Raw genomic sequence first — 189,051 nt, 5'->3', positions numbered from 1 at the left:
ACGGATCCCTGGGCGGTATGACGCCGAAGCGGTACTGGGAAACCTGGACGCACGAAAACCAATTAGCTATCGCATAAGCATTGGACTGCTAACGGGGACCCAATCACCCTGCTCACGTTGCAGCAGCGAAAAGTTGGTTCGAATGGTCGTGAGGGGCGTTCGAAGCTCATGCGATGCATCGGCCACCAGCTGCTGCTGCGCGGTGCGCGCAAGGGAGAGCTCCTGCAGCATCGTATTGAACGAGTCGGCGAGCCGGCCCAGCTCATCGTGCCTGTTCACATCTACCCGCTCGTTGGGATCGCGGGTATGGCTTACGCGCTCAATGACCGCTGCCAGCGAACGTACCGGCCGTAACCCAACAGTTGCCGTCACAAAGCCGACGATGCCGGCAAGCAGAATGCCGGCTGAACTGGTGACCAGAAGGACTGTCCCCACGCGGTCGACGGCGCGGTCGGTCAACAGAGTAGGCACACCGACAATGATGGCGCGGTCTGTCCCGGCCGGGACCACGACGACACGCACCGAACCGGCTGACCCGTCGGCGGTGTAATACGTGGTTCCGCTGTTACCGGCGGCAACATCATGCGCTGCCTGGGTCAGCCGCAGGGCATCCCCGGAGTCTTCCACCGGTTCGGCGGCCGTGATGATGCGGCTACAGGCAGGTTCGGCTGCGAAAGTGCAGGTGTCCGAACCTGAAGCGACATAGTTCGCCTGCGCTTGGACGAGGCGTTGGATCCGGGTGGCTTCACGCAGCAGTGCCGCGTCCTGGTTGCTCGAAAGCTGATTCAGGACCACAAGATACGTAACCCCGGCCACCAGCAGAATGACGGCTGCCACCGTCGCCGTGATGATGACGGCCAGCCGGCGCCTCAGGGAAGGCTGGATGCGGTGGCCGCCGGAGCCGCGCACCTTCATGTGATGATCAGGTGGTAGCCCACCCCCCTTTCGTTGCGCAGGGCACCAACACATCCAGCGTCGGATAATTTGCGGCGAATCTGGCTGATATATACCTCCAAGGCGTTTGAGGAGGGCGCCGCATCTTCGCCCCACACCGCTGCAGCCAGGCTGGCCCTGCTGTGTATCCTCCGGGGGTCAGTGAACAGCCTGGAGAGTAGTTTGGTCTCGATGCGTGTCAGCTGAAGCGGTGCCCTGTCACCGCGGAGCGTGCGATTGACGGGATCAAGCGAAAGTCCGTTCCACGTCAGCAGCTGGGGCGCCACGTTCTCCGTGCGCCGCAGCAGGGCCCGTATGCGCGCGAGGAGTTCCTCAAGGTCGAACGGCTTCCCCAGATAGTCATCAGCCCCTGCGTCCAGACCGTAAACGCGGTCCCGGACAGCTGCACGGGCCGTCAGCAGCAGGACAGGCGTCATATCTCCGGATGCCCGCATGGCGCGGCAGACAGCCAGCCCGTCAAGATGCGGCAGGCCCAGGTCAAGAATCACGAGGTGGGGATCATAATCCGTGACGGCGCCCAGCGCCGACAATCCGTCCGCCGCTGTGAAGACGTCGTAACCGTCGGCCTCCAGGGCAGTGCGGATTCCCAGCACAATGTTGGGATCATCATCTACAACAAGGACGCGGAAGCGCGGGGCAGGCATGGGCTCATCCTCCCAGAGTCTATGGATTCGGTCAGCAGATCTTTGACCGATAGCCCGGCCTTCGTCCCGCTCGGGAACAGGGCTCATCACCGGCCGAGGGTTCCGAGTACGGCGAGATGGTCGCTTCCGGTGGTGTTCTGCACTTGCAGTGAGGTGTTCGGGAATCCCCGGGTAAGGATGTGGTCAAGCCGGATGAGCGGGAACTCCCGGGGCCAGGTGAAGCCAAAACCTCCGGCGGTTGGCGCCGGTTCGGAAAGAAGGGATTTCAATCCGGACATGGTCGAGTCATAGGTGGAGGCATTAAAGTCTCCAAGCGCAATGATTCGGGACGCGTCGTCGTCGGCGACAGCCGCGCAGAGGTTCTCGATCATGGTGTCGCGGTTGGCATGGTCGGTGAGGCGGGCGGAATCAGCGTGCATCACGTAGATGCTGATGGGCTCGGCCTCGGAGTCGGTGTCGACGGTGGCATGGAGGGCTCGTTTCCAGCCGAGACCGAGCGTAAGCGGTTCGGCGTCAATAACCGGGTATTTGCTCAAGAGCATTACGGTGCCCACGCTCACCTGGTAGGGCCACTGCGTTAGTTCGGCGGGGTTGATGGGGGTAACGACTTCTTCCAGGGCAAGGATGTCAGGGGAGACCTGCGCCAGTTGGCGCAGCGTTGTGTCAGGATCCGGGTTGGTTGCGGAAAAATTCTGCGTCGCAACCGTTACCACGTTGCCGGGTGGAGGGACTGCGGTCGCCGAGGGAGCTATGTCGGTCCCGAAGACTGCGAGCCAGGACACTGCCGAGGACAGGACCAGGGCCGCCGCGGTTTTCGCGCGGAGGGCGACAGCGATCAGCAGCAACACCGGAATAGCCAGCCCCCACCAGGGCAGTGCGCTGTCGATGGCAAGCCGCAGCCCCAGCCCAGCCGGGATATGGCTGTGGCCGAGCAGGATCAGGGACAGCAGCACGGCGGCGCATCCCACCACACGCCCCCGGCGTTTTGCCGGAACGGGAAGTGCGCATCGCAGCGGGATGCGGCCTGGTGAGGAAGGCAGGGGTTTTGTGCCGTCGTCGAGCGTGCGCGGCTGATCAGATGTCATCAGCCCACTGTGACCGGTAACTGTGAGGTGAACATGAGGCCCTTGAAGTTCCTGCAACTCTACGGAGGAGATTCCACTACGAAATAAATAACGCTGGAGCAGACTTGTGCTTTATGTGCCCTCCGGCACTGTTCCCCCACATCATGGAGAAATATGTCTACCGCACGCGCTTATGCCGCCACTTCGCCCACTGACGATCTGGTAGCTACCACCATCGAGCGTCGCGACGTCGGCGCCCGCGACGTCCTGATCGACATTGCCTACGCCGGTGTCTGCCACTCCGATATCCACACCGTCCGCGGCGAATGGGGTCCCATCAAGTACCCGCAGGTGGTGGGCCACGAAATCGTGGGCACCGTCGCCGAGGTTGGCGCCGAGGTTACCCGCCACAAAGTCGGCGACCGCGTTGGGGTGGGCTGCATGGTCAACTCCTGCCGCGAGTGTGAGAACTGCCTGGCCGGTATGGAGAACTACTGCCTCAAGGGCAACACCGGAACCTACACCAGTGTGGACCGCGACGGCAGCATCACCCAGGGCGGGTACTCCACGTCCATCGTGGTGGTTGAGGACTTCGTCCTGAGCGTGCCCAAGAGCATTCCCTATGAGGCAGCCGCCCCGCTGCTGTGCGCCGGCATCACCACCTACTCGCCCCTGGCACACTGGAATGCGGGCCCGGGCAAGAAGGTCGCCGTGGTCGGCATGGGCGGGCTCGGCCACATGGGCGTCAAGATTGCCGCGGCCATGGGCGCCGAGGTGACCGTGCTGTCCCAGTCGCTGAACAAGCAGGACGATGGTCTGCGTTTCGGTGCCGAGCACTACTACGCGACGAGCGACGCGGGCACCTTTGACAAGCTGGCCAACACCTTCGACCTGATCATCAACACGGTCAGCGCGCCGGTGGATATGCAGCAGTACCTCTCGCTGCTCCGCCTGGACGGAACCATCGTGAACGTTGGGGCCCCGCCCGAGCCGCTGCCGATCTCCGTGTTCAGCCTCATGCGCAACCGCCGTTCGTTCGCTTCCTCGGGCATCGGCAGCATCGGCGAAACCCAGGAGATGCTGGACTTCTGCGCCGAGCACAACATTGCCCCGGAGGTTGAGCTGATCGACGCCGCAGAGATCAACACCGCTTACGAGCGCGTGCTGAAGTCCGACGTCCGGTACCGCTTCGTCATTGATGCGGCAACCATCTAACGCATTAGCCGGCAGCAAAGGCACCCCGCCGATTTGGCGGGGTGCCTTTTGTATCTGGGAGGTCAGGCCTTCGCCTTGTCTACCAATGCCGGCAGCGGGCGTACTGCAGGTTAGCTAAGTGCTCACGCGTTCCTGGTGTTTGCGACCGGCCCGGGCAGCGAGGAACAACACGGATCCAACCACTATGTAGGCGGCGGCGCTGAGCCAGATGGTCCCGGTTTGTTGTGTAAGGAGTGCGATGCTCGCAATGATCGCCAGGACCGGCACGATCCGAGGGGCTGTGAAGTGGCCGTGGGCTACTTTGTCTTTCTTGAGGACAAGGACGCTGACGTTGGCAGAAAGGAAAACCAGGAGTAGGAGCAGCACGGTGGTTTCGGCCAGCGTGGCCACGTTTCCGGTGAGGGCAAGGACGATCGTCAATGCGGCAACGACGACGATGGAGACCCAGGGGGTGCGGCGGCCTGGCAGCACGCGGCTGAAGGCACGGGGGAGCAGCTCTGCTTCTGCTAATCCGTAGCCAACACGACTGGCCATGACCATGAACAGAAGTGCTCCGTTGGCAATGGCGATCAGGGCGATGATGCTGAAGAGTCCGGGCGGGATCCCCACACCGCTGGCGGAAACAACGGCGAGCAGAGGTCCGGTGGATTCGGCCAGGTCAGCCGGGGGCAGGACGATGACCGCGCCGAGAGCGATGAGGAGATAGACGACCCCAGCGGTGCCGATGGCGCCGAATAGTGCCCGAGGATAGGCCTTGGAGGGGTTTCGTACTTCCTCGGCCATGTTCGCTGCCGCCTCGAAGCCCAGAAAAGAGAAAAAGGCGACAATCGAGGCGGCGAAGGCTCCTTGGAGGGGCGGGACGTCTGGTGCGAATTCAAGGAGCCGGGATGGTTCCCCGTTGCCGGAGGTGAGGACAATGGCGGCGACGACGATAACGATGACAAGACCGGTTACCTCGATGATTGAGGCGACGAGGTTCGCGGTGAGGGACTCCCGGACACCTCGAAGGTTGATCAAGGTCAGCAAGATGATGAACACGACCGCTGCGGGGGCGGCCGGCACGTCGATGAGCGCTGTGAGGTAATCGCCCGCGAAGGCGTTCGCGAGGGCGGCGGCTGTAGTGATTCCAGACGCCATCATCAGGAAGCCGACGAGGAATGACAGATAAGGGAAACCAAAGGCCCGGTCGACGTAGCGCGCGGCTCCTCCAGCGTGCGGATACTTGGTGATCAGTTCGGCGTATGTCGCGGCAGTCAGCAGCGCGACGACCAAGGCGATCAGCAGGGGTATCCAAATAGCGCCACCGACATCGGCGGCCATGGTACCCACGAGGGTGTAGATGCCGGCACCGAGGGTGTCGCCTACGATAAACGCGAACAGCAGCGGCGCACCGATTGCCCGCTTCAGTCCGGTTTGAGTTTTTGATGTGGTCGTCCCGGGATCCTTGCTCACTGGACTATTGGAATCCGTTTGTCATCCCAACGCAACTACTTGCGCTATTTGGGGCCGGGTCATTGCAGGGAAAGTTTGAATCAGCTCGCTGTAAAACTCACTCAACGGCTTGGTTCTTGTACTAAGGGGCCTTCCCATCCCGCCTATAATTGCACCATGCCAATTCTGCGCCTCGATGGCGCCATCTATGAACAGCTGCCCGTCCCGCACCAGCACGGAGGGGCTCTGTGAGCGGGGGACTCGTTGCCCTGCTGGACGACGTCGCCGCCCTGGCACGCATAGCTGCCGCGTCGGTGGACGACATCGCCGCCGGAGCCGCAAAAGCAGGAGCCAAGGCCGCCGGCGTCGTTATTGACGATGCCGCCGTGACCCCGCAGTATGTGTCCGGCGCCGACCCGTCCCGCGAACTGCCCATGATCAAGAAGATCTTCTGGGGCTCGCTCCGGAACAAGCTGCTCATCATCCTGCCCGCCCTGCTGCTGATCAGTGCCTTCCTTCCCGGTATCATTCCCTTCATCCTCATGCTGGGCGGCACGTACCTCTGTTATGAGGGCGCCGAGAAGGTTTGGCACAAGTTCTTTGGCCACCATGAGACCAAAGAGGCGCCGGCGGTCGATCGGGGCCCCGGAGCGGAGTCCAAAGTAGTCAAGGGTGCCATTACCACCGACTTCATCCTGTCCTGCGAAATCATGGTTATCTCGATGAACGAGGTGGCGGCTGAGTCCATCTGGGTCCGGGCAATGATCCTGGTCATTGTGGCCATCGCGATCACCGTGCTCGTCTACGGAGCCGTTGGGCTGATCGTGAAAATGGACGACATCGGCCTGCATCTCACCGCCAAGGATTCAGCCGGCGCCAAGCGGTTTGGCGAAATGCTGGTTAAGGGAATGCCTGCCGTACTGGCTGCCATCACCCTCGTGGGAACCATCGCCATGCTCTGGGTGGGCGGCCACATAATGCTGGTCGGCGCGTACGACCTGGGCTGGCACGCGCCGTATGACCTGGTCCATGCGCTGGAGCACCCGGTAGCAGGCATTGCGGTTGTGGGCGGTGTCCTGGCCTGGCTCGTGAACACACTCTGCTCCGCAGTTCTGGGCATGGCCTGGGGCCTGGTGGTCATGGCCGTCCTGCACCCCCTCATGAAGGTGCTGCCGTTTGGCAAGAAGAATGACCGGGACGACGCCGGCGAGGGCCGCGCAGCGGCCCCGGATCACCGCCCGGAAACGTCGGACGCGGATCACATCGGCTAGGACGGTTTACCCTCCCGCGGCGACAGGGCTGCGGGAGGTGAGGGCTTGCTGCCGACCTCCAGGAGGACAAAAGCAAGGGGGCGCTAAATTCCGATATCGGCGCTTTCCAGCAGCGCGACGGCGTCCGGCTGGCCCTCAAACATCACGAGCGCCTGCTTGGTGCGGCCGTGGGCATGCATCAGCAGCTCACCCGGCTCGCCAACGATGGCCACGGACACCGGAGCACGTTTGGCCACGTGACGCGGGCCGTCCGGACGAACCAGGACAATGCCCAGGTCCACGCCGCGGTACAGCAGCGCCGCACGCTTGATCAGGTCAGCCCACAACGCGTCCGAATATTCGGCGTCCAGCGCGCGAGGTGCCCAGCGGTCACCGGCCCGGCGGACGTCTTCGGTGTGGATGAAGTATTCGGTGAGGTTGGCGCTGTTGTCCACGGCCTTCAAATGCATGGGGGACAGGCGCGGCGGCCCGGCACGGAAGGACCGGACAAGCTTGGAGTACCCCTCCTCGGTGGATGCCTTTGAGGCGGTTTCCTCCATGGCCTTCTCCGTCTTCGCGGCGAAGGGCTTCAAGAAAAACCCCAGCGCGGCGGCGGGCTTGTGCTCCCGCAGGTACAGATGGGCGGCCAAATCTTTAGTCAGCCACCCCTCGCACAAAGTGGGTGCTTGAGGGCCGGCCGCAAGCAACGTTTCGGCCAGGACTTCACGGGAGGGTTCTACAAATCGCATCACTGCTGAAACTAGCACGTTAAGCGCCGTTTGGCGCCGGTGACAGGCCCAAGGTGAGCGCTCCCGTCCATACTGGCCCCGGGAGGAGATTAGTGCTGCTGGTTGCTGGACCTGACAACCACCTCGTTGATCGCTATCCGGCGAGGCTGTGCCAGGGTGAATTCGATCACGGCGGCTATGTCTTCCGGGGTGAGCGTCACGTGCGAATACAGTTCTTCAGCAGCTTGGCGTGCCTTCGGATCGGTGATGTGGGTGGGCAGGTCGGTAGCCACAAAACCCGGCTCAATCACTGTCACTCTGACGTCCGGCAGCAGTTCCTGGCGCAGGCATTCCGAGAAGCCGATCAGGCCCCACTTAGTGGCGGCGTAGACGGCGTCTCCGGGCCGCGCCGTGCGTCCGGCAACGGAGGATACGTTGACGAGGTCCCCGCCGCCGTCGCGCAGTTGGTCCAGGAACACTTCAGTGGCAGTGATGGCGCCCAGCAGATTCACATTCACCATCTTCGGGTAGTCACTGTCCCGGTCCGGACCGAAATCGCCAAGCAGCATGACCCCGGCATTGTTGACCAGGACGTCGGCGCCGCCGAGTTCGTTTTTCACGCGTTGGGCAGCTGCCGCCACATCGGGCCGACGGGTGACGTCCGCTTGAAGGGGAACGACGCCGTCACCGAGTTCGGCGGCCAGCGCCTCAAGGCGGTCGATCCGCCGGGCAAGCAGCGCCAGACGATATCCGGCGGCACTCAGTGCCCGTGCGGTCGCAGCCCCGATGCCCGAAGAAGCTCCGGTGATCACGGCGACGCGTCCAGTGGGTGCCTGAGGAGTCATGGCAGGTGTCCTTTCCGGGTTGAGCTTCTTGTCCCGGTGCGGGTGGCGTTCCTTCCACCGTAGCTCCACCCCTCGCGGCTGATAAGTTCCGGTCCTGACTCCGGCCTTAAAGCGCGCCGGTTGGGCGCCGTGAACTGCGGGCAACGGGAGCAGCGAATGCGCGGCAGCCAAAGCCACTAGAATCAATACGATGTCTCCTCTAAATTCTCCGTCCGAATTCCCGCAGGCACCCGGCCTGGACCCCGCGATCAGCGCCGCCCTGAAGCGCGATGCCGCGGGCCTGGTGGCCGCCGTCGTCCAGCAGTACAACACCGGCGAGGTGCTGATGCTCGGCTGGATGGATGACGAAGCGCTGCACCGCACCCTGACTACGGGCCGGGTGACCTTCTGGTCCCGCTCACGGCAGGAATACTGGCGCAAGGGCGATACATCCGGGCACGTGCAGTGGGTCAAATCGGTGGCCCTGGACTGCGACGGCGATGCCCTGCTGGTCCGCGTGGACCAAGTAGGAGCCGCGTGCCACACCGGAACGCACACCTGCTTTGACGGCCGGGAACTCCCCGTTCTGGCCGCGACCGACGCCACCAGCTGACCCGGAAAGAAACACACACATGCAGGATTTAGGAGTTATCCGCCCCGGCCTCGAGGAATTCCGGGCGCTGGCCGCTGAACACCGCGTGGTTCCGGTGCACCTGAGCGTGCTGGCCGATGCGCACACGCCCATCGGCATTTACCGCAAGCTCACCGCGGGTGCGCCCGGGACCTTCCTGATGGAATCCGCGGCCGCCGGCGGCGTCTGGTCCCGGTACTCCTTCATTGGTGCCTCCTCCCGCGCCACATTGACCACGCACGACGGCGAGACCCACTGGCTGGGCGAACCGCCGGCCGGGGTGCCGCTGGACGGAAACCCCGTGGAGGCCGTGGCCCGCACCATCGAACTGCTGCAGACCGAACGGCTGGACGGCGTGCCGCCGTTCACCTCCGGCCTGGTGGGTTTTGTGGGCTGGGAAACCGTGCGGCACTGGGAGAAGCTGCCCCATCCTCCCGTGGATGACCTGGATCTGCCGGAGCTGGCCATGAACCTGGTCTCGGACATGGCCATCCACGACACCTCCAACGGCACCGTGATGCTGGTGGCCAACGCCATCAACATGGACGGCTCCGACGAACGGGTGGACGAGGCCTGGCACAACGCGGTCGCCCGCGTGAACTCGATGCTGCAGCGTCTGGCCGAACCCACCCCGCAGCCGGTCTCCGTGTTGAGCGGCGGCACGGTGGACACCTCCACCCTCACTGCGGGAGTGAAGGAATCCTGGCCCAAACCCGAGTACACCAGGGCGGTCCAGCGGGGCAAGGAAGCCATTGTGGACGGTGAAGTGTTTCAGGTGGTCATCTCCCGGCGCTTCGAAATGGAGTGCGAATCGGACCCGCTGGATGTGTATCGGGTGCTGCGCACCACCAATCCCAGCCCGTACATGTACCTGTTCAACTTCGAAGACTCCCGCGGCAACCCCTTCGCCGTCGTTGGGTCCTCGCCTGAAGCGCTGGTAACGGTCACCGGCAGCGAAGTCATCACCCACCCCATTGCCGGTTCCCGCCCGCGCGGCAGGACAACGGAGCTGGACCGGGCCCTGGCCGATGAGCTGCTGGCCGATGAAAAGGAACGCGCCGAACACCTGATGCTGGTGGATCTGGCCCGCAACGACCTCTCCAAGGTGTGCCTTCCCGGCAGCGTTGACGTCACCCAGTTCATGGAAGTGGAGCGGTTCAGCCACATCATGCACCTGGTCTCCACCGTGGTGGGCGAACTGGCGCCGCAGCGCACTGCCTATGATGTCCTTGCCGCAACCTTCCCGGCCGGCACCCTGTCCGGCGCCCCCAAACCGCGTGCCCTGCGGCTTTTGGACGAGCTGGAACCGCACCGCCGCGGCATCTACGGCGGCGTGGTGGGCTACCTGGACTTCGCGGGGGACATGGACATGGCCATCGCCATCCGGTCCGCACTGCTGCGCGACGGCAAAGCCTTTGTCCAGGCCGGCGGCGGCATTGTTGCGGACTCGGATCTGGAAGCCGAAGCGCAGGAAACGGTCAACAAAGCGGCAGCGCCGCTGCGTGCAGCCCTGATCGCCAAGGCCCTGGAAACAGTGGTGGAAACAGGTCCTCCCGGTACCGCCGTCTCGCAATCTTCTTTCGTCACCCCCCAATCTCCAGAGCAGGAAGTACCGCAGTGAGCACACCCACCAACCGGTGGCAGCGCAAGGGAACCGTCATCATGGCGGCGGTGCTGTTCGGCATCGCAGCCTTTGCCACCACCACGCGCACCTGGCTGAACGTTCAGCTGCCCCGCACCGCCGTCCAGACTCCCGATCTGGCGGTCTCGGGTTCCGACGCCGCGACGGCCGTCACCGCGTTCGCCATCGTTGCCATTACGGCCGGGCTGGCAGCCTCCATTGCCGGACCGGTGGCCCGCTGGATCGTCAGCGCTATCCTGCTGATCTCCGGAGCCGGCGTCACCGCCGCCAGCTGGACCGTGATCAGCGATCCAGTTCAGGGCGCCGCCGGCGCCGTGGGCCAGGCCATTGGTGTCAGCGGAGCAACAGACACGGTGATTACCCTGACCGCCATGCCGTGGGCGGCCTTGGTGTGCGGAATCCTGATTGCCCTCACCGGCATCTGGCTGGCAGTGGCCAGCCGCAGCTGGAAGTCCTCGCGCCGCTACGCACCGGCACCCGCCCCGGCGGAGAAAGCAGAAGGTGCGGCTGTGGAAGGCGGAGCTGCTTTCGAAGGCGGCGCTGCTCCAGAAGCCGGCGGAACCACCGTGGGGGAGGGAACGACGACGTCGTCCGCTTCCGCAGGGCCCGAACCTGTCGATGAGATTGACAGCTGGGACCGGCTGACGCGCGGGGATGACCCGACCAACTACCGCTGATTTTTTGTTTCTGGGACCCCGGCACGGCGCCGGGCCCGCCGAAGCCCCGCAATATGTGAGAGAGTTTCCGCCAGTCAATGGCAGAATGGAAACTGATTCGTCTAGAGGAGATTTACCATGAGCTCAAATGCCACCCGCAGCACCGTTGACACCAAGCCGGAAAATGAAGCCGAGCGTCACGCCAGCATCCACGATGAGACCATCGGGCACGGCAACACGCCCGCAGCCTGGACCTGCGTCCTGATCATGATCGCCGGCGCCGCTGTGTCCAGCGTCGGCTTCATCATCGCCAGCGTCCTGTGGTTCTGCATCGGCCTGGGCGTCATTGTCGTGGGCCTGCTGGTCGGCTTCGTCATGAAGAAGGCCGGCTACGGCGTGGGCGGCTCGAAGCTCTCCAATAACGGACACTAAATGAGCGTCCTGGACGACATCATCGCCGGCGTCTCCGAGGACCTCGAGACCCGCCGGCGATCGGTTCCGCTGGAGCAGATGCGGGAGCGTGCCCGTGCGGCCGCTCCTGCTCTGGACGCCTTTGCAGCACTGGGCGGGAACGATATTCCCCGGAAGGAACTGCGCGTTATTGCCGAGGTCAAGCGCAGCAGCCCCTCCAAGGGCGCCCTGGCGGAGATCGCTGATCCCGCCTCGCTGGCCGCCAGCTACGAGACCGGCGGTGCCGCGGTCATCAGCGTACTCACCGAACAGCGCCGCTTCGGCGGTTCCCTGGCTGACTTCGATGCAGTCCGGGCCGCGGTCCGGATCCCGCTGCTGCGCAAGGACTTCACTGTTGACGAATACCAGATCTGGGAAGCCCGCGCCCACGGCGCAGACCTGGTGCTGCTGATCGCGGCGGCACTGGACGACGCCCGGTTGAAGGACTTTCTGGCGCTCACCCATGAGCTGGGCATGAACGCCCTGGTGGAAACACACACGGCGCAGGAAGTTGAACGCGCCGTCGCCGTCGGAGCCCGAATCATCGGCGTGAACGTCCGCAACCTGAAAACCCTGGACGTGAACCGTTCGGTCTTCGCGCCGCTGGCCGGCAGCATCCCCGCCGCTGCACTCGTGATCGCAGAATCGGGCGTCCGGGACGCCGCCGACGTTGAGCAGTACGCCGCTGACGGTGCCAACGCCGTCCTGGTGGGCGAAGCCCTGGTGCGGCACAACGATCCGGCGGCCACCATCGCCGAGTTCACCCGCACCGGCCGCGACGCCATCGCGGCCCGCAGTCCGCACGGCAAAGGCTGACGGCAGGCCGATACAGAGCAATAATTCCCTGTCCGGACGGCCCGCCGCCCGGACCAAAGCAGGACAGGAACCAGCCCCATGACCGGGAACCCGGATACGACAGGCGCAGCACAGTCCGCCGCGTCACCAGCCTCTTCCACCGAGACCGCACCTGCGGACGATGCGCAGCGCGCTGCAGCCGGAACCGTCACGGAGGAGGTGGCCGAGGCGTTCCTCAATGTTCACGGTTCGCTGCGTCACGCCGCCGGACCCTACTTCGGTGAGTACGGCGGACGCTGGATGCCTGAATCCCTGGTTGCGGCGCTGGACGAGCTGGAAGACACCTTTAACAAGGCCAAAGCCGATCCGGAGTTCCGCGCCCAGATTGCTGACCTGAACAAGAACTACTCCGGGCGTCCGTCGCTGCTCACTGAGGCCAAGCGGTTCGCCCGGCACGCCGGCGGGGTGCGGATCTTCCTGAAACGCGAAGACCTGAACCACACCGGATCCCACAAGATCAACAACGTTCTGGGCCAGGCACTGCTGGCCAAGCGCATGGGCAAGACCCGCATCATCGCCGAAACCGGAGCGGGCCAGCACGGCGTGGCCAGCGCCACCGCCGCCGCCCTGCTGGGGCTGGAGTGCGTGGTCTATATGGGAGCCGAGGACTGCCGCCGGCAGGCCCTGAACGTTGCCCGGATGGAGCTGCTCGGTGCAACCGTGATCCCGGTGAGCCACGGGTCGGCCACCCTGAAGGACGCCATCAACGAAGCGCTGCGCGACTGGGTCGCCAACGTGGACAACACCCATTACCTGCTGGGCACCGCCGCCGGAGCGCATCCGTTCCCGGCCATGGTCCGCTACTTCCATGAAGTCATTGGCGAAGAGGCCCGGGCCCAGATGCTGGAGACGGCTGGCCGGCTGCCGGACGCCGTGTGCGCGTGCATCGGGGGCGGCTCCAACGCCATCGGCATTTTCCACGGCTTCCTGGATGACCCGGAGGTCAAGATTTACGGCTTCGAGGCCGGCGGCGACGGCGTCGAAACCGGCCGCCACGCCGCCACCATCACCCTGGGCCGGCCCGGAGTGCTGCACGGTGCCCGCTCCTACCTGATGCAGGACGAAGACGGCCAGACCGTGGAATCCCACTCCATCTCCGCCGGCCTGGACTACCCGGGCGTGGGCCCGGAGCACTCCTACCTCTCCGACATCGGCCGGGTCTCCTACGAACCCATCACCGACAGTGAAGCGATGGAGGCCTTCCAGCTGCTCTGCCGCACCGAAGGCATCATTCCTGCGATCGAGTCCGCGCACGCGCTGGCCGGAGCCATGAAGGTAGGCCAGCGGCTCGCCGCTGGAGCCGCCGACAACGGGGCTGATGCATCAGAGAAGATCGTGCTGGTGAACCTCTCCGGCCGCGGAGACAAAGACGTGGCAACAGCCGCGGAATGGTTCAACCTGCTCGATGACACATCAGCCGAAGCAGAAATCGGCAAAGAGGGGGAACAGCTGTGAGCACCGCAGTAGAGAACACATCCGGAGCCGGCACCTCCGCCGCCAGCAAGTCTGCAGCGGCCATTGACCGCGCCGCCGCTGACGGCCGCGCCGCGCTGATTGGCTACCTGCCGGCGGGGTACCCCAGCGTGCAGGAAACCATCGACGCCGGCATTGCACTGGCCCGCAACGGTGCGGACCTGATTGAGGTGGGCATCCCGTACTCGGACCCGGTGATGGACGGACACGTGATCCAGGCGGCCACCACGGAGGCGCTGGTGAACGGCTTCCGCGTGGCCCAGGTGTTCGACGTCGTCGCCGGCATTACTGCGGCCACTGACGCCGCCGTGCTGGTGATGACGTACTGGAATCCCGTGGTGCGCATGGGGGTGGACGAATTCTCCCGCCGCCTCGCTGAAGCCGGGGGAGCCGGGCTGATCACCCCTGACCTTGTCCCCGATGAGGCGTCGGAGTGGATGGCTGCCTCGGACACATACGGATTGGACCGGGTCTTCCTGGTGGCACCGTCCTCCACCCCCGAACGCATGAAGAGCACGGTCGCGGCCAGCCGCGGCTTTGTCTACGCGGTGTCCATTATGGGCGTCACGGGCGCGCGCACCTCGGTGAGTACTGCCGCCAAGGACGTGGTGTCCGCCGCCCGTGCGGCCGGCGCGCAGCGCGTTTGCGTGGGCCTTGGCGTCTCCAACTCCGGCCACGTCCGGGAAATCGGTGCGTATGCCGACGGCGTGATTGTGGGCACTGCGCTGGTGGCTGCACTGCGTGACGGCGGCGTCCCCGCTGTGGCGGACCTGACCCGTGAACTGAGCACCGGAACCCGAAAGAGCAACTAATGAACCTGATGTCCGTGACGGCTCCGGCCAGCATTCCCAGCCCGCCCGCGGACTTCAGCAGCTTCTCGCTGGGGCCGCTGACCATCCACGCCTATGCCCTGTGCATTCTGGCCGGCATCATCCTGGCCCTGTGGATGACGTCCGTGCGCTGGAAGCGCCGCGGGCTGCCGGATGAGGCCGTCTGGGACATTGCCATCTGGGCCATTCCCTTCGGCATCATCGGGGGCCGGCTTTACCACGTCATTTCCTCTCCGGCCGCCTATTTTGGCGCGGACGGGGACCTGTCCCTGATCCCGCAGATCTGGCGCGGCGGGCTGGGCATCTGGGGTGCCGTGGCACTCGGTGCGGTCGGTGCCTGGATCGGTTGCCGGCGGGCCGGCGTGAAGCTTTCCACCTTCGCCGATGTGGGTGTCCCGGGGCTGCTGCTGGCGCAGGCCGTGGGCCGCTGGGGCAACTGGTTTAACCAGGAGCTCTTCGGCGCCCCCACTGACGTGCCGTGGGGATTGGAAATTGACGCGAACAACCCCAACTTCCCGGACGGAACCGCCCCGGGCACCCTGTTCCACCCGACCTTCCTCTACGAGTCGCTGTGGTGCCTGGCCGGCGTGGCGCTGCTGCTGGCCCTGGACAAACGGTTCCGGCTGCGCGGCGGCCGCCTGTTCTGGATCTACGCTGCCTATTACACCCTGGGACGGCTCTGGATCGAGCTCCTACGCATCGACGACGCTGAAATGATTACGCTCTTCAGCGTCACACAACGGCTGAATGTTTGGACCAGCATCCTGATCTTCCTGTTCTCTGTTGGCATGTTCATTTTCCTAACAATCCGCGCAGGAAAAGGGCAAAACGGCTCCCTGTACCTGCCCGGCAGGGAACCGGCGACCGAGGCCGCCGCAGGTGACGCAGATAACAACACGGAAACGGAATCACGGGATTCCGGATCGGGCCCGTCAACGCCGCAGACGCGTGCTAATCTCGCAGAGACAAAAAACGAGGACACTGATTCTCAGAAGCCCGGGACACCGGGTACTGCCAAGTAGCACCGGCCCGGATTACCCTCCCGGCGGGTGCTCATGCCACGTAGACGTGGTCGCCCGGGAGGGAGCAGGGGAACAACCCCGCATCCCCTTTCCGTGAATGATCGAATCACTGCGGAGAGTTTCTCACCTTCCGCCGTGGGGCCAGCGTTGTCCCCTCCCACCGCTCAATCAGGGGGAAGGACATACCTCTCATGACTGAACCGTTTCCGCCCGGCGGCACACCAGCGCTTTCGCCGTTCACCCGCTTCGCCAACTTTCCGGCGGACTCCGGGCTGTACCGCGCCGAGAATGAAAAAGACGCCTGCGGGCTGGCCGTCATCGCCACCCTGCGCGGAGAGCCCGGGCACGACATCGTTGACGCCGCCCTGACCGCCCTGCGCAACCTTGAACACCGCGGCGCCGTAGGCGCCGACGAAGGCACCGGCGACGGTGCCGGGCTGCTCACCCAGGTACCCGACGAGTTCTTCCGCGCCGTCACCGCCTTTGACCTGCCCGCCGCCGGCACCTACGCTGTCGGCACCGCTTTCCTGCCCGCCGAGGGCCGGGAGCAGGACACCGCCCGCGCCGGCGTGGAAGCGATGGCTGAATCCGAAGGCCTGACCGTCCTGGGCTGGCGCGAGGTGCCGGTGGTGGCGGACCTCGTGGGCGCCATGTCCCGGGCCTGCATGCCGCACTTCGTCCAGGTGTTTCTGGCACCGGCCGACGGCGATGCCTCCGACTTGGATGCCCGCGCCTTCCGCGTGCGCAAAAGGTCGCAGAACAAGTTTGGCGTCTACTTCCCCTCACTGTCCTCCAAGACCATGGTCTACAAGGGCATGCTCACCACCGCGCAGCTGGAACCGTTTTATCCGGACCTCTCCGATCCGCGGTTCAAGACCAAGCTGGGCATTGTCCATTCCCGGTTCTCCACCAACACCTTCCCGTCCTGGCCGCTGGCCCAGCCGTTCCGCACCATTGCGCACAACGGCGAAATCAACACGGTCAAGGGCAACCGCAACTGGATGCGTGCCCGGCAGTCGCAGCTGAAGAACCCGCTGCTGGGGGAGACCCCGGAAGAGCTGTTCCCCATCTGCACCCCCGGCGCCTCCGACTCGGCGTCCTTCGATGAAGTGGCCGAGCTGCTGATGCTCTCCGGCCGGCCGATCACGCACGCCATCATGATGATGATCCCCGAGGCGTGGGAAAACCACGCCACCATGGATCCTGCCCGCCGCGCTTTTTACCAGTACCACTCCACCCTCATGGAGCCGTGGGACGGTCCCGCTGCGGTGTCCTTCACCGACGGCAACCAGGTGGGGGCGGTCCTGGACCGCAACGGCCTGCGCCCGGCCCGCTACTGGGTGACCGAGGACGGTCTGGTGGTGCTCGCCTCCGAGGTGGGTGTGGTGGACATTGATCCGGCGAAGGTGGTCCGCAAGGGCCGGGTCTCCCCGGGCAAGATGTTCCTGGTGGACACCGGGGCCGGCCGCCTGATCGAGGACGCGGAAATCAAGGCGGAAATGGCCGCCGCGAATCCGTGGGCTCAGTGGGTGAAGGAAAACCAGGTGTCCCTGGAAGACCTCCCGGAGCGCGAACACGTGCTGCACACCAAGGCCTCCATCAACCGGCGCCAGCGCACCTTCGGCTACACACAGGAAGAACTGCGCATCCTGCTGGGTCCGATGGCCCGCACCGGCGCCGAACCCCTGGGTGCCATGGGCTCGGATACGCCCATCGCCGTGCTTTCGCAGCGCCCGCGGCTGCTCTTTGACTACTTTGTCCAGTCCTTCGCCCAGGTCACCAATCCGCCGCTGGATTCCATCCGCGAAGAACTGGTCACCTCCATGCGTGCCTCCATTGGACCGGTGGGCAACCTGCTGGCCGCCGGCCAGGTCCGCACCCACCAGGTGGCGCTGAACTTCCCGGTGATCAACAATGACCAGCTGGCGAAGATCGCCAAACTGACCAACGCCGACGGCGAGCGGATTTCACTGAAGGTCCGCGGCCTCTACCGGCCGCAGGGCGGCGAGGCCGAACTGCGTGCCCGGATCTCGGAAATCTGCGAGAAGGTCTCCGGCGCCGTCAACCGCGGCATCGAGTACATCGTGCTCTCGGACCGTGACTCCAGCGCCCAGTGGGCGCCCATCCCGTCACTGCTGCTGCTCTCCGCCGTCCATCACCACCTGCTCAAGAGCGCCAACCGCACCAAGATCTCGCTGCTGATCGAAGCCGGGGATGTCCGCGAAGTCCATCACGTGGCAGTGCTCATGGGCTACGGTGCTTCCGCCGTGAACCCGTACCTGGCGATGGAAAGCTGCGAGGAACTGGTCCGCAACGGCGACATCACCGGGGTCAGCCGGGAAGAGGCCGTGGCCAACCTGATAAAGGGCCTGGGCAAAGGCGTGCTGAAGATTATGTCCAAAATGGGCATCTCCACCGTGGCCTCTTACTGCGGCGCGCAGACGTTCGAGGCCCTGGGCCTGGGCCAGGAACTCGTGGACGAATTCTTCCACGGCACCCAGACCCAGCTCGGCGGCGTCGGCCTGGACGTGATCGCCGCCGAAGCGGCCGCCCGGCACACCAGCGCCTACCCCGATGACGAAATCGAGGATCCGCACCGTCCGCTGGACAACGGCGGTGAATACCAGTGGCGCCGCGAAGGCCCGCCGCATCTGTTCAACCCGGAGACCGTGTTCCGGCTTCAGCACGCCACCCGCGAACGCCGCTATGACATCTTCAAGGCGTACACCAGCGGCGTGGATGACCAGGCCAAGAACCTCATGACCCTGCGCGGTCTGCTGGAATTCCGGGCGGGGGAGCGGCCCGGAATTCCGCTGGCGGAAGTGGAACCCGTCTCCGGCATCGTCAAGCGCTTCTCCACCGGCGCCATGAGCTACGGCTCCATCTCGCAGGAAGCCCACGAGACCCTTGCCATAGCCATGAACCGGCTCGGCGCCAAATCCAACACCGGCGAGGGCGGCGAAGACCCCGAACGGTTGCTGGATCCGGAGCGCCGCTCCGCCATAAAGCAGGTGGCCTCGGGCCGCTTCGGCGTCACCAGCCTGTACCTCACCAACGCCGAGGACATCCAGATCAAGATGGCCCAGGGCGCCAAGCCCGGCGAAGGCGGCCAGCTGATGGCGCAGAAGGTCTATCCGTGGGTGGCCCGCACCCGGCACTCCACGCCCGGCGTCGGCCTTATTTCCCCGCCGCCGCACCACGATATTTACTCCATCGAGGACCTCGCCCAGCTGATCTACGACCTCAAGCGCTCCAACCCGAGCGCCCGGGTCCACGTCAAGCTCGTCTCGGAAGCCGGGATCGGCACCGTGGCGGCGGGCGTGACCAAGGCCAAGGCCGACGTCGTCCTCGTCTCCGGACACGACGGCGGCACCGGCGCCTCGCCGCTGAACTCACTCAAGCACGCCGGGGCTCCCTGGGAACTCGGCCTCGCCGAAACCCAGCAGACCCTGATGCTCAACGGCCTGCGCGACCGTGTGGTGGTGCAGGTGGACGGCCAGCTCAAGACCGGCCGCGACGTGGTGATTGCCGCGCTGCTGGGCGGTGAGGAGTTTGGCTTCGCGACCGCTCCGCTGGTGGTCTCCGGCTGCGTCATGATGCGCGTCTGCCACCTGGACACCTGTCCGGTGGGCGTGGCGACGCAGAATCCCGAACTGCGGGCACGATTCTCCGGAAAGCCCGAATTCGTGGTGAATTTCTTCGAGTTCCTGGCCGAGGAAGTACGGGAAATCCTCGCCGAACTTGGCTTCAGGTCGCTCGAAGAAGCCATTGGCCACACCGAACTGCTGGACACCAAGGCGGCGGTTGACCACTGGAAGGCGGACGGGCTGGACCTGGAGCCAATCCTGCGCGGCGCCGACGTCGTCGAGCCCGGAACGCCGATGCGCAACATGGTTCCGCAGAACCATGACCTGGACTCGCACTTCGACAACAAACTGATCGAAATGAGCGCGGACGCCCTGGCCAACCGCAGCCCGGTACGCATCACGCTGGACGTGGTCAACACCGACCGCTCGGTGGGCACCATGCTCGGGCACACCGTCACCAAGACGTTCGGCATCGACACCCTGGCCACCGACACCATCGATGTGACCCTCACCGGGCAGGCCGGACAGTCGCTCGGCGCGTTCCTGCCGGCCGGCATCACGCTGCGCCTGCTGGGAGACTCTAACGACTACGTGGGCAAGGGCCTCTCCGGCGGACGGATTATTGTCCGCCCGGACCGCGCCAACGTTTTTGACGCCGCCCGCAACGTCATTGCCGGCAACGTGATCGGTTACGGCGCCACCAGCGGCGAAATGTTCCTGCGCGGCCAGGTGGGCGAACGCTTCCTGGTCCGCAACTCCGGAGCCACCGCGGTGGTCGAAGGAATCGGCGACCACGGCTGCGAATACATGACCGGGGGACAGGCCCTGATCCTGGGCCCCACGGGACGCAACTTCGGCGCCGGCATGTCCGGCGGAACAGCCTATCTGCTGGACCTGCGGCCTGAGCGGATCAACAAGGATGCCCTGGACAAGGGCGAGCTCCGCCTGGAGTCCCTGGACGCCGAAGACGCGGACATTGTCCGGGCCCTGATGATCCGACACGTCGAAGAAACCGAATCGGCGCTGGCAGCGTCCCTGCTGGAGGACTTTTCCAACACCGCCGGCCGCATGACCAAGGTGCTGCCGCGTGACTTCGCAGCCGTACTGGACGCCCGCGCCTCCGCCGTCGAAGCGGGCCTTGACCCCGACGGCGCCGAAGCATGGACCCGAATTTTGGAGGTAACCGGTGGCTGACCCACGCGGATTCTTGAAAGTACGCGAACGCCAGACCCAGCCGCGCCGGCCCGTACCCGTGCGCATTATGGATTGGAAAGAGGTCTACGAAGCGCAGGAAAAGGGCGTCCTGAAGGCCCAGGCAGGACGCTGCATGGACTGCGGCATTCCGTTCTGCCACCAGGGGTGCCCGCTGGGCAACCTCATTCCGGAGTGGAATGACCTGATGTACCGGGGCAAAGGGCGCGAAGCCATTGAACGGCTGCATGCCACGAACAACTTTCCGGAGTTTACCGGGCGGCTCTGCCCGGCACCGTGCGAATCCTCCTGCGTGCTGGGCATCAACCAGCCGGCCGTGACCATTAAGCAGGTCGAGGTCTCCATCATCGACCAGGCCTTCGACGAAAACTGGGTGACCCCGCACGCCCCCGAGCGGCTCACGGACAAAACCATCGCCGTCGTCGGCTCCGGACCCGCCGGGCTGGCCGTGGCCCAGCAGCTGACCCGCGCCGGGCACACCGTTGCCGTGTACGAACGGGACGACAAGATTGGCGGGCTGCTGCGCTACGGCATCCCGGACTTCAAGATGGAAAAGCTGCAGATTGACCGGCGCCTGGACCAGATGCGCGCCGAAGGCACCCGGTTCCGCACCGGCGTCGAAGTGGGCCGGGACATCAGCTGGGAACAGCTGCGCCGCCGGTACGACGCCGTCGTCGTCGCCACCGGGGCCACCGTTCCCCGGGACCTGCCCATTCCGGGCCGCGAACTGGCCGGCGTGCACTTTGCCATGGAATACCTGGTGCAGGCCAACCGTGCGGTGGCGGGGGAGCGGGTGCGGAACCAGATCAGCGCCGAGGGCAAGCATGTGGTGATCCTCGGCGGCGGCGACACCGGCGCGGACTGCCTGGGCACCGCACACCGCCAGCAGGCCGCATCAGTGACCACCCTGGCCATCGGCCAGCAGCCGCCGGCCGAGCGTGCCGCGCACCAGCCGTGGCCCACCTACCCAACGCTGTTCGAAACCGCCAGTGCCCACGAGGAAGGCGGGCAACGGACCTACCTGGCCTCCACCGTGGAGTTTGTGGGCGAAAACGGACAACTCACCGGCGTGAAGATTGCCGAAACCGAGTTTGTGGACGGCCGGCGCGTGCCCAAGGCGGGCACCGATCGGATTATTCCCGCTGACCTGGTGTTCCTCTCCCTGGGATTCACCGGTCCGGAACCTGCGGGGTTGGCCGAGCAGGTGCATACAGAGTTTGATGAGCGCTCGAATGTGTCGCGTGACGGCTATTACATGACGAACACGCCGGGTGTGTTTGCCGCGGGCGACGCCGGCCGCGGACAGTCCCTGATTGTGTGGGCAATTGCGGAGGGCCGTGCATGCGCTGCCGCCGTGGATCAGTGGCTCACCGGCTCCACCCGGCTGCCGGCGCCGGTGGCTCCGAGCGACCGGGCGATTTCGGTCCTGTAACTGCCACAGTGGACAACAGGCAGGCGCCGGCAGTGTGCGGCGCCTGCCTCTGTGCAGTGCCCGCTGAGAGAAAGAACACGGGGCGTTGTGTCCGTCCAGAACGGATGCTACGGCCCGGCTCCATGCGTAATTGGCCCGAGGAGACTAGGCTTGAGGATATGAGACGCGCAAAAATTGTGGCCACATTTGGCCCCGCAATCGCCAGTTATGAAAACACGCTCGCGGTTCTCCGTGCAGGTGTGGACGTTGCTCGCATGAACATGAGCCACGGAGATCACGACGTACATAAGTCCGTCTATGACAACGTGCGCCGTGCATCCGAAGAGCTGGGTAAGCCGGTTGGTATTTTCGCCGACCTGCAGGGCCCCAAGATCCGACTGGGACGTTTTGTTGACGGCCCGCATTTCCTGAACAAGGGTGACGTTTTCACGATCACCATCGAAGACGTTCCGGGTACCAAGGACATCGTGTCCACCACCCACACCGGATTGCCCAATGACGTCAACGTGGGGGATACCCTGCTTGTTGACGACGGCAAGGTGTCGCTGCGCGCCACCGCTGTGGACAACGTCAAGGTGGTCACCGAGGTGACCGTTCCGGGCCCGGTTTCCAACAACAAGGGCCTGAATCTGCCCGGCGTTGCCGTGAGCGTTCCCGCCATGAGCGACAAGGATGAGGCCGACCTCCGGTGGGCCATCCGCACCGGCGTGGACATGGTTGCCCTGTCCTTCGTTCGCAATGCCGTTGATGTGCGCCGTGTCCACGAAATCATGGACGAAGAAGGCCGCCGCGTTCCGGTCATCGCAAAGATCGAGAAGCCGCAGGCTGTTGCCGCCATCGAGGAAATCATTGACGCGTTCGACGCGATCATGGTTGCCCGTGGTGACCTTGGCGTTGAGCTTCCCCTGGAAGATGTGCCCCTGGTGCAGAAGAACGCCATTGAGCTGGCCCGCCGCTGGGCCAAGCCGGTTATCGTGGCCACCCAGGTCCTGGAATCCATGATCGATAGCCCGCGCCCCACCCGCGCCGAGGCTTCCGACTGCGCCAACGCCGTCCTTGACGGTGCCGACGCCGTGATGCTTTCCGGTGAGACGTCCGTGGGTAAGTACCCGATCGAGACCGTGACCACCATGGCACGCATCATCGAGTCCACTGAAGAGCACGGACTGAACCGCGTGCCGGCCCTGGGCTCCAAGCCCCGCACCCGCGGCGGCGCCATCACCCGTGCCGCTGTCGAGATTGCCGACCAGCTCGATGCCAAGTTCGTGTGCACCTTCACCCAGTCCGGAGATTCGGCCCGCCGGCTCTCCCGCCTGCGCCCGAAGAAGCCCGTCCTGGCCTTCACCCCGGTGGAGGAAACCTACCGGTACATGACCCTCTTCTGGGGCATCCAGCCGATGCTGGTGGAGTTCGCCGAGAACACCGACCAGATGACCGCCCAGGTGGACCGCACGCTGTTCGAAAACGACCTCGTGGAGCTTGATGACCTTGTGGTCATCGCCGCCGGTTCGCCTCCCGGACAGGCCGGTTCCACCAACTCCATCAAGGTCCACAAGGTGGGGGACATCGCGGACGCAGGCCAGCGTCTCGAAGGTCAGATGCAGGTTAAGGAAAAGGTTGGCCCCTGGCCGATCAAGAGCTCCAACAAGGGCAAGGCCAAGTCCATCTAGTTCGGATCCGGCTTTTCCATCAAAGCTGCCCGGCCGGGTTCTCCGGCCGGGCAGCTTTTTGTTCTCTCAATATCCATTTCCATACCTCTATATCCAATTTTCCGGATATAAGCCCTCAATCTCCTCACCTCACCTCGCCGGGGTACACCGGTCGTGGCTGCTCCGTTTTAGTCGCCTCCCGATCGCCGCGTCCAAAGCGCCCTAGAGGGGGAGGGAGGGCCCTGGCAGGTGGTTTGTCCTGTGCCGGCCTTATATCGCAGAGAAGGATGGTTCTGCTGATACGAGGAGCCGATACTGGGATAAGCCTGTCCGGACACCGCACGCCGGCACCACGCTGCAGAGGCGGCCAGCAGGTTCCGTATACCCGAACCGAAAGCGGGAATCCGAAATGAGTTTCTGGGATAACTTGTGGGACATCGTGTGGTGGGTCTTCAGCGCCACGGTGTTCTTTGCTTACCTGTTCACGCTCTTTGCCGTGATTGGCGACCTCTTCCGTGACCAAAGCCTGAATGGCTGGGCGAAAGCCATCTGGATCATCTTCATGGTCTTCCTCCCGTTCCTGACCGTTCTCGTCTACATCATTGCCCGCGGCAAGGGCATGAACGAACGCGCCATGGAACGCTCCCGGGCGGCTCGGGAGTCCACCGAGGAGTACATCCGCCGGGTTGCGGCGAGCCCCAGCGAGGAGATCTCCAAAGCGCAGGATCTCCTCAACGCAGGGTCAATCAACCAAGAGGAGTTCCAGGCGATCAAGAACAGGGCCCTGGCTGCAGCCTGACGGCGGGGAATTGTCGGTGCTGGAGCACAGAGCCCCGCCCGACGACGTCGGGCGGGGCTCTTGAATCCTGCGATGCCGCTTTTCGAAGCGGGCGTGATGCGGCGGAAGGCTAGTTGACCTGATTGATAATGGTCTCGGCGACTTCGCGCATGCTCAGTCGACGGTCCATGGACGTCTTCTGGATCCAGCGGAAGGCCTCGGGCTCGGTGAGACCCATTTTGGTGGTCAGCAGCGACTTGGCGCGCTCCACCAGCTTGCGGGTGGCGAACTGTTCCTTGAGGTCGCTGACCTCTTCCTCGAGGGCCTTGATCTCCTCATGGCGGGACAGCGCAATCTCGATGGCCGGGATCAGGTCCGCGGGAGTGAAGGGCTTGACCACGTAGGCCATGGCCCCGGCCTCGCGGGCGCGCTCCACCAGTTCCTTCTGGCTGAAAGCGGTCAGCAGGACCACGGGGGCGATCCGGGCCTTGACGATCTGCTCGGCGGCCGTGATGCCGTCCATGACGGGCATCTTCACGTCCATCAGGACCAGATCGGGCTTGAGTTCCATGGCGAGGGCGACGGCCTTTTCGCCGTTATCGGCTTCCCCGACCACGTCGTAACCCTCACCGGTGAGGATTTCCACGATATCGAGGCGGATCAGCGTCTCATCCTCGGCGACAATGACGCGCCGCGCCGGTGTGTTGGAGGGGGCGGGCTCGGTTGATTCAGACACAGGTGCTCCTCAGAATGCGGTTGGACTGCCGTGTGCGAACAGACAGTTCACAGAAATAGCCTATCCGCATGTAGAGTAGATTCGCGCCCAACACGGAATGTGAACTTTGTGATTCATACCGCAGGGCCGGCCCGAATGGCGGAATTGGCAGACGCGCTGCACTCAAAATGCAGTATCGAGAGGTGTGTGGGTTCGAGTCCCACTTCGGGCACCGTGTGATGAGTCGGGACATCGTTCACGGATGAGTCGCGACATAGGCAACACCCCGGTCTTCGGATCGGGGTGTTTTCTTTTGTCTGGGCTGATAGTCGTGTGTGGGGTCCACGCTCAGTACGCTTAGGGAGCGAGCTCACGTTATTCGGGTTGCGGACCACCTCTGTGGGCTCGCCGCAGCACAGGTTCCCACTGTCTGGGGCTGGTGTGGCTGGTGCGGCTGGTGTGGCTGGTGCGGTCGCAGGAGCCCCAGTAGAGCACAGAGGGTGGGAACCTGTGTCGGAGCAAGGGACCGAGAACAGGGAACAGGCACCGGGAGCAGGTTGCAGAGGCCGGAGATCTCGAACGGGTGGGAACCTGTGTCGGATCAAGGTCTCGAAGGGGTGGGACCCTGTGTCGGATCAGGGGCTGAAAGCAGCCGGAGGGTCGAAGTGGCCGACGGGGTGTTCCCTGGTGCGCATTCGCGGTGCGAGCTCACGTTATTCGGGTTGCGGACAACCTCTGTGGGCTCGCCGCAGCACAGGTTCCCACTGTCTGGGGCTGGTGTGGCTGGTGCGGTCGCAGGAGCCCCAGTAGAGCACAGAGGGTGGGAACCTGTGTCGGAGCAAGGGCCGAAAGCAGCCGGAGGGTGGAAGTGACCGGAGGGGGCGGGGGATTAGGGCTGTTCACTGGTGCATGAGAGGTGCGCACAGGTGTACCAGGGGTGCCGTCGGATATGACAGGACAAAATGCTGCCTCGCTTCGTCAGGGCGGGCAGGCCATCTCGGCAGCAGCCCTCAGTCCGCGACGGTTCCGCAATGGCCGTGGACGGCGGCCCAACCACAAGAGAGGAGGGCTCGGCTGATCTTCCGGTGACGAGGCGGTCGTCGCTGCTGTAAGGCAACTGTTTGACAGGACAAACTCTGCGGGGCAGGATGTGGATGTGGCCCCGGTCACACCTCAGCCAGTAGGAGCGGCGGCTGCCGTCCGCAGCGGAAAGGCCGGTGGTTGTAGTGCCTTACGATGTGCTCACTATGGGACGGATCAGCGTTGACGTCTACCCGCAGGACATCGGGGTGGATCTGGCTGACGTCACCTCCTTCGCCAAGTATCTGGGCGGATCACCGTCCAATGTTGCAGTAGCCGCGGCCCGGCACGGGCGCCGGACAGCAGTCATTACCCGCACCGGATCAGATCCGTTCGGAGCGTATCTGCGCCGGGAACTGCAGAAGTTCGGCGTCGACGACACCATGGTCAGTGCGGTGTCCGGGCTGCAGACCCCCGTCACGTTTTGCGCCATCAAACCGCCGGAGAACTTTCCGCTTTACTTCTACGGACGCTTCCCAACGGCACCGGACCTGCAGATTGCATCCGACGAGCTGAATCTGGCCGCCGTCCGTGACGCCGGTATCTTTTGGTCTACTGTGACGGGCCTATGCCAGGACCCCAGCCGGAGCGCCCACTTCACCGCGCATCAGGCCCGGCCCAGGAACGCTCTGGGGCCAGATCAGCACACCGTGCTGGATTTGGACTATCGGCCAATGTTCTGGGCCTCCGAAGATGAAGCCCGGGAGCAGATCGCTCGCATCCTGCCCTGTGTCACGGTTGCGGTGGGCAATACCAAGGAATGTTCGGTAGCGGTGGGAGAGGGAACACCCGATGAGCAGGCCGACCGGCTGCTGGAAACAGGCGTACGGCTGGCGGTGGTCAAACTCGGTCCCGACGGCGTGCTGGCCAAATCCGCCACGGAGCGCGTGGTCTCGGCGCCGGTTCCGGTAGAGACGGTCAACGGACTGGGTGCCGGCGACGCCTTTGGCGGAGCGTTGTGCCATGGGCTGCTGGCGGGGTGGAACCTGGCAGCGGTGCTGGAATACGCCAACGCGGCGGGTGCCCTGGTGGCGTCCCGGGTTTCCTGCGCCGATGCCATGCCGACACCGCGTGAAGTCATTGAACTGCTGGCTTCACGCGGCCGGTTGGTGCCGGAACTCCTGGAGACAGCCCCTTGAAAGACTGCGACGATAGTCCCGGACGCTACGAGCACCTCACCCGCACCCGGCTGGAAGACCCGCTAGCCATCAGCCGGGCGGCCGCTGAACGCCGCCCGCACCCCGGGCCGCAGCTGGGACGACAGAACTTCATTGTTGCTGCCGACCATCCGGCCCGCGGTGCGCTGGCCGTGGGTAAGCGGGACATGGCGATGGCGGACCGCCACGACCTGCTGGACCGGCTGCAAACCGCACTGGCCCACCCGGCAGTTGACGGTGTGCTGGCCACCCCGGACATCATGGATGACCTGCTCCTTCTCGGTGCTTTGGATGGGAAGCTGTTATTCGGATCCATGAACCGCGGCGGGCTGGCCGGTTTGGTCAACGAACCGGATGACCGCTTCACAGGCCACACCGCTGCGGCGTTGCAGGCGCTGGGCGCCACCGGCGGCAAAATGCTTACCCGCATCTGTCTGGGCGACCCGGCAACGGTCAGCATGCTGGAGTCAACGGCGAAAGCCATCGACAGCCTCGCTGAGCGGCGCCTGGTGGCGATGGTGGAACCGTTTCTGTCCGTGTGGGACCACGGTCGACTGCGCAACGACCTGACCCCAGACGCCGTCATCACCTCCATGGCCATTGCTTCCGGATTGGGGTCCACCAGCGCGTACACCTGGCTGAAGCTGCCCGTGGTCCCCGAGATGGAACGGATTCTGGCAGCCACCACTATGCCCGCCGTCCTGCTGGGTGGAGATCCGTCCGGATCACCGCAGGAAACGTTCGACCGCTGGCAAACGGCATTGAAGCTGCCCGGCGTCCAGGGCCTGACCGTAGGCCGGACGCTGCTGTACCCCAAGAGCGGAGACGTAGGCGAGGCCGTGGCCACGGCGGCGTCGCTGCTGAATGGCGTGAAGCTGAACGGCGTGAACCTGAACAATCGTCCTGACCGGAACGGTCGCACCGAACAGGAAGTGTCAGCCTCATGAAAACGCGCAAAATGACGGTGGCCCAGGCAGTAGTCGAATTTCTGGGCAACCAGTACACCGTGGACACCATCGGTGGAACGCACTACCGCGAGCGCCTGATACCCGGCATGTTCGGGATCTTTGGCCACGGAAACGTTGCCGGCGTGGGACAGGCTCTAAAGCAGTGGCAGGTCCTGGATTCCCGGCTCATGCCCTACCACCAGGGACGGAATGAGCAGGCCATGGTGCACCAGGCGGTGGGCTATGCCCGGCAGGAACGCCGGCGCGCCACCTTTGCCGTGACCAGCTCCATTGGTCCCGGGGCCACCAATATGCTCACCGGAGCGGCCGTGGCCACCACCAACCGCCTTCCGGTGCTGCTGCTCCCCGCGGACACCTTCGCCACCCGCACCGCGGATCCGGTGCTGCAGCAGCTGGAGCGGCCCGAAGCCTATGACATCACCGTCAACGACGCCTTCCGCCCGCTGTCCCGTTACTTTGACCGTGTGGTCCGGCCGGAACAGCTCTACTCCGCCTTCCTCAACGGTCTGCGGGTCCTCACCGACCCCGCCGACACGGGGGCCGTCACCATCTCGCTGCCCCAGGACGTGCAGGCCGAAACCTTGGACGTCCCGGGTGAATTCCTGGCGGAACGGGACTGGCGCATCCGCCGACCGGAGCCGGACGCCGAGGATATCCGCCGTGCGGCACACCTGATCCGCTCGGCCCGGCGCCCGCTGATCATAGCCGGCGGCGGCGTCCTTTACGCCTTTGCCAACCAGCAGCTGGCCCGCCTGGCTGAACTCACCGGCATCCCGGTGGCCTACACGCAGGCCGGTGTCGGATCACTGCCGTGGGATGCCCCCTACTGCCTCGGCGCGGTGGGTTCCACGGGCACGACGGCGGCGAACACCGTCGCGCGCGACGCCGACCTGGTCATTGGCATCGGCACCCGCTACGAGGACTTCACCACGGCCTCACACACCGCCTTCCAGGACCCGGAGGTGAGGTTCGTGAACATTAACGTGGCGCCCCTGGATGCCTACAAGCTGGGAACTGCCCTGCCGATCGTGGCCGACGCCCGCAAGGCGCTGATCCGACTCACCGAGGCTATGTCGGGCTACCGCGTGGGTGCGGATCTGGAGCAGCTGGTGACGGCGGAAAAAGAGCGCTGGAACGCCGCAGTGGACACGGCCTTCGACACCCGGCATGCCCCGCTGCCTAGTCAGAACGAGATCATTGGCGCCGTGAACCGCGCCACGGCTCCCCGCGACGTCGTCGTCTGCGCCGCTGGATCACTGCCCGGGGACCTGCACAAAATGTGGCGCATCCGCGACCCCTTCGGCTACCACGTGGAGTATGCCTTCTCCACCATGGGCTATGAAATTCCCGGCGGACTGGGCGTTAAACGCGCAGCCATTTCCGAAGCGCAGCGGGCGGGGGACGGCGAACAGCCGCGCGACGTCGTCGTGCTGGTGGGTGACGGCTCCTACCTGATGATGCACACGGAACTGGTCACCGCCGTCGCCGAAGGCCTCAAACTGATTGTGGTCCTGATCCAGAACCACGGATACGCCTCGATCGGGGCGCTGTCCGAATCGCTGGGCTCGCAGCGGTTCGGCACCAGGTTCCGGACGCTGGATTCACAACACCATACGTTCGATGACGGCGAGAAGCTGCCGGTGGACCTCGCGGCAAATGCCGCATCACTGGGGGTGCGGGTGATCCGCGTGGAACCCGGCGAAAATGCCATCGCCGATCTGGAGACCGCCGTGGCCAAAGCCAAAGCGGAACCCGAAGGCAGCGGCCCGGTGCTGGTCCATATTGAGTCCGATCCGCTGATCGATGCTCCGGACTCCGAATCCTGGTGGGACGTGCCCGTGGCCGGTACATCGGAACTGGACTCCACCCGGGATGCCCGCAGCACCTACCTCCGGCGCAAAGCCGGGCAGAAGCCGCTGATCGGCGACGCAACGACAGGACCGGCTCATGACTGAGAACAAGCTCATCATCGGAACCGCACCCGATTCCTGGGGAGTCTGGTTTGCTGAGGATCCCCGACAAACCCCGTGGCAGCGCTTCCTCGACGAGGCGGCGGAAGCCGGATATCAGTGGATTGAACTCGGCCCGTACGGCTATCTGCCCACCGATCCGTCCCGGCTGGCCGACGAACTGGCCCAGCGTGGCCTGCAGGTGTCCGCCGGAACCGTGTTCACCGCCTTCCACCGCGGCGCGGACCAGTGGGAGGCCGCGTGGGAACCGGCCCGGAGGGTAGCCGAACTCACGGCGGCGATGGGTGGGCAGCATGTGGTGGTCATTCCGGCGATGTGGCGCGACGACGTCACAGGGGAGGCGCTCGAGAGTTCCGACCTCTCCCCGGAGCAGCTCAATGACCTGTTTAACGGCCACAACCGGCTGGGCAAGGTGCTGGCCGAGGATTACGGACTACAGCAGCAGTTCCACTCCCATGCGGACTCCCACGTCTGCGCGCAGCAGGAGATCGAACGTTTCCTGCAGGAAACCGATCCCCAGCTGGTGAGCCTGTGCCTGGACACCGGGCATGCCCAGTACGGGGACGCCGACAGCGTTGGGCTGATCAGCAAGTATCCCGAGCGGATCGGCTACCTGCATCTGAAGCAGATTGATCCGGATGTCCTGGCCGGGGTCCGCCGGGACAACCTGACCTGGGCCGAGGCGAACCGAGCCGGCGTCATGAGCGAACCGCCCGGCGGGCTGCCCGACCTGTCCCTGGTTATCGCAGCCGCCGAGGACCTCAACCGCCCGCTGTTCGGCATCGTGGAGCAGGACATGTACCCGGTGGCCAACCTGGAGGTGCCCCTGCCGATCGCGCGCCGGACCCGCAACTACCTGCTTTCCTGCGGAAGGAGGCTCTCATGAGCCGGAATCTCAGCGTTGTCGTCATCGGTGCCGGACGCATGGGCCTGGACCATATTCAGCGCCTGGCCCGGCGGACGCACGGGGCGGAGGTAAGTGCCGTCGTCGACATCGATGCCGACCGGGCTGCGGCAGCCGTCGCGGGTATTCCCGGTGCCGCGGTGTTTAGCGACATCGATGCGGCCCTGGATGACCCGCACACGGAGGCGGTGCTGATCGCAACGCCTGGTTTTCTGCACGAAGAGGCACTGCACGCTGCCCTGGCCCGGGACATCCCCGTCCTCTGCGAGAAACCGCTGACTCCGGATCCCGCATCGGCGTGGCGGGTGCTGCAGGCGGAGGAAAAGCTGGGTCGGAAGCGGATCCAGGTGGGCTTCATGCGTCGATACGACGCCGAGTACGCGCACCTCGCGGAGCTGATCCGCAGCGGTGAGCTGGGGGAGCTGCTGATGCTGCATCACCAGCACCGCAACCCCGCAACCCCGCCCGGATTCAGCAACGAGATGCTGATCAACGACTCGGTGGTGCACGAGTTCGACGCCGTCCGCTTTTTAACCGGGGAAGAGATTGCCTCCGTCCAGGTGCGCCGCGGCAAGAGCACCCGCAACGCTCCGGCGGGTATCAACGACCCGCAGCAGGTGCTGCTGGAAACGGCCTCCGGCGTGCTGGCGGACGTGGAGATCTACGGGAACGCGCAGTATGGCTATGAGGTGGGCACCCAAGCGGTGTTCGAACAGGGAGTGGTTCGCATCGGGAACGACGCCGGCCCGTACCTCAGTGCCCGGGGCCGGTGGGGCGGCTCGGTCCTGCCGGGGTTCACCGAACGGTTCAGCGCCGCGTATGACCGCGAAATCCAGACCTGGGTGGACGCGGCTCTGCAGGGAGGTACCGACGGGCCCAGCGCCTGGGACGGCTACGCCGCCGCGGCCTGCTGCGAAGCCGGCGTCGAAGCGCAGCGAACCGGCCGCACGGTCGCCGTCGAACTTCACGAGAAGCCGTTGCTCTATCATCAGGGGTGAAAACCCCGCCGCGAGATGGCAGACGATGCCGTTTTGAGCGCTGAGACGTGCACCGTCTGCCATCTCGATAGTCCTGGGCTATCAGGACGTAAACGGAAGCCGCGGATCCATCTGTTGCCCGTCCCAGGTCTGCCGGATCCAGCCGTGGTGTGGATCGTCGCTGATCAACCATTCGCGGACCCGGCCGGGCCCGGCCATGACGTTCAGGTAATACAGGTCATACCCCGGCGCCGCCATGGCCGGGCCGTGCCAGCCGTAGGGCACCAGGACCACATCGCCGCTGCGGACCTCGGCCTGGACATCTATGGGCCGCTCATCGGAGGCATAAACGCGGGCATAGCCCACCGCATCGGCGTCATCCGGCGCTTCGAAACCCGCGGCCGGCCGTGTTTCGAAGTAGTAGATTTCTTCCAGCGAGCTTTCCCCGTCCTTCTCCTCGTCATGCTTGTGCGGGGGATAGGAGGACCAGTTGCCGGCAGGGGTGAGGACTTCGCAGACAATGAAGCGGTCCGCTTCCAGGGTGGCCGGAGTGCCGAAGTTGTGGACCTGGCGTGAACAGGACCCGGATCCCCGCAGCTCCACCGGGGTTTGCTCCGCAGTGACCAACCGGACTGGGTAGCTTGTCCGCGCCGGTGCCAGCGCTACGGCAAACCTGCCGCCGTTTTCCGAAGTGACGGTCAGCGGGGTCCGCACGCCGGAGTACAGCACATCGGCGGGGCCGGCAAAGACCGAGCTCCTGCCCCGCAGCGGATATTCGGTTCCGTCAGCCAGGACGGTCAACGCGCCCTCAAGGGGGATGACCAGACGCTCTTCCTCTTCGGCGGGCAGCGTCAGGGATTCCCCGGGCGCCAATCCGGCGACCTTGATCCCGGTGTGCGCCCACCCCGGAGCCCCGGCGGCGCTGTCTGCTGCGCCCAGCGACACCCGCCAGGCACCGTGGGAGGCGCTGCCCAGCGGATAGACCCAGGGTGTTCCGGGCATGGTGACCTCTTTTCCGGGGGCGGGGCCCCTAGCGCTGAACCAGTGTCATTTCGAAGCTGTAGGAATCGGCACGGTACACGTGGCGTCCGGTTTCCACGGTGCGTCCGACGTCGTCAACGGCGGTGCGCTCCATGGTCACCAGCGCCGCTCCGGGTTCCGTGTCCAGCAGATCTGCCTGCCGCTGGTCGGCGACGGCGGCGCCGATGCGCTGGGTGGCCAGCCGAAAGTTCACACCGGCTTCCCGCAGGAGCTCATACAAGCCCTGTCTGCTGAGCGCACTTTCAGTGATTTCAGTGATGTCTTCCCGCACCCAGTTCTCCATCAGTGCCAGCGGTTTGCCATCGACGCTGCGCAGCCGGGTGAAGTGATAGGCCCGCACGCCGTCCGCCAGGTCCAGTGTCCCTGCGGCGGCGGGATCCGGCACGCCGTGGCTGAACTCGAGCACCCGGGTGGCGGGTTTTTGCCCTGATCCGCGCAGATCATCAAACAGGCTGGAGAGCTCTAGATGGCGGCGGACCTGGTTGGACACCACCTGGGTGCCCACCCCGCGCTTGCGCACCAGCAGGCCTGCACGCACCAGCTCATCCATCGCCTTGCGCATGGTGGGCCGGGACAGGTTCAGCTTGCCGGCAAGGTCAATCTCGTTGTCCAGCCGGGAACCAAATTCCAGTACCCCGCTGCGGATAGCCGCTTCAATTCCCTGAACCACCTGGTGGTAGAGCGGAACCGGCGAGGACCGGTCAATGGGAATGTTGAGCTCTGCACCCACTGCTCATCCTCCTCGTGCATTCCCAGCGTTCACCTCAAAGGTTCAACTCCATGTCAGGACATGTCAGGACATGGTTGTCGTCTTGAGTGTAACAGCGGTCACACGCCCCATCTGCCTTGGTGGCCTCTGAAAATTAGTGTCCAAATGTGAACTTTCATTGGATTGTATGTAAATATGTCCTTACAATCCGTTGACTCTGCCATGCCTGTCGCTATATTTGTGTGCACAGTGCCGCAGCAGGGGTGACGGGGCTCCGGTTGCAGCCCGCTGGCCGGGCAACGCCACGAAGACAAAGGAGACTCTCGTGTCACAGAACCTTTCCCTGCGAAGACTGGCGGCGTCCTTACTGCTGGTTCCCGCCCTTGCTCTTTCCGCGTGCTCAAGTTCGGGGGGACGCACGCCTGAAGCAGAGGGCGACGGCGGCGGCGTCGTTGCAGGCACCGACCGCATCAAGATTGCGCTGATCACCCATTCCGGTGCGGGAGACACCTTTTGGGACATCGTCCGCAAGGGTGCCGAAGAAGCAGCTGGAAAAGACAACGTTGAACTGCAGTACCTCTCCGACCCCGAGGGCGGCCGGCAGGCCCAGCTGATCGAGCAGGCCGTAGAACAGGGGGTGGACGGGATCGCCGTCACCCTGGCCAAGCCGGACGCCGTAGCCTCCGCCCTTGAGAAGGCCGCCGCGGCCGGAATCCCGGTGGTGAGCCTGAACTCGGGAGAGGACCGCTCCGTTGAACTCGGAGCGTTCACGCACTTCGGGTCCAATGAGGAGCTCGCGGGAGAAGCGGTGGGCCAACGGCTGGCTTCGGACGGGTACACGCATCCGATCTGCGTAATCCATGAGCAGGGCAACGTGGGACACGAAAGCCGCTGCGCCGGCGTCAAGACCGAGGTGCCGGGAACGGAGATCCTGTACGTTCAGGGAACCGACATGACCCAGGTGGAATCCACCGTCACGGCCAAACTGCAGGCAACCCAAGATGCCGACGTCGTTGTTGGCCTGGGCGCGCCCTACACGCTCACCATCCTGAAATCCGTGCAGGACTCAGGCAGCGAGGCCAAGGTGGCGTCCTTTGACCTGAACCCGGACCTTGCCCAGAAAATTGTCAACGGCGACATTATCTTTACAGTGGACCAGCAGCCCTGGCTGCAGGGTTACGGTGCGGTTGACGCGCTCTGGCAGTACTCACGCGGCGGGTTCGAGATTGGCGGCGGTCAGCCGGTGCTCACCGGGCCCACTATCATTGATTCCTCGAATGCCGAACAGGTGGCCGCCTTTGCCGCGGACGGCATTCGCTAATGAACTGGTTATATCCCGGGCTGGGTCACAGAATCCCGGACACAAGGAAAGCGAAGCCCAGCGATGGCTAATACAGCCACAGTTGCCGAACCGGCATCCGATGAGAGGGTTGCGTCGAAGAGCCCTCTAGCCAAAATCCTGGGACGCCCGGAAATCGGGGCGCTGGTGGGCGCGGTTGCACTGTTCGTGTTCTTCTCGGCCGTTGCCCCGGTGTTCCTGCAGCCGGGGTCCATTGCCACTGTGCTGTACGGCGCCTCCACCATCGGCATCATGGCGGTGGGAGTCTCGCTGCTGATGATCGGCGGCGAGTTTGACCTCTCCACCGGCGTGGCTGTCATCAGCTCTGCCCTCATGGCCTCGCTGTTCAGCTGGTACTTTTCCACGAACGTGTGGGTGGGGGTGGCCCTGGCACTGGTGATGTCACTGGGGGTTGGGTTCATCAACGGCTGGATTTTGGTCAAGACCAAACTTCCGTCCTTCATTGTCACGCTGGCGACCTTCCTGATGCTGACGGGCCTGAACCTGGGCCTGACCCGGGCCATCGGCGGAAGCGTCGCCTCGCCGTCCATTTCCACGATGGACGGCTTCGATTCGGCCAAGGCCGTGTTCGCCTCCTCCATCAGCGTGGGCGGCGTGGAGGTCCGGATTACCGTCTTTATCTGGATTGCCCTGGTTGCCGTGGCATCGTGGATTCTGCTGCGCACCCGGGTGGGGAACTGGATCTTTGCCGCCGGCGGTGACGCCTATGCCGCACGCGCCGTCGGCGTTCCCGTGGTGAAGACCAAGATTGGGCTCTTCATGGGCGTGGGCTTCTGCGCCTGGGTCCTGGGAATGCATAACCTGTTTGCGTTTTCCACGGTGCAGTCCGGGGAAGGCATCGGCAACGAGTTCCTGTACATCATTGCTGCCGTGATCGGCGGGTGCCTGCTCACCGGCGGCTACGGCTCCGCTATTGGCGGAGCCATCGGCGCCTTCATCTTTGGCATGGCCAACAAGGGCATTGTCTACGCGGAATGGAACCCGGACTGGTTCAAATTCTTCCTGGGCCTCATGCTGCTGCTGGCCACCATGGTGAACATGGTGGTCAAACGCCGGGCCGAACAAAGCTAACGGAGGAAAAAACCATGGCTACTGCGGAAAACGGCCCTTCCACACTGTCCGACGGCGGCGCTCACGGCGTAGGGCACAACAACGGCGGCGCGGCCCCGGGGCACCTGCTGCAGCTCGACAAGGTGAGCAAGCACTATGGCAACATCATTGCCCTGCACGACGTCACCCTGGAGGTGGATGCCGGCCGGGTCACCTGCGTGCTCGGTGACAACGGCGCCGGAAAATCCACGCTGATCAAGATCATTGCGGGCCTGCATCCCCATGATGGAGGAGAGTTCACCGCGCTGGGCGAGAAGCGCAGGTTTAGCTCACCGCGGCAGGCGCTTGACCTGGGAATCGCGGCCGTTTATCAGGATCTGGCAGTGGTTTCCCTGATGCCGGTCTGGCGCAATTTCTTTCTCGGCTCGGAGCTGACCACCGGCGTTGGACCGTTCAAACGGCTGGACGTTGAGCGGATGAAGGAGATCACCAGGAAAGAGCTGCGGGACATGGGCATTGACCTGCGCGACGTAGAGCAGCCCATAGGCCAGCTCTCCGGCGGTGAGCGCCAGTGCGTGGCTATTGCCCGGGCCGTGCATTTTGGTGCCAAGGTGTTGATCCTGGACGAGCCAACGGCTGCTTTGGGCGTCAAACAGTCCGGAGTGGTGCTGCGCTACATTCTGCAGGCTCGGGACCGCGGCCTGGGGGTCATCTTCATTACCCACAACCCGCACCACGCCTATCCGGTGGGGGACCGCTTCCTCCTGCTCAAGCGCGGCCGCTCCATCGGGTACTACGGCAAAAAAGACGTTACCCTGGACCAGCTGACCGCCCAGATGGCCGGCGGTGACGAACTGGCGGAACTGGCCCAGGAGCTCGAGTCGCTGGGCAGCCACCGCGACGTCGTTGCCGAGGTGGAGGCCGAAATGGGCACCGAGGCACGCGGCTAACGCCGGGCGTACCGGTCAAAGGATTCCATCAGCCGCTTCACGGATCCGCCGAGGTTCCACTCGGTGCCCAGACGCTCCAGGTCGGCCCGGTTCTCGCCGGTGATCGGCTGCAGCTGCGCACCGACCTCCTCCACACCGGGCAGGGGAAGGTCTCGGACCACCTGCACCACTTTGGGCGCAACCTCCAGATAGCCGGCGGCGGCGGCGAGCTTCGAACGAACCGGCGAGGACAGTGAACTTGCCGGATCCGCCGCCGCCAGCAGGGCGTCCAGTGTGCCGTATTCGCCGAGCAGCGACGCGGCGGTCTTCTCGCCGATGCCGGCAACCCCCGGCAACCCGTCCGAGGAATCTCCGCGCAGTGTGGCGTAGTCGGCATACTGCTGCGGCAGTACCCGGTATTTCGCAACGATGGAGGCCTCAGTAAGGACGTCCAGGTTCCGCATGCCCCGCGCCGTGTAGATCACCCGGATCTCCCGCCCGTCGTCGATCACCTGGAACAGGTCGCGGTCACCGGTGACCACATCCACGGGCGTCTCCGCGGTGCTCGCGTAGGTGCCGATCACGTCGTCGGCCTCATGCTCCGCAGCGCCCACGACGGCCACGCCGGCAAGTTCCAGCGTGCGGCGAATCATCGGGATCTGGGCCTGAAGCGGATCCGGCACGGTTTCAATGTCAGGCGCACCGGGAACCACCTCCGCCACCCGGTGCGTCTTGTACGTCGGCAGCAGGTCAACGCGCCACTGCGGACGCCAGTCATCATCCCAGCACGCGATCAGGTGGGTCGCATCGTAATCGGCGGTCAGCCGGGCGATCATGTCCAAAAGGCCGCGCACGGCGTTGACCGGTGTTCCGTCACTGCGACGGATCGAATCCGGCACGCCGTAGAAGGCACGGAAGTACAGGGAAGCGGTGTCGAGCAGCATCAGGCGCTGGGGCATAGGCCGATCCTTGCACGAACCGGTGCCGGCACGGTAGGACGCCTTAGGATGGGCTGATGATCCACAGTGCGGGCATTCTGCTCTACCAACGTCCTTCTACGTCGGCGGGCCGGGCGCAGCAACAGGTGTGGATCGGGCATATGGGCGGCCCGTTCTGGGCCCGCAAGGACAGGCATGCCTGGTCTATTCCCAAGGGTGAGATTCTGCCGGGGGAGGATTCGCTGGTGGCCGCTTTGCGCGAGTTCGGCGAGGAGATGGGCACGCCGGCGCCGGACGCGGACTACGCCCTGCTCGGCAGCTTCCGGCAGTCAGCCAAGAAGACTATCACCGTGTTCACCGCCGAGGCTGACTTTGCCCCGGATCGCATCATCAGCAACACTTTTGCGCTGGAGTGGCCGCCGCGGTCGGGCACCGTCCGGGAGTACCCGGAGATCGACGACGCCGGCTGGTTCAGTGCCGCCGCCGCCCGCACCAAACTGGTTAAGGGCCAGTTGCAGGTCCTGGACGCGCTGATACTGCGGCTTGACGGGCCTCACGGCTGATAGGCCCGGTGATTCGGAGCTGATTCGGGGCTGATTCGGGGACGGGGCACCGTTGACCGCGGCTGGGCGTATCGGCGGTGGCATCTCCCGGATACCCTCAAAGAAAGCAGGCCTGACCCAGCACTTTAGCCGGAGCATCAGCCCGGCCTCCGGGAGGTATGTCCTATGCCCGCACATACAGCGAACATCAACTCAAGAAATTCCGCCGTGCCGCCGCCGAGCGGCGCCGGGTTCTATTTGTCGCCCCGGACCTGGCTGCTGCCAATCCTGGTGCTCCTGCTGGTCGGCGGAACCGGTACAGCCCTGTATATAGGCGGCCTGGGCAATCCGGCCGGGCACCTGGACCATTTTCCGATTGCCGTGGTGAACCAGGACCAGGGGACCGATACACCGGACGGGGGCCGGGAGAACCTGGGACAGACCATCACTGACCAGATGCAGCAGGGTTTCAGCAGCTCGGACAAGATCGATCTGCGGGTATTGTCCTGGGATGAGGCCCAGGACCAGATGGGCAAGGGAGAGGTCCACGGCACCGTGCTCATTCCAGAGTCCTTTTCGGCGGATGCCCTCGCCCTGGTGAGCGGCTCGCTGAGCGCTGATGCGGTGTCCCGGCCCACCGTCACGGTTTATTCCAATCCTTTGGCCGGTCCGCTGGCCAGCAGCCTGGCCACCAATGCCATAGACCCCGCCCTGGAACAGGCCAACAAGGGGTTAGGGGAGCAGCTGACCGCATCGGCCCAGGAAGCCCAGTCACAGGCTCGGACTGAACTGCAGAGCCAGCTTGAGCGGCTGGGGACTCAACTTCCTGCACAGCTTGAGCAGCAGGTGACTCCGAAGATCGGCGGTACATCGGCCGACCTGCTGGCGGATCCGATTGCCGTCACCACCAGCGTCTATTCCCCGCCTCCGGACGGCGCCGCACTGGGTATGGGAGCGTTCTTCTATTCGGTGCTGCTGATGGTGGTGGGGCTCAGCGGATCCGTGGCCCTGCATTTCCTGCTGGATTCCCGGCTGGGGGTGGCGCCAATCGAACTGGGACCTCGTTTTGTCCTGGGGCCGCAGCGGCGCCCGGCGCGCTGGCTCACGTTCCTGGTGAAGTGGGGGATTGTGGTGGTTGGGGCCCTGCCAACCGCCGGCCTGATGATGTGGGTGGCCTCCGCCGTCGGAATGCCGATTCCACACGGTGGCTGGTTCTTCCTCACCACATGGCTCTCCATTGTGACGGTGTCCGCGGTGACCTTCGCGCTGATTGCACTGTTCGGCAGTGCGGGCATGATCCTGTCCCTGATCTATGTGGTGTTCATGGGCCTGCCGTCCGCCACCGGCGTGGTGCCGCTGGAGGCGCTGCCTCCGTTCTTCCGGGCCATAGCCCCCGCTGAACCGCTCTATCAGATGACCATGGCCAACCGGGCCGTGCTGTACTTCGACGCTGATGCAAGTGCCGGGGTGCAGAGCGGCATCATCGGGATGCTGATCATCCTGCTCATTGCCGTGGTGGTGGCCCTGGCGGCGTCGGTGGTTTACGACAGGATCCTTGGCAACCGCGGTCTGCGGCTGGCCTCGGCGGCGGCGGGCTCCTGACCAAGGACTACCGTACCGGCGGCGATAAACTAAAGGAGTATTACAAGCAACACTGAAGGAGCCCCGCATGAAGGCCTGGCAGTTTACCGGAACCAACAAACCACTCCGACGTCACCGCCCTTGATGATCCCGGCTGGATGCCGCTGTTCTTCGCGCTGCCGCGGACCATGGGTCATGAAAACGCCGGTGTGATCACCGAAGTGGGTGAGGGTATTGAGCACTGGAAGGTGGGCGACCGTGTGGGTCTGGCCCCGGTCATGCGCGACGGCGACGCCCTCGGGTACGGCAAGTGGGACGGAGGGTTCGGCCCCAAGCTCCTTGCCACTGACGACAACTTGGTCAAACTCCCGGACGAGGTGCTCTCCACTAAGGGCTCAAAGTCTGGTACCAAGGAAGACCTTGAGGCCCTCTATGAGCTGATGAAATCCGGCAAGCTCAATCCGCCGATGAACATTGTTACCCCGGCGGAAATCCCGGGCGCGATTGATCAGCTGCGCGCCGGCGGCGTCGTCGGGCGCTTTATTGCCGTGTACTAGACCGTAAGCCGGGCGCTGATTTCAGCGCCCGCGCTCCCGGTTATTTCGAGGCGGGACGGGCGCGCAGATGTGCGCGCTCGCCCTGCGGGCCGAACAGGGCCAGGAACTCCACGTCTTGAGCGGTGGCGTTATCCATCCAGTGCGGAACGCGGGTGTTGAATTCCGCGGCTTCCCCGGAGCGCAGGATCAGTTCCTGATCGCCCAGCACCAGCCTCAGCCTGCCGCTGAGCACGTATAGCCACTCATACCCCTCATGCGTCTTGAGTTCCGGCTGCCCCGGTTGGGCCTTGCCCGGGAGGATGTACTTGTAAGCCCTGATCCCTCCGGCCTGCTCCGTCAACGGAATGATCGTTGCACCCTGGCGGCGGAAGGGGCGCATATGCACGCGGGGGTCCCCGGTGGCCGGCGCATCCACCAGTTCATCAATCGTTACGCCGTACACCTTGGCCAGGGGCATCAGCAGTTCCAGCGTGGCCCGCCGCTGGCCCGATTCCAGGCGCGAGAGTGTGCTGACTGAAATTCCCGTAGTGTCCGAAACTCCGGCCAGCGTCAGGCGCCTTTCGGTTCGAAGGGAACGGAGCCGGGCGCCAACGCCGGCAAGAGCAGCAACTGGGGAATCGTTCATGCGCCCCATTTTGCCATGGCGGCAAAAATAATTGCCACCGCTTCCGTCCCGCCCACACACTGGCAAGAGAGCCGGCCGCATCGCCGCCGGTACAAAGATCAGGAGTGCGGACATGGAAACAGCAGATGTCAATAACAACGGAAGTGACAGCGGGTACGACGTCCTCGGGAGGACGACGGCGGCTTCCGGGTCCAGTTGGCGGACGGAGAGCGCGTACGCGCCCGCCGGGTGCTGGCCGCCACGGGGGTCACCGACATCCTGCCGGATCTGCCCGGAATCCCGGAGCGTTGGGGGAGGAGTGTTCTGCACTGCCCGTATTGCCATGGCTGGGAAGCCCGGGACAAGGCAGTGGGCGTTCTCGCCACCGACCTCACCATGGCCATGCACCAGGTGCTGTTGTGGCGCCAGTGGAGCGCGGACGTGGTCCTGTTCCTGCACACGGCAGGAACGCCTGACGCCGCCCAGATAGAGCAGCTGGCAGCACGGGGAATCCGAACTGTTTCGGGAGAGGTTGCGGGAGTGGAGGGTACGGGTGCCGGCATCCGGATGGCCAACGGCGATCTGATGGACAGGGACGTGCTGGTGGTGTTTACCCGGCTGGAGGCCAGGGCCGGGTACCTCGAGGAGCTGGGTATCCTTCCGGTCGATCAGCACATGGGTGAGGTGGTCTTCGGGACGGCGGTTCCAGCGGAGCCCACCGGCGCCACTGCGGTGCCCGGAGTTTATGCAGCGGGCAATTTGGCTGCACCATCACTGCAGGTGATGGCTGCGGGGGCTGCGGGGCTGATGGCCGGCGCAGCCATCAACGGCGACCTCGTCGCTGAGGACACTGCCGTGGCCGTCGGGACGGCGCTCGCCGCCGGGTCCGCCGGGACCGTCTGACCTATAGCAGGTAGACGTACGGCAGGTAGACCTACAGCAGGTAGACGTCGGGAGGCTGGGTGAGGAAGTCGCCGGGATGCGTCACCGGAGCGGCCAGCATCCCGGCGCAGGAGTCGATGAGGAAATAGCCGACCCCGGTCCAATTGGCCTGCTCCACCCCAGTTTGGACCTGTGCCTCGTACTCGGCGCACACTCCCAGCACCATGCTGCCCAGGATCCACGACCGCCCGTACAACGTGGTGGGACTCATCTTTCCGGCAGCGGCTTCCACGCGCCGAGTGAGCTCTTCGGTCAGCGGGTTGGAAACGGCGGCGCCGGCAAGGACTTCGTGCATGGAAGGTACAGTCCGGATCTGTTGGATGAAGCGGGCCCGCCAGCTCGGCACCGGCAGCGAACCCAGATGTTCCACCCAGGGCAGGATCAGGCAGGCCAGCAGGTCATGCAAAGTGGCGTCACTGCTCAGACCGGCGGCCAGCTCAGCCCGGCGGCGGTTGGAGTCTTCCGTATGCCGGGAAATCAGGGTGCGGATCAGCTCCTCCCTGCCGCCAAAATGGTACGCGACGGCGGAGTGGTTGGCGGTGCCGGCCTGCTCGGCGATCCGCCGGTTGGACACCGCATCGATGCCGTAGCGGGCAAAGAGCTCTTCGGCGGCGTCCAGAAGAGTCTCGCGTGCCTTGTCGCCGTGCTGTCCCATACTGTGTCCTCTTCCCCTGCATCATGACGGGTGTTGATGCCCTGTATTTGGGCCGATTACCAATTTTACGCCACATGGCGTAATTTTGACGAGTTGGTCCCACTGACCGCGTACGCATCATTCGGTTCGCACGCCACTCGCATCACCCATCGAACCACAGCACAGGAGCACGACCTTGAGCCACATTTCCCCCACATCCAGCGACCATCCGCCGGACACCGTGTCCGCGGCGGACAGCGAGGCGCCGGAGACGGAGGGCCAAGGCCCGGACGCAGCCGCGCTGAAGCGCGCAAAGGCGGAGAAGATCGGGCGCTATGTTGCCATGTTCCTCATGCCGCTGTTGATGGTTTCCATGCTGGTTGGCGGTTACCTTGCGGCCATGCATGCGCCCACCCCGCACAACATGCCGATTGCCGTCAGCGGCACGGCCCAGCAGGCCGGCTCCTTCGCCGATTCGATGGAATCCGCTAATCCGGACGCCGTTGACATCCGGCTGGTAGATTCCGAGGAAGAAGCCCGCCAGCTGGTGCTGGACCGCGAGGTATCCGGTGCCGTTTCGCTGGCCGACGGCGGCGCCACCGTGTACACCGCCGGTGCTGCGGGTGCCTCCCAGTCGAGTACCGTCACCGCACTGCTTGCACCGCAGGTTCTGGCCCAGGGCCTGACCCTCACAACGGAAGATCTTGCCCCACTGCCCAACAGCGACATGGCCGGCCTGGGTGCTATGTTCATGACCACCGCCCTGATGCTGGCTGGTTACATGCCGCTGAGCCTGGTCCTCTCCAACTCCCCGGAGCTGCTTCGCTTCCGCCGCTTCGTTCCGCTGTTGGCCGGATGGGCAGCCCTGATCGCCGCGCTGGTGTGGACCGTCGTCGGACCCATCATGGGAGTGGTCCAGGGGCACACCGCCGCGGTGCTGGGCATCTGCTGGCTATCCGTCTTTGCGGTGGGCAGCGTTCAGCTGTTCCTGACCCGCATCCTCGGCCCCATGGCCGTGCTGGCCGGCATGCTGTTCCTGATGGTGCTGGGTGTTCCCGCCTCCAACATGAGCATGTCAGTGCACACCATGCCCGGGCTCTATCCGATCCTGCACGGCTTCCTGCCTGCGGCCGCCACCGGCGAATCACTGCGGTCCGTCCTCTACTTCGAGGGAGTGGGTGCCGGCTCCCACCTGATGGTGCTGGTGATCGGCGCTGTGGCAGCGCTGCTGCTGACTCTTGGCATTGATGCCCTGAAGCGGCGCCGGAAGCCCAACGCCGCACCACCCGAGATCAACGTGGCCTCCCTGCACGGCGGACCCCGCCCGAAGAGCCGCACCTGGCGCTACGTCACCCTGGGCTTCTTCCCGCTGGCCATGGTCTCGATGATGCTCACCATGATGCTCGGTGCCATGTACCAGCCCACGCCGCGGGACATGCCGGTTGCCATTGTTGGAGCCAGCACCGAACAGGCAGAGCAGGCTGTAGCCGGACTCGACGAAAACATGTCGGGCCTGTTTGAGCTGACAGCACTGGATTCTGCGGATGAGGCACGCGAACAGGTGGGGGAACGCACTGTGGTGGCAGCTTACGTGCTGCCCTCCGCTGAGAACCCCACGGCCACCCTCCTGACCAACCAAGCTGCGGGTATGAGCGCCCAGCAGGTGGTCAACCGGGTCTTTGCCCAGGTTTCGGCCGGGCAGCAGATGGAACTGGTCACCGAGGATGTTGCCCCGCTCGCCTCCGAGGACTCCATGGGCATGGCCACCATGTACCTGGCGATGGGCTGGATCATGGCAGGCTTCATGATCATTGTGGTGGGTGCAACGGCCCAGCCCGCAAGCCGTCCGCTGCGCAAACTGCTGCCGATCGTGGCTGCCTGGGCGGTGGGCTTCTCTGCGCTCCTCTGGGTGATTGCCGATGTCTTTGTCGGTGCAATTGACGGGCATTTCTGGCAGCTGTGGGCGGTTGGCGCCGTGGCGATCTTCTGTGTGGCGATGTTTACCGCGGTCTTCGAGCGACTCATCGGCATGCTGGCCATTCTCCCGGTCATCGGCATCCTGATGTTCCTGGGCATACCAGCCTCCGGTGCCGCGATGTCCATCTACATGGAGCCGGAGTTCTTCCGCCTCCTCCATGAGGTCCTGCCGATGCCCGCCGCGGTGGAGTCCATCCGCTCCATCCTGTACTTCGGCGGTGACACTGTCTGGTCGCACCTTTTGACCCTGGGAATCTGGGGAGCCGTCTCCCTGGCGGTGGTGGCGGTCATTGACCGCATCAAGCCGCCGCGCACCGAGTCCTGGCCTGTTGACGGGACTCCGGCAGCTCCGGCCGCGCCTGCAGCGGACAAGGTTGAAGACAAGGAACTCGTGACGGTGTAATCCGTTGCTGGTCGTGCACCGGTGTCGGTGCACAGCAAGAAACCAAGGGCCGCTGCGGATGCAGCGGCCCTTGGTTTCTTGGCGAAAGTGCAGGGACCACCGGGGTGACGCCCGTGCGCCGGAGGCAGCCGCCGTCGTCACCGCGTCTGCCTGTGTCATCATCAGCACCGGTGCGCTGCGGAACGGTGCTCTGCGGAACGGTGCTCTGTGGAACGGTGCTCTGTGGAACGTCGCCCTGCAGCAACGGACGGCTTGCAGCAACGGACGGCGCGACGTGGCGCGTCACAAATCGCGGACAGACGCAGTCAGTGCCAGCATGTTGGAATGCCCGCTAACTCCGCCATCACAGCCCCGAAACCAGATTCCACCGCCGAAGACCGCAGTGCGCGCGTCGCCGTGACGGTCTTTCCCCTGCTGATCCTCGCCGGGGGAGCGGTCGCCCTGTTCTTTCCGGAGCCTTTTACCGGGCTCTCCGCGTTCGTGAATCCGGCGCTGATGCTGATCATGTTCGGCATGGGCCTGACCCTCACCCTGCCGGACTTCGCCTTGGTGATCCGGCAGCCGCTGCCTGTCCTGCTTGGCGTCGTGGCACAGTTTGTGATCATGCCCCTGCTGGGCGCGGGCATTGCCTGGGTTCTGCAGCTAAGCCCTGAACTTGCCGCCGGCGTCATCCTCGTAGGCTGTGCGCCGGGCGGAACCGCGTCCAATGTGGTGGCGTATCTGGCCAAGGGCAACGTGGCTTTGTCCGTGGCCATGACCTCGGTCTCCACTCTGCTGGCGCCGATCTTCACTCCGCTGCTGGCGCTGTGGCTTGCCGGACGGTACATGTCGGTGGACGCAGGTTCCATGGCCGTGTCCATAGTCCAAATTGTGCTGATTCCCGTGGTGCTGGGACTGGTGATCCGCTATGCCGTGCCCAGGCTCGTGGACCGGGTCCTGCCCGTCCTGCCGTGGATCTCCGTCCTGGCCATCACGTTTGTGGTCCTAGCCGTGGTGGCGGGTAGCGCAGCCGCCATCGTCACCGCCGGCTGGCTGATCCTGCTTGCGGTGATTCTGCATAACGGCCTGGGCCTTGGCCTGGGGTATGGTGCCGCGAAATTGTTCCGGCAGCCCATCGCGTCCCGCCGCACCATGGCCGTAGAGGTGGGAATGCAGAACTCAGGTCTGGCCGCCGGCCTGGCCAAGCAGTACTTCACGCCCGAAGCGGCCCTTCCGGCAGCCGTTTTTTCGGTGTGGCACAACGTTTCCGGTGCGCTGATGGCTGCGTTCTTGCGGCGCCGGCCCACGGACTGAGGGCGGGCTACCTTTCCCTGCGCCGCAGCGCTAGTGTGAGGCCGTTCCGGCACTTCGAGGAAAGCAGACACCGTGGGTTCCAAGACCATCGTGATCACTGGCGCGTCCGACGGCGTCGGTGCGGCTGCCGCGCGTCAACTGGTTCGGGCCAGCCACCATGTGGTGGTGGTGGGCCGCTCCCCGGAAAAGACCGCGGCGGTGACGGAGCAGACCGGCGGCTAATACTTCCTGGCGGACTTCGCGGACTTAAACCGGGTCCGCAACCTGGCGTCGGAACTGTTGCAGCGCTATCCGCGCATCGACGTCCCGGCGAACAACGCCGGAGCCATCTTTGGCAAGGAACGGCAGGTCACCAAGGACGGACATGAAATGACCTTTTAGGTAAACTATCTTGCTCCGTTCCTGCTCACCCGGCTACTGACGGACCGGTTGCTGGAGTCCCGGGGAACAGTCATCAACACCTCCAGCGTGGCGAACCGGTTGTTCGGGCACGTGGAGCTGGATGACCTGGAGCAGGAGAAGGACTACAAGCCGCGGAAAGCCTACGGCGATAGCAAGCTTGAGCAGATCCTGTTCACGGAGGAATTCGATCGCCGCTACCGTTCCCACAGCGCCACATCCACCGCCTTCCATCCAGGCACCGTAGCGTCCGGTTTTTCCAGTGCTCCGGGCTCGGCCATGCACGTGGTCTATTCCACTCCGCTCCGGCACCTGTTCCTCACCAGCCCCAAAAAGGGTGCCCGAACCCTGGTCTTCCTGGCCGGAGGAACCCCCGGGGCGGACTATCCCACCGGCAAGTACTTTGAGCGGTGCAAGGTGGCCCGCCCCCACCGCCAAGCTGCTGACGGAGCACTGGCCCTGGGGCTGTGGAACCGTTCGGTGGCGATGCTGGAGTCCTGACAAGGGGGCGGTTGGAACAGTGGAGCCGGCGTTGCTCCCAGATTGGCCGGTTCCTCTGTCCGGGAAGCCGTGGCCGGGTGTATCCATTGACTGTTGGTGTTGCAAAACCTGCAAGCAACAGCGTGGGGGATGAGCGAGAAAAGGTTGTATCTCCCGCAGATTCACCAAGCACAGGAGTCCGCCATAACCAGCGAGCCTGAATCCACACACCCCGAAAGAGCCACACCAGCAGAGGTCCCCACACCAGCAGAGGTCCCCACACCCGAAGAGGCTGAAAAGCACGGCGGCTCCACTGCCGCCGATGCCATTGCCGGGCCGGGATCCGCCCACGGCGGCAAGAAGCTCCGAAACCGCCATGTCACGATGATTACGCTGGGCGGAATCATCGGCGCGAGTTTGTTTGTGGGCTCGGCCAACATCATCCGCAACACGGGCCCCGCGGCCGTTCTCTCCTACGCGCTCGGCGGGCTGCTGGTTTTTCTTGCGATGCGGATGCTTGGCGAAATGGCAGCGGCCCGGCCCGCAGTGGGTTCCTTCATGGAATACGCTCGCGTGGGACTGGGCAACTGGGCAGCCTACATTGTTGGTTGGCTGTACTGGTACTTCTGGGTAGGCGTGATCGCCTACGAGTCAGTGGTTGGCGGAGGCATGCTCCACAACTGGTTCCCTGCTCTGCCGGCCTGGACGGGTTCCCTGGTGCTGCTGACAATTTTCGTCTGCAGCAACCTGATTTCGCTGCGGACTTTCGGGGAAACAGAATTTTGGCTCGCAAGCATCAAAGTGCTGGCCATCGTGGTGTTCCTCATTGCCGGTGTCCTGTACATCCTCGGTCTCCTGCCCAACGCCACCCTCTCTGTCTCTAACTTGTGGGCGCACGGCGGCTTCATGCCCAATGGCTTCAGCGCAGTCCTAGCCAGCGTCGCGCTGGTCTTGTTCTCATACTTCGGTACGGAAATTGCCGTTATGGCGGCGGCGGAGTCAGAACACCCCGCTGAGGGCATCCGGCGGGCCTCCAACACGGTCATTTGGCGGGTAATGCTCTTTTACGTTGGAGCGATCCTTGTCATCGTCACGATAGTTCCGTGGAACCAGCTCCCCGATGCCGCCGTTATGGCGCCGTTCACCTACGTCTTTAATATGTTCGGTCTGCCGGGAGCAGAGACCATCATGGGTCTTGTCATCTTTACGGCGGTCCTGTCGGTGCTCAATTCCGGCAACTACTCGGCGTCAAGAATGTTCGCTGCCCTGGCCGAGCAACGGCTGGCGCCGAAAATCATCGCTGTACGCAAAAAGCGGGGTGTCCCGGTGATTGCGGTCATCGCTTCCACAATTGGCGGCCTCATTGCCACCCTGGTGAACTTCATTGCGCCGGGCTCGGGCATCTATGAGTTCATCATGAATTCAACCGGATTGGTGGCCCTCTTTGTCTATGTCTTCATTGCGGTCACCCAGTGGCGGCTGAGGATCAAGATGTCCCCTGAAGAACGGTCCTCCCTCCAGCTTCGGGTCTGGCTGTTCCCGTGGCTGAACATTGTCCTGATTCTGGGTGCAGTCGGAATTGTCACCATCATGATGTTCACCGAGAGCGGGCGAACCCAGGTCTACACAAGCTTTCTGGCGGCCGGGGCGCTGGTGCTGTTCTGGCCGGTGGTCCGGAAGACTCTGGCCCTGCAGAAAGCAAAAGTGACGCAGATCCGGCCCGCTCCCGGATTGGCGTAGGGTGCGGATCTGCCGGCCTCCACACCGGGTGTCCTGGGCGTGGCGGTAGTTGCATCGACTTCACGGGCGGCTACGGTATGACGTACATCACACCGGCAACCCGTAGCAGTGCGGGCAGCCCCGCCCATCTGCAGGAGCATACGTGACCGTTGTCAGCCTGGAACCATCACTGATCCTCGACACCACCGGCCCTTGCCGGGTTCATCTGCGCAGCGGGGGTGTATCAGTCCTTGTGGACCTCTCCGGCAGCCAACTGCCGTCAGTGGTGCATTGGGGTGGCGAGCTGCCCGGCCTCGGGGTGGAAGAGGCCGCCATGCTGGCGGTTGCTGCTGTTCCGCACCAATCTGCCAACAGCCTGGATGTTCCCGTCCGGGCGGATATGCTCGGTTCGCTCCACGCAGGCTGGACGGGGCGCCCGGGTTTGGCAGGGGACCGAAACGGCACGGCGTGGACCCCGCAGTTCACCGTTACCCGTGTGGACCTTGGGGTGCTGGCGGAGCAGGACGCAGTGACAGAAGGAACGCTGACCACCTCCGGCGCGGCCCGGCTGACCGTGATAGCTGCAGACAATGAATCCGGCCTGGAACTGGCGATCGAGCTGGAGCTGGCGCCGTCCGGGCTGCTGCGCACCCGTGCCCGGCTGACAAACGAGGCTGAAGGGAGCTACCGGGTGCAGGAACTGGGGCTCATTTTCCCCCTGCCCTCGCGTGCCCGGGAAATCCTGGACTTTGCCGGACATTGGGGCGGGGAACGTGTACCCCAGCGCACGGCACTGCCGGTAGGTGTCCATCTGCGCGAGGGACGCAAAGGCCGCACAGGGGCTGATGCCGCCTACGTCCTGTCAGCAGGCGAGCCCGGTTTCGGCTTCGCCGACGGCCAGGTGTGGGGAATGCATGTAGGTTTTTCGGGCAACCACCGTGCCTGGGCGGAGCGGTTGTCCAACGGGCTGCAGGTACTTGGCGGCTCCGAGCTGCTCCTGCCCGGAGAAGTGGCGCTTGAAAGCGGGGAGAGTTACTCCTCTCCCTGGCTGTACGGCGTCTGGGGAAACGGGCTTGATGATCAGGCGCGTCGTCTGCATGCCTGGCTTCGCGCCCGTCCGCAACACCCCACCCGGCCCCGGCCGGTCACCCTGAACGTATGGGAGGCCGTGTATTTCGACCACCGGCTCAGCCGGCTCACTGAATTGGCCGACCGCGCAGCGGAAGTCGGCGTCGAACGGTTTGTGCTCGACGACGGCTGGTTTGGCTCCCGCCGCGATGACACCTCGGGACTGGGGGACTGGGTGGTCTCCTCGGAGGTGTGGCCTGACGGCCTGGACCCGCTGATCAACCACGTCCGTTCCCGGGGAATGGAATTTGGTCTGTGGTTTGAGCCCGAAATGGTTAACCCGGATTCAGAGGTGGCCCGCGCCCATCCGGAATGGATCATGGCACCGGCGGGGCGGCTGCCGGTGGAATCCCGGCAGCAGCAGGTACTCAACATTGGTATGCCCGGAGCCTACGAGCATGTGCGCAACCAAATGGTTGCCCTGCTGGAACGCTATCCGATCGCCTATATCAAATGGGACCACAACCGGGACCTGACCGAGGCCGGGACACAGCCCGACGGGCGGCCCGGTGTCCACACCCAGACACTGGCTGCCTACCGCCTGATGGCCGAACTGAAGGAGCGCTTTCCGGCATTGGAAATCGAGTCCTGCTCCTCCGGCGGTGCCCGCGTGGATCTGGGCGTGCTGGAACACACCGACAGGGTCTGGACCTCGGACTGTATTGACCCGCTTGAGCGGCAGCGGATGCACCGCTGGACGCAGCAGCTGATCCCGCCGGAACTGATGGGGTCCCACATCGCCTCGCTGCGTTCGCACACCACTGGCCGGATGCACACGCTTCACTTTCGGGCGGGCACCGCCGTCTGGGGACATCTGGGCATTGAGTGGGATCTTACGGAGGCCACCGCACAGGAGGCCGGCGAACTGACCCAGTGGGTGGCGTTCTACAAGGACCACCGGGGGCTGCTGCACACCGGAAACATGGTGCGCCTGGACTCGTTTGACCCGTCTCTGCAGATCCACGGGGTGGTGGATCAGGATGGCAGCCAGGCAATGTTCGCCGTCGTTCGCACTGCTGTTTCGGACGTAGAACCGCTGGGCAGGTTCCAGCTCCGCGGCCTGGACCCGGAAGGGACCTACCGGCTCCGCGATGTAACCCCGGGACCCGCTCCGCGCGGCTTCGCGCCGCCGCCGTGGTGGCCGGGCAGCGACGGAGCCGTGCTCACCGGGCGGGCACTGGAACAGGTTGGCGTCCATGTTCCAGGCCTGCACCCCGATGAGATGCGCATGCTCCACCTCCAGGCTCTCTCCCCAGCTGCGGACCAGGGCTGAGGCAAGGCCATGGCAACCACCACACCGCTGCAACGGAGCAGCACAGTTCAAGCACCGGCAAAACCGCGAACACGTTCCCGCCAGGACACCGACCCAGTCCTCACCCCTGCGCGGGCTGGTGCTGGGCCCCTACCTGGTAGCCAAGGTTGTGGCGGCGATCGTCTGGCTGTGGATCCCTTTGAAACGGAAGAATGAGCGCGGCCTTGTCAGCCTGAGGCAAGCCGGCGTGCGGAGTTCTCGTCCAGGATCAGGTCCGTCACCAGACCTGCGCGCAGGGCACCCAGGAGGCTGGTGGTCTTTGTCTCTCCGGCCACTACGCAGATCCGGCGCGGTACCTGCCGCAGCTGCTCCAAATCCGGACCGGTGCTGCGTTCGTTGAGCCGGATTCCGTCCCAGGTTCCGTCGGCACGGTAGAACATGGTGGCGACGTCGCCCACCACCTCCTCGGCCATCAGGTCATCCAAGTCCTCTTCATCCAGGTAAGCACCGTTGTAGACGTGGCTGGGGACGCCGGCTTTGATTGACCCGACACCAAAAATGGCGGTGTTCATCCGGGCCTGTAGATCCAGGACGCGCTTCACCGGACGTTCCCGCCACATGGCTTCCTTGGTTTCGGTGTGGTCAAAGAAAGCGGGTACCGGGAACTGGACCACGCGGGCGCCGTAGGCATGGCCGAAGCGCTGCAGGATTTCACTGGCATAGGTGATGCCTGAGGTGCGGAAGTTGCCGGCACCGTTCATCTGCACAATCGTGCTGTCGTGCGTGTTCTTCACCGAGAGGTGCTGGCTCACGGCGCTGAGCGTAGAGCCCCAGGCGACGCCTACTACGGCATCGGAATCGATGAGCGGGCCAATGAGGTGTGCGGCCTGCACAGCCACGCGCTGGAGCGTCTGGGAGGGCGAGACGCCTTCAACCACCGGAACCACCTTGGCGTGGATCCCAAAACGCGAGCTGATTTCCTTCTCCATCGCCGGGGCGCGGTCGGAGGCACTCTTGATCCGAATTTCCACCAGGCCGGTAGCACGTGCGTGGGAGAGCAGCCGCGACACCGTGGAGCGTGAAATCCGCAGTTCCCGGGCGATCGCTTCCATGGTCAGGTTCTGTAGGTAGTACATCTGAGCGGCCCGGAGGGCATCCCGGTTCCGGCCTTCTGTCTCTGACACAGCTGGGCCTTCCCCGGCCCTCACCGGAAGCCGTTTGGTGACACCATTGTTCACTTGCTGCCCGCCAACACTGCTTGGATCTCCATGATTCCATTATGGCAGGGTGCACGTTTGTGCATCGGGTCGATTCCGGGCCCTGAAGGCTCCGAACATAGTGAGATATGGCAAAGCCGCCACAGAAGCGTTTGGAGATAGTCGTGGACAATTCCGTGAATCCCGCTAAGGGAAAGACCGCCACCCGTCCGGTGGTTCAGCAGTTGAAGGACCGCCCCCGGGCCTCGGTGCTGATCGTCGGCGGTGGCATCAATGGCGTAGGCACCTTCCGTGACCTGTCGCTGCAGGGAGTGGACGTAGCCCTCGTGGAGCGCGGCGACTACTGCCAGGGCGCCTCGGGCGCTTCCTCGCATATGATCCACGGCGGCATCCGCTACCTGGAAAACGGTGAGTTCCGTCTGGTGCACGAGTCCGTCGTCGAGCGCAATGCGCTGCTCCGTCTGGCTCCGCACTACGTGAAGCCGCTGCAGACCACCATCCCGATCACCAGCACGTTCTCGGGCATCACCGCAGCTCCGATGCGCTTCCTGACGCACAAGCCGGGCAAGCCGAACGAGCGCGGCGCCCTGCTGATCAAGGCCGGCCTCGTGATGTATGACTTCTTCTCCCGCGGCGGACGTGTGGCCCCCCGCCACAACTTTGTAGGTAAGAAGAAGTCCCTGCAGGAACTTCCCAAGCTGCGCTCCGACGTCAAGTACACCGCAACCTACTTCGATGCCTCCGTCCACAACCCGGAGCGTCTGACCCTGGACGTGCTGCGTGACGGCCTCGAAGCCAACCCGCAGTCCCGCGCCAGCAACTACGTTTCCGCCGTGGGCACCACGGACGCCGGCACGATGCTGCGCGACGAGCTGACGGGCGAAGAGTTCCTGTTCGAAGCCGACGTCGTTATCAACGCCACCGGCGCCTGGGTGGACGAGACCAACGACTCCTTCGGCAAGCGCACCTCCTTCATGGGCGGCACCAAGGGCTCACACATTGTCCTGGACCATCCGGAACTGCTGGAGGCCTGCAACGGCCGCGAACTGTTCTTTGAGCACACCGACGGCCGCATCGTCCTCATCTACCCGATGGGTGACCGCGTTCTGGTGGGCACCACGGACATCGACGCGGACATCAACGAGGCTTCGGTCTGCACCGACGAGGAAATCGAGTACTTCTTCGAACTCGTTGCCCACGTGTTCCCGACCATCGACGTGCGTCGGGACCATATTGTCTACACCTTCTCCGGTGTTCGCCCGCTGCCCAAGCACGATGACACGCAGCCCGGCTTTGTGTCCCGTGACTACCGGATCGAAAAGCGCATCGACCGCCGCGCCGGCAAGAACGTCACCACTCTGTCCCTGGTGGGCGGCAAATGGACCACGTTCCGAGCCCTCTCCGAGAACCTCGCGTCCGAGGCCATGACCGCTCTGGGCATGCCGCGGAAGACGACGACGTCGGAGCTTCAGATCGGCGGCGGCAAGGGCTTCCCAAGCACCGAGGCCGAGGAGCGCCTGTGGGTCAACCGGACCGCCAACGAGGTTGCCGACCGCGACCGCGTCCGCGTGCTGCTGACCCGTTACGGCACCCGCGCCACGGATGTCCTGGAGTTCCTGGCCCAGGGTGGAGACCAGCTGCTGGCTTCCACCAACGAGCTGAGCACCCGCGAGCTGACCTATATGGTGGAGAACGAGCAGATTACCCGTCTGGCCGATATTCTGATCCGCCGCACCTCACTGGCCTTCCGCGGCCTGGTGACCGAGGAGATGCTCAATGAGCTGGCCGGTCTGCTGGCTCCGCAGCTGGGCTGGGACGAGGCGGAAGCACACCGCCAGGTTCAGTCCGCACGCGACCTGCTCGTGAACATGCATGGCATGAAGATTGGTGCTTCGGTAGCCTAGGCTCCGGCGCCCCGGAAATACAGCGACAAACGGAGGGCGGGCACCATACGGTGCCCGCCCTCCGGCGTATCAGCTGCCGGCCGGCTCCGGGGAGACCTGGTCGGTGCCGGCGCCTCCCACCGCGTTCCTTGCGGCAAGAATGTGGGAGCGCATGATGGACTCAGCCCATTCAGCGTCGCGCGTCCGTGCTGCCAGGACCAGTTCAGCGTGGTGGTGCATGCTGCGCCGTAGGGCATCGGGACTGTAATTCCGGAAAGTATGGGCGACGACGGCGGGCCGCATCAGCGTGCGCAGGGTGGAGGCAAAATGGCCGTTGCCGCATCTTTCAATGAAGACTTCATGGAAGTCCTTGTTTAGGGCGCCCAGCCCACTGGTGGTTCCAGACGCCACCGCCTCCTCCATCGCGGCCGTCAGATCTGCCAGCCGATCGACGTCGTTCTCCGTGAGTCGGGGAACGGCCAGTAGTGTGGCATGCGGCTCAAAGACAGCCCGCGCCTGGTACAGCCCGGCCAGGTCCTCCGGGGTGAAGGAGACTACACGGGCGCCCTTATTGCGGCTGATCTCCACCACGCCTTCGGCGGCGAGCCGCTTCAGCGCTTCGCGGATGGGGGTGCGGCTCACGCCTACACGCTCCGCCAGGTTCTTCTCCCGCAGCCAGGACCCCGGGGCCACATCACCCGAAGCGATCAGCGCATGCACCTGCTCATACGCGCTTTCATCACTTCCGGGCAGGCCCGCGACGGCGGCAGGTGAGATCGATTCCATGACTGCCAGCCTATTCCTTCCGTTGGGTCGGCCGCCTCAGGTGCGGGCCGGCCAGCTCGCCGCTGCCAGATCGGACCTTGTCCCGCCGCGCGTGACGAATGAGGCTGAGGGGCGGCCCGTGAGTTCCACCATGCGGTCAGTGACCTTCCGGTACTTCGCCAGATCGATTCCGGTCTCGATTCCCAGGCCATCGCAAAGGTGCACAAGGTCCTCCAGCGCGGCGTTTCCCAGGACCGACGGATCGCCGGGAAACCACAGGTCACCGCCCAGCCCGCCAAACGAACCCTCCAGCCAGGAAGCGCCGGCGAGCATGGAGGCAAGGGCGTTGGCCGGGGCAAAGCCGTTCCGGTTGTGTAGATGGACGCCCACGTCAAGGTCGGGGTAAAGATCCCGGACCTCGCTGATCCCGTCATACATTTCACCGGGATGTTCTTCGCCGGAGGTGGCCGCAAGATACAGGCCGGCGGCCCCGGCCTGCACAGCGGCGTGGACAACGCGCAGCCGTTCAGCCCGCGTTACCGGCCCCCGGGCAGGGGCAAAGAAGGCGCAGGCCACCGCAACCACGAGCCGTAGTCCTGATGCCTCCGCCAGCTTCCCGATCTCCTCAAGGTCTGCCAGCATCTGCTCCACGCTTCGCCGCTGGTTGCGCCGGCTCACCTCTTCATCTGCGGAAACCACCACGGCAAGTTCGTCCAGTCCGCAGTCAGCCGCCCGCCGGGCACCCAACAGGTTCGGGGCAAGCCCGCGGTACCGGACTCCCGGCACCCTGGGCACGGCGGCCATGACATCGGCTGCGTCTGCGAGCTGGGGCAGCACCCTGGGGGAGGCAAAGGAGACGGCTTCGATTTCCCGGACCCCGGCCTCGATGAGCAGGTGCACCACCTCAACCTTGTCCTCGGTGCGGACGGGCGCGGGAACGGATTGGAGGCCGTCGCGCAGGCCCACTTCAACCAGGCGGATGGCGTCCGGCAACCCCGGAATGCTCAACTCAGCCCCCGCTCACGCAGTGCAGCCAGGTCCCCGGCGCTGACACCGATTTCCGCAAGGACCTCCTCGGTGTGCTGCCCCAGGGCGGGCCCGGGCCAACGGACGGTGCCGGTGGTGCGGCTCAGTCTGGGAAAGACATTCTGCATGGACACCCCGCCAAGGACCGGATGCTCAACGGTGACAATGGAGGAGCGGGCCAGATACTGCGGGTCCGTGAACATATCAGCGGGCCGGAAGATTCGTCCCGCCGGAACGCCGTGCTCCGCCAGCAGTGCCTCCAGTTCATCACTGCTCCGGGTGGAGGTGTACTCGGCAATGATGTTGTCCAGGGCCGCCTGGCGTTTCCCCCGGGCGCCGTGCGTGGCGTAGTCGGGATCCTCCGCCAGCTCCGGCTGTCCCATGAGCCGGGCCAGCCGGGTAAAGACGGTGTCCTGGTTGGCTGCAATGAGGATCCAGTCACCCTCCTTGGTGGGGTAGACGTTGCTGGGTGCCACATTGGGAAGAACGGCTCCCGTACGTTCGCGCTGATAGCCGGCGATCTGCCATTCGGGCACCAGGGATTCCATCACGCCCAGGACGGCTTCGTAAATGGAGGAATCCACAATCTGGCCCCGTCCGCTGACCTCCCTTTCGCGCAGGGCTGCCAGCGCGCCAATGGTGGCGAACAGTGCCGCCAGCGTGTCACCAATGGAAATACCCACCCGCGACGGCGGTGTGGAGGGATCTCCCACCACGTACCGGAGTCCGCCCATTGCTTCGCCAATGGCGCCGTAGCCCGCGCGCTGGGAGTAGGGGCCGTCCTGCCCAAAGCCGGACACGCGCACCATGATCAGCCCGGGGTTGGTCGCCTGAAGATCCTCATAGCCCAGCCCCCAGCGTTCCATGGTCCCTGGGCGGAAGTTCTCCACCACAATGTCAGCGGATGACATCAGCTTCCGGGCCAGCTCCTGGCCCTCACTTTCGCGGAGATTGAGGGTCACGGATTTCTTGTTCCGTCCCACGACGGACCACCAGAGCGACTGTCCCTGGGGGAGGTCACGCCCCCATTGGCGCAGCGGATCACCCTTTTGGGGGTCTTCGATCTTGATGACATCGGCACCCATATCTCCGAGCATCTGTCCGCAGAAGGGACCTGCCAGCAACTGGCCCACCTCCACGACCCGCAGCCCGACCAAAGGTCCCAAGGCCACCTGCTCTGAATGCTGCTTTGCCATGCCGTATCTCCTCAGGAACGCGCCGGGAACTCCGTTGCTCCCAAAAAGCGGGGAATCGAAGTTGCATACAACTTTCCAGCTGCGTGACGGGCAGTCAAGGGCGGTCGCCGGGTTTTTTCAAAGACTGTATGCAACTCTCTTGACGCAATAGATCGGTGAACCTACGCTTTCGGCAATCAACATCCACTCTGCGTTCACGCCTGCCTGACCCGTTGTCCGCCAATGAAAACCATCTATCGAGGAGAAGCGATGACGTTTCGGCTAGGAGTTGATGTCGGAGGCACCTTCACCGACATTCTGCTGATAAACGAGCAGACCGGTGAGACCCACAGATACAAGACGTCCTCGACGCAGCAAGACCAGTCAATCGGGGTGCTCCATGGCGTGGAGCAGGCGTGTCTGGCAGCAGGGGTTGCGCCGTCAGAGGTGCGGGAGATCCTGCACGGGACCACTGTGGCCACCAACGCGATCCTGGAGCAGAAGGGCTCCCGTGTAGGGCTCGTGACAACACGGGGGTTCCGGCAGATCCTGCAGATTGGGCGGTCCTTTGTGCCGGGCGGGCTGGCGGGATGGATTATCTGGCCGAAGCCGGAACCGCTGGCCGATTTGGAGGACACGGTGGAGGTGATTGAGCGCGTCACCACAGCCGGAACCGTCCTGACGCCTCTGGACGAGGAGGACGTTCGGATCCAGCTGGGCAAGCTGAAGAAGAAGGGCATAGAGGCGCTCAGCATCAGCCTGATCAACTCCTACGCCAACGGTGACCACGAACGCCGCATCCATGAAATTGCCCTGGAGGAACTGCCGGGAATCCCTATTTCCCGTTCCTCGGTGATCCTCCCGGAGCTGCGCGAATACGAAAGAACCCTCACAACGGTGGCAAACGCCTACGTCCAGGGCATGGTGTCACGCTACGTGGGCAACTTGGAGGATAAATTCGGTGCCGCGGATATTGATGCGACCCTGTCTATCCTGCGCAGCGACGGAGGGCGGGTCTCCGGAAAAATCGCCTCGGAGAATCCCGTCTCCCTGCTTCTTTCCGGACCGGCAGGAGGTGTTACCGGAGCGGTGTGGGCTGGCGAGCAGGCCGGCTTCACCAACCTCCTGACCTTCGACATGGGCGGAACCTCCACCGACGTCGCCCTGGTCCAGGGCCTGGCCCCAAGGATTGGCAGGGAAACCCGGGTGGGTGACCTGACGGTGCGCGCCACCTCGGTGGACGTGCGCACAGTGGGCGCCGGCGGCGGGTCCATAGCGCACGTGCCGCCGCTGACCCAGGCCCTGCGGGTCGGGCCGCAGTCCGCCGGCGCCACACCGGGGCCCGCTTCCTACAGCAGGGGAGGAACCGAACCCACCGTTACTGACGCCAACGTGGTGCTCGGCTACCTGCCCGCCCAGCTGGCCGGCGGAGAGGTGGGGCTCGACGCCGATGCGGCGCGGACCGCCGTGCAGGTCATTTCTGATGCGACGAGCCTGGACAGCGTGGAAGCGGCAGCCGAGGGGATTATCAACATTGTCAACGAGAACATCTACGGCGCCCTTAAACTGGTCTCCACCCAACAGGGCTTTGACCCGCGTGATTTTTCCCTGATGGCCTTTGGCGGGGCCGGGCCGCTGCACGCAAACGCGCTGGGCATCCTCACCGGCGCCTGGCCGGTCATCATTCCGCCCTCCCCGGGTGTGCTGGCAGCGTACGGCGACGCCACGACCAGCCTGCGCAACGAATCCGCCCGCACGCTGGTGCGGCCGTTCTCCGAACTGAGCGACTCCAAGCTGGCTGACCTTTTTGAAGAGCTCGAAGCCAGCGCCATGGAAACCCTGCTGGAGGCAGGCCTGGACGCAGCAGACCTCACGGTGGGCTATTCCGCGGACCTACGCTACTACGGCCAGGGGTTCGAGATTCCCGTTGAAGTGCAGCGGAACGCCTTCAACGGCAGCGGGAGCACCGGCGGAACCGGGCTCGATGCCCTGCGGACGTCCTTCAACACTGAGCACGAGCGGTTGTTCGCCTTCCTGCTGGACAACGAGCATGAACTGGTCACTGCACGGGTGACCGTCAACGGTCCCCGGCCCGGCGTTGCATCCGTCACCTTGGAAACGGGCGGCACCGATGCATCGGCCGCGGTCACGGGCAGGCGGAACATCTGGATTCAGGGCCAGCCGGCAGAGGCCTTCATCTATGACCGGAACCTGCTCCTCTCCGGCAACGTAGTGGCCGGTCCCGCCGTCATCACCGAAATGGACTCCACCACCATGGTCCTCCCGGGACACACGGCCACGGTCCATCCGCAGGGGAGCCTGCTCATCCGCCCGCTCGACGCAACTGCAAAGGACTGAACGATGGCACGGCTCATTGAGAATCCCACCGGTCCCCTCACAAAAGTGGAGGTGGACGTCGTTACCCTCGACTTGATCGAAAATGCGCTGCGCAGCGCCCGCTATGAAATGGACGAGACGCTCTTCAGGACGGCGCTCAGCCCCGGCATTCGTGAACAGCATGACGAATTCCCGCTGATCGCGGACCCGGCCGGCAAAATGATTGTGGGCCAGTTTGGTCTGTCCATTCCGGATTTCCTGGAGAATTTTGAGGGCACGATCGAAGAGGGCGATGTGCTGATGACGTCGGACCCGTACTCCTGCGGTGCAGCCATTAGCCACGCCAACGACTGGCTGGTGGTCATGCCGATCTTCTTTGAGGGCAGGATTGTGGGCTGGGCGTCGCAGTTTGGGCACATGTCGGATGTGGGAGGCAAGACGCCGGCCTCCATGCCCACGGATGCGCGGACCATCTTCGAGGAAGGCGTGATCATTCCGCCCTTCAAGCTTTACCGCAAAGGGGAGCGGGACGAAGTTTCGCTGGGCATCATCCTGAACCAGGTGCGTAAACCGGACTGGAACCGGGCGGATCTCAACGGAATTGTGGCCGCCTGCCGGACGGCGTCGCGCCGGGTGCAGGAGATGTGCACCCGCTTTGGTGTTGACACCTACACGTCGGCCCTGGATGAGCTTTTGGACCGGAATTACCGGGCCATGAAGGTACTGCTGGCTGCCGTGTTCGAGGAAGGAAAGCCGCTTTCCTTCACGGATTACATTGACGACGACGGCCGCGGATACGGACCGTACAAACTGACAATGACGATCACCCGCACCGGGGAGAAAGTACTGATCGACCTCACCGGCAGCAGCCCCCAGGCGCAAAGGCCCATCAACTATTACATCAACGAGAACCTGATCCGGATGTTCTTCGGGATCTACATGATCACCGTTGCCGACCCCCAGATCCTTTGGAACGACGGTTTCTATCCCCTCGTGGACGTGGAAATTCCGGAAAAGTCCTTCTGGAAGCCCGCCTACCCGGCGGCCCTCAACGGGCGGAACCACGGAATCGGCCGGCTTTTTGATCTGTTTGGCGGACTTCTCGGCCAGGCCAATCCGGATCTGCTGAACGGTGCAGGCTTTTCCTCCTCACCGCACTTCATGTATTCCGGGAACTACACCGAGGGGGAGCGCAAGGGTGAATGGTTCCAGTTGTATTCCATCGGCTTCGGCGGCATTCCGGGCCGACCTGTGGGTGACGGCCCCGACGGGCATTCATTGTGGCCCTCATTCGTCAATATTCCCTGTGAATACCTGGAGTCGTATTTTCCGCTGATCGTTGACCGCTGGGAAACAGTGGCGGACACCGGCGGTGCCGGACTGCACCGCGGCGGCAACGGAGTGGACGTGTCGTACCGGTTCCTCGAACCGGGAACCATCGCCATCCACGATGACCGCTGGCTCACCTACCCGTGGGGTGTCCGCGGCGGCAAGCCGGGGGCGCGCGGCCGGAAATGGCTGGAAAAAGCCGACGGGACCATGGTGGTGCTGCAAAGCAAGGTCCATGACGTGGCGGTGCAGGCCGGGGATGTGCTGCACTTTGTCACGTGGGGAGGCGGCGGCTGGGGTGATCCGCTGGCACGTGATCCCGAACTGGTCTGCAAGGAAGTGCGCAGGGGCCTGGTGAGCGCGGACGGCGCGCGCAGGTACGGCGTCGTCTGCAGTGAAGACGGTGCCCTTGATGCAGCCGCAACGGAAGAGCTCCGCGCCGGGCTCAGGGCGAGCCGGGAGGAACCCCTTCCGCTCTTTGACCGGGGCGGGGACCTGGCAACACTGCTGGCCAACAGCCTCGAAGAAACAGGGCTGCCGGCCCCGCAGCCTCCGGTGGCAGTATGACGGAACACCTGATGCGCAGGGATTTCGCAGCCGGCTTCGACGGAAAACTGGCGCCGGGCCGGACGCCTGCGGTGCTCGCCGTTGACCTCATGCTGGCTTACTTCGATCCGCATAGCCCGTTGTGCCTTCCGTCCTCCGCCTTCCTGACGGTTGCCGCCGAGGTGATCGCCGCTGCCCGCCGGAACTCGGTTCCGGTGCTTCACACGGTGGTGCGTTACGGGGCCGACGGCAGTGACGGAGGGATTTTCATCAAGAAGGTTCCGGCGCTGCAAATGCTGATGGGTGACACACCTGCGGGCCAGCCCATGCCGGAGGTGGCGCCAACAGAGCAGGAAACCGTCATCGTCAAGCAGTACGCCAGTGCCTTTTTTGGCACCACCCTGGCCTCCACCCTCCGTGCCCGGGGCGTGGACACCGTGGTGATTGTGGGGACAAGCACCAGCGGATGCGTGCGGGCCACAGCCGTGGATGCCATCCAAAACGGTTTCATTCCGCTTGTTGTCCGTGACGGGGTGGGTGACCGTGAACCGTCGGTCCACGAAGCGTCCCTGTATGACCTGCAGGCGAAGTACGCCGAAGTCCTTCAGAGCCCGGACGTGCTTGAGTATCTGCGCACTGTGCGTCCCGGCGAGGGAGAGGGAGGAACGTGACGGAACCCCGGACACCATTAGGGGTCCGGGGTTCCGTCAGGCGTCCCGTTAGTGCTCGGCGGGCCGGGTGAACGGAAGCACGAGCCGCGAGGGATGCCCGGCGTCGCGGTAGATCTTGTGCATGACCGGACGGCCGACGGGCAGGTGGAAGGCATCGGGGGGCAGAAGTGCGTTGTGCTCATCGGCCAGCGGTTCGGCATTGGAAAGCTCCGCCACCAGCTTGTGCCCGGGCAGGAAGGTGTTCGCGAACGGATACAGGCGCACCACGTACTCTTCGACCTGTCCCGGCTCCACCGGAACCGACCGCGTGTGCGGATGGTACGGATTTCCCTCGGTGGTGCGCTCGGTATCGAGCTCCCGGTGCGAGGCCTTGAGATAGCCGGTGGTGATCAGCTGGCGCTTGCCATTCGGTGCGGCGTCCCAGAGCCGGAGGATGAAGTTGGTGTCCGGCTGGTCGATCTCGGCGAAGAGATGCGCCGCGCCGGTGCCGATCATTTCCGTACGCTCCTCGAACGTGTCAGTGGACCAGGAGAGGATCTCCACCTTGTCCGTGACTGTCAGCGGCGCCTGGTAGAAGCCGTCCGGGGCGGCGTACCCGGTATCCATCAGCTCCGGTTCGGCCGAGAGCTTGCGGCGGGTGCGCAGATACAGCGGCTTATACTCAACGTCCTTCGGCGGCCAGGCCTCAGCGGTAACAACCTCCCGTGATCCCTCCACAAAGACGCTCACCGCCGGTTCGTCCATGACCCCGTTGTCGATGCCCTTGATCCAATAGTCGTACCAGCGGAACATCTTGTCGTGCTCTTCGATGAACGGGCGTGACTGCATGGGAGGGTAGGGTCCGATGTCCAGTTTCTTCGGGCCCAACAGGGTGTCAAAGAGCTCGATCGTGCCGTCCAGAGTCCAGCCGCGGCCCTGGTCCAGCTGCAGCCAGACCGGGATGTCGATGTTCGGCGCCAGCGTGATGGGGTTGCGCTCCTCGTACCAGTCGCCGTCGACGTCGTTCATCACGATGTCAAACCAGGCCTCATGATTTGTTGGGTAGTTCAGCACGTGCACCAGATTGGGCCAGGCGGCGACGTCGGGGTCCGCCAGGCGCTCGGCAACCAGCTTCTCGATCTCGCCGGGGGAGTGCTTCTCCAACATGCGGGACTTCACCCGGTCGGTGAACGCCCAGCCGGAGTCTCCGCCGCGGCCTTCTCGGGCGGCCCGCGGCATGAACCACATGACGCCGCCGTGATAGGTGGTCTCGTAGAAGTCGTAGTGACCGCCGGAGACGAAGATGGCCTTCAGGTGCGGCGGGCGTTCAGCGGCGGCCAGCACCTGCATCGATCCGAAGTAGGAGATCCCCACCATGCCCACGTTGCCGTCGCACCAGGGCTGCTCGGCCACCCATTCAATGAAGTCATAGGCGTCCTCGCCCAGGGAGACTCCGCCGGCGTTGTAGTTGCCGATGTGTTCGCCTTCGGAGTGGCCGGAGCCGCGCAGGTCGCCGATGACGTGGACGTAGTCTTCCTTCACGATCCGGGCTATGTCACCGGCCTCGATGCAGCCGTCCCACATGGGACTGGGCCGGCGCTGCGGCGGCATGGTCAGCGCCAGTGCCTGCAGTTCCTTGCCATAGGGGCTCAGAGCCACCAGGGCGGGGCGGGGCTTGTCCGCCTCACCCTCGTAGGCATCCGCGGCGAGGAGAACGCCGTCGCGCATGGGGACCCGGAGGTTCTTGCGGACGGCGATCTGTGCTCCGCCCGCGTTGATCATCTGGTACTCGGTCATGATGTTGGAAATCTCCTCTGTCAGGGCTTGTGGCGAAACTGCGTGCGGTAGCCGTGCAGTGTAGTGAAAAACGGTGATGGTTCCAGGGTGGGGTCGCCCTCATATCCCAGTTCCCGGGCCGCACCGGCAAACGGTGAGTAGACGGAGTCCGTTTCCTCAAGGCCGTCCACCAGATACGGGTGGACGGTGTTCCGGATGCGGGCTTCAAGGTCCAGGCTTTCCCGCAGGGCACGCTGGGCCTGCACGCCGTCCAGCTCGACGCCGAAGGGCTCGCCGTCCGCGCCGCGGTAGGGATGTCCCAGATAGAGGTTTTTCGGGCGCAGCCCGTCCCGCAGGTACTCCAGGGACGAGCGGTAGGCATCCGGATCCGTGTAGCCGGGAACCGGTTTGCTGCGCCGTGGATCTGCACCGCATCACCCACGAACACCGCATTCTGGCCGTCCAGCGCATAGGCCACGGAACCGGGAGTGTGGCCGGGAACGCTGTGCACGGACACCGTCACGCCGCCGCCGAGGGAGAGCGTCTCTCCGCCCCGGACCAGGACCGTCGGCTCCATTTCCCCGGAGATGACGGCCTGGGCGGCTGCCGCCTGCTGGCGGACGCCGTCGGGATTATCCAGATACCGGCTCCGGCCCTGCACATACTCATCCACATGGGCCTGACGGGACCGCAGCAGCGGCGCGTCCGCTTCGTGGATGACCACCTGAGCCTTGCCCCCGGTGAGCTCCCACAGGGCCTTCGCCCCGCCGAGGTGGTCAATGTGTCCGTGCGTGAGCAGGATCCAGCGGACCTCGTCGACGCTCCGTCCGAGCTGTTCCAGTGCCGGAATCAGGCCCTCGGCCGGGGACGACGCGATGCCGGTGTCAACGATGGCCGGCTCGGGTGCGTCAATGAAATAGCTGTAGAGACCGAACCGGCCCCACGGCGAGACCAGCGGATGGACGGCGGCTGTCATCGGATGCCGTGCAGGAAATCGCGGGTCTGTTCGAAGGGCCCGTAGAATTCCGGAATCCAGGAGAAGTTTGCCACGAACCCGTGGTTTGCCCCCGCATAGCGGGTCACCGTGGCCTTGACCCCGGCCTCCTGCAGGCGCTTGCCGTACAGCTCGCCCTCATCGCGCAGCGGGTCGTGCTCGGCGGTGATGATCAAAGCAGGGGGGAGCCCGGTGAGGTCCGTGCGCTTGATGGGGGAGACCAGCGGGTTTGCCGGGTCTGCGCCGTTGTCCAGGTAGAACGCGTTGAAGGGCTTGAGGCCGGCGGTTTCCAGGCCGTATCCCTCCGCGTTTTCCCGCATGGACGGGTAACGGTCGACATCGAAATCCAGGTCCAGCGACGGGTAGAACAGGACCTGATGGGTGATGCCGGCGAAACCGTCATCCTTGGCCATTGCGGTAACGGCAGCCGCGTAGGTGCCGCCGGAGCTGTCGCCGGCGACGGCGAGGGTTCGTCCGTTCCAGCGCAGGGTCCCGCCGTTTTCAGCCGCCCAGCGGAGGACGCCGTAGCAGTCCTGCAGCCCGGCCGGGAAAGCAGCTTCCGGTGCCAGGCGGTAGTCCACGGAGATGACCTTGCAGCCGGTCTCCCTGGCCAGCGACCGTGCCACATGGTCGTGGGTGTCCAGGCTGCCCAGGAAGAAGGCTCCGCCGTGGAAATACACGACCAGGCCGTAGTCGTCCGCGTCAACCGGGGTGTAGATCCGGACGGGGACGTCGCCGGCCGCCGTGGAGGCGGTGCTGTTTTCCACGTTGTGCAGCGGCAGCCGCTCCTCGAGAGGAGGAACCTGGGCCGCTTCACCGGCGCGCATGGCCCCGGGGTTGAGGGGCCCTTCCGGCGGAGCCGGCAGGGTGGCCAGGATCTTGGCAATTTCGGGATGGATGGTCATAGCTTGTCCTTGCAGTTTTGCGTTGTTACTTGGCGGCGGACTGTTCCGGGAACGCAACTTCTGCGGACTCCGGGGTCCAGCCCAGACGGGAGAGACGCTGCAGCTCATCGGTGAGCGGCTTGCGGTTGGCCTGGAACAGGGCTAGGGCTGCCGGAACGGAGTCGGCTGCCAGCAGGGCGTCGGCCAGTGCCCCGGCGTCCTGGATGGCGGAGTTGGCGCCCTGGCCCTGGTGGTGGAGCATGGCGTGCGCCGAGTCGCCCAGCAGCGTGACGGAATCGGTGTGCCAAAGATCCACGGGATCAATGTCGTAGACGGAACGGCTGGTGACCTGGCTGATATCAAGGTTGCGGGCAATGTCCACGATCCGCTCGTCGAAGCCCTCCAGCAGCGTAACGAGGTACTCATTGGTGATGATCGGCGCCCAGGTGTCGTCCTCGGAACAGGCGGTGATGTCGTAGGACACCTGGTTGCGGTGACGCAGCGGCAGGTTGTAGGCCACAGTGCCGTTCTGGGCGATGTAGAAGCGGGGATTGTCGTCCGTGACCAGGTCAAAGGTATCGTCCAGCGAAATCACGGTGCGGTAGGCATGCTCGCCGGCGAAGACCGGTGCCTTGTCCGTGAACAGCTGCTGGCGGACCAGGGAGCGGATGCCGTCGGCACCGATGACCAGGTCAGCGGTGACGCTCTCACCGTTTGTGAAGGCGAGCGTGGACTGCTTCCCGTGGTCTGTGATGCCGCTGAGCTGGTAACCGAGGTGCACCATTTCCGGGGGCAGCACACCGAACAGGGCTTCAATGAAGTCACCGCGGTGAATGATGCGGGTGTGGTTGGTCTGCGCGAAACCGTGCAGCTCCGGCCATTCCTCCTGAGCCAAAACCATCTTGCCGTCGGCCGTGACAATCTCCAGATGATCGCTGGCCGCACTCACGGCCGCAATGGCGTCGAAGATGCCCCACTGGCGGAACAGCTCAACAGTGGTGGGACGCAGGCCGATTCCGGCGCCCACCTGGCCAAAGGCGGGAGCCTGCTCGTAGACATGGACGTTTTCCGCGCCGATGCTCTGCAACGCGATGGCTGCGGCGGCGCCGCCGTATCCTCCGCCGATGATCGCAATATTCAGGTCCTTGAATTCAGAAATCTTCATGTTTTTTCGCTTTCTGCTATCCGGTGCGTCGCTGCACCGTCAGTAATGCTGGGAAGGTCCGCGGATTCAGGCGCGGATCGAGAGGAATTCGGCCGGATTATCGATGAAGATGCGCTTGATCTGCGCTTCGTCCAGGCCGTTGAGCTGCAGATCCGGGATCAGGGTCTCGAAAATGTAGTTGACCGTGTGGCCCTTGACGCCGGGCCAGCCTAGCGGGCTGCAGTTGGCATCGGCGGAGACGAGCAGCTGGTCCAGATGACCCTTTTCTACAAGGTTCAGGAAATGGTCCAGGCGTTCCTTGCGGGGGCGGGCCCAGAACGGCGGGTCAGGAAGCTCTGTTTCGTAACCAAAGGTATCGAAGCCGATCCGGCCGCCCCGGCCCATAATCCATTCGCTGGGCGTGTCCGCGGCGTTGAGTCCGTCGTCGGCATGCCCGAAGAGCACCCGGTCCAGCGGCAGGCCCTCTTCGGCGAAGATATCGATTGCCGGCTGGGGATCAATGGCCAGGTGGGTGAGGATCGGCACGCCGGTGACGACGGCGGCACGGGCAGCCGCACGGTAGATGCGTTTGTCCAGATCCGTCATGCGGCCGCCCCGGCTAACGCCAACCTTGATGACGCCGGCGCGGCTGCCGGTGTCGCCGATACCGACCGTGATTTCGTGGACAAAGACCTTCGCCAGATAGTCCACGGACGCCCGGGAGAAATGCGGCAGTGCGGTGTCACCGCCGACAAAGCCGGTGCAGGCCACGATGTGGACGCCGGTCTTCCTTGACAGGGACTTGTAGTAGTCAATGTCGCGGCCGTTGCAGATGCCGGTGGCGTCAACAAAGGTCCCGCCGCCGTTTTCGTGGAAACGGCGCAGCTTGGGCACGGTCTCCTCGTACGCCTGCTCTGGCGTTTTCCACCACTTGGAGTCCAGCTCGGACCCGGGCATACCATAGCCGATGTGCTCGTGGATGGCTACGATTCCGAGTTCTTCGGCCGGGATTGTTCCCAGCACAGTGTTTACCTTCGACAACACGTTCACCTCAAAATTAGAAAGTTCATTTATCTGCGCGGAAGACATTCCGGGACACGGCTTCAGCGGACCGACAGCAGGTCCCGCGGATTGTCCACCAGGATGTGTCTGGCATCCTCGTCGCTAAGTCCCAGCGACGTGAGCAGAGGCATAAACGTGGACAGGACGTGGCTGAACGGCAGATCGTAATCCGGCTGCCCCTTGGCAACACCGATGGCATTGGCAGAGAGCAGGATCCGGTTGGCGTGTCCGGCCCCGGCAAGTTCGATGACCAGGGCGGCGCGCTCCCGGTCGGTGACATAGCCGTCGTCGTCGTTCAGGCCTACATGGTCCAGGACCACGTAGGCTCCGCGGCTGGCTACTTCAAGGGCCGCGCCGGCCGCGTCGCGGCGGTCAAGCCCGCCGACCATCACGCGGTCTGCCGGAAGCTGCTCGTCCAGAACGATCCCCAGGTCATGGAGGGCGTCCCTTCCGAACCTGATCGAGACCGGCACGCCGGTGGCTGCCGCGGTCCGGGCCGCACCGCGGAAGAGGCTCTCCTCCGTCGCAGTCATACCGCTGCGGTCGGCTACGGTGGCCACCAATCCGGCGGCAGCCCGCCGTTCAACCCGGGGAACCACCATGCCCTCGGTGACCTCCTTCGTGAAAAGGTCGGCGAATTTTTCGGCCGGCCACGGTGTGGGCGGGTTAGTCTGCGGGGTCAGGAAATAGCCGCCGAGCATCTCTTCCGGACCCATGCCTGTTGAGGCGATGATGTGCACCCCGGTGCTACGGGACAGCGCCTCGTACAGCGGGAGGTCCCGGCCGTGGAACATGCCGGTGCTGTCCACGATGGTTGTGCCGCCGTGGCTGCGGAAATCCGTCAGCTTGCCGGCAAGGATCCCGAAGATCGACGCCCGGTCCATGCTGATGTCTGGGGCGTACTGGGCGCCGGGAACCACTGACAGCAGCGCCTCGTGAACTCCAACCACCCCCAGATCGCGGGCAGGGACGGGCCCCAGGACGGTGTTGACGGTGGTGGTGTTCAGGACGGCGTTGGGGGACGTGCTGGCGACGTCGATGCCTGCGAGGTGGCTCACTGGCCTCTCCTTTGGAGCTGGGAATACGGATGCGGGGGCCGGCTTGTGCGGACCTTCGCTCCCGTTGGGTGTGCCCAGCATCACAGATAACTTTACGCAATGTCAAGAAAGCGGACGTCACGTATATTTGTTCGATTTCACACGGAACCTGTGCGCACCGCTCACTTATTAATCAGTTAGTTGAATCTATTGACATCACGTAAAGCTTGACTCCAGACTGTCTCAGTGACGCCAGTCACAATGACTGCCCGGAGGGCCGACCGGAAACAAGGGAGTTTCACCAGATGAGTCAAAACAGCTTGACGATGAGCACAGGTTCAAGCCGGGCCACGTTCCTGGCTGCCTACAGTGCGGTCACGCTCGCACAGATGACCAACGCCCTGCCCGGTGCCCTGAACGGCACCTTTGCCGCAGAGTTCCACACCTCGGGTGCCGGCCTGACCTGGATCGCGGGCATCTTTATGGTGGGCGTGGTGGTATTCGAGCTCAGCTGGGGCCTCCTGGGTGACCTGTTCGGACGCAGGAAACTGCTCTACGGCGGTGCCGCGCTGAGCATTATCGGATCCGTCCTGGCCGCCGTGGCCCCCAGCACCGGGATCATGATCACGGCGCAGGCCATCGGAGGTATCGGGGCGGGCATCCTCTTCCCCATCTCGCTGTCTCTGATCGCCGCGATCACGCCGGACCCCCGGGCACGGGCACGGGTCATCGCCACCTGGGCCGGCTTCCTCTCGCTCGGTGCGGTCATTTCCCCGGTCCTCTCCGGACTCACGGCACAGCTCTTCACCGTGCCCGGGGCCGGGGCAGGAGCACCGAACGAGTTTAGCGGCTGGCGCGTGGCGTACTTCATTGCTGCGGCGGTTGCCGTTTTCGTACTTTTCGCCGCCACCCGGGCGAAGGACTCCGCGGGCCCCGAAGGGCGCCGGCTCGACCTGCCCGGCCAGGCCACCCTGGCACTTGGGCTCATCGCTGTCCTCTTCGCAACCGTCAGGGCCGTCGATTCGGGGTTCGGCGCCCGGGAGGTCATCGCCAGCTATGTTGCCGGCGGCATCCTGCTTAGCCTCTTCATCGTCATCGAGATGCGGACAGCCCAGCCGCTCATCCACCTTTCGCTCTTCAAGAACAGGGCGTACTCGATCACCGGGGCCGTCGCCGTCAGCGGAATGTTCGCCTTCCTTGCGGTTTGCTACAGCACCAGCGTTGTTGTCGGGGGACTGGCCCTGGCCGAGACCTGGAAGGTTGGCGTGCTGTTCGTGTTCATCCAGGGACCTGCCTTCATCTTTATCCCGGTGGTGGGATGGCTCATCCATCACGTGGCGCCGCGCTGGGTGCTCACGGCGGGCTTCACCTTTATGGCTGTCTCCGGCTTCTGGCTTTCAACCTTCTCCCTGGGCACCCCGGAGGCCTTTGGCGGTTCCCCGTGGACCACGTTTATGCTGCCGCTCCTGATGCTGGGCATCGGCTTCGCGCTCACCGTTGGCTCCGTCACCTCCGTGGCGATCAACACCGTTGATGAACACAACATCGGCATGGCCTCCGCGACGACGAACCTCCTGCGTGACCTGGGCTTCGCCCTCGGCCCCGTCATCGGCTCCGCCATCGCCTTCGGCATCGGTGCCTCGGTCTTCGCGGCCCCCCTGGCCGGAATCCTCAGCGGTACCGGGCTCCCCGGAGCCGCCGTGGAAGGACTCTCCAACGTGCCGCCGCTTGGCTACCTCTCGGGTTGGCAGGATGTCATCACCTCGTTCACCGGCCAGGTGCAGGCCGGCGGGGCACCGCCTGCGGCAGTGGACCGTATGGTCCAGTCCCTGACCTCGGCCCAGCAGCAGATCCAAGGTGCCGCGGGAACCTCCCTGGGCCAAGGCTTCCAAGCTGTGTACCTGACGGCCGGCATCGCGGCCCTGGTTTCCGCGGTCCTCACCCTCTTCATCTCCGGCCGCTCCTCGGCACCCGATGACGTGTTGGAAACCACCGAAGCCAACACCGAAGCCGTCGTCGCACACTGAGGGCTTTGGCTTCGCCGGAGCGCAACGCACCATCTAGCACACCGCAGCATCGATCAGAACGCACCACCCTTAGGAGAGCATTATGGCAGTACCCCTTGAATCAGACGTCGACATCTGGGCCGACGACATCCTGCTGGACCCCTACCCGACATACACCGTGCTGCGTGAAACGGCCGGTGTTGTTTACCTGCCGAAGAATGATTTGTACGTCCTTACGCGGTATGACGCCATCCGTGATGTGCTCGGCGACCCGGCGGACTTTTCCTCCGCGTCCCTGGGCTTCAACCCGATGGTGAACGAGGCGTTGCAGGGCACGTCGCTGGCCTCCGACCCGCCGATCCATACCCAGCTGCGGGCCACGCTGTCGGCGAACCTGACACCGCGGGCCCTGCGTGGACTGAAGGTCACTATTGATGAGAAGGCCGATCGTCTTGTCAGCGATCTGGCGGCCGGCGGAAGCTTCGACGCCGTGGATGCCCTGGCCCGCGCCTTCCCACTGGAAATTGTGGCTGACCTGATTGGCTTCACGGGGCATGTCAAGGAGAACATGCTGCGGTGGGGCCAGGCCGCGATGCAGGTCCTGGGGCCGCTGAACCAGCGCACCCAGGAGAGTTTTCCCATCGCGGGGGAGCTCTACGGCTGGTGTTCCTCGGTCACCGCCGAGGACCTGGCACCCGGTTCGATTGGCCGCGGAATCTTTGACGCCGAAACCCGCGGGGACATTCCCTCGGGTGCGGCCGGCCACATCATCCATCAGTACCTCGGTGCAGGCGTGGACACCACCATCGCCTCGATCGGAAACATCGTGGCGCTGTTCGGCCGCCATCCTGAGCAGCTGGCACTGGTCCGTAACAACCCGGAGCTGGTACCGGGAGCCTTTGCCGAAGTCCTGCGGTACTGGGCACCGATCCATATCTGGGGCCGCACCGCCACCCGCGACGTGGAGATCGATTCACTGACGGTGCCGGCCGGAGCCCAGCTGGGCATCCTCTTTGGTGCCGGCAACCGCGACCCGCGCCACTACACGGATCCGGATGTTTTTGACGTCACCCGGAACCCGGTGGACCACCTCGCCTTCGGGTACGGCCCGCACGGATGCGCCGGCCAGGGCCTGGCCAGGCTCGAGGGGCATGCCGTCCTCGGAGCCTTGGCGCGCAGCGTGAGGACCATGACGATTGCCGAGGAGGCCCGGGTGCCAAGCAATATCACCAGGAGCCACGAGACCCTGCGCATCATTGACGTGGTGGCTACATGAGGATCGAACTTGACCGTCCCCGCTGCGAAGGCCACGGCCTCTGCGAGGAAGCGGCTCCCAGCCTGATGCACCTCGACGACGACGGCGACCTGATTATTGATGTGCCCGACGTCGACGGTTCCGATGCTGAACTTGCCAAGGCTGCGGCGCGGGTCTGTCCCGTTGCTGCACTGCGGCTGGCGGCGTCGTGAAAATGCGCCGCATTGTTGTGGTTGGCAACGGCATTGCCGGGCTTACTGCCTGCGACTCCCTGCGCGCGGGTGGCTTCGACGGGGAGCTGACGGTGGTCGGCGCTGAATCGCACCAGCCCTACAGCCGTCCTGCGCTGTCCAAGGCGCTGCTTCACGCGGACGCCGACCTCAGCGCCCATGAGCTGCCGGCACCAACCCATGGTGCCGTGGAGCTGCTCGGGCAGAGCGCTGCAGGCCTCGACGTCAACCGCGGGGTAGTCCGCCTCGGCGGCGGCGGCGAACTGCCCTATGACGGGTTGGTGATCGCTTCGGGTGCCCGGGCCCGGTGGCTCACCCCGGATCTCGCTGCGGAGGAAAACCCCTGCAGGGAACTGACGCTGCGAACCATCGAGGACGCAATAGAACTGAAGCGTTCCGTTGCCACCCGCCCTTCGGTGGTTGTGATTGGCGGCGGCCCGCTGGGGATGGAAGTGGCTTCGGGCTGCCTGGAGGTTGGCTGTGCGGTGACGCTCGTCGCCGATGTGCCGCCGCTCTCCCGGCAGCTGGGGAATCACTTGTCCGGCATCTTCACAGCTGCCGCCCTCTCCAAGGGGCTTCGGATTGTCACTGGCGGCGAGGCCCGGATTACCTCCTCGCCGGCCGGTGCGCGTGTCCTCCTCGCCGACGGCACCGCGCTCGACGCCGAACTGGTGGTCACTGCCATCGGTGATGCGCCCAACGTGGAGTGGCTGGAAGGCTCCGGGCTGCTTGTTGGCGGGCAACTGCATGCCGACTCGCGGGGCCGTGTCCGTACAAGCATCGTTGCCGCCGGCGACGTGGCCACCTTTCCGACGCCCAACGGACCGAGACGGGTGCCGCTGTGGACCAGCGCCATCGACTCGGCCAAGGCGGCTGCGGGCGGACTGCTGCACGGAGACGAGGCGCCGGAGCTGGACCTCACGCCGTATTTCTGGACCGAAGGTTTCGGCCTGTCGCTGAAAGCGGCCGGGTTTACCCCGGTGTCCGGCGCCCCGGACTTCGCCGAGCCCGGAAAGGGCGTGGGATCGATGCTGCTGCGGTGGGAACACGGTAACGGCGGCGGAACCGCTGCCGCCCTCAATTACCGGATCCCGGTGCCGAAGCTGCGCCGGCTTGCGCAGACAGGATCTGCAACGCTGGGGCGGTCGGCCGTGACGGCTGCGGCCCTCTGACCGGTGACCGGATGACAGGGAAGCGGGAAGCCACCCGCAGTCGGATCTTCCATCCCCCGGCTGTTAGGGTGGTTCCCATGCCGTCACTGCGAGAAGCCCAGAAGCAGTTGACCCGCGACACCATTGTTGAGCGCGCCCTGGAGCTGTTTACGGCCAAGGGATATGCCGCAACAACGATCGACGAGATCGCTGCGGCGGCCGGCACCACCAGGGTGACGTTCTACGCCTATTACCCTTCACGCACCGATCTTATGAAGGACTTCATGGCGCGGGTCAACGACGTCCTGGACCGCAGCAACGACCCGGGACAGCCCTCGACTGAAGCCGAACTGGTGGACGTCGTCAAGGCGGGCGAACAGCCGGGCATTCTCGCCTGGATCGAATCCCGTGCGGCCCTGTGGCCGGTGTTCCGTCCTTACCTGGATGTGTTGAGTGACGCGGCCGCCGTGGATACCGAGGTGCGCATCCTGCTTGAAGCCTGGAACGAAGAGGTCATCTCCGACATGGTCCGCGGCATGGAACTGGCCGGGCGGTTTCCGGCTCAGACGCGGCATATTCGGGGCACCCTCGCCTACACGCAGCTGGACTACGTGGCCACGCTCTGGACCCGCCGCAGGTTCGAACCCAACCGGGAGCATGCCCTTGAGGTGCTCGCCGACAGCTGGCATCATCTGCTGTGCGCTGACCAGCACTCCTGAGCAGAATATGATCGCCCGAACGGTGTGAGTCGCAGGGCCAGGTCATGGAACGTGTCCGGTCCCCTAGTGTGTAGTGATGACCGACCGTGTAGATGAAGCCCGAGACATCTCGTCAATTCTCGACAATCTGGACGACGCCTATATGCGGATGCATATCGATAATTCTGCTCCAGTAGGCGTCGGTATTGGGGGAACGACTAAGATAATTCGCCTTGGTGAAACCACTGTGTTTGTGAAGCAGCTCCCACTGACAAGCATCGAGGAAGCGGATCCGAGCGCCACTGCCAGTCGGCTCCAGCTTCCCTTCGTTTCCCACTATGGGATCGGAAGCCCTACCCATGCGGTCGGGCGGGAACTGGCAGCACATCAGGCGACGTCCGAATGGGTTAGCACGGGCGCGGTGGACTTCTTCCCACTCCTGCTCAGCTGGCGAGCCCTCGATGTGAAGTGCAAGGCGGACCTCAGTGAGTTTGACGGAGATACTTCTCCACGCCAGTGGGGGCCACATTGGCCTCAACTTCAGAGCAAGCTTGCCGCGATAAAGGACGCGTCCAAAAGCATGGTGCTCTTCCTTGAATACGTGCCCGAGACACTGGGCGTCTGGATCCGCAGGAGCCTGGTCGAGGGCACTGGGGCAACGGTATTCCCGGAAGTTGTCGACCAGCTCCTGAAAGCCACGGCGTGGATGAACAGCCAGGGATTCCAGCACTTTGACGTCCACCCGGGGAACATCCTTGTCCGGGACGGCAGGCTGCTTCTCACTGACTTCGGCTTGGCGCTTCACCGCGACTTTGACCTCACTGCGGAAGAAGAAGCGTCCATGGTTACGCATGACGGGTTCGACCGTGATTCCGCCCTGATGCACTTGTTCCATTGGACGTTGTTTGAACTCGGCTATGCCTCGGGTCCGGGGCGTCTGGCGCTGTTGAGCGCTGCCGCCGCTGACGCAAGCACGCCAGCGCTGGACCCGGTTCGAGCCGCACTCGGGGACGGTGCCGACCTCATTGCGCAATATGCGAGTATCGCTGTCTATATGACCGAGATGTTTCGCGCCCTCATGCACGATGCTCTCGCAGAGGGATACAGGCGCCCGTAGGCAGTTGACCCGGCCCCAGCTACGGATGGTGAGCCGGGACAGGCTGGTCCACGGATAACGAGCTGCACGCCCTCACCGGTGACTACGTGATTGCTCGGCTTTCACCGGCGTCGGCGGCTCCCGCTGATCTTTTGTCTTCGGTGCCTTTGGGCGGATTTGGTGAGGGGTGCCATCCCGACATCATGCCATCAAGTTCCAGTCACCACCGGCACATAGCGTCGTCTGTTCGTCTGCTTGCGGGGCTTAGGAGGCTTCGGGCTCGGTAGCGGCGCACCAGACGGCATCGATCAGTTCGGAAGCGTCGCTCTCCGAGATCTTCAGCGCCAGCGACACCTCGGTTAACAGCGGCTGACGAGCATGCCGGAGCATTTCCCGCTCCGCCTGCGAGAGTCCATGCGAGGCGCTGCGCAGCATTAGATTGCGGACGACGGCGGCAACCACCATGGGGTCGCCGGTGGTCAGCCTTTCGGTATTGTCTTTGAACCGCCGGGACCACTGGGGATCCTCCTCATCTGCGGGAGCCCTGAGAACGGAGAAAAGGGAATCCAGACCGGCTTGATCCAGCACCGGCCGCAGGCCAACGTGCTCCACCTTGTCAAGGGGGATCCAAACCAGTAAGTGGGATGACTGCACCTCAAGGACAATGCAGTCCTTTTCTAGACGCGGGTGAGTTTGGAATGAGCTGACCACGGCAGGGCCGTGATGGGGATGGACCAGGACCTGGCCCTTGGAAAATGGCAATGGGCACCTCCGGCAGAAAGGTGAAGGCCGGGATCAACGCCCCGACCGCTTCTGTTAGTCAGCGGGACGATCGTTTCAGCGGGTCACTGGGAGTGTGGCGGCGACGAGCCTGAAGGTGCGGGCGCAGACGTAAGGACCCACACCCGCTAGCCTGGCACTGACTCAATTTTACCCCGACGCCTGCCCTCCTGCACTGCGTCTGCAGGGGACTAAGGGTCCAGCGGCCAATAAATATCGCGGGCTGCCGCCTCGCCGGGAGGTGTGCTGCCGCTCATGTGAGTCGTACCCGGCAATCCTTACGGCTGACCCGGGGTGGCCCTGGGGGCGTGCCGCCACATAGGAAATGGAATCAGAAGGTTCTTTGGTCAATATGCGAAGAGCTAGTCTTCCAGGTGCTGGATAGCCGGGGCACCGGCCAGATTTCGGAGCCAACGGATTAATAGATCAACGACACGTTGCCTACGCGGACATGGCTGCTAACTGGGTTCATGCCATCGTAAGGATGAAACAGTGGGAGCCAAGAGAAGCCACGCTCAAGAGTATGCCGCACAGCGGTGGGCCAGGCTGAAGGAACCCAACGCATCGCTAAAGGGTCATCACCTTATCCGGGTGCTCAGGGACGCGGGTACACCCAGAGACATCGTTCCATATAACCGGTCAGGTCCCTGAACTGCTCAGCAACCGGCAGTCTGGTTCCGGCGAGGACAAACGGCATGAGACCCGCCTCACACCTACGGACCGCGCCGGCACCGCAGCGGAGATGTGCCACGCAGCTCCCCTCCGGGAATAGAAACGAACTCAATGCGTTTGTATGAACTGTCTATCTAATTTCCAGCAAAAGGTACCTTCCGCACATGAGCATTGATATCAGCAGTGAAAATCTCCCCACCGAATACGTTCTGGACGGCGCCGCCCTCGACGCTCTTCACGGAAGCACGGACGGCGAATACCTTCACTGACGAAGAGGTGACGGACGAGCAGATGCGGGCCATCTACGAGCTGACAAAGTTCGGACCCACGTCCATGAACATCCAGCCCATGCGCATCACCTGGGTGAAGTCGGTCGAGGCGCGGGAAAAGCTGGTGGGGTATATGGCCGAGGGTAATCAGGCGAAGACCGCTGCGGCTCCGATGGTGGCGGTGCTGAGCTTCGACACCGAATGGCACGAACAGTTCCCGGTGTTCTTCCCGCATGCCGCCGAGCGCAAGGCGATGTTCGACGGCAACGATGAGCTGCGCTCCGTCATGGGCAACAATAACGGCCACATGCAGGCGGCCTACTTCATCATGGCGGTTCGTGCCGTTGGGCTGACTGCCGGCCCCATGGGTGCCTTTGACGCCGCTGGAATCGATGCTGCGCTTCATGCCGGCCAGAATCGCCAGACCTTCATGGTGGTCAATATTGGCAAGCCCGGCGAGAACGCCTGGTTCCCGCGGTTGCCTCGCCTGGACTACGAGTTCGCTACGGCCACGGTCTAACAGTGCGGTTTAGCGACAGAAATATCGGCGACGGCGACGGCGGCGGCGGCAATGCTGCTGCGGCCGTCGCCGTTGGCGTTGGATCCGGACCCTGTGTCCTGCACCACCAAATTAGTTGACTAAGGGCAATTACTTATATAGTTGACCTAAATCAACTACTAGCAGGAGCCTGATGTCCCCCGAAGAATGTCCCCCCATCGCCATTTCCGAGAAAGCCGCAAAGACCAAAGCGCCTAAGCGGACGGCCTCGCCCGACGGTACGATGACCCACCGCCAGGTGCTGGAGTCGTTGTCCGGCCTGCTGCTCGGAATGTTTGTCTCGATCCTGGCCGGCACCGTGGTGTCCACGTCCCTGCCGCTGATCATTTCGGACCTCGACGGCAACCAGTCCGCCTACACCTGGGTGGTGACCGGAACACTGCTCGCCACCACAGTGTCAACGCCGCTGTGGGGCAAATTTGCGGACCTGTTCAACCGCAAGCTGCTGATCCAGCTGGCACTGGGCATCTTCGTGCTTGGCTCGGCTCTGGCCGGCTTCTCGCAGGACACCAACACGCTTATTGTCTTCCGCGTACTCCAGGGACTCGGAGCCGGCGGACTCGCCGCGCTGAGCCAGATTATTATGGCTGACATCATCAGCCCGCGCGACCGCGGGAAGTATGCCGGGCTCTTTGGTGCCGTTATGGCCGTGGGCACAGTGGGCGGACCGCTGCTGGGCGGCGTTGTCACCGACGCCTTTGGCTGGCGCTGGAATTTCTTCATCGCCCTTCCGGTGGCGATCGTAGCGATCATCCTGCTGCAGCTGACCCTGCACCTGCCCAAGCACCCCAAGCGCAAGGTCCACATTGACTACCTTGGTGCCGTGTTGATTGCCGGCGGCGTCTCGCTGCTGATGATCTGGGTGACCCTGGCGGGCAACCAGTTCGGCTGGGCCTCCTTGGCTTCCTTCCTGATGGTTGCCGGTTCCGCCCTGCTGCTGATCGCCGCCGTCCTGGTGGAATTCAAGTCCCCGGAACCGATCATTCCGCTCTCCATGTTCAAGAACCGCACCTTCACGCTTTCCGTCGTGGCCAGCATCTCCGTGGGTGTCTCCATGTTCGGCACCTCCGTGTTCCTGGCCCAGTACATGCAGCTGGCCCGCGGCGCCACGCCCACCCAGTCCGGCCTGCTGACCATCCCCATGATGGCAGGCCTGCTGATCTCCTCCACTTTGTTCGGTACGATCATCAGCCGCACCGGCAAGTGGAAAGCCATCATGATCTCCGGTGCTGTCCTGACCGTTGCCGGAACCATCCTGCTGGGCACCCTGACCTACGAAACCAGCCTGGTGCTGGTGGGCGTCTACATGGCAGTCCTCGGTGCCGGTCTGGGTATGCTCATGCAGAACCTGGTACTGGTGGTCCAGAACTCCATTGAGATCAAGAACCTTGGCGTCGCCACCAGCGCGGTCACCTTCTTCCGCAGCCTCGGCGGCACCGTGGGTGTCTCCGTGCTCGGTTCAGTGCTGGGCACCATTGTGGCGTCCCAGATCAAGGACGGCATCGGCGCGCTTGCTCCGTCCGACCAGGCAGCAGCTGCCGCCGCCCTGGGCAGCGGTACCATCCCCAAGGTCTCCCAGCTTCCGGAAGCCATTGCCAATGTGGTGGAACGTGCCTACGGCGTCGGCGTTGGATCTGTGTTCCTGTACAGCGTGCCGCTGGCTCTCGTTACCCTGCTGGCCGTGATCTTCCTTCCTAATGCCAAGCTTGGTCGCGAGAACGCCGTACAGCTGAAGAAGGCCGCTGCTGACACCGTCCCCGCGGCGGCAGGCACCGCTGCAGCTACGCCTGTTGCCGGCACCGCCGCGGAGGTGTCGCCGGCGGAGCTCGCCTTGGCTGACGCAGCCACCGGGGCGGTTGCCCTGGTGGACCCGATTTCGCCGCTCGGAACAACAAATCAGGAGCACGGGGCGAAGTGACACAGCACGAGCTGAGCCGAGCCGAAGCCCTGCGGGAAGTCGAAGAGAACCTTCGGCTGCTCACGGAGGTTGTCCGTGCCAGCATGCGCGACGCCGCCAAGGGCATTGACCCGGCTCTGTCCCTGTTCGGTTTGAAAGTGCTGCAGCTGCTCAAGCGGGTAGGGCCGCTGCACTCCGGTGCAGCGGCGGAGATGCTGATGGTGGATAAGAGCATCATCAGTCGGCAGTCGCGGCAGCTGGAGGAGCTCGGCCTGATTAGTGTTGAGGCGGATCCCCGGGACGGCCGTGCACGGTTATTGCTGCTGACAGCTGCCGCCGAAGAACGCGTGGAGGCTGTCCAAACCGGAATCATGCTCGATCCTGAGGTGCTCGGATCCTGGTCTGTGGAGGATCTTCATCAGTTTGCCGGTTACCTGGGCCGGTTGGGCAGGCGGCATGCAAAGTCCGGCGGCACCTCAACCGCTCTCCCGTCAGCTGAATGTGAGGGCGAAAGTGCTGATCTGCCCGGCAAAGACCTGGCCGACGCGAACTAGCAGTCCAAGTCCGAGCTGACAGCTCCGAACGCAGGTAAGCCGGACCCCTCGGGGTCCGGCTTATCTCGTATCCGAGAACAGTTTGGAGTTGTTGTCGCCCGGCCCGCGGACATGGAGAGTCTTACTCTGCGGAGCCTCTGAGCCTGCGGAACTGCTAGGCGGCGGGACGTCCCGGCCCGCCCTCTTGAGGTGCAGCCGGGCCGGTGGCCTTCTGCGACTTCTTGCGGCCGCGCGAGGAGAGCATGGAGAACGCGGTGCTCAGCACAAAGAACTCACTGACGAAGCCCATGGGGCTGCTCGGCAGGGGAGCGAACTGGTGGTAGAGCACCAACGCGGACACCATCAGAATGGCCGGGTGTGCGCGAAGGATCCATGCGGCGGGGATTTCTCGCGGCCACGGGAAAAATCCTTCTTCGGCAGCGGTGTCGGCGCGGGATGTCTTCATGGCTCCATCTTGCCAGACTCAGGCCCGGGGCCTATGTTTCCTGCCATGGCTATTGCTCGCTATCCCACCACTGTCATCGACTGCCCGGATCCCGCGGCACTCGCCACCTTCTACGGCGCCCTGCTTGATTGGAAGGTGAACCTGCACCCGGACTCGGACGACGGCGACTGGACGGACATTACAGATGTCACCGGTCAGCGGTACTGCTTCCAGCAGGCGGAGAATTACACGCCCCCTGTCTGGCCGGATCAGAATGTTCCCCAGCAGATGCACATTGATGTAGACGTTGATGACCTAGATGTTGCAGAGGCCGCTGTTCTGGCTTTGGGGGCCGTCAAACATGAGCATCAGCCGGGGGACACCTTTCGGGTGTTCCTGGACCCGGCCGGCCATCCTTTCTGTCTCTGCCAGGCTTAGCCCGGCGCTGCTGCGTCTTCCGGCAGGAGCGCCTTGTCTTCGCGGGCAGCACGATGCGCCGCTAACCGGGCAAACGCACCGTCGGCCGCCCGCAGCTGAGCCGGGGTGCCGCGCTCCACGATCTGCCCGGCGTCGAGCACCACCACCTGCTCGGCGTTTTCCACAGTGGAGAGCCGATGGGCAATGGTCAGTGTGGTCCGCCCGGCGGAGAGCCTCTCCAGGGCCAGCTGGACCTGTGCCTCGGTGGTGTTGTCCAGTGCGGAGGTGGCCTCGTCCAGCACCAGCACCGGCGGATTGCGCAGGACGGTGCGGGCGATGGCCAGCCGCTGCTGCTCGCCGCCGGAGAAGCGGTGACCGCGGGCGCCCACCAGGGTGTCCAGCCCCTCGGGCAGGGCACCGATGGAATCCGCGATCTGTGCCGCCGCCAGCGCCCGCCACAACTGGTCATCGGTGGCGTCGGGAGCGGCCAGCAGCAGATTTTCACGCACGGAGGCGTGGATCAGGTAGGTCTCCTGGGAGACGACGCCCACAATCCGGGCCAGGTCCCCGGGGACAATCTGCCGCACGTCCACGCCGTCGATCGTCACCCGGCCGGCGCTGACCTCGTTGAGCCGGGGGAGCAGGGACGCCAAGGTGCTCTTGCCGGAGCCGGTGGGGCCGACGACGGCGGTTGCCGTCCCTGCGCGCAGTGTCAGGTCGATGCCGTGCAGGACGGCGGTGTCGTCCCCGGCGCCGTGCCCCGTGCCGCCGTCGTACGCAAACCGCACACCTTCGAACCGCACGTCGCCGCGCACCGTGGCCGGATCCAACCGGATTGGATGCTCCGGCGCCTTGATGGCAGGGACAAGGTCCAGGTACTCGAAGATCCGGGAAAAGAACGCCAGTGCCGTCACCCACTGCACGCCGATATTCAGCAGGCCCATGACCGGGCGGAAAATGGTCCCCTGCAGGGCGGTGAAGGCCACCAGGGTGCCGATCGTCATGCCGCCGCTGGTCGCGGGGAAGCCGGCGGCAAGGTAGATGACGGCGGGAATGGCGGCGAAGACAATCTGCATGGTGGCCATCCGCCAGCGGCCGGCGAGCTGGCTGCGCAGTTCCAGACCCACGAGTTTCTCTGACCGGGCGGTAAAGCGGTCGGCGTCGGCCGGGATAGTGCCAAGTGTTTTGGCCAGTCGCACGCCGGAAACCGAGAGGCCTTCCTCCACCTGGGTGTGCAGAGCGGCAAGCTCGCGCTGGCGTTCGTCGGTGACGGTGCGGCGGATTTTCGCGACCCGCCGGGAGAGCCAGATGGCCGGCGGCAGCACAATCAAGGAGATCAGGCTAAGCCCCGGTGAGAGGGCGACCATTGCCACGGCGGTGGCCACCGCCGTCGTCAGGTTTGAGGCGACGCCGGTGGCGGTGGTGGTGACCACGGACTGCATGCCGGAGATATCGTGCGTGAGCCGGGACTGGACCTCGCCGCCGCGCGTGCGGGTAAAAAAGCCCAGCGACTGCGCCTGCAGATGGGTAAACAGGTTTACGCGCAGGGTGTGCATGACCCGCTGGCCCATGGAGGTGGCCATCCAGGTCTGGACGACGCCGATCGCCGAGGTGATCGCCGCGACGCCCACCATGGCGGCGGTGAGGAGGCCGAGCAGTCGCGTGTCTCCGTTCGGGAGGGCGTCGTCGATCACAGCGCGCACCAGGAACGGCTGAGCCAGGCCCACCACTGAGGCCGCTGAAATGAGCAGCACGACGACGGCGATGGTTGCCTTGTGCGGCGCGAACAGTGCTGCGATACGGGAAAGTGAGACAGGATGCTGCGTGAGCTGCTTTTTGTCCGCCGGGTTGAGTTTGGCGGGTCCGCGGCCGCCCCTGCCGCCACCTCGGCCACCGGTGTTGCCGTTGCCGGGGTTTTCGATTCCAGATATAGCCAAAGGTCCTCCTGATGCTGCCGGCGTTGTACACGGCAGATAATGCAGAGGTTACCTCACTATGTGGTTACCACGAAATGAGTAGACTGACGCTATGACGAATGCCTCCGCCGATCCGGCGGCCCTGGGAGACCTGATGCATGCTGCGTTCCGCGGACTGCGGAAGCGCTGGATGCACCAGCTTGCTCCGTTCGACCTCACGCCGCACCAGTTCCGGGCCCTCAATGCCGTGGGTCGGGCGGGGGAAGTGCTGCCGGGGAGTGATGAGGGCCCGGGGCTGCGGTTGAAGGAGTTGGCCGAACTGCTGCGGATTGCTCCGCGTTCGGCAACTGAAGTGGTCGACCAGCTCGCACTCAAGGGCCTGATGGAGCGGGCGGCTCATCCGTCGGACCGACGGGCAACGCTGCTGTCCCTGACTGTGGAGGGGGACCAGCTTCGGAAGCAGGTGCTGGCGGACCGAAAGCGTGAGGCTGACGAGTTCTTCTCCGTTCTGCAGCCGGCGGACCGGACAGAGTTGGCTCGAATTCTGGGGGAGCTGGACGCGGAGCCGGAACGCCCGGGCTGCCCGGACCGCTCCAGGGGTCGGCGCCGGCGATCCTAAGCCGGTAGCCCGCCGAGGATCTGCGGCGGCAGGTGTTCCCATCCTTTGTTCCCTGCTGGGGTGGAAGTGAGACCGTCAGCAACACTAGCCACAAAGGGTGGGAACGTGTGCCGCCTGAGCGTCAGACCTTCGCCAACCTTGAGCAAAGCTTGAGCTGACCGTGAGGTGTTCGTGGGACGATCAGTGTCCTGCGGGAACTAGAGACCCCCGCAGGTTATCGGTGCCGTTAATCACAAATGGCTTCCGAGCAGGGAGGGTTCCGCCTGAGACACGGGGCCCTCTCTGCGAAACTTTAAGGTTAAACACCTAGCCAGGCGGCGGTTTGTGACGATATGCGAACCCGTGTTTACCGACCACCACGAATTATATGCAGGTGCATGAATTTCTTTTGTGCACTCCGGCTCTGTTAGATTGCCAATGGGGAATAAAAGGCGCTTTCTCTGGCGCTCCTCCAGCACCGGCAATCTCACCGGTGAATGGCATTGTCTCAAACAAAAAGGTCTCTTCCATGCGTGAATTAACCCGCATTCTCCTTGCCCTCTGCACATCCGCCCGCCATGGAGCGTTCTTCTAACGACGCCTAACAGTGGCTCCGGCCGCCAGTGCAAAGTGAGCCATGATCGATCCGAAAGCAGTTACAGGATGCGCAAGTATGCAGGTAATAACCGGGTGAATGCGGATAGCGTTTGTAAGAGAAACAATGTCCGGGTGCTGGGACGTCCAGACGGCCCGGCACTGGTGCTGGTGCAGGGATTCGGCTGCGACCAGGTCATCTGGGACCGGATACTGCCGGAGTTCACAGATACCTACAAGGTGGTGCTGCTGGATCACGTGGGCACCGGTGGGGCCGAGCCGTCCGCGTACGATGCGGGTAAGTATGCCTCGCTGACGGGGTACGTGGATGATCTGTTGGAGGTTCTGGATGCCCTGGAGCTGGAGAATGCCACAGTTTTGGGTCACAGCGTCGCCGGAATGATGGCGCTGGCCGCCTCCCTGGAAAGTCACCGGATTACACGGTTGGTCCTGCTGTGTGCCTCCGCCTGCTACCTCAACCATGACGGATATGCCGGTGGATTCGAGCCGGAAAATGTGGATGAAGTCCTGCGCGCCATCGAATCCAACTATCCTTTGTGGGCCGCTGCTATGGCTCCGGGCATCACGGGCTCGGAGGCCGGGACTGAGCTCAGTGCCGAACTGGCTGGGCGGATGTGCCGGCTCCGGCCGGAGTACGTCCGCGATTTCCTGCGGATGTCCTTTGCTGCGGATGTTCGGCCCCTGGTGTTGCGGGTTTCCGTCCCGACCCTGGTCCTGCAATCGCGGGCTGATCCTTTGACGCCTGAATTTGCATCCCGGTATCTTCACGAACTTCTGACTGGCGGCACCCTCGTGAAACTGGCTGCCCAAGGACATATGCCGCATCTCAATGCTCCCCGCCAGACGGCCAGGGTTATCCGAAGCTTTTTAGAAACGAATTCCTTTGAAGACTGATTACGAGGCGCATTTCCATGCGGCCGCGTCAGGATACCTTGTCCTGGAAACGGACGGCACCATCCTGGATGTCAACCGTACGCTGGCTTCCTGGACCGGGCATTCCCGCCAGCAATTGCTCGCCTGCAACGTTGTGGACCTGTTGCCGGTGGGGGACCGGATGGTCTTTGCGTCCCATGCAGTGCCGCAATTGGCCGTGTCCGGGCGTTTCAACGAAATGGCCGCGGACCTGGTGTCTGTGGACGGGGAGCGTATTCCGGTCCTCCTCTCCGGGGTCCGGTCCGACGGCGGCGGCGATGGCTGCACCCTGGACCGGATCTCCGTCTTCAAGGCCTCCGCACGCAGGCGGTATGAAAAGGAGCTGGTGGAAGCCCTCCGCTTGGCGGAGGCCGCGGAGACTGCACGTACCTCGGCCGAGGCTGAACTCCGGGAAAACCAGAAGGTGCTGGAGGAAAAAGACCGTATTCTGCAGGCCAATCTGGTGGAAAGCAGGAAGCGCGAAGCCCTGCTCTCCACCGTTCTGGACACCGCCGACGTCGGCCTGCTGGTCCTTGACGGGCACGGTGAGGCGATGCTCGCCAGCGCCCACATGGTATCCACCTGGCACAAGGTGATGGGCGAGACCTCCGAAGCCGAAATGCGGTGCGCGCTTTTCCGGGCGGACCGGGTCACTCGGGTTCCGCCGGGCGAGGGCCCGGTCACCCGGGCCGCCGCGGGGGAGTCCTTCTCCAACGAGGTGGTGTGGTTCGGCGAAGGTGATGACCAACTGGCCGTGGACGTCTCGGCCAGACCAATTAAGGCCGACGGCGTTTTTTCCGGATCAGTACTCTGCTTTAACGATGTCACCCGGCTGGTCCAGGCAGTGACTGCGCAGGAGGAATTCGTGGCCAACGTCTCCCACGAGCTGCGCACCCCGCTGACCTCAATTATGGGATACCTTGACCTTGCCCTGGGTGACCCGACCTTGTCGCCGGAGGTGAGCACTGCCCTGGAGGTGGCGCTGCGTAACTCGGAACGACTGCTGAGCCAGGTCTCCGATCTGTTGTCGGTGGCATCCGGCAGCCGGAAAATGGAGCGCCGACCGGTAAATCTGGCCGAGATTGTACGCGCCGGTTTATTGTCCGCGGCACCCAAGGCCCGGGCCAATACGGTGAACCTGGAGGAGGATCTCCCCGCGTCCCTGACCTCGGAGGTGGATCCCCAGCGGCTGGCCCAGGTGGTGGAGCATCTGCTCTCCAATGCGGTGAAATATTCGCCCGACGGCGGCACGGTAAGCGTGCGGCTCTGGGAAGACGGTCAATCGGTTCGTCTGAGTGTGGCCGATACCGGCGTCGGGATGAGCGATGCGGAGCAGGCCGACGTCTTTACCAAGTTCTTTCGAAGCCGCCGTGCAGTGGCCTCGGCGGTTCCCGGCGTCGGACTGGGCCTGGTGATCACCAAGAACATCGTGGAGGACCACGGCGGCGAGCTGACCTTCATTAGTGAACCGGGGAAGGGCTCAACTTTCACCGTCACCCTGCCCCGGATGGGGTCGCTCACGCGAGGGTAGAAGGCTCGCTTGCATACCCCCTGGGGTATCTGTCATGCTGGCTGGGGGACGTTGCGTTCCCCAGCAATTGAAACGGAGCCATAAAGATGTGCAGAGCAGTAACCTGCCGGAAGTGCGGTAAAACTACGTGGGCGGGATGCGGGAACCATGTGGACCAGGTGATGAAGGGTGTCTCGAGGAACGACCGTTGCACCTGTGCCACAGCAAAACCCGCGGCAAAGACACCCGCGGGTAAGACACCCGCTTCAGAGGGGTCCTCTTCCGGCTGGTTGGGAAAGCTGTTTGGGCGGTAGGGCGAACGGACTCGACCGGCGCCTGACGAGGGGACGGCGAGCATGCCTCGCCGTCCCCATGCATCTGTTCTCACCACTGTTGGACCGGGGGCGCATCGCGACCCCCTAGCCGACATCAGAGACGAACCGGCTCCCGTAGACCAGACTGTCTGCATGGACATCAGCCCCGCTCTTCCACCTTGGCCATCCGTCTGCCCGTCCCACGGGAAGGTGCGCCTTCGTATGTTTCGGGATGAGGATGCCACCATGGCGATGGAACTCGCCGCGGACCCGTACGTCCCCACTGTCGGAACCCTTCCAGCCAATGCATCCCAGGGTGAAGCACTCGCCTGGGTTCAGCGGCAGCGGCAGCACCACATCCGCGGAACGGGTTTCGCGTTTTCCATTGCCGACTCCGAATCCGACCGCTGCTTGGGCCAGATCGGCCTCTTCACCCGCGAGCTGGGAAAAGGCCGTGCCCAGGCCGGTTATGCGGTGAGCCCGGCCGCGCGAGGTCGCGGTGTTGCCGCCGGTGCGTTGCTGGGCTTGCTGGATTTCGGCTGGACCATTCCGGAGCTGCATCGGGTGGAGCTGTATATCGAGCCATGGAACAGCGCTTCCGTACGCAGCGCGGAGAACGCCGGATTCACCCGCGAGGGACTGCTCCGCGGCCACCAGGAAATTGCCGGCGTGCGGCGGGACATGTTGATTTTCGCTGCACTGCGGGAGGTCTGATGCCTGACGCGTAGCTGCAGGAGTCAGGCCGACTGCAGGTATGCCAGGACGGCCAGCACCCGCCGGTGGTCAGCTGGGCTCTGCTGTAGCCCCAGCTTGGAAAAGATGGATGTAATGTTCTTCTCCACCGCCCCGGCGGAAAGGAACAGTGTGCTGCCCACGCCGGCATTGGTGCGCCCCTGGGCCATCAGCCCCAGTACTTCCCGCTCGCGCGGAGTCAGGGGTTCCAACTCCGACCGGCGGTGGGAAGCACCCATCAGCTGCCGGACCACCTCGGGATCCAGTACCGTCTCCCCGCGCGCGAGGCGGCCCAGCGCCGCAAGGAAGTCACCGACGTCGGCCACCCGGTCCTTGAGGAGATATCCGACCCCGGCCGGATTGCCGGCGAGCAGATCGGAGGCATAGCGCGTTTCCACGTACTGCGAGAGCACCAGGACTCCGATCCGTGGATGGCTGCGGCGCAGCTCCAGTGCGGCGCGGATGCCCTCGTTGGTGAAGGTGGGCGGCATCCGGTTATCCAGTACGACGACGTCGGGCAGCTCGCCGTCCGCCGCGGCGGCCACGGCTGCCAGGAGGTCTGCGGCGTTGTCGACGGCGGTATGGACCTTGTGCCCGCGGCTGGTGAGCAGTTCCGTGAGGCCAACCCTCAGCAGGGCGGAGTCCTCGGCCAGCGCAATCCGCAGGGCGCGGGGCGGGGCAGAGGGAGCTGCGGGTACAGGTGGCGCCGGGATCATGCCTTCGAGGATAGCGGAAGCTCAACCGTGACCTGCGTGGGACCGCCCTGCGGTGATAGAACCTCCAGCCGGCCGTCCACGGAACGCACCCGTTCCTGCAGCCCGGTCAGCCCGGAGCCTGCGCCCTCGGCGGTCCGATGGGTACGCACCGCGCCGCCGGTGCCGTCGTCGGCTACGCTCAGACGCAGCCCGTCGTCGTCGTTCCCTGTCACCGTGATGCCGATCCGTGAGGCACCGGCATGCTTGACCGCGTTGTTTACCAGTTCGCTGGCGCAGAAGTAGGTGATGGCCTCAATGGCCGGATCGGGGCGGCGCGCCAGCTCGTAGCTTAGGGAGGCGGGCAGGGCAGCGCCGGCGGCGAGGGTTTCCAAGGCCGTGTCCAGACCGTCTTCCAGGGCCGCCGGACGGATCCCTCGCGCCAGCCCGCGCAGGTCCACCAGGGCCTCCTTGGCTGTTCCCTTCGCGCTGTCCAGCAGAGCAAGGATGTCCGGACTCGCCTCTACTCCGGTGAGGCGGTCGCGGACATCGCCCACCTTCATGGCAATGGTCACCAGCTGGGCCTGCGTGCCGTCGTGCAGATCACGTTCGATCCGACGCAGCCGGGCATCGGCGTCCTGCACCGAAGCGCTTCGGGACTGTTCCAGCTCCCGCACCCGCAGGCTTGAAGCGGTGGGGGTGAGCAGGGCCGCGGCAAGAACCGCCTGCAGTCGGGCGGCGATGTTGTTGACCCACGGCCAGACGAAGAACAATAGGACAGAGCCCACGGCGGCGAAGATCCACTGCCACATGGGGGTGTCTGCCCAAACATCAGGGAAAACCTGGCTGCCGCGGTGCCAGCTGCCGTCGGAAGCCTGCTGCGGAGGCATGAACCGGTACCAGAACCAGTGCGTCACGCCGCCCAAGCCGGTGGCCAGGAAGCTGATGCTGAGGCTGAAAGCTGCCATAGATACAACAAAGGACAGACCCATATGCACGATCGCACGCCAGCCGGCGCCGTCGGTCAGTCCGCTGCGGAGAAAACCGACAAAGCCGCGCCGGGGCGTAAACCGCACCGGTACAGGCAGATTGGTGCCCAGTAGGTGCCTGGTTAGGTTCCGGTTGAGGCTGCCCCAGCCGCGGGCACCCACGATCATAGCCGCCGGAATCACCAGTCCCGCCCACGTCAGCGCCAGGGAAGCGCCCAGCGACACTGCGGTCACCGCGTAAGTGAAGCCCAGCGGCGTGAGAAACAGGGAGATCCAGTGGTAGCCGAAGGCCCGCCAGGTGTCGCCCCGAAAAAAGGCGGGGATGCCTGAGCGGCGGGAGGTGGAGGGCAGCGGTTGCGTCATGTTCCCAGTCTGCCGGTGTTGGAAGGTTTGCGAACACCGGGCACGCCGCCGGACAGGGTGGGGATAACCCCCGCATTCAGGCAGCTCTGCGCATCACGTGCCAACGGGACGGACGCAGTGGCATTTTTCAGCGACCGACGAGAGGACCGTTGCGACCTGGGACGGATGCGGCCCACTGGGTTTCGCATTTCTGGTCGAGACTTTGGCCGGCAGCAAGCCCCCGGGAGATCAACCTACGTTCCGTGGGGTGAGGGAGCCCGCGGGACAATCTTTTTCGACGGCTCAGGGCCAGGGTAACGGGAAGAGCTCATCTGGCTCCCTTACCTCCCATACAGCTGCTTCTTCATCTTCGTGGTCACCGTCTCGTAACCCATCGATTCGTAGAGGCCACGGGCACCGTGATTGAATCCGAAGACGCTGAGTCCCAGGGTGTGGGCGCCGTGGGAACGCGCGTAGTCCTCCGCTAGCTTCATGGTCGCCCTGCCTAATCCCTTGCCGCGATGCTCATCATCAACGACTATGTCCCAGACCCACCAAGAGTGACTATCTTCAGAACTGTCAGTTCCAACCCAGAGGTAGCCAATGGTTGTGCCAGTACCGTCAAGAACATCGAACACGGCATTGTCTATAGTCGGAACGTTCTCCGGAAACGCGGCATCGAGGCTCTCATGAGCGCGCCGATGTGCCTCCAGCGGGGATTCGCCTGTCGTCATGAGATCGGATTCGTATTCACGGCGGCTTCGTTCGATCCAAGCAGGGAATCGTTGGGCGCTGAGCGGGATGAGCTGAACGGTCATTTGATCAGTTTGACAGTAAGGAGCAGGCGCGGGGAATGCCGTTACCGAGATCCGCACGGAAAGTGTCCCCCGAACGATCGCTGGCGATTCAGGACATTCTTCTGTAAGAGGGAGAAAAACGACTCCATGGCGGCATTCTCGGCACTCGCGCCGACTCGCCCCATCGATCCTTTCAGCCCGTTGCCCTTCAGCGTCCTGACGAACGCATTAGATCTGAATTGGGCGAGTTCAAATGGTCGTTGCAACACTGGTTTCTTGGACTGAACGTATCTGCTCCTCGAAGACTTCGGTCGGGGTTCTCCATCCGAGGATCTTGCGGGGTCGGCTATTGAGGGTGAGTGCAACAGCTTCGAGGTCCTCGGCGGACCACCTGGACAGGTCGGTGCCCTTCGGGAAATCCTGCCGCAGGAGCCCGTTCATGATCCCAGGTAAGGATCTTGCGCAGCTGGTCAGGGTGCGACGACCGCTTGAATACATCCATCCCTCACAGCGACACCCGCGCTCCGCATAATCAAACGCGGGCGTTCCTTGCAGGGCAGCAGCGTTGGGAGAGTGTCTTGTTCATGATTTACGCCTCCTTCGAGGCGGTACTGGATAGCAAGCTCGAAACGATAGAAGTCTTGGACTGCGTATAATCATCCCAATTTTTTGCTGCTTTCGCGGCCTCGATCTTGGTGTGAAGATATTCAGCACGGGCTTTGTCGTCGGACCTGAGCAAATCACGAAAGCTAATGCGCCTCCGCCAGGCCCGGCTTTTGTATTCCACTACATGAACAACATAAGTGCGGGCTGACCTGGATGGATGGCTGAGCCAGCAGTGATGATCAAGTGTGCCTTCAAGATCGAATCCGATCGCCGCAAGATGCCCTGAAACGCTCCTGACTCTATCTGCTTCGACACCTACAAGGATGTCCACTACATCTTTGGCAGGAAGGCCTGGCACGGCGGTGGAACCGATGTGCTCTAGCTGAGCTTCTTCGACCTGTTGGCGGATCTTGTTCATCATTTCAGTTGCCATTCGCACCCATTCGGAGTGGCGGCTCGGAACGAGGAGAACAGGTTCATCGGGATTCATGGAGTCATCTTTGCACAGGCCACCCATGCTGACCGCAGGACGCTGTAGAACGAGGCAACGGCGGAAGCCTAATGGAGAATAATTCGCCTGTGACCGCGGATCACTGTGTTTAAGCGGTCATGGTTCTCAGACAATCCCCACGATCCTCCAAGGTTCACCGCAAGTCCTTCAAGGATCCCAAAGGGACTACTCACGATCCTGCGCTGCCGGGCAAAGGCGGCTGGTGGAAATTCCTCCACTGGTACACATCCTTCGCCGGAACACCTCTCGCCGGCCGGGGGTGGGCGAAAGTCTCTATAGAGCCTGCTTAAACTTCCGGCCCGGGGCCTGTTTGGTAGCCCCGCCCCTCCCGCCGGAGACATCACGCTTGTAGTGTCGAAAGGACGCAAACTGCCCGACGACGGCGCCCGCAGATGCCGCAACGCCGCCTCAGCGGAGAGCGACTGACGCGGGGTGACCTGGTTACCGATGAGGATTCAACTCGTGAGCGTAAACAGCAGGCATGCTGCCACTGAAAGGAAACCCGATGGAATACGTCACCCTTAACAATGACGTGATGATGCCGATTCTTGGCTTCGGTGTGTACCAGATCCCGCCGGAAAAGACCGAAGAGGCGGTGACCAATGCCCTGAACGCCGGGTACCGGTCGCTGGACACGGCTGCCGCCTACCAAAACGAGGATGCCGTGGGCCGGGCCGTGCAAAAGAGCGGCATCCCGCGCAATGAACTGTTCATCACCACCAAACTCTGGATTCAGGACAACGGCGAGGCAACCACGCTGCAGGCCTTCCAAACATCGCTCCGAAACCTGGGCATGGAGTACGTGGATCTGTACCTGATCCACCAGCCCTTCGGCGACGTCTACGGAGAATGGCGGGTACTGGAGCACATCTTCAACGACGGAGGCGCCCGGGCCATCGGCGTCTCCAACTTCGGATCCGACCGGTTGCTGGACCTGATGATCCACAACAACGTCACCCCCGCAGTGAACCAGATAGAGACGAACCCGTTCTTCCAGCGGGCGGTCGAAAACGAGCTGATGCACACGCACGGCGTCCAGCATGAGTCCTGGGCTCCGTTTGCGGAGGGAAAGAACAACCTCTTCGAGAATCCGACGCTCACCACCATCAGCTCCGGGCACGGCAAGAGCGTTGCTCAGGTGGTGCTGCGCTGGCTGATCCAGCGTGAGATTGTGGTGATCCCCAAAACCGTGCAGCCGGACCGGATGGCAGCGAATATGGACGTCTTCGACTTTGAACTCAGCCCCCAGGAAATGGCAGCCATCGCGGACCTCGATACCGGGAAGACCCAGTTCTTCAGCCATAGCGACCCCGAGGCCGTCAGTCAGCTCAGCGGGGTGAAGATGGAGTAACAGGGGCTTTCCAGAGCACCCGGCGGTGCTCCCATTCGGTGCCGCAACACCCTGTGCCGCAGCCAGTCGACGCCGATTGTGCGCCAGCCCATCTTGCCGGGTCAGTCCCAGTTCGCGGCCCAGGGCGGCCCAGCTGACGCCTGCGCTTCGGGCAGCCGCGACCGCCCGGTGCTGGAGTTGCTGGCTGGCCCGTTCCGCGTCCCCTGCCCGTGCGACCAGAGCGAGGTGGTCCGCCTCGATGAGGCTACCGGCCTCGTGGTAGTTCCCGAGGATCAACGCCCCGATCTGTTCCTGGAGGTCATCACCGTGCTGCCCGGCACCGCCGGGCTCCGAGCCCTGCGGAACCGGGCGGGATCCACCCGTCACGGCCGGTCCGTCCGATCGCGGCTGGGCAGCCAGTCGGGCTGGTTCCCCGCAGGTCCGCGCCTGCCGATGACGTAGCGGACACCAAAATAAACGCTGACGACGATCAGCATGAAAGCTGCCCCTGGCACATCCCTTTGAGGAATCAGTGCAGGTCAAGCATCAGGTGCAGCCCGGGCCATCCGGTGCGGACTTCCGGACCCCGCCGGGGGCCAGCGCGAGCCGCAACTCGCTGCAGAGTTCCGCCAGCGCCTGCGGGGCGCTGCGGCAGAGCCGTGGAAACGCCAGGTACCCGTGCGGCATTCCCACGTACGTGGTGACCCGCACCGGAACGCCGGCGGCGCGCAGGGCTTCGGCGTAGCGCAGGCCGTCGTCGCGGATCGGATCATGCTCGGCCACCTGAATCAGCGCCGGCGGCAGTCCGTTGTGGTCTGCCGCCAGGAGCGGCGAGGCATAGGGATTGCTGCGGTCGCCGTCGTTGGGCACGTAGTGGCTGCGGAACGCGAGGACATCACTCCTGGTAAGCACCGGTGCGTCCGCGTTCTCCTCCAGCGAGGCGCTGCCCAGCGTCAGGTCGGTGGCCGGATACACCAGCCCCTGAAAAGCGATGGGCGGCCCGGACCGGTCCCGCGCCATCAACGTCAGGACCGCGGCGAGGTTGCCGCCGGCGCTGTCCCCGACGACGGCGATCCTCCCGCCGTCCGCCCGCCACTTCGGTGCGCGGGCCGCCAGATCCACCAGCGCCGCATAACAATCTTCAGGGGCGGCCGGCCAGCGGTGCGTGGGTGCCAGCCGGTAGTCCAGGGACACGACGACGGCGTCTGCCCCGTTAGCGAGGTTGCTGCCCAGCCAGTCGTAGGTATCCAGGTTCCCGCTGGTCCAGCCGCCGCCGTGAATCAGGATCACCAGCGGGAGGACGCCTTCCGTGCCGTGCGGGCGGTAGATCCGCACCGGAATCCTGGCGTCGCCGCCGGACGCGGTGTCATTACTGACCTCCACACCGGCGGCGAGTCCGCCCAGCAGCCAGTCCAGTGCCGGATTGTGTCCGATGGTGCGCTGCTGGTCAGCGAGGATTTGCTCCTCGCTCTTGCCGCTGACCGAGATCCTGCCCAAGGCCCTACCCATTAGCCGCACCCGCAAATCAAGCTTCGCCATGCCTGTACCTTTCCTGAAGTTGGCAACCGGTCAGGTTGAGGGCCACCACTTGCCGATCATGGTCGAAATCGTCTTCGCGCAGATGCGTAATGCTGCCGGGAGATACCTGGAACTTCACGTAGCCGGCGTCGGGGAGGCGGAGCCCGATCCAGGCGGCTATGAGATAGGTGGCTGAACCACCGTGGGTAACAACAACAGTATTTCGGGCCTCCGCGGCGAGAATCCGCTCCAGGGCTGCGTAAACCCGCACCGCCCACTCACGTCTGGTCTCGGAGCCGGCCACCCCGCTGCGGTGATTCAGGCGGTCCCCGCGGGCGGGCGGCGGCAGATAGGGGATTGATCCGGCCGGGGTGCCCTCGGCAATTCCGTACGATTGTTCCCGAAGGTCCGGGTCCGTGAGTATGTCCACGCCGAGCAGTTTCCCGATCGGTGCTGCCGTCTGCTGGGCGCGCAAAAGATCCGAACTGAAGAGCCGCATGCCGCCGTCTTCGGAGAGGTGTTCGCGCAAAGCCGCCGCCAGCAGCTGCGCGTCCTCCAGGCCCCGGGGAGTCAGTGCCGAGTCATGCCAGCCGCCCACAAGATTCTCCACGTGGTGCGTTGCCTGGGTGTGGGCGATTAGATACAAGTTCCGCATGGCTCGAACTCTAATCCTCCGCTCCGACAGTTCCCCTCGACACTCCGCGGACTCCGCTGCCCAGAGCCACGCCCCAGAGCCCCGGCCCCGGGCCCCGCCATGGGCTGGGCGAAACTGCGGTTACCGCTGCCATGCGGATCTGCTGGTGAGCGCATCCCACGCGAAGCTGGCCAGCCAGTGCGAGGACAGGAATTCGGTGGTGACCACGGCCTCCAATCCCGCCTCCAGCAGGGGATCCAGCTGCACCCGCAGCGCTGCTGCCCCAATAGCTCCTGCATCTCCGGCCGCTTCCAGGACCGGAAGGATGCGGGCAATCTGTCCGGCGCGGGAAAGGTTCAGCCCGTGCAGATGGACCATGTAACCGTCGGTCTCATCACTGACGGCTACGGGCTGCAGGAGCCGGGACGACGGCGTTAGCCCTGGCAGGAAGGCTGAGAACCACCGGGCGAAGGAAGCCGGCTCCAGGATCCGGGCCATGAGGTCCGCCTCGCTGAGTCCGGCGGAGAGAAAGTCCTGTCCGCTGAGCTCCCACTCCGCTGCCCAGCCGGTGTCCCCGCCGAACCAGCGCCGGGCGGCGGCTGCGCAGGTTTCCGCCGCCTCGGTCCGTTCCAGGGCCCGGAACGAGCTATACAGCATGCCCACTCCGAAGGCGGAGTTGGTGTGGATGCCGTGCCGCACCGGGTGGTCCACCTTCGCCGTCCAGTCCGCCACCAACTGCGCCACAATGTCCGCCAGCGGATCCAGCGCAGTGCCCCAGCCGCGAATCTGCGGATCGGTGGATCCGGCAGCGGCCTCGGCAAGACGTACCAGCCAGGCCCAGCCGTACGGGCGTTCCCAGCCCGGATGCGCCAGCAGATAGGCGCCCTCAACGGCTAGGTTCTCCGGGGACAGGCTGGCACCAAGGGCCGCGCGCAGCGCTGCGTCCCGGCCGGCGTCGAGCCCGTATTCCAGCAGGCTCACGCCCAGCCAGTGCATGTGCACGCAGGACTGCCAGTCGAAGGAGCTGTGGAAGCTGGGATGCAGCTGGCACGGGCTCGGGCGGTCCTCCGGCGAGGTCTGAACATGATGTGAGGCAAACGGGTAGGTTCGGCGCAGATTGTCCAGCACGACGTCGGCGTACACGGAGGCGAGGGCTCCGCGGCGGTGATCGGTGACGGCGGTGTCTGCAGTGTCTGCAGTGTCTGCGGTTTCGGCGGTCATAGGGACCATCCTGCCGTACCGGCGAGAAGACCCTGCGCAGGGCACCTTCGGACAGCGGCAGGCGGGGTGAAAAGGTGCCACCCGAATATTCTGCCTCCGGCAGTCCCGACCGGATGGGTCCGCTGTCCGGGGCGGGCAGTGCGCCGTAGCCTGTAAATACTGCTGCCAGCCGCGCCTGCCGTGCGTCCCAGGGAAGGCATGCCATTGAGTGCACCCGAGAACGAAGGCTTTCTGGTACAAAACCGTGTCCGGGCTCTGACAGCGCTCTCGGTGCCGGCGATTCTTGTCGGCGTCATTTCAGGAGTGATCCTCTTTGGGCTCGACGAGCTCAGCCTCCTGGTGCAGCATCTGGTCTGGCAGGACCTGCCTGCCGCCGTGGGCGCTGATCCGAACGGCGGCTGGTGGATCTTCGGCACGCTGACGCTCACCGGCCTCGCCGTCGGGCTTCTGGTGCGGTATCTGCCCGGACATGCCGGGCCGGACTCGGCGGCGGCGGAACTGGGCGCGGACAACCCGCCGCTGCCGCTGAAAGCGGTGCCGGGACTGGCCCTTGTGGCGGTGCTGGGCCTGGCCGGCGGTGTTAGCCTCGGGCCGGAGAACCCGATCATTGTGATTAACACAGCGTTGCTCACGCTAGGGATCGGCAGGCTGTTCGTGCGGATGCCGGCCAAACTGATCGCCGCGCTGACCATCGCCGGAACCGTGGGCGCATTGTTTGGCACCCCGGTAGCCGCAGCTCTGCTGTTCACCGGGCTGGCCGGCTCGATGACGGGCGCCGGAGCCCTGTTCGACAAGCTTTTCCTGCCGTTGGTGGCGGCCGGTGCCGGTTCCGTCACCATGACCCTGCTCGGCGGAGTCCTGCTGAAAATCTCCCTGCCGGCCATGGGCGCGGCCAACGGGTGGGACGTGTTGGCCGGCTTCATCATCGCCCCGGTGGCGGCCGGCATAGGCCTGCTGGGCGTCATGCTCTTTCCTTATGCGCACCGGGCCTTTCACCGGCTAGGGAACCCCATCGTGTTCACCACCCTGGGCGGAGCAGTGCTGGGCGTCCTGGGCGTGATCGGGGGACCGCTCACCCTCTTCAAGGGAGCCGAGGAATCCGCAGAACTGCTGCTTCACCGGACCGACGAGCCGGTATGGGACCTGGTGTTCCTGGCTCTGGTCAAGCTTGCGGCGCTGGTTGTTGCCGCCGCGGCGGGCTTCCGCGGCGGGCGGATTTTCCCTTCGGTGTTCATCGGCGTGGCACTGGGCCTTGCCGCAGCGGGGCTCGTACCGTCCGTACCGGTGAGCCTGGCTGTTGCCGCGGCGGTACTGGGATTGGTCCTGGCTGTAGCGCGGGACGGTTGGATGGCGCTGTTCATTGCGGTCGTCATCACCGGCGACGCGACCGTCACGGGCGTGCTGTGCCTGGCGTTGCTGCCCACCTGGCTGCTGGTCACCAATGCACCGCACATGCTGGCGGCCGGCAACGGTGGCGACAGCGCGGACGGCAAGCCTGCCCGGCACTGAACCTCGAAAACTTCGCTTCCCTGAGCTACAGCGTCCGCACTGGTGCCCCGGCCAGGAACGCGGAGATATCCTCCACCACCTGCGGAAAGAAAGTACTGTAGTTCCGCTCAGTGACGTAGCCAAGGTGCGGCGTCGCCAGAACATTCGGCAGATCCCGGAACGGGGACGACGCCGGCAGCGGTTCCTCATCAAAAACGTCCAGCCCCGCGCCGGCAATCCGTCCCTGGATGAGCGCGTCGAGCAGGGCGGGCTGGTCCACAATGGCCGCCCGTGAGGTGTTGACCAGGTGCGCCGTGGGTTTCATCAGCGCCAGCTCTTCGGCGCCGAGCAGTCCCCGCGTGCGGTCGCTGAGAACAAGGTGGAGGGAAACGACGTCGGCAGCTGCCAGCAACTCCTCCTTGGAGGATGCGAGCCGGGCGCCGGCAGCCTCGGCCCGTTCGGAGGTGAGGTTGGAGCTCCAGGCGATCACGTCCATGCCAAACGCCGTTCCAACACGGGCAACCTGTGCTCCGATCTTGCCCAGGCCCAGTAGGCCAAGGGTGGCGCCCTGCAGATCGGTGCCGACGGTGTGCTGCCACGGGCCGCGGTTCCGCAGTGCGTTCGCCTCCGGAACCAGATGCCGTGCGAGTCCCAGGATCAAGGCCCAGGTCAGCTCCGCCGGGGGAGCGGCGTTGCTGGCCGTGCCGCAGACCGTCACGCCCTGCCTCCGCGCCGCATCCAGATCAATGGAGGCGTTGCGCAGACCGGTGGTGACCAGCAGTTTCAGCTGTGGCAGCCGCGTCAGCAGGCTGGCCGGAAACGGTGTGCGTTCACGCATGAGGACGACGACGTCGAACCCGGCCAGGCGCGCCGCCACCGCATCCTCCTCGGCGAGGTGGTCCGGAAACACTGTTAGCTCAATCTGGTTCCCGAGCAGGGCCCAGTCGGCAAACCCGGTGGCGGCGTGCTGGTAATCGTCGAGCACAGCACATTTCATCATCATGCATTCTTCCTCTGCCGGGGGAGTGGAGACGCAATTAACATTAATTGAGCGTACTTGGAGATTGTGACTATGAGCCAGAATGATCATCCCCTATTGCGCCCCGCGCTCGCAGCGATATTTCTTGCCCTCGCATCCGTGGGAATATCGCTTTCCGCGCTGGCCGTCGATTTTCTTCCGGTCAGGATCATTATGACCATTGCTGCCCTGCTGCTGCTCGCCGCCACCGGGGCCTTCCTGGCGGTGGTGCTTGCCCGGCCGCGGCCGGCACGGGAGAACTGAACGGAACCACTCCGACCGGGGCGCAAGCATCCCGGGATCGCCTATAGCCCGGATCGTCTATTACGTCGTCCAGTAGCCACCGCTTGTGACCTGAATCATGTCTGCCGTAGAGTGTCCTCACCGACCGCGGTTCGACTATAGAACTTGGTGTTCTAATATCGAACACGCTCAGGATGGCAGGTCGGCACCCGCAGACACAAAGAAGTGAGGACACCCGTGCAGTTCCACCACCACGGCTACGTATCCGGAGATCCGCGCATTCAGCCGGCCGCCGGCGTCGGCATCAACCGCCCCGAGGACCTTCCCGATGAGGTGGATGTCCTGATCGTCGGCTCCGGCCCGGCCGGCATGCTCACCGCCGCACAGCTGTCCCAGTTCCCGAACATCACCACCCGGATTGTGGAGCGCCGCGACGGCCGCCTGGCTATCGGCCAGGCCGACGGCATCCAGGCCCGCAGCGTGGAAACCTTCCAGGCGTTCGGTTTCGCGGAGGAAATCACTGCCGAGGCCTACCGGATCACCGAAATGTGCTTCTGGCGCCCGGACCCCGAGGACCCCTCGCGCATCATCCGCTCCGGGCGTGCCCTGGACGATGAATCAGGGATCAGCGAATTCCCGCACCTGATCGTGAACCAGGCCCGGGTACTGGACTACTTTGCCCGCGTGATGGCCTTCGCGCCCACTCGCATGGCCCCCGACTACGGCTTCGAATTTGTTGGCCTGGAGGTCGACGACGCCGCCGAGTATCCGGTAACCGTGACTCTCCTGCACACCGCGGGCCCGGAACAGGGCACCGAACGGACGGTGAAGGCTAAATACGTGGTGGGCTCAGACGGCGCCCGCAGCAAGGTCCGCTCCGCCATCGGCTGCACCCTCGACGGTGACAAGGCCAACCATGCCTGGGGTGTCATGGACGTCCTTGCCACCACCGATTTCCCGGACATCCGCACCAAGTGCGCCATCCAGTCCTCCAACGGTGGCTCCATCCTGCTCATACCGCGCGAGGGCGGCCACCTGTTCCGCATGTACGTGGACCTGGGCGTGGTGCCCGAGGATGACAACGGTGCGGTCCGTAAGACCACGATTGAGCAGATCATCGCCAAGGCCAACGGCATTCTGGCCCCGTACACGCTGGATGTCCGCAACGTCGCCTGGCACAGCGTCTACGAGGTGGGCCACCGGCTGACCGACCGGTTCGACGATGTGCTGCCCGAGGACCTGGGGACCCGCACCCCGCGCGTCTTTATCACCGGCGACGCCTGCCACACCCACAGTGCCAAAGCCGGGCAGGGCATGAATGTGTCCATGCAGGACGGTTTCAACATCGGCTGGAAGCTGGGCCATGTGCTGGACGGCCGCAGCCCTCAGAGCCTGCTCTCCACCTACTCCGCCGAGCGCCAGGTGGTGGCCAAAAACCTGATCGACTTTGACAAGGAATGGTCCACCCTGATGGCCAAGCGGCCCGAAGAGTTCGAGAACCCCTCGGATCTGGAGGACTTCTATGTGCGCACCGCCGAATTCCCGGCCGGATTCATGACCGAGTACACGCCGTCCATGCTCATCGCCGAGCCGGAGCACCAGGACCTCGCCGCCGGCTTCCCGATCGGCAAGCGCTTCAAATCCGCACTGGTCCGGCGGGTCTCCGACACCAACCCGCTGCATCTGGGTCACCAGGCTCGAGCCGACGGCCGCTGGCGCATCTACGTCTTTGCCGACGGTGCGGAAGCCGGAGCGGCCTCGCCGGTCACCGAGCTGGCCCAGTGGCTTGAGAACTCGCCGGAGTCGCCGCTGGCGGCCACACCGGAAGGCGCAGACCGCGACGCTTGGTTTGATGTGTTGGTCATCTACCAGCAGGACCACACCGGCATTGACCTCAACGCAGTGCCGGCCGTGTTCAAACCGCAGGTGGGTCCGTTCCAGCTCACAGACCTCGCCAAGGTGTACGGCGTCGATCCCAAAGCCGACATTTTTGAGGAGCGCGGCCTGAACCGCGATGGTGTCATCGTGGTGGTCCGCCCGGACCAGTATGTGGCCAATGTGCTGCCGCTGACGGCGACGGCGGAGCTCGGCGAGTTCTTCGCCCCGCTTCTTCCGGCCCGCCAGCCGCAGCACTAATCCTCCACGCCGCACAACAAGCGCAACGACGACGGCGGCACCCGGGTGCCGCCGTCGTCGTGCGTTAACCGCGCGGTGTGTCCCCGGCAATGGCAGACTGGGCTGCATGGACACACCCTCTGCACCGATTTCACCGGACTTCGACGCCGCCGCACTCCTTTGGGACGCCTACGCCTCCGCGTTCCCCGAGCCGGCCGCCGCCGACAGCCAATACAACGTGGAGACCTTCGGTGATTCTCCGGAGCTGGCCGATGAGCTGCTGGCGCTGGTGCTGGACGGCAGTAAAACTGCCACCTCGTCGCTCGTGGCTGACTATACGGAGAATGGTGAGCAACTGCCGCGGATTGGGATTCACTGGATTGTCTGTGACAGCGCCGGCGCACCTCGTGCGATCCTGCGGACCACTGAACTCCGGCTGGGCACCTTCCAAGACGCAGATGAAGCTTTCGCCCGCGATGAGGGTGAAGGGGACCGGAGCCTGAACCACTGGCGGCGGGTGCATCGGGAGTTCTGGCAACGAACCGCCGCTGCCCGGGGAGGCAGCTGGTCCGAATCAGACGAGCTGGTGTTTGAGCGCTTCACGGTGGTCTGGCGGGCGGAGTCCTGACGCCCGTCTACCGAAAAAGCAGCCGCCCCAGGTGTCATGTGACTGCCCCGGGTTTGCTTGACTCCTGACTTGTGAGGATTCATTTCTTGCAGCAAGGATGATCAACATGCCCAAGCCTTTCCCCGCTGAGTTCCGCCGCGACGTAGTCGCCGTGGCACGCAAGCACGAAGCCCCGATCTCACAAATCGCCAAAGACTTCGGAGTTTCCGAAGCAATCCTGCACAACTGGCTCCAGAAAGCCGACATCAGAACGGCGCCCGTCCCGGCGTGACGGAGAAGGAAGCCGCAGAACTCCGGGACGCCAGAAAACGGATCCGCCTGCTGGAGCTGGAGAACGAAATCCTGCGCCGGGCAGCGGCGTTCTTCGCCCGCGAGCTGCCCCAAAATGAAGTCCCCGCTGGTCCTTGATCAAGACGGCAGACGGTATTCCCGTCGCGGCGGCCTGCTTAGGTGTTGGGCTTCTCCAAACAGGCCTTCTGCGCGTGGAAGGCCGCGCCGGTGACTCCGGCGGGACTTCACCGCGGCGGCGCCGGACCGATGAAGGCAAGCTCTACCTGTGCGCGATCAAGGACGTCTATTCGAACCGAATCGCGGGTTACTCCATCGATTCCCGGATGAAAGCGTCCCTGGCTGTCTCGGCTCTGCACAACGCGATTGGGCTCCGCGGGCCGGCCGGCACCGCGGTCCACAGCGACCGAAAATCTCAATTTCGTTCCCACGCTTTCGAGCGGACGCTGGAAGGCAACAAGCTGAAAGATGGAGCGGGTCGGTGCCTGTGCCGATAACGCGGCCATGGAGTCTTTCTTCTCGCTCCTGCAGAAGAATGTCCTGGACCGCCAGCGATGGCCCACGAGGGCCGATCTTCGCCTAACTATCGTGTCCTGGATCGAGAAAACGTATCATCGAAAACGCCGCTAGCGGCGGCTTGGGCGGCTAACACCGGTCGAGTTTGGGACAATCAATAGCGGCCTCAAAGTCGCCTGAGAACACTAAACCTCGACAGTCAATAAAATCCGGGGCAGCCCCTCGGAGCCAGGTACGCGTGGACGATCACAGCGTCAACACCGGCGGACAAGGTTTGCTTCAAGCTCGATTTTCACTGTCCGTTTACCGTTCTGCTTACGAATGCTAAATCACAGTGCGGAAGACTCTGGACCAGTGCAGTCGCCTTCGGAAAATGACATCTGTAACGAACTAAAGAGAGTCGGCAATCGCTCTAAAAAGTTCAATAGTCTTTTGTTCTGTATCGTTTTCTTCAAAGCCCGAGTGTGCACTTGTTTTTACGATGACTATGTTCTTTTGAGGGTTGACATATACCCATTGGCCGAATACACCGATTGCCGTGAACTCTCCGGAATTTCCCTCAGGGATCCACCATTGATAGCCATATCCCAATTCGCTGTCTGACTCACCATTATGGGGCGCTAGTAGGTGCGGAGCGTCTGTCGCCACGGAGTCATTCACCCATTCAGCGGGGATGAGCTGTGTGTCTCCCTGCTTTCCGTTGTGCAGATACAGCTGGCCGAATCGCGCAAAATCTCTCAGCGCGATGTGGAGCCCGCCGTTCGCGAGCTCCTTTTTCCCGCTTCTGCTCCAGTAGGCATCATACTCCACGCCGAGTTTGGACCATACCTTTTCTCCCATATATTCACTGAGGGTCTTTCCTGTGGCATTGATGAGCACTTCGCCTAAAATATCCGTATTGATACTTGAATAGGTACGGTTTGTTCCGGGCTCGTGGGCGAGTCCATATTTGGCTATGGCCTTCATTTTGTTCATACCAAACATGCTTTTTATCGAGATTGTCCCCATGTCCTTCTCTTCATCGAAGTCGATGCCGGTGGCCATATGCAGGGCGTCTTTCACTGTAATACTCTCCATGTCCGTTCCCTGGAATTCACTAACATAGTCTGCAACGGAGTCCTCGACACTACGGATATCCCCTTCTTCCACCGCGATGCCGATCAGGGCCGACATGAAGGATTTCGTCACAGAGTTAGCAGCGAAGCGCGTGCTCTGATCTGCTCCCAAGTAGTAGTTTTCGTAGGCAATTTTGTCATTATGCACAACGAGCAGACCAGACGTTTTCGTTTCATTCAGAAAGTCTTCTGTTTGCACCTCATTTCCCTTGAATGGGAATGATTTGATTAGTGGCCGTTCGTTATAAGGAAATGAGATGACCTCATCACCCCTCGGTATTTTTGCAGATGGTTGGATATCGTGCATCGTCTGAAAGCTGTGAGCTAAATTCTCTTCTTTGAAGGCATTCAATGTTTTTCCGAGCAGCAGCACAGTCGGTCCATACGCTACAGCCGCCGTCGCCACCGCGACAGTCAAAATTGCAGTTGTGATCCAAAGCTTTTTTTCATGTTTGTTACCCCTTTTTTATTGGTTCTATGTGTCCTTCTTCAACTTCCACGTTAAACTAGGGGGTAACCACACAGTCAACTGAAGGCGGTGTCATATCCTCGAAGCAACAACTTGGTTGATCGGATGGGCTGCTGGTGGGGCGGAAAGCGTTGGCGTTTTCAGATAGGGCGGACATCGCCGTAGGTATCCTGGCTGGCAAAACAGATCGGTGCTGATCTCGACCGGGATCACACGATCATTTGGCGGGAACGTCGGCGGAACTCGACGAAGACCCGCGGGTATCGTCCGATGAGTGCGGACTGTGCTGCAGAACGTCGCCGGAGCCATCCGCAGACACGGGAAATGGAGATGGATGCCTTCCTTGCAGCGCGGGTCAGGGCGGAGGCCAGGCCCAGGGCGCGGCGGCAGATCGCCGGCCGTTTGCATTTGGAAGCTCATGACGCCAGCGTTGAGACCATGACGAAATCACCCGACGCCGAAGGTCGCACGGTGTCCCATGAGGCCATCCGCAGGTGGATCTACGGGCTGCCAAAAGGGGAGTTGGCGAACCCCGGGATCGTACTCCAGTCCAAGCGTACGAAACGTAACCGGTGAAGCTGTTGGGTGAACGTACTGATTGGAGGATCATCGGGATGGTTAGCATCGATGACCGGCCCGAGGCCGCAGCAGATCACGGAATTCCTGGATCGTGGGCAGGGGAGTTGGTGGTCGGCAAGGGCAGCAAGAGTGCTACCGCGACCCCAATGGAGCGGCACAGCAGGTTCTTGATCATGCTGGGCCTACCCGACGGGAAGAAGGGTGACGGACTGGCCGACATCCTCATCAACAGGTCCATGACCTGCTGGCGCTGATGCGCGGTTCTCTGACATGCCGTCAGGGCACGGAGATGGCGCGGCATGCACAACTGAAGGCGGACAAGGACCTGCCGGCGTACTTCGCCTACCCCCACTCACCGTGGGAGCGACCCTCCAAAGAGAACACCAACGGTCTTATCCGGGAACACCTGCCTAAGGGCATCGAGCTGACCAGTCACCAGCCCTATCTGGACTACATAGCGGACGAACTCAACGAACGGCCCCGCGCGGTTTTGGGACTCCTGACACCACGCGGAGTGTCCACCAAGCTACTCAACGACAATGTTGCTAAGAAGGCTTGACGCCGCTAAATGATAAAAATGGAGGTGAATCAATGAAAGAAGCGTATTTGTCCTCTGGAGCATTTGCGAATTTCTGTGGCACTACAAAGGAAACATTGCGCCACTACGACCATCTCGACCTGTTGAAACCCAAACACATCGGCGACAATGGCTATCATTATTATGAGGCGGTCCAGTTCTACGAATATTATACTATCAATCTTATGAGGATGACCGGCACCCCTCTGACGAAAATTAAAACATACCTCGATAATCAGCATGTTCCTTCCATCCTTCAATTATTAGAAAACCAGCAGCAGGAACTTCTGGAGCAGAAGCGGGCTATTGAAAATATGCAATTCCTGGTGAGAAATTCGATTCGCAATTTGGAGCTGGGCATTAAAGCTGGAAACTCTTCTCTGTCGACGGATATTGCCTACTTCGAAAAGGAACACCTGCTGGTGGTCCCCTCTGATGAGTTTTTGTCTTCAGTCGAGGGGACTAAAGAGGAGGATGTTGCATTGATCGCGGTTCTGCAGAAGTTCAAGGATGTCTGTGAAGCACAAGGGGGTGTTCGGACGGATTACCAGCTAGGCGCAATCCGTCCGCTGCAGAATAGCAGAATTAGCGGCTTATATATGCGGGTAGCCAAACCTTTTAAAAGCCCGTACTATCGACTCAAACCAGCTGGAAAATATATATATGTTGTTCTGAAAATGAACTGGGATTCCACAGAAGCGTACAGAGTCTTGGAGAAGTCTATCGAACAGCAAGGCATACGGACAATAAGCGATATCTATGCCTACGATCTTGCGGGATTTATGATTAATGGAATTAAGGAGAACAACATGACGATTGTATCGGTGCAAATTGAGGACGATAACATATGAACGGGTCTTCTCAGCATCTACCTGATATCCTAAAAAACCTGGCTTAACTCAAAGATGATGCTTATGCTCCCGACATGATGCTGCTGTTCAATATCAGTTTCAACGGGAAACCTGGTTGTTTTTTGGGGAGGCAGGGGGTGCCGGGCCGGGCGAATCCTGATCGGATCGCCTAACCCGGTGTCCTGCCTTGGTTGTCAAGGGCCACCACCCCTCTCCCCAGCGCGTTCCGCTTATGGACGTCCCGCGTAGTGCAGGGGACTTCGGACAGCCCATGCACTCGCTCCTTAATTCGTGAATCCCGATGCAGGCGAATTCGGAAAATGACGGGGACTTTCAAGTTCCTGGTCATCTAGTCGAAAACGGTAGATTTAGAATCACACGCTAAAACACCGCATCATCCAAAAAAAGTCTATTTCTGTGGTCCATCAGCTGTAGCAAACTTGAAATTGAGCTTACCTAATTCTTCGACAACCCTTCACTCGCTGTTCTCCACATTCCGCGAGTTAAGCCAAATACTGTAGGCCGGGTCTTGACCCATCATAAGTAATTTAGTCGGAGACATTGGGAAGGGAATCGTACAAACTTCCTCACCACCAGGTTCACACCACAGAAGAACCGCGCCGTCTCCGATAACAAGCCTGTTGCCTTATTCTACCCGCCAAGGCGCCACTTTTTTCGAATCTTAGTTTGTTCAATCGACGCACTTCCGGCAGATGCTGTGAAAGAAGTATTAGGTCACCGAGATTTAGGAGGGCTTTTTCGTGCGAACCATCAGTTTTCACTATCACTGCGGGAGTCAAGGTCTTAGATTGATTTGCAGAACGTCCACGAACAAGATACATGTCAAGGGAAACAATCAGCGCTTTTCGTTTGACGTCCGTCAAAACAGAGTGGCCGTCGCGTAATTTGTTGATAGCTGGGATGTGGTTGCTTTCGATAACTGCAGAGTCTTGCTCTAGGTCATGAGTAAGAATATTTGGGTCGTAGACGCAATTGGCGACTGTGGCACTGTTATACGAGATTCGGTAACGTCTACCATCTTGTTTGTCTAAGACTTCAACCACATTCTTTGCATCAGCCCAAGCGCGAATATAGCTCTTTGACACTATATGTGCGGTTTTCACAGTCATGTAGGCACCTCCTGGATTTTATTCATGCAGGCGCCAAAAGCTCCGCATGTGCCTCCTAACGAGACCTCATCGCCAGGCGACGAGCTGATGCACGAACGCGGCATCATTTCAGGCAGTAGCGCGGTGCACGGACGCTGGGAATCCGAAAGCCGGCTCGACGAGGATCTGAAATTCTTCGCCGTGGTGCAGGGCCGCCTGCGGGTTTCCACCAAGGGGGTTGACTTAGCGCTGCTGCTGGAAGCAGATGACGTTGCCGTCTTCAACGGCCGCAGCTGGCTCCGGCTCGAGGGCCACTGGAGACGGAACCGTTGATGGTACGGGCGGCGGCATGCCGGTCCGCCTGGATCCCGCGGCCAGCGGCACCTTTGTCCGCGTGGGGAAGGAGCTCCAGGCACCGAAGACATCATCATGGGCGGCCGGATGCCGGTCAGCGACGCCGGCAGGGATCTCCTTCTGCTCTCCGGGCTTCATGGCGGACGCGGATCTGCCGACCGGCTGGCTTAGGCTGCTCACCGATGAACGGCTGCGGCCCGCGGTGTCGCTGATCCACTCCCAACCGTCCCGGCCCTGGAGTTTGCAGGACCTTGCACAGGCAGCCGCGATGTCCCGCACCGCGTTTGCGGAACGGTTCCGCGAAGTGGCCGGGACACCACCGCGGGCCTACCTCAATAACTGGCGGATGCTCACTGCGCAGCGGGCGCTGCGTTCCGGCGACACCCGGATCCGGGCGCTGGCCCTGGAACTGGGATTCTCCTCTGAAAGCGCCTTCAGCACCGCCTTCAAACGCAGCGTCGGAGAATCACCGCTGCGCTACCGCGTCCGGATGCGGGATCAGGCATCGGCGAATTAGTGCCCGTGATGACCCTTGGTTCCCTGCCGCCGTCGGCATCGCAGGCTAGGCTGTCGGCAGCACGTCCGGCGATGGTCCGGAGTCGTGACCAGCAGCTACCGGGGGAATGAATGAGCCACAGCGCGGGGCGGGCCGGCCTGACCAGACGCCAGTCCATACAAGAGAGCATCGATGAGCCCGGAAACGGCGGCGGCCCCCGCGCCGAAGCCCGCCACGATCGCCGCCGCAAAGGGCGCAACACCCGGCACCAGCCAACGGCGGTGGTGATCCTGATAGCGCTGGCACTTGGCATCTTTTCCGGGCTGGCGGGACTGGCGCCCTGGATCGGCACCGGCCGGGTACTGCCGCTGCAGAACCTGTGGGCCGTCGAAACCCTCCCGGACGACATGCCGCTGACCTGGCTGCCCCTCAATCAATACATGGCCATCCGGCTAGTGGCGCTGATGGTCTTCGGCGGGATGGTGGCCGGCCTGGCCTTGCACTGGTGGGCTCCGATCCGCCGCCGAACGGCTCTGTGGTCTGCGGTGACAGGGATGCTTGTAGTACAGGTCAGCGCCACGGTGCAGTCCTTCAACGTGCTGGACGAGGGCCTGGAGCCCGGCAGCATGAGCGAGCTCTATTCCGACGGGTTGTTGGCCGGGGTGGCGGCGGCAATTCTGGTGGCGGTGCTGGTGCTCCTGGCTGTGGGGTCGCGGAGCACGGCACTTGTGGCCCTGGGCATCGGAGCAGCGGCGGTGCCGACGGGGAGCTGGCTGCTTGCCTGGGGCGAAGTTTTCTGGCCGCCCTTCGATCTGCCCGCGGCTGTTCCGCAGCTGGCCCAGTGGTTCCCGGCGGTGCTGGTGGGGTTGGCGCTGGCCTGGTGCCCGCCGAACCGGATCGGGCGTGCGGCGGTGTGGGTCCTCGATCTGGCGCTGCTGTTGACGGTGCCGGCTCTGTTCGACGCCGTTGCCGGGGCACTGGGCACTCGGGTGTTCCGCGGCGATTTGGTACAGATGCAGGAATCGGCCGCGTCCACCTTTGCCGCCGGGCTGGGGGCGCCCGAGGCTGTGGGGGCGGTGCTCCTGGCCGCAGCCGTGGGGGTGACCGGAGCAGCAATCCGTGCTCTTGTTCGCCGCGCTGCCTAGTTCCGGCTACAGCCTAGAGTGCGGTGCCAGTCTCTTCGGCAAGGGCTCGCAGGAGGCTGTCCTGGAAACCGGCGTCGTTCACCGCCCGGTGCGGCTGCCGCCGTCGCCGGTGGTACCAGTAGCCTCCGCTGGTGAGCGCGTCGGGATCATCCGAGGTCGCCAGCCATTGCTGGCTTTGATGGCCAAGTTCCAGGTCATCGGGTGCACCGGGTCCGCCCATCTTTGTGGGAACCCAGCCGGGATCCACCGCGTTGCTGAGCAGATCCGGGCGCAGCCGGGCCAGTGCGGCCGCGAGCGTAGTGACATAGAGCTTGCTGTCCGCGTAAGAGCCCGGAGCATTGCCCTGCCAGTCGACGCCGGAAAGCGAGGGGCGGCCGGCGAAGTGGTCGCCGCTGCTCAGGTAGATATGCCGCTGTGGGCCGTCCAGCAGGGCGGTGAGCAGGTAGGGTGCGACGACGTTCACTGGCATCACGGCCCGGCCGCCCACCACGCCGGCGTTGTGGATCACGGAGCTCAGCGGGTCACCGGCGTTCAGCTCCGCGGCGATCCGCCGCACCGCGTCAGGGTCACCGAAGTCGCCGACCACGAGGTCCGCACCCCGGTCAATGAGCGGCGCAAGGGCAGCAGCACGGTCGCGGCTGCGGGCATGGACGACGACGTCGTGCCCTGCGGAAAGCAGCGCATCGGCCGCTGCCCGTCCAAGGCCGTCGGCCGAACCGGTCACAAGAATTCTCATGGTGTCCTCAGCACAATCCTTTGGTGGAGTACGCACGCAGGGCGGCGCATACACCGGCACCGTATCAAATTGGCACAGCGAATCCAGATACTCGGCGGCGTCCTCCGGAGCTAGTCCCAGAGCGAGTCTGAGATTGGTGGCAAAGGGCCGAGCTCAGCAGATCCTCTTATCCCACGTCAGGGTCATATGTAACCGTGCAGCGTCTCGCATTTGAGCGGTTTGGACATCACCGCAGCCGCGAACGTCCGCGGCTGCGGGCATAAATCCGGGCCCGGCTGCTGGACAGGGCCAGAATGAGCAGGATATCGAAGGAATAACCGAAGATATTGCTGCCCAGGGTGCCTGCCGGGCCGGCGAACACCGCGACGATCTGCAGGATTATGGCCGCCGCACTCAGGGACATGGCCGTGAGCCGGGCGATGTTGCTGCCCCGCAGAATGAGGATTGCCAGCACCGCCTCCACGCACGCAAACGCGGCCAAAATGACGCTGGCGGGGGCATAGGCGCTGCCCAGTTCAGCGAGCCCGCGACTCTGGGCGCCGAGCAGCTCGGTCACCCACAGGGCATCGGCAAACCGGGCCAGGAACGGAGCCGCCACCGTTAAGGCTGCCGCCCCGCGCAGCAGCACCAGCACCGCGCCGAAGACGGTGGGCGGGGGTCTGCGGTTCCGGCGCTGCTCATCCGGGGACGCCCGCTGCGCCGCGGGCAGTTGTGTGTCCGGCAGCCCGGACAAATCGGTCACCGGCAGGTCTCCGTCTGTTTCGATTGAGTCCCCGCCGCCGTTGCGGGAGTGATAACCGGTGGAGAAGTTTTTGATGACATCCACTGATATGCCGGGAGAGGACTGCTGCAGGGACGAGACCAGATAATCGCGTTCGGCGTCGATGTTCTCCCCGACGCGGTGGGTGATCTGCAGAGTGAACAGGGACAGGCCGACGGCGCGGTCAAAGGACGCGGCTGCCACCCAGTCCGCGGCAACGCCGCCGGGCAGCATCCAGTCTTCCGGGCAGCGCCAGAACCGTACATGGTGACGCTGCCGGGGATTTCCGTGCACCTCCTGCTCATAGGCAAAATCCTGCTGCCGGTCAAACAGCAGCAGCGGGCTGACCGGTGCATGGGAATAGCTGCGGTGCAGCAGCGTGGAGGATACGATCCGCCAGCTGCTGGCCAAAGTGACCGGATCCGCCAGCTTCCATCCGGCCCGGTCCAGAGCCCCGCGCAGCTGTTCCTCGGTGCCCAGGAATGCGAGGTTGACGGCGTCGCCAAACAGTCCCGCGTTGGTACGGGTACGTCCCATGAAGTAGTTGGGAATGAAGACCAGGGACAGGATTCGATATAGCCGGGGCAGGACCAGGTAGGCCAGGGCAGCCCAGAACACCACCAGGAATCCGAGATGCCTCAGTGCCAGCGACTCCCCGTGTCCCAACTCCAGCGATTCCCTCAGCAGCAGCACAGCGAACCAGATTGCTGCAACGCCGCTGAAAGCAAAGAAGATGCGGTCGACGACGGTGGCAGCAATGCCGGGATCTGGCTCAGCGGCAGGGACCCCGCCGTCGTTCCCTGCAGCGACCGACTGTGTCATGAATCCACGCTGGCCCGCTGCACCGCCCGCGTCAATGCACCGCGCTGTTTCGGCGCCCCGGCACCGGATCTGGAGCCGGGACATCACGTGGGGCCGGCCGATCCGCCCGGAGTTGATGCCCGGGATGATGGCCTCCGGACGCGAGCGTTCTTGAACTGTCTGCCTGGACCCGCCAACCTCTCAGGGCGGCCGACCTTCATCTCAGCGAAGGAGACCTGTCGCCCAAACGCCCCTCGGTGGCCTCCGGGCAAGAGGTGGTGGGTGAAGTGATCGTTCCCCGCTTTACCGGATGGGACAACGACGAAGGGTACGCCGAGCTGGCCACAGTACTTCGCCTACGTCGACGTGCGCCCCCGGGAGGACAGTAACGTCCTGAATGGGGCTGCCGCGAGCGGCAATGCACCTGCAATCCGGATGGGGCAACGGGTGATCCGGCTGCACCCCTGTAACACAGGTGGATATTTCGCTGGTGCCGGAATAACTTCCTGCACGGTCGCCGAAGGGATCCACGCTGACTTACGCTCCTGTTTATTCCGGACAGGTAGTCGGCTAAAAAAGACGAGTATTCGTGAGGCAGCAAAGGACCTGCCTTCGACGCTTTTGGAGCTTCTTTCGAACCGGAAATGTCAGTGGCAGGTGAAATCCTGAAGACATGGATCAGCACGAATCTATTCCCGGGGCTGGCACTGGTGGTTCCACCGGTGCCGGACGGGATCCTGTGCCCAGCCTGTCGGTGTATCTGGCTGAACCTGTTTTGAGGAATGCTCCCCTCAGTCCGCCGGACCTGAAAGAGACCCGGGCCGGCGCGGACGGCAACCCGGCCCATCCGGACGGATTCAGCGGGTCGCTGGCCCTGCAGGGTGTTGAAGCGTTGGACCAGGACGAGGCGGGTGCGGTCCTGGCGAGGTTGGATCATCTGGTCCGGTGGGCGCAGGCCCAGCAGGCCAAGGTGCTGCACCGGATGGAAGGGATCTTCCGGAACGATTTCCTGCAGCAGACCAAAACACTCGATCCGGGCCTGACATTCAGTCTCGCCGCGGAGGAAGCGGCCGCGATTCTGCATCTTCCCACGGGCACTGCAAAAATGATGATGAGCGACGCCGGGAGTCTCTGCAGCACCCACACGGCCACCCTGCGGGCACTCGAAGCAGGAATGATCAGTTACGGGCATGTGCAACACATGGTGGATCAGTCCCAGAACATTCCCGCAGGTGATGTGTCGGGGTTTGAGGCGGAGCTGCTCACGGGGGCCGGGGAGCAGACGCAGTCCCAGTTTCGGGTGAAGGCCAGGCGGCTGCGGGAGAACCTCTATCCCGAGACTATTCCGGTCCGGCATAAGAGCGCCTTTGAGTCCCGCCGGGTGTGTTTGGCTCCGGATACGGACGGGATGTCCTGGCTGTCGGCGTACCTCTCGGCGGAGAAAGCACAGGCGATTTACACCCAGTTGAGCACTGCTGCCCGGGGTGAGCAGGCCGCCGGGGACCCGCGGCCGGTGGATCAGCTGCGGGCGGATATTCTCGGAGACCTTCTCGGCGGAGGCGCCACGGACGGTGGCGGTGTCTGGGCGGGGCCGGACGAGAACACCGAACCGGATGTTCACCCGGTGCCGGATGTTCACACCGGGTCGGACGAGAACGCCGGTCCGGAAAACAGCGCAGCAGCGGCTGTGAGCGCTGAGAAGTCCAATACGGGCACCGGCAAGCACGGGCGAAACACCACCCGCACCGACATCCTGGTGCTCATCACGGCTGAAACCCTCTTCGGTGCTGACGACCAGCCCGCTGAACTGCACGGCTACGGACCTCTCAGCCCCGAAACCGCCCGACGCCTCGCCCGGCAAGCCACCCGCTGGACGCCGGTGGAACGTGATCCGGACACCGGGGAAATCCTCAAAGTTGGTCGACGACGAAAAGTACCGGCAGGCCTGAAACGGTGGCTGCGGGCAAGGGATGCGACCTGCCGGTTCCCCGGCTGCCGAACCAATGCCGTGATCGCCGACATCGATCACACTAAACCCTGGTCCAGTGGTGGTTCTACGGATCATGACAACCTTGAGCATTTGTGCCGGCGCCATCACCTGTTCAAAACTGCAGGCTTTTGGAAAGCACGCCAACCCACCCCCGGAGTCATTCATTGGACCTCACCGGGCGGCCGGACCTACCGCACCGAACCCCACCTCACCCTTGCGCCGCTCCGCGGTGCTTCGCCGGAGCCAGCCAAGCCGCCGCCGTCGTTCCGGGGAATACCCGCAGAAACCGACCAAGACGGCTATGGCAGCGATCCGCCGCCCTTTTAGATCCGACCTAAATCGACCTGAATCGACCTGAATCACCTAAATGGATCCACCGCTGAACGGAACGGAGCGGGCATTCCGCTGCAGGACGCCCGCTGCTACCCGTTCGGACGTTGCTGCAGGAGTGACCCCGGCCGTGTACACGACGTCGGTGGCCAGCGAACGGGTACCGGCGTCGTCGTGCCATTGCGCAAGAAAATCATGTCCGGCTGAAATCCACTCGGTTCCCTTTGACGCAAGCGACCGGCACCGCAGCTCAGCCAGAGCCGCGGCACGGTCCGGCGATGGCAGGACCAGCACCACACTCGGTGCGGCGGACACCCGGGCAAAGCACCCGGGATCGATAAAGGACGTGTGGCCGGCGCCCAGTGCCAGGACGCTGTGCGGGTGATCTTCCACGGCGCGCTGAACTGCATGTGCCCGGGTCGGCTCCCACATCCGTTCCGCAGCAACCCTGCCCAACTCGTTGCTGCAGTCCACAAGCCGCTGAATGCTCCAGCCGACTTCGGCGTAGTAACGCTCGCCGATCCCGTCGAGGTCCACAAAGGGCAGGCCGAGCTGCGCCGCAGCCAGTTCTCCGATGGTGGTCGGCCCGGCAGCAGCCGGGCCGATGAGGACGAGGGCTGGAGAGCGGGGCATAAGAACGATCCTGCCACACGGAATAGGTGCCAAGGATGTGCCTGTTAGGGTGAGCGCATGGATGGGGTGGCTGGGGTATATCAACGTTTTGCGGAGATCGAAGCCCGCGCGGTTTCGCCAATCTACGAGGAGTGGGGGAGAGGAATCGCTCAGGATCCGGAGGTGGTGCATCCTCATTTCGTCGCTTCCCCGAATCAAGCGTCAACCGAACCTGGTGTTCGCTGTCGCACGCATGCTGGGAGCGCCGGGGCCGGGGTATCAACCGTTTCGAAACTGGTTGATCGATAACTGGAGCGATGTGCTTCCCGCAGTCATGGTGAGGTCCACCCAGACCAACGAAGCCGCCAGATGTGCCGTGCTGCTGCCGGTCCTCAGCCGGCTGGAGGGTCCGCTCAGCCTGATCGAGGCGGGTGCCTCCGCGGGCCTGTGCCTGTATCCGGACCGGTACAGCTACCGCTACGACGTCGGCGGCCGGGCCGCTGCGCTGGACCCGGACACCGGACCGAGCAGCGTGGTGATTCCTTGCCGTATTGACGGGGCCGCGCTGCCCACACAACTGCCCGACGTCGTGTGGCGGGCCGGAGCGGACCTGTTTCCGCTGGATGTCACCGATCAGGAGCAGATGGAGTGGCTTGACGCGCTGGTGTGGCCGGAGCATGAGGAACGGCGCCGTCGTCTCCATGGTGCCGCGCGCATCGCGGCCGCAGAACCCGCTCACCTTGTCCGGGGTGACCTCATCACCACCATTCCCGAGCTCATTGACCAGGCGCCGGACGGGTCAACTGTTGTGGTGTTCCACAGTGCGGTGCTTGTCTACCTCCAGCCCGAAGACCGTCAGCGCCTTGTCGAGCTGATGCGGGCCTTCCCCCGGGTTGTCTGGATCAGTAATGAGGGTGCGGGCGTGCTGCCAGCCGTGACTGACCAGGTTCGGAAACCGATCAACGGCCGGACCATTGTGTCAGTCAACGGCCGGGCCCGCGGCCTGGCAGGGCCGCACGGCCAGTCGTACGAGAGCCTCTAGGGTTCGGTTTGTTCATGAGCCCGGCCCGCTCAGGTGCCGAAACCGGAGCAGGTCCCGCCAGCTGAACCGCAGGTCCCCGGCTGGCTGCTATTTGCCGCTGAAGACCGGGAACTTGCTGTAGCTGCCGTAGTCACTGATGCGAAGGCGACGCAGTGTGTCCATGTCCTGGTCGGAGATGGCAAAGTCCACCTGCGCGTTGCTTCTCATGTGCTCCGGGTTGGCCGTCTTGGGCAGCGGAACCGTCCCCAGCTGCAGCGTGTAACGGATACAGAGCTGTGGAACCGTCACCGAGTAACGTTCGGCCATGGCGGTGACGTCCGTGTTTTTCAGCATCTCGCCGTGGGCAATGGGGGAGTAGGCCTCAACGAGGATGTCCTTTTCCATGCAGTACGTAAGGAGCTCCGCCGGAGTGTTGCCCACATGGAGAAGCACCTGGTTGACCTGCGGAGCAACGGTGCAGGAAGAGAGGATGTTCTCCAGATCCGGCTGCTCAAAGTTCGACACACCAATGGAGCGCAGCTTGCCCGCCTGGTGTGCTTCCTCGAGCGCCCGCCAGGCTTCCCGGTTACCCTCCGCGTAGGACCCGCCGCGCCAGTCGTTCCAGGGCTGGGGACTGTGAATCAGCATCAGGTCCAGATAATCCAGGCCCATGAGGGGAAGTGACCCGTCGATCGCCGCCACTGCAGCCGAATAGTCTTTGATCTCGGCCGCGAGTTTGCTGGAAACGAACAGGTCCTCCCGGGGTATTCCGCTGGAGCGTACGCCCTCGCCGACGCCGCGCTCATTTCCATACGCCTGAGCCGTATCGATGTTGCGGTAGCCGATCGATACGGCATCTCGGACGGCCTGGGCCGCATCACCGTCCGGGATGAACCACGTGCCGAGCCCCAACTTGGGGATCGGCAGCCCGTTTGCCAGGGTGTAGCTCTCGTTCAGGATCATTGGTTCCGCTCCTCAGGTTCGTGGACTGCACGCAGCCCCTCCACGCCATGGTCCCGCAGCCGGGTGCGGAACGGAACGGCCGCCGGAAGCCGGCACAGCCCGGAGCCGAACATGAGCCCGCCGGTTCAGCCGGCCAGGATCATTGCGGCCGCACGCTCGGCAATCATGATGGTGGGCGCGTTGGTGTTGCCCGTGGGCACCAGCGGCATCACTGAGGCGTCCGCAACCCGCAGCCCCGCCACGCCGTGCACCCGCATGCTGCGCGGATCCACCACGGCTTCGGCGTCCAGGCCCATTTTGCAGGTGCCCACCTGGTGGTGATAGGTCACCGCTGTGTCCCGGACGTACCGTTCCAGGTCCTCCGCGCTGTCCGTGACCTGCGGGCCGGGATAGATTTCCTCGGCGCCCCACTCACCGGCCAGCGCCGAGGTGCGGCCCAGTTCGCGGCACTGCCGCACCGACGCGGCGAGGGAGTCGACGTCGGCCTGCTCGGCCAGTGCGCCCAGGTCAATGCGAATCGGGTCCGACGGCGCCGGACCGGACAGGGTGATCTCACCCCGGCTCAGCGGGCGCACGATGCCGGCCACCAGGGAAAACCCGTTCTCCGGCCCGCTCATGGAATCCAGGAAGTACATCGGCAGTGAGAAATGGATGGGCTGGGTGTCCGGCACCGCCAGGTCCGGGCGCGACTTCCAGAACAAATGTGTCTCTGCCGCACCCACCTCGGGCGCCGGAACGGGCTTGGAGGTGGTGGTGTAAATGACGGGGGAGAGCAGGTGATCGTGCAGGTTCTTGCCGACACCGGGCAGGTCCAGGACGGGTTCCACTCCGGCCGTCCGCAGTTCCTCCGCCGGGCCGATGCCCGAGCGAAGCAGGACCTCGGGGGATCCGATTGCTCCGCCGGTCAGTACTGTCTCGCCGGCGCGCAGGGTCTTGAGCTCATTGTTGTGTTCGAATTCAACGCCGGTCACCGCACCGTCCTCGACCAGCAGCCGACGCACGGTGGCGCCGGTGAGTAAAGTCAGGTTCGGATTATCGACGACGGGACGCAGGTAGGCGTGCCAGGTGTTGAACCGCTTGCCGTCGCGGATGTTGAGCTGCATCTTGGAGGCACCCTCAACGTCGCCGGAGTTGTAGTCCTCGTTGATCTTGATGCCCATTTCCGCGGCGCCGGCCAGGATGGACTCCTGCACCGGGTTCATTGGGAAGTCCCCGACGACGTCCAGCGGACCGTCCGTGCCGCGGCTTTCGGAGGCGCCGCCGTCGTAGTTTTCGATGGCGCGGAACACCGGAAGCACCTCCTCCCAGCTCCAGCCGGGGCAGCCGAGGTAGTTCCAGGTGTCATAGTCGGCCTTGGCGCCGCGCACCCAAATGGTGGCGTTCAGGGCGTGCGAACCGCCCAGCACCTTGCCGCGGGGAAGATGGATGCGCCGGTTCGCGCAGCCGGGCTGCTCCACCGTGTAGTAGTCCCAGTCCTCCGGCCCGTGCCAGAGTCCGCCTGCCTCATGCACGTTGGCGATGATCGGATTGGTGTCCTCGCCGCCGGCCTCGAGCACGGTGACGCGGTGCCCGGCGTCGAGCAGGCGGCGGGCCAGGACGCAGCCGGCCGAGCCGGCACCAATGATGATGTAGGAATCCATGGAAAGTGCCTTTCGGAAAAGCGGCGGGATGAAAGAAGGGCGGTACCGGACCGGAGGGGGCGGCGGTCCGGTACCGCGGCTGGTGGGGAGGCGGCGCGGGCCGGAGGCCTAGTAGCTGATGACCTGCGGGGCGCCGAGCTGCTTGAGGCCTTCGACGCCAAACTCCAGTCCGTAGCCGGACTGCTTGGCGCCGCCGAACGGAATCCGCGGGTCCACCGCGCCGTGCTTGTTGATCCATACGGTGCCGGCCTGGATCCGGGCGGCGACTTGGCGGGCGGCATCCTTGTCCGTGCCCCACACCGAAGCACCCAGGCCCACGTCCAGGCTGTTGGCCAGCTCCACGGCCTGGTCCACGGTGGAGTAGCGGATGATCGGCAGCGCCGGTCCGAACTGTTCTTGAACCACCAGGGCATTATCCGGATCGATGTCCGCGATCAGCGTGGTCGGGTAGAAGTAGCCGGGCTGCTCCGGGTCCGGGTTTCCGCCCAGCAATACCCGGGCGCCGGAGGCCTTGGCCTGCTCCACCAGGTCCGCCACGATGGTGTACTGCGCTTCATTCTGCAGCGGACCCAGCACGTTGTTCTCATCCAGGCCCACCCCCATCGGCATGGCAGCGGCCACCTCGGTCAGCGCCTGGCAGACTGCCTCGTAGAGGTCTTCGTGCACGTAGAGCCGCTTCATCGCGGCGCAGGTCTGGCCGGTGTTGATGAACGCACCCCAGAACAGGTCCTCCGCAATGGCCTTTGGATCGGCGTCCGGCAGCACTATACCGGCGTCGTTGCCGCCCAGCTCCAGGGTCAGGCGCTTCACGGTGTCCGCAGAGGAGCGGATGATCGCCTTGCCGGTGGCAGTGGAACCGGTGAACATGATTTTGTCCACGTCGGGATGTCCGGACAGGGTCTCGCCCACATCCCGGCCGCCGGAGACCACGTGCAAAACGTCCGCGGGCAGCGCCTGATTAATGACGGCGGCCAGTGCCAGCACGGAGAGCGGAGTGTATTCGGAGGGCTTCATCACCACGGTGTTGCCCATTCGCAGACTGGGAGCCAGCTGCCAGACGCTGATCATCATGGGCCAGTTCCAGGGTCCGATGGCGCCCACCACGCCAAGGGGACGGTAGTGCAGCTCGGCGCGCCCGCCGTCGTCGTCCACCAGAACCTCAGGTTCAAGATCGAACGACGCCGCGGCGCGCAGCCAGGCGGCGGCGCCGCCCACTTCAAACCGTGCATTGGGACCGTTCAGCGGCTTACCCTGCTCGCGGGAGAGGAGCTCAGCCAGCGCTTCGGCGGAGGCATCGACGGCGTCAGCGGCGCGCATTAGCGCCTCGCGGCGCGCGGCATGCCCCAGACCGGCCCAGGAGGGCTGGGCGGCACGGGCGGCGGAGACGGCTTTTTCGAGGTCCTCCACGCTGTGGACGGGGGCTTGGCCCACCAGCTCACCGGTGGCCGGATCCTTGATGTCCCGGCCCTCCCCGGCCGCCGAAACGGCGGCCAGAAGGTCCTGATAAGAGGTAAGTGTCGAGTCGGTGACGGTCATGTCCTGCTCCTTTGCTGGATGTTCGGCCGGGGTCTTCATTCAACTGTGGCGCACGCCATAGCGCCAATGGTTGGCTTTGCGTGAGCAGTGCTTGGCAAAACGTGCACGCCGGGTCCCCGGGCACCCTTGTGCAGGAGAAGTTCGGGCGGTTAGCTGGGCTGATGGGATCCCTTTTGTATTCGATCAACTGCTCCCTGAACGGCTACAGTGCCGATGCCGGCGGAGACTTTTCCTGGATGGCGCCCTCCGAGGAGATGGTGGCCTCCCACACCCGGGACCTGGAAGACGCGGCCGTGGTCCTGTACGGGCGGCGGATGTACGAAGCCATGGCCGTGTGGGAAACCGACCCGGCGGCCACCGCGGGTTCACCGGGTGCTGACCGGTTCACGGCCGTCTGGCGGGCGCCCCGGAAGATCGTGGTCTCCTCCACCTTGTCGCAGCCGTGGACGGAACGGACCGAGCTGGAAGCGGCGCTGACCCCGGAGTTGGTGGAGCGCGCCAAAGCGGCCGGGAACGCCACCATCGGCGGGCCAACGCTGGCCAAAAGCGCCCTGCAGATGGGACTGGTGGACCGCCTGGCGCTGGTGGTCCATCCTGTGATCGTGGGTGGCGGCACCAAGGTGCTGCCTGACGGTGTGTTCCACAACCTGCGCCTGCTGGACGAGCAGCGCTTTGGGAACGGAGCTGTGCGCCTCGACTACGCCGTCGGCTGACCGCCGCTAGACCGCCGCTAGACCGGCGCCGGGGCGGCGGCCGGCTCTGCGGCGTCGCCGCCGTAGCCGATTCCGGCGTACACCTCCGGCCGACGCCGGCGCAGCACCGCGGCCCAAAGCGTGCCGAGCACCCCCGGGGCCAGCACAATCGCGGGCAACAGCCAGCCCAATACACTGGCCTCCTGCAGGCCGATCAGCACGTCAAAATTCGCCACGATCATGGCGAACAATGCAGTCAGGGCAACACCCGCCGTCGTCGGCGCAATCAGCCGGGTCCACACGCCGTAGTGGCCGGGGTGGCGGCGCAGGTAGCCCACCACGGCAAACGAGGTCAGCGCCATCAGCAGCACCAGTCCAAAGGCGCCCATGTTCGTCAGCCAGGTGAACAGCGTGACTACGGGGAACAGCGGCCCGGCTTCGGAGCCGCTGCCGGTTACGGCAAAAACTGCCAGCACAACGACGGCGATGGCCGACTGCGTCAGCGACCCCACCACCGGCGCCTGGGTGCGACGGCTGGTTGTGGCTAGCGCCGATGGAAGTACGCCCTCACGGCCGAGGGCGAAGAAGTATCGGGCCACCACATTGTGGAAGGCCACCAGTGCCGCCAGCAGGCTGGTGACAAACAGCAGGGAGGAGAGGTCCACGGCCCAGACCGGCACATGCTCGGTCAGGAAGGCGAACACCAGATCCGGGCCCAGCTCGGTGGAGCGGGCAATCACTTGGCTGTCGCCCTCGCCAACGGACATTGCCCAAGAAGAAAAGGCGTAGAAGCAGCCAATGATGACAATGGCGATGAAGGTGGCCCGGCGCGCAGTGGTCCGCGGATCCTTGACCTCTTCGCCGTAAATGGCGCCGGACTCAAAGCCCATAAAGGCTGCAATGCTGAACGCCAGAGCCGCGCCCACTCCGGCGGTGAAGAGGCCCGACGGCGCCAGCGAGGCGACGGTGATGCCCTCCGGCGCTGCGGCCACGGAGATCAGGTCGTAGACAATAACCACCAGGAACTCCAGAGCCACCAGGGCGCCCAGTACCTTGGCGGAGAGGTCTACCTTGTTTACGCCCAGGGCGGCCACCACCACCCAGGCTCCCAGTGCACAGGCCCACCAGGCAGGCTCGGCCCCGGTCAGCCCGGTGATGAAGGAGGAGAGGGCAAACCCAAACATCCCGTAGATGCCAATCTGCATGGCGTTGTAGGCCACCAGGGCCACCCATGCAGCTCCCACGCCCAGGGGCTTGCTCAATCCGCGGGCAATGTAGGCGTAAAACGCGCCGGCATTGTGTACATGCTGGCTCATGGCGGAGTAGCCCACGGTGAAGACCAGCAGCACGGCGCCCAGGACAAGGAAGGACAACGGAATGCCGGGCAGGCCGGTGACGGCATAGTTGCTGGTGACTCCTCCGGCCACGACGGTCAGCGGGGCGGAAGCGGCAATGATCATGAAGACCAGGGCCGGGACGCCGAGGCGCCGTTTTCCCAGGCCCGTGCCCGGGCTGTGCTGCTGGGCGGTAGTGGACACGGGGGTCTCCTGACGGACGATACGGAGTACGGTGCACCCGGACTGGGCCTGACTCCACTGTGCTGTACGTCATACTTGCGCCGCTTGGCTTTCAGCGAGCAGTGGTTGGCTAACCGTGCACCGTGATGGCGCCGCCGTCAGCTGCACTCGCGGTAGGTGGAGGGGGCGCAGCCGTGGGCGGCACGGAAGATCCGGCTGAAGTGTGCCGGATCGGGGAGGCCCCAGCGGGATCCGATGACCGAGATTGGCACATCCGCCAGCAGTGGATCGGACAGGTCATGCCGGGCTCCGGCCAGTCGGCGCTCGCGGATCCAGGCCGCGGCCGTGGTGCCGCTGTCCTCAAAGAGCTTGTGCAGGCTGCGGGTGGAAATGTAATGGGCGGCCGCCACGTAGCCGGGGGACAGATCCGGATTGGAGAGCTGTCCGTCGATGAAGAGCTGGATGCGCCGCAGCATCCGGGCCGGGCCACCGCCCGCAGCAGTCGGCCCGGAGTAGGCCTCATCCGCAAGCAGAGTGGCCAGCAGGTCAACGGTATTCATGGCCAGCCGGTGCGCAATCGGCCCGTCGAGTTCGGGCAGCATGCGGGCGGTCTGGGTGAGAAACGGAACCACTGCCCGGCCCAGCCGGTGATCCTTGCCCAGCGGAATGGCCGTGAGCCCGCTCATCTGTTCCGGGGACAGGCCAACCAGATGTTTGGGGAACATCAGCACCAGGGTGGAAAAGCTCTCATCGAAGCGCAGGGTATAGGGCTGGTCGGTGTCATAAATTGTCAGTTCACCCGTGGTCAGTACGGTCTCACGGCCGCTCTGGCATAGCATCCCGCTGCCGGAAAGCTGCAGGTTTAGCTTGTAGAACCCTGAACCGGCGGCGGCGATGAGTTCGGGGGTGCGCTCGACGGCGTGCGCCATGGCGTCCACCTGCACAATGGCCAGTTCCCGCAGTTGGTGGCTGGTGAGCTGGCCGGCAAAGGCGGCATCGTGCCGGGTGCCGGCCGGCGCGGTCTCCAAGGGAACAAAAGATTCCGAGATCAGGCGCTTCCACTCCGGGAATGAGGCGGCCCGGGTGACAACGCCCGACGACGACGGTGGGGCAGGCCGGGCAGGCCTGGCAGGAAACGTGGTGGGCATGGTGGTCCTTTCGCTGCCTGCCCCGGAATTCTCCGTGAGGCAGGTCACGTCAAGGGAAATCTACGCCCTTTTGGACCCGTTGTCGAAGTTTTTCTCCACGTGTCGAATTTCCGGTGCCCGGCCACGTGACGCATAGCGGGCAGTCACGAAGGTTGCTGGGCCGTGCTGCTGCGCAGCAGGTACAGCTGGCCGTCCAACTGGGCCACCAGTTGTTCAGGGGAGTTGAAGTGCGGATCAAACACCGCGGCCACCTGCGTCCCCAGCAGGAAACTGAGCAGGGTTTCTGCGGCGGGTTCCACCAGTAGCCGCTCCGCCGCGTGTCCTGAGCGGCGGGCTGCTTCCAGCCAGCCGCGGATGCTGCAGCGCCATTGCGCCATTGCAGCGTCATTCACCTCGGCCTGGGCGGGGTCGCGCAGGGCCTGCTGCCAAAAGGCAATCACCACCCGCGCCTCGTCCAGCCGGTCCGGGTCCAGGGGGAGCACCTCAAGGCAAAAGGCACGCAGGGCTTCGAACCCGTCCAGGCCCTCGACGGCAGCGCTGCTACGGGTATTGGTGCGGATGAAGACATGCCGGAACGTGGCCTCGAGCAGGTCCGACTTCGCCGGAAAGTACGGTTTGATTGCACCATTGGCAAACCCGGCCTCGGCGGCGACCTCGCGCAGTGTGGCACCGTCCAAGCCCCGCCGGGCAATCACCCGCCACGTTGTCTGGACAATCTCGGCGCGCCGCCGTTCGTGGTCGACGATTTTTGGCATGCTTTCCTTCCGGCGCCGGCCCCCCTGGCAGCGCAGCCACTGCCCATCCTAGCCAGCATCTGCGCCGGAGCCTGCCGGACTAGGCCACCGCCGGCACCTGCCCCGCGGCAGCCTCGTAGACCAGCCGGCCTTCGAACCAGGTCTGGTGGACCTGTACAGCGTGGATCTGCCCGGGGTCCACGGTGAAGATATTGCGGTCCAGGACAATAAAGTCCGCAGACAACCCTTCCCGCAGCATGCCCACCCGATCCTGCAGTCCCATGGCAGCCGCCGGATGGCGGGTGAAAGCCGCCACTGCCTGCTCTACGTCAAGCGCCTGGGGCACATTGAGGGTGCCGACAACGGCGGGGTCCGGATTGCGGCGGGTGATCAAGGTTTCCAGCCCGGTCCACGGATCCGGGGTGGGAGCGGAGCACGGCCAGTCCGAGCCGCCGCTGACCAGTGCGCCGTCCAGCAGCAGGTCGCGCAGCGGCCACGACTTGTCAAAGACGGCGGCGGGAATCTGCTTCGCGATGCTCTCCTGGATAACAGAGGGGAACCAGATGTACGGCGAGGCATCAGGCACTACGCCCAGCGCCGCGAAACGGCGCAGATCGGCTGCGTCGATGTACTCAACGTGTGCAATCTGGAACAGCGGGCCCTTCCCCCGGGAGGCGCGCACCTGCTCCACCGCATCCAGAACCATGCGCACGGCGGCGTCGCCGGTGGCATGCAGCTTGGCGTGCAGGCCGCGGTCCACCAACTCCTCCAGCGAGGCAACCAGATCCTCCAGCTGCCACAGCGGTTCGCCGGTGTGCTGCGGATCGTGGCTGCGGTGGCTGCACAGATAGGGGTTGAGCATGGCACTGGTCCGGGTCATCGGTACGCCGTCGAGCACGTACTTTGCGAAGTTGGGGTGCAGGTGCTCCGTGTGGTGCTCCGATCCGACGTCGTAAAGGTCCGTCCCGGTGGTGCCGGGCTCGATGAACGGCCGGGACGGCATCGAGGCCACCACGTGTGCAGTGAGCTCGCCCCGGTGATCCATGGCGGCCAGGGTTTCCAGGGCGTAATCCATGGTCGCCGCCTCCTGGACTGCGGTAACTCCGTAGCCGTTGAGGATTTCCACCGCGGTGCGAAAGGCGGTGGCATGGCGCTCCGGGGTTTCCTCAATGGAGGCGGCAGCCGCGGCCTCGCCCACCGGGCTCGCCAGTTCCTGCAGGACGCCGGTCAGCTGCCCGGCGTCGTCGCGCACATAGGTGCCTCCCTCCGGATCCGGCGAGTCTGCGCTGACGCCCATCAGTTCCAATGCCCGTGAATTGACCCAGCGGTTGTGCATGGAGTCATCCCGCAGCAGCACCGGTCGTCCCGCGGCTGCCTCATCCAGCGACTTAAGGTCCTGAACCGTGATGTCATCCATCACGGTGGACCCGACGATACCGCCGATGATCCACTCGTCCGGTGCCAGCCGTTCGGCCCACGCCCGCACCTTGTCAACAATCTCCGCCGTGGAGTCGGTGGGCAGCAACGGCAGTTCGAACGCTGCCTGGCGGCCACCCAGCCCGAGGTGGGCGTGTACGTCAACCAGGCCCGGCATGGCCAGCTTGCCCTGCAGATCGATCACCGGAGTAGCGCCGCCGGCCATGTTCCGAATGGCCTCCTCGTTCCCGACCGCCACGATCTTTCCGTCGGCCACGGCGAAGGCCTCGGCCCACTCGTTGGCCGGATCGCTGGTGTAGACGGGGCCGTTGATGACGATGAATCCGACGGGCTGATTCTCCGGGGTCATGTGTTTTCCTCACGGTTGCGGCGTTTAGGGGCAGGTGCGGAGCGGCTCGGACGGGGCACGGTTGCCAACGTGCTGTTTCATCAAGCTTCGGTGGCGCGAGGGCGTCGCGGCTTGGCGCCGGGCGTCGGGTACTTGGCGTTGCGCGCAGGGCTTTGGGCGGCAAAATTCCTCCGGTGAAGGAATTCCCTGCCGTTTTGGGAAATCGCTGCCACTGCGCAGTGGCAGCGATTTCCCAAAGTGGAGGGAGAATCCCGGAATGGCAGCAGACTTCGTCCTCCGGTTCGGGATCGGCGGCGCACGGACCCGCGGCGGGCCGGTGTGCGGCGGTGCGTGGACACCCCTTGTCACGTGACCTGCTGCACGTTATTGTCTACAGCCATAGAAAAAAGGAGTGCCAAGGCAGCTCCTTCCTCAGAAAACGGGAGACCCCATGAGCTCGTGCCATTCCGCTGAAACCCCCGCTGAAACCCCCGCCGGAACGCCGGCTGCAGCTGTTGTTAACACCGGCGCCGATGATTCCACCAGTGCCTATTCCCTTGCAAAACCCGAGGAAATCACCGCCGTTCGGGAAGTCCTGGAAGCGGCCGGACTGTTCCCCGAGACGGCACGCATCGCCTATCTGGGACTGGTGGATCCGCCCCGAAATGCCGCTGAGGCGGCCGCGGAAGACGCCGTCGACCGGCGCTTCCGCGTCTTCCTGCTGGACACCGCGGGCGGCAAGCCGCATGACGTCGTCGTCTCCGCCACCGCCCGCGCCGTCGTTTCCGATACCGTGCTGTACACCGCGGTCACGGGCGAGCTGCCGGTGCTGGAGGAGGAGTTCGAGGTGGTGGAGCAGATCCTGGCCGCCGACCCGGACTGGCTTACCGCACTGGAAAAGCGGGGACTGGACGTTGCGCAGGTGCGCGTTGCACCGCTATCCGCCGGCGTCTTCGAATACCCCGAGGAAAAGGGCCGGCGGATCCTGCGCGGCCTGGCCTTCCTGCAGACCCATCCGGAGGACTCGGCCTGGGCCCATCCGATTGACGGGCTCGTGGGCTACGTGGACGTCACAACCGGCACCGTGGACCAAGTGCTGGACTTCGGCGCGGTGCCGGTGCCGCAGGAGCACGGCAACTACACCGATCCGGCGCTGACCGGCCCGCTCCGCACCACGCAGAAACCCATCAGCATCACCCAGCCCGAGGGACCGAGCTTCACGGTCACCGGAACCAACCACATCGAATGGGAGAAGTGGCACCTGGACGTGGGGTTCGACGTCCGCGAAGGCCTGGTGCTCTACAACATCGGTTTTGAGGACGGCGGCAGGGTGCGCCGGATCCTGAACCGTGCCTCGATTGCGGAAATGGTGGTGCCGTACGGTGATCCCGCGCCCACCCGCTCCTGGCAGAACTACTTCGACACCGGCGAATACCTGGTGGGCCAGTTCGCCAATTCCCTGGAACTGGGCTGCGACTGCCTGGGCGAAATCCACTACATCTCGCCCACGGTGTCCGACTCCCGCGGCAACCCGCGCACCATCCGTAACGGCATCTGCATGCATGAGGAGGACGCCTCCATCCTCTCCAAGCACTCCGACCTGTGGTCCGGCATCAACTACACCCGCCGTAACCGCCGCCTGGTCATCAGTTTCTTCACCACGGTGGGCAACTATGACTACGGCTTCTACTGGTACCTGTATCTGGACGGCACCATCGAATTCGAGGCCAAGGCCACCGGCGTGGTTTTTACCAGCGCCTACCCCGGCAAGGACTACCCCTACGCCTCGGAAATGGCACCCGGTCTGGGCGCTCCGTTCCACCAGCACCTGTTCGGTGCCCGGCTGGATTTCGCGCTCGACGGCGGCCCCGGCCGGGTCGAGGAAGAGGACGCTGTGCGCGTTCCCACCGGGCCGGAGAATCTGCGCGGCAACGCCTTTACCCGCAAGCGCACCGTGCTGGCCCGCGAGTCGGAGGCTGCCCGCGATGCCGATGGCGCCGTCGGCCGCACCTGGGTGATCAGCAATCCGGAGAGCCGCAACCGGCTGGGGGAGGCGGTGGCGTACAAGCTCCATCCGGAAGGCCAGCCCACACTGCTCGCAGCCGAGGATTCCTCCATCTTCCGGCGGGCAACGTTTGCCTCGAAGGCGCTGTGGGTGACCCGCCGGGACGAATCCCAGCGCTATCCGACCGGCGACTTTGTGAACCAGCACTCCGGCGGCGGCGGGATTCCTGAATGGGTCAAGGCCGACCGTGAGATTGACGGCCAGGACATTTCCGTGTGGCACACCTTCGGGCTGACCCACTTTCCGCGGGTAGAGGACTGGCCGATCATGCCGGTGGACACCACCGGTTTCAAGTTGCGACCGGAGGGCTTCTTTGACCGCTCGCCCGTGCTGGATGTTCCCGCTCCGGAATCCGGCGGGCAGTGCCACCGCTAACAGCTCTGTTACCGGCACGCGGTCCGGGGTTTCATGCCCGGATCTGTGCCGGGGGAGCTGTGGCGTCCGCCGGTGCACACCTGTGGATGGCCGGACAGCACTCCGGTGTGTGGTGGCAGGCGGCCCTGATGCTGGTGATGGCCGCGATGTGCCTGCCCTGCGTGCTGCCGCTCTGGCGGGCAGGGTCCCTGGGGGCAGCACGGATGCTGATGGGCGGGGCGCTGTTCATGGTGGCCGTGCATGCGGCGCTGCTGTTGATTCCGGGCGGAACCGGGGCCGGGCACCAGCACGGGGCTAGTGCCGTGCTGATTTCGGCGCCTGCGGCCTCCGTCTCTGCAGCCGCCACCGCTCTGGTTGCCGGGCCTGCCGGCGCCGGCTCTGCGGGTGCCACGGGCTCGGGTGTCACCGGATCGCCCTTCGGCATGCTCGCCCTGATCGCCGGGGAACTTGCGGTGGCCATGCTGGCGGCAACCTGGCTTCGTCGTCGGGCCCTGTCGGCGTGTTGTGCAGACCAGTCCCAGGACTAGCCCCCGCACGGGTTCCCACTCTCTGATGCTCCTGTTGCTGGTGTGACCCCACCAGCAACAGGAGGTAACAGAGCATGGGAATCCGTGCGGGCCGGTACTGGACAGCAACTCTGCTTTCGAACCTTCACGAGACTTGTGCTTGACACCACTGCACTTCAATGGAATCGTCTGCTGCATCCACTGTAAACGTTTACAGCACTCGAAGGAGAGCGTTGGCTCGGGTCACTATCACTCAGGTTGCGGCACACGCGGGCGTTTCTGTCGCGTCTGCTTCACGGGCGCTCAACGGGCTCATAGCGAGCCCCCAGACGGTTGCGAAAGTGCAGCACGCAGCCGAGAAACTCGGCTACGTCGCTGATGCGACGGCACAGTCCTTGAAGCGCGGCCGAACAAACCAACTCGCCTACGCCGTTGCCGACATTGGCAACCCGGTCTACGTCGAGATGATGACCGCGGTGGAACGGGTCGTCTCGGCATCCGGCTACCGGCTGGTGCTGTCCTCGATGGGTACGTTGTCCTCCTCGGTCGACGTGGTGCGTGACCTGAGCCGAGGATATGTCGACGGCATGATTCTGTCGCCGCTTCGCGTCACGGATGAGCTCCTTGCAGTGCTTGCGAAGACGCCGGTGCCGGTTGTCGTCCTGGGACATTTGCCAGGCAGACAGAGTATTGACAACGTGCGTGCGGATTCGCTCACCGCCATGCGTCTTGTCGTTGACCATCTTGTTGCCGAGGGCCGAAGTGACGTCGCTTTTGTGAACGGCCCCAGCGACACGACCCCTGGTGCTTTCCGGCGCGACGGATTCGCCGCGGCGGTCGCTGCGCACCCAGAGATTCTGGCGCGGAGCGTCGAGGCTGAGGACTTCACGATCGCGGCCGGCTACGCCGCGGCCCGCCTAGTGCTGTCCGAAGAATCACGCCCCGATGCCATTGTTGCGGCCAACGATCTGATCGGGATCGGCGCCATTCGGGCCGCCGAAGATTTTGGGCTATCCATTCCCGGCGACATCGCCGTCACCGGTATCGATAACACGGAGCTCGCCGGAGTCGTCCGGCCGGGCCTCACGAGCGTGGACCTTGGCGCCGAAGAGCGCGGCCGTGCCGCGGCGGAGCTGCTGCTCAAACGCATCATGGACCCTGAACGTCCCGCGCACACCATTGCCATTGCGCCCTCGCTGGTTGTTCGCGGATCTTCCCACGCACGCATGCCGGACCCCGCCCCATCTCCTACGCGCGAACACACTGAACACACCGATCTCAATGAGGAGAGGGAAGCCGGATGAGTACCGCAGCCACAAGCACTCCACGCGAAGTGAAGGAGGCGCCGCGCACCGTGAGACGGGTCGGTCACCGCGTTCGCGCGCAACGACGAGAAGCCATCACGCTGGTGATCCCCGCGCTCCTGCCGATTATCATCTTTTCCGTGATCCCGCTTGTCAGCGGAGTCGCACTCGGCTTCACCGACGCCACTCTGAAGCGGAACGCAGAGATCAACTTCATCGGTTTCGGAAACTTCATTGAACTCTTCGGCGACCACCGTTTCTGGGGCTCTTTCGGCATCGGCATTGTCTGGGCCGGATCAGTCGCACTTCTCACCCTCGTTTGCGCCATGGGCCTGGCGCTGCTGCTCAACAGTGATCTGCGGCTGAAGGGCCTGACCCGGGTGCTCGCCTTGATCCCCTGGGCGATGCCGCCGGTGGTCATTGCGATCGTGTGGCGGATGATCTACAACCCCAACTCGGGCCCGCTCAACGGCATGCTCGAAGCGGTCGGCATTCCGGGCGTCAACTGGCTTGGCGACTTTTCCACCGCGCTGCCCGCCGTCATTGTGGTGGGAGTCTGGGCGGGGATTCCGCAGACCACTGTCCTGCTGCTGGCTGGCATGCAGTCCATCTCCGCGGAACAGCATGAAGCAGCTGCAGTCGACGGTGCCGGAGCGTTCCGGCGGTTCTGGCACATCACGCTCCCGGCCCTTCGCCCGGTTGTTTTCGCAGTCACCGCGCTGGACTTCATCTGGCAGTTCAACTCCTTTGGCCTCATCTATGTCCTCACTGAAGGCGGGCCAGGCGGCCGGACGATGATACCGCCGCTGTTCACCTACCTGGAGGCCTTCCGCAACCGCGAAATCGGATACGCCTCGGCGATGGGCGACGTGCTCGTCATCGCGATCCTGCTGGTTTTGTCTCTGTACCTTGTCAACCAGTTCCGTCAGACAAAGGGAGCACGTTCATGATCTCCAGGCGTCCCTGGTACGCGACGGCGCTCATGTACGTCGCCCTCACCGCATTCCTCTTGTTCCTTGGGTTTCCGCTGCTGTGGCTGCTGTCGGCGTCGTTCAAATCCTCGGGAGAGCTGAACTCGCTCGCCGTCAACCTGCTCCCGGCCACATGGGACTTCAGCAACTACGGTTCTGCTCTCGAGCGCCAGAACCTTCTGACCGCGGCCGGCAACTCGATGCTGGTATCCCTCGCAACGATGGTGATCACCGTGCTGCTGTCGATGCCGATGGCCTACGCCCTCGCCCGCCTCAAGGGGCGGCTTCGCGCCGCCGGTACGGTGTGGATACTGACCAGCCAGGTATTCCCCTCGATTCTCATCATCATCCCGTTGTTCCTGGTGCTGCGCACAATCAATCTCAACGACACACTGCTTGGACTGACCCTCGTGTACGTCACCTTCACCCTGCCGTTCACCCTATGGATGCTGCAGGGTTACGTCTCCGCAATTCCAGCAGAGCTGGAGGAGGCCGGTGAAATGGATGGTGCTTCGCGCATCACGATTCTGCGGAGGATCATCCTTCCGCTGCTCGCACCGGGGTTGGTGGCAACCGCCATGTTTACCTTTGTCTCAGCCTGGAATGAGTTCTTCCTCGCCCTCGTCCTGCTGCAGAGCCCGGAGCTCTACACACTTCCCATCGCCCTGCGTTCGTTCCTGGGCGCGGAAGGGCAGACCCAGCTGGGCCCGCTGGCAGCAGGGGCCATTCTCGCGACAATTCCTTCGCTCATCATCTTCACCATCCTGCAGAAGAAGCTGACCGGCGGAATGCTCGCCGGAGCAGTCAAAGGCTGACCCTGCCCACTAAGAAAACCGACCACAACATAACAAGAAAGCGAGCATCATGAAGAGAATACGAGGCATTGGCGCCGTCGCGTTCGCGGGCGTGACCATCCTCGCCCTGAGCGGTTGCCAGCAGGGCAGTGCCAGCAATGAATCGGAGAACGCCGAAGGCGGCCCCGTGACCCTCCAGTTTCAGTCGCTGTCCGACCAGCCAGCAACCCAGGCTGCCGTGAAATCCATCGTCGATGAATGGAACACAGAGAACGAAGACGTTCAGGTAAAGATTGTCCAAGCCGGATGGGATGGGACATTCGACAAACTCATCACCCAGTTCACCGGCGGAACGGCACCGGACATCATCCATTATGAGGCGAGTTCCATTGCCTCCTTCGCGGCGGACGGCTACCTCGCTGACCTGACCGACCACATCGACGAGGACTTGAAGTCGGACATCTCCGAAGGGATCTGGGACTCTGTCACACAGGACGGAGAAATCATCGCCTATCCGTCCACTTTGCAGTCCTACATGGTGTTCGCCAACGCTGATCTCCTCAAAGCCGCCGGGGTTGAAATTCCTACCGGCGACACAATGACGTGGGAGGAGCTGCAGACGATTGCTCAGGCAACAACCACCGGTGGCAATTACGGCATCGGATGGGGTCTTGGGTCGCCGACGGCAACGATGATGAGCCTCTCGCTCGGTTTCGACGGTGGCTTCTTTGACGGAGAGGGTACCGACGCGTCGATCGATGTCGGCGACTCCGAGCTGGCGGTGCCCAAACTTATCCATGAAATGGCCTACACCGAAAAATCGATCGAACCCACGTCACTGACACAATCCGGGTCGGACGTACTGGCCTCGTTCTACGGAGGCAAGGTCGCAATGACCGTACAGGGATCCTTCCAGGCGACGAACATTGCCAACGACGCCCCCGAGGGGCTCAACTGGATGGCCCTGCCTCCGCTTGAGGGTTCAGCCGGCGCCATCCAGGCCGCAAATCCGCAGACCTACTCGGTGAACGTCGATTCCGAGTACGTGGAGGAGTCGGCTGATTTCCTCAACTTCTTCATGAGCGCCGAAAATCTGGCCTCGATCGCCTACGCCGACGCACTCATCCCGTCATCCAGCTCTGCCAGGAACGAGGTGGAGACACTTGCCGCGGACAACCCTGCCTGGGCGCAGGTGCTGGCATCGGGCGAAGGGCTGCAGGGACCGCCGTTCCTCAAAGTCGAAAAGTACACCGAGTGGAAGGACACTATCGCCACCCCGGCTTTCCAGCAGTATCTGGCTGATCAGATCACCAGCGACGAGCTGGCCAGCCAACTTTCCACCGGTTGGGCTGACATCGCCGAATGATGACGCGCGGGGGTGAGCCGCCGGTTCACCCCCGCCCGCCGTCGTTTTCAGAGGTAAACAAGGAGTGAGAATGAACGTGTTGCAGAATAAAGTGGCCGGGGTACTTGCAGGAGCCGCCGTGGGAGACGCGCTGGGCGGCGCGACGGAGGGCTGGACCCCGGAGCAGATCGAAGAGCGCCACGGTGGCCGGGTCGAGGGTATCGTCGGCCCTTTCCTTGCCGATTGGAGAACCGCAAGGCCGATCGCGCCGTACCACAAAGGCGATGGGCACGTCACGGACGATACCCTCATGACCCACGCGCTCGTGGAGGTGTACACCAAGCAGCGCCGGCATCTCGACGCCTACGACGTCGCCAGCGAGCTGGTGCCGCTGATGATCGGTGAGCGCCGCTGGGTCCCCGAACTCGAGGACCACGCCCTGATCCTGCAGCGCGTTTTCCTCGCCGAAAAATGGATCGTCGCGAAACTGCACTACGGCCACGCCGATCCGCGGGAAGCGGGTGTGGGAAACATCGTCAACTGCGGAGCCACCATGTACATGGCGCCGGTCGGACTCGTGCACATCGGCGACCCGCAGGGTGCGTATGCCGAGGCTATCGACATTGCCGGAGCTCACCAGTCGTCCTACGGACGTGAGGCCGCAGGCGTATTCGCGGCTGCAGTGGCTGCATCCGCTGCTCCCGGCGCAACCGTCGCCGACGTGCGGGGAGCCGTGCTGGATGTGGCGCACGACGGGACCGCCGCAGCAATCCGTGCCGTTTTTGACGCCGTCGATGCTTTTCTTGCCGACGGCGGATCGGATGACCCGCGGGATATCGCCCGGGTTGTGCGCGCCGCTGTTGCGCCGTATGACACGGTGGGGGAGCAGTACCGCGCCCCGGCGATGGATGCCCGCCTGCCGTCGCGCACCAAGTCGATTGAGGAGTTGCCCGTGGCGCTGGGGTTTGTCCTCGCTCGCGACGGCGATCTGCGCTTGTCGGTGCTCGACGCCGTCAATTACGGCCGCGACGCAGACTCGATCGCCACGATGGCCGGCGCCATCTGCGGTGGTCTCCACGGCATTGAAGCCGTGCCCACCGACTGGGTCACTGATGTCACGACCGCCAGCCGCCTCGATCTCGACGCAGTCGTGAGCGCGATGGCAGAGGCGGTGCGCGATATCGCGCGGGCCGATGCTGCCCGGGCCACGAAACGAGCCGCAGCCCTGGAATCGCTGCTCGACCCGGTATACGCGAAGTGAGACTGACATGGTCCCAGCCGGAGGACTTGGTCGCCGCTGAGCTGGCCGCTCTGCGCGAGCAGGGGGTCGCGGAAAGCGAGATATCTCCGGTCGAGCGTCGGTGGGCGGAGGCCGGCGGCTCCACGCACCTCGCTGCATCAGGGGCGAGCGCCGCGCCCGTGTCTGAGGAGACCCGTGCCCTCGCACGCACGGTGCTCGATGAGCTGCAGACACTGCAGACGCCGAACGCCGAGGAACCGGACCAGTGGGAGGACATCCTCGCCCTGCTCCCGCCGCCCGCGCCGGGCACAAGGGCCTCCGTGGACTTCGGACGGGTACACGGGGCATGGCTTGGCCGGTCTGCGGGATGCCTGCTCGGCAAACCGGTGGAAAAAATTCCCCGTGAGGGGATTGAGCAGATCGCCCGGGCAACCGATAACTGGCCAATCCGGACCTACTTCACCGCAGTGGGGCTCCCTCAAGCCTTGGCGGAGCGCTGGCCTTGGAACCGCCGCTCCGCGCCGACCTCGCTGGTCGAGAACATCGATGGAATGCCCGAGGACGACGATCTGAACTTCCCCATCCTCACGCTCGATCTGATGGAGACGCACGGCCGCAATCTCTCCACAGAGCACTTTGCAGAAGCCTGGCTGGCGGCACTGCCGGCTGGCAGGGTCTTCACCGCTGAACGAGCGGCGTACCGGAACATTCTTGATGCCCGGACCGTCCCGGATACGGCGCGGCACCACAATCCGTTCCGGGAATGGATCGGGGCGCTCATCAGAGCCGACGTGCATGGGTGGGCTCATCCCGGGGATGTGCGCGCCGCTGCCGCATCGGCATGGACCGACGCGCGGCTAAGTCACACCCGTAACGGCATCTACGGTGAGATGTGGGCTGCTGCCATGTGCTCAGCGTCCCTGACCGCCACCTCCGCCGATGCCGTTCTGGATGCTGCTGACACGGTCGTACCTCCGGCATCACGCCTTGCCTCTGCCATACGTCTCGGCCGTCAGACAGGTATGGCCCTCGCTGAAGGCTCGTTGACCACTGACGCTGCACTCGATGTACTGCATGCGGAGTTCGACGGAATGCATTGGGTTCACACTCTTAACAATGCGGCGCTCACGGCGTGCGCCATCCAGGCGCACGTCGAGGACTTCGGTGCCGCCATCGCGCTCGGCGTCGCGGGCGGGTGGGACACCGACTCGGTCGGCGCGACCATTGGATCCGTTGTTGGCGGGCTCCTGGGCGCTGAAGGAATTGCTGAGGACTGGACAGATCCTCTCAAGGACTGCATCGCGACCTCACTCCCCGGTGGCGCCGAGCGATCCATCCGCGCGCTCGCAGAACGTACTTTCCGGTTGTCCGAGGGAACATCGTGAGCGTCGTCGTCGTCGGCAGCATCAACCAAGACACAGTGGTGCGTGTTGGCCGGATTCCTTCCCCGGGCGAGACGGTGCTCGCATCAGCGATGGTGCGCACCGCCGGTGGGAAGGGCGCCAACCAGGCTGTTGCCGCCCGCCGCGCAGGGCGCGAACCCGTGGCTTTCGTTGGCGCCGTCGGCAACGACGGGGAAGGAGCAACGCTTCGAAACGCCCTCATCGAAGACGGCATTGACGTCTCCGGGCTGTCGCGGGTGGACGGGCCGAGCGGTATGGCTCTCATCTGCGTCGACGACACGGCAGAGAACACCATTGTCGTTGTGCCTGGCGCCAACGCGGTGCCTAGCGTTCTGAACGCCGCTCAGCGCTCACTCGTGGAAGCAGCGATTGTGGTGCTCACCCAGCTGGAAATTCGAACTGAACTGGTGCAGGAGGCTGCGGCCCTGCGCAACACGCAGGCATGGCACGTTTTGAATGCCGCTCCGTCAGGGCCGCTGGTCACCGATGGTGCAGTACTTCTTCCTCTGGTGGATGTGCTTGTCGTCAATGAGCACGAAGCACTCGACGCGTCGGGAGTAAATGACCTCGACGCGGCCGTCGCGGCGCTTGCGCCGCGCGTTCGTGCGCTCATTCTCACCCTCGGCCCGCGCGGCTCACTGGTCGTCTGCGGAGACGAACGGATGGAAGTGCCGGCTCTAGCCGTTGACCCTGTTGACACGACCGGTGCCGGCGACACCTTCTGTGGAGTCTTCGCCGCAACGCTTGGGGCATCAGGTCGTTCACCGCAGACCGTTGACATCGCCCTGCTTGCGCAGGCCGCCCGGGCGGGGGCGGCGGCAGCAGCGCTTGCCGTCACTCGGCCCGGAGCGCAGAACGCGGTACCGACCGCTGACGAAGTGGCAGCATTTATAGAAAGGACCAACGCATGAGCGGCGGTTTCGACCCCCTGCATCCCCGTGAACTCGATCTACCCACCCGGGTGCCGCTCGAGACGGATCTGACGAGCTGGGAAGCGGCGGCCACACTTGACGACGCCAAAATTTTCGCGGCACCTGCCGACACCGCCAATCTTGCCCGATGGCGCACCCAGCTCACCGCGTGGCGGGATAGTGCGCGAAAGCGTCACGGCGAGCCCACCCGGTACGATGACGGCGCCTCCACTTGGGCAAGTCGGTGCTTTACAGTGGCACAGGTCTGGCTGTGGGACGAGCTGTTCTTCGACTTTGAGTTGCAGCGCTTCACGCCCGAGCGGTTTCTCGCCGACGCCCACCAGCGCTTCGGCGGCCTTGACGGCGTCGTACTGTGGCACGCCTATCCGGTCATCGGCATTGACGACCGCAACCAGTGGGACTTTTACGATGTGCCGGGACTTGCTGAAGTTGCATCGACGCTGCGTGCTGCAGGCGTCGCCGTGTTCCTGGACTACAACCCTTGGGACACGGGCACGCGCCGCGGCGGCGAGGACGCAGACGAGCTCGGGGCAGCAGTTCGCCGCCTCGGCGCGGACGGCGTTTTTCTTGACACGCTGAAGAAAGCGGATCCCGGACTCGTCACTGCGCTGGACACTGCGCGTCCCGGCATCGGCCTCGAAGGTGAGTCGAAACTCGCGACCGAGCGGATCGCCGACCATACGTTGTCCTGGGCGCAGTGGTTTGCGGACTCCGAAGTGCCCGGCGTCCTCCGGGCACGGTGGTTTGAACGGCGACACATGCAGCACCATATTCGCCGCTGGCACCGGGACCACGCCGAGGAGCTTCGCTCGGCCTGGCTCAACGGCGTCGGAATCATGGTGTGGGAGGTGGTTTTCGGTGCCTGGGTCGGCTGGAATGACCGGGATGCCGCGACGCTCCGGCGCATGCTTCCGGTCCAGCGCGGGTTCCACCGCTGGCTGGTCGAGGGGGAGTGGACACCGCTCACCGTGACCGAGGGTCCGGTTGTGGGGTCGGCTTTCGAGCTCGACGGTGTCACACTGCTGCTCCTGGCGAACACTTCGGATGCGGACGCCCAGTACCGACTGCCCGGCAGGGGGTGGCGGCCTCTGCACACCGGTGACACATCGAACACGATCACTGTGCCTGCCGGTGGAATAGCGGCCGCGGCTCACATCGGTGCAGGTGCGGCGGTACCCGATGAGCTTGTCGACGTTCACACCGCTCTCACCGGGCAAACCGCAGAACAGGACACGTCTTTCCGGCACCGCCCGGCACGACGCCTGAACGCGCCTCACTGGAATGGCCCCGTTGCTCCGGCAACCATCCCCTCCATCCCTGGCGTAGATGTTTCGGCCGGCGAGTACACGCTGACTGTGCGGTTCCGGATGCGCGAGACAGGCATGTACGACGGTGCGCCTTACGTTGACGAGTGGAAGCCGCTCCCTCCTCGGCTACACGACCAGCGGACGCTGGACCGGCACGTTGTCCTGCCTCGGCCGGTTCATGTGGCCGCGGCAGAGGTGAGCGAGGCCGAGTACGCCCGCTTCCTCGACGCCATCGGCGAGTCTACGGATGCCCGCGACCCTGAGCGTCCAGCCACGAAGGTAACGTTCTCCCGGGCCCGCGAATACGCGGCCTGGACCGGTGGCCGGCTCCCCACCGAGGACGAATGGCAGCTCGCCGCAGCCCGCCCGGGCTTTTTGCGCCGAACACCGGAAGTGTGGAACTGGACGGAGTCGGAGCACTCCGACGGCCGCTCCCGCTTTGTCATGCTCAAGGGCGGCAGCAGACACTGCAGCGAGGGCTCGGACTGGTACTTCGACGGCGGTGTAAGGTCTTCGGATTACAGTGCGAAGCTGCTTTTGCCCGGACTCGGCCAGGACGCTTCCAGTTCGATCGGGTTCCGTATCTGCACCGAGCAGGACAATGAGGCCACCGAAGAAGAGGGAACCCCATGAGCCCGCTCAACGGTCTGCGGGTCGTGGATGCCTCGACGCTCTTCGCCGGCCCGATGGCAGCGATGCACCTGGGTGATATGGGCGCCGACGTCGTCAAAGTCGAACATCCGAACCGACCGGATCCTGCACGGGGCCACGGGCCGAGCAAGGACGGACAGAACCTCTGGTGGAAGACGCTCGGCCGCAATAAGCGCACAGTGGCCATTGATCTGCATACGGCCGGCGGTCGTGATGCGTTTATCCGCCTTGCCCGGACCGCGGATGTTGTCATTGAAAACTTCCGTCCCGGGACGCTGGAACGCTGGGGGCTGGACTACGCCGCCTTGTCCGCGGAGAACCCCGGGCTTGTTCTGGCACGCGTTACCGGATTCGGGCAAATCGGACCGTATAAGAACCGACCGGGGTTCGGCACGCTCGCCGAAGCAATGAGCGGCTTCGCCTCGTCCACCGGCGAGCCGGACGGGCCGCCGACGCTTCCGCCGTTCGGCCTCGCGGACGGCGTTGCATCACTCGCAACCGCCTACGCGGTCATGGTGGCGCTGCACGCCCGCGACAAGGACGGCAAAGGCCAGGAAATAGACGTTGCAATCATCGAGCCGATCCTTGCAATGCTTGGCCCGCAGATCACTCGGTGGGACCAGCTGGGCACCGTTCAACCGCGCACCGGCAACCGCTCGGTCAATAATGCACCCCGCAACGCGTACCGCACTGCTGACGGTTCCTGGGTAGCGGTGTCCACGAGCGCGCAGTCTATTGCTGAGCGCGTCGTCGCGCTGGTTGGACGCCCCGAACTAGCCAAAGAGGAATGGTTTGCCACCGGAGCAACCCGTGCCGAGCACGCCGATCTCCTCGATGACGCCGTGGGTGCGTGGATCGCCCGGCACTCGCGGGAGGAAGTCATCACCACGTTTGAGGCTGCGGAAGCCGCAGTGGCACCTGTTTATGACCCTTCGGACATCGTGGCCGATCCGCAGTTCAATGCGCTCGGAACCATCCACCGCATCAAAGACGCAGACCTTGGCGACATGGCGATGCAGGGACCGCTGTTTCGGATGTCCAGAGATGATGCGACGATCGCGTTCACCGGGCGGGCGCATGGTGCGGACACGGAAGCTGTGCTGACCGAGCTGGGGTACACAGCCAACGAATTAGCGGCACTGTACAACGACGGGAGCATCGGGTGAGCCGGCCAATCGTCGTGGCACTCTACGCCCCCGCCGACCGGCCCGAACGGTTCGAAAAGGCGCTGCAGGCCGGGGCGGATGCGGTCATTGTAGATCTTGAAGATGCCGTCGCAGCATCGCGCAAGGCGGATGCCCGCGCGGCGCTGACGGAGTTCGCAGCGTTATGGGAGGCGTGCGGTGAACGCTCTCCTTTCGTGCAGGTGCGGTTGAACGCAGCGGGATCTTCTGCACATGACGCCGACGTCACCGCGGTCGCGGCGCTCCCGGCTGCATTCGGTGTGCGGCTACCCAAGACACAGTCAGCTGCCGATGTCACCGCTCTTCGTGCTGCGCTGCCCGGGCGGCAGGTGCACGCACTTCTTGAATCGGCATTGTCGATCGAGCGTGCGTTCGAGATTGCCTGCTCAGGAGTGTCCTCGATCGCCACCGGAGAAGCGGATCTGCGGGCTGAACTGGGGGTTCCCGCCGGGTCAGGCGGGGAAGCGGGCCTGAGCTGGTCACGCGGCCGCATCGTCAATGCAGCCGCGGCGGCAGGTCTGCCCTCCCCGCTGATGGCGGTCTACGCTGATGTCGTCGACGTCGAGGGATTGGAAGCCAGCTGCCGCGCCGGCCGCGCCCTCGGCTTCTCCGGACGCACCGCCGTGCATCCGCGCCAGCTGGATATTATCCGCCGTGTTTTTACCCCTGATGCCTCAGAGGTGGCCCGCGCACAGAGCATTGTTGATCTGGTGAGTGCCGCAGCAGTCGACGGCACCGGAGCCTTCGTGCTGCAAGACGGGACCTTCATTGACGTAGCAATGGTGCGAGCCGCCGAGCGGATCATCGCCCTCGCCGGCGTGGAGCCGGGTCCCGGAGCTTGAGGGCGGTACGCCGTGCCGGAACTTCAGGGGTCGATACTCACGGTGCCCGTTTCGCAGGTGAGCAGGAGCGTTCCTTCTGAAGTTATGAGCTCGCAGGCCTGGTCTTTGACGCGGGGAAAACCACTGAGCTCACCGGCCTCTCGATTGTAGACGTAGTGAAAACTCCCGTGCTCGGTGTAGACACTGACGTTGTCGCCGTCGTAACCGTCCTGGGTGAGAACCACTCAGGACGGCCAGGGAGAAGGCAATCCACCCGGTGGTTTCCCGAACCCGGACTTTGGGGATGCGCCCTATGAGCCCCGCCGTCAGCAGAGCCAGGCCCAAGGCCCCGCCGAGCAGACTGATCAGAATGACCCAGCCGCATATCGACTCCCGGGAGAAACCGAAGAAGTGAAGGATGATGTGTCGGCCGGCAACTTGTGTGGCCGGTCGGGCCAGAATGACATTCGCCAGCCAGATGGCTAAGGCGGCTGCGGCCGTCAATCCCAGCCCCAGGCCCTCAACCCGCTTCATGCCTGCATGTCCAGCGCAGATCAGCTATCCCCATGAAGTAGAGGCTAGCGGCAGGACCCGCCGGGGCGGCGGGTTGGCTGCCGGTTGGCGCGCCGTCGTCGTGCTCTTGGCAATCCAGCAGGGCACAAGAGCCAGCACGCCACGGGCTAAATCAACGCCTGCCGGTCAACCGGAAAGGAGTTTTCTTGAAGTAGATTCTCTTGGGGGTTTCGGACCCGGCCCTGCTCACGCTTTCCGGGACCGATAAGCAATTTAGAGAGGCTCAACAACAATGGAACCGGCGCTTATCCTGAAGTACATCATCCTTACGTGCGTAACGCTGGGCATTGCAGGGCTTGCCCGGTGGGCACGGAAACATCCCAACCGGTCCAAGGAACATCCGGAACGGGTACGGGTGCCCAAAATAGTGCCGATTATCGGTTGGCTATTTCTCACCGTTGGGCTGCTCATGGGGCTACTGTCCCTGGCTACACCCGATATGCCTCTCGGCGCCCATATTGCAGCGTGGTGCATTTTCGCGGGCGGAATGTTCTTTCTGGTGATGTACCGAAACTTCTACATTGTTCCGGGCGCCCATGAAGTAGCGTTCCGGACCGCCGTGTTCGGTTCCGAACATGTGCTTCCCTACAGCGATATAGCCCGCTATAGCCTGCGGGCATCGTATGGGCAGCAGATTCTTTCGATTAAGTCCATTCACGGCACCAGGCTCAGTGTCAATATCAGAACATTTGACGTGGCACCTTTGCTGCGGGCCATCGATTATCACCAGGTCACCGGCCGCTGGCCTGACCGCGTTGAAGTAACCCGCCAAACGCAGCCGGGACGGGGCTCCGAGTAGATCTAGAGCCCCGTCCCGTCTACGGCTGGGATTAGGAAACCGGAGCCAGCTCCGGGTAGTCCGTGTACCCGGCGGCGCCGTCGGTGTAGAAGGTGGTGTAGTCCAGCTCGTTCAGCTCCAGGTCCTCCTGCCAGCGGCGGGCCAGGTCCGGGTTGGCGATGGCGGGACGGCCAACGACGACGGCGTCAGCCAAGTCCTCCGCCAGCAGGGAGACGGCGTCGTCGCGGGTGGTCAGAACGCCGAACCCGGTGTTCAGCAGCACCGGACCGGCAAAGCGTCGGCGCAGTTCCTGAACCAGATCATCGGCCGGGTCGGCGTGCAGGATGGACAGGTAGGCCGGCTTCAGCGGGGCAATGCCGTCCACCAGGGCCGTGTAGGTGGCCAGTACATCTGCGCGGTCGGTTTCCAGCACGTCCTGGATGTTGTGTTCCGGGGAGATCCGGATGCCGGTGTGCTCGGCGCCTATGGCCTCGACCACGGCGTGGAAGGTTTCCAGGACAAAGCGGGCACGGTTTTCCGGGGATCCGCCGTAAGAATCCGTGCGGACGTTGGAGATCGGGGAAAGGAATTCGTGCAGCAGGTACCCGTTGGCACCGTGCAACTCAACGCCGTCGAACCCTGCCTTCATGGCATTGCGGGCGGCGGAGACGAAGTCCGCCGTGACGCCGGGGAGCTCGGCCTCGGTGAGGGCGTGCGGCACCGGGTAAGGCTGCTTGCCCTCGTAGGTGTGGGCATCGCCTTCGAGTGCGATAGCGCTGGGTGCCTCGGCACCACGGCCGCCGTTGATGTTCTCATGGGCCACGCGCCCGGAGTGCATCAGCTGGGCCACAATCCGGCCGCCGGCAGCGTGCACGGCGTCGGTGACGCGCTTCCAGCCGGCAACGTGCTCCTCGGTGACCAGGCCCGGCATCCGGGTGTTGCCCTGACCGGTGAAGGAGGGGTAGATGCCTTCGGACACGATCAGGCCCAGGGAAGCGCGCTGGCGGTAGTAGTCCACCATGATGTCGGTGGGGACGCCGTTGAGGTCGGCGCGCATGCGGGTCAGCGGTGCCATGACAAGGCGGTTGGGCAGTTCCATGGCGCCGACGGTCAGGGGGGTAAACAGGTTCACTGGTGAGGGTTCTTTCTGTCGCTCGCGTCAGGACCTGAGATGCCCTGAGCTGAAGTTCGTATACCCAGCGACAACCCGCGGCAGGACCTTGGCTATTCCGCGAAGCGTGCGACGTCACATTCAAAGCGCCAGAATTCCTCCAAGAACAAGGGGAAACACTACAAAGACACCCAGGAAGGCGACTACGGCGGCCCGCCCCTTGGAATTTCCTACGTTCACCGTCAGCCCGGTTCCAGCCCCTTCTCTTTTGGGAACCAGGATGTGGGGATTATCAGGGTTGTTGTAGAGGCCTCCCGCTATCCACAGCTTGTCCTCTTCCTGCTCTTCAGCGGTGGGCATCACGCCGTTCTTCTGGGCTGTCCTGCGTGCCCAGCGGGTAGAGAGGGCGTAGGACGCTGCTACAACACCGAGGATCAGGGCGATCAGGATCAGCACCGGCCCCACGGGAAGGCTGTCCGGATTTTGCCACCCCGCCACAGCCAGCACACCCACAAGGGCTGCGATCAGGGCGGACGCTCCTCCCATCGCAGCCACTGTGCCGCAGATAGTGCCTTCCCGGCGCCAGAGCTCCCACTTCGTGGCGTTGTTGCTCGGGGGAACCATCAGGGGAACGGCAACAGTGATCAGGGCCAGAAAGACGCTGGTGCCGGCCCCGATTAAGAGAGGGGCGAAGACTGAACCGAAGGATTTATCAGCCCAGGCATCGGGTGCACCGCCCGCTCCCCAGTGGGTTGGAATCGTTTCAGGCAGCGACGCATAAATCATGGCACCGTAAACAAAACACGGTATGAGGATTACCGCCGGCACGATATGAATCAGCCAGACGCCGGCGCGGCCCCGTGCAATTCTGGCATCAGTGTCAGCTTCCATGATTTCACCCTAACCCGGTATGAGGGTGTTATTTAGGACGTCCTCAAGCGAGGAGCTCACGCGGGGAGATTACCTAACTCCTCCAACGAATTCAAGGGTCGTTAAAGAACAAGGGTCGTTAAAGAAATTGTCCGATCCACCGCCCATGCGGTGGATCGGACAATCAGGGTTGATTACTTGGATGGATCAGGACGCAACGGCTTCGACGATTTTCTCGTCTCCTTCGTTGATGGCCTTCACCACTGCATCGTAGTCACCCTTGTCGATGGCCTTATTGACCTTCTTGGCGGCCTTGTTGACGGCGTTGTCCACGCGGTCCAGATAATGGTCGTCCACCACGGCAACGAGCGCCGAGGAGCCCGGTGGCAGCCATTCGTCTGCCTCGACGCCGATTTTCTTCTCCTCGTGGCGTTTTGCGATGGCGCCGGCGCCGGCGCCGATCGCAGCACCGATCACTCCGGACAGCAGCAGCGGCGGAGCGAACAAGCCAACCACAAGCCCGGCGATGGCACCGGCTGTGGTGCCGCCGCCCACCAGCGTGCCTCCGTGCTCCTTGACGTTGACCCGGCCTGAGTCGTCCCGGGAGAGGACAACGGCCGCCACCACGCCTTCGTCCATGCTCTTAATGGTCTTGAAATCCTCTGACGCCGACCCTGCATCGCTGTACGACGACACGAACAGGGTGTAGTTGTGCTCTGACATATTGTGCCTTCCAGTTGGTTTCTGCCGGTGCTGGCGGCCACCCGCATCTTGACGCGGCTGTGTTGATCCGGGCGAACCGGGTTAGAAGAACGCTATTCCCGCCGGCCGCGCACGGGCAGTCTCCGAGGGCACTTAGCAGGGAAGATTCCCCAGCGGGAGGACAGGCGGGTGAGTTTCCGCTACCCTGTGGCCCCCAGGGTCCCGGATCGGGCCACGGCGGGGCACTGCCAGCTAAGGATCAGTGGCCGGTTGCTGCCATCCGCCGCGGTGGGTCATTGACGGAGCCACCGGCTCCGGCGCTTTCCAGACGACAATCAGTAGCGTCGCCAGTGGACCAAGCAGCAACGAAACGAGGAACCAGGTCCACCGGGAGCGGTTCTTCTGTTCAGCGAGACCGGCGTTGACCACAGCAACTGTGAACCAGAAGGTGCCTGAGCTGACGTATTCATCCATCGTGCCACCCAACCACAGACGGCGTGGTTCCGCCGGGAGGTTACGCGCCCCCTTGGCGGGGCAGTGACCACCGGCGGCTATAAAACCCTCGGCTATAGGCAGACACCCCTCTATCAGCCCAGTCGGGCACGGCCGGGCGCGGTCGCTCGCCGAGAAGACTTTTTCCCAGGCAGGGCCTGCTGTAGCCGGCGTCGGCTGTCCCGGTCGGACCTCAATGACGGTCCCGTCACGGGTGCCCATGAGGGCGGCGCCTTCGGTCACGTGCAGGGTCTGGCCCCTGGCATGGGAGTGCCAGGCCGTCCGTGCTCCGGGCATGAAGCGGACCTTGCTGACGATCATCCGCTGGCTGGAATTGGACACTACGTTCTTCCGGGCAATGGCGGGAGTCTCTGCGGACACATCTCTCATCGACAGTGCCTGTGCCGGGACATAATGAACCCATGAAACTCGATGAACTGCTCGCAGCGTTGAACGCCGGCCAGGCCATAACCGCCGGCTCGCCCCTGCATGAGGCCATGCACCATGCCAGCCAGAGCGCCATGCGGGTCACCGGCGAACTCAACACCGGCTATCACGAACCGGCCCAGGTCCGGGAACTGCTGGCCCGGCTGATAGGAAAGCCGGTGGATGAAACCGTCACCCTGTTCCCGCCGTTCTCGGCCGACTTCGGCAGGAACATCACCCTGGGAAAGCGGATCTTTATCAACGCCGGCTGCCGGTTCCAGGACCAGGGCGGAATCAGCATCGGCGACGACTGCCTGATCGGCCACAACGCGGTACTGGCGACGCTCAACCACGACCTTTCACCCAGCCGCCGGGCGGACATGCATCCGGCGCCCATCACGCTTGGCCGGAACGTCTGGCTTGGATCCAATGTCACGGTGCTGCCGGGGATAAGTATCGGCGACGATTCAGTGGTGGCCGCCGGCGCCGTGGTGACCCGGGATGTGCCGGCCGGGTCTGTGGTGGTCGGCTCGCCCGCCCGGGTTATCCGCAGCGTCGGTGGCTAGGGCCAACATTGGGATACTGGCGGGCACCGCCGCTGCGCGCTTGCATGGGTGGGAAGAGCACCGGCGGCCGCGCCGGGCCTAAGGAGCGCATCATGGCGGTGTCAGATTCCCGGCCTGGCAGCTCGGTCCGCACGGCCTGGCCTGCCTGCAGCTGGGGCATTCCAAGGCAGTGATTGTTGCGGCTTTGGTTCAGTGCTTCTCTTATGTGGGCTTCCCGCGAGCCGTCGCCGCCATCCGTGCGGTGAAGGATCTCTAGCCTGCGGGTTGGTGGCTGCTGTTCTGTGTTCCCCCGGATAGCCCCCTGCCAATGGAGTGTCCGGTATCGCCCGAATTGACTGATACCCCCTAGGGGTATAGTTTGAGGGCAAGATTTCGGAGAAAACACGTAGCGGAGAGGGGGACAAGATGCATCGGGCACGACAGCCTGCGTTCCTTGCGCCCTTCGCTGCCGCCGCTGTACTGTTCCTGGGCTTGGTTGCCGTCATTGCCGGCATCCTCGGGATGCACATGTTCAGTGCCTCCCACCATGAACCGGCAACCGCCGTCGCGGCCTTCGCCGCTGCTCCCGGGGAGCTGTCCGCAGAACTTGGTCCCGCCGTCGGCCCGGGCATAAGTACGCATCCGGCAGCCGACGCCGGAACACACCATCCGGCCGACGGCGGGGTGCAGCCTGATTGCTCCGAGCCGTGCAGCCAGGACCAGGGGCATGCGGGCAGCGTCTGCACGCTCATGATCTTTGTTCTCGTTCTGCTCCTGATGCCCAAAGCGCTGTCCCTGCGCGGACGTTTCTCTTCCGGGCTGCGGCGCGTCAGGCCCGCCCAGGCATCGGTCCCGCAGACACCGTCCCTCCTTCAGCTCTGCATCAGCCGCACGTAAAAATACGCCGGGTCCTTCGCGCCGAGCCGCGAAGGCCTCCGGTGTGCCCGTGAACCGGCCGGCACCGGAGTAAGCGCAATGCCAAAATGCAGAGACTTTCGAAGGACAAACCAACGTGAAGCGTTCACCAGCAATTTCAGCAACCGCCCTGGCCGCCGTCGTTTTCCTGGCCGGCTGCGGCACGGATGCCGGCTCCGAACAGGCGGGGGACACCATGCCCGGCATGGATCACGGCAGCATGTCGCATGCGCCGTCCTCCAGTGATGCCACCGGACACAACAGCGCAGACACAATGTTTGCGCAGATGATGATGGTGCATCATCAGCAGGCGGTGGAGATGAGCGAGATGGTGCTGGCCAAGGACGGACTGGATCCGGAGATCGTCCGGCTGGCCGAAAACATCAAGGCCGCTCAGGGGCCGGAGATCGAGACCATGAGCACCTGGCTCCGAAACTGGGGCGAACCGGCCCACATGTCCGGCGAGATGCCCATGGACGGCATGATCAGTTCCGAGGGCCTGGCACAGCTCCAGGCAGCCCAGGGAACCGAAGCCAGCCGCCTGTTCCTGACGCAGATGATCGCCCACCATGAGGGCGCCGTCGCCATGGCGGAAGAGGAAGCGGCGAACGGCTCCAACCCGGAGGCTGTTGAGCTGGCTACCTCGATGGCCTCCGGACAGGGGACGGAGATCCAGAAGATGAACGGCCTTCTCGCCGCCCTCTAATCCCGGATCCTCCCCGATGTGCCGCTGGCGACAACTAGGCCGCCGGCGGCACCTCGGCCGGCCCGGTCATCCGCAGCATTTGCAGCCAGGGCAACCCGGGTGTGGAGAAACCTGTCCGCTATGCTCTGGTCTGTTGGATTCAGCTCCCGGTGTGGACCGGGCTTACCGGGGGATGCTTGTGATGCAAAACGTTGGTGCTCCAAAGATGCGACGTTATTTTGCCGGAACAATGTCTGCGGCCGCAGGGATTGTGCTCTCGCTCGGGCTGGCCGGGTGCACTTCGGAACCGCCTGCCGCAGCTGAGACACCAACCGCCACGGCGACGACGGAATCCACTGCCACCGCGACTCCGGCTCCGGACACCAAGCCGTCCCTGGTTGGGGAAACCGTCACCGACTCGTTCGGTAACCCGGACTTCTACATCACCGCCGACGGCGACACCCTGGCGATGGTGGCGGAGGTATATGGGTTTTCGGAAGCCAAGGTCGCCGGGTTTAACGAACTCCAGCCCGGGACGCCGTTGGCGCCGGGCACTCGGCTTCGGCTGCTGGCGGCCGGTCCCGGCATCGGCGCCATGGGGGCCGCCACGCAGGACGCGAACGGAACCATCGTGTCTGATGACACCCTGGAAGGGATCACCTACCGGTTCAACCTGACCGGAGACCAGCTCGCAGAGGCCAACAAGGTGCCGTACGTGCACGAGGTGGGCAACGTCTACTTTGTGGAACCCGGGCGCACCATCGCACTGCAGAAGAACCCGGTGGACGGCCGGTCCGGCACAGGAAAGGCCGTTCGGAACTCCTGGGACACGGGCGTCTTCTACACCACGGTCGACGGCGATTCCCTGGACAGCGTGGGCTATCAGTTCCGCGTCGGCACGGCCGAGCTGCTGCAGTACAACCCCGCACTCGTTGAGAGCGCACCGATTCCTGCCGGCACCACGCTCCGGCTGATTCCGGGCGATCTGGCGGTCAACGGCGCCCGGGGAACATATACCGCGGATGCCGACGGCGTCCCGCTGACCTACACCACGGTCCCCGGCGACACCGAACGCGGAATTTCGGCCCGCTTCGGTGTCACGGCTCTGTATGACGCCAACCGGGACCCGACCGAGAGCGTTCCCGTCTGGTACCAGTACGTGGACGTGATATCCGATGAAATTGCCCCCGGCCAGACCATCAGCCTTTCCTTGGACCAGCCGATCAACTCACCCGGCGCCTAAGTCCGTCCGAACAGCGGTCTACCCGCTTGCACCCAGTACCGGTTTTCCCGGAATGTAGCCGCGTTGCGGAAAGTCTAGGAGTCATAGGAGAGAGACGCCGACAGCTCGCGATGGGAGTCGATCTGGCTCTGAATGGTGGCAAGCTTCTGTTCGACGTTGGCCATGACGTCTGCCCCGGCGACGAACCGAAGCGGAGAGGGTAACCAAGGCTTGGGCGAGTTTCCTGGGGTCCCGTCTCTGCTGGCCGGGGCGGCACAGAACTCCTGACCGATCAGCCCGGCAGCCGGGGTGATGGTGATGACCCGGCTCCAGCGCTGCTTGCGCATCACCGGCAGCACCGCGCGGGTGACGTTCGTGGGACCAAAGAAGTTCGTCTCCATCTGGGCCCGGAATTGCTCGGGGCTGATGTGCTCGAAGAACCCGGCGTAGAAGTTTGGGCTGCCAAGGCTGCCCGGGCAAGGTCCTGCCGAAGGTTTAGTCGAGCCGAAGCGGGAACTGCTGGAACTGTGCTTTTGCGGCGATCGTGGGGTTCCCCAACTTGTCATAGTGATCTATGCCAGGCCATTTCCTTTTGTAATTGACCTGTTTCGGTGAACAGCCGCACTTGGTGAGTCGAGGCCAGGGCCAGCGCAAGGTCACTGGTTTCGGCTGAAGCAAAACCGGCCTTTTGCCAAAAGGGGCCGGACCTTCGGCTAAACAGCCATGCTCGTTGGACGCCGGAGTCCGCGGCACGATCCATCGCAAACCGTGCGAGCTTCAGGCCGACTCCTGAGCCTCGGCGAGAGGAGTCCACCGCAACACTTCGGATCAGCGCATGGCTGCCGTCAGCGCTGATCTCATATCCGGTTGTTGCGAACACGTCGCCTGTCATCTCGTCGCGGGCAATCCATAAAAACACTGACGGCGAATCGAGGCCGCTGAGGGTCAAATCCGCTTTTTGCAGGAATCCTACAATGTCATCCATATCTGCGGCGGCCGCAGGAACAAGGGTGATCACTGGTCCGCGCAGCCGCGCGCAACCGATTCCAGATGCTCGTTGTACTCACGCCACCACGTTTGGCTTCCGGCGGCCATGTTGTCGTTTCCATCCCGGTGCCCAACGCTGCCGTCGGCCAACTCTCGCACTATGTCTGCGTGGCCGGCATGCCGATGCGTTTCGGCTGTCACATGTACCAAAATGCGGGCGAGACTGACAGGGTTGCTCGCCTCGCGCCACCAGGGCACGTAGCCGGAAGCGTCAAGGGGCAGCTGGGAGATCGTCGTGTCGGCGTGTTCCCACACCCGTTGGTAGAGGCCAACAATCTCTTTGCAGGACTCCTCAGGCTTCGCCCACATGTCCGCATTCGGCGCGGCGTCGGGCGAAAGCCAGGATATTTCTTCGGCGAATGGCCGGTTGAAGACCACACCGAAGTACTCGGCTTCGACTCCTGCCAGATGCTTTACCAAGCCGAGAAGATTCGTGCCGGTTGGCGTCAGGGGGCGGCGTAAATCATATTCCGTCAAGCCCTCAAGTTTCCAGACCAGCGCATTACGGCCCTCCTGTAAATACCGCTGCAATTCCGCCTTTGCAATATCGCTCATGGGTGCCAGCTTGGAGTAGCAGGCCGCCGATGGCAAACCGGCGACGTCAGCAGCAGGAAGGGAATCTTCTAGCACTGAAGAGTACGCGGTTGACATCACAGCGATTAGCCGGTGGAGACGTCTTCGTCGTCGCGTGCTGTCCGCAGCGGTGAGGCGATCGCAATGACCAGTGCAATCGTGAAAACACCGATGATGAGAACCAATGCGGTTCTCTCCCCAAGCAACATCGAGGTTGCGCCCCCAACCACTGCACCGATGGCACCAAACGTGCGGTTGGCGGACCGCATAATTCCATTCACCCGGCCAAGAAGCACGTCCGGCGTTAGCCCCTGACGCAAGCTCATTTCGTTCGCATTCTCCAGACCTCCAGCGAAGCCTTGGAGTGCGAATGCGCTAAAAACTAACACCATGGCACCGATGTCCGGCTGCGTTCCACTTCCGGCAGGCGCTAGAACGAGGAGGGTCCAAGCGAGAGGGTAAAGGGCTCTGCTCACGGCAATCGTCGGTCCTGATCCGAACCGCTCACCTGCGCGTGAGGCAAAACTTGCGCCGGTCAGGGTGGCTACCCCTCCCACCGTAAACAGCAACCCATACATGAGCGAGGTAAATCCCAGGGTTCGGAGAGTGAAGACCGCCAGGACAGTGAGAGCAGCGGCGTTCCCAATAAACCAGACGTGCGTTGACGCAGCTAAGGGGGCCAGAACGCGATGGCGATAGGTCCACCGTAGGCCTTCGGCAATCTCGCGCCGTATTGATCGCGGGCCTGTTTCCCGACCAATCGATGCCTTCAGATCGAGACCAGCAATCAGCACGGCATCGACGACATACGTCACAGCATCCACAACGATGGCCAAAGGCGCCCCGAAACTACCAACCAAGAATCCGCCGAGACCCGGGCCAACGGTCTGTGCCCCCGCCTCGGCTTGATCGAGACGTGCGTTGGCCGAGCGCAACGCACGCCGCTCCACGATCTGCGGCAGAATCGATTGAGCGGCGGCGAAACCGAAGACAGAGAATCCGCCGAACAGCAACAACAGCGCAATGAGAACCCACAGGTGAAGCACCCCAAGAGCCCAGCAGGTGGGTATGAGGGCGAGGCTTAGCGCCCGCCCGAGGCTCGCCCACACAAGTACCCGCTGCCGCTGCCATCGATCGACAAACACGCCAGCGAAGAGGCCCAGCAGTGCATATGGAATGAACTGGGACGCGTTGACGAGTCCGACCTCCAGTGCGCTGGCTTCGAGGTCTTCGACGACCAACACTGGGATTGCCACCGCGGTCAAGGCGGTACCGAATGCGCCAACGGTCACGGCGGAAAAATAACGGGAGAACCTCGGATTGCTGAACGAGCCGGTGATCAATTTATCTGGCACTTATCAACCCCCAGGGTGTGGGAAAGCAACCTTCCGAGCCGGCCAGCAGACCGACGGATTCGGGTCCCGGCGGGCAGCCGCCGTCATTGTTGATGATTGCACACCGTTATGACAGGGGAGGGAATGATCCAGCGATTCAGAATTTTCTTTCCACCCGGGAGCCACATAATGGATATGGAGATCCAATTGATCAATGACGGCGACGGCCTTGCGGTCATTGGAGACCCGGGCGCGGTCGAACGATTCCTTGTTTCCGAGAATCTGCCGTCCAAGTATCTTGGCCTGCACCGGCTCGGTCCAACACTGGGCAAAGCTGCCGGGGTGGCAGAGCTCGTGGCTACGGCCGAGCCATCCTGCAGCGCACCGGGCTGCCGGACGCGGCGGAAACCCTTGATAGTCAGATACGGCCCGAGGGGTCTTGCCAGAAAATCTCCGGCATGGTGAACAAGGCAGTCAAGAACCGGGTAGCCCTGGAAAAGTTGTCGCCAGTTTTTACGCTCCGGGACCTTCCCCCTACTACTCACGGGGCTTCCGCCGGACACTAAGTCCAAGAACCTCGATACGGCGGAGCAGTTTGTCCCCACGACCCGACCGGTCACGGGACGTGCCGTCAGCGGACACTTCAGAAGTGCGAACAAGCACACTCAAGTCCCGGAAAGGCATCCCCATGAGACTTCCTTCATCCCCTCGACGGCGATTCTCCGCAGTTCTCGCCGTCGGCATTCTGATTCTGGTGACCGGGACAGGCGCATTCGCCGCATCCCCGGTCTCCAATCCCCAGCTCAGTCCTGCTGCGCCCGCTGTGGCGAACGACAAAACAGGCCCTCAGTTCTACAGCGGACTGAGCGTTGATGTCCGGGATGACGTTTCCGGGGACGTCTACGCGTCCGGCCAGAGGATCACCATCGACGGAAACGTCACGGGTGACGTCATAGCAGCCGGCCAAACGATCATCATCAACGGAAACGTTGACGGAAATGTGCGTATCGCAGGACAGGACGTCACCATCAACGGGGACGTTTCGCGCAGCGGCACGATCTTCGCTGCGAACGTCGACGTGACCGATACCGGCTCATTCGGAGAGGACCTGGTGGGAGCCGCGGGCGCTATCGACATAACCGGGGCAGTCGGGCGTGACGTAGAGGTAAGCGTTGGAACCCTCACCATCGACGGACCGGTTGGCGGAAACCTTACGTACACCTCCGATACTGAAGCAAGCATCGCCCAGGACGCCGTCAGCGGTACCGTGGAGCGCATCGCGCCCCAGACAGCTCCCGAGCCGACGCTGGGTGAGCGATTCGTCGCTTGGCTGCTCGGGCTGCTCTATTCGCTGGTCGCGTTGAGCATCATCACGGTGCTCACGGGATGGCTCCTCCCACGCCTGCTGCACCGTGTTACAGACCAACTGGTGCCAAGGCCGTGGAAGGCTCTGCTCGTTGGTTTCGTGGCATCCATCGCCGTTCCACTCGTGTTGCTTTTAGCTCTGATCACCGTCATTGGAGCGCCCCTTGCGCTGGCGGGGGCGCTGGTGTGGATAACGCTCACCCTCGCAACCTTCGTCTTCGGCTCGTATTACATCGGAAGGCTCCTGTTCCGCGGCAACCAGCATCCCGTGATCAAAGCGCTCGTTGGCGGCCTGATCCTCATTGTCGCGCTGCATATCCCGTGGCTGAACATCGTCGTATGGCTGGCCATGGTGTTCCTTGGCCTCGGCGCGCAGCTCCTGGCAATCTATGACCGGCGGCCGTGGCGCCGGACGCCGATGACCGAAACCCTGCCGCAGCCCCGTTAACCGGGTGTTCAGGGATTGCGGCATCCACTGCCGCCGCAGCGGACTTTCCATCCCGCAGCGGGAACTGCTGGGACTCTGCGCTTTTGCCGCGATCGGCGGCACGTCCGCGCAGCTTGGGCCGCACGGCCGGGCCTGCCAATCGCACCCGGGGGAGTCCGCGGCCAACAGCGCCGCGTCTTCGCCAACCCCTATAAATGCTCCAGACGCCGATGCTAGCGTGAAGCAGAGATTGAATCGCTGTAGGGCTGCGGCCTTACAGGAAGGAGATCGACATGACCCGGAAACTCCACGAATTTGCTGACCTTTACCGGCGGAAGGGGCCCTGGTGCGTCGCGTATGTCGACGCTTCAGCTGGGGCCACAGACAGCATGGAAGCCGCCGAGGTCCGCCCGGGCGATGTCAGGAGGGCGCTGGCTAAACAGGGCGCCTCACCGCAGGACCAGGAAGCCGCGGAAACTGCGGTACTTCCCGCCGACGGATTTCCTTCCCCGGTGTCGCGGTACCTCCTCGTCCAGGAGGGCACGGTGGCTTTGAACGAAGTCCTGCCCGGACCGCTGGTGTTGCCGGAGCGGGTCTCGGTTGACCCTATTCCGGATCTCCTGCCGCTGCTCAAACACCGTCCCGAAGAGCTGCCCTATATTGTCGCGGAAGTCTCCCGGGAGGACGCTGAGATCCGCCTGCAGTTCGTGGGCCACGGCGGCTCCGCCGTCGAGGATGTGGAGGGGGAGAAGGAGGACATCACCAAGCTCCCCGCAGGCAGCTGGTCACAGGACAAGTTCCAGCGGCAGACCGAGCAGATCTGGCGGCGCAACGCGGATCAGGTTGCCGAGGAGATCGACCGGATTGCCGACAGCAGCGGAGCCAGGCTGATCGTGCTCGCCGGTGACGTCCGGGCGCGGGGACTCGTACGGGACCAGCTCTCCGAAGCCCACAAATCACTGGTCAGCATGATCGATTCCCACATGCCCACGGCCGGGGCTGCCCGCCGAAGTTTCGAGGACAAAGTACAGGAACGCATTGCCCTGCTGTGGGCTGCAGAGCAGGAACAGATCATGGATCGGCTGGCTCAACAGCAGGGCCAGGCCAACCCTGAATCCGTCACCGGCTTCGGCGCGGTGCTGAACGCCCTCCAGCAGGCTCAAGTGGAGGTCCTGATCATTGATGACAGCGCGCTGGTCGACCATCACCTGCTGGCTCTCGGCGCCGAACCCTGGGTGGCCAGTGCCCCGGAGCAGTCCCTCGGCGCCGAGGTGCTGGGCAAGGTCCCGGCCCCGGCGGCGTTGATCCGTGCGGCAGCGCTGACCGACGCCAGTCTTCTGTTGGTGCCCGACGGCGTCCTGCCCCACGGTGTCGACGTCGCTGCCCTGCTCCGCTGGCCAACGGGCCCGGAAGCTCCCGTAAGCTGACACGCGTCACGGGGCGTTAGCGGCGGCGGAGGCCGAATCCTGGAGAACCAGTCCTCCAGCCACCCGGATAGCCAGCTGGACGGACTGGCTGACTTCATCGATTCCATCGACGCGCCGGACGCCGGCGTCGATCCGCTGGTCGAAGTTCTCGTGCGCCGCTCACAGGCGCCGGCCCCCGCCCTGGACGCCGTAGTAAACGTGCAGCGCGAGAGCGGGCAGCTACTCGGTGTCCGCCGTATTAACGCCGTCCTCTGCCCCGGATTCCAGTTGGACAAGAACGGGGAAGTCCACAAGGTCATCCCTGCACTGATTCAGGTGGCCTGCCAAGCCCGCCGCAGCGACGAGGATCCGCCTCCCGTCGGTTACCTCGACGGGATCCACATGCTGCAGCCGGTGCAGGGTCACCGCGAGGATCACCAGATCCGCGTCTGCCACGGTGTCGCTGGTCCCCTTCGGCTCGGCACCCGGGGTGACGATTTCGGCCATCAGCGCCAGCTGCGCGGGGTCCCCGGAGGCGGAGAGCGAAACCCGGTCGCCGGCGTCGAGCAGTGAGCGGGCGACGGCGGTGCCCACCCGTCCCGCGCCCACCAGGGCGACGTGCAGGTTCCCAGAAGGGGAGGGGATTCTCTGGCCGGGGGAGTCTGGCGGGGTGCTGGGCAGATGCGTGGTCATGCTTGCTGCAATCCGGCCTCCGCCGCCGGCATTCCCGGGACCGCTTCGCCACGGCGGTCAGCCCTGACCATGGTCAAGGGGTCACGGTGACACTTTCTGTTCCACAGTTCAGCAGCAGCTTTCCTTCGGCTGCAGTCAGTTGGCAGTGGCGGTTTCTGAGGCGGGGGACCCCGCTCAGCTCGGTGGCCTGCCGGTTCCAGACGTAGTGGAACCTGCCGTGCTCGGTGTAGATGTCCACGCTGTCACTGTCAAAACCGTCCTGCGTCACCACGATGGACTGCCCGTTGGCGGCTTCAAATCTCGTCTGGTGGCCGGTTCCCACGTGATCAGGAAAACTACGAGCGCGTGTGAGGGAGGAAATCATGGACGCCAAGCGGACAGATGAGATCTGGATTCTGGGAGCGACGGGTAATGTCGGCAGGGCTCTCGCCGGGCGGCTCACTGCAGCAGGCATCTCCGGAGTGGTTCTGGTGGGCAGATCGACGGAGCGGCTCGCCGCGGTCGCCGACACTCTCGACGGCTCTGTCCGGACGCAGCGGCTTGCAGGCTTCGCTGATCCGTCCCGCCCTCCCGCTGCTGTCCCTGCTGCTGAAGATCCCGTCGATGAGGCGCAGGATGATCACCTCGATGGCGGCAAGCAAGACTCGAAGGGCGCCGCGCCCCCGCCCGCACTCGTGGGGACACGCCGTCGCTGACTGGCCTGACGGCACCCGCCGCGAGAGCTGGCTGCGCGCCGACGATGCCATGGACTACACCGCCGACGTACTCACCGTCGTCGTCCGCGCCCTCCGCAACGGAACGGCGCCCCGCGGCGCCTACACACCTGCCGCTGCCCTGGGGTCCGGCCTCGCCACCGACGCTGGAGCAACCTTCCTGGACGATTGAGGAGTAGTCGGTTGACGTCCGCGAAACCGAGTCAGGCGCCTTGCAGGGTGCGTTTGCGCGCATAGGCCCGTGCCGCGCGGACCCGGTCGCCGCAGCGGGTCGAGCACCATTGCCGCCGTGCGTGCGTGCGGAGGAAGAACCTGTCACACGAATCCGCTTCGCAGGGCGCGAGCTGTGCTGCCTGCTCGCCGCTGAGCAGTGATGCGGCGTCGTCGGCGATGACCGCCATGACGTGCTCAACAACCTGGGTCACGGGGTGATCGGCGGAACGGAGAAATCCTGCCGCGGGATCAAACCGCAGCAGCAATGTGCCCGGGGCGGAAGTGAGCGCGCGGTTCACGGCGTCCACGGCCGCCGCCGGCGGAGCCTCACCCGCAGTGAAGGCAGTGAACAGATCACGCAGGTCCGCGCGCAGCGCTGCCAGCCGGCCCCGGCAGTGTTCGTACAGCACGGCATCGGGCGCAATGAGTCCGTGAGCCTTCAGCCAGGCCACCGCCGCCTCAGGGGTGGCCAGCTCATCATAGGTCTTACCCCCGGGCTGCAGCCCGGCGCTGTTGATCAGCGCGAGGCTGGGATGCTCCTGGGCTCCCGGTGCGGCTGCGGGTACAGATTCGGACATGTTTCTCATGGTAGCAGTTTCATTTAACCGTGAGACGCCTGTTAGGGTCTTATCACGCTTAAAACTGCACGTTTCCATGAGGAGTTGGTATGCACCACGGTCGATCTTCCGGCACGGCGCCGTTCACGTTATCCGTCCTGTCCGCAGGCGGCACGGGAGTGGGAATGACCGCTGAGGAAGGCCTTAAAGCGGTAATTTCGCTCGCCCGTACCGCGGACCGCCGGGGCTATCACCGGTTCTGGATGTCCGAACACCACGCGATGGGAGCAACCTCCGTGTCGTCCCCGCAGCTGATGGTTGCCCGGCTCATCGCCGAGACTGCGGCCATCCGCCTCGGCGCCGGCGGAGTCATGCTGCCCAACCATTCACCGCTGCTGATTGCCGAGCAGTTCGGGATGCTGGAGGCCCTCGCCCCGGGCCGGATCGACCTGGGCGTGGGGCGCGCACCCGGAACGGACGGCGCCACGGCTGCGGCCTTGCGGCGGGGTGCAGATGCCAATGACGAATTTCCGCAGCAGGTGCTCGAACTGGAGGGGTTCCTTCGGGACGAGTTCCCGTCCGACCACCCGTACCGGCACGTCCATGCGGTGCCCGGCCCCTGGCAGGCCAAGGAAAACCGGGTAACACCGTCCCCGGCCCTTCCGGAAATGTGGATCCTGGGTTCCTCTCCCTATTCGGCCCGGCTGGCCGGGCAGCTCGGCCGGCCGTACGCCTTCGCCCTGCAGTTCGGCGACGCCGACATCGACACCGCTCTGCAGCTGTACCGGGACAGCTTCCGGCCCTCCGACGTACTCGCTGAGCCGCAGACCCTGGTGAGCGTGCCCGTGGCCATCAGCGACGACGCGGCGGAGGCAAAACGGCAGGCGGCAACGTCGGCCATGGCGATGCTGCGGATGTTCAAGCGGGAAGGCTACCTGCTCCTGCCCCCGACTGAGGTCGACGCCTATGAGGCCACCCTGCAGGAGCGGCAGATCCTCGACTCCTACACCAACCGCAGTTTCCACGGGAATGCCGCTGCCGTGGCCGACCGCCTGGAAGCTCTCTGGAAGCGCACCGGCGTCGATGAAGTGATGCTCGTTGTCGGCGGCCACTCGACAGAACTCGACGAAGAAGGCCTCAACCTCCTCGCCGACCACTACTCGCTGCCCCGCCCGGCCACGTTGCCGGCAGCCAGCTAGTGCACCTGCTCAAAAATGTCAGCCATTCCCGCTCAACAAGCTCAGGAGATCTCCATGACCACACCACGCCGCGCCCTAATTGTCATTGACGCCCAGCAGGAGTACTTCGACGACGGACTGCTTCCGATCCAGTATCCGAACCAGGATGATTCAGTCGCCGTCATCCAATCCGCTGTTAAGGAGGCACGCGCGGCCGGGGTGCCGGTGGTGCTCGTTCAGCACGAACTTCCGGTGGAAGCACCCGTGTTTGCTTCCGGCTCGCCGAGCTGGCAGAACCACCCCGGCGTGGCCGCCCATGAGGAGAACGCCGCAAAGCGCATCAGCAAGCAGTTCTCCAGCATCTTTGCCGGCACGGATCTGGAACCCTGGCTGCGGGAGCAGGGGATCGACACCATTACCCTGGCTGGCTACATGACCAACAACTGTGTGGTCGCTTCCGCTGCGGCCGCCGAGCCCCTCGGCTTCACCGTCGAGGTCCTCTCCGACGCGACCGGTGCCATCGATCTGGCCAACGAGGCCGGCGCCGCACCGGCACGCCAGGTCCATGAAACCCTCATGGCGCTGCTGCACTCCAACTGGGCTGCGGTTGCCGACGCCGAGACCTGGACCGCGGCGCTGCGGGCGGGGGAGCCGCTGGCCAAGAGCGACCTCGTCACCTCCGCTGCCCAGGGACGCGGCGCCTAGGCGCCAGCGCCCGCATAACGACGACGGCTCCTCCACGGCTTGTGTGTGTGGGGGAGCCGTCGTCGTTCGGGTCGGCTGGGAAACCGGAGTCGGTGCCGGGTGGTCGGTGACCTGGTCGAGCCCGTTCGACGGGTGGTCGCACTGCGAGCGAGTGTGCACCGTGCGCTAAGCCGTCATAGCTAGACGGAGGACGGGGGCCCGCCGCACCGTGCCCGGCACGGCGGGTGAGAGTGTGCGCTGACACGTTTGCCAAAGCACTCTGCCGGCATTACGCGCGAACCGTCAGCGCCCGGATCACGCCGTCGCCCAGCTTGAAGTGATAGCGCAGGACGCAGGCGAGTTCCTCGGCGTCGTCGGTTTCAACGGTGCGGGGAAGTCCACCGCTGCCCGCACCATCGCCGGGAAGCAGCAAATGCTCGACGGCGAGTTCCGGGTCCATGGGCTGCCGGTCAACGAGGACGCGATCCCGTTCCGCCGCCAGGTTGCCGCCCTGTTCGACGAGGACGCGTTCTTCCCCTCCCTATCCCTGCGCGAGCCCCTGCAGCTGGTCGCCCGCGGCCACTCGGTCCCGGACCCGGACGTCGCCGTCGACGCCGAACTGGACTTCTTCGCCCTGCAGGAGCGGGCCGACGCCGTTCCCGCCTCCGTCTCCTCCGGCCAGCGCCGCCGGCTGCTGCTGGCTTCGGCCCTGATCCGCCCGTCGTCGCTGCTGATCCTGGACGAACCGGAGCAGCGCGTTTTGGGGTTGCGGTCGTCGACGCCGTGCTCCTCACGGGGGCGCTGCGGCTGGCAAAGCCGGAGCGCCCGGGTCGGCCTGCTCGTTTATGCCCGTCTGGAACAGGACCCCGGGATGGGAGCTCGTCTGAGGTCGTGCGGTGTCCGGGCATGCCGGTGCCGCCATGATTTTGATGGATCCTAATGAGGCGGGTCGGGCACTGTCCGTCGATTCCGGGGGTGAGGTGCGCGCCCGCGCGCACCTGGCACTTCCAGCTGCAACGTAGCCAAGCCGCGCGAGTGGACGTCCGTTCGATTACGAGCCCAAGGATCACGGCTCCAGAAATGCCTTTCACCGTCAATCGCTGCTGATTACTGGATCTACCCCTTCCTCCAGCACAATTATGGAATGACTTGGGGACAGAACGAGTGGTTATGGCTGATCAGTATCGTTTTAGCTGTCCTAATTAGCTGGTTCTTTGGGTGGAAGTACGGCAACAGGAAACGAAGGCTTCTCTTCATCTGGGACGCTGTGCAGCTAATGGCCGAAACCACTCGGGCCAAAGGCGCCCTCGAGGTCGCGTATGAGGGAACCCCTGTCCGCGATCCCTATATGTTGCAAATTACGGTGAAGAACATTGGACCCGTCGACATCACGTCATCCGACTTCGATGACTCCCGGGCCTTGGACATCATTCTCCCGCGGGGTTACTTGACTGTCGTGGACATCACTCAAGCGGGTGTGTCAGCTAGGGTCAGTGAATCCCCCGACCGCATTTCCATCGAACCAGTCCTACTCCGGCGAGGGACCTTGATCTCATTCGATGTTCTCGTGGATGGAAAGCCTGATGTACAACTTAACTCTCCATTGATAAACACAGAGTTGAATAACACCGATGCCGCTGCGCGCACTTTGGCAGTTCTAGACCAAGGGCTGATAGGCGTTACGACCCGCCCAGTTGAGACTCTTGTCGTCTCCATGTCCTCGGTTATCGAGCGTTCTTCGGTGTTCCTTTCGCGTCTCCTCTTTGGGTCTCGGCGTTAGTCGAGCTATTGAATCGTGGGCAGCATCGCTGCTCTACTGTCCACCACCTGTGGGGTCGGGCCAAACCGTGCCGTGTGGGCCGGGTAATGTCGGGTCCGCTTCCGGGTCTGGTGCTGCTCGCCGTGCTGAGTTTCATTCCGGGCCAGGCAGCCGCAGGCGTGCTGGGCGGGCCCGGCGTTCATGGCCCTGGCAGCCGACGTCGCGTTGTGGCTGGCCGTATGGTCCCGGCTGGACACGGTTCCGGGCCGGGAGCTCATCCGGGGCGGTGCGGTGGCCGGGCATGCCGGTGCCGCCGTTTTTTTGATGGACCCGAATGAGGTGGGCCGGGCGCTGTCGTCCGATCCCGGCGGCACCGTTTCCTCCCGTGCCGCCCGCTGGTATGCGAGGGGCGGACGGACGCCGTTTGGGGCCTCCTGTGTGCCGATGCCGTGGCGTTCCTGCGCATCCCTGGGTTGTGGGCCCGGCCCGTGCTGCTGCTTGCACTCTGCGTGACGCTTCTACTGACCGGCGGGCAGCAGCCGGTGCCGATCCAGTTGGCCCTGATTGCGGTAACAGTTTGTGCTGCGGTTCCGGCGTTGGGAGCACTGGCACGGCGGACAGCGATCACTCCGGGCCTGGATCTGTTGCTGCCGCTGTCGCCTGCCATGGTGCGGTTGAGCCGGATGGTCATGCCCACCACTGCCCTGGCGCTGTGGTCTGCGGTGTTTTGCTCCGCTCTGATACTGCTCGGTGCCGGCAGTCCGGAGCCTATTCTTCTTAGTGCCCTGGCGGGTGTGGGCTTCGGCGCATCGGCCGTGGCGTGCCTACCGGGTCTAGCCCGATTGGACGGTTCCGCCCACGGACACCGTCTTCTGTCCGGTACCGACGGCGCAGGCCGGCTCGATGATCCGCGGACTGGATACAACGCTGGTGGCGGTGGTTCCGCTGCTGCTGGGGATGTTCCTGGGTTATGTTCCCGGGGTGCTGCTGCTGGCTCAGGCTGGGTTCTCGGCCGCGTGCGTTCTGGTGGTGATGTATTCCAGCCCCAAGAACACAGATTCTAGTTGAGGAGTCCAATTATGGTTGGCCGGCCCGACAAACAGTAATCACCCTACGCACCAGACATTATTCCTACTTGCTGCGCCAACCAGACTCGACCAGCGGCGACGCCTAGGAGAGCTTCCACTACGACGGATCTCGGCACGCCTTCACAGATTGCGCAGATCTAAGGCGGAGTCGGTAATGTCAACCTTGTGGATACGACGATGATGGCAATTAAGGCCCAGGGCGATCACCTTACGAAACGGCGCCTCGTTTCCGCGGAAGTCAACGGGGTCCTCGGTGAATACGACCATCGGTTCGAGTTCCTAGACTCAGGGCAGTTCGCCATAGTCTACGGACCAAATGGGGTCGGCAAGACAAGAGTCCTCGAGATAATCAACGCCATTGCCAATGTGAACGTTCTAAAGTTGCGCTCGCTACCTTTCACAGCGGCTGACCTTACATTCTCCGATGGGAGCAGGCTTCGTGTTGAAAGAGCAAATCGTTCCACTACGGACGATGAACTCGCCATCGAAGGACTACCAGAAATCGAAAAACCAGGGGAACTCCTACTTAGCCTATGGCAGGGCGACTCGCTGGTAGCAGAGTCACTCGTAGCGACACTAGACGCATTTCAAGAACATCTACAGAAGATGACTCGCTATGAGCCGACGAACGATTTCGATACGTGGATAGACACCGTTGACGGCGAGACAATACCCTACGACGTTCTCCGGCGAAGGTACCTACCTCAGTTTCGAGCGCGATATCCCACTCGACGGGGCGGAACGCGATACACAGAAATTGCTCCGGAACTTCAAGATTTTACGGATTCACTAGATGTCCGTCTCATCGAGACACAGAGACTTGGCGGCGTGTATTATCCGCAACGAAGTCGGGACAGGGAATCAAACTCTTACAGTAAGACTTCGCCTGACAACGTTCCCACAATCATTCGTTGGTCCGAGCAAATCAAGCAGTCGCTCAATGAAAATCTGTCTGCGAACTCCCGATTAACTCAGTCCCTTGACAGCACCTTCCCTCGTCGCATGCTGGAGAGAGGCGACAAATCAGAGCTAACAGAGGAGGAGCTTCGGACTAAATGGGAGGAACAGACCAAGCGACGTGCGCGCCTTAAGAAGATCGCTGTCCTGGATGTAGACGCGCAGTTGTCTTTGCCAAATAGTTCTCTCAACCCATGGCAGCTCGGCATGCTCGAGTTGTACTTGGAGGACGCCGACAAGAAACTAGATTCGTTCTCGGACATACTCAGACGCATTAATCTCTTGGAAGAGATCGTCAATGCCAGGCTGCTCCGAAAGAATATTCGAATCGATGCCAACAATGGTCTCGTAGTAATACGCGACCTAGATGACTCCACCATCCCCCTCACGTCCCTTTCTTCCGGTGAGCAGCATGAAATCATCCTCATGTTTGATCTCTTGTTTAACGTCCGACATGGCTCTCTCGTAATGATAGATGAGCCTGAAATATCACTCCATATCGGTTGGCAAAAAAAGTTCATTGAAGATGTAATCCGCATATCAAACATAGTTGGTTTTCAATTTGTTGTTGCCACGCATTCGCCTCAGATAATCGATCGATGGTGGGCTAACGCCACTCGACTGGGACCCACAAAAGGTGGTTTCCTTGAGGAGGAGACAGCGGACGATGCTCAGTAGCATTACCCCCGAGAGCATATTTGCGCAGATCATGATGGAAGAAGCTCCCACAGCGGCGTTCTTTCTCGTTGAGGGACCCGACGAAAGCGCTGTTTTTTGGGACCATATATCATCTGGCGTCGTACTAATTGTCTGCGGAGGAAAAAGGAATGTGATAGGTGCTGCACGATTGGCTGAAACGAATAACGTTGGGGATGTCTACGGCTTGGTCGACGCCGACTTTGACCGTATACGTGGACTGAATTCGAACTATCCCACCAAAGTTATGGCGACAGTCAGTTATGACCTCGTTTCTGATCTAATGTCATTCGCACCACGAACTCTTCGGCGGTCACTTATCGCACACGCAGAGCCAGGGGTTCGGGCCATCGAGAAAACCTCCAAACTGTCTATCGAGGAAACTATCTATGCTCTAACCACCAGACTAGCTGCCGCACGCCTGGCGTCTATTAGAGAGGATTTCCCACTTATCTTTAAGGGATATCAATTCTCTCAAGTAATCGGATCTACGTATGAACCAGCGGGCCTCTATACGATTCTTGAGCATGCCCGGCAGCGATCTTCATCTTTTGAATTAGATGAAGACGTACTTAAGTCAGTTGAAATTGCATTCAATGAAGTCAACACTGGCCCTTATTGGTCAGGAGGCCACGATATTGTGGCCGCCTCCGCGGCGCTACTCCGAAAAGCAGGGTCACAGATTTCCAGTAAGACCATCGCTGGGACGCTAATAGCTGCAGCATCGTGCCCGGTACTTACTTCTCTACCTTATTTGTCAGAGCTTACGGCGATGGCGCGAGCGAACTCAGGGGTGGACCTCCTAGACTGCTTCGCGGCCTGAGGAAACGGTCCACCAGTTTTAGGACAACACTCTCATCGTGATGGTGGATGGACGCCGGAGCCGTCTCCATCTTTAGCTGACCAATCCTTGCCTTCCCGGCGCTCTCCATAACGAGGGGGCACTGAGGGTCAACCCCTTGACGTGACCCACCCCACAAGGCACACTGAATCGTATACGATTTCGTACTTGATTCAGGAGTGAGATGTCTACGAGCAGCCCCGCCACACCGGAGACCCTGGCCAATGCCGGCAAGGTCATCGCCGTCCACATCAACTACCCCAGCCGGGCAGCAGAACGCGGACGCACCCCGGAACAACCCTCCTACTTCCTCAAGCCCGGCACCTCTTTGGCCCTGACCGGCGGCACGGTTGAGCGCCCGGCAGGCTGCGAACTGCTCGGCTTCGAAGGCGAAATCGCCCTGATCATCGGCAAGAGCGCACGCCGGGTCAGCCTCGAGGACGCCTGGAGCTACGTCGGGGGAGTGACCGCCAGCAATGACCTGGGCGTGTACGACCTCCGCTGGGCAGACAAGGGTTCCAACCTCCGCTCCAAGGGCGGCGACGGCTTCACCCCGGTCGGCCCCGCCATCCTGAACGCCGACGACGTCGATCCCGCCGCACTGCGCATCCGCACCTGGATCAACGGCGAACTCGCCCAGGAGGACACCACCGCAGATCTGCTCTTTCCGTTTAGCCAGCTGGTGGCCGACCTCTCCCAGCTGCTGACCCTGGAACCAGGCGATATTATCCTCACCGGCACCCCGGCCGGCGCGTCCGTGGCCGTCCCGGGCGACGTCATGGAAATTGAGGTGGATTCGCTGTCCACCGGTGTTACCACCGGCCGCCTGACCACCACGGTCACAGAAGGCACCACCCCGCTGGCAACCTTCGGCGCGCAGCCCAAGATCGATGACAAGCAGCGCGAAGAAGCGTGGGGCTCAGCGGAAAAGGCCGGCCTCGCGCCGCAGAAGGACGCAGCGCGGGAGGAGCCGGCGTCGGCCCTCACCCCCGAGCTGAAGGCGAAGCTGGAATCCGTCGCCACCGCCACCCTCAGCTCGCAGATGCGTGCCCGCGGCCTGAACAACGTCTCCATCGACGGTCTCACCGGCACCAAGACCGGCCGCAAGGTGGTCGGGACCGCACGCACCCTGCGCTTTGTCCCCAACCGAGAGGATCTCTTCAAGACGCACGGCGGCGGCTACAACGCGCAGAAGCGTGCCATCGACTCCGTGCGCGACGGTGAAATCCTGGTCATGGAAGCCCGCGGCGAGAAGGGCACCGGCACGCTGGGCGACATCCTTGCCCTGCGCGCCCAGTACAACGGCGCCGCAGCCATCATCACCGACGGTGGCGTCCGCGACTACTCCACCGTGGCCGGCTTTGACCTGCCCGTGTACTGCGCCAACCCGCACCCCGCCGTGCTCGGCCGCCGGCACATCCCCTGGGACACGGACATCACCATTGCCTGTGGCGGCGCCACTATCCAGCCCGGTGACATTATTGTGGCCGACGACGACGGCGTCCTGGTCATCCCGCCGGCCATCGCCGAGGAACTGGTTCAGGCCTGCATCAAACAGGAACACCAGGAGGAATTCATCGCCGAAATGGTGAAGGCCGGCAACAGCGTGGACGGCCTGTATCCGATGAACGCGGCGTGGAAGGAAAAGTACGAGGCCTGGGCCGCGGAACAGGCATGAACGGCACCGGCTCAAAATCGGAGCAGGCCTACGCGCAGCTGAAGGACCGGATTCTGTCCGGCGACTACAGTCCCGGCTACCGGCTGGTGCTCAGCAGCATCGCCAATGACATGGGCTTCAGCGTGGTTCCGGTACGCGAAGCCATCCGCCGGCTGGAAGCCGAAGGCCTCGTTACTTTCGAGCACAACGTCGGGGCCACCGTGGCCGGCATCGACCCGGACCTATACCTGCACACCATGCAGACCCTCAGCATCATCGAGGGCGCTGCCACCGCGCTGGCCGCCCCGAGCGTCGGCAAGGACGAGCTGGCGCAGGCCCGGGACCTGAACCGGCAGATGCGCGAGGTACTCACCGACTTTGACCCGGTCCGTTTCACTCGGCTGAACACCGAGTTCCATGCGCTGCTGTACGCACCCTGCCCCAATCCGCACATCCTGGACCTCGTGCACCGGGGGTGGAACCGGCTGGGCCGGATGCGCACCTCCACCTTCCAGTACGTTCCGCAGCGGTCGCACGCCTCCGTGGAGGAACACGAGCACCTGCTGGACCTGATCGAATCTGGCGCCCCGGCGTCCGACGTCGAAGCCGCCGCCCGCGCGCACCGCACCAACACGCTCAACGCCTTCCTGGCCCAAAACGGCCAGCCCCCGTCACCCATCTGACGCGGAACTTCCGAACTCAGAACTTCCAAACTCCAAAACTTAGAACTCAAAGAACTTAGAACTCAAAGAACTTAGAACGCAGAAAGAGGAAATCCCATGGCTGAACACTTTGTCCCCGAGAACCTTCCCACCCACATCCAGCACTTCATCAACGGCAAGTTTGTGGACTCTGTTCACGGCGCCACCTTCGACGTCCTGGACCCGGTCACCAACAAGAACTACGCCACCGCTGCCGCCGGCCAGAAGGAGGATATCGACGCCGCCGTCGCTGCCGCCCGCGAAGCCTTTGTCAACGGTCCCTGGCCCAAAATGAAGCCGCGCGAACGCGCCCGCATTCTGAACAAGATCGCCGACGCCGTCGAGGCCCAGGAAGCCCGCCTGGCAGAAATGGAAACCTTCGACACCGGCCTGCCCATCACCCAGGCCAAGGGCCAGGCCCTGCGCGCCGCGGAGAACTTCCGCTTCTTTGCGGACCTGATCGTGGCCCAGTTCGACGACGCCATGAAGGTCCCCGGCGCCCAAATCAACTACGTGAACCGCAAGCCCATCGGCGTTGCCGGGCTGATCACCCCGTGGAACACCCCGTTCATGCTGGAGTCCTGGAAGCTGGCCCCGGCGCTGGCCACCGGCAACACCGTGGTGCTAAAGCCGGCCGAGTTCACCCCGCTCTCCGCCTCCCTCTGGGCAGACATCTTCACCGAAGCCGGTGTCCCCGCCGGTGTCTTCAACCTGGTCAACGGCCTGGGCGAGGAAGCCGGCGACGCACTGGTGAAGCACCCGGACGTTCCGCTGATCTCCTTCACCGGCGAAACCACCACCGGGCAGACCATCTTCCGCAACGCCGCGGAGAACCTCAAGGGCCTGTCCATGGAGCTCGGCGGCAAGAGCCCCTGCGTCATCTTCGCCGATGCGGACCTGAACGCCGCCATTGACTCCGCCCTGTTCGGTGTCTTCTCCCTGAACGGGGAACGCTGCACCGCCGGCTCCCGCATTCTGGTGGAACGCCCGGTCTACGAGGAATTCTGCGAACGCTACGCCGCCCGCGCCAAGACCATCGTGGTCGGCGACCCGCATGACCCCAAGACCGAGGTGGGTGCGCTGGTGCACCCGGAGCACTACAAGAAGGTGGCCTCCTACGTGGAGATCGGCAAGACCGAAGGACGCCTGCTCGCCGGCGGCGGCCGCCCCGAAGGCTTGGAAGAAGGCAACTACATTGCCCCCACCGTCTTCGCCGACGTGGCCCCGGACGCGCGGATCTTCCAGGAGGAAATCTTTGGCCCCGTCGTCGCCATCACCCCTTTCGACACCGAAGCCGAAGCCCTGGAACTGGCCAACAACACCAAGTACGGCCTGGCCGCCTACATCTGGACGCAGGACCTCACCCGCGCGCACAACTTTGCACAGAACACCGAGGCCGGCATGGTGTGGCTGAACAGCCACAACGTCCGCGACCTGCGCACCCCCTTCGGTGGCGTGAAGTCCTCCGGTCTGGGCCACGAGGGCGGCTACCGCTCCATCGATTTCTACACCGACCAGCAGGCTGTGCACATCACGCTCGGCACGGTCCACACGCCCAAGTTCGGGTCCGACGACGCCGCCAAGATCGAGGGCTAAACAGAGCCGCCGGCTAAGCGCACCCGCACTTCCCCCCACTTTTCTTGCAAAGGAGCAACATCATGAACGCCGTAGTTTCCAACCCCGTTCCCACCCCGTCCATCGCGCCGCCGGACATCATCCGCTGCGCCTACATGGAACTCATCGTCACGGACCTGGCTAAGTCCCGCGAGTTCTACGTGGATGTCCTGGGCCTGCACGTCACCGAAGAAGATGAGAACGCCATCTACCTGCGCTCCCTCGAGGAGTTCATCCACCACAACCTGGTGCTGCGCAAGGGACCCGTTGCCGCCGTCGCGTCCTTCGCCTACCGCGTGCGCACCCCCGAAGACGTGGACGTTGCCGAGGCCTATTACAAGGAACTGGGCTGCCGCACCGAGCGCCGCGCCAACGGCTTCACCAAGGGCGTGGGCGACTCGGTCCGCGTGGAGGACCCGCTGGGCTTCCCGTACGAGTTCTTCTACACCGTGGACCATGTGGAGCGCCTGACCCAGCGCTACGACCTGTACTCCGCCGGCGAGCTGGTGCGCCTGGACCACTTCAACCAGGTCACCCCGGACGTTCCCCGCGGCCGCGCCTACCTGGAGGACCTGGGCTTCCGCGTTTCCGAGGACATCCAGGATTCCGACGGCGTCACTTACGCCGCGTGGATGCACCGCAAGGACACCGTCCACGACACGGCGCTGACCGGCGGCGACGGTCCGCGCATGCACCACGTTGCCTTCGCCACCCATGAGAAGCACAACATCATCCAGATCTGCGACAAGATGGGCGCCCTGCGCATCTCCGACCGCATTGAGCGCGGCCCCGGCCGCCACGGCGTCTCCAACGCGTTCTACCTCTACATCCTGGATCCGGACGATCACCGCATCGAGATCTACACGCAGGATTACTACACCGGCGACCCGGACAACCCCACCATCACCTGGGATGTGCACGATAACCAGCGCCGCGACTGGTGGGGCAACCCCGTGGTTCCGTCCTGGTACACCGAGGCCTCCCTGGTCCTGGACCTGGACGGGAACCCGCAGCCCCTGCTGGCCCGCACGGATTCCTCCGAAATGGAGGTCACCGTGGGCGCGGACGGCTTCTCCTACACCCGCGGCGACGCCACCGATTTCAAGGTCGGCTCCCAGCTCTAACCGCCGCAACAAAGGTACAACGACGGCGGCGGCGGGTGCCGCCGTCGTCCGCCTACCTGCCGTCCCCCTCAGTTTCAGCGAAAAGAAAGTAGTGCCGTGCTGGATAAAAAAACCATCGAAGCGGTGGCCGATGAACTGCTCGACGCCAAGCGAACCCGGACCCCGGTGCCGTTGCTGACCGCCCGCTATCCCGAGATGACCATCGAGGATTCCTACGCGGTGCAGAACCTGTGGCGGGACCGGCTGCTGGACTCCGGCCGCACCCTGGCCGGGCACAAAATCGGCCTGACCTCCAAGGCGATGCAGGCAGCCACCGGCATCTCCGAACCGGACTACGGCGTGATCCTCGATGACATGGTGCTGGAAAACGGCTGCACCCTGGCCTGGGACCAGTACACGCACCCCCGGGTGGAAGTGGAACTGGCCTTTGTGCTCGGCAAGCCGATCTCCGGCCCCAACGCCACCCTGTTCGACGTCCTGGACGCCACCGACTACGTGGTGCCCGCACTGGAAATCCTGGATTCCCGGATCGAAATGTCCGGCCGGACCATCGTGGACACCATCTCCGATAACGCGGCAATGGGCGCCATGGTGCTGGGCGGAAATCCGGTGCGGCCCCGCGACGTGGACCTGCGCTGGGTCTCGGCGATGCTCTACCGCAACCAGGGCATCGAGGAAACCGGAGTAGCCGCCGGAGTGCTCAACCACCCGGCCGCCGGCGTGTACTGGCTCGCGAACAAGCTCGCCGCGCACGGCACCACTTTGGAAGCCGGGGAAATCATCCTCGCCGGATCGTTCACCCGGCCCATGTGGGTCTACAAGGGTGACACCGTCTACGCAGACTACGGACCGTTGGGAACCATCACATGCCGCTTCGAGTAACTCCCGAGGAATCCTTTGCCGCCCGGCTGTCCGCCGGCGGACGCCAGACCGGCATGTGGGTCTGCTCCGGCAGCCCGTTGATTGCCGAAATCTGCGCCGGCTCCGGCCTGGACTGGCTGCTGATCGACGCCGAACACAGCCCCAACGGGCTGGAATCCCTGCTCGCCCAGCTGCAGGCCATCCACGGCTATCCGATTGCCCCGGTCATCCGCCCGCCCTCGGGCGATCCCGTACTGCTCAAGCAGTATCTGGACCTGGGCGCGCAGAACCTGCTGATCCCCATGGTGGATACCGCCGAACAGGCCGCCGAACTGGTGCGCGCCGTCCGCTATCCGCCGCAGGGCATCCGCGGGGTGGGCAGCGCCCTGGCCCGGGCATCGCGCTGGAACCGGATCGACGGGTACCTGCAGAACGCTGCGGAGGTGCTCACGCTGCTGGTACAGATCGAGACCGCCGCCGCCGTGGAGAAGGTGGCGGAGATAGCCGCCGTGGACGGAGTGGACGGACTCTTTATTGGACCTTCCGACCTCGCCGCGTCCATGGGTCACCTGGGCCAGCAGGACCATCCCGAGGTGGTTGCCGCCGTCGAGCACTGCATCCGCGTGATCAAGGCCGCCGGGAAACCGGTGGGCGTGAACGCCTTCGCCGAGGCCACCGCCCGGCGCTACATCGCCGCCGGCGTGGACTTTCTCCTGGTGGGCGCCGACGTCGCGCTCCTGGCCCGGGGCAGCGAAGCCCTGGCGGCTCAATACATTTCATCCGCGGACGACGACGCCCGCGCGAGTTACTAAGTTACTAAGAGGACCAGCATGGCTATTTCTTCCGGCACCGCCGCCGGCACCCGCTCCGCAAAGTCCACCCCCACTGACACCCGGAAGGTGGCTATTGCCACCCTGATCGGCACCACCGTTGAGTGGTACGACTTCTTCATCTACGCCACCGCCGCCGGACTGGTGTTCTCCACCCTGTTCTTTGAACCGGCCGGCAAGGAACTGGCCACTTTGGTCTCCTTTGCCTCCGTGGGACTGAGCTTCCTGTTCCGCCCGCTCGGCGCGTTCCTGGCCGGACACTACGGAGACAAGATTGGCCGCAAGGCCATGCTGGTGCTGACCCTGCTGCTCATGGGCGGGGCCACCACCCTGATCGGTGTCCTGCCCACCCATGCCACGGCGGGCATTTGGGCGCCGATCATGCTCCTGCTGCTGCGCATCATCCAGGGCATCTCGGCCGGCGGCGAATGGGGCGGCGCGGTGCTGATGTCCGTGGAGCACGCTCCGCGGAATAAGCGCGGCCTGTTTGGCTCCTTCCCGCAGCTGGGGGTTCCGCTGGGCATGCTGCTGGCCTCCGGCGTGACCGCGTTGATGACCGGCGTCATCTCTCCGGGCGACGAGTTTGTTCAGTGGGGCTGGCGGCTGCCGTTCCTGCTGAGCATCGTGCTGATCGGTGTGGGCTTCCTGGTCCGCATGTCCGTCAGCGAGAGCCCGGTCTTCGAGGAGATCGCGGAGAAAAAGCAGCAGACCCAGATGCCCATTGTGGAGCTGATGAAGCGGCACTGGAAGCTGGTTCTCCTGGCCGCCCTGGTGTTCGCCGGCAACAGCGCCGCCGGGTACATGACCACCGGCGGCTTCATCCTGAACTACTCCACCAACCCGGACGGCCCGGTGGCGCTGGACCGCACCGACGTGCTCCTGGCCGTGTCCGGCTCCGCGGCCCTGTGGTTCATCTTCACCCTGGTCAGCGGTTTCATGGCGGACCGGATCGGCCGGAAGAAGACCTATCTGATCGGTTTCGCCTGCCTGGCCCTGACGGTCTTCCCGCTGTTTTGGCTCATCAACAGCGGCAACATCTGGATCCTGTTCCTGGGCATGGCCCTGTTCACGGTGGGCCTGGGCCTGACCTACGGCCCGCAGGCCGCCTGGTACAGCGAAATCTTCCCGGCCTCCATCCGCTTCTCCGGCGTTTCGGTTTCCTACGCGCTGGGCGCGATCATCGGCGGGGCGTTCGCTCCCACCATCGCCTCCGCCCTGGTGAAGGCCACGGGAACGACGGCGGCCGTCTCCGCCTATCTGCTGGTCATGATTGTGATCGCTGCGGCAGCCACTATGGTGCTGCGCGACCGGCCCGGCATTGACCTGAGCATCCACAACCAGGCGGAGCAGGAAGTCGGCGCCACCATCTTCGACAAGCGGCGGGGCGCTTCCACCGATGACGCAGTGGCGGGCAGCGCCGTGCGGTCAGGCGCGGGGGCCCGGGCCTGACACTTCGTCTCCGGTTTCCAGCAGCAGCTCCGTGGACGTGTACTTCACCCTCGCCTGGCCGGGTGAACCCGGCTCAGCCGCAGAGACCGGTGCCGCGGGGCGTTGACGCGCCGCGCCCGGTGCCGGACAGTGGACCCATGCCAGCAGGAACCGCACCGCTGTGGGACGCACTGACCGAGACCGTCCAAGCGGGCCGATGCCCGGGACTGGTGGCGGGCGTTCGGCTCAATGGCAAAACCGAGGTCTTCGCCACCGGTTCGCTGGACACAGCCGCCTCGGCACCCATGACTGCTGACACGCCGTTCCGCATTTCCTCACTGAGTAAACTTCTGGGCGGGGCGCTGGCCCTTTCCCTGCTGGCTGACGGCATGCTGGAACTAGAGGACGACGTCGCCCGCTGGCTTCCGGCGCTGGCGGCCCCGCGTGTCCTGGCCACCCCCGATGCGCCGCTCTCGGTGACCGTACCGGCGCGGAGCCCCATAACCGTCCGCCACCTGCTCACCTTTACCTCCGGGCTTGGCATCGACTTCGCGGATACCCCGTACGCTGCGGCCAGTCGGGAACTTTTGTGGGGGCCCAATCCGCCGGCGCTGACCTCCGAAGAGTATGTGGCGCAGGTGGCCCGGCTGCCGCTGGCGCACCAGCCGGGGGAGCGGTGGATGTACCACTCGTCGGCGGACGTGCTCTCCGTCCTCCTCCCGGCCGTTGCGCTCACCCCGCTGAATCAGCTCGTCCACGAGCGCATCGCCGTGCCGTTCGGGCTGACCCGCACCGGGTTTCCCACCGGCAGGGAGCAGTTCCCCGCCGTATATGAGGCTGCCGACGGAGGGCTGCGCGAAGCGGTGTCCTACCGGGACGCCTTCGCCGCACCGCCGGTTTTCGAGTCGCTGGCCGGCGGCCTGGTGTCCACGGTTCCGGACTATCTGGCCTTCCTGACAGCACTGGCCGATGACACGGTGCTCCCGGCCGGCCTCCGCGCGCAGATGACCTCCGACCAGCTGACCGGCCCGCAACGAGCCGGAATGATCGAGATGGCCGGTCCCGATGAGTCCTGGGGCTTCATGACCGCAGTGCAGGTGGGCGTGGGGCCGTCGTGGTCCGAAGCGGGCATGTGGGGCTGGTCCGGCGGGTCGGGAGTCTGCGCAGCCGTGTATCCCAACGGCGACATTGGCGTGGTCTTCACCCAGCGCTTCATGAGCGGACCGCGGGATAACTTTGACTTTTTCTGGGAACCCTTCGGAGCCCTCCGGGACAGCACCCGCGCGTGAAAACCCGGCTCCGGGGTTTGCCACATTACCGGGCGGTTTTGGTGCCGACCCCTGTTGCCGGTGCGGGACCTTTGCTAGAAATACCGTGGTGGCGGCAGCCGGCCGGGAGTAGCGTAAAACCCAGGATCGTCTCGTGAAAGTGAAACCATGGCTACAGGGAAGAACACTGACGGAGATTTGTGGGCCCTGGCCCGCGCCGAGCGGGCCAGGCTTGCGGAGGACCTCGCCAACCTCACCGACGAACAGTGGCAGCACAGCACCTTGTGTGGTGACTGGACGGTTGAACAGGTCCTGGCACACCTCACGGCAGCGGCCAGCCTGAATCAGCGGCAGTGGCTGCGCAGCATGATTGGCGCCCGGTTCCGTGCCGACGTCCACAACCAGCGCCGGCTCGACGAGTATCTGGGTGACACCCCGGCGCAAACACTGCAGCAGTTCCGGGCGGTCATCGACAGCACCACCGCACCCTCAGCGCACACGGCGGCCTATCTGGGGGAAGTGCTGGTACACGCCCAGGACATCCGCCAGCCCCTGGGGCTGCCCCGCACTCCCAGTTCCGAAGCGCTGGTTCCGGTGGCGGAATTCTATGCCTCCCACAACTTCACCGTTCCCAGCCAAACATACGCTGACGGGCTTCAGCTCCGCGCCACTGACAGCTCCTTCACCACCGGCTACGGGCTGCTGGTCACCGGACCGCTTCTGGCTCTGGTCATGAGCATCGCCGGCCGTGCCGCGTATCTGGATCAGCTCGCCGGACCCGGTGCGTCAACGCTGCGGTCCCGCGTTCAGCGAATCCCGTTCAACCCTTCCGAGCGGACGCCCGGCGCCGGATCCGTGGCCCAGTAGGCCAGGGCCAGGACCGGAAGGATGACACCCAGGCTGGTGAACAGCTCCAGGGCGGCCGGGCCATGGCCGCTCACCTCACCGGTGAGGGTCATGGTGATGGTGATGGAGGAGAGCATGAACACCAGCACCAGCACCGCCGCCAAAGCGGCGCCTGCTGCCCGCAGCCCCGCCCGACGTCGTCGTACTGAGATCCACAGCGCCGGCAGGATCAGCGCAATCCACACCCAGTGATGGAACCAGGAGATCGGGGAGATCGCCAGCATGACCACGGCGTTGGCGCTGATCGCAGCCACAATGTCCCCACGCTGATCAGCGCGCCGGATGGCCAGGAACCCCAGCACGACGACGGCGGCGCACGCCAGCAGCCAGAGCGGGCGCTGCAGGAACTCGGGCGTGCCCAGATGCGCGATCAGCGAGTTCAATGACACGTTGTACATATCGGTGGTGTCGCCCACGCGGCTGGAATCGGAGAGCGCATCAAACCAGAAGGTGCGGGACTGCCCGGGGGAGGCCAGCCAACCGGCCGCCACGGTGGCCGCGAAGGTGAGTCCCATGGTGATAATTGCCCGCCAATCCCGGCGCACCAGGAAGATCAGCCCGAAGGCCAGCGGGGTGAGCTTAATGCCGGCGGCCAGCCCGATCAGCACACCGCGGGGCACCCGCCCGGCGGGGCGAAGCAGGTCAGCGACGATCAGCAGCATGAGCATCGGGTTGATCTGGCCGAACCCCAGCCCTTCACGCCAGGGGCCCAGCACACCAATCAGGACGGTGGCCAGGACTGTCACGCCGGCGGGACCACCCAGCGCAGCCCGGACCCGCGCAGGGACGGCCTCATTGAGCTGCAGATAGCGGGACACCAGGACAGCAGTCGCCACTAGGCAGGCGCAGGAGGTTGCAGTAAGCAGTACCAGTCCGGCGGTTTCGGGAAGGAAGGCAAAGGGAGCCAGGAGCAGTGCGGCAAACGGCGGATACGTGAACGGGAGCCCGCGGGTATCAGTTTCCACCAGGCTCGGGTCATAGAGCTGGTGCTCGCTCTTTCCCAGGAACGCCAGTGCACCCTCGCGGTAGACGCTGAAATCGAGGCCGTGGATCTGGGCGCCGAACACCACCAGCACAAGCGCCGCCGGCAGGCCAAGGATCAGCCAGAGGATCGTGGTGCGGGTGCGGGTGCGGGTGCGGGTGCCGTGAGCCGGCGTCGATAAAGCCATGCCTGCAAGTTTAGGGGACAGGGCGTAGCCCACTATTTACAGCCCGCAGCCGGCTACTCCGCAGGCGCCTGGGCAATCCGTACGGTGTTGCCCGACGGATCGCGGAAAGCGCAGTCGCACGGGCCCCAGGCCTGGTCCGTGGGCTCCTGAAGGACCTCGGCACCCGTGGCGCGAACCGCCGCAAAGGTGGCATCGACGTCGTCGGAGCGGAACACCAGCATGGGCAGCGTGCCCTTGGCCATGAGGTCGGCCAGCAGCGCCCCCTCAGAGTCAGACCGGCCGGCATGGGGGACCGAGAGGACGATGCCCAGCCCGGGCTGGGCGTCGGTTCCGAGGGTGACCCAGCGGAAGCCGCCGGAGGAAACGTCGTTGGTGATCTGAAGGCCAAGACCGTCCGTGTAAAACCCGAGCGACTGGTCGACGTCGCTGACAGTGACATTGGCGTATTGAAGGGAAATAGTCATACCCGAACCCTAGGCCGGTGCCCGGGCCGCTGCTACCCCTGCTGCCGCGCCAGGGCCGCACCGATGATGCGTGCACCCTCCGGAAAGGCGCCGGGATTCGGTCCGGAGTAGTTCAGGCGCAGGTGCGGTGCCGTGGGTTCGGCGGGGAACCATTCATCCCCGGCGGCCACCACCACGCCGTCGCGCTCGCAGTCCAGTACCAGCCGGTCCAGATCGGTGGCGTCCGGCAGCCGGACCCACAGGTTCAGTCCACCCCTGGGCAGCGCCGCCAGATGCGCGTCGGGCACGTGCTCGCGCAGTGCGGCGGCGAGCAGATCCCGGCGCACGGCCAGCTGCCGGCGCAGTCCGCGCAGGTGGGTGGCCCACGCTGGTTGTGTGACGACGTCGAGCGCCACCGCCTGCAGCATGCCGCTGACATACATGGACTGCGCCTGGGTGTCCGCGAGGATCCGTTCGCGCGCCGGGCCGCGGGCCACAATGCCGGCGACCCGGACCGCAGGCGAGACACTCTTGGTCAGTGACCGCAGGTACACCACGTGCCCGCTGTCGTCGCGGGCGGCCAGTGGGCCGGCATCGGCGGTGATGCCAAAATCATGGGCCCAGTCGTCCTCGATCAGGAACGCGCCGAACCGGCGGACGACGTCGAGCACTGTGCCCGCAGCGGCGGCGGACCACTGGATGCCGGTGGGGTTGGCGAAGGTGGGCTGGGCGTAGAAGGCACGGGCGCCGGTCTGCTCAAAGGCACGGACCAGATCGGCGGGATCGGGACCGTTGACACTGCTGGGAATGGGCACAACCTCCACGCCGGCCTGCGCTGCCGCGAGGATGGCACCCCAATATGTGGGCGATTCCATCAGCAGCGGCCGACCGGCGCCCACCAGTGCGCGGAACACGGAACTCAGCCCGCTCTGGCTGCCGGGAAGAACGACGACGTCGCTGGGCGCCGGGGGAGCGACCCCGGCCGGTGCGGCCGCTTCCAGTTCGGCGGCGAACCAGGCCTGCAGCTCCGGCAGACCGGCCGCCGGAGAGCGGTGAACCGCGGCGCTGCTGCGGGCGGCGCGGGTGAATGCAGTGCGGACCAGGCGTTCGGGCAGCAGCTCGCGGTCCGGATAGCCCGAGTGCAGGGCAATGACGTCATTGGCCGCGGTCCGCAGGGCGGCGGAGAGCTGCGGAACGCGGGCCGGCGGAGCGCCGAGGGCGGCGGTCTGCCAGCCGTAATCGTTAGGCCGTGCCAGCCGGACGGCGCGGACAAAGGTTCCCACCCCCGGGCGGCTTTCGATCATCCCCTGCGCAGCCAGAGTGCGCAGCGCCTGCTGCACTGTCACCGGGCTGGCGCCGTACTGTGCCACCAGCGAGCGCGTGGAGGGAAGCATCGCGCCGGGGGCCGCGCTCGTCATCCAGATGCGGAGGTCTGTAACGATCCGAGCACTACTGCTATCGTGAGACATGTCACAGCATAGTAGCGCTACTCTTCCGAAACCACCACTGCTATCCACCCGGGCCGGCCTGGGCTGGGGCCTGCTGGGCGTCCTCGCCTTCTCCTTCACCCTGCCGCTGACCCGCATTGCCGTAGGCGACGGCGGGGACGGCGGAATGTCCCCGCTGTTCATCGGCTCCGCGCGGGCGGTCATCGCCGCAGCCCTTGCCGCACTGTCACTGGTCCTCACGAAACAGCGCCTACCGCGCGGCAGGCAGTGGATGCGTCTGGTGGTTGTTGCCGGCGGCGTGGTGGTTGGCTTTCCGCTGCTGACGTCCTTTGCACTCACCAGCACTCCGGCCAGCCACGGCGCCGTCGTGGTCGGTCTGCTGCCGGCTGCCACCGCGGTGGCAGCCGTACTGCGCGGGCGTGAGCGTCCGCCGGTGTCCTTTTGGCTCACGGCAGCTGCGGGGGCTGCGGCCGTCATGGTATTTGCCGCGGCGAGCGGGGGAGGGCTGGGTGGACTCCAGCTCGCGGACCTGCTGCTCTTCGGGGCCGTGCTGGCGGCAGCCGCCGGGTATGCCGAAGGCGGGCTGCTGGCCCGGGAGCTGGGTGCCTGGCAGACGGTGTCCTGGGCGCTGGTTCTCGCTTCACCGCTGATGATCGCGCTGACCGCCGCCGCGGCACTCCGGCAGCCGCCGTCGGGCACGGCCGGCGAATGGGCAGCACTGGGCTACCTTGGCGTGGTGAGCATGTTCCTGGGGTTCTTCGCCTGGTACCGAGGACTCGCTATCGGCCCCATGGCGCGGGTGAGCCAGGTGCAGCTGGTCCAACCGGTGCTCACCATCTGCGCGGCGGCGCTGCTCCTGAACGAACAGCTTGGGTGGACCACGGTCCTGGGCGGTGCCGCGGTCATTGTCTGTGCAGGAGCGTCGGTTCGGGTGCGGCGGCGGCCCGCCGGCTGATGCCGGGAGCTGGCTCCGGGACTTCACCTATGTCAGGATCACGTCAATCGCTGCGTGCCGTGCCCGCCCTCGTGACCCGCCCTCGTCAACCAAGGGAACGCACGCCGCTGAACTGAAGGGCCTGGTCATTCATGGGGCGGTTGTTGCGTTTGCGCGTTTTATCCGTCGGCTTGTGCTGCCTAGCCGCCCTGCTGCTGGCCGGGTGCGGCTCATCCCGGCCGGCTGATGCAGGATCCCGGCCTGCGGCATCCGGCACAGCGGATCCGCACTTGTCTGACTTCGCATCGCTGGAGGACGCGTATCAGGCCGTGGATGACGCCGCGCACTGTGACGAGTTTCCGCCGGAAGCCCCCACCGTGTACCTGCCTAACGGTGCATCCACGGGGGAAATGCGGATGTGTACCGGCAGCGTTGCCCTCTTCTGGTCCGGGTCCGACCAGGAACGGGCCGATGTGCGCCTGCTGTTGGCCTCAGCCGGCTCGCCGGAGGAGGACAAGTGGGTTTACTTTCTTGACGGAGGAAACTGGTTCCTGGCTGACATTTCCGAGTGCTGCGGATTTCCCGTTGGGAGGTGCTGATGCTCTCCCAGTACAGCAGGACCGGCAGGAACAGGAACAGCACCGCCTCGGGCGGCAGCTCCACCTGTGCCAGGGCAGGAAACAGGCCAAGCAGGATCCCGCACGCCAGGAGGAGCACCGGGACCGGCAACCCCCACCTGCGCGCGGCCAGTGCGCAGAGCAGTACGGCTGCGCCCAGGATGACCACCAGCTCAGAGCCAAGCACGTCAGGCCAGACCGGGACTCGAGGCGAAAACGGTGCAGTTCTCCATTCCTCCACGGTAGGGGCGTCTCTTCGCACGCGGGAGGGCTGAACATGAAGCGACCGACCCTGGTGGTGTTGAGTATCTGGTGGTGTTGAATAGACGAGATGAACGCTAAGGACCAGGGCAGTACTGACACGGTGCCGGCGCGCACGGGGGCTGGCCGCGGAAGTGAGGGCCGCGGAAATGGGCGGAGGAAGCCGGATCTGGACGCCCCCTACCTGCGGTTGGAATCCACCATCATGGAAGCGAACATCCGGGCCATGGCGGTGTCTGCCCAGACCCGGGGACTGGGCCTCTGGCCACACGCCAAGACGCACAAATCGGCCGATATTGGCCGCCGACAGCTGGCGGCCGGTGCAGCCGGGCTAACCGTGGCAACTGTGGGAGAGGCGGAAGTCTTCGCCGCCGCCGGGGCCCCGGGGATCTTCATTGCCTATCCGCTGTGGATGACGCCGGCACGGGCGAAGCGTCTTCTGGCTGTGGCCCGGCGGGCAAAGCTGCGGATCGGGCTGGACTCCCCGGGCGCTGCCGAACAGCTGGCCCGTTTTGACCTCCCCGCAGAGGTGATGATCGAAGTGGATTCCGGCCACCACCGCAGCGGCTGCCCGCCCGAGGCCGCCGGAGATCTGGCCGCGCATGCCCAAAGCCTGGGCCTGCGGGTTGCCGGCGTCTTCACCTTTCCCGGCCATAGCTACGCTCCCGGAGGTAGAGACAGTGCGGCCGACGACGAAGCCCGGGCGGTCACCGAAGCGGTGGCCGGACTGAATAGTGCCGGAATCACGGCACCGGTGGTCAGCGGAGGATCCAGCCCGTCTGTCGCCTATGCCCGGAAGGCGCTGACCGATATCCGGCCCGGCGTCTATGTGTTCAACGACGCGCAGCAGCTGGAACTGGGCGCCTGCACCGTCGAGGACATTGCGCTCACTGTGGTGGGCACCGTGGTGTCAAAGCCTGCCGGCCGGATGGTCCTGGATGCCGGAACCAAGACCGTGGGTGCCGATCGCCCGGCCTGGGCCACCGGACACGGGCGGCTGCTGGAGTATCCCGAGGCGCGGATCACGGCAGCCTCGGAGCATCACGCCACGGTGGAAATGCCCGGTCCGCTGCCGCCCCTCGGCAGCCGGATCCTGGTGGTGCCCAACCACGCCTGCAACGCCGTCAATCTGCACGATCATTATGTGCTTGCCGGCGGATCCGGCGGGTCCGGTGCTGCAAGCGGCTCGGCAGCGCCGCAGACGTGGGCCGTGGATGCGCGCGGGATGAACTAATCACGGGACCGGCACGCCGCCGTCGGTTCCGGACGGGCCTGCTGCCCTGACTTTTAGAACGGGTACCGGGTGCGACGGCGGTCGGATCCGCTAACGTCGGAGGGAGCCGATAGGCTCAGGCAAAGTTCGGGAACAGCTCGGCACAAGGGCGTGCCGGGGGCGAAAGCAGGACAGTGAAACGGGGAGTCATGGAAACGCACGCGGAACACCTGGACGTGCTGATCATCGGTGCGGGCCTCAGCGGGATCGGCGCTGCGTGCCGGTTGCTTCAGGACCATCCCGGCCGGTCCATTGCCCTGCTGGAGACCCGCGGCCGCGCCGGCGGCACCTGGGATCTTTTCCGCTATCCGGGGGTCCGCTCGGACTCCGACCTCTACACCTTCGGCTATGACTTCCGGCCGTGGCGGGAGGAGAAAGCCATTGCAGACGGCCCGAGCATCCTGAACTACCTGAAAGATACGGCCGCGGAGTACGGCGTGGATGCCTTGATCCGCTACCACCACCGCGTCATTGCGGCGGACTGGTCCACCCCGGACTCGCACTGGAGGGTGAGTGTGGAGCGCACCCGCTCCCCGGAACCCGGTCCGGACGGCGCCCCCGCCGAACCGGTGGGAACAGGGGAGATCCTGCACCTCACGGCAGGCTGGCTCTTTAACGCGGCAGGGTATTACCGCTATGACAAGGGCTACACGCCTGAGCTGCCCTGGCAGGAATTCTTCACCGGGCCGATTGTGCATCCGCAGCACTGGCCTGAAGACCTGGACGTTATGGGGAAACGAATAGCGGTGATCGGCAGCGGAGCCACCGCGGTCACCCTCGTCCCGGCGCTCGCAGACCGCGGCGCTCAGGTGACAATGATCCAGCGCACCCCCACCTATATCCTGCCCATCCCAGCAAGGGATCCGCTGGCCGGGCGGCTGCGCGGCGTCATCGGTCCCGAACGGACCGGACGCATCATGGCCGAAGTCAGCGCCCGCCGGCAGCGGGCCATCTGGTCCTTCTGCCAGCGCTGGCCAAATCTGGCCCGCAGGCTCATCCGCAGCATCCAGTCCCGGGCGGTGCCGGCGGGTTTTGACCTGGACACGCATCTGAATCCGCCGTACCGGCCCTGGGACCAGCGGCTCTGCGCGGTACCGGACGGCGATTTCTTTACTGCGCTGCGCCGCGGGACGGCCACCATGGTCACCGGGCGGGCCGCCGGGTTTACCGAACGCGGCATCCGACTGGCGTCCGGCGAGGAGGTGGCGGCCGACGTCGTGGTGACCGCCACCGGGTTCACCGTCCAGGTCCTGGGCGGCATGGAACTGCGGCTCGACGGCGTGCCGGTGAGCCTGCCCGAACATGTGGCTTACCGCGGCGTGATGCTCAGCGGCATCCCGAACCTGGCCTTCGCCATCGGCTACACCAACGCGTCCTGGACACTTAAGATCGGGCTGCTGACACAGTGGTTCTCCCGGCTGCTGAGCCATATGGACCAGCTCGGGCTGAGCGCGGCCGTGCCTGTTGCCCCGGTGGGCATGGCCACCCGGCCACTGCTGGATTTCGGCGCCGGGTACGTCCAGCGCAGTCTGGCCGAGTTGCCGCGGCAGGGAACCCAGGCGCCCTGGCTCATGACCATGAACTTCCTGGCGGACCGCAGTGGCCTGCAAAAGGGTGCTCTGCTGGATGAGCATCTGCGGTTCACCAACCCCAAGGATGTTGACGGATCGGGAGAGGACCGGTTTGTCACCCTGGAGACGGGGCTTCGCCTCTGCTACCGCAGCGACGGGCCCGACGACGGCGAGCCGGTGGTCCTGATCGCCGGGCTGGGCATGGACCTGACCTGCTGGCCCGCGGCCTTTGTCGACGGGCTGGCCGCCGCCGGCTACCGGGTTATTCGTCTGGACAACCGGGACGCCGGCCGTTCCGGCCGCATGAGCACCCCCACACCGAGTTTGCTGCATCAGGCCCTGGCCCGGCCGGTGCCCGGCGCCTACCGCGTCGAAGACATGGCCGACGACGTCGTCGGGCTCCTGGACCACCTGAACCTGGCTCGCGCACACGTGGCGGGGATGTCCCTGGGCGGCATGATTGCCCAGGCCGTTGCCGCTCACCATCCGGACCGGGTTTTGACCCTGACCTCCATGATCTCCACGACCGGAGCCCGGAACGCCGGTGCCGCCGCCCTGTCCACCAAGCGCAGATTTGCCGCCCGGCCGCCGCGGACCCGTGAGGAGTTCATCCGTTCACGGGTGGGGATGATGCGGCACCTTTCGGGTAAGACCCATCCCGCGGATCCCGGGTTTGAGGCCGAACAGGCCGGCCTGGCCTGGGACCGCGGTGCCTATCCGGACGGCGGCAGGGCACGTTCACGGCAGCTTGGCGCCATCAACGCGTCCGCCGACCGTACCGGCGAGCTGGCCGGCATCAGGGTTCCCACACTGGTCATCCACGGAGACCGGGATCCGATTGTGCATCCCAGCGGGGGAACGGCAACCGCGGCCGCCATCCCCGGTTCGCGCCATGTGACGGTTCCGGGCATGGGCCACTACTTCCACCCCGCCGTGGTGCCGGAACTGCTGCGGCTCATGACCGGGCAGCTGGCATCAGGCAGGAAGGCTGATTCTTCCGAGCCGGTCTACTGACCCATTCCGGGGGAAACCGGAACAAAGTTGATCTTGTTGTTGTCCAGGACCCGCTTCTTGGCGATCCGGGTGAATCCCTTGGCATCCAAATGGTTCTTGGCGCGGAAATCTGCCAGGGCGTCGTCGTACGCCTTGTTCATCTGCGCGCCGGTGATGACTTCGGTGGTTCCGTTGGTGAAGCTGATGCTGACGGAGGCCGACTGGGGAAGGTGCCGGTCCATGCGAACAAAGCCGTCGGTGTCCTGCTGAAGAGAGATCAAGTGTTTCCGCCTTTAGAGATGATGAGGTTCCAGTCTTCCCTATTCTTGAGCCGCTGCCGTACCAACCGCCCGCTGGCCCACCACGATGGTTGCCTCCGGATCTTCCCGGCTGAGGGTTTCCGGATGCAGTCCCCGGATTGCCATGAGCAAACCCACAGTTTCTGCCTGGTACCTGCTGCACTCCACCAGCACCGAACCGCCCGGCCGCAGCCAGCGCGGTGCTTCGACGATGATCCGGCGGAGCACGTCCAGGCCGTCGGCACCGCCGTCGAGCGTCAGTGCTGGTTCATAATCCCGTGCTTCCGGCGGCATGGTTCCCAGCTGGGCGGTGGGAACATAGGGGGCGTTGGCGACGACGACGTCGATCCGGCCGCGAAGGGTGTCCGGCAGTGCCAGGAACAGATCACCTTCAAGAACCGTTGCCCGGCCGGTCAGGTTGAGGCGTGCACATTCAACGGCGGCAGGCTGGAGCTCAACGGCGTAGGCCTCCAGAGGAAGTTCTCTGTGTGCGGCGAGGGCTGCACTGACTGCTCCGGAGCCGGCGCACAGCTCGACGACCACCGGGCTGGTCAGCTGGGAGATCAGCACAAGGGCATGCTCTGCCAGGAGCTCGGTACGCCGCCGCGGGATGAAGACTCCGGGGGAGACAGATATCCGCAGGCCGTAGAACTCGGCCCAGCCAAGAATCTGTTCCAGCGGAAGTCCTGTGGTGCGCTGGAAAACCATGTGCTCCAGGATGTCCGGGCTACCGGCTTCAGCAAGCAGGAGGCGGGCCTCCTCTTCGGCGAATACGCAGCCCGCAGCACGAAGCCTAACCGTCAACGATTCTTCGGTGATGTTCCCATGCACCCGTTCACTGTTGCTGATCGACCCGGGGAAGGGCAATGCCTAAGCCCATGACCAGCCGAGACTATGGACCAGCCTCCATTCTGGACCAGCCGTCATTCTGGATTAGCCGTCATTCTGGATTAGCCGCCATTCTGGACTAGCCGCGGTCTGCACTGCCATGCAGCGAGAACATAAAGGGCGGGTACGGTCCGCGCATGTCCATGGCGCCGAGGAGCGTGTTTTTGTCGATCCGGCGGAACGCATCATTAATGGGTTGGGCGTCGTAGATCATGGTGGCGGTCACTACGCCGCGGTATTCCATCATGCGGACCCGCGCTTTTGGCTGTGTGGTGCTCACCAGCCGCAGTAAGGGGCGGATGATGCGGCCTGTGACTGGTTTCCGCAGCAGGGGGCCAAGCCTCAGCGCAGTCTGCAGCGGAACAAACCACGGATTCACCTCGAAGAGCTGATCCTCCCTGCCATTGAAGACCAGCGGGTGTGCGCCGTCGGGGCCGTCGAACGTCTTTCCGTGCCAGCCCAGGGTGCTCAAGAGTCCGTCCAACGGGTGACCGGTCGGCACTTCGGAGCCGTGCCACGACCCTGGGAGTTCTTCGACGCGTACCGGTGGAAGGGCATCAAAAAAAGCCAGGGCCTGCGCCGCAGTGGTGCCGGTGCTGAGAACGCGCAGCCGGGCTGCCGCCGGGGCTTCCTCTTGTGCCATCTGGTGCTCCATTTACAACGCTAAGAACATTTACTACGCTACGAACCGGCTTGCGTGTACTCTCCGTTTAGTTCTTTCGCTAAGCCTTCGAGGTCCCATTGAGTCTGGTCTTCCGTCGCCACATCGGTTAGGTCTACAACCATCCAGTTAGTGCCGCGGACCAGGCGTACTTCTCCTTGGTCGGAATTCCGCCAGATTTCATAGCTTTTTTGCTGGGCGTTCTCATCCGGATAAAGATCAACCTGCACATGGTCCGCGCAGAGTCTTTGCTCTGAGGTGAGTTGTCCTCCGTCCATCGGAACAATGGGGTCACCGATTGGATCGGCTTCACAACCGAGCACCTTATCCACCGCCGTATAGGCCTCTTCAAGGGACCCAAACGAGGCTAAGCCGCCGTCCTCCGGTGCATTCTGGCTGCCGCAGCCCGTGATCACCCCCGCCGCAAGAAAAGCCGCAGTAACCGAGCCTCCCAGTATCCGGCGCTGTTTCATACTTCCCCGCCCCGATGGCGTCATGACAAGCCCCTTGTCTCCATGGAGAGGTCACCAGCGGTCACTGGTCTTCCTATGCAACCCTGCGATCTGACTTCACTATGCAGGGAACAGTACGCGATTATTCAGGGAAGAGTACGCGTGGGAGTCGGCCGGTCTCGCTCAGCCTACTTTCCGTGATGGCCTGGTCAACGGCACCTCTCTTATGAGGGAAGCGGCCGGACTCAGGGTGGGCACAGAAGATTTGTCGCCCTGACAGGCGCAGAAGCGTAGAAAACAGGTAATTCCCTGGAAAAGTCCAGTAACCCAAAACCTTAGTCTGGCGGGCACAAAAACTTAGAATAGAACACATGTACTACTCCTTGCGGGCAATTGATGACGGAGTTCCCGTGGTTGAAACCACTGGTGTTCCGCAGGGGCCTGCGCTGCGAGGCCGGATGGCGGATAGCGCTCGCCGATACAGGTCGCCGGAAACCCGCAGCGGGTCGGACGCTTTGGAGACTGCGGGGGCTTTGAAGGCTTTGGATGCTTTGGAGGCTGCGGAGCGGGTGCGGTTGATTGATGAGATTCGGTTGTTGGAGGAGCTGAAGTGTGCGGTGGCGGCGGCGCAGGCGTGTGCTGCTGCGGCGTTTGATGCTTCTACGTCTCGGGCGCAGGCCCGGGCGGGGGTTGCCGGGCAGCAGCTGGGGCGCGGGGTGGGGGCGCAGATTGGGTTGGCGCGTCGGGAGTCACCGCATCGGGGTAAGAGGTTGTTGGGGTTGGCGAAGGTGCTGACCACGGAGATGCCGTGCACGTTGCGGGCTTTGAGTGCCGGGGTGATTAGTGAGTGGCGGGCAACGTTGCTGGTTCGGGAGACTGCGTGTCTGTCGCTGGCGGACCGGGTGCGGGTGGATGAGGTGGTGGCGGGGAATCTCACCGAGTTGGAGGCGTTGGGGGACCGGGCGTTGGTGGCCCGGATCAGGGCTTTCTCGTATGGGTTGGATCCGCAGGCGGTGGTGAATCGTGCGGCGAGGGCGGTGTCGGAGCGGTATGTGTCGTGTCGGCCGGCGCCGGACACGATGACGTATCTGACGGGGTTGTTGCCGGTGGTTCAGGGTGTGGGGGTGTTCGCGGCGTTGTCGCGGGAGGCTGATCGGTTGCGGGCTGCGGGGGATGTGCGGAGTCGAGGTCAGGTGATGGCCGATACGTTGGTGGAGCGGGTGACGGGGCAGGCGCGGGCTGAGGATGTGAGGGTGCAGGTGCAGTTGGTGATGACGGATCGGGCTTTGCTGGCCGGGGTGTTGCCGGACCTGGCGGGTGATGGCCCGACTACTGGAGCTGGTGCTGACAGCGCTGATGGTGCAGGTGGTGCAGACAGTGTTGATGCTGCCGGCGGCGGCGCGAAGGCTGCGGGTGGCGGCGCAGGGGGTTTTGTTCCTGAGGGTTCGGAGCCTGCGGTGCTGTTGGGGTACGGGATGGTTCCGGCTCAGTGGGCCCGGGATTTGGTCCGCGGCAGTATCGGTGCGGGAAATGATCCGGCTGTTGAGACTCGTGCCACCGATGGTGTTACTGAACCCGGTGGTTCTGATGGCACCAATGGCGGCGCTGAACCTTCTGGCGGCACTGCACCCTCTGGCGGCGGCGGGACCAGCACATCAGGGTCTGGGTGGGGGAATGCCTGGGGTTCGCCGCCGGTGCGGCCGGATCCGCGCACGCAGGTGTGGTTGCGGCGGTTGTATGTGGTTCCGGGGTCGGGGCAGTTGGCGGCGATGGACTCTCGGGCGCGGTTGGTGCCGCGGGGTTTGGCCCGGTTTATTGCGGCTCGGGACCGGGTGTGCCGGATGCCCTGGTGTGGGGCTCCGATCCGGCATTATGACCATGTTGTTCCGTTTCGGGAGGGTGGTCGGACGTCGGCGGAGAATATTCAGGGGTTGTGCGAGGCCTGTAATCAGGCCAAGGAAGCACGGGGCTGGAGTACCAGGCCATCCCAGGCGCCGGAAGGCAGGCATACGGTAGCGACCACCACACCCACAGGACATGTCTACCGATCAACCGCCCCGTCTCCGCTGGCTCTGGAATGAAGGCGCACAAACCAGGGACCAGGCCGCCAACCATCGCCTGCACCGGGGCCGGAAGACAGACACCAATACGGGAGTCAGCACTCGGGCCGGGACACGGGACAATAGGGACGTGAGCACATCGCATGCACCCGGCAACCCGGACGTCCTCCCGCAGATGCCCTTCGACCTTCAGCACATTGGAGCAGGACTGGTCTTTGCCGAGGCGCTGCCGGATCTATTTACGGCATTGGACCCAAGGAACGGAACGCACGGAACGAATGCGGCGGTTGTCCAGGCGCCGCCGGGAACCGGTAAAACCACGCTCGTGCCGCCGATGCTCGCCAATCTGTTGGCCGCACAGCAGGAAGCCCGACAACCGCCCGCAGCCCCGGAAGCCAAAATCCAAGGTTTACCAGTCCAGGAACCCGCCACCGGAAAACTGCCCAGAATCGTCGTGACGCAGCCGCGCCGGGTGGCGGCTCGCTCGGCAGCCCGACGCCTCGCAGCGCTCGACGGCAGCGGGGTCGGTGCCCGGATCGGCTACACCGTACGCGGTGAAAGCCACGCCGGTCCGGAGACCGTCATCGAATTCGTCACCCCCGGCATCCTGCTGCGCCGGCTGCTGTCCGATCCGGGGCTGGAAGGGATGGCCGCCGTCGTTCTTGACGAAGTGCACGAACGCGGCCTGGAAACAGATCTGCTGTTGGGTATGCTCACCGAGGTGCGGCAGCTGCGCGATGATCTGAGCCTGGTGGCAATGTCCGCCACGCTGGACGCACCGCGGTTTGCCGCGCTGATCGGGAACGACGGCGAGGATCCGGTTCCCGTAGTCGGGTGCCCCTCAGCCCTCTACCCACTGGAAACCCGCTGGCAGCCCGCGCCCTCCCTGCGCCTGGACGAGCG

170 protein-coding genes, 1 tRNA gene and 8 pseudogenes (1 of these 179 only partly in view) are annotated in these 189,051 nt (G+C 64.2%); 110 read left to right on the top strand and 69 right to left on the bottom strand.

Annotation, left to right across the window (positions count from 1 at the left end):
* Positions 1-66 precede the first annotated feature (66 nt).
* From ABIB35_RS05455 to ABIB35_RS05445, 3 genes are all read right to left on the bottom strand, one after another.
* Entirely contained in the window at positions 67-915 is an 849-nt protein-coding gene (locus ABIB35_RS05455) for a HAMP domain-containing protein (protein WP_354179547.1), read from the bottom strand.
* Entirely contained in the window at positions 912-1,598 is a 687-nt protein-coding gene (locus tag ABIB35_RS05450) for a response regulator transcription factor (RefSeq protein WP_354179546.1), read from the bottom strand. Before ABIB35_RS05450 ends, ABIB35_RS05455 begins: the two co-directional genes overlap by 4 nt.
* Positions 1,599-1,684: 86 nt before the next feature.
* A complete protein-coding gene (locus tag ABIB35_RS05445; RefSeq protein WP_354179544.1) occupies positions 1,685-2,683 on the bottom strand; it encodes an endonuclease/exonuclease/phosphatase family protein in 999 nt (332 codons plus the stop codon).
* A gap of 153 nt (positions 2,684-2,836) precedes the next feature.
* On the opposite strand from ABIB35_RS05445, the gene ABIB35_RS05440 reads away from it, so the two are divergent.
* On the top strand, positions 2,837-3,877 hold the full coding sequence (locus ABIB35_RS05440) for an NAD(P)-dependent alcohol dehydrogenase (RefSeq protein ID WP_354179542.1): 1,041 nt from the start codon (positions 2,837-2,839) through the stop codon (positions 3,875-3,877).
* Positions 3,878-3,991: 114 nt separating this feature from the next.
* On the opposite strand, the gene ABIB35_RS05435 is transcribed toward ABIB35_RS05440, so the two are convergent.
* On the bottom strand, positions 3,992-5,329 hold the full coding sequence (locus tag ABIB35_RS05435; RefSeq protein ID WP_354179540.1) for an APC family permease: 1,338 nt from the start codon (positions 5,327-5,329) through the stop codon (positions 3,992-3,994).
* Positions 5,330-5,556: 227 nt separating this feature from the next.
* On the opposite strand from ABIB35_RS05435, the gene ABIB35_RS05430 reads away from it, so the two are divergent.
* Positions 5,557-6,579, top strand: coding sequence for a DUF808 domain-containing protein (locus tag ABIB35_RS05430; RefSeq protein ID WP_354179538.1), 1,023 nt, complete (start codon positions 5,557-5,559; stop codon positions 6,577-6,579).
* A gap of 83 nt (positions 6,580-6,662) precedes the next feature.
* Here the strand turns inward: ABIB35_RS05430 and ABIB35_RS05425 are convergent, their stop codons facing one another.
* Both ABIB35_RS05425 and ABIB35_RS05420 read right to left on the bottom strand, forming a co-directional pair.
* Positions 6,663-7,307, bottom strand: coding sequence for a TIGR03085 family metal-binding protein (locus ABIB35_RS05425; protein WP_354179536.1), 645 nt, complete (start codon positions 7,305-7,307; stop codon positions 6,663-6,665).
* Between the two features lie 89 nt (positions 7,308-7,396).
* Positions 7,397-8,131 (bottom strand): SDR family oxidoreductase, encoded by a 735-nt coding sequence (locus ABIB35_RS05420; RefSeq protein ID WP_354179534.1) that lies wholly within the window; start codon positions 8,129-8,131, stop codon positions 7,397-7,399.
* Positions 8,132-8,321: 190 nt separating this feature from the next.
* Here ABIB35_RS05420 and hisI point away from each other — a divergent pair, with 190 nt between their 5' ends.
* The 12 genes from hisI to ABIB35_RS05360 all read left to right on the top strand — a co-directional run bounded on the left by hisI (position 8,322) and on the right by ABIB35_RS05360 (position 24,348).
* The gene (gene hisI, locus ABIB35_RS05415) at positions 8,322-8,723 is read left to right on the top strand and encodes a phosphoribosyl-AMP cyclohydrolase (RefSeq protein WP_354179532.1); all 402 of its coding nucleotides are present in this window, start codon (positions 8,322-8,324) and stop codon (positions 8,721-8,723) included.
* 19 nt (positions 8,724-8,742) lie between these two features.
* Positions 8,743-10,362, top strand: a complete 1,620-nt coding sequence (locus tag ABIB35_RS05410) for an anthranilate synthase component I (protein ID WP_354179530.1) — start codon at positions 8,743-8,745, stop codon at positions 10,360-10,362.
* Complete coding sequence (locus ABIB35_RS05405) at positions 10,359-11,060, top strand: Trp biosynthesis-associated membrane protein (RefSeq protein ID WP_354179528.1); 702 nt, start codon at positions 10,359-10,361, stop codon at positions 11,058-11,060. The genes ABIB35_RS05410 and ABIB35_RS05405 overlap by 4 nt, the downstream gene beginning before the upstream one ends.
* 117 nt (positions 11,061-11,177) lie before the next feature.
* Positions 11,178-11,471: an HGxxPAAW family protein gene (locus tag ABIB35_RS05400; RefSeq protein WP_354179527.1), complete on the top strand. Its 294-nt coding sequence runs from the start codon at positions 11,178-11,180 to the stop codon at positions 11,469-11,471.
* Positions 11,472-12,305, top strand: a complete 834-nt coding sequence (gene trpC, locus ABIB35_RS05395; RefSeq protein ID WP_354179525.1) for an indole-3-glycerol phosphate synthase TrpC — start codon at positions 11,472-11,474, stop codon at positions 12,303-12,305.
* Between the two features lie 78 nt (positions 12,306-12,383).
* Positions 12,384-13,799 carry a tryptophan synthase subunit beta gene (gene trpB, locus ABIB35_RS05390; RefSeq protein ID WP_354179524.1) on the top strand — a complete coding sequence of 472 codons (1,416 nt, stop codon included), beginning with the start codon at positions 12,384-12,386 and terminating at the stop codon, positions 13,797-13,799.
* A complete protein-coding gene (trpA, locus tag ABIB35_RS05385; RefSeq protein WP_354179522.1) occupies positions 13,796-14,629 on the top strand; it encodes a tryptophan synthase subunit alpha in 834 nt (277 codons plus the stop codon). The genes trpB and trpA overlap by 4 nt, the downstream gene beginning before the upstream one ends.
* The gene (lgt, locus tag ABIB35_RS05380) at positions 14,629-15,669 is read left to right on the top strand and encodes a prolipoprotein diacylglyceryl transferase (protein ID WP_354179520.1); all 1,041 of its coding nucleotides are present in this window, start codon (positions 14,629-14,631) and stop codon (positions 15,667-15,669) included. The genes trpA and lgt overlap by 1 nt, the downstream gene beginning before the upstream one ends.
* A gap of 191 nt (positions 15,670-15,860) precedes the next feature.
* Entirely contained in the window at positions 15,861-20,450 is a 4,590-nt protein-coding gene (gene gltB, locus ABIB35_RS05375; protein WP_354179518.1) for a glutamate synthase large subunit, read from the top strand.
* Positions 20,443-21,900: a glutamate synthase subunit beta gene (locus tag ABIB35_RS05370; protein ID WP_354179517.1), complete on the top strand. Its 1,458-nt coding sequence runs from the start codon at positions 20,443-20,445 to the stop codon at positions 21,898-21,900. The genes gltB and ABIB35_RS05370 overlap by 8 nt, the downstream gene beginning before the upstream one ends.
* Positions 21,901-22,058: 158 nt before the next feature.
* Complete coding sequence (gene pyk / locus ABIB35_RS05365; protein WP_354179515.1) at positions 22,059-23,570, top strand: pyruvate kinase; 1,512 nt, start codon at positions 22,059-22,061, stop codon at positions 23,568-23,570.
* A gap of 388 nt (positions 23,571-23,958) precedes the next feature.
* Entirely contained in the window at positions 23,959-24,348 is a 390-nt protein-coding gene (locus ABIB35_RS05360) for a PLDc N-terminal domain-containing protein (RefSeq protein ID WP_354179513.1), read from the top strand.
* A 109-nt stretch (positions 24,349-24,457) separates the two neighbouring features.
* On the opposite strand, the gene ABIB35_RS05355 is transcribed toward ABIB35_RS05360, so the two are convergent.
* Positions 24,458-25,063, bottom strand: coding sequence for an ANTAR domain-containing response regulator (locus ABIB35_RS05355; protein ID WP_354179511.1), 606 nt, complete (start codon positions 25,061-25,063; stop codon positions 24,458-24,460).
* A 129-nt stretch (positions 25,064-25,192) separates the two neighbouring features.
* On the opposite strand from ABIB35_RS05355, the gene ABIB35_RS05350 reads away from it, so the two are divergent.
* The 6 genes from ABIB35_RS05350 to ABIB35_RS05325 all read left to right on the top strand — a co-directional run bounded on the left by ABIB35_RS05350 (position 25,193) and on the right by ABIB35_RS05325 (position 32,119).
* Positions 25,193-25,274 (top strand) — tRNA-Leu (locus tag ABIB35_RS05350).
* Between the two features lie 994 nt (positions 25,275-26,268).
* Positions 26,269-27,261, top strand: coding sequence for a 5-dehydro-2-deoxygluconokinase (gene iolC / locus ABIB35_RS05345; RefSeq protein ID WP_354179510.1), 993 nt, complete (start codon positions 26,269-26,271; stop codon positions 27,259-27,261).
* Complete coding sequence (locus ABIB35_RS05340) at positions 27,258-28,226, top strand: Cgl0159 family (beta/alpha)8-fold protein (protein ID WP_354179508.1); 969 nt, start codon at positions 27,258-27,260, stop codon at positions 28,224-28,226. Before iolC ends, ABIB35_RS05340 begins: the two co-directional genes overlap by 4 nt.
* Before the next feature lie 11 nt (positions 28,227-28,237).
* Positions 28,238-30,202 carry a 3D-(3,5/4)-trihydroxycyclohexane-1,2-dione acylhydrolase (decyclizing) gene (iolD, locus tag ABIB35_RS05335; RefSeq protein ID WP_354179567.1) on the top strand — a complete coding sequence of 655 codons (1,965 nt, stop codon included), beginning with the start codon at positions 28,238-28,240 and terminating at the stop codon, positions 30,200-30,202.
* The gene (locus ABIB35_RS05330; RefSeq protein WP_354179506.1) at positions 30,195-31,103 is read left to right on the top strand and encodes a sugar phosphate isomerase/epimerase family protein; all 909 of its coding nucleotides are present in this window, start codon (positions 30,195-30,197) and stop codon (positions 31,101-31,103) included. Before iolD ends, ABIB35_RS05330 begins: the two co-directional genes overlap by 8 nt.
* Positions 31,100-32,119, top strand: coding sequence for a Gfo/Idh/MocA family protein (locus ABIB35_RS05325; RefSeq protein ID WP_354179505.1), 1,020 nt, complete (start codon positions 31,100-31,102; stop codon positions 32,117-32,119). The genes ABIB35_RS05330 and ABIB35_RS05325 overlap by 4 nt, the downstream gene beginning before the upstream one ends.
* Before the next feature lie 81 nt (positions 32,120-32,200).
* Here the strand turns inward: ABIB35_RS05325 and iolB are convergent, their stop codons facing one another.
* Both iolB and ABIB35_RS05315 read right to left on the bottom strand, forming a co-directional pair.
* The gene (gene iolB / locus ABIB35_RS05320) at positions 32,201-33,100 is read right to left on the bottom strand and encodes a 5-deoxy-glucuronate isomerase (RefSeq protein WP_354179504.1); all 900 of its coding nucleotides are present in this window, start codon (positions 33,098-33,100) and stop codon (positions 32,201-32,203) included.
* 28 nt (positions 33,101-33,128) lie between these two features.
* Positions 33,129-33,869 carry a GntR family transcriptional regulator gene (locus ABIB35_RS05315; protein WP_354179502.1) on the bottom strand — a complete coding sequence of 247 codons (741 nt, stop codon included), beginning with the start codon at positions 33,867-33,869 and terminating at the stop codon, positions 33,129-33,131.
* 304 nt (positions 33,870-34,173) lie between these two features.
* Here ABIB35_RS05315 and ABIB35_RS05310 point away from each other — a divergent pair, with 304 nt between their 5' ends.
* From ABIB35_RS05310 to ABIB35_RS05300, 3 genes are all read left to right on the top strand, one after another.
* Positions 34,174-35,169 (top strand): substrate-binding domain-containing protein, encoded by a 996-nt coding sequence (locus tag ABIB35_RS05310; protein WP_354179500.1) that lies wholly within the window; start codon positions 34,174-34,176, stop codon positions 35,167-35,169.
* 63 nt (positions 35,170-35,232) lie between these two features.
* Positions 35,233-36,279, top strand: a complete 1,047-nt coding sequence (locus ABIB35_RS05305; protein WP_354179498.1) for an ABC transporter permease — start codon at positions 35,233-35,235, stop codon at positions 36,277-36,279.
* Between the two features lie 14 nt (positions 36,280-36,293).
* Entirely contained in the window at positions 36,294-37,208 is a 915-nt protein-coding gene (locus ABIB35_RS05300; protein WP_354179496.1) for an ATP-binding cassette domain-containing protein, read from the top strand.
* Here the strand turns inward: ABIB35_RS05300 and ABIB35_RS05295 are convergent.
* Entirely contained in the window at positions 37,205-38,146 is a 942-nt protein-coding gene (locus tag ABIB35_RS05295) for a 5'-3' exonuclease (RefSeq protein ID WP_354179494.1), read from the bottom strand. The two genes, ABIB35_RS05300 and ABIB35_RS05295, sit on opposite strands and share 4 nt — an antisense overlap.
* A gap of 53 nt (positions 38,147-38,199) precedes the next feature.
* On the opposite strand from ABIB35_RS05295, the gene ABIB35_RS05290 reads away from it, so the two are divergent.
* The 3 genes and pseudogenes from ABIB35_RS05290 to ABIB35_RS05280 all read left to right on the top strand — a co-directional run.
* Positions 38,200-38,688, top strand: coding sequence for an NUDIX hydrolase (locus tag ABIB35_RS05290; RefSeq protein ID WP_354179565.1), 489 nt, complete (start codon positions 38,200-38,202; stop codon positions 38,686-38,688).
* Positions 38,689-38,853: 165 nt separating this feature from the next.
* Complete coding sequence (locus ABIB35_RS05285) at positions 38,854-40,269, top strand: YhgE/Pip domain-containing protein (RefSeq protein WP_354179493.1); 1,416 nt, start codon at positions 38,854-38,856, stop codon at positions 40,267-40,269.
* Between the two features lie 110 nt (positions 40,270-40,379).
* Positions 40,380-40,805, top strand: a pseudogene (locus tag ABIB35_RS05280) (alcohol dehydrogenase catalytic domain-containing protein); the annotation flags it as partial.
* Between the two features lie 40 nt (positions 40,806-40,845).
* Here the strand turns inward: ABIB35_RS05280 and ABIB35_RS05275 are convergent.
* Positions 40,846-41,430: a helix-turn-helix domain-containing protein gene (locus ABIB35_RS05275; RefSeq protein WP_354179490.1), complete on the bottom strand. Its 585-nt coding sequence runs from the start codon at positions 41,428-41,430 to the stop codon at positions 40,846-40,848.
* 195 nt (positions 41,431-41,625) lie between these two features.
* Here ABIB35_RS05275 and ABIB35_RS05270 point away from each other — a divergent pair, with 195 nt between their 5' ends.
* Complete coding sequence (locus ABIB35_RS05270; protein ID WP_354179488.1) at positions 41,626-42,312, top strand: NAD(P)/FAD-dependent oxidoreductase; 687 nt, start codon at positions 41,626-41,628, stop codon at positions 42,310-42,312.
* Positions 42,313-42,343: 31 nt separating this feature from the next.
* Here ABIB35_RS05270 and ABIB35_RS05265 read toward each other — a convergent pair whose 3' ends face one another.
* The gene (locus ABIB35_RS05265) at positions 42,344-43,006 is read right to left on the bottom strand and encodes a TetR/AcrR family transcriptional regulator (protein WP_354179486.1); all 663 of its coding nucleotides are present in this window, start codon (positions 43,004-43,006) and stop codon (positions 42,344-42,346) included.
* A 175-nt stretch (positions 43,007-43,181) separates the two neighbouring features.
* Between ABIB35_RS05265 and ABIB35_RS05260 the strand changes: the two genes are divergently transcribed.
* The 6 genes from ABIB35_RS05260 (at position 43,182) to ABIB35_RS05235 (ending at position 51,657) form a co-directional block, all read left to right on the top strand.
* The gene (locus ABIB35_RS05260; protein WP_354179484.1) at positions 43,182-45,365 is read left to right on the top strand and encodes an ABC transporter permease; all 2,184 of its coding nucleotides are present in this window, start codon (positions 43,182-43,184) and stop codon (positions 45,363-45,365) included.
* A 324-nt stretch (positions 45,366-45,689) separates the two neighbouring features.
* Positions 45,690-46,658 (top strand): bile acid:sodium symporter family protein, encoded by a 969-nt coding sequence (locus ABIB35_RS05255; RefSeq protein WP_354179483.1) that lies wholly within the window; start codon positions 45,690-45,692, stop codon positions 46,656-46,658.
* Positions 46,659-46,730: 72 nt separating this feature from the next.
* Complete coding sequence (locus tag ABIB35_RS05250; protein ID WP_354179481.1) at positions 46,731-46,880, top strand: SDR family NAD(P)-dependent oxidoreductase; 150 nt, start codon at positions 46,731-46,733, stop codon at positions 46,878-46,880.
* A 207-nt stretch (positions 46,881-47,087) separates the two neighbouring features.
* Entirely contained in the window at positions 47,088-47,558 is a 471-nt protein-coding gene (locus ABIB35_RS05245; protein ID WP_354179479.1) for a Rossmann-fold NAD(P)-binding domain-containing protein, read from the top strand.
* Between the two features lie 129 nt (positions 47,559-47,687).
* Entirely contained in the window at positions 47,688-49,277 is a 1,590-nt protein-coding gene (locus ABIB35_RS05240; protein ID WP_354179477.1) for an amino acid permease, read from the top strand.
* 142 nt (positions 49,278-49,419) lie between these two features.
* Complete coding sequence (locus ABIB35_RS05235; RefSeq protein WP_354179476.1) at positions 49,420-51,657, top strand: alpha-galactosidase; 2,238 nt, start codon at positions 49,420-49,422, stop codon at positions 51,655-51,657.
* Positions 51,658-51,863: 206 nt separating this feature from the next.
* On the opposite strand, the gene ABIB35_RS05230 is transcribed toward ABIB35_RS05235, so the two are convergent.
* Positions 51,864-52,772, bottom strand: a complete 909-nt coding sequence (locus ABIB35_RS05230; RefSeq protein ID WP_354179564.1) for a sugar-binding transcriptional regulator — start codon at positions 52,770-52,772, stop codon at positions 51,864-51,866.
* A gap of 209 nt (positions 52,773-52,981) precedes the next feature.
* Between ABIB35_RS05230 and ABIB35_RS05225 the strand changes: the two genes are divergently transcribed.
* On the top strand, positions 52,982-54,757 hold the full coding sequence (locus tag ABIB35_RS05225) for a glycerol-3-phosphate dehydrogenase/oxidase (RefSeq protein WP_502915731.1): 1,776 nt from the start codon (positions 52,982-52,984) through the stop codon (positions 54,755-54,757).
* A 69-nt stretch (positions 54,758-54,826) separates the two neighbouring features.
* On the opposite strand, the gene ABIB35_RS05220 is transcribed toward ABIB35_RS05225, so the two are convergent.
* Genes ABIB35_RS05220 through ABIB35_RS05210 form a run of 3 tightly spaced genes read right to left on the bottom strand, consistent with a single transcriptional unit; the run spans position 54,827 to position 57,723 of the window.
* The gene (locus ABIB35_RS05220) at positions 54,827-55,522 is read right to left on the bottom strand and encodes a GntR family transcriptional regulator (protein WP_354179473.1); all 696 of its coding nucleotides are present in this window, start codon (positions 55,520-55,522) and stop codon (positions 54,827-54,829) included.
* Between the two features lie 36 nt (positions 55,523-55,558).
* Complete coding sequence (locus ABIB35_RS05215) at positions 55,559-56,509, bottom strand: hydroxymethylglutaryl-CoA lyase-like TIM-barrel protein (RefSeq protein ID WP_354179472.1); 951 nt, start codon at positions 56,507-56,509, stop codon at positions 55,559-55,561.
* Positions 56,506-57,723: a CaiB/BaiF CoA transferase family protein gene (locus ABIB35_RS05210; protein WP_354179470.1), complete on the bottom strand. Its 1,218-nt coding sequence runs from the start codon at positions 57,721-57,723 to the stop codon at positions 56,506-56,508. The genes ABIB35_RS05215 and ABIB35_RS05210 overlap by 4 nt, the downstream gene beginning before the upstream one ends.
* 249 nt (positions 57,724-57,972) lie before the next feature.
* On the opposite strand from ABIB35_RS05210, the gene ABIB35_RS05205 reads away from it, so the two are divergent.
* Genes ABIB35_RS05205 through ABIB35_RS05195 form a run of 3 tightly spaced genes read left to right on the top strand, consistent with a single transcriptional unit; the run spans position 57,973 to position 62,585 of the window.
* Positions 57,973-60,060, top strand: a complete 2,088-nt coding sequence (locus ABIB35_RS05205) for a hydantoinase/oxoprolinase family protein (protein ID WP_354179469.1) — start codon at positions 57,973-57,975, stop codon at positions 60,058-60,060.
* Positions 60,061-60,063: 3 nt separating this feature from the next.
* On the top strand, positions 60,064-61,935 hold the full coding sequence (locus tag ABIB35_RS05200) for a hydantoinase B/oxoprolinase family protein (protein ID WP_354179467.1): 1,872 nt from the start codon (positions 60,064-60,066) through the stop codon (positions 61,933-61,935).
* Between the two features lie 11 nt (positions 61,936-61,946).
* The gene (locus tag ABIB35_RS05195) at positions 61,947-62,585 is read left to right on the top strand and encodes an isochorismatase family protein (RefSeq protein WP_354179465.1); all 639 of its coding nucleotides are present in this window, start codon (positions 61,947-61,949) and stop codon (positions 62,583-62,585) included.
* A 48-nt stretch (positions 62,586-62,633) separates the two neighbouring features.
* On the opposite strand, the gene ABIB35_RS05190 is transcribed toward ABIB35_RS05195, so the two are convergent.
* The 7 genes and pseudogenes from ABIB35_RS05190 to ABIB35_RS05160 all read right to left on the bottom strand — a co-directional run bounded on the left by ABIB35_RS05190 (position 62,634) and on the right by ABIB35_RS05160 (position 69,482).
* Positions 62,634-64,361: a CocE/NonD family hydrolase gene (locus tag ABIB35_RS05190; protein ID WP_354179463.1), complete on the bottom strand. Its 1,728-nt coding sequence runs from the start codon at positions 64,359-64,361 to the stop codon at positions 62,634-62,636.
* A gap of 20 nt (positions 64,362-64,381) precedes the next feature.
* Positions 64,382-64,606, bottom strand: a complete 225-nt coding sequence (locus tag ABIB35_RS05185; protein ID WP_354179573.1) for a hypothetical protein — start codon at positions 64,604-64,606, stop codon at positions 64,382-64,384.
* Between the two features lie 209 nt (positions 64,607-64,815).
* Positions 64,816-65,316, bottom strand: a pseudogene (locus tag ABIB35_RS05180) (MBL fold metallo-hydrolase); the annotation flags it as partial.
* On the bottom strand, positions 65,313-66,239 hold the full coding sequence (locus ABIB35_RS05175; RefSeq protein ID WP_354179461.1) for an alpha/beta hydrolase: 927 nt from the start codon (positions 66,237-66,239) through the stop codon (positions 65,313-65,315). The pseudogene ABIB35_RS05180 and the gene ABIB35_RS05175, both read right to left, overlap by 4 nt.
* Before the next feature lie 25 nt (positions 66,240-66,264).
* Entirely contained in the window at positions 66,265-67,383 is a 1,119-nt protein-coding gene (locus ABIB35_RS05170; RefSeq protein ID WP_354179459.1) for an FAD-dependent oxidoreductase, read from the bottom strand.
* A gap of 66 nt (positions 67,384-67,449) precedes the next feature.
* Positions 67,450-68,385: a phosphotriesterase family protein gene (locus tag ABIB35_RS05165; protein ID WP_354179457.1), complete on the bottom strand. Its 936-nt coding sequence runs from the start codon at positions 68,383-68,385 to the stop codon at positions 67,450-67,452.
* Between the two features lie 80 nt (positions 68,386-68,465).
* A complete protein-coding gene (locus ABIB35_RS05160) occupies positions 68,466-69,482 on the bottom strand; it encodes a phosphotriesterase family protein (protein ID WP_354179456.1) in 1,017 nt (338 codons plus the stop codon).
* Positions 69,483-69,787: 305 nt separating this feature from the next.
* On the opposite strand from ABIB35_RS05160, the gene ABIB35_RS05155 reads away from it, so the two are divergent.
* The 6 genes from ABIB35_RS05155 to ABIB35_RS05130 all read left to right on the top strand — a co-directional run bounded on the left by ABIB35_RS05155 (position 69,788) and on the right by ABIB35_RS05130 (position 75,918).
* A complete protein-coding gene (locus ABIB35_RS05155; RefSeq protein WP_354179454.1) occupies positions 69,788-71,488 on the top strand; it encodes an MFS transporter in 1,701 nt (566 codons plus the stop codon).
* 82 nt (positions 71,489-71,570) lie between these two features.
* Positions 71,571-72,743: a cytochrome P450 gene (locus ABIB35_RS05150; RefSeq protein WP_354179452.1), complete on the top strand. Its 1,173-nt coding sequence runs from the start codon at positions 71,571-71,573 to the stop codon at positions 72,741-72,743.
* On the top strand, positions 72,740-72,934 hold the full coding sequence (locus ABIB35_RS05145) for a ferredoxin (RefSeq protein ID WP_354179450.1): 195 nt from the start codon (positions 72,740-72,742) through the stop codon (positions 72,932-72,934). Before ABIB35_RS05150 ends, ABIB35_RS05145 begins: the two co-directional genes overlap by 4 nt.
* A gap of 2 nt (positions 72,935-72,936) precedes the next feature.
* The gene (locus tag ABIB35_RS05140) at positions 72,937-74,124 is read left to right on the top strand and encodes an NAD(P)/FAD-dependent oxidoreductase (RefSeq protein WP_354179449.1); all 1,188 of its coding nucleotides are present in this window, start codon (positions 72,937-72,939) and stop codon (positions 74,122-74,124) included.
* 77 nt (positions 74,125-74,201) lie between these two features.
* A complete protein-coding gene (locus tag ABIB35_RS05135) occupies positions 74,202-74,822 on the top strand; it encodes a TetR/AcrR family transcriptional regulator (protein ID WP_354179448.1) in 621 nt (206 codons plus the stop codon).
* 76 nt (positions 74,823-74,898) lie between these two features.
* Complete coding sequence (locus tag ABIB35_RS05130) at positions 74,899-75,918, top strand: protein kinase domain-containing protein (protein WP_354179447.1); 1,020 nt, start codon at positions 74,899-74,901, stop codon at positions 75,916-75,918.
* A 243-nt stretch (positions 75,919-76,161) separates the two neighbouring features.
* On the opposite strand, the gene ABIB35_RS05125 is transcribed toward ABIB35_RS05130, so the two are convergent.
* Complete coding sequence (locus ABIB35_RS05125) at positions 76,162-76,659, bottom strand: CarD family transcriptional regulator (RefSeq protein WP_354179446.1); 498 nt, start codon at positions 76,657-76,659, stop codon at positions 76,162-76,164.
* A gap of 873 nt (positions 76,660-77,532) precedes the next feature.
* On the opposite strand from ABIB35_RS05125, the gene ABIB35_RS05120 reads away from it, so the two are divergent.
* The 3 genes from ABIB35_RS05120 to ABIB35_RS05110 all read left to right on the top strand — a co-directional run bounded on the left by ABIB35_RS05120 (position 77,533) and on the right by ABIB35_RS05110 (position 80,628).
* Entirely contained in the window at positions 77,533-78,138 is a 606-nt protein-coding gene (locus tag ABIB35_RS05120) for a malonic semialdehyde reductase (protein ID WP_354179445.1), read from the top strand.
* A 262-nt stretch (positions 78,139-78,400) separates the two neighbouring features.
* Entirely contained in the window at positions 78,401-80,095 is a 1,695-nt protein-coding gene (locus ABIB35_RS05115; protein WP_354179562.1) for an MDR family MFS transporter, read from the top strand.
* On the top strand, positions 80,092-80,628 hold the full coding sequence (locus ABIB35_RS05110; protein WP_354179444.1) for a MarR family winged helix-turn-helix transcriptional regulator: 537 nt from the start codon (positions 80,092-80,094) through the stop codon (positions 80,626-80,628). Before ABIB35_RS05115 ends, ABIB35_RS05110 begins: the two co-directional genes overlap by 4 nt.
* Before the next feature lie 154 nt (positions 80,629-80,782).
* Here ABIB35_RS05110 and ABIB35_RS05105 read toward each other — a convergent pair whose 3' ends face one another.
* Positions 80,783-81,073 carry a hypothetical protein gene (locus ABIB35_RS05105; RefSeq protein ID WP_354179443.1) on the bottom strand — a complete coding sequence of 97 codons (291 nt, stop codon included), beginning with the start codon at positions 81,071-81,073 and terminating at the stop codon, positions 80,783-80,785.
* A 45-nt stretch (positions 81,074-81,118) separates the two neighbouring features.
* Between ABIB35_RS05105 and ABIB35_RS05100 the strand changes: the two genes are divergently transcribed.
* Entirely contained in the window at positions 81,119-81,490 is a 372-nt protein-coding gene (locus ABIB35_RS05100) for a VOC family protein (RefSeq protein ID WP_354179441.1), read from the top strand.
* Here the strand turns inward: ABIB35_RS05100 and ABIB35_RS05095 are convergent.
* Positions 81,487-83,400, bottom strand: coding sequence for an ABC transporter ATP-binding protein (locus ABIB35_RS05095; RefSeq protein ID WP_354179560.1), 1,914 nt, complete (start codon positions 83,398-83,400; stop codon positions 81,487-81,489). The two genes, ABIB35_RS05100 and ABIB35_RS05095, sit on opposite strands and share 4 nt — an antisense overlap.
* 97 nt (positions 83,401-83,497) lie before the next feature.
* Here ABIB35_RS05095 and ABIB35_RS05090 point away from each other — a divergent pair, with 97 nt between their 5' ends.
* The 5 genes from ABIB35_RS05090 (at position 83,498) to ABIB35_RS05075 (ending at position 88,048) form a co-directional block, all read left to right on the top strand.
* Complete coding sequence (locus ABIB35_RS05090; RefSeq protein ID WP_354179440.1) at positions 83,498-84,004, top strand: MarR family winged helix-turn-helix transcriptional regulator; 507 nt, start codon at positions 83,498-83,500, stop codon at positions 84,002-84,004.
* Positions 84,005-84,712: 708 nt separating this feature from the next.
* Positions 84,713-85,492, top strand: a complete 780-nt coding sequence (locus tag ABIB35_RS05085; RefSeq protein WP_354179439.1) for an alpha/beta fold hydrolase — start codon at positions 84,713-84,715, stop codon at positions 85,490-85,492.
* On the top strand, positions 85,482-87,041 hold the full coding sequence (locus ABIB35_RS05080; protein WP_354179437.1) for a sensor histidine kinase: 1,560 nt from the start codon (positions 85,482-85,484) through the stop codon (positions 87,039-87,041). Before ABIB35_RS05085 ends, ABIB35_RS05080 begins: the two co-directional genes overlap by 11 nt.
* An 86-nt stretch (positions 87,042-87,127) precedes the next feature.
* On the top strand, positions 87,128-87,334 hold the full coding sequence (locus ABIB35_RS18735; RefSeq protein WP_502915730.1) for a DUF8730 family Cys-rich protein: 207 nt from the start codon (positions 87,128-87,130) through the stop codon (positions 87,332-87,334).
* Positions 87,335-87,556: 222 nt separating this feature from the next.
* The gene (locus tag ABIB35_RS05075; protein WP_354179435.1) at positions 87,557-88,048 is read left to right on the top strand and encodes a GNAT family N-acetyltransferase; all 492 of its coding nucleotides are present in this window, start codon (positions 87,557-87,559) and stop codon (positions 88,046-88,048) included.
* 23 nt (positions 88,049-88,071) lie between these two features.
* Here ABIB35_RS05075 and ABIB35_RS05070 read toward each other — a convergent pair whose 3' ends face one another.
* The 6 genes and pseudogenes from ABIB35_RS05070 to ABIB35_RS05045 form a co-directional block, all read right to left on the bottom strand.
* Entirely contained in the window at positions 88,072-88,731 is a 660-nt protein-coding gene (locus ABIB35_RS05070; RefSeq protein ID WP_354179558.1) for a LuxR C-terminal-related transcriptional regulator, read from the bottom strand.
* 47 nt (positions 88,732-88,778) lie between these two features.
* Positions 88,779-90,110: a sensor histidine kinase gene (locus tag ABIB35_RS05065; RefSeq protein ID WP_354179433.1), complete on the bottom strand. Its 1,332-nt coding sequence runs from the start codon at positions 90,108-90,110 to the stop codon at positions 88,779-88,781.
* Positions 90,111-90,430: 320 nt separating this feature from the next.
* Positions 90,431-90,907 carry a GNAT family N-acetyltransferase gene (locus ABIB35_RS05060; protein WP_354179431.1) on the bottom strand — a complete coding sequence of 159 codons (477 nt, stop codon included), beginning with the start codon at positions 90,905-90,907 and terminating at the stop codon, positions 90,431-90,433.
* Positions 90,908-90,984: 77 nt separating this feature from the next.
* Positions 90,985-91,131 (bottom strand): annotated as a pseudogene (locus ABIB35_RS05055) (IS3 family transposase); the annotation flags it as partial.
* 4 nt (positions 91,132-91,135) lie between these two features.
* Positions 91,136-91,324, bottom strand: a pseudogene (locus tag ABIB35_RS05050) (transposase); the annotation flags it as partial.
* Between the two features lie 151 nt (positions 91,325-91,475).
* Complete coding sequence (locus ABIB35_RS05045; protein WP_354179430.1) at positions 91,476-91,982, bottom strand: GrpB family protein; 507 nt, start codon at positions 91,980-91,982, stop codon at positions 91,476-91,478.
* A 502-nt stretch (positions 91,983-92,484) separates the two neighbouring features.
* Here ABIB35_RS05045 and ABIB35_RS05040 point away from each other — a divergent pair.
* Together ABIB35_RS05040 and ABIB35_RS05035 are read left to right on the top strand one after the other, a co-directional pair.
* Positions 92,485-93,354, top strand: a complete 870-nt coding sequence (locus ABIB35_RS05040) for an aldo/keto reductase (protein WP_354179429.1) — start codon at positions 92,485-92,487, stop codon at positions 93,352-93,354.
* A gap of 78 nt (positions 93,355-93,432) precedes the next feature.
* Positions 93,433-93,795, top strand: coding sequence for a hypothetical protein (locus tag ABIB35_RS05035; protein ID WP_354179428.1), 363 nt, complete (start codon positions 93,433-93,435; stop codon positions 93,793-93,795).
* Between the two features lie 84 nt (positions 93,796-93,879).
* Here ABIB35_RS05035 and ABIB35_RS05030 read toward each other — a convergent pair whose 3' ends face one another.
* From ABIB35_RS05030 to ABIB35_RS05020, 3 genes are all read right to left on the bottom strand, one after another.
* Entirely contained in the window at positions 93,880-94,872 is a 993-nt protein-coding gene (locus tag ABIB35_RS05030) for an alpha/beta hydrolase (RefSeq protein ID WP_354179427.1), read from the bottom strand.
* Complete coding sequence (locus ABIB35_RS05025; protein WP_354179425.1) at positions 94,859-95,506, bottom strand: histidine phosphatase family protein; 648 nt, start codon at positions 95,504-95,506, stop codon at positions 94,859-94,861. Before ABIB35_RS05025 ends, ABIB35_RS05030 begins: the two co-directional genes overlap by 14 nt.
* 120 nt (positions 95,507-95,626) lie before the next feature.
* Entirely contained in the window at positions 95,627-96,706 is a 1,080-nt protein-coding gene (locus ABIB35_RS05020; RefSeq protein WP_354179423.1) for a DUF2891 family protein, read from the bottom strand.
* 198 nt (positions 96,707-96,904) lie between these two features.
* Between ABIB35_RS05020 and ABIB35_RS05015 the strand changes: the two genes are divergently transcribed.
* Positions 96,905-98,215 carry an ion channel protein gene (locus ABIB35_RS05015; RefSeq protein WP_354179421.1) on the top strand — a complete coding sequence of 437 codons (1,311 nt, stop codon included), beginning with the start codon at positions 96,905-96,907 and terminating at the stop codon, positions 98,213-98,215.
* A gap of 25 nt (positions 98,216-98,240) precedes the next feature.
* Here the strand turns inward: ABIB35_RS05015 and ABIB35_RS05010 are convergent, their stop codons facing one another.
* The gene (locus tag ABIB35_RS05010) at positions 98,241-99,197 is read right to left on the bottom strand and encodes a D-2-hydroxyacid dehydrogenase family protein (RefSeq protein ID WP_354179420.1); all 957 of its coding nucleotides are present in this window, start codon (positions 99,195-99,197) and stop codon (positions 98,241-98,243) included.
* Between the two features lie 69 nt (positions 99,198-99,266).
* Here ABIB35_RS05010 and ABIB35_RS05005 point away from each other — a divergent pair, with 69 nt between their 5' ends.
* From ABIB35_RS05005 to ABIB35_RS04990, 4 genes and pseudogenes are all read left to right on the top strand, one after another.
* The gene (locus ABIB35_RS05005; protein WP_354179419.1) at positions 99,267-99,476 is read left to right on the top strand and encodes a hypothetical protein; all 210 of its coding nucleotides are present in this window, start codon (positions 99,267-99,269) and stop codon (positions 99,474-99,476) included.
* A gap of 216 nt (positions 99,477-99,692) precedes the next feature.
* The gene (locus tag ABIB35_RS05000; RefSeq protein ID WP_354179557.1) at positions 99,693-101,591 is read left to right on the top strand and encodes an FAD-binding monooxygenase; all 1,899 of its coding nucleotides are present in this window, start codon (positions 99,693-99,695) and stop codon (positions 101,589-101,591) included.
* A gap of 106 nt (positions 101,592-101,697) precedes the next feature.
* Positions 101,698-102,198, top strand: coding sequence for an ASCH domain-containing protein (locus ABIB35_RS04995; protein WP_354179418.1), 501 nt, complete (start codon positions 101,698-101,700; stop codon positions 102,196-102,198).
* 106 nt (positions 102,199-102,304) lie between these two features.
* A pseudogene (locus ABIB35_RS04990) lies at positions 102,305-103,182 on the top strand (DDE-type integrase/transposase/recombinase).
* A gap of 210 nt (positions 103,183-103,392) precedes the next feature.
* On the opposite strand, the gene ABIB35_RS04985 reads toward ABIB35_RS04990, so the two are convergent.
* Positions 103,393-104,535: a serine hydrolase domain-containing protein gene (locus tag ABIB35_RS04985; RefSeq protein ID WP_354179417.1), complete on the bottom strand. Its 1,143-nt coding sequence runs from the start codon at positions 104,533-104,535 to the stop codon at positions 103,393-103,395.
* Between the two features lie 167 nt (positions 104,536-104,702).
* Here ABIB35_RS04985 and ABIB35_RS18730 point away from each other — a divergent pair.
* Together ABIB35_RS18730 and ABIB35_RS04970 are read left to right on the top strand one after the other, a co-directional pair.
* Positions 104,703-105,724 (top strand): annotated as a pseudogene (locus tag ABIB35_RS18730) (IS30 family transposase).
* Between the two features lie 32 nt (positions 105,725-105,756).
* Positions 105,757-106,593, top strand: coding sequence for a MerR family transcriptional regulator (locus ABIB35_RS04970; RefSeq protein ID WP_354179410.1), 837 nt, complete (start codon positions 105,757-105,759; stop codon positions 106,591-106,593).
* Between the two features lie 599 nt (positions 106,594-107,192).
* Here the strand turns inward: ABIB35_RS04970 and ABIB35_RS04965 are convergent.
* On the bottom strand, positions 107,193-107,723 hold the full coding sequence (locus tag ABIB35_RS04965; protein ID WP_354179408.1) for a DUF4238 domain-containing protein: 531 nt from the start codon (positions 107,721-107,723) through the stop codon (positions 107,193-107,195).
* Between the two features lie 48 nt (positions 107,724-107,771).
* Between ABIB35_RS04965 and ABIB35_RS04960 the strand changes: the two genes are divergently transcribed.
* From ABIB35_RS04960 to ABIB35_RS04950, 3 genes are all read left to right on the top strand, one after another.
* Positions 107,772-108,035 (top strand): hypothetical protein, encoded by a 264-nt coding sequence (locus ABIB35_RS04960; protein ID WP_354179406.1) that lies wholly within the window; start codon positions 107,772-107,774, stop codon positions 108,033-108,035.
* A 16-nt stretch (positions 108,036-108,051) separates the two neighbouring features.
* Positions 108,052-108,573, top strand: a complete 522-nt coding sequence (locus ABIB35_RS04955) for a helix-turn-helix transcriptional regulator (protein ID WP_354179404.1) — start codon at positions 108,052-108,054, stop codon at positions 108,571-108,573.
* Positions 108,574-108,683: 110 nt separating this feature from the next.
* Positions 108,684-109,697, top strand: a complete 1,014-nt coding sequence (locus ABIB35_RS04950; RefSeq protein WP_354179402.1) for a hypothetical protein — start codon at positions 108,684-108,686, stop codon at positions 109,695-109,697.
* Positions 109,698-109,710: 13 nt separating this feature from the next.
* Here the strand turns inward: ABIB35_RS04950 and ABIB35_RS04945 are convergent, their stop codons facing one another.
* Complete coding sequence (locus ABIB35_RS04945; RefSeq protein ID WP_354179400.1) at positions 109,711-110,433, bottom strand: SDR family NAD(P)-dependent oxidoreductase; 723 nt, start codon at positions 110,431-110,433, stop codon at positions 109,711-109,713.
* Positions 110,434-110,659: 226 nt separating this feature from the next.
* Positions 110,660-112,015: an LssY C-terminal domain-containing protein gene (locus ABIB35_RS04940; RefSeq protein WP_354179398.1), complete on the bottom strand. Its 1,356-nt coding sequence runs from the start codon at positions 112,013-112,015 to the stop codon at positions 110,660-110,662.
* 652 nt (positions 112,016-112,667) lie between these two features.
* Here ABIB35_RS04940 and ABIB35_RS04935 point away from each other — a divergent pair.
* Positions 112,668-114,311 carry an HNH endonuclease signature motif containing protein gene (locus ABIB35_RS04935; protein ID WP_354179396.1) on the top strand — a complete coding sequence of 548 codons (1,644 nt, stop codon included), beginning with the start codon at positions 112,668-112,670 and terminating at the stop codon, positions 114,309-114,311.
* Between the two features lie 36 nt (positions 114,312-114,347).
* Here the strand turns inward: ABIB35_RS04935 and ABIB35_RS04930 are convergent, their stop codons facing one another.
* Positions 114,348-114,947 (bottom strand): hypothetical protein, encoded by a 600-nt coding sequence (locus ABIB35_RS04930; protein WP_354179394.1) that lies wholly within the window; start codon positions 114,945-114,947, stop codon positions 114,348-114,350.
* Between the two features lie 277 nt (positions 114,948-115,224).
* Here ABIB35_RS04930 and ABIB35_RS04925 point away from each other — a divergent pair, with 277 nt between their 5' ends.
* Positions 115,225-115,968: a DUF2332 family protein gene (locus ABIB35_RS04925; RefSeq protein WP_354179392.1), complete on the top strand. Its 744-nt coding sequence runs from the start codon at positions 115,225-115,227 to the stop codon at positions 115,966-115,968.
* A gap of 87 nt (positions 115,969-116,055) precedes the next feature.
* Here the strand turns inward: ABIB35_RS04925 and ABIB35_RS04920 are convergent, their stop codons facing one another.
* From ABIB35_RS04920 to ABIB35_RS04910, 3 genes are all read right to left on the bottom strand, one after another.
* On the bottom strand, positions 116,056-116,910 hold the full coding sequence (locus ABIB35_RS04920) for an aldo/keto reductase (protein ID WP_354179390.1): 855 nt from the start codon (positions 116,908-116,910) through the stop codon (positions 116,056-116,058).
* Between the two features lie 125 nt (positions 116,911-117,035).
* Positions 117,036-118,550, bottom strand: a complete 1,515-nt coding sequence (locus ABIB35_RS04915) for a GMC family oxidoreductase (RefSeq protein ID WP_354179388.1) — start codon at positions 118,548-118,550, stop codon at positions 117,036-117,038.
* A 108-nt stretch (positions 118,551-118,658) separates the two neighbouring features.
* Entirely contained in the window at positions 118,659-120,086 is a 1,428-nt protein-coding gene (locus tag ABIB35_RS04910; RefSeq protein WP_354179386.1) for an aldehyde dehydrogenase family protein, read from the bottom strand.
* A 161-nt stretch (positions 120,087-120,247) separates the two neighbouring features.
* Here ABIB35_RS04910 and ABIB35_RS04905 point away from each other — a divergent pair, with 161 nt between their 5' ends.
* Positions 120,248-120,799 (top strand): dihydrofolate reductase family protein, encoded by a 552-nt coding sequence (locus ABIB35_RS04905; protein WP_354179385.1) that lies wholly within the window; start codon positions 120,248-120,250, stop codon positions 120,797-120,799.
* A 17-nt stretch (positions 120,800-120,816) separates the two neighbouring features.
* Here ABIB35_RS04905 and ABIB35_RS04900 read toward each other — a convergent pair whose 3' ends face one another.
* The 4 genes from ABIB35_RS04900 to ABIB35_RS04885 form a co-directional block, all read right to left on the bottom strand.
* Positions 120,817-122,238, bottom strand: a complete 1,422-nt coding sequence (locus ABIB35_RS04900; protein ID WP_502915733.1) for an APC family permease — start codon at positions 122,236-122,238, stop codon at positions 120,817-120,819.
* Positions 122,239-122,453: 215 nt separating this feature from the next.
* Positions 122,454-123,443 carry an AraC-like ligand-binding domain-containing protein gene (locus ABIB35_RS04895; RefSeq protein WP_354179381.1) on the bottom strand — a complete coding sequence of 330 codons (990 nt, stop codon included), beginning with the start codon at positions 123,441-123,443 and terminating at the stop codon, positions 122,454-122,456.
* 143 nt (positions 123,444-123,586) lie between these two features.
* A complete protein-coding gene (locus ABIB35_RS04890; RefSeq protein WP_354179379.1) occupies positions 123,587-124,198 on the bottom strand; it encodes a TetR/AcrR family transcriptional regulator in 612 nt (203 codons plus the stop codon).
* Between the two features lie 79 nt (positions 124,199-124,277).
* Entirely contained in the window at positions 124,278-125,963 is a 1,686-nt protein-coding gene (locus ABIB35_RS04885; RefSeq protein ID WP_354179377.1) for an amidohydrolase, read from the bottom strand.
* Positions 125,964-126,393: 430 nt separating this feature from the next.
* On the opposite strand from ABIB35_RS04885, the gene ABIB35_RS04880 reads away from it, so the two are divergent.
* The 12 genes from ABIB35_RS04880 (at position 126,394) to ABIB35_RS04825 (ending at position 140,861) form a co-directional block, all read left to right on the top strand.
* Positions 126,394-128,382, top strand: coding sequence for a primary-amine oxidase (locus ABIB35_RS04880; protein ID WP_354179376.1), 1,989 nt, complete (start codon positions 126,394-126,396; stop codon positions 128,380-128,382).
* Between the two features lie 59 nt (positions 128,383-128,441).
* Entirely contained in the window at positions 128,442-128,909 is a 468-nt protein-coding gene (locus tag ABIB35_RS04875; protein WP_354179374.1) for a hypothetical protein, read from the top strand.
* A gap of 158 nt (positions 128,910-129,067) precedes the next feature.
* Positions 129,068-130,192 (top strand): LacI family DNA-binding transcriptional regulator, encoded by a 1,125-nt coding sequence (locus ABIB35_RS04870; RefSeq protein ID WP_354179372.1) that lies wholly within the window; start codon positions 129,068-129,070, stop codon positions 130,190-130,192.
* Positions 130,193-130,242: 50 nt separating this feature from the next.
* Complete coding sequence (locus ABIB35_RS04865) at positions 130,243-131,142, top strand: carbohydrate ABC transporter permease (protein WP_342024906.1); 900 nt, start codon at positions 130,243-130,245, stop codon at positions 131,140-131,142.
* On the top strand, positions 131,139-131,978 hold the full coding sequence (locus ABIB35_RS04860; RefSeq protein ID WP_354179370.1) for a carbohydrate ABC transporter permease: 840 nt from the start codon (positions 131,139-131,141) through the stop codon (positions 131,976-131,978). Before ABIB35_RS04865 ends, ABIB35_RS04860 begins: the two co-directional genes overlap by 4 nt.
* Positions 131,979-132,027: 49 nt before the next feature.
* The gene (locus ABIB35_RS04855; protein WP_354179368.1) at positions 132,028-133,323 is read left to right on the top strand and encodes an ABC transporter substrate-binding protein; all 1,296 of its coding nucleotides are present in this window, start codon (positions 132,028-132,030) and stop codon (positions 133,321-133,323) included.
* Between the two features lie 70 nt (positions 133,324-133,393).
* Positions 133,394-134,563: an ADP-ribosylglycohydrolase family protein gene (locus ABIB35_RS04850; protein ID WP_354179366.1), complete on the top strand. Its 1,170-nt coding sequence runs from the start codon at positions 133,394-133,396 to the stop codon at positions 134,561-134,563.
* Positions 134,560-135,927, top strand: coding sequence for an ADP-ribosylglycohydrolase family protein (locus tag ABIB35_RS04845; RefSeq protein ID WP_354179364.1), 1,368 nt, complete (start codon positions 134,560-134,562; stop codon positions 135,925-135,927). The genes ABIB35_RS04850 and ABIB35_RS04845 overlap by 4 nt, the downstream gene beginning before the upstream one ends.
* Positions 135,924-136,856 carry a ribokinase gene (locus tag ABIB35_RS04840; protein ID WP_354179362.1) on the top strand — a complete coding sequence of 311 codons (933 nt, stop codon included), beginning with the start codon at positions 135,924-135,926 and terminating at the stop codon, positions 136,854-136,856. The genes ABIB35_RS04845 and ABIB35_RS04840 overlap by 4 nt, the downstream gene beginning before the upstream one ends.
* Entirely contained in the window at positions 136,853-138,817 is a 1,965-nt protein-coding gene (locus ABIB35_RS04835; protein ID WP_354179360.1) for an SUMF1/EgtB/PvdO family nonheme iron enzyme, read from the top strand. Before ABIB35_RS04840 ends, ABIB35_RS04835 begins: the two co-directional genes overlap by 4 nt.
* Positions 138,814-140,001 carry a CaiB/BaiF CoA transferase family protein gene (locus ABIB35_RS04830; RefSeq protein ID WP_354179358.1) on the top strand — a complete coding sequence of 396 codons (1,188 nt, stop codon included), beginning with the start codon at positions 138,814-138,816 and terminating at the stop codon, positions 139,999-140,001. The genes ABIB35_RS04835 and ABIB35_RS04830 overlap by 4 nt, the downstream gene beginning before the upstream one ends.
* Positions 139,998-140,861: an HpcH/HpaI aldolase/citrate lyase family protein gene (locus ABIB35_RS04825; RefSeq protein ID WP_354179356.1), complete on the top strand. Its 864-nt coding sequence runs from the start codon at positions 139,998-140,000 to the stop codon at positions 140,859-140,861. Before ABIB35_RS04830 ends, ABIB35_RS04825 begins: the two co-directional genes overlap by 4 nt.
* 23 nt (positions 140,862-140,884) lie before the next feature.
* On the opposite strand, the gene ABIB35_RS04820 is transcribed toward ABIB35_RS04825, so the two are convergent.
* Positions 140,885-141,085 carry a hypothetical protein gene (locus tag ABIB35_RS04820; RefSeq protein ID WP_354179354.1) on the bottom strand — a complete coding sequence of 67 codons (201 nt, stop codon included), beginning with the start codon at positions 141,083-141,085 and terminating at the stop codon, positions 140,885-140,887.
* 560 nt (positions 141,086-141,645) lie between these two features.
* Here ABIB35_RS04820 and ABIB35_RS04815 point away from each other — a divergent pair.
* Complete coding sequence (locus ABIB35_RS04815) at positions 141,646-142,212, top strand: hypothetical protein (protein WP_354179352.1); 567 nt, start codon at positions 141,646-141,648, stop codon at positions 142,210-142,212.
* 31 nt (positions 142,213-142,243) lie between these two features.
* On the opposite strand, the gene ABIB35_RS04810 is transcribed toward ABIB35_RS04815, so the two are convergent.
* The 4 genes and pseudogenes from ABIB35_RS04810 to ABIB35_RS04795 all read right to left on the bottom strand — a co-directional run.
* Positions 142,244-143,323 (bottom strand): alkene reductase, encoded by a 1,080-nt coding sequence (locus tag ABIB35_RS04810; protein ID WP_354179350.1) that lies wholly within the window; start codon positions 143,321-143,323, stop codon positions 142,244-142,246.
* A 120-nt stretch (positions 143,324-143,443) separates the two neighbouring features.
* Positions 143,444-144,193, bottom strand: coding sequence for a DUF1648 domain-containing protein (locus ABIB35_RS04805; RefSeq protein WP_354179348.1), 750 nt, complete (start codon positions 144,191-144,193; stop codon positions 143,444-143,446).
* A gap of 186 nt (positions 144,194-144,379) precedes the next feature.
* Positions 144,380-144,895 carry a DUF1269 domain-containing protein gene (locus tag ABIB35_RS04800; RefSeq protein WP_354179346.1) on the bottom strand — a complete coding sequence of 172 codons (516 nt, stop codon included), beginning with the start codon at positions 144,893-144,895 and terminating at the stop codon, positions 144,380-144,382.
* A 648-nt stretch (positions 144,896-145,543) separates the two neighbouring features.
* Positions 145,544-145,693, bottom strand: a pseudogene (locus tag ABIB35_RS04795) (cupin domain-containing protein); the annotation flags it as partial.
* Between the two features lie 95 nt (positions 145,694-145,788).
* Here ABIB35_RS04795 and ABIB35_RS04790 point away from each other — a divergent pair.
* The 4 genes from ABIB35_RS04790 (at position 145,789) to ABIB35_RS04775 (ending at position 149,180) form a co-directional block, all read left to right on the top strand.
* A complete protein-coding gene (locus ABIB35_RS04790) occupies positions 145,789-146,358 on the top strand; it encodes a sugar O-acetyltransferase (RefSeq protein ID WP_354179344.1) in 570 nt (189 codons plus the stop codon).
* A 405-nt stretch (positions 146,359-146,763) separates the two neighbouring features.
* Positions 146,764-147,234, top strand: coding sequence for a hypothetical protein (locus ABIB35_RS04785; RefSeq protein WP_354179343.1), 471 nt, complete (start codon positions 146,764-146,766; stop codon positions 147,232-147,234).
* 115 nt (positions 147,235-147,349) lie between these two features.
* Complete coding sequence (locus tag ABIB35_RS04780; RefSeq protein ID WP_354179342.1) at positions 147,350-147,958, top strand: DUF305 domain-containing protein; 609 nt, start codon at positions 147,350-147,352, stop codon at positions 147,956-147,958.
* A gap of 205 nt (positions 147,959-148,163) precedes the next feature.
* A complete protein-coding gene (locus tag ABIB35_RS04775) occupies positions 148,164-149,180 on the top strand; it encodes a muramidase family protein (RefSeq protein ID WP_354179341.1) in 1,017 nt (338 codons plus the stop codon).
* Between the two features lie 74 nt (positions 149,181-149,254).
* Here the strand turns inward: ABIB35_RS04775 and ABIB35_RS04770 are convergent, their stop codons facing one another.
* The 4 genes from ABIB35_RS04770 to ABIB35_RS04755 all read right to left on the bottom strand — a co-directional run bounded on the left by ABIB35_RS04770 (position 149,255) and on the right by ABIB35_RS04755 (position 152,134).
* Positions 149,255-149,725: an SDR family NAD(P)-dependent oxidoreductase gene (locus ABIB35_RS04770; RefSeq protein WP_354179340.1), complete on the bottom strand. Its 471-nt coding sequence runs from the start codon at positions 149,723-149,725 to the stop codon at positions 149,255-149,257.
* Positions 149,722-150,177: a GNAT family N-acetyltransferase gene (locus tag ABIB35_RS04765; protein ID WP_354179339.1), complete on the bottom strand. Its 456-nt coding sequence runs from the start codon at positions 150,175-150,177 to the stop codon at positions 149,722-149,724. The genes ABIB35_RS04770 and ABIB35_RS04765 overlap by 4 nt, the downstream gene beginning before the upstream one ends.
* Complete coding sequence (locus ABIB35_RS04760; RefSeq protein ID WP_354179337.1) at positions 150,174-150,761, bottom strand: DinB family protein; 588 nt, start codon at positions 150,759-150,761, stop codon at positions 150,174-150,176. The genes ABIB35_RS04765 and ABIB35_RS04760 overlap by 4 nt, the downstream gene beginning before the upstream one ends.
* A gap of 104 nt (positions 150,762-150,865) precedes the next feature.
* A complete protein-coding gene (locus ABIB35_RS04755; RefSeq protein ID WP_354179335.1) occupies positions 150,866-152,134 on the bottom strand; it encodes an MFS transporter in 1,269 nt (422 codons plus the stop codon).
* 667 nt (positions 152,135-152,801) lie between these two features.
* Here ABIB35_RS04755 and ABIB35_RS04750 point away from each other — a divergent pair.
* Positions 152,802-153,926, top strand: coding sequence for a DUF8173 domain-containing protein (locus ABIB35_RS04750; protein ID WP_354179334.1), 1,125 nt, complete (start codon positions 152,802-152,804; stop codon positions 153,924-153,926).
* A 272-nt stretch (positions 153,927-154,198) separates the two neighbouring features.
* On the top strand, positions 154,199-155,332 hold the full coding sequence (locus ABIB35_RS04745; RefSeq protein ID WP_354179333.1) for a baeRF2 domain-containing protein: 1,134 nt from the start codon (positions 154,199-154,201) through the stop codon (positions 155,330-155,332).
* A gap of 219 nt (positions 155,333-155,551) precedes the next feature.
* Here ABIB35_RS04745 and ABIB35_RS04740 read toward each other — a convergent pair whose 3' ends face one another.
* Both ABIB35_RS04740 and ABIB35_RS04735 read right to left on the bottom strand, forming a co-directional pair.
* Positions 155,552-156,004, bottom strand: coding sequence for an NAD(P)-binding domain-containing protein (locus tag ABIB35_RS04740; protein WP_354179332.1), 453 nt, complete (start codon positions 156,002-156,004; stop codon positions 155,552-155,554).
* Between the two features lie 73 nt (positions 156,005-156,077).
* Entirely contained in the window at positions 156,078-156,326 is a 249-nt protein-coding gene (locus ABIB35_RS04735) for a hypothetical protein (RefSeq protein WP_354179330.1), read from the bottom strand.
* Between the two features lie 40 nt (positions 156,327-156,366).
* Between ABIB35_RS04735 and ABIB35_RS04730 the strand changes: the two genes are divergently transcribed.
* Both ABIB35_RS04730 and ABIB35_RS04725 read left to right on the top strand, forming a co-directional pair.
* Positions 156,367-156,699 (top strand): NAD(P)-binding domain-containing protein, encoded by a 333-nt coding sequence (locus ABIB35_RS04730; protein ID WP_354179328.1) that lies wholly within the window; start codon positions 156,367-156,369, stop codon positions 156,697-156,699.
* Positions 156,700-156,748: 49 nt separating this feature from the next.
* The gene (locus ABIB35_RS04725) at positions 156,749-156,889 is read left to right on the top strand and encodes a hypothetical protein (protein ID WP_354179326.1); all 141 of its coding nucleotides are present in this window, start codon (positions 156,749-156,751) and stop codon (positions 156,887-156,889) included.
* A 31-nt stretch (positions 156,890-156,920) separates the two neighbouring features.
* Here ABIB35_RS04725 and ABIB35_RS04720 read toward each other — a convergent pair whose 3' ends face one another.
* A complete protein-coding gene (locus ABIB35_RS04720; protein ID WP_354179325.1) occupies positions 156,921-157,508 on the bottom strand; it encodes a CGNR zinc finger domain-containing protein in 588 nt (195 codons plus the stop codon).
* A gap of 89 nt (positions 157,509-157,597) precedes the next feature.
* Between ABIB35_RS04720 and ABIB35_RS04715 the strand changes: the two genes are divergently transcribed.
* The 16 genes from ABIB35_RS04715 to ABIB35_RS04640 all read left to right on the top strand — a co-directional run bounded on the left by ABIB35_RS04715 (position 157,598) and on the right by ABIB35_RS04640 (position 175,040).
* Complete coding sequence (locus ABIB35_RS04715; RefSeq protein ID WP_354179323.1) at positions 157,598-158,686, top strand: LLM class flavin-dependent oxidoreductase; 1,089 nt, start codon at positions 157,598-157,600, stop codon at positions 158,684-158,686.
* Positions 158,687-158,740: 54 nt separating this feature from the next.
* Entirely contained in the window at positions 158,741-159,370 is a 630-nt protein-coding gene (locus ABIB35_RS04710) for a cysteine hydrolase family protein (protein WP_354179322.1), read from the top strand.
* 316 nt (positions 159,371-159,686) lie between these two features.
* A complete protein-coding gene (locus ABIB35_RS04705) occupies positions 159,687-160,289 on the top strand; it encodes an ABC transporter ATP-binding protein (RefSeq protein ID WP_354179321.1) in 603 nt (200 codons plus the stop codon).
* A 204-nt stretch (positions 160,290-160,493) separates the two neighbouring features.
* On the top strand, positions 160,494-161,129 hold the full coding sequence (locus ABIB35_RS04700; protein ID WP_354179319.1) for a hypothetical protein: 636 nt from the start codon (positions 160,494-160,496) through the stop codon (positions 161,127-161,129).
* A gap of 882 nt (positions 161,130-162,011) precedes the next feature.
* Positions 162,012-162,176: a hypothetical protein gene (locus ABIB35_RS04695; protein WP_354179318.1), complete on the top strand. Its 165-nt coding sequence runs from the start codon at positions 162,012-162,014 to the stop codon at positions 162,174-162,176.
* A gap of 185 nt (positions 162,177-162,361) precedes the next feature.
* Complete coding sequence (locus ABIB35_RS04690) at positions 162,362-163,831, top strand: AAA family ATPase (RefSeq protein WP_354179317.1); 1,470 nt, start codon at positions 162,362-162,364, stop codon at positions 163,829-163,831.
* Positions 163,821-164,672 carry a hypothetical protein gene (locus tag ABIB35_RS04685; RefSeq protein WP_354179316.1) on the top strand — a complete coding sequence of 284 codons (852 nt, stop codon included), beginning with the start codon at positions 163,821-163,823 and terminating at the stop codon, positions 164,670-164,672. The genes ABIB35_RS04690 and ABIB35_RS04685 overlap by 11 nt, the downstream gene beginning before the upstream one ends.
* Before the next feature lie 202 nt (positions 164,673-164,874).
* Complete coding sequence (locus tag ABIB35_RS04680) at positions 164,875-166,368, top strand: fumarylacetoacetate hydrolase family protein (protein ID WP_354179315.1); 1,494 nt, start codon at positions 164,875-164,877, stop codon at positions 166,366-166,368.
* Positions 166,365-167,030 (top strand): GntR family transcriptional regulator, encoded by a 666-nt coding sequence (locus ABIB35_RS04675; protein ID WP_354179314.1) that lies wholly within the window; start codon positions 166,365-166,367, stop codon positions 167,028-167,030. The genes ABIB35_RS04680 and ABIB35_RS04675 overlap by 4 nt, the downstream gene beginning before the upstream one ends.
* A gap of 96 nt (positions 167,031-167,126) precedes the next feature.
* Positions 167,127-168,644, top strand: a complete 1,518-nt coding sequence (gene hpaE, locus ABIB35_RS04670) for a 5-carboxymethyl-2-hydroxymuconate semialdehyde dehydrogenase (protein WP_354179313.1) — start codon at positions 167,127-167,129, stop codon at positions 168,642-168,644.
* Between the two features lie 62 nt (positions 168,645-168,706).
* Positions 168,707-169,786, top strand: coding sequence for a 3,4-dihydroxyphenylacetate 2,3-dioxygenase (gene hpaD / locus ABIB35_RS04665; RefSeq protein ID WP_354179311.1), 1,080 nt, complete (start codon positions 168,707-168,709; stop codon positions 169,784-169,786).
* Positions 169,787-169,882: 96 nt separating this feature from the next.
* Complete coding sequence (hpaH, locus tag ABIB35_RS04660) at positions 169,883-170,668, top strand: 2-oxo-hept-4-ene-1,7-dioate hydratase (RefSeq protein ID WP_354179310.1); 786 nt, start codon at positions 169,883-169,885, stop codon at positions 170,666-170,668.
* Complete coding sequence (locus ABIB35_RS04655; RefSeq protein WP_354179309.1) at positions 170,653-171,459, top strand: HpcH/HpaI aldolase family protein; 807 nt, start codon at positions 170,653-170,655, stop codon at positions 171,457-171,459. The genes hpaH and ABIB35_RS04655 overlap by 16 nt, the downstream gene beginning before the upstream one ends.
* An 18-nt stretch (positions 171,460-171,477) precedes the next feature.
* Positions 171,478-172,926: an MFS transporter gene (locus ABIB35_RS04650; protein WP_354179308.1), complete on the top strand. Its 1,449-nt coding sequence runs from the start codon at positions 171,478-171,480 to the stop codon at positions 172,924-172,926.
* A 137-nt stretch (positions 172,927-173,063) separates the two neighbouring features.
* Positions 173,064-174,194 (top strand): serine hydrolase domain-containing protein, encoded by a 1,131-nt coding sequence (locus ABIB35_RS04645; protein WP_354179307.1) that lies wholly within the window; start codon positions 173,064-173,066, stop codon positions 174,192-174,194.
* A gap of 147 nt (positions 174,195-174,341) precedes the next feature.
* Positions 174,342-175,040, top strand: a complete 699-nt coding sequence (locus ABIB35_RS04640) for a maleylpyruvate isomerase family mycothiol-dependent enzyme (RefSeq protein WP_354179306.1) — start codon at positions 174,342-174,344, stop codon at positions 175,038-175,040.
* Here the strand turns inward: ABIB35_RS04640 and ABIB35_RS04635 are convergent.
* Genes ABIB35_RS04635 through ABIB35_RS04625 form a run of 3 tightly spaced genes read right to left on the bottom strand, consistent with a single transcriptional unit; the run spans position 174,980 to position 178,160 of the window.
* The gene (locus ABIB35_RS04635) at positions 174,980-176,248 is read right to left on the bottom strand and encodes a glycosyltransferase 87 family protein (RefSeq protein ID WP_354179305.1); all 1,269 of its coding nucleotides are present in this window, start codon (positions 176,246-176,248) and stop codon (positions 174,980-174,982) included. The genes ABIB35_RS04640 and ABIB35_RS04635 overlap by 61 nt on opposite strands.
* Before the next feature lie 53 nt (positions 176,249-176,301).
* A complete protein-coding gene (locus ABIB35_RS04630) occupies positions 176,302-176,712 on the bottom strand; it encodes a VOC family protein (protein ID WP_354179304.1) in 411 nt (136 codons plus the stop codon).
* Between the two features lie 32 nt (positions 176,713-176,744).
* Positions 176,745-178,160, bottom strand: coding sequence for an aminotransferase-like domain-containing protein (locus ABIB35_RS04625; protein WP_354179303.1), 1,416 nt, complete (start codon positions 178,158-178,160; stop codon positions 176,745-176,747).
* Between ABIB35_RS04625 and ABIB35_RS04620 the strand changes: the two genes are divergently transcribed.
* Positions 178,159-179,094 carry a DMT family transporter gene (locus ABIB35_RS04620; protein ID WP_354179302.1) on the top strand — a complete coding sequence of 312 codons (936 nt, stop codon included), beginning with the start codon at positions 178,159-178,161 and terminating at the stop codon, positions 179,092-179,094. The two genes, ABIB35_RS04625 and ABIB35_RS04620, sit on opposite strands and share 2 nt — an antisense overlap.
* A 269-nt stretch (positions 179,095-179,363) precedes the next feature.
* Positions 179,364-179,672 carry a hypothetical protein gene (locus tag ABIB35_RS04615; protein ID WP_354179571.1) on the top strand — a complete coding sequence of 103 codons (309 nt, stop codon included), beginning with the start codon at positions 179,364-179,366 and terminating at the stop codon, positions 179,670-179,672.
* A gap of 22 nt (positions 179,673-179,694) precedes the next feature.
* Here ABIB35_RS04615 and ABIB35_RS18725 read toward each other — a convergent pair.
* A pseudogene (locus ABIB35_RS18725) lies at positions 179,695-179,790 on the bottom strand (hypothetical protein); the annotation flags it as partial.
* 231 nt (positions 179,791-180,021) lie between these two features.
* Here ABIB35_RS18725 and ABIB35_RS04605 point away from each other — a divergent pair.
* A complete protein-coding gene (locus ABIB35_RS04605) occupies positions 180,022-181,185 on the top strand; it encodes an alanine racemase (RefSeq protein WP_354179301.1) in 1,164 nt (387 codons plus the stop codon).
* 188 nt (positions 181,186-181,373) lie between these two features.
* Complete coding sequence (locus ABIB35_RS04600; RefSeq protein ID WP_354179300.1) at positions 181,374-183,809, top strand: alpha/beta fold hydrolase; 2,436 nt, start codon at positions 181,374-181,376, stop codon at positions 183,807-183,809.
* On the opposite strand, the gene ABIB35_RS04595 is transcribed toward ABIB35_RS04600, so the two are convergent.
* The 5 genes from ABIB35_RS04595 to ABIB35_RS18720 all read right to left on the bottom strand — a co-directional run bounded on the left by ABIB35_RS04595 (position 183,803) and on the right by ABIB35_RS18720 (position 187,166).
* Entirely contained in the window at positions 183,803-184,069 is a 267-nt protein-coding gene (locus ABIB35_RS04595) for a hypothetical protein (RefSeq protein WP_354179299.1), read from the bottom strand. The genes ABIB35_RS04600 and ABIB35_RS04595 overlap by 7 nt on opposite strands.
* A gap of 39 nt (positions 184,070-184,108) precedes the next feature.
* On the bottom strand, positions 184,109-184,918 hold the full coding sequence (locus tag ABIB35_RS04590) for a putative protein N(5)-glutamine methyltransferase (RefSeq protein WP_354179298.1): 810 nt from the start codon (positions 184,916-184,918) through the stop codon (positions 184,109-184,111).
* A gap of 136 nt (positions 184,919-185,054) precedes the next feature.
* Positions 185,055-185,618: a DUF4334 domain-containing protein gene (locus ABIB35_RS04585; RefSeq protein WP_354179297.1), complete on the bottom strand. Its 564-nt coding sequence runs from the start codon at positions 185,616-185,618 to the stop codon at positions 185,055-185,057.
* A 38-nt stretch (positions 185,619-185,656) separates the two neighbouring features.
* Complete coding sequence (locus ABIB35_RS04580) at positions 185,657-186,109, bottom strand: hypothetical protein (RefSeq protein WP_354179296.1); 453 nt, start codon at positions 186,107-186,109, stop codon at positions 185,657-185,659.
* A 355-nt stretch (positions 186,110-186,464) separates the two neighbouring features.
* Complete coding sequence (locus tag ABIB35_RS18720) at positions 186,465-187,166, bottom strand: hypothetical protein (RefSeq protein WP_502915734.1); 702 nt, start codon at positions 187,164-187,166, stop codon at positions 186,465-186,467.
* Between the two features lies 1 nt (position 187,167).
* Here ABIB35_RS18720 and ABIB35_RS18715 point away from each other — a divergent pair, with 1 nt between their 5' ends.
* Complete coding sequence (locus tag ABIB35_RS18715; RefSeq protein ID WP_502915732.1) at positions 187,168-188,169, top strand: HNH endonuclease; 1,002 nt, start codon at positions 187,168-187,170, stop codon at positions 188,167-188,169.
* Between the two features lie 154 nt (positions 188,170-188,323).
* Positions 188,324-189,051, top strand: the start of a protein-coding gene (gene hrpB, locus ABIB35_RS04570) for an ATP-dependent helicase HrpB (protein WP_354179555.1). It continues 1,981 nt past the right edge of the window; only the first 728 of its 2,709 coding nucleotides appear in the window; it begins with the start codon at positions 188,324-188,326; its stop codon lies beyond the right edge, outside the window.

Origin of the sequence: Arthrobacter sp. UYP6, from assembly GCF_040547315.1 — a bacterium.
In the GTDB taxonomy this organism is placed as follows: Bacteria; Actinomycetota; Actinomycetes; order Actinomycetales; family Micrococcaceae; genus Arthrobacter_B.
Note: the sequence above shows the minus strand (reverse complement) of the source record. Positions and strands in the feature narration are given on the sequence as shown.

Excerpts from the sequence above, each read along its gene's own strand:
- ABIB35_RS05155 (WP_354179454.1), top strand. The coding sequence starts at position 69,788 with ATGAGCACAGGTTCAAGCCGGGCCACGTTCCTGGCTGCCTACAGTGCG.
- ABIB35_RS05325 (WP_354179505.1), top strand. The coding sequence starts at position 31,100 with ATGAGCCGGAATCTCAGCGTTGTCGTCATCGGTGCCGGACGCATGGGC.
- ABIB35_RS04790 (WP_354179344.1), top strand. The coding sequence starts at position 145,789 with ATGAAACTCGATGAACTGCTCGCAGCGTTGAACGCCGGCCAGGCCATA.
- ABIB35_RS05200 (WP_354179467.1), top strand. The coding sequence starts at position 60,064 with ATGGCACGGCTCATTGAGAATCCCACCGGTCCCCTCACAAAAGTGGAG.
- ABIB35_RS05210 (WP_354179470.1), bottom strand. The coding sequence starts at position 57,723 with ATGGCAAAGCAGCATTCAGAGCAGGTGGCCTTGGGACCTTTGGTCGGG.
- ABIB35_RS04630 (WP_354179304.1), bottom strand. The coding sequence starts at position 176,712 with ATGACTATTTCCCTTCAATACGCCAATGTCACTGTCAGCGACGTCGAC.
- ABIB35_RS04685 (WP_354179316.1), top strand. The coding sequence starts at position 163,821 with ATGCTCAGTAGCATTACCCCCGAGAGCATATTTGCGCAGATCATGATG.
- ABIB35_RS05075 (WP_354179435.1), top strand. The coding sequence starts at position 87,557 with ATGTTTCGGGATGAGGATGCCACCATGGCGATGGAACTCGCCGCGGAC.
- ABIB35_RS05015 (WP_354179421.1), top strand. The coding sequence starts at position 96,905 with ATGCCATTGAGTGCACCCGAGAACGAAGGCTTTCTGGTACAAAACCGT.
- ABIB35_RS04830 (WP_354179358.1), top strand. The coding sequence starts at position 138,814 with ATGAGCCCGCTCAACGGTCTGCGGGTCGTGGATGCCTCGACGCTCTTC.
- ABIB35_RS05020 (WP_354179423.1), bottom strand. The coding sequence starts at position 96,706 with ATGACCGCCGAAACCGCAGACACTGCAGACACTGCAGACACCGCCGTC.
- ABIB35_RS04870 (WP_354179372.1), top strand. The coding sequence starts at position 129,068 with ATGGAATCGTCTGCTGCATCCACTGTAAACGTTTACAGCACTCGAAGG.
- gltB (WP_354179518.1), top strand. The coding sequence starts at position 15,861 with ATGACTGAACCGTTTCCGCCCGGCGGCACACCAGCGCTTTCGCCGTTC.
- iolD (WP_354179567.1), top strand. The coding sequence starts at position 28,238 with ATGACGGTGGCCCAGGCAGTAGTCGAATTTCTGGGCAACCAGTACACC.
- ABIB35_RS05135 (WP_354179448.1), top strand. The coding sequence starts at position 74,202 with ATGCCGTCACTGCGAGAAGCCCAGAAGCAGTTGACCCGCGACACCATT.
- ABIB35_RS04945 (WP_354179400.1), bottom strand. The coding sequence starts at position 110,433 with ATGAGAATTCTTGTGACCGGTTCGGCCGACGGCCTTGGACGGGCAGCG.
- ABIB35_RS04800 (WP_354179346.1), bottom strand. The coding sequence starts at position 144,895 with ATGTCAGAGCACAACTACACCCTGTTCGTGTCGTCGTACAGCGATGCA.
- ABIB35_RS05440 (WP_354179542.1), top strand. The coding sequence starts at position 2,837 with ATGTCTACCGCACGCGCTTATGCCGCCACTTCGCCCACTGACGATCTG.
- ABIB35_RS04710 (WP_354179322.1), top strand. The coding sequence starts at position 158,741 with ATGACCACACCACGCCGCGCCCTAATTGTCATTGACGCCCAGCAGGAG.
- ABIB35_RS04745 (WP_354179333.1), top strand. The coding sequence starts at position 154,199 with ATGACCCGGAAACTCCACGAATTTGCTGACCTTTACCGGCGGAAGGGG.
- ABIB35_RS04890 (WP_354179379.1), bottom strand. The coding sequence starts at position 124,198 with ATGCCAAAAATCGTCGACCACGAACGGCGGCGCGCCGAGATTGTCCAG.
- ABIB35_RS05295 (WP_354179494.1), bottom strand. The coding sequence starts at position 38,146 with ATGCCCCAGCGCCTGATGCTGCTCGACACCGCTTCCCTGTACTTCCGT.
- ABIB35_RS04835 (WP_354179360.1), top strand. The coding sequence starts at position 136,853 with ATGAGCGGCGGTTTCGACCCCCTGCATCCCCGTGAACTCGATCTACCC.
- ABIB35_RS05150 (WP_354179452.1), top strand. The coding sequence starts at position 71,571 with ATGGCAGTACCCCTTGAATCAGACGTCGACATCTGGGCCGACGACATC.
- ABIB35_RS05100 (WP_354179441.1), top strand. The coding sequence starts at position 81,119 with ATGGCTATTGCTCGCTATCCCACCACTGTCATCGACTGCCCGGATCCC.
- ABIB35_RS05145 (WP_354179450.1), top strand. The coding sequence starts at position 72,740 with ATGAGGATCGAACTTGACCGTCCCCGCTGCGAAGGCCACGGCCTCTGC.
- ABIB35_RS05105 (WP_354179443.1), bottom strand. The coding sequence starts at position 81,073 with ATGAAGACATCCCGCGCCGACACCGCTGCCGAAGAAGGATTTTTCCCG.
- ABIB35_RS05265 (WP_354179486.1), bottom strand. The coding sequence starts at position 43,006 with ATGGGACAGCACGGCGACAAGGCACGCGAGACTCTTCTGGACGCCGCC.
- ABIB35_RS05025 (WP_354179425.1), bottom strand. The coding sequence starts at position 95,506 with ATGCGGAACTTGTATCTAATCGCCCACACCCAGGCAACGCACCACGTG.
- ABIB35_RS05115 (WP_354179562.1), top strand. The coding sequence starts at position 78,401 with ATGACCCACCGCCAGGTGCTGGAGTCGTTGTCCGGCCTGCTGCTCGGA.
- ABIB35_RS04775 (WP_354179341.1), top strand. The coding sequence starts at position 148,164 with ATGCGACGTTATTTTGCCGGAACAATGTCTGCGGCCGCAGGGATTGTG.
- ABIB35_RS05455 (WP_354179547.1), bottom strand. The coding sequence starts at position 915 with ATGAAGGTGCGCGGCTCCGGCGGCCACCGCATCCAGCCTTCCCTGAGG.
- ABIB35_RS05175 (WP_354179461.1), bottom strand. The coding sequence starts at position 66,239 with ATGACCATCCATCCCGAAATTGCCAAGATCCTGGCCACCCTGCCGGCT.
- iolB (WP_354179504.1), bottom strand. The coding sequence starts at position 33,100 with ATGCCCGGAACACCCTGGGTCTATCCGCTGGGCAGCGCCTCCCACGGT.
- ABIB35_RS05170 (WP_354179459.1), bottom strand. The coding sequence starts at position 67,383 with ATGAAGATTTCTGAATTCAAGGACCTGAATATTGCGATCATCGGCGGA.
- ABIB35_RS04910 (WP_354179386.1), bottom strand. The coding sequence starts at position 120,086 with ATGACCGTCACCGACTCGACACTTACCTCTTATCAGGACCTTCTGGCC.
- ABIB35_RS18715 (WP_502915732.1), top strand. The coding sequence starts at position 187,168 with ATGACGTATCTGACGGGGTTGTTGCCGGTGGTTCAGGGTGTGGGGGTG.
- ABIB35_RS05195 (WP_354179465.1), top strand. The coding sequence starts at position 61,947 with ATGCGCAGGGATTTCGCAGCCGGCTTCGACGGAAAACTGGCGCCGGGC.
- ABIB35_RS04650 (WP_354179308.1), top strand. The coding sequence starts at position 171,478 with ATGGCTATTTCTTCCGGCACCGCCGCCGGCACCCGCTCCGCAAAGTCC.
- ABIB35_RS04770 (WP_354179340.1), bottom strand. The coding sequence starts at position 149,725 with ATGACAAGTTGGGGAACCCCACGATCGCCGCAAAAGCACAGTTCCAGC.
- ABIB35_RS05205 (WP_354179469.1), top strand. The coding sequence starts at position 57,973 with ATGACGTTTCGGCTAGGAGTTGATGTCGGAGGCACCTTCACCGACATT.
- ABIB35_RS04880 (WP_354179376.1), top strand. The coding sequence starts at position 126,394 with ATGAGCTCGTGCCATTCCGCTGAAACCCCCGCTGAAACCCCCGCCGGA.
- ABIB35_RS05255 (WP_354179483.1), top strand. The coding sequence starts at position 45,690 with ATGCCCGCTAACTCCGCCATCACAGCCCCGAAACCAGATTCCACCGCC.
- ABIB35_RS05090 (WP_354179440.1), top strand. The coding sequence starts at position 83,498 with ATGACGAATGCCTCCGCCGATCCGGCGGCCCTGGGAGACCTGATGCAT.
- ABIB35_RS04620 (WP_354179302.1), top strand. The coding sequence starts at position 178,159 with ATGTCACAGCATAGTAGCGCTACTCTTCCGAAACCACCACTGCTATCC.
- ABIB35_RS05275 (WP_354179490.1), bottom strand. The coding sequence starts at position 41,430 with ATGAACGATTCCCCAGTTGCTGCTCTTGCCGGCGTTGGCGCCCGGCTC.
- ABIB35_RS04785 (WP_354179343.1), top strand. The coding sequence starts at position 146,764 with ATGCATCGGGCACGACAGCCTGCGTTCCTTGCGCCCTTCGCTGCCGCC.
- ABIB35_RS05230 (WP_354179564.1), bottom strand. The coding sequence starts at position 52,772 with ATGTACTACCTACAGAACCTGACCATGGAAGCGATCGCCCGGGAACTG.
- trpC (WP_354179525.1), top strand. The coding sequence starts at position 11,472 with ATGAGCGTCCTGGACGACATCATCGCCGGCGTCTCCGAGGACCTCGAG.
- ABIB35_RS04720 (WP_354179325.1), bottom strand. The coding sequence starts at position 157,508 with ATGTCCGAATCTGTACCCGCAGCCGCACCGGGAGCCCAGGAGCATCCC.
- ABIB35_RS04695 (WP_354179318.1), top strand. The coding sequence starts at position 162,012 with ATGATCCGCGGACTGGATACAACGCTGGTGGCGGTGGTTCCGCTGCTG.
- ABIB35_RS04905 (WP_354179385.1), top strand. The coding sequence starts at position 120,248 with ATGGGATCCCTTTTGTATTCGATCAACTGCTCCCTGAACGGCTACAGT.
- ABIB35_RS05045 (WP_354179430.1), bottom strand. The coding sequence starts at position 91,982 with ATGAATCCCGATGAACCTGTTCTCCTCGTTCCGAGCCGCCACTCCGAA.
- ABIB35_RS04725 (WP_354179326.1), top strand. The coding sequence starts at position 156,749 with ATGGACTACACCGCCGACGTACTCACCGTCGTCGTCCGCGCCCTCCGC.
- ABIB35_RS04915 (WP_354179388.1), bottom strand. The coding sequence starts at position 118,550 with ATGGATTCCTACATCATCATTGGTGCCGGCTCGGCCGGCTGCGTCCTG.
- ABIB35_RS04625 (WP_354179303.1), bottom strand. The coding sequence starts at position 178,160 with ATGTCTCACGATAGCAGTAGTGCTCGGATCGTTACAGACCTCCGCATC.
- ABIB35_RS04680 (WP_354179315.1), top strand. The coding sequence starts at position 164,875 with ATGTCTACGAGCAGCCCCGCCACACCGGAGACCCTGGCCAATGCCGGC.
- ABIB35_RS05450 (WP_354179546.1), bottom strand. The coding sequence starts at position 1,598 with ATGCCTGCCCCGCGCTTCCGCGTCCTTGTTGTAGATGATGATCCCAAC.
- ABIB35_RS04760 (WP_354179337.1), bottom strand. The coding sequence starts at position 150,761 with ATGAGCGATATTGCAAAGGCGGAATTGCAGCGGTATTTACAGGAGGGC.
- ABIB35_RS04640 (WP_354179306.1), top strand. The coding sequence starts at position 174,342 with ATGGCTACAGGGAAGAACACTGACGGAGATTTGTGGGCCCTGGCCCGC.
- ABIB35_RS04580 (WP_354179296.1), bottom strand. The coding sequence starts at position 186,109 with ATGAAACAGCGCCGGATACTGGGAGGCTCGGTTACTGCGGCTTTTCTT.
- ABIB35_RS05040 (WP_354179429.1), top strand. The coding sequence starts at position 92,485 with ATGCTGCCACTGAAAGGAAACCCGATGGAATACGTCACCCTTAACAAT.
- ABIB35_RS05190 (WP_354179463.1), bottom strand. The coding sequence starts at position 64,361 with ATGACCGAGTACCAGATGATCAACGCGGGCGGAGCACAGATCGCCGTC.
- ABIB35_RS05445 (WP_354179544.1), bottom strand. The coding sequence starts at position 2,683 with ATGACATCTGATCAGCCGCGCACGCTCGACGACGGCACAAAACCCCTG.
- ABIB35_RS04860 (WP_354179370.1), top strand. The coding sequence starts at position 131,139 with ATGATCTCCAGGCGTCCCTGGTACGCGACGGCGCTCATGTACGTCGCC.
- ABIB35_RS04950 (WP_354179402.1), top strand. The coding sequence starts at position 108,684 with ATGAGCCACAGCGCGGGGCGGGCCGGCCTGACCAGACGCCAGTCCATA.
- hpaD (WP_354179311.1), top strand. The coding sequence starts at position 168,707 with ATGAACGCCGTAGTTTCCAACCCCGTTCCCACCCCGTCCATCGCGCCG.
- ABIB35_RS04940 (WP_354179398.1), bottom strand. The coding sequence starts at position 112,015 with ATGACACAGTCGGTCGCTGCAGGGAACGACGGCGGGGTCCCTGCCGCT.
- ABIB35_RS04715 (WP_354179323.1), top strand. The coding sequence starts at position 157,598 with ATGCACCACGGTCGATCTTCCGGCACGGCGCCGTTCACGTTATCCGTC.
- ABIB35_RS05065 (WP_354179433.1), bottom strand. The coding sequence starts at position 90,110 with ATGACGCAACCGCTGCCCTCCACCTCCCGCCGCTCAGGCATCCCCGCC.
- ABIB35_RS04605 (WP_354179301.1), top strand. The coding sequence starts at position 180,022 with ATGAACGCTAAGGACCAGGGCAGTACTGACACGGTGCCGGCGCGCACG.
- ABIB35_RS05410 (WP_354179530.1), top strand. The coding sequence starts at position 8,743 with ATGCAGGATTTAGGAGTTATCCGCCCCGGCCTCGAGGAATTCCGGGCG.
- ABIB35_RS04935 (WP_354179396.1), top strand. The coding sequence starts at position 112,668 with ATGGATCAGCACGAATCTATTCCCGGGGCTGGCACTGGTGGTTCCACC.
- ABIB35_RS04700 (WP_354179319.1), top strand. The coding sequence starts at position 160,494 with ATGACTTGGGGACAGAACGAGTGGTTATGGCTGATCAGTATCGTTTTA.
- ABIB35_RS04655 (WP_354179309.1), top strand. The coding sequence starts at position 170,653 with ATGCCGCTTCGAGTAACTCCCGAGGAATCCTTTGCCGCCCGGCTGTCC.
- ABIB35_RS04995 (WP_354179418.1), top strand. The coding sequence starts at position 101,698 with ATGGACACACCCTCTGCACCGATTTCACCGGACTTCGACGCCGCCGCA.
- ABIB35_RS05330 (WP_354179506.1), top strand. The coding sequence starts at position 30,195 with ATGACTGAGAACAAGCTCATCATCGGAACCGCACCCGATTCCTGGGGA.
- ABIB35_RS05130 (WP_354179447.1), top strand. The coding sequence starts at position 74,899 with ATGACCGACCGTGTAGATGAAGCCCGAGACATCTCGTCAATTCTCGAC.
- ABIB35_RS04930 (WP_354179394.1), bottom strand. The coding sequence starts at position 114,947 with ATGCCCCGCTCTCCAGCCCTCGTCCTCATCGGCCCGGCTGCTGCCGGG.
- ABIB35_RS05400 (WP_354179527.1), top strand. The coding sequence starts at position 11,178 with ATGAGCTCAAATGCCACCCGCAGCACCGTTGACACCAAGCCGGAAAAT.
- hisI (WP_354179532.1), top strand. The coding sequence starts at position 8,322 with ATGTCTCCTCTAAATTCTCCGTCCGAATTCCCGCAGGCACCCGGCCTG.
- ABIB35_RS04970 (WP_354179410.1), top strand. The coding sequence starts at position 105,757 with ATGAAAGAAGCGTATTTGTCCTCTGGAGCATTTGCGAATTTCTGTGGC.
- ABIB35_RS05360 (WP_354179513.1), top strand. The coding sequence starts at position 23,959 with ATGAGTTTCTGGGATAACTTGTGGGACATCGTGTGGTGGGTCTTCAGC.
- ABIB35_RS05030 (WP_354179427.1), bottom strand. The coding sequence starts at position 94,872 with ATGGCGAAGCTTGATTTGCGGGTGCGGCTAATGGGTAGGGCCTTGGGC.
- ABIB35_RS04585 (WP_354179297.1), bottom strand. The coding sequence starts at position 185,618 with ATGGCACAAGAGGAAGCCCCGGCGGCAGCCCGGCTGCGCGTTCTCAGC.
- ABIB35_RS04920 (WP_354179390.1), bottom strand. The coding sequence starts at position 116,910 with ATGATCCTGAACGAGAGCTACACCCTGGCAAACGGGCTGCCGATCCCC.
- ABIB35_RS04750 (WP_354179334.1), top strand. The coding sequence starts at position 152,802 with ATGAGACTTCCTTCATCCCCTCGACGGCGATTCTCCGCAGTTCTCGCC.
- ABIB35_RS04885 (WP_354179377.1), bottom strand. The coding sequence starts at position 125,963 with ATGACCCCGGAGAATCAGCCCGTCGGATTCATCGTCATCAACGGCCCC.
- ABIB35_RS04600 (WP_354179300.1), top strand. The coding sequence starts at position 181,374 with ATGGAAACGCACGCGGAACACCTGGACGTGCTGATCATCGGTGCGGGC.
- ABIB35_RS04635 (WP_354179305.1), bottom strand. The coding sequence starts at position 176,248 with ATGGCTTTATCGACGCCGGCTCACGGCACCCGCACCCGCACCCGCACC.
- ABIB35_RS05305 (WP_354179498.1), top strand. The coding sequence starts at position 35,233 with ATGGCTAATACAGCCACAGTTGCCGAACCGGCATCCGATGAGAGGGTT.
- ABIB35_RS04900 (WP_502915733.1), bottom strand. The coding sequence starts at position 122,238 with ATGATCATTGCCGCTTCCGCCCCGCTGACCGTCGTGGCCGGAGGAGTC.
- pyk (WP_354179515.1), top strand. The coding sequence starts at position 22,059 with ATGAGACGCGCAAAAATTGTGGCCACATTTGGCCCCGCAATCGCCAGT.
- trpB (WP_354179524.1), top strand. The coding sequence starts at position 12,384 with ATGACCGGGAACCCGGATACGACAGGCGCAGCACAGTCCGCCGCGTCA.
- ABIB35_RS05300 (WP_354179496.1), top strand. The coding sequence starts at position 36,294 with ATGGCTACTGCGGAAAACGGCCCTTCCACACTGTCCGACGGCGGCGCT.
- ABIB35_RS05425 (WP_354179536.1), bottom strand. The coding sequence starts at position 7,307 with ATGCGATTTGTAGAACCCTCCCGTGAAGTCCTGGCCGAAACGTTGCTT.
- ABIB35_RS04895 (WP_354179381.1), bottom strand. The coding sequence starts at position 123,443 with ATGCCCACCACGTTTCCTGCCAGGCCTGCCCGGCCTGCCCCACCGTCG.
- ABIB35_RS05225 (WP_502915731.1), top strand. The coding sequence starts at position 52,982 with ATGGCAAAGCCGCCACAGAAGCGTTTGGAGATAGTCGTGGACAATTCC.
- ABIB35_RS05240 (WP_354179477.1), top strand. The coding sequence starts at position 47,688 with ATGAGCGAGAAAAGGTTGTATCTCCCGCAGATTCACCAAGCACAGGAG.
- ABIB35_RS04855 (WP_354179368.1), top strand. The coding sequence starts at position 132,028 with ATGAAGAGAATACGAGGCATTGGCGCCGTCGCGTTCGCGGGCGTGACC.
- ABIB35_RS04955 (WP_354179404.1), top strand. The coding sequence starts at position 108,052 with ATGCCGGTCCGCCTGGATCCCGCGGCCAGCGGCACCTTTGTCCGCGTG.
- ABIB35_RS05285 (WP_354179493.1), top strand. The coding sequence starts at position 38,854 with ATGCCCGCACATACAGCGAACATCAACTCAAGAAATTCCGCCGTGCCG.
- ABIB35_RS04965 (WP_354179408.1), bottom strand. The coding sequence starts at position 107,723 with ATGACTGTGAAAACCGCACATATAGTGTCAAAGAGCTATATTCGCGCT.
- ABIB35_RS05220 (WP_354179473.1), bottom strand. The coding sequence starts at position 55,522 with ATGGAATCGATCTCACCTGCCGCCGTCGCGGGCCTGCCCGGAAGTGAT.
- ABIB35_RS05060 (WP_354179431.1), bottom strand. The coding sequence starts at position 90,907 with ATGACCGTTCAGCTCATCCCGCTCAGCGCCCAACGATTCCCTGCTTGG.
- ABIB35_RS04815 (WP_354179352.1), top strand. The coding sequence starts at position 141,646 with ATGGAACCGGCGCTTATCCTGAAGTACATCATCCTTACGTGCGTAACG.
- lgt (WP_354179520.1), top strand. The coding sequence starts at position 14,629 with ATGAACCTGATGTCCGTGACGGCTCCGGCCAGCATTCCCAGCCCGCCC.
- ABIB35_RS05140 (WP_354179449.1), top strand. The coding sequence starts at position 72,937 with ATGCGCCGCATTGTTGTGGTTGGCAACGGCATTGCCGGGCTTACTGCC.
- ABIB35_RS18735 (WP_502915730.1), top strand. The coding sequence starts at position 87,128 with ATGTGCAGAGCAGTAACCTGCCGGAAGTGCGGTAAAACTACGTGGGCG.
- ABIB35_RS04730 (WP_354179328.1), top strand. The coding sequence starts at position 156,367 with ATGGACGCCAAGCGGACAGATGAGATCTGGATTCTGGGAGCGACGGGT.
- ABIB35_RS04805 (WP_354179348.1), bottom strand. The coding sequence starts at position 144,193 with ATGGAAGCTGACACTGATGCCAGAATTGCACGGGGCCGCGCCGGCGTC.
- ABIB35_RS04675 (WP_354179314.1), top strand. The coding sequence starts at position 166,365 with ATGAACGGCACCGGCTCAAAATCGGAGCAGGCCTACGCGCAGCTGAAG.
- ABIB35_RS04645 (WP_354179307.1), top strand. The coding sequence starts at position 173,064 with ATGCCAGCAGGAACCGCACCGCTGTGGGACGCACTGACCGAGACCGTC.
- ABIB35_RS04740 (WP_354179332.1), bottom strand. The coding sequence starts at position 156,004 with ATGACCACGCATCTGCCCAGCACCCCGCCAGACTCCCCCGGCCAGAGA.
- ABIB35_RS05420 (WP_354179534.1), bottom strand. The coding sequence starts at position 8,131 with ATGACTCCTCAGGCACCCACTGGACGCGTCGCCGTGATCACCGGAGCT.
- ABIB35_RS05010 (WP_354179420.1), bottom strand. The coding sequence starts at position 99,197 with ATGATGATGAAATGTGCTGTGCTCGACGATTACCAGCACGCCGCCACC.
- hpaE (WP_354179313.1), top strand. The coding sequence starts at position 167,127 with ATGGCTGAACACTTTGTCCCCGAGAACCTTCCCACCCACATCCAGCAC.
- ABIB35_RS04850 (WP_354179366.1), top strand. The coding sequence starts at position 133,394 with ATGAACGTGTTGCAGAATAAAGTGGCCGGGGTACTTGCAGGAGCCGCC.
- ABIB35_RS05005 (WP_354179419.1), top strand. The coding sequence starts at position 99,267 with ATGAGCCAGAATGATCATCCCCTATTGCGCCCCGCGCTCGCAGCGATA.